Raw genomic sequence first — 226,409 nt, forward strand, 5'->3', positions numbered from 1 at the left:
GGTTCTCGCTCACGTCTTCTCTCCTCGATCGTTCGGTGGCCGGCAGGGCCGGGCAGTCGTCAGGTCGTACGTCGCGGTCCGGTCGCCAGCCTAGGCGGGGCGCCGGCCCGGACGAGACCTGCGTCACCCTCGTCCGGGCCAGCGTCGTACGTCGTGGGTTGCGCCCGCGTTGCGGCGCGGACGCAACCCACGGCGGGTCGTGCAGGGAGGGTCGTGCGGGGATCAGTGCTGGGCCGCCCCCTCGGCGCCCGCGCCGGTGAGGGCGCGGACCTCGAGCTCGGTGTAGAGCTGCTCGGCCGCGGTCTCCCGCAGCGTCAGGGTGCCGATGATGCCGAGCAGGAAGCCGACCGGGATCGACACGACGCCCGGGTTGTTGAGCGGGAAGATCGCGAAGTCGGCGTTGGGGAGCAGCGACGTCTCCTCGCCCGAGGTGACGGGGGAGAGGAGCACCAGGCCGACGGAGGCGATGAGGCCGCCGTAGATGCTCCAGGTGGCGCCCCGCGTGTTGAACCGCTTCCAGAACATGTTGAAGAGGATCGACGGGAGGTTGGCCGAGGCCGCCACCGCGAAGGCGAGCGCCACGAGGAACGCGATGTTGAGCCGCTGCGCCGGGATGGCCAGGGCGATGGCGATCGCGCCGATGACGATGGCCGAGATCTTCGCGACGCGCACCTCCTGCTTCTCGGTGACCTCCTGGTCGCGCTTGAAGACGCCCTTGTAGAGGTCGTGCGCCATGGAGGAGGACGACGCGAGCGTGAGGCCGGCGACGACCGCGAGGATGGTCGCGAACGCGACGGCGGCGATGAGGGCCAGCAGCACGGCACCGCCGATCGAGCCCTCGCCTCCGCCGACCTCCTGGGCCAGCAGCGGGGAGGCCAGGTTGCCGGTCTTGCCCGCCTCGGAGGTGTCGATGAGGGCGGCCGCGCCGAAGCCGAGCACCAGGGTCATCAGGTAGAAGGCGCCGATGAGGCCGATCGCCCACAGCACCGACTTCCGCGCGTCCTGCGCGGTCGGCACCGTGTAGAAGCGGATGAGGATGTGGGGCAGGCCGGCGGTGCCGAGCACGAGCGCGATGCCGAGCGACAGGAAGTCGAGGCGGTCGAGGAACGTGGTGCCGTACTGCAGGCCGGGCTGCAGGAACGCGTCGCCCTGGCCGGAGCGGTCGGCGGCCTCGCCGAGGAGCGCCGACAGGTTGAAGTCGAACTTGAGCAGCACCAGGAAGACGATGAGCGCCGAGCCGGCCATGAGCAGCACGGCCTTGATGATCTGCACGTACGTCGTGCCCTTCATGCCGCCGACCGTGACGTAGAAGATCATCAGCGCGCCGACGCCGACGATGACGATGTTCTTGACCGCCTCGCTGTCGACGCCGAGGAGCAGCGCGACGAGCGTGCCCGCACCGACCATCTGCGCGAGCAGGTAGAAGATCGACACGATGACGGTCGACGTGGCCGCGGCCGTGCGCACGGGGCGCTGGCGCATGCGGAAGGCCAGCTGGTCGGCCATCGTGTAGCGGCCGGCGTTGCGCAGCATCTCGGCGACGAGCAGCAGGGCGACGAGCCACGCGACGAGGAAGCCGATCGAGTAGAGGAACCCGTCGTAGCCGTAGAGCGCGATCGCTCCGGAGATGCCGAGGAACGAGGCGGCCGACATGTAGTCGCCGCCGATCGCGAGGCCGTTCTGGAAGCCCGAGAAGGAGCGGCCGCCCGAGTAGAAGTCGGCGGCGGTCTTGGTCTGGCGGCTCGCCCAGAGCGTGACGCCGATCGTGATGGCGACGACGAAGAGGAAGAGCGACGTGGTCAGGAACTGCTGGTTCATCGGCGGATCCCCTGGTGGTAGCGCTGCTCGAGGTCCCGGGCGAGCGGGTCGAGGTGGGTGCGGGAGTGGCGCGCGTAGAGGAACGCGATGCCGAAGGTGGTGACGAACTGGAGGAGGCCGAAGACGAGCAGCAGGTTGATGTTGCCGATGACCTTCGTGTTCATGAAGTCGCCGCCCCAGTTGGAGAGCACGACGTAGCTGAGGTACCAGACCAGGAACGCCGCGGTCCACGGCAGCACGAACGCGCGGTAGCGGCGTCGCAGCTCGGCGAACTGCTCGGTGTCGGCGAGCTCGCGGTAGATCGGCTCCGACTGCGAGCGGTAGTTCCGCTCGGACGCATCAGACATGGGCCCTCCTTCGGGTGTGAGCGCCGTCACGCTACGAGTGGCGGGGGTCACCCCGGAACGGCGACGGACCGGTCCGTCGCCGGGCGGACGGGCGGCGTCGGCGAACGGTCGTCCACCGGCGACGAACGGTCGGCGGTACGGCGCGGGGCCCGGCAGGTGCGGCGGTGCTCCCCGGTGCGTGGGCCGCGGTGACATGATCGGGCCATGCGGGTCCACCACGCCGTCGCCGGGGTCCTCCGCCCCCGGTTCGCCGCCCGAGCGATCTGCCACGTGCTGGTCGTGGAGCACGAGGCGGGTCTGGTGCTCGTGGACGCGGGCTTCGGCACCGCGGACCTCGCGGATCCCCGCCGGCTGGGTCCGATGGGACGTGCGCTTCGCCCCGATCCCGACCCGAGCACGACCGCCCTCGCCGCCGTGCTCGCGCTCGGCTTCTCGGCGGAGGCGGTGACCCACGTCGTGCTCACCCACCTCGACTTCGACCACGCGGGTGGGCTCTCCGACTTCCCGCACGCCGTCGTGCACACGACGGCCGAGGAGTGGGCCGCGGCGACGGTCGCCACCCACGCCCCCGAGCGCCTGCGCTACAAGCCGGTGCAGTGGGCGACCACCAGCGACGTCCGCCGCTACGGCGGCGCGGGCGAGCCCTGGCGCCACGACCTGTCGGGCCACGAGGTGCTGCCCGGCATCACCCTCGTGCCGATGGCCGGGCACACCCGCGGGCACGCGATCGTCGCGGTCGAGGGCGACGACGGCCTCGTCGTCCACGCCGGTGACGCCGCCTTCGACGCGAGCGCGTACGGCGCGCACCACGCCACCACCGGCAAGGCGCTGCGCCGGGTGCCGCCGATGCGCGCCTTCGAGGTGGCCGCGGCGCGCCACCCCTGGCGGATCCGGGCCAACCACGCCGCCCTCCGGCGGCTGCAGGGCATCGAGGGCGTCACGGTCGTCAACGCCCACGACCCGCGGGTCTTCCCGGGCGAGGGCTAGGGCGGCCGTTCAGGCCACGGGCAGCTGCAGGGCGAAGATGGCGCCGCCCTCGGGGTGCTTCCGGTACGTCGCGGTGCCGCCCTGCGCCTCGGCGAGGATCCGCACGACGTAGAGCCCGAGACCCGTGCCCGTCGCGACGGAGGTCGCCGGGCGGGAGAACTCGCGGAACAGGTGCGGCTCGAAGTCCTCGGGGACGCCGGGGCCGCGGTCGACGACCTCGACCCGCACCGTGCGCCCTCCGGTGCCGGGCCGCACGGCGATCTGCACCGGCGCCGCGCCGTACCGCTGCGCGTTGCTGAGGAGGTTCCCCAGCATCTGCTCGAGGCGCAGCGGGTCGGCCCACGCGGCGGGGACCTCGGCGAGGTCGAGGCCGACCCCGTCGTGACCGTCGAAGAGGTCGGTGAGGAGGGCGGGCACGTCGACGCGGTGGAGGTCGACGTGGAGGGTGCCGCGGTGCACCTGGGTCGCGGTGAACAGGTCGGCGGTGACGCGGTCGAGCTGGGCGACCTGGCGCTTGACCGAGCGGTACAGCTGCTCCTGGTCGGCCTCGCTCAGCGTCGCGAGGCCCCAGGAGACGGCCTCGACCGCGCCGTCGATGACGGCGATGGGCCCGCGGAGCTCGTGGGCCGCGGTGGCGATGGCGCGGCGGAGCAGGCCGACGTCCTCGGTGGTCGAGTCGAGGTAGACGAAGATCGTGGTGCCGGCGCGGCGCAGGGTGGCGCGCACGGTGCCGGCGTCGACGAGGGCCTCGAAGACGGCGTCGCTCTCGTGGCGGTGGGTGGCGACGTGGTGGGCCAGTCCGGGTGCCGTCAGGCTCAGCAGCGAGCCGACCTCGGGCGACCCGCCGAGCAGCCGCTTGGCGACCGGGTTGGCGAAGCGGATCCGGGGCGAGGCCTCCTCCGTCACCTCGAGCACACCGAAGGGCGCGTGCTCGAGCGCGGCCGCGGCGCCGGTGGACCGGTCCGTGCCCCCGGCCCGCTCGACCGGTGCGGGGCCGGTGCGCACGGGCCGCGCCGTACCCTCGCCGGCCGGTCCCTGGGTCACGGCGACCGGCTGGCTCGGGCGGCGGGTGAGCCCGCTGACCTCCTCGACGTAGGCCAGGATCGCGTGGAGCGACGTGCCCTTCTGGACGTAGCCGTCGGCGCCCGCGGCGACGGCGCGCGACGCCATCTGGGTCGCGCCGAAGGCGGACATGGCGATGATCTTGGCGCGGGGGAGCGAGCGGCGCAGGGTCGGCAGGGCCTCGAGGCCGTCCATCACGGGCATCGCGATGTCGAGCAGCACGAGGTCGGGCACGGTGCGGCGGGCGACCTCGATGCCGGTGCGGCCGTCGGCGGCCTCGCCGACCACCTCGAACCCGCCTCGCGCGAGCACGAGCCGCAGCAGGTTGCGCAGGTCGGCGGTGTCGTCGACGACGACGACGCGGCGGCCGGTGGTCGGGCGGTCGCCGATCGCGGGCTGTGCGGGGGCGGCCGGATCGACCGGTGCGGGGGCACCGCCCGTGAGGGGTGAGGGCTCGATCGTGAGCATGCGGGGGGTCCGATCATCCGGAGGGGTGGCCCAACTCTCCCGCATCGGGGCGGCCTCCGCAGGCGCTTCGGGGGAACGCAGCCGATCCGTTTCCAGGAATGGTCAAATTTCCTAGAGTTGAGGGGAATCGACTCAACTCTTGGGTCGTTGCAAGGACCAGACGGTCACACTGGCCGTCGGAACACGGAACGACGCGGAGCACCGCTCCGCAGGACACCACGGAGACCAGGAGCCGCCCCATGAGTCAGTTCGGTGCCGACAGGTTCACGACCCGCGCCCGTGAGGCGATCGAGGTCGCCCAGGTCGCCGCCACCACCGCCGGCCACACCTCCACCGAGCCCGTCCACCTGCTCGTCGCCCTCCTCGGGGGCGGACCGGGCGGGGCCAGGGGCGAGCAGGAGGGCATCGTCCGCAGCGTCGTCACTGCCTCCGGCGTGGACCCCGCGACCCTGCTCGGGTCCGCGCAGGCCGCCGTCGCCGCGCTCCCGCGGGCCTCGGGCGCGACGGTGCAGCAGCCCGGCGCCTCGCCGGCGCTCACCCGCGTGCTCGCCAAGGGCATCGACCTCGCGGCCGCGATGAAGGACGACTACGTCGCCACCGAGCACCTCCTCGTCGCGCTCGCCTCGGTCGAGAGCAGCGCGCAGAAGGTCCTCGCCGACGCCGGCCTGACCATGCAGGGGCTGTCGGAGCAGCTCGTGACGATCCGCGGGTCGCGCCGGGTCACCAGCCAGGACGCGGAGTCGACCTACGAGGCGCTCGAGAAGTACTCCGTCGACCTCACCGCCGCCGCCGAGGAAGGTCGGCTCGACCCCGTCATCGGCCGCGACGCCGAGATCCGCCGCGTCATCCAGGTGCTGAGCCGACGCACCAAGAACAACCCGGTGCTCATCGGCGAGCCCGGCGTCGGCAAGACCGCCGTCGTCGAGGGCCTCGCCCAGCGCGTCGTCGACGGCGACGTGCCCGACTCGCTCAAGGGTCGCCGCGTGCTCAGCCTCGACCTCGCGGCGATGGTCGCGGGCGCGAAGTACCGCGGCGAGTTCGAGGAGCGGCTCAAGGCCGTGCTCGAGGAGATCAAGGACGCCGGCGGCCAGGTCATCACCTTCATCGACGAGCTGCACACCGTCGTCGGCGCCGGGGCCGGCGGCGAGGGCGCGATGGACGCCGGCAACATGCTGAAGCCGATGCTGGCCCGCGGCGAGCTGCACATGGTCGGCGCGACGACGCTCGACGAGTACCGCGAGCACGTCGAGAAGGACCCCGCCCTCGAGCGCCGCTTCCAGCAGGTGTTCGTCGGCGAGCCGAGCGTCCCCGACACGATCCAGATCCTGCGCGGCATCCAGGAGAAGTACGAGGCCCACCACGGCGTCCGCATCACCGACGCCGCGCTCGTCGCGGCCGCGACGCTGAGCCACCGCTACATCACCGGCCGCCAGCTGCCCGACAAGGCGATCGACCTCATCGACGAGGCTGCCTCGCGCCTGCGCATGGAGCACGAGTCCTCCCCGGAGGAGATCGACCAGCTCCGCCGTCTGGTCGACCGGCTGAAGATGGAGCAGTTCGCGCTCGAGAAGGAGCACGACGACGCCTCCGTCGAGCGGCTCGAGGCGCTCCGCTCCGACCTCGCCGACCGCGAGGAGGAGCTGCGGGCGCTCGAGGCCCGCTGGGAGCGCGAGCGGGCGTCCCTGGAGGGCGAGGGAGAGCTGCGTCGCCAGCTCGACCAGCTGCGCGTCGAGGCCGAGCGGCTGCAGCGCGAGGGCGACCTCGGGCAGGCCAGCGAGATCCTCTACGGCCGCATCCCGGCGCTGGAGAAGCAGCTCGAGGAGGAGGCCGCGACCGTCAGCATGGAGAAGGACCAGGAGCCGCTCGTCGGTGACGAGGTCGGCCCCGCGCAGATCGCGGACGTCGTCGAGGCGTGGACGGGCATCCCCACCGGTCGCCTCCTCGAGGGCGAGGGGTCGAAGCTCCTCCGCATGGAGGAGGTCATCGGGGAGCGTCTCATCGGGCAGCGGGAGGCCGTGACGGCGGTGAGCGACGCCGTACGACGCTCGCGGGCCGGCATCGCCGACCCCGACCGGCCCACCGGCTCGTTCCTCTTCCTCGGCCCGACCGGCACCGGCAAGACCGAGCTGGCGAAGGCGCTCGCCGACTTCCTGTTCGACGACGAGCGGGCGATCGTGCGGATCGACATGAGCGAGTACGCCGAGAAGCACTCGGTCGCGCGGCTCGTCGGGGCGCCGCCCGGCTACGTCGGGTACGACGAGGGTGGTCAGCTCACCGAGGCGGTGCGCCGGCGGCCCTACTCCGTCGTGCTGCTCGACGAGGTCGAGAAGGCCCACCCCGAGGTCTTCGACATCCTGCTGCAGGTGCTCGACGACGGTCGCCTGACCGACGGGCAGGGCCGCACGGTCGACTTCCGGAACACGCTGCTGATCCTGACGTCCAACCTCGGGGCGACCTACCTCATCGACCCGATCCTGGCGCCGGAGCAGAAGCGTGAGCTGGTGCTCGCGGAGGTGCGGTCGCGGTTCAAGCCGGAGTTCCTCAACCGGCTCGACGAGGTCGTGCTCTTCGACGCGCTGACGATGGACGCGCTGCGCCGCATCGTCGACATCCAGCTCCGCCTGCTGGAGGAGCGTCTCGCGGCGCGGCGCATCTCGGTCGAGGTGACGGACGCGGCGAAGGAGTGGCTGGCGGACACGGGCTTCGACCCGGCGTACGGCGCCCGGCCCCTGCGCCGGCTCATCCAGTCGGCGATCGGCGACCCGCTCGCGCGGATGCTCATCGGCGGCGAGGTGGGCGACGGCGGCACCGTGCGCGTCGACCACCCCGAGGGCGGCGACGCCCTGGTGCTGGAGGCCGTCTGACCGACCCCCACCCCGCCCGCGCGGTCGTGGTGCGAGGCCTGCACTTCCCGCAGGCCTCGCACCGCGGCTCCGGGGCGTTGGCCGCACATGGTGGAATGAACGGGTGACCTCAGGAGCATCCGAGCGCCGCCCGCCCCAGGTGACCTTCGCCGGTTGGCTGGTGGTCGGTGGGTCCGTCTTCGTGCTGCTCGGGGCCTTCGAGGCCATGTCGTCGCTGCGCACGCTCGAGACGCGCGCCATGATCGAGCAGTTCCTCGACGAGCCGCCCGGCAGCTCGCTGGGCATCGGCGTCGAGCGGGCCCGGGAGCTGCGTCGCATCGCCATCTTCGTGCTGGCCGCCTGCGCGACGGTCGCCGCGATCCTCGGCGTCTTCGCGCTCCGGCGCGACAAGGGAGCGCGCATCGGGCTCACCGTCGTCGCGCCGCCGCTGTTCCTCGCGGGGTCCGTCGCGGGCGGCTTCGCCTCCGCCGTGGTGACCGTCTCCATCGTCATGCTGTGGCTCGAGCCGGCGCGCAGCTGGTTCGCCCGGCGCCCCCTCCCGGAGCGCTTCCGCCTGCCGCGCGAGGGGGGCGCCCGTCCCGACCGGGCCGACGGCTCCGACCGCACCGACCGCACCGACCGTCCCGCCGCCCTCGGTGGCGACAGCACCCCGTCGTCGTACGGCGCGCAGCCGCCCGTCGACGGCCCCGTGCAGCAGCCGTGGGGGCGCGCGTCGGGCGGCTCGACGTACCCGACCTACCCCCCGCAGCAGCCCGACGAGCCGGCATCGTCCGCACCGGGGTCGCCGTCCGCACCGGGGTCGCCGTATGCGCCCGGATCCCCGTACGCCGAGGGCTCGCCGTACGCGCAGCCCGCGGCGTACCACGGGTTCGGCGAGACCCACGGTGGTCCGGTGCAGGGCCGGGGGCCGTGGTCCGCGGCGCCCACGCGACGGCCCGGAGCAGTGATGGCGGCGGCGCTCGCGACGTGGATCGCGTCGGGCCTGCTGGCGGTGCTCATGCTCGTGCAGGCCGCGGTCGTCGTCGCCTCCCCCGACCTGCTCATGGACGAGGTGCGTCGCACCCAGCCCGAGCTGCTCGACCAGGGCGTCACGGAGGGCTACCTCGTCGGCGCGACGATCGGCATGGTCGGCGTCGTCGTGGTGTGGTGCGTCGTGGCCTGCGTGCTGGCGGCGCTCACGGTGCGCGGCCGCGGCTGGGCGCGCGTGATGCTGCTGGTCTCCGCCGGGGTCGCCGGCGGGATCTGCCTCCTCGGCACCCTGCTCGCCCCGCCCCTGGTGGTCGGCATCCCGGCTACCGCGATCACCGTCGTCGCCCTCCTCCGTCGTGACGTGGCCGCGTGGTTCGCGGCCCAGGACCGGGCGCGCCGCGCATGAGCGGCTACGGCGGCCCGTCGCCGTCCGACCCCGCCTGGAGCTGGCAGGCCGCCCCGGGTGCCGCGGGCAACCCCTACGGCATCCCCGACCACCGGCCGTCGCGCCCGGGGTCGGTCATCGCCGCCGGTGTGATCACGATGGTGTGCTCGACCGGCGTCGCCCTCTTCGCCGGTGCGCTGGCCGCCTTCGGCGCGCTCGTCTCCGTCAGCGGCTTCACGGCCGACGACGACGCGGGCGGCCTCGGTGACGCGTTCGGGGTGGCCTTCGGCGTCGCTGCCGCTGTCGCCGCCGCGTTCGCCGCGTGGGCGGTGGCGGCCTTCGTGCTCGGGATCCTCGTCATCCGCGGCTCGAGCGTCGCCCGCTGGATGCTGACGGTCAGCTCGGTCCTCGTCGCGCTCCTCATGCTGGGGTCGGCCCTCGCCGTCTCGGACGCCGAGTCGCTCGTCGTGACGGTGCCCGGGATCCTGCTGCCCCTGCTCGTCGTGGCGCTCCTCTTCATGCCCGGCACGTCCCCGTGGTTCGCCCACGGCGGCGGCTCCGCGCAGCTGATCTCGGCGGCGCCCGGCTACGGCAGCCACGGCGTCCCGGGCTCGCCCTACGCGCCGGGGAACGCCTACGGACCGCCGGTCCAGGGGTACGGCGCGGGTGGGCCGGCGCCGTACGCGGATCCCGCGCCGTACTCCGCGCCGAACTCCGCGCCCGACCTGCGCAAGCCCCCAGCGGGGCCGGGCCCGGGGCCGGGCCCGGGGCCGGAGGCGCCGCGCTGATCGGTCGGCGGTGGCCGCGCGGCTGACCGGCCGCTGGACGTCATGCGCCGCGGCGGTCGGGGGCAGCGCTTCGCATGACGTCCGGGAGGGGGGCGGGGGCCTCCGGGCGGCTGGGGCCCGGAAATGTGCGGATGGGGTCGGTCCGCCCGAAGGGGGCCGGCACCAAGTGCACAGTTCCGAGGGCTCAGTCCGCCGCCTCGTAGGTGCCCACCAGCCCGTCGCACCCGGCGGGACTGCTGACGCCACCGTCGGCGACGAGCAGCTCGACCCGGGTGCCATCGCCGAGGGCGGTCGCGAACCGCCCTTCGGGGAAGCGGACGCGGCGGAGCTCCACCAGCGTCGTACCGTCCCCCGCCCGCAGCACCAGCTCGCCCCCGTCGCGAACCTCGGCGGAGCGGGTGTCGACCAGGGTCTGCCCGAACCGGCTGCCGCACCCGACGAGCGTGGCGATCACTCGCCCGAAGCGGAGCGCGCCGTCGTCGCCGCGGACAACCTCGCCGCCCACGGAGTTGCACACGTCGACGCCGCGAAGGGCGTCAGCAGCGATCGTGATGCGGGCGTCGCCCGCGTGCGGCAGCTCCTCGCCCACGACGCGCTCGACCACCCAGGAGCCGTCGACGTCGGCGGTCGTCTCCGTGGTGGCCCCGGTACGGCGCAGCTCCACCACCGTTGCCCCCTCGGCGTCGCGCAGGTGGAGCGTGTCGGGGTCGAGGAGGACGGCGCCGGTCACGAGCTGCAGGGACCCCAGGACGCTCGTGTGGGGGAAGCAGCCCACGTAGGTGGACCTGAACGAGTCGAGTCGCATCTCGCCGGGCCGGCCCCACACGACGCGGGCGTCGAACGCGTTGCAGCCGTCGTCACCGCTCGCCGCGTCCTCGCCGAGAGTCAGCTGAGCATCTTGCTCGGCCGCCTGTGTGGTGGACGAGCCGTCGAAGCCGACGACGTCCCAGGAGCCCCGGGCGTTCGCGGCCGTCGCGGGGGTCTCCGCGGGCGCACCTGCGGGCGCTGCACCAGCGTCGTCGGTGTCCTCGCCGCCGGCCGCACCGCCCCACCAGAAGGCCCCGAGCAGCACGAGCGCGGCCGCGACGCCTGACGCGACCAGTCCCAGCGCCAGACGCCGTCGACGCACCGCCGTGTCCATCGACCACTCCTCCGCACGCGCGAACGAGCGGGCCCCCGTCGAGCGCGCTCGCCGTCAGACGCGCCGTACTCCCGCGCGGGTTCCCGACGGCACCGCGGAACCTACGCCCGCAGCTCCGCCGCGCGCAGCCGTCGGATGCCCTCGACGACGACGTCCTCGTCCTTGCAGAACGCCCACCGCACGAGGTGTCGCCCGGTCTCTCCGGCGTAGAACCCCTGCATCGGGATGGCGACGACGCCCGCGCGCTCGGGCAGCGCGGCGCAGAAGGCCGCGCCGTCGGCCCAGCCGAGGTCCTCGACGTCGGTGACGGTGAAGTAGGTGCCCTCGGAGACCCGCGGAGCGAGCCCGGCCTCGGCGAGGCCGTCGAGCAGCACGTCCCGGCGCCGCTGGAGGTCGGTCGCGAGCACCAGCGGGAAGTCGCCCTCGTGGTCGAGCGCGTGCGCGGCGGCGGGCTGCAGCGGCGAGCCGGAGGTGAAGGTCGTCCACTGCTTGACGGCGAGGACGGCGTCCACGAGGTGGGCCGGTCCGGTCGCCCAGCCGACCTTCCAGCCGGTGAGGGACCAGGACTTGCCGAGGCTCGAGAGCGTCAGCGTGCGCTCGGCCATCCCCGGGAGGGTGGCGATCGGTCGGTGCCGCCGTCCGTCGAAGACGAGGTGCTCGTAGACCTCGTCGGTCACGACGACCACGTCGTGCCGCACCGCCAGCTCGGCGACGACGGCCAGCTCCGCGTCGGTGAGCACGGTGCCGGTCGGGTTGTGCGGGGTGTTGAGCAGGAGGAGGCGGGTGCCGTCGTGCACGGCCGCCCGCAATGCGTCGACATCGAGCCGGAACGACGGCGCAGGCAGCGTCACCGGACGCAGCACCGCCCCGGCCATCTGCAGCATCGCGGGGTAGGAGTCGTAGAACGGCTCGAGCAGCACGACCTCGTCACCGGGGTCCACGAGCCCGAGCACCGCGCTGGCGATGCCCTCCGTCGCTCCCGTGGTGACGACCACCTGGGTCTCGGGGTCGAGGTCGATGCCGTGGTGGCGGGCCTGGTGCCGGGCGACGGCCACCCGCAGCTCGGGGACGCCGCGGCCCGGTGCGTACTGGTTCCGCCCCTCCAGCAACGCCGTCCGCGCCCGCTCGAGCACGGAGGCGGGACCGTCGGTGTCGGGGAAGCCCTGGCCGAGGTTCACCGCCCCGGTCCGCACCGCGAGGGCGGACATGGCGGAGAAGATCGTCGGCGGGATGCCGTCCAGGCGTCGTGCGGTCAGCGGATCGGCTCCGGCGGCTCGTCACCGCGGTCCGGGCGCGGGTCCGCGCCGTCGGGGTCGAGGCCGGAGAGGTCGTCGGGCGCCTGCTCCGACGGCTCGGTCGGGTCCGGCCGCGGATCCGCAGCGGGGCCGCGCGGGCGCCGTACCTTCTTGTTGAGGTCCCACAGGAAGTCGGGGTCGTCGTCCGGCCCCATCGGCCGCGCCGGGCCGGGTCGTGCGGGCGAGCCGCCGCCCGGTCGACGCTTCTCCAGGGCGCGCACGAGCAGGTAGACGCCGATCGCGATGACGGCGAGCACGAGCGCGAACTTCAGCACTCCTCCACTGTAGCCAGCCCCCGGGCACCGCCCCGGGCGACCGCGGCGACGACGCGGGCCCCGCTGCTCGTTACCCTGGGCGCGTGAAGCAGTTCGTCACCTACACGCTCCTGCGGCTCGCGCTCTTCTTCGTCGTGTACGCCGTCGTGCTCGGCGTGTGGACGCTGATCGTCGGCTCCGGCCCGCTCATCCAGCTGCCGCCGCTCATCATCGCGATGCTGATCTCCGGCATCGTCGCCTTCGTGCTGCTCGACGAGCAGCGCGAGGCCTTCGCGGAGCGGGTCGACGCCCGCGCGAAGCGGGTCTCGAGCAGCTACGAGAAGTCGCGCAGCCGCGAGGACGAGGACGAGGTCTGAGCCTCGTGCCCGGGCTGGTCAGCCATCACGACCCGCACCACCGGCGCTGGCTGGCCGAGGCGGTCCGCCGGGTCGAGGCCGACGCGAACCGGTCCGCCGACACCCACCTCCACCAGTTCCCGCTGCCCGTCGCCTGGGACGTCGACCTCTACCTGAAGGACGAGTCGGTCCACCCCACGGGCTCGCTCAAGCACCGGCTGGCCCGCTCGCTGTTCCTCTACGCGCTGGTCAACGGATGGGTGCGCGAGGGAACGACCGTCATCGAGGCGTCGTCGGGCTCGACGGCCGTCTCGGAGGCCTACTTCGCGCGCCTCCTCGGCCTGCCCTTCGTCGCGGTGATGCCGCGGTCGACGTCGCCGGAGAAGGTCGCGCTCATCGAGTTCCACGGCGGTCGCTGCCACTTCGTGGACGAGCCGGGGGCCGTGTACGACGAGGCGCGGCGCCTCGCCACCGACCTCGACGCCTCGACGGCCGCGGGCGGGCACTACATGGACCAGTTCACCTACGCCGAGCGGGCGACCGACTGGCGCGGCAACAACAACATCGCCGACTCGATCTTCTCCCAGCTCGAGCTCGAGCGGCACCCGGTGCCCGCGTGGGTGGTCGTCGGTGCCGGCACGGGCGGCACCTCGGCCACCATCGGCCGCTACGTGCGCTACCGGCGCCACGACACCCAGGTGCTCGTCACCGATCCCGAGGGGTCCGCCTTCGCGGGCGGGTACGCCGCGGGCGACGCCTCCCACACCGTCACGGCGCGCTCCCGGATCGAGGGCATCGGGCGGCCGCGGGTCGAGCCGTCGTTCGTGCCGGGCGTGGTCGACGCGATGCTGACGGTGCCCGACGCGGCCTCGGTGGCGGCCGCGCGCTGGTGCACGCGCGTCACGGGTCGCGCCGCGGGCGGGTCGACGGGCACGGCGTTGTGGGGAGCGGTCACCGTGCTCGCCCAGATGCGCGCCGAGGGCCGGGCGGGCTCGGTCGTCACGCTGCTGTGCGACGGCGGGGAGCGCTACGCCGCGACCTACTACGACGACGACTGGCTGGCCGCGCAGGGGCTCGACATCGCGCCGTACACCGCCGCGCTGGAGGAGTTCGTCGCGACGGGGACCTGGCGGCCTCCGGCCGACTGAGCACCGCCGCCGCTGTCGGCGTTACACGGGCGGACGGCGCAGCCCCCCGCTGGCAGCCCGGAGCCCGCTCGGCCCGAGCACCTTGGCCAGCAGCTGCACCCGGAAGACGTAGGCCAGCACGCCGCCGACCACGAGCAGGCAGAAGATCGCGAACCACATGGGCCCAGCGTGCCTCAGGGCCGGGTGGGAGACCAGGCCCGGCGGAGACCAGGCCCGGCTCAGGAGCCGACGAGGAAGCCCACGAACAGGCCGACACCGGCCAGCAGCTCGGCGACGCCGGTGCGGGCCAGCACCGGGATGAGCGCGGGCCCGCGGGCGCCGCGCATGACGATGCCCGCCGCCCCGGCCGCCGGGGGCACGAACACGAGCGCCAGCAGCACCCACGGCGTCGTCAGCAGCGCGATGGCGACGAAGTCGGCGCCGGCGCCGGCGACGAGCAGCACGTAGAACCAGCGCGTGCGCTGCTCGCCGAGCCGCACGGCCAGCGTCCGCTTGCCCGCCACGGTGTCGGTGGGCACGTCGCGCAGGTTGTTGGCGACGAGGATGGCGCAGGCGAGCGCGCCGATGCCCGCACCGGCGTAGAGGCTCGGCAGCAGGGTCTCGCCCTCGAACGCGCCGACCTGCACGAACGTCGTGCCGACGGTCGCGACGAGGCCGAAGAAGACGAACACCATGACCTCGCCGAGGCCGAGGTAGCCGTAGGGGTGCGAGCCGCCCGTGTAGAACCAGGCCGCGACCACGCAGACCGCACCGGCGGCGACCAGCCACCAGGCGGTGGTCGCGGCGAGCACGAGGCCCGCGACACCGGCCACGCCGAACGCGGCGAAGGCGGCAGCCTTCACGGCGCCGGGCGACGCGAGACCGGAGCCGACCAGGCGCAGCGGCCCGACACGGTCGTCGTCGGTGCCGCGGATGCCGTCGGAGTAGTCGTTCGCGTAGTTCACGCCCACCTGCAGCGCGAGCGCCACGACGGCGGCGAGCAGTGCCTTGCCGACGTGGAGCGCGTCGCCGTACGCCGCGACACCGGTGCCGGCGAGCACCGGGGCGATGGCCGCGGGCAGGGTGCGGGGACGGGCTCCGGCGACCCAGTGGGCCGCGGTGGCGCGGGTCGGCGGGGGGACGGCGGTGGACATGGTCGCTGATCCTCCCACCGGGTCCGGTCGGTAACCTGCACCGGTGCCCTCCTCCGCCCTCCGTCCGGTGCGCGGCAGCGCCGCGGAGGTCGTCGAGGCCGTCGCCGCCTGGCTGGCGGCCGACGCCGAGCCCGCCCCCCTGGTCGTGGAGACCTCCGGCTCGACGGGCCGCCCCAAGCGCGTGCGGCTCTCGCGTCGGGCGGTGCTCGCCTCGGGCGCCGCGACGGCGGAGGTGCTCGGCGCGAGCGGCCAGTGGCTGCTGGCGCTGCCCGCGACGTACGTCGCCGGGGTGCAGGTCGTCGCGCGCTCCCTGACCGCCGGCCACCGCCCCGTGCTGCTGGACGACCACGCCGACCTCGCGGCGGCCGCTGCGGCGATGACGCCGGGCGTGCCCCACCTCGTCTCCCTCGTCCCCACCCAGCTGCTGCGCCTGCTCGACGACCCGACGGCGACCGCCGCGCTGCGCGACTTCCACACGGTGCTCCTCGGGGGTGGGCCGATCGACCCGGCCCTCCGCGAGCGGGCCGAAGGCGCCGGGGTGCGCGTCGTCGCGACGTACGGCTCGGCCGAGACGGCCGGGGGGTGCGTGTACGACGGGTGGCCGCTCCCCGGCGTACGCCTGCGGACCGACGCCGCCACCGGCCGGCTGGAGGTTGCAGGGCCGACGCTGTTCGACGGCTACGACGGCGATCCGGAGCTGACGGCCGACGTGCTGCGCGACGGCTGGTTCCGCACGTCGGACGCGGCGCGCATCGACGACGACGGCCGGCTGAGCCTGCTCGGGCGCCTGGACGACATGGTGGTCTCCGGGGGCGTCAACGTGCCCACCCCGGCGGTCGCCCGGCGCCTGCGCGCCCACCCCGACGTCGTCGAGGCGGAGGTGCTCGGCGTGCCCGACGAGGAGTGGGGGCAGGCGGTGGTCGCGTTCGTCGTGCCGCGGCCCGGCGCGTCGCCGGACCCCGCGGCACTGCGGGCGTGGGTCGTCGCCGCGCACCCGCGCACCTGGGCGCCGCGCCGCGTGGTCCTGCTCGACGCGATCCCGCTGCTGCCCAACGGCAAGACCGACCGGGTGCGCCTGCGCGACGGAGCCGCGCGATGAGGCTGCACGTCGTGGCGCTGCCGCTGCACACGCGCTTCCGCGGACTGACCGTGCGCGAGGTCGCGCTGGTCGAGACGGAATCCGGGTGGGGGGAGTGGTCGCCGTTCACGGAGTACGACGCCGCGGTGTCCGCCCCCTGGCTCGCCTGCGCGTTCGAGGCGGCCGCCGGTGACTGGCCGACGCCCGTGCGCGACGCCGTGCCCGTCAACGTGACCGTGCCCGCCTGCGACCCCGAGACCGCGCACCGCATCGTCACCGCCGGCGGCTGCCGCACCGCGAAGGTGAAGGTGGCGGAGCGCGGACAGGTGCTCGCCGACGACCTCGCGCGGGTCGAGGCCGTGCGCGCCGCGCTCGACGCGGAGGGCCCGGGCGGTCTCGTGCGCATCGACGTCAACGCGGGCTGGTCGGTCGACGAGGCCGTGCGCGCGATCCCGCTGCTGGACCGGGCGGCCGGGGGGCTGGAGTACGTCGAGCAGCCGTGCGCCGAGGTCGAGGAGCTCGCCGCCGTTCGACGCCGGGTCGACGTGCCGATCGCCGCCGACGAGTCGATCCGGCGGGCCGCCGACCCCTACCGGGTGCGGGACCTCGAGGCCGCCGACATCGCCGTGCTCAAGGTGCAGCCGCTCGGCGGGGTCGCCGCCTGCCTGCGGATCGCCGAGGACATCGGCCTGCCCGTCGTCGTGTCGTCCGCGCTGGAGTCGTCGGTCGGGATCGCCGCCGGTGTCGCGCTCGCCGCCGCGCTGCCGGAGCTGCCGCACGCCTGCGGGCTCGCCACGGTGCAGCTGTTCGAGGCCGACGTGGTGACCGACCCGCTGGTGCCGGTCGACGGCCTGCTGCCGGTGCGGCCCGTCGTGCCCGATCCGGCGCTGCTCGCCCGGCACGCCGCGCCCGCGGACCGGGTGGCGTGGTGGGACGCACGTCGTCGGGCGACCGGCGCTCTTCTCGAGCCGGAGGCGCGCGCATGACCGAGCCCACCGAGCCCACCGAGCCCACCGCCGTACGCCTCGCCCGCGGCGTCGTCGCCGCCCTCCTGCGTGCCGGCATCACCGAGGTCGTGCTGGCCCCCGGGTCGCGCAACGCGCCGTTGGCCTTCGCGGTGTGGGACGCCGCCCGTGCCGGGCGGCTCCGCCTGCACACCCGCGTCGACGAGCGCACCGCTGGCTTCCTGGCGCTGGGCCTCACGCGCGTGGGCGCCCGGGCCGCGGTCATCTGCACCTCGGGCACCGCCGTCGCCAACCTGCACCCCGCTGTGCTGGAGGCGTCGCACAGCGCCGTACCCCTCGTCGTCGTCAGCGCCGACCGCCCTGCCTCGCTGCGCGGGACGGGGGCCTCGCAGACCACCGACCAGGTGCGGATGTTCGGCGACGCGGCGGCCTTCGTCGACCTCGCCGAGGAGGCGGAGCTCGCCGCGCTCGACGCCCTGCTCGCTCCCGGGGCGGGCAGTCCGGGACCGCTCCAGCTGAACGTGCAGCTCTCCGGCACGCTCGTCCCGGTCGAGCCGTGGCCGGCCGCCGACATCCCCGTCGCCACCGTGCCCGACGGTCCGCGGATCGCGGGCTCCCGGGCGGCGGACGTCTACCGCGCGCGTCTTGCCGAGGGGTCCGCGCACGCGCTTCCCGCCGGGCCGCGCACCGTCGTGGTCGCGGGCGACGACGCCGGCCCGCCGGCGCGGATCCTCGCCGAGGCCGCCGGCTGGCCGCTGCTGGCCGAGCCGAGCTCGGGGGCGCGGACGGGCCCGAACGCCCTGCGCTGCTACCGCCTCCTGCTCGACACCGACCTCGGCGCCCAGGTGGAGCGGGTCGTCGTGGTGGGCCACCCGACGCTGTCCCGTCCGATCACGCGGCTGGTCGAGCGTCCGGACGTCGAGGTCGTCTCGGTGCGGCACGCGGGCCGGTGGGCCCGTCGGCCCTTCCCCGTCGCGGCGGAGCACGACGCGGTGGCGGCACCGGATGCCTCGTCTTCCGCCGATGCGGCCTGGCTGGCCGCCTGGCAGGAGGCCGACCGGGCCGCGGCCCGACGCGTCGACGCCCTCGTGGCGGCGGAGGGCGAACCCACGCCGTACGAGGTCGCCGGCGCCGTCGCCCGCGCCCTCCCCGCCGGCGGCCTGCTCGTCGTCGGTGCGTCCAGCCCGATCCGGGACCTCGACCTCATGGGCCCTGTGCCCCCGGCCGGCCAGCGGCGGCTCGTGCTCGCCAACCGCGGGCTCGCGGGCATCGACGGCACCGTCTCCACCGCCATCGGCGCCGCGCTCGGGCGTCCGCACTCGACGCGGGCGATCGCGCTCGTCGGCGACGTGACGTTCCTCCACGACCACGGCGGCCTCGTGCTCGGACCCCGCGAGGAGCAGCCCGACCTGACGATCGTCGTGGTCAACGACGACGGTGGGTCCATCTTCACGATGCTCGAGCAGGGCGACCCGACCTACGCCGACGCATTCGACACCCTCTTCGGCACGCCCCACGGCGTCGACCTCGCGAGCCTCTGTGCCGCCACGCAGACCCCCCACTGGCGCGTCGAGTCCGTCGCCGAGCTCGAGCACGCGCTCGCCTCCCCGGCAGGTGGGGTGGAGGTCGTCGAGGTACGGGTACGGCGCGACAACCGCCGCGCGCTCGACACCGCGCTGCGGGGGTTGGGGGCATGAGGCTCCCCGGGGTCAGGCCGGGTGGTTCGCCGCCTCGGGCGGCCAGACGACGGTGAACCGCTCGAAGACGATGTCCTGGTCCTCGGACCAGGTGCCGCCGCGGGCGGCACTGACCCGCGTCCAGTAGCGACGGTGCTCGCGCTGCCAGCTCGCCAGGCTGAGGTCGTCCTCGCCCTCGTCGGCGGCGAACGCGGCGTCCGCGCTCGCGAAGGGGCCGACGCGCAGCTCGATGGTGCGCAGCACCGCACGGGGCACCCCGGCGCCGTCGCAGGCGATCCAGTGCGAGCCGATGCGGGGGAGCCCGTCGCCGCGGGCGACGAAGTCGGCGACGAGCTCGGACGTCGCACGCTTGCGACCCGACAGCACGAGCCCGAGCAGCTCGTCGGCCAGCCGGGCGGAGTCGCCGAAGTGCTCCACCGTGTGGTCGGGACAGGCGTCGACCGCCTCCGGGTACGCCGCCGCGTACGCCGCCCACATCTCCGCCGCCGCCTCCCGGTCGGGGGCGGTGGCCGGGGTGCGGGGGGCGTCGGGAGTGCTCATGGGGTGATGCTCGCAGGCGTCGCGTCGCGTCGCGTCCGCGGTGGGCAGGGGAGGGCATGCTGCGCAGCCCGGCCACGGGTGGCGTGGTCGGGCGGCGTCTGTGATCAGGCTGGGTCGTCGGGTGGTGGCCAGGGGTGGGTGCCGTCGCGGTCGACGAGGTAGCGCAATCCCATCGGGCTGGTCCAGATGACGGCGCTCGGTGGCTCTCCGTCGTCGGGGTTGGTGGGGCGGTAGGTCCATCTGTTGCCGGTGGTCATCTCGCGGTGGGTCTTCATGCGGTGGTGGCGTCGGCACAGCGGGAACAGGTTGCGAGTGGAAGTCTGGCCGGGTGGGCCGTTCTCGTCGTATCGCTCGCAGTGGTCGAGGTCTGCGGTCCGCGAGCTGCGGGTGCAATAGGGGAAGACGCAGCGGGGCCAGCGGGCGCGGACGTGGTCGGCGATGCGGTCGGGCGGGGTGTAGCCGTCGACGGCGTCGTCGGTGTTGAGGTCGATGATCGGCTTGACGGTCACCGTCGTGTCCGAGCTCTCGCACCAGGTCTGGACCTGCTCGACCGTGACTGCTCCGCGGGGTGCGCCTGGGGTGTCGAGGCGAGCGAGGTCGATGCCGGTCATGCCGGTGCAGGTATCGATGCCGGGACCGATACCGTTGAGGGTGCCGGTGATCGCGGCCTGGTCGAGGTGCACGAAGAGCACCACCTCGCGCCGGGCCCGCTGGACCGGCTGTGGCTGGTCTCCGTTCGGCGCTTCACCGGCGTCGTACTCCAGCGTGGTCACGCCGTCGCAGCGCCGCGCGATCTCGCCGAGGGCCATGGAGCGGCGGACGTCGAGGTCTGAGTCGCAGCCCAGGTCGCCCAGCTGCCGGGCCACGTGGGCGACGGTGCGTTCGAGGTCGAGCGCATCGGCCAGGTCGAGGGATCCGTGGACGTTCACGGTGCCGCGCAGGGTCCCGGTCAACGGATCCGCATAGGCGACGTCGCCCAGCTCGATCGCGAGGTACCGCTCACCGTCAGCCGCGTGCCGTTCGGCTTCGGTGGTCTCGGGGTCGAACCGCGCCGCCGCTTCCGCGACCAGTCGGTCGACCTCGGCACCAGTGGCCTTGCCCGCGACGTACGCGACGTGCCGGTCCACGAACCCGGCCGCCTCGAAGGTGAGCGTGCGGGTGGCTTGGGCGATCCGCCGCCCCCGCCACACGTCGACCTCACCCGCCACGACGCGCGCGTGGACGCGGGGGAGCCGGTAGCGCAGCTCCACTGCGTCTCCCACCAACCGCCGCGCCGCATCGAACGAGCAACCCCGAGCGGCGGCGACCTCACCGATGCAGAACTCCGCCACCACCGGCGCCCCCGGCCCACCCAGCTCGAGGAACTGATCCCCAGCCAGAGCCTCGGCGTACTCGGCCTCGTGCCACTCACCCAGCACCGTGATCGGGTCACCCACCACGGCATCCGAGGTGTGCGCCGCCGCCCAGTCACCCACGGCGACGAACGCAGCAGCCTCCGCCACACGAGCCGCCGTCGTGCGCTCGCGGACGGCGTCGATCAACGCGGTCGCTGTGGTGTGGGTCCCCCGATCCATGCCTCTGACTCTAGTCGAACAGACGTGCGATCACCACCTCCCGGTGGTGATCTGTGGATGACCCGAACCTCGCGGCGAGTTTGGTGAAACGGTTCGACCAAACTCGACGCGCCTGCCGCGCCGTACACCCCAGCTCGACGCGCCTGCCGCGCCGTACACCCCAGCCCGACGCGCCGAACTAGCGCCGTGTGGAGCCGGGTTGTTCACTGGAGCGGTCGCGGGGAGCGCCCCCGCGACGTGCACCTCAGGAGAGAACCTTGCCGCAGACCGTCGACGCCCTGGTCACCCCTGGCGCTGGCCAGCCGTTCGAGCGCTCCACCATCCAGCGCCGCGACCCCGGCCCGCACGACGTCGTCATCGACATCCACTACGCCGGCATCTGCCACTCCGACATCCACACCGCCCGCGAGGAGTGGGGACCGGCGTCGTTCCCCCTCACCCCCGGCCACGAGATCGCCGGCGTCGTCTCGGCCGTCGGGGATTCCGTGACGACCCACGCCGTCGGTGACCGCGTCGGCGTCGGCTGCTTCGTCGACTCGTGCCGCGAGTGCGAGAACTGCAAGGCGGGGGAGGAGCAGTACTGCCTCCGCGGGGAGGTCGGCACCTACAACGCGCAGACCTACGACGGCGAGCAGACCCAGGGCGGCTACTCGCGCTCCATCGTCGTCGACGAGAACTACGTGCTCCGCATCCCCGAGGGCGTGGAGCTCGACGTGGCGGCGCCGCTGCTGTGCGCGGGCATCACGCTCTACTCGCCGCTGCACCACTGGGGCGCCGGTCCGGGCAAGCGCGTCGCCATCGTCGGCATGGGCGGTCTCGGCCACATGGGCGTGAAGATCGCGTCCGCGCTCGGCGCCGAGGTCACCGTGCTCAGCCAGACCCTCAACAAGGAGGAGGACGGCCGCCGTCTCGGCGCCGACCACTTCTACGCGACGTCGGACAAGGACACCTTCAAGAAGCTGCGGGGTCACTTCGACCTCATCGTCAACACGGTGTCGGCGAACCTGCCCCTCGACCGCTACCTGTCGATGCTCCGCCTCGACGGCGCGATGGTGAACGTCGGCCTGCCGGAGGAGCCGGACAGCTTCCGCGCGTTCTCGCTGGCCGGCATGCGTCGGACGCTCGCCGGGTCGAAGATCGGCGGCATCCGCGAGACCCAGGAGATGCTCGACTTCTGCGCCGAGCACGGCCTGGGCGCCGAGATCGAGAAGATCACCGTGGACGAGGTCAACGAGGCCTGGGAGCGCGTCCTCGCCTCCGACGTGCGCTACCGCTTCGTCATCGACATCGCCTCGTTCGACAAGTGAGCCGCGTGAGCGGCTAGCACGAGGACCGGGCGACCGGACCGCTCCGGCCGCGCGCGGGTTTGTCCTCCGCGCGGCCGGGGCACCCGGGTGCGGGTGAGCGAACCGCAGCTGCCACCGTTCTTCCGAGCGCTGCGGGAGCGCCTGCCCGACATCGACATCGTCGTGCTGCCGCCGCCGGCGCCCCCCGCCGACCCGGTGCCGCTCCCGGCGCCGGCGGACGAGGTCGCGCGCCGTACCGCGCTCTGGGCACGGGAGCTGTGGGACGGGTTCGGTGCCCCGGAGCCGGCGACGACGTCGGTGCGCTGGACCCCCGGCGGGACCCGCGCCGCCGTGACGCTGGAGGTGCTCGTCGTCGCGACGCCGGTCGACGCGTCGACCGCGCACGCGGTGCTCGCCGCCGCCGACGAGACCCTGCGCGTGCCCGGCCCCCTGGCCTGGCACGTGCTGGCGCCGCCGACGGGGATGGCCCGTGTGCTGGCGAGCGCCGAGGCCGGAGGGGTGCGGTACGCCGCCGAGCTCGTCCACGTGCCCGCCCGCGACCGGTTCTTCCTGCGGCTCCGGGTGGGTGACCACGAGGTGGGGCCCGACGCGGTCGCGACCCTCACCGCACTCCCCGACGCCCGCGAGGGGGTGGAGGGAGAGTGACCACCGAGTGGGACGACATCTGGACGCCCGCGGCGTGGTGGGGCGAGCTGGACACCACCATGCAGGGCGCGCGGACCCGACTCGGTGACCTCGCGGTCACCGCGTTCGGCGAGTCGGTGCGCCCGGCGGCGACGGCGTTCGTGGAGGCCTGGCGGGGGTACGCCGACGAGAGCGTCGAGATCTGCGCCGGCGTCGCGGAGGCGCTGACCACCATGGCGGTCGACGTCGACCGCACCGACGCGGAGGTCGCGCAGGGCTTCGAGGGCCTGGACGGCTCGATCGGGGAGGCGCGATGACGACGATCCGTGTCGACCAGCCGGCGCCGGCGGCGACGTCCGACCTCGACGAGCTGACGGGGGACGCGGGCCAGGCCGACGCGTTCGGACGCGACCTCTCCTCCATCGCCGCCCAGGGTTTCGAGGTGGTCGCGGAGCGCGCCCTGACGGCTCCCGTCGTGGCGTGGTTCGGCGAGTCGCGGGTGGCCTACGACGAGAAGGCGACCCAGATCGCCCAGCAGCACCGCACGCTCGCCGACAACCTGCAGGCCGTGGCGCGCACCTGCTTCGCCTACGCCGACACCCTGGCCGACCTGAGGTGGGAGCGCGACGGTCTGGTGAGCACCCACCAGCACCTGGTCTCGACCCGGCAGACGCTGCTCAACGACATCGCGGCGGCCGCCGACGAGACCGATCCCCTCGTCGTCAGCGCCCTCCAGGAGCGCGCGACGCAGCTGAACGGCGACATCGCGACGTTCCAGACCGACTACGCCGACTGGCAGCAGCGCGTGACGGCCAACGAGACCCTCATGCGGGACGCCTTCGCGCGGCTCGACGAGGTCGACGAGGTGACGGCGCCGGCCACGGTCGACCCGATCGCGGCCGGGGCCATGGACCTGCCGGGCGCCCCCGGCAGCGGGGCGACGCCCGAGCAGGTCCGGGACTGGTGGAACGACCTCTCGCCGGCGCAGCAGGAGGCGCTCATCGCGTCGTACCCCGACGTCATCGGCTCGGCCGACGGCATCCCGGCGGACGGGCGCGACCAGGCCAACCGGGTGTCCCTCGACGCCGACCTCGCCGACCTCGAGGCGCAGGACGCCATCGGTGCGCTCAGCGACGACGAGCGCCAGCACCTGGAGAACGCCCAGGCCACGCGCTCGGCGCTGGCCAACGCGGACTCCTACGTCGACCCGACGACCGACGAGACGCCCGGGGGTCAGCTGTGGCTCTACGACCCGACCGCCCACGGCGGCGACGGGGCCGTGGCGATCGGGGTCGGCGACCTCGACACCGCCGACCACATCGCCGCGCGCGTGCCGGGCATCACGACCGACCAGGGGGACGCGCCCACCCTCATGCAGGAGGCGATCAACACCTACCAGTCGACGGTCTACAACGGCGTCGACGGCACGGTCGCGTCGATGTTCTGGCTGGGGTACGACGCGCCCGACGCCTTCTACGACCCCGCGACGCTGAGCCAGGGACGGGCCGAGGAGGGCGGCGAGGCGTTCGCGGACGACATCGCGGGCCTCCGGGCGAGCCGCGACCCCGACCTGGCTCCGGCCCACCTGACGGCGATCGGGCACTCCTACGGCTCGACCACCACCGCCATCGCGGCCTCCGAGCACGACCTGGCCGCCGACGACCTCGTGCTGCTGGGCAGCCCGGGCGCCGGCGTGCAGAACCCGACGGCCGAGTCGCTCGGCATCGACGGCGACGTCTACGTCGGCCGCAACAGCCGCGACTTCGTCGGCGTGCTCGGCGGGGAGGGTGCGGTCCACGGCCCCACGGCCCAGCTCGGCTTCGACCCCTCCTCCGACGACTTCGGCGCGATCCGGTTCGAGGCGGAGGACCCCAGTCGCAGCTGGCACCGCGGCTTCGTGCAGCACGGGCTCTACTTCGCCAACGACAGCGAGTCGCTCTACAACATCGGTCGCGTGGTGGCCGGCGACGGCGACGCGGTCAACGGGGCGGAGCACTCCTACGACCCGTGGTGGAGCGCGCCCATCGACCCCGAGTGGGACCGTGAGCCGACGAGCGACGAGTCGGGCCGCTCCGACACGGGCGACTGACCGGCGCCTGCCTAGGGTGGGCGCATGGCTCAGGTGTGGATGGACTACGACCGCTCCGAGGTGGAGGAGGTCGTCGGGCCGTTGCCCGACGGGTTGACCTACGCGCGGTACGACGGTGAGCACGAGCCCGACGGCATCGAGGAGGTCGAGTTCTACGTGCCGCCGTACTTCGGTCCCGCCGACCCCGCCCTCGTCACCCGCATGCCCGCGCTGAAGGTCGTGCAGGCGCCGAGCGCCGGCGTCGATCACCTGCTGCCGCACGTCCCCGCCGACGTCGCCCTGTGCCGCGCCGCGGGGGTCCACGACCCCGGTACGGCGGAGCTCGCCCTCGGTCTCCTCCTGGCGGCCCAGCGCGACTTCCCGCGCTGGTTCGCGCAGCAGCAGCGCCGCGAGTGGGACCAGTTCAACGGCGGCCCCTCCGTCGCCGACCGCCGCGTGCTGATCATCGGCTACGGCTCGATCGGCCAGGCGATCCACCGCCGGCTCGACGGCTTCGAGTGCGACGTCGTGCCGGTGGCGACGACCGCCCGCACGGGCCCGTACGGCGCGGTCCACGGCGTCGACGAGCTGCCGTCCCTGCTGCCCGACGCCGACGTCGTCATCATCGTGACGCCCCTGACGCCGTCCACGGAGGGTCTCGTCGACGCGGCGTTCCTGGCCGCCCTGCCCGACGGCGCGCTGCTCGTCAACGTCGGCCGCGGCAAGGTCGTCGACACGGACGCTCTCCTGGCCGAGGTGACGTCCGGGCGGCTGCGTGCGGCGCTCGACGTCGTCGACCCCGAGCCGCTGCCCGCCGACCACCCGCTGTGGACCGCGCCCGGCACGATCATCACGCCGCACGTCGCGGGCGGCACGACGGCGATGCGCCCCCGGCTGTTCCGGATCATCGAGGAGAACCTGCGGCGGTACGTCGCCGGCGAGCCCCCGGTGCACGCGGTGGAGCGCTAAGCCCCGTCGACCGTGGTCGTTCGGGGGCCGGGCCGGAAAGGGGCACGAACGCCGCCTCGGACGGCCGATCAGCTGTCGTCCGTGACCCTTTCCGAGGTCGCCACCCGCAGCCGCACGGCGCGCACGGCCAATCCCAGCGCCACCACCGCCGCCCCGGCGACAACGGACGCCACCGGCAGCAGCGCCGCCAGCACCACGCACCCGACCGCCCCGGCCGAGCCCACGACCGCTCCGCGCCCCCCGGTACGCCGCGCGAGTGCCACCGCCGCCACGTTGGCGACGAGGTAGTAGAGCAGCACCCCGAACGAGCTGAACCCGACCGCGGTGCGCAGGTCCACGCTGAGCACGAGCACGACCACGACGGCCCCGACGAGGAGCTGTGCGCGGTGGGGCACGTCGTACGTCGCATGCAGCGCCGCCAGCGGCCGGGGCAGCTCGCCGTCCCGGGCCATGGCGAGCGTGGTCCGCCCGATGCCCCCGAGCAGCGCGAGCAGGGCGCCGAGCGCGGCGGCCCCGGCACCGACGACGACGAGCGGCACCGCCCACGAGGGGCCGCGCAGGTCGACGAGCTCCCGCAGCGGCGCCTCCGAGCCGGCGAGCCGGTCGGCGCCGAGGCCGTGCAGCAGGCCCAGCGCCAGCAGCACGTAGTGCCCCAGCACCACGACGAACGCGATCGTGATGGCCCGCGGGATGGTGCGTGCAGGATCCCGCACCTCCTCGCCGAGCGTGGCGACGCGGGCGTAGCCGGCGAAGGCGAAGAAGAGCAGTCCCGCGGCCTGCGCGACCCCGAGCGCGTCCGAGCCGCCGAGCGACAGCTGCGAGGACAGACGACCGGCGCCGTCCCCGAGCAGGCCCACCCCGGCGGCCACGAGCAGGCCGAGCAGGGCGACCGCGAGGATCACCCGCGCGGCTCGGGCGGTGCGGGTGACCCCGCGGACCGTGACGAGCGTGAGGCCGAGGACCACGACGGCGGCGACCCCGCGGCGTACCGGCTCGGGGGCGTCGGTGGGCACCGCGTAGACCGCGAACGCCGTCGCCATGGCCGCACAGCTCGCGGTCTTGCCGACGACGAAGCACCAGCCGGCGGCGTACCCCCACCACGCCCCCAGCTCGCGCCGCCCGTAGACGTAGGTCCCGCCCGCGGCGGGGTGCACGGCCGCGAGCCGCGCCGACGAGGAGGCGTTGCACCAGGCCACGACGGCGACGACGGCGAGCGCGAGGAGCAGCCCGCCGCCCGAGCCGGCGGCGGCCGCCGCGGGGGCGAGCACGGTGAAGGCGCCGGCGCCGACCATCGCCGAGACCCCGACGACGGTGGCGTCGCCGAGCCCGAGCCGACGCTGCATGAGGGTGGTCACCGGAGCACTGTGGAGAGGCCAGGTGAACGGACGGTGCCGCGGACTACCGTGGGGCCATGCGCCTCACGAAGTTCGGCCACGCCTGCGTGCGGATCGCCCACGACGACCACGTGCTCGTCCTCGACCCCGGCTCGTTCACGCAGCGCGAGGCCGTCGAGGGCGCGACGGCGGTGCTCGTCACCCACGAGCACGCCGACCACCTCGACGTCGACCACCTCCGCGCCACCGATGCGCCCGTGTTCACCATCGCGGCGGTCGCCCGCGCCATCGCCGACGCCGCGCCCGACATCAGCGAGCGCGTGACGGTCGTGCGCCCCGGCGAGACCTTCGACGTGGGCGTTCCGGTGCGCGCCGTCGGCGAGAAGCACGCGGTGATCCACCCCGACTACGACCGCTTCGACAACTCGGGCTACCTGCTCGACCTCGGCGACCAGCGCGTCTTCCACCCCGGCGACGCCCTCACGGGTCCCGACGAGCCGGTCGACCTGCTGCTCGCCCCGGTCTGCGCGCCGTGGCTTAAGATCGGCGAGGCGATCGACTTCGCCCGCGCGGTCGGCGCGCCGCGCAGCCTCGCGATCCACGACCGGGTCTACTCCGACCTCGGCCTCGGCATGGCCGACCAGCACTTCCGGCGCCTCCTCGGCGACGACCAGGAGTGGGTGCGGCTCGCCGACGGCGCCGACCTCGACTGAGGTGGCCACGGTGACCACCTGGCACCGCGCGGTCCCCCTCGACGGCCCGACCGGCATGGATCCGACCGTCGTCGCCGCGATCGACGCCCGCCTCGCCGGCGTCGCGGCCGACCACGGCGTGGCGGTGCCGTGGGCGATCGAGAGCGGCAGCCGGGCCTGGGGCTTCCCGTCGCCCGACAGCGACTACGACTGCCGCTTCCTCTTCGTGCGTCCCCGCGAGGAGTACCTGTCGCCCTGGCGCCCGCGCGACGTCATCGAGACACCGCTCGACCCGGTGCTCGACGTCAACGGGTGGGACCTCGTCAAGGCCGTCCAGCTGGCCGTCCGCGGCAACGCCGTCGTGGGGGAGTGGCTCCGCAGCCCGATCGTGTACGGCGGCGACCCCGCCTTCGCCGCCGAGCTGACGGACCTGCTCCGGGCGACCGGGGACCGGGCCGCGACGGCGCGGCACTACCTCCACATCAGTCGCAACGAGTGGGACCCGACGCGCACCGCCGAGGGCCAGCCGGTGCGGCTGAAGAAGGTGCTCTACGCGACGCGCTCCGTGCTCGCGCTGCGCTGGCTGGAGCTGCACGACGGGGTGCCGCCGATGCGGCTCGACGAGCTGCTGGCCGAGACCGACCCGCCCGCGGCCGTCCGCGACGTCCTCGCCGACGTCGTCGCCCGCAAGGCGGTCACCCGGGAGGTCGGCACGGCGCCGGTGCCGGCCCCGCTCGCGGCGTACGTCGCCGAGATCGTGTCCCGCGCCCCCGACCCGGTGCTGCCGACCGTCCCGCGCGACGACGTACGGCGCGACGCCGCCGCCCGCTTCGTGGCGATGGTCGAGCGGTGGCAACCCGCGGGGGCCTAGTCGAGCAGCGCCTCCAGCGTCCGCGGCAGGTCCCGCAGGGTGGCGAGCGTGGCGACCCGGCCGCCGGCGGCGCGGGCGAACGCCCGGGCCTGCTCGTCGTCCTCGGCGGGCGCGACGATGCGGAGATCCTCGATGCCGCGGGCCGCAGCCGTGGGGTCGACGTCGTCGGTGACGCGGCAGTCGGAGAGCAGCAGCGTGACCCGGCGGGGTGCCGTCGAGCGGAGGTGCTGGGCCGCCGCCGCCCGCAGCGCCGCGTCGAGCGACGTGACGCCGTGACCGCGCAGGCCGATCACCCGGTCCACGACGCGGTCGGGCACCGGTGCGGCGCCCATCGGCTGCAGCACCTCGGCACGGCTGTCGAACGCGACGACGGCGATCTCGCTCCCCGCGTGGGTGGCGTGCAGGGCGCATGCCGCCGCGGCGAGCGCCGCGGTCGCCAGCTGACGCCCCTCCATCGAGCCCGACCGGTCCAGCAGGAGGCAGACGGCCGCACGAGGGCGCTCCCACGCCAGGCCGCGCAGGTCGGCGAGGTCGGGCACCCGCCGTACGGCGCGGGCGTCGAGCACGGCGTCCAGCGACGCGTCGACGTCGAGGTCCCCGGCCCGGTCGGCGGGTACGGCGCGCAGGCGGGCGACGCCGGCACCGCCGCGCATCCCGGTGCGGGCGCGCTGGAGCACCAGCCGCGGCGCCAGCGACCGCACCCGGCGGCGCAGGGAGACGTCGGTCGCGCGGGCCATCAGCATCAGCAGGGGCAGCGTGTCGTCGGGGTCCTCCGCAGCAGCCTGCTCCAGGGCCTCCAGGTCGATCTCGCCGACCTCCGGGGAGAGCTCGGTGAAGCGGGGGTGCTGCTCGAGCTGGCTCCGCGGCACGGTCGGCTGCCGCCCCGACCGGCGGGGTGGGCCCTCAGGCGGAGCTGCGCCGGCGGACGCGGCCGGGCTGGGGGTGCCCGCCCCGGTGGGGGGCGGGCTCAGCGTTCCCCCGGCGACCGGTCCTCCTCGCCGGAGTCGCCGTCGCCGTCGCCGTCGTCGTTCGAGGGCGGAGCGCCGAAGACGTCGCGGTAGAGCTCCTCGATGATCTCCTCGGCGCGGCGGCCCGCACCGTCGTCGATGCGCACGCGGCCGCTGAGCGCGACCAGGGCGGCGTCGAGCCCGACGTGCCAGTCGTCGACGGCCCGGCCGCGCGCTGCCGCGAGGTGGTGGGCGAGCCCGCCCAGGTCGATGGCGCCGCGCACCGACGACCCCACGCGGAGGTCCACGTGGGACCGGGTGCGGCGCACGAGGTCGACCACCCGGTCCGCCCAGGCCCGGGGCAGCGCCGGTGCCGTGGCGCGGGTCAGCACGATCTGCGCCTCGGCCTCGGCGGACTGGTAGTCCATGGCGATCCGGCAGGTCCGGTCGTAGACGGCGCCGGAGACGCGGGCGGTCCCCACCGCGTCGTACGGGTTCATCGCCGCGACGACGGCGAAGCCGGGCTCCGCGGTGACCGTCCCGAGGCGCGGCACGACGATCTCGCGCTCGGACATGACGGCGAGGAGCGTGTTGAGCGTCTCCTCGGGCACCCGGTTGAGCTCCTCCACGTAGAAGAGCCCGCCCGTGCGCATCGCGACGAGCAGCGGCCCGTCGACGAAGATCTCGGCGCAGTAGCCCTTCTCGAGCACCTGGGCGGGATCGAACTGGCCGACGACCCGCGCCGGCGTGAGCTCGGCGTTGCCCTCGACCAGCACGAAGGTGGTGCTGCGGGCCGTCGCGACGGCCCGCAGGAGGGTGCTCTTGCCCGTGCCGGGCGGGCCCTCGAGCACGACGTCGGCGCCGGCGGCGAGCGCGGCCTCGAGCAGCTCGGTCTCCCGCTCGCGGCCGACGACGGCCGCCGCGACCTGCGCGGCGACCGTCGGGGCGGCGGAGGAGGAGGTGAGCGGCAGGCTCACGAGTGGTCGTGCACGAGCACGCCGCGCACGTTCTTGCCGTCGAGGAGGTCGTCGTAGCCCTCGTTGACCTGCTCCAGCGTGTACGTCTTGGTGATGAGCTCGTCGAGCTTGAGGTCGCCGGACTGGTAGAGGCCCAGGATCCGCGGGATGTCCACCGTCGGGTTGCAGTCGCCGAACAGGCTGCCGAGCACCTGCTTGCGGAACAGCGTCAGCACCGAGCCCGACAGCTGGATGGTGGCCTCCTCCAGCTTGTTGAGGCCGGTCAGCACGACCTTGCCGCCCTTGCCGACCGCGTTGAAGCCGCCCTCGACGATCTCGGACGTCATCAGGCCGGGGGTCAGGATCGCGGAGTCCGCCATCTGGCCGCGCGTGAGGTTCGTGATGGTCTCCATCGCCTCCTCGGCGCTCGCGAACGCATGGGTCGCGCCGAGCTCCATCGCCTTCTCCCGCTTGTTGGGGAGCGGGTCGATCGCGATGACGTTCTTGGCGCCGGCGAGCGCGGCACCCTGCACGGCGTTGATGCCGATGCCGCCGATGCCCGCGACCACCACCGTCTGGCCGGCCTTGACGTCGGCCGTGTTGACCGCCGCACCCCACCCGGTGGGCACCCCGCAGCCGACGAGCACGGCCTTGTCGAGCGGCAGGTCGTCGTCGACCTTCACGCACGAGTTCTGGTGGATGACCCCGTACTGGCTGAAGGTGCCGAGCATGCACATCGCGCCGTACTGGCCGCGGGGTCCGGTGAGGGGGAACCGGTCGCCCGGGAGGTAGCCCTCGAGGATCGTGGCGCCCATGTCGCAGATGGACTGCTGGCCGTTGGCGCAGTAGCGACACGTCCCGCAGTTGGGGATGAACGAGCAGACGACGTGGTCACCGGGCTTCACGCGCGTCACGCCGGGGCCGACCTCCTCGATGATCCCGGCGCCCTCGTGGCCGAGCACCATCGGCAGTCGCGCCTCGAGGTCGCCGTGCGCGATGTGGACGTCGGAGTGGCACAGCCCGCCGTAGAGGTAGCGGATGAGCACCTCGCCCTCGCGGGGACCGTCGAGGTCGAGCTCCTCGATCTCGATGGGCTTGCCTGCTTCGATGACGACCGCTGCCTTGGTCTTCATGGTGCTCCTCTGCTCGTAGTGACGCGGACCACACTGGCAGCGCAGGTCGGGGAGGAGTGTTCAGGAACTGGACAGCCCTCGCGGCCGGCCCGGTCCGGCCCGCGAGGTGTTCAGAGACTGGACAGATGGGGGCCGTGGGCGTTCCTAGCGTGACGTGCGTCTCGTCATCCCACGAAGGAGTCCGGTCATGACCATCAGCTCGCCGCGCGTCAAGGAGTTCCTCAACAACCCGGTCCGCATGCTCGTCGACGGCGCGTGGGTCCCCGCCGCGTCGGGGCGGACCTTCGACACCCACGACCCCGCCACGGGCGAGGTGCTGGCCTCGGTGCCGCTGGGCGACGTCGAGGACGTCGACCGGGCCGTCGCCGCCGCGCGCCGCGCCTTCGACGACGGTGCGTGGGTGCGGATGCGCCCGAACGCCCGCGAGCGCATCATCTGGAGGATCGCCGACCTCATCGAGGAGCACGCGGCCGACCTCGCCGAGCTGGAGTCCCTCGACAACGGCAAGTCGGCGACCATCGCGCAGGTCGCGGACGTGCGCTTCGCCGCCGAGTGCTTCCGCTACTACGCGGGCTGGCCGACCAAGCTCACGGGCACGACCAACGCGCCGTCGATGCTGCTGGCCGACCCCGGGCAGGAGTTCCACGCCTACACCCGGCGCGAGCCGGTCGGCGTGTGCGGACAGATCATCCCGTGGAACTTCCCGATCCTCATGGCGGCGTGGAAGCTCGGGCCGGCGCTCGCGACGGGCAACACCGTCGTGCTGAAGCCGGCGGAGCAGACGCCGCTGACGGCGCTCTACCTCGGTCAGCTGCTCCTCGAGGCGGGCGTGCCCGCGGGTGTCGTCAACATCGTCACCGGGGCGGGGGAGACGGGTGCGGCGATCTCGGCGCACGACGACGTCGACAAGGTGGCGTTCACGGGCTCGACCGAGGTCGGGAAGAAGATCGTCGAGGCGGCGCAGGGCAACCTCAAGAAGGTCTCGCTGGAGCTGGGCGGCAAGTCGCCGAACATCGTCTTCGCCGACGCCGACATCCCCGCGGCCGTGGCCGGCACGATCATGGGCTTCACCTTCAACTCGGGCCAGGCCTGCGAGTCCGGCACGCGCGTGTTCGTCCACGAGGACGTGTACGACGCGTTCACGGCCGCGCTCGCCGAGGCGGTCGGCCAGCTGCAGGTGGGTCCGGGCAGCGACCCCGCGTCCGTCATCACGCCGCTCGTGTCGCAGGAGCAGCTCGACCGCGTGGCGGGCTACCTCGCGGCGGGCAAGGCGGACGGCGCGCGGGTGCTCGTGGGCGGCGAGCGCGTCGGCGACTCGGGCTACTACGTGCAGGCGACGGTGTTCGTCGACGCCACCCCCGACATGTCGATCGTGCGCGAGGAGATCTTCGGGCCGGTCGCGGTGGCGATCCGCTTCAGCGACGAGGACGAGGTCGTGGCCGCGGCCAACGACAGCATCTACGGCCTGGCCGCCGGCCTGTGGACGTCGGACCTGAGCCGCGCGCACCGCGTCGCGGGGCGGCTGAAGGCCGGTCAGGTGTGGGTCAACACCTTCCACGCCTTCGACGCCGGCCTGCCGTTCGGCGGCTACAAGCAGTCCGGCTGGGGCCGTGAGCTCGGCGCGGAGGCGCTCGACCTCTACACCCAGGTGAAGGCCGTCAACATCGCGCTCTGAGGAACGGCCCGACGGGCGGGTCACGTCCCCGGGGTCCGCCCCGTGGACGTGACCCGCATCGCACGGCCTCGGCTGGGACAATGACCAGTCGGTAGTTAGCCTGGCCTAACCCCGTGTTCCGTCTGGAGGAAGAACTGTGCGTCCCATCCGTGTTGCCGTCGTCGGTGCCGGTCCCGCTGGCATCTACGCCGCGGACATCCTGACGAAGGAGTACGAGGCAGCGTCCGTCGACGTCTTCGACCGCCTGCCCGCACCCTACGGTCTGGTCCGGTACGGCGTGGCGCCCGACCACCCGCGGATCAAGGAGATCATCAAGGCCCTGCGCCGCGTGCTCTCGAAGGACGAGATCCGGTTCTTCGGCAACGTGGACTTCGGCACCGACGTGAAGCTCGAGGACCTGCGTCAGTTCTACGACGCGGTGATCTTTGCGACCGGCGCGATCTTCGACCGCGACCTCGACATCCCGGGCATCGACCTCGAGGGCAGCTTCGGCGCCGCCGACTTCGTCTCGTGGTTCGACGGCCACCCCGACTACCCGCGCGACTGGCCGCTCACGGCCGAGTCGGTCGCCGTCATCGGCGCCGGCAACGTGGCGCTCGACGTCGCGCGCATGCTGGCCAAGCCGGCCGACGAGCAGCTCACGACCGAGATCGCGGACAACGTCTACCAGGGCCTCAAGGCCAACAAGGCGACCGAGGTCCACGTCTTCGCGCGCCGCGGTCCGGCGCAGATCAAGTTCTCGCCGATGGAGCTGCGCGAGCTGTCGCACTCGCCGAGCATCGACGTCGTCGTCGACGAGGAGGACTTCCAGATCGACGACGCCGGCCAGGCCGCGATCCAGAAGACCAAGAGCGTGCGGCTCGTCGTCGACACCCTGCTCAAGTACGCCGAGTCCGAGCCCACCGGCGCCCCCCACCGCATCCACATCCACATGTGCCACAACCCCGTCGAGGTGCTCGGCGAGGACGGCAAGGTGGTGGCCATCCGCACCGAGCGCACCGAGCTCGACGGCACGGGCAACGCGGTCGGCACCGGCGAGTTCGTCGACACCCCCGTGCAGGCGGTCTACCGGGCGGTCGGCTACCGCAGCTCGGCCCTCCCGGAGGTCCCGTTCGACGACACCGACCACGTCATCCCCAACGCGGGCGGTCGGGTGCTCGACCTCGACGGCCAGCACGTGGCGGGCACCTACTGCACCGGGTGGGTCAAGCGCGGTCCGGTCGGCCTCATCGGCCACACCAAGTCCGACGCCGCGGAGACGATCAGCAACCTGATCGCCGACCTCGACGCGACGCCCGCCCCGGAGCAGGCCGCCCCCGAGGCCGTCGAGCGCCACCTCACCGAGCGTGGCGTCGACTTCACGACGTGGGACGACTGGATCCGCCTCGACGCCCACGAGGTCGCCCTCGGCGAGGCCGACGGCCGCGAGCGCATCAAGGTCGTGCCCCGCGAGGACATGCTGCGCCACTCGCGGGCCTGACCCGCCTCTCGGAGCCACCACTCGTGGCCCCAGCGCCACGGACGACGTGGCGCCGGGGCCACGACTGCGTTCGGGGAGGGAGGGATCAGGCGTCGAGCGCGTGCCGCACGGGCTCGAGCTTCGCCTGGCTCTCGGCCAGCTCGTCCGCCGGGTCGGAGCCGGCGACGATGCCGCAACCGGCGAAGAGCCGCACGCGGCCCCGGCCCGTCACGGGGTCGGGCGCGACGACCTGGGCCGAGCGCAGCGCGATGCCCCACTCGCCGTCGCCCGTGGCGTCCATCCAGCCGACGGGCCCGGCGTACCGGCCCCGCACCATGCCCTCCAGCTCCGCGATCAGCGCGGTGGCCGCCGGGGTGGGGGTGCCCCCGACGGCGGCGGACGGGTGCAGCGACGCCGCGAGACCCAGCGAGGTCGTGGTGGCGTCGTCGGGGACCACGCCGTTCACGTCGGTGGCCAGGTGCATGACGTTGGGCAGGTGGAGCACGAACGGCGACTCGGGCACGTTCATCGACGAGCAGTGCGGCTCCAGGGCGTCGGCGACCGAGCGCACGGCGTACTCGTGCTCCTCGAGGTCCTTCGACGACCGCGCCAGCTCGCCGGCGAGGCCGGCGTCGCGTGCGTCGTCGCCGGTGCGGCGGATCGTGCCGGCCAGCACGCGGGACGTGACGAGGCCGCGCTCGCGGCGCACCAGCATCTCCGGCGTCGCACCGAACAGGCCGTCCACGTGGAAGGTCCAGCAGGAGGAGTACGCCGCGGCGAGGCGCCGCAGTGGCCAGCGGACGTCCACCGGCTCGTCCGTCTCGGCGACCACGTCGCGGGCCAGCACGACCTTCTCGAGCGCGCCCGCGTCGATCCGCGCGACGGCCTCGGCGACCGCGGACTGCCAGGCGTCGTCGGTGAGCCCGCCGCCGACGAAGTGCAGGCCCGTCGGCGCGGCCGGGGGCTCGGCGAGCCGCAGGGCGGGGGAGCCGATGGTGTCGTGGCCGATGGTGGTGAGCCAGCGTCGTCCGCCGCGCTGGCCGACCACGACCCGCGGCACGACGAGGGTCGAGGTGCCCGGGGTGTCCGCGAAGGCGAACGACCCGAAGGCGACCAGGCCGGTGCCCGGCAGGCCGACCTCGTCGCGCACGACCGCGCGGGACGTCAGCGACGCCCACCAGGCCTCGGCGTCGGCGAAGCGGTCGGCGCCGCTCGTGGTGACCTCCGCGGCCACGCCCCACCCGACGATGCCGTCCCCGGCCCGCACCCACGCGAGGGGCGCGTCGGCGGGGAGCAGGTCGACGAGGTCGCCCGGCGTGCCGTCGAGGGGCACCGTGCGGGCGACGAGGGAAACCGTGCCGGCGGTCGTGGTGCCGGGCTCGGAGGCGCTGCTGGTCATCGTCTCCACATTACTGGCCGGCAACTGACGTCCCGAACCTGCGGGCGTTGCTACCGTCACACCTCGTGTCCGCTCCCGACCGCAGTCCCGCCGCCCGTCTGACCGCCGCCGCCACGCTCCGCGCGGTGCTCGGCGGCGTCGCAGCCCTCCTCCTCCTCATCGGCCTGGCGGTCGCGCTCCCCGCGGTGGTCGACGAGGACGACCCGGCGGACGGCGCCGGCGGCGGCGGCGCGGCGGCCGGTGGGTCCGTGGACCCGGACAGCCCGCTCGAGCTCCCCGTGGTCGCCGGCGACTGGGTCTCGCTCACCCGCAGCGTCGACCCCGAGACCCTTCCGCCGGAGCAGCAGCAGACGGTGCAGGAGATCGACGCGGCCTGGGCCTACGCGGACGAGCAGCTGGCGGCCGACGCCGGCGTCGCCACCGACGCCGACCGCTACGTCATCCCCGACACGCAGACGCTCGTCGCCGTCCAGGCCTACCGCGGCCCCGACGGACCCCTCGTGCCGGCGACGCTGGCGGACCCGGCCTCCGGCGAGGCCCGCCTCCTGCTGCAGAGCTTCGGCGACGTCGACTGCGTGCTCGACGTGATCGCCGGGGAGGTCTCCCCGACGCCGCAGGTGCAGGAGATGCAGTGCCGACGTACCGCCGAGGACCTCACGATCCGCGTCTTCGTGCTCTCCGGCGCGAGCGGCGAGCAGGTCCGGGGCCTCATCGACGCCCTGTGGACCGAGCTGGACGGTCCGACGGCTCAGGACCAGTAGACGACCACGCCGTCGCCGACGCGCACCTGGTCGAACAGCGCGGCGATGCCGTCCCGGTCCCGCACGTTGACGCACCCGTGCGAGGCCCCGTTGTAGCCGTTCGCCGCGAAGTCCGGCGAGTAGTGCACCGCCTGGCCGCCCGAGAAGAACATCGCGAACGGCATCGACGTGTCGTAGATCGACGACACGTGGTCGCGGCTCTTGCGCTCCACCCGGAAGGCGCCCTCGCGGGTCTCCATGCCCTCGCGGCCGAACCGCACGTCGAAGGTCTGCAGCACCTGGCCGTCGACCACCCAGCGCAGCGTCCGCGTGGACTTGTCGACGCAGAGCACCCGTCCCTCCCGGCAGCGGGCGTCGAGGGCGCCGGCGACCGGCACGATGTTGTGCATCTCCTCGTACGTCGGCGGCCCGGTCATCGCGTGCACCTTGTCCAGCGTGCGCTCGTCCACCTCGCCCGTGACGGGGAACGCCCGCTTGGCCTGGAAGCCCTCCACGGCGGCGACGGTCGCCGCGTCGTACTCGCCCGTGACAGACGGCAGCCAGTCGATCTGGACCAAGCGCGCCTGGAGGTCGCGGACCTCGTCGCCGCTGTCGCCCGCGGCGTACAGGGCGGGGCCCGGCACCAGTGCGGGCTCCGGCTCCGGCTCCGGCGCGGGCTCGGGCTCGGGTTCCGGGGCGGGCGCCGGCACCGGCGTCTCCGTCGACGGGGCCGGGGCCGGGGCCGTCGACGGGGCCGGGGCCGGGGTCGAGGTGTCCGCGGGGGTCGACGCGGTCGCCGCCCGGTGCTCGGCCTCCGCCCGGTAGGTCACGCCGGCGTACCCGACCGCCACCGCCAGCCCGCTCGTCACGCACAACGCCAGCAGGGTGACCAGCACGCCTCGCAGGATCCTCATACCGCTACTCCTCGTCCACCGCGGCCCCGATGGCCGTCCGAGGAGATGACGCCGTGGCCGCCCGGCGGGTTGCATGCCGTGGCCACGTAGGCTGCGTCCCGTGGCCCGCGCTGAGCTCGACAAGCAACCCTCCGACGTGCGGCGCATGTTCGACGCCGTCGCGAAGCGCTACGACGTCACCAACGACGTGCTGTCCCTCGGGCAGGACCGGCGCTGGCGCCGCGACGTGCACCGGGCGATCGACCCGAAGCCGGGCGACCTCGTGCTCGACCTCGCAGCCGGCACCGGCACGTCGAGCGCCCCCTTCGTCTCCGCCGGCGCCGTCGTCGTGCCCTGCGACTTCTCGCTCGGCATGCTGCAGGTCGGCAAGGCCAACCGCCCGCACCTGCCGTTCGTGGCGGGCGACGCGACGAACCTGCCGTTCGCGGACGACTCCTTCGACGCCGTCACCATCTCCTTCGGCCTGCGCAACGTGGTCGACACCGCGGCCGCGCTCGCCGAGATGCACCGGGTGACGCGCCCCGGCGGCACCCTCGTGGTGTGCGAGTTCTCGCACCCGACGTGGGCGCCGTTCCGCACGGTGTACGTCGAGTACCTCATGCGTGCCCTCCCGCCCGTCGCCCAGGCGCTGTCGTCGTCGCCGGACGCCTACGTGTACCTCGCGGAGTCCATCCGCGCCTGGCCCGACCAGGCCGGGCTCGCCAAGCTCGTCGCCGAGGCCGGCTGGACGGGCGTCGAGTGGCGCGACCTGTCGGGCGGCATCGTGGCGCTGCACCGCGCGACCGCCTGACCCTGGCTCCTCTTCCCTCCCGGGTCGGCCTGCTCCGGCGCCCCGCCCCCGTGTAACGCGGTGTCCGGGTCACTGTGGACGTGGTCGACCACCCGGGCAGTAGCACCAACGCCGCGTTACACGAACGGGGCGGTGCTTGTCCCCGGTGCCGGCCCTCCCCGCAGCGAGGTACGTCCGCGTTGCGGGGCGCCACCACCGTCCGACAAGTAACGCGGTGTTACGTACTCCATGCCGGTGGTCGACCCCGTGTGAAGTAGCTCGGACACCGCGTTACACGGCGAGGGCCCACGCGCCCCCACCGCGCCATCCCAATTAGGCAACGCGCCCGTACCCTAAATCCGCAGGTCAGAGGTGGTGGGTGGGGGTCGCATCTGTCGGACCCGAGGTCTAGGGTGTGACGCACAGCACTTTGTGATCCGTTTCACAAGTGCACGAGCGACGACCCTGCGCGGGTGTTCGGGCGGCTGCGCAGGCTGGCGGAAGGAGGGGCCGCGTGGAGCTCTACACCCCGGTGCTCGCACTGCTCGCGCTCGCGGCCGGATTCGCGATCTTCTCGGTCGCGGTCAGCACGCTGACAGGGCCGAAGCGCTACAACCGGGCGCGCCTCGACTCCTACGAGTGCGGCATCGAGCCGACGCCGCAGCCGCTGGGCGGCGGCCGGATCCCGGTGAAGTACTACACGGTCGCGATGACCTTCATCATCTTCGACGTCGAGATCATGTTCCTCGTCCCGTGGGCGGTCTACTTCGACCAGCTGTCCTGGTTCGGTCTCATCGCCGTCGTCCTGTTCCTGTTCAACATCACCCTCGCGTACGCCTATGAATGGCGCCGCGGCGGACTCGATTGGGACTGATCACATGGGTATCGAGGAGAAGCTCCCCAGCGGCGTCCTGCTGACGACCGTCGAGGGCGTCGCGGGCTACATGCGCAAGGCCAGCTTCTGGCCCGCGACCTTCGGCCTCGCCTGCTGCGCCATCGAGATGATGACGACCGGCGGGCCGCGCTACGACCTGGCGCGCTACGGCATGGAGGTCTTCCGCGCGAGCCCGCGGCAGGCCGACCTCATGATCGTCGCCGGCCGCGTGAGCCAGAAGATGGCGCCGGTCCTGCGCCAGATCTACGACCAGATGGCGGAGCCCAAGTGGGTGCTCGCCATGGGCGTCTGCGCCAGCTCGGGCGGCATGTTCAACAACTACGCGATCGTGCAGGGCGTCGACCACGTGGTGCCGGTGGACATGTACCTCCCCGGGTGCCCGCCCCGCCCCGAGATGCTCATCGACGCCATCCTCAAGCTCCACGACCAGGTGCAGCACACCAAGTTCGGCGCCCAGCGCGACGCGCAGATCACCGAGCTCGAGACGGCCGCGCTCAACGCCGTGCCGACGGAGGAGCAGAAGGGCCTCCTGCGATGAGCGACGAGCACCTGCCCGAGCCTGCGGCCGCGGAGGCCGCCGCCCCCGCGGCTGAGGTGCGCGCGCGGCGTACCGGCATGTTCGGGGTCCGCGGCTCCGGCGACACCTCCGGCTTCGGCGGGCTGCGCCGCGACGTCGTCTTCCCGGCGCCGGCGGAGCGCCCCTTCGGGGGCTGGTACGACGCGGTCGTCGACACCCTCGAGGCGGCGGTGCCCGGCGCGGTCGCGCAGGTGGTGGTGCACCGCGGGGAGCTGACCCTCCACGTGCGCCGTGAGCACCTCGCGGCGGCGGCCCGGGCCCTGCGCGACGAGCCGGACCTGCGGTTCGAGGTCTGCGCGAGCGTCAGCGGCGTCCACCACCCCGACGAGACCGGTGCCGAGCTGCACGTGGCCTACCACCTGCTCTCGATGACCCACAACCGTCGCGTCCGCGTCGAGGTGACCTGCCCCGACGCCGACCCCCACGTGCCGAGCGTCGTGGCGACCTACCCGACGGCCGACTGGCACGAGCGCGAGACGTGGGACTTCTTCGGGATCGTCTTCGACGGCCACCCGGCGCTGACCCGCATCCTCATGCCGGACGACTGGCCCGGCCACCCGCAGCGCAAGGACTACCCGCTCGGCGGGATCAGCGTGGAGTACAAGGGCGGGACGATCCCGCCGCCCGACCAGCGGAGGTCGTACACCTGATGACCACGACACAGGGCAGCCGGCCGCGCGACCCGTACGCCGCGGGAGCCGCCGGCGACACCGACGGCGCCGACGCGGGACGCGTCTTCACGGTCACCGGCCAGGACTGGGACGAGGTCGTCTCCGGCGTCGGCGAGGCCGGCGACGCGGAGCGCATCGTCGTCAACATGGGCCCGCAGCACCCGTCGACCCACGGTGTGCTGCGGCTGGTCCTCGAGCTCGAGGGGGAGACGGTCACCGAGGCGCGGTGCGGGATCGGCTACCTGCACACGGGCATCGAGAAGAACATGGAGCACCGGACGTGGACGCAGGGCGTCACGTTCTGCACCCGCATGGACTACCTGTCGCCGTTCTTCAACGAGGCGACCTACGTGCTGGGCGTCGAGCGGCTGCTCGACATCGAGGACGACGTGCCCGAGAAGGCGCAGGTCATGCGGGTGCTGCTCATGGAGCTCAACCGCATCTCCTCCCACCTCGTCGCGATAGCCACCGGCGGCATGGAGCTGGGCGCGCTCACGGTGATGACCATCGGGTTCCGCGAGCGCGAGCAGGTGCTCGACCTGTTCGAGCTCATCACGGGCCTCCGCATGAACCACGCGTTCATCCGGCCGGGCGGCGTCGCGCAGGACCTGCCCGACGGGTCGCTCGCCGCCGTGCGGGACTTCGTCGCCCTCATGCGCAAGCGGCTCCCCGAGATCGCGGCGCTGTGCAACGCCAACCCGATCTTCCGGGGGCGGCTCGAGGGGGTGGGCTACCTCGACCTCGAGGGCTGCCTCGCGCTGGGACTCACCGGCCCGGTGCTGCGCTCGACGGGCTACGGCTGGGACCTCCGCAAGACGCAGCCCTACTGCGGCTACGAGACCTACGACTTCGACGTGCAGACCTGGGACACGGCCGACTCCTACGGCCGGTTCCGCATCCGCATGAACGAGATGTTCGAGAGCCTGCGGATCGTCGAGCAGTGCGTGGCCCGCCTCGAGGGCCTCGCGGGCGCGCCGGTGATGGTGGCCGACAAGAAGATCGCGTGGCCGAGCCAGCTCTCCATCGGCTCCGACGGCCAGGGCAACAGCCTCGACCACATCCGCCACATCATGGGCGAGTCGATGGAGGCCCTGATCCACCACTTCAAGCTGGTCACGGAGGGCTTCCGCGTGCCGCCCGGCCAGGCGTACGTGCCGGTGGAGTCACCGCGCGGCGAGCTGGGCGCCCACGTCGTCTCCGATGGCGGCACGAAGCCGCACCGCGTGCACTTCCGCGACCCGTCCTTCACCAACCTGCAGGCGACGAGCGTGATGAGCGAGGGCGGCATGGTCGCCGATGTCATCGTGGCCGTCGCCTCCATCGACCCCGTCATGGGAGGGGTGGACCGATGACGCTCTCGACCGAGACGCTCGCCGAGCTGCGCCAGATCACCGAGCGCTACCCGCAGGCCCGCTCGGGGCTGCTCCCGATGCTCCACCTCGTGCAGTCCGCCGAGGGCCGGATCACGCCCGAGGGCATCGAGGCCTGCGCCGAGATCCTCGGCCTCACCCCGGCCGAGGTCAGCGGCGTCGCGACCTTCTACACGATGTACAAGCGCCGCCTCGTCGGCGACTACCACGTGGGGGTCTGCACCAACACGCTCTGCGCGGTCATGGGCGGCGACGAGATCTTCGCGGCCCTGAAGGAGCACCTGGGGATCGGCAACGACGAGACCACCGACGACGGCGTCGTCAGCCTCGAGCACGTCGAGTGCAACGCGGCCTGCGACTACGCCCCGGTCGTGATGGTGAACTGGGAGTTCGTCGACAACCAGACGCCCGAGAGCGCGCGCCGGCTCGTCGACGACCTGCGCTCCGGCGCCGAGGTGCGCTCCACCCGCGGGCCCGCCATCTGCACGTGGCGCCAGGCCGAGCGCGTGCTCGCCGGCTTCCCCGACGACCGGGCCGACGAGGGACCCGCCGCTGGACCGGCCTCGCTGGCGGGCCTGCGCGTCGCCCGCGAGCGCGGCTGGGAGGCCCCCGCCGCCGGTGGCACGGACGCCGAGGACGAGTCCCATGGCCCCGCTCCCGACGCCGACCCCGACGACGCCGCCGCCGTGGCGGCCGACGAGCAGGCGGACACGTCCCGGGCGGAGTCCGAGGCGAAGCTCGACGAGGGCAAGGAGGACGACGCATGAGCATCCCGCCGCTGACCCCGGTGCTCACGGACAACTGGGACGCCGAGCGTTCCTGGACGCTCGACTCCTACGCCCAGCGGGGCGGGTACGACGCGCTCGACGTCGCCTTCGGCATGGCACCCGACGAGGTCGTCGCCGCCGTGAAGGACGCCGGACTCCGCGGCCGGGGCGGTGCGGGCTTCCCCACGGGCATGAAGTGGGGCTTCATCCCGCAGGACCCGAGCGCGCCGGGCGGCGACAAGCCCAAGTACCTCGTCGTCAACGCCGACGAGTCGGAGCCGGGCACCTGCAAGGACATCCCGTTGATGATGGCGAGCCCCCACACGCTCGTGGAGGGCGTGATCCTCGCGTCGTACGCGATCCGCGCCCACCACGCCTTCATCTACGTGCGCGGCGAGGTGCTCCACGTCGTGCGGCGCCTGCAGCGCGCCGTGCAGGAGGCCTACCTGGCGGGCCACCTGGGCCGGGACATCCACGGCTCGGGCTACGACCTCGACCTCGTGGTGCACGCGGGGGCGGGCGCCTACATCTGCGGGGAGGAGACGGCGCTGCTCGACTCGCTCGAGGGGCGGCGCGGCCAGCCCCGGCTGCGACCGCCGTTCCCCGCGGTCGCGGGTCTGTACGCGAGCCCGACCGTCATCAACAACGTCGAGTCGATCGCGTCGGTGCCGGCGATCATCCGCAACGGCGCCGACTGGTTCGCCTCGCTCGGCACGGAGAAGTCGAAGGGCTTCGTCATCTACTCGCTCTCGGGGCACGTGCGGAACCCGGGGCAGTACGAGGCGCCGCTCGGCATCACGCTGCGCGAGCTCATCGACCTCGCCGGGGGGATCCGCGAGGGTCACCGGCTGAAGTTCTGGACCCCGGGCGGGTCGAGCACGCCGCTGCTCACCGAGGAGCACCTCGATGTGCCGCTCGACTACGAGTCGGTCGGCGGTGCCGGCTCGATGCTCGGCACCCGGGCGCTGCAGATCTTCGACGAGACCGTCTCGGTCGTGCGCTGCGTGCTGCGGTGGACGGAGTTCTACAAGCACGAGTCGTGCGGCAAGTGCACCCCGTGCCGCGAGGGCACGTGGTGGCTGGTGCAGACCCTGGCCCGTCTCGACGCCGGCCGGGGGGAGGAGGGCGACATCGAGAAGCTGCTCGACCTCTGCGACAACATCCTCGGCCGCTCGTTCTGCGCCCTCGGCGACGGCGCGACCAGCCCGATCACCTCGGCGATCCGCTACTTCCGCGACGAGTTCGAGACGGCGATGCACACCCCGACGAGCGTCTCGTTCCCCCCGGCGGCGTCGACCGCGTGGTCCGACGCCGGAGCCACGGCGGGGGTGGGTGCGTGACCACCACCCCGGAGCGGACCCCCCGGACCCCCGAGACGGCCGGTGCCGTCGACCTCGTCACCGTCACCATCGACGGCGTGAACGTGGCGGTGCCGAAGGGCACCCTCGTGATCCGTGCCGCCGAGCAGGTCGGCATCGCGATCCCGCGGTTCTGCGACCACCCGCTGCTGGAGCCCGTCGGGGCCTGCCGCCAGTGCCTCGTCGACGTCCCCGACGCCGGCAACGGGCGCGGGCTGCCGAAGCCCCAGGCCTCCTGCACCCTCGAGGTCGCCGACGGCATGGTGGTCAACACCCAGGCCACCAGCGGCGTCGCCGACAAGGCGCAGCAGGGGGTCATGGAGCTGCTGCTCATCAACCACCCGCTCGACTGCCCGGTCTGCGACAAGGGCGGCGAGTGCCCCCTGCAGAACCAGGCGATGAGCAACGGCCGCGGCGACTCCCGCTTCGAGGGCGTGAAGCGCACCTTCCCGAAGCCGATCCACCTCTCGCCGCAGGTGCTGCTCGACCGCGAGCGGTGCATCGTGTGCCAGCGCTGCACGCGGTTCGCCGAGCAGATCCCGGGCGACCCGTTCATCGCCCTCGTCGAGCGGGGCGCGCAGCAGCAGATCGGCATCGCCGAGGACGCGCCGTTCCTGTCCTACTTCGCGGGCAACACCATCCAGATCTGCCCGGTCGGCGCGCTCACCAGCGAGGCCTACCGCTTCCGCTCGCGGCCCTTCGACCTCGTCTCGGTGCCGAGCGTCGCCGAGCACGACGCCTGCGGCTCCGCGATCCGGGTCGACCACCGCCGCGGGAAGGTCATGCGCCGCCTCGCGGGCGACGACCCCGAGGTCAACGAGGAGTGGATCACCGACAAGGACCGCTTCGCGTTCACCTACGCCACGGCGCCCGACCGGCTGACCTACCCGCAGGTGCGCGACACCGACGGGTCGCTGCGGCCCGCCTCGTGGCCCGAGGCCCTCGCGGTCGCGGCCCGGGGGCTCGCCGCGGCGCGCGACCGCGCCGAAGGTCCCGGCGTCGGCGTGCTCCCCGGCGGGCGCGTGACCGCGGAGGACGCCTACTCCTACGCCACCTTCGCCCGCGTCGCCCTCGACACGAACGACGTCGACTTCCGCGCCCGTCCCCTGAGCGCGGAGGAGACCGACTTCCTCGGCTCCCACGTGGTGCTCACCGGCCCCGGCGGGGGCGGCGTCACGCAGGCCGACCTGGAGGCGGCCCGCACCGTGGTGCTCGCGGGCCTCGAGCCCGAGGACGAGGCCGGCGCGATCTTCCTGCGGCTCCGCAAGGCGGTCCGCTCGGCGCGGAGCCGTACGACGGTGCTCACCCTCGCGCCGTACCTCAGCCGCGGCTCCGCGAAGCTCCACGCCCGGCTCGTGCCCACCGCCCCCGGCGACGAGGCCGCGGCGCTCGACGGCCTCGCGGACCGGGCCGAGGAGCTCGTCGGCGCGGCCCTGGGGCCGGCCGACGTGCTGCTCGTGGGCGAGCGGCTGGCGACCTCGCCCGGCGCGCTCTCCGCCGCCGCCCGGCTCGCGGAGGCGACCGGCGCCAGGCTCGCCTGGGTGCCGCGTCGCGCCGGCGACCGGGGTGCTCTGGAGACCGGGTGCCTGCCCACCCTGCTGCCCGGTGGGCGTCCGGTCGCCGACGCGGCCGCACGGGTCGACGCGGCCGCGGCCTGGGGCGTGACGACCCTGCCGGAGCGGCCCGGCCGCGACGCCGAGCAGATCGTGGCGGCCGTGGCCGCGGGCGAGCTCGCCGGCCTCGTCGTCGGCGGCGTCGACCCGGCCGACCTGCCCGACCCCGCCGCGTTCCGCGCGGCGCTGGAGCGGGCGGAGTTCGTCGTCAGCCTCGAGCTGCGGGCCACCGAGGTGACTGCCCACGCCGACGTCGTGCTGCCGGTCGCGGCGGTCGCGGAGAAGGCGGGCATGTTCGTGACGTGGGAGGGCCGTCCCCGGCCGTTCCCCACGGTGCTCGCCGGCACCACCCGTCTGCCCGACTCGCGCGTGCTCGCCGGGATCGCCGAGGAGCTCGGCCGCCCGCTGGGGTTCCGCACCGTGGCGGAGGTGCGGGAGCAGATGGAGGCCCTCGGCGCGTGGGACGGCGAGCGCTCCGCGGCGCGTCCCGTCCCCGCGCGTCCGGTCCCGGCGACCGCGAGCGACGCGGCCGGCGGCGGATCCGCCGACGGCCACCGCCTCGCCACCTGGAAGCAGCTGCTCGACCTGGGGTCGCTGCAGGACGGCGACCCCGCGCTCCGCGCCTCGATGCGCCCGGCGGTCGTGCGGGTCGGCTCCGCGACGTACGAGGCCCTCGGCCGTCCCGCGCAGGTGCGGGTCACGGGGAGCCGGGGCGCGGTGGAGCTGCCCTGCGTGCACGAGCCGACGCTGGTCGACGGCACGGTCTGGGTGCCGACCCGCTCCGCGGGGCGAGGGGTGCTCGCGGACCTCGCGGCGCCGGGTGAGCGCGTGCAGGTGGAGGTGGCCCCGTGAACGGTCTGGACGCCTTCGGCGGCGACACGATCTGGGTGGTGCTGCTCAAGGCGGTGCTGATCTTCGTCGTGCTCGTGCTGCTGACGCTCTTCAACATCTGGTTCGAGCGGCGCGTGGTGGCCCGGATGCAGCACCGCATCGGGCCCAACAAGAACGGCCCGTTCGGTCTCCTGCAGAGCCTCGCCGACGGCGTGAAGCTGGCGCTCAAGGAGGACATCGTCCCGAAGGCCGCCGACAAGGTGGTCTTCGTGATCGCGCCGGTCGTCTGCGTGGTGCCGGCCTTCGTGACGTTCGCGGTCATCCCGTTCGGCCCCGAGGTGACCATCCCGTTCACCGACACGGTGACGCCGCTGCAGCTCACCGACATGCCGGTGGCCGTGCTGTTCGTGATGGCGATCGCCTCGATCGGCATCTACGGCATCGTGCTCGGCGGCTGGTCGAGCGGCTCGACGTACTCGCTCCTCGGCGGTCTCCGCTCGAGCGCGCAGATGATCTCCTACGAGGTCGCGATGGGCCTGGCGCTGGTCAGCGTCTTCCTCTACGCGGGGTCCGCGTCCACGTCGGAGATCGTCGAGGCGCAGGCCGACGGCTGGTGGTACGCGTTCACGATGGCGCCGGCGTTCGTCGTCTACGTCATCGCGATGGTCGGCGAGACGAACCGCGCGCCCTTCGACCTCCCCGAGGCGGAGGGCGAGCTGGTGGGCGGCTTCCACACCGAGTACAGCTCGCTGAAGTTCGCGCTGTTCTTCCTCGCCGAGTACATCAACATGGTCACCGTCTCCGCCCTCGCGACGACGCTGTTCCTCGGCGGCTGGCTGGCCCCCTTCGGCCTCGGCCACGTCTGGGAGGGCGCGAACGAGGGCTACTGGCCGGCGCTGTGGTTCTTCGGCAAGGTCTTCCTCTTCATGTTCATGTTCGTCTGGCTGCGCGGCACGCTGCCGCGGATGCGCTACGACCAGTTCATGGACTTCGGCTGGAAGCGCCTCATCCCGGTGGCGCTCGGCTGGGTCGTGCTCGCCGCGATCGTGCGGCTCGCGATCAACGACCGGGTGGTCGACCAGGGCCCGCTGCAGATCGGTGCGGTCGCGCTGGCGGTCGGGATCATCGCCTACGTCGTGGTGGTCGTCGTCTCCACCGAGCCGACCGAACCCGATCCCGACGTGCCCGCCCCGCACGCCGGCACGGGCGCCTACCCGGTGCCCCCGATGCCCGCGGGCGGAGCCGTGCGCGGCGCGGCCGCCCCGCTGACGTTCACCTCCGCGCCCGGTCCCGTGCAGGCCGGCGTGGTCGAGGAGGAGGCACGATGACGCTCAAGGAGCAGCTCTGGGACCCGGTCGCCGGGTTCGGGGTCACCTTCCGCACGATGTTCCGGAAGGTGGTGACCGAGGACTACCCGAAGGAGAAGAAGCCGACCGCACCCCGCTTCCACGGCCGCCACCAGCTCAACCGGTGGCCCGACGGGCTGGAGAAGTGCGTGGGCTGCGAGCTCTGCGCGTGGGCGTGCCCCGCCGACGCGATCTACGTCGAGGGCGCGTCCAACACCGACGAGGAGCGCTACTCGCCGGGGGAGCGCTACGGCCGCGTCTACCAGATCAACTACCTGCGCTGCATCCTCTGCGGCCTGTGCATCGAGGCCTGCCCGACGCGCGCGCTCACGATGACGAACGAGTACGAGCTCGCCGACTCCTCCCGCGAGGCACTGATCTACGAGAAGTCGGACCTGCTGGCGCCGCTCCTGCCCGGCATGGAGCAGCCGCCGCACCCGATGCGGCTCGGCGACGACGAGGGCGACTACTACCGCGGCTCGTTCACCGAGCGGTACGCCGCGCCCGAGCCCGGGGCGGCCCGATGATCGCGTTCTGGGTGCTCGCCCCGATCATGGTCGCGGCGGCCCTCGGGGTGCTCTTCGTGCGCAAGGCGGTGCACGCGGCCCTGCTCCTCGCGGTCGTCATGATCAGCCTCGCCGTGCTCTACGCCGTGCTCGAGGCCCCGTTCCTCTTCGCCGTGCAGATCATCGTCTACACGGGCGCGATCATGATGCTGTTCCTCTTCGTGCTCATGCTGGTCGGCGTCGACGCGTCCGACTCGGTCGTGGAGACCATCCGCGGCCAGCGTCTCCTGGCCGTCGTGGTCGGCGGCACCTTCGCGCTCCTGCTCGGCCTGCTGCTGGGCCAGGCGAGCCTCGGGGTCGCCTCCGGGCTCGGCGAGGCCAACGCGGGCGGCAACATCGAGGGCCTCGCCCAGGTGCTGTTCTCCCGCTACGTGCTGGCGTTCGAGGCCACCGCCGCACTGCTCATCACGGCCGCCCTCGGCGCGATGGTGCTCGCCCACCGCGAGCGCCTCACCCCGCGGGAGAGCCAGGCCGACCGGGCCCGCGCCCGCGTGCGGGCGTACGGCGCGGAGGGCGCCCACCTCGGGCCCGAGCCCGCCCCGGGCGTCTACGCCCGGCACAACGCGGTCGACACCCCGGCCCTGCTGCCCGACGGCACGCCGGCCGCGAGCTCGGTGCCCGGCACCATCGTGGCGCGGGGCACCGGGCGCCGCGCCCCGGCGTACCGGGACGTCGAGGACGTCGTCGGCACGCTCGAGGGACCCCGGGCGGACTCCGTCGAGGAGACCGACGCCGAGGACACGCCGCCGGCCGACGGGCGGGGGGCGTGATGGACGACCTGACCCCGTTCCTCGTCCTCTCGGCGATCCTCTTCAGCATCGGCTGCGTCGGCGTGCTCGTGCGGCGCAACGCGATCGTCGTGTTCATGTGCGTCGAGCTCATGCTCAACGCCTCCAACCTGGCCTTCGTCGTGTTCGCGAAGCAGCACGGCAACCTCGAGGGCCAGGTCGCCGCCTTCTTCGTGATGGTGGTCGCCGCCGCGGAGGTCGTCGTCGGGCTCGCGATCATCATGACCATCTTCCGCTCGCGCCGGTCGGCCTCGGTCGACGACGCCAGCCTGCTGAAGCTCTAGGGGAAGGGCGACGTGAACCTCTCGTCACAGACGCTCCTGCTGGCCGCGGCCGAGGGGCACCACGAGGTGCCGGTGGTCGACCCGTCGGCCGCCGAGGGTGTCTTCACGCTGCTCGGCCTGGTCATCGGCCTGCCCCTGCTGGGTGCCCTGGTGCTCCTCGTCGGCGGTCGGCGCACCGACCGCTGGGGCCACCTGCTCGGCACCGCCACCGTGGCCGGCTCCTTCGTCGTGGCGGTGCTGCTCTTCGTGGCCCTGCTCGGTCGCGAGGAGGGCGAGCGCCAGCTCACGCAGCACCTGTGGACGTGGGTCGACGTCGGGTCCTACCAGGTGGGGATGGACCTCCTCTACGACCCGCTCTCCGCGCTGTTCCTGCTCCTGATCACCGGCGTGAGCACGCTCATCCACGTCTACTCCATCGGCTACATGGCCCACGACGAGCGTCGGCGCCGGTTCTTCGGCTACCTCAACCTCTTCGTCGCGGCGATGCTCATGCTGGTGCTCGCGGCCGACTACCTGGGCGTCTTCCTCGGCTGGGAGGGCGTCGGGCTCGCGTCGTACCTGCTCATCGGGTTCTGGCAGCACAAGCCGTCGGCGGCGGCCGCCGCCAAGAAGGCCTTCGTCATCAACCGCGTGGGCGACATCGGCATGAGCCTCGCGATCATGCTGATGTTCGTCACCTTCGGCACGACGGCGTTCGTCGGCGTGAGCGCGGCCGCGGGCGAGGCCGGCGAGCAGACGATGACGTGGATCGGCCTGCTGCTCCTGCTGGGCGCCTGCGGCAAGTCGGCCCAGGTGCCGCTGCAGGCCTGGCTGCTCGACGCGATGGAGGGCCCGACGCCCGTGTCGGCGCTCATCCACGCCGCGACGATGGTGACGGCGGGTGTCTACCTGGTGACGCGGTCGAGCTTCGTCTTCGAGAACGCCCCGGTCGCGCAGACCGCGGTCGTCGTCGTCGCCTGCGTGACGCTGCTCTGGGGTGCGGTGATCGGCTGCGCGAAGGACGACATCAAGAAGGTGCTGGCCGGCTCCACGATGAGCCAGATCGGCTACATGATGCTGGCGGCGGGTCTCGGCCCGGCGGGCTACGCCTTCGCGATCTTCCACCTCCTCACCCACGGCTTCTTCAAGGCCACCATGTTCCTGGGCGCCGGCTCGGTGATGCACGGGACGAACGACGACGTCGACATGCGGCACTACGGCGCGCTGCGGAAGGCCATGCCGGTCACGTTCGTGACGTTCGCGATGGGCTACCTCGCGATCATCGGCTTCCCCGGGTTCTCCGGCTTCTGGAGCAAGGACAAGATCGTCGAGGCGGCGATCGGTGAGAACTACGTCGTGGGTGCCGCCGCCCTGGTCGGTGCCGGCGTGACGGCGTTCTACATGACGCGCCTGATGCTGATGACGTTCTTCGGCGAGAAGCGGTGGGAGCCGGACGTGCACCCGCACGAGTCGCCGAAGGTGATGACGGTGCCGCTCGTCGTGCTGGCCGCGCTGAGCGTGCTCGGTGGCGTGCTCCTGGTCGGCGACTGGATCACCGACTGGCTCGCCCCGGTCGTCGGCCCGGTGGAGCACCACGAGCTGCCGGTCCCGGTCATCGTCATCACGCTGCTCGTGACCGCCGTGGTCGCCGTCGGCGTGGCCGTCGCCGTGCTGCTGGTCGGGCGTCGGGAGGTGCCGCGCGAGGCGCCGAGCGACGTCTCGTTCGTGACCCGCGCCGCGCGGGCGGACCTCTACGGCGACGCCATCAACCACGGGCTGGTGGTCGCGCCCGGCGCGGCGCTGGTGCGGGGCCTGGTCGTCGTCGACGACCGCGCCGTCGACGGGGCCGTCGAGGGCGGCTCGGGCGGGATCGCGGGCCTCGCCTCGGTCCTGCGCCGGGCCCAGAACGGATACGTCCGCACGTACGCGCTCTCGGTGCTCCTCGGCGCCGTGATCGTCGTCCTGGCCATGGTGGCGGTGACCTGGTGATGCTGACCGCGCTCGTCGTCGTCCCCTTCGTGGGGGCGCTCCTCGTGATCGCCGCCGGGCGGCTCGCCCCGTCGTCCGGGGGAGGTGCGGGGAGCACCGCCCGCTGGGTGGCCCTCGGCGGCTCCCTCGTGACCCTCGCCGTCGCGCTGGGCGTGCTCGCGTCGTACGACCTCGACGGGTCGGGGATGCAGCTCACCGAGTCCTACGCGTGGATCGAGCCGCTGGGCGTGCACTGGGCGCTCGGCGTCGACGGGCTCGCGCTCGTCTTGGTGCTGCTCACCGCGGTGCTCGTGCCGATCGTGCTCGTCGCCGAGTGGCGCACGGGGGAGCCGGGCGACGGCATCCACGCGCCCGGGGACCCCCGCGGCGCCGACCACCGCGACCGGCGCGCCACCTTCGGCGCCTGGGTGCTGCTGCTCGAGGCGGCGGCGCTCGCGGTCTTCCTCGCGACCGACGTCTTCCTCTTCTACGTGGTGTTCGAGGCGACGCTGATCCCCGCCTACTTCCTCATCGGTGGCTTCGGCGGGGCCGAGCGGGGCCGGGCGGCGACGAAGTTCCTCGTCTACCAGCTGGCCGGCGGCCTCGTCATGCTGATGAGCGTCGTGGGGCTCTACGTGGTCGCCACCGAGCAGGGCCCGGCGTCCTACCTCGTCTCCGACCTCGCCGCCCTCGACCTCGGCGTGGTGGAGGGGCGCTGGCTGTTCCTCGGCTTCTTCGTCGCCTTCGCGGTGAAGGCGCCGCTGTTCCCGGTGCACACCTGGCTGGCCGACACGACGCAGACGGCGACGACGGGCACGAGCGTGCTGCTCGTCTGCGTGCTCGACAAGATCGGCACCTACGCGATGATCCGCTTCTGCCTGGGGCTCTTCCCCGAGGCGTCGACGTGGGCCACCCCGGTCGTCGTGACGCTGGCGCTGATCTCGATCGTGTACGGCGCGCTCATCGCCATCGGCCAGGACGACCTGCTCCGGCTGGTCGGTCTCACGTCCCTGTCCCACTTCGGGTTCATCGTGCTCGGCATCTTCGTGCTCACCGACCAGGGCCACACGGGCGCGATCCTCTACATGGTCAACCACGGCTTGGCGACGGCCGCACTGTTCCTCGTCGCCGGCTTCGCTGTGCGGCGCGCGGGCACGGCGTCGATCAGCGCCATGGGCGGCATGGAGAAGGCGGCGCCGGTGCTCGCCGGGCTGTTCCTGCTGGCCGGCATGGCGACCCTCGGCCTGCCGGGCCTCGCGCCGTTCGTCTCCGAGTTCCTCGTGACGCTCGCGGCCTTCGACTACGCCTGGTACGTCGGCGCGATCGCCGTCACCGGCATCGTGTGGGCGGCGATCTACGTGCTGTGGGCCTACCAGCGCTCGATGACGGGACCGCCGCGGCCGGTGCCGGGAGCCGAGGGCGAGACCCTCGACCACGCGGGCGCCGGGGGCGATCCGCGCGTCATCGGCGACCTCACGACCCGTGAGGTCGGGGTGCTGGTGCCGCTCGTCGTGGCGCTCGTCGGGTTCGGCTTCTTCCCGACCCTGCTCACCGACGTCATCGAGCCGACGACCACGCAGGTGCTGGAGCAGGTCGCCAGCGCCCTGCCCGCTGCCGAGGGAGGCAACTGATGGAGTTCACCGCCCCCGCGATCGACTGGCTGCTCGTCTCGCCCCTGCTGGCGGTCTTCGCCGCCGCGCTCGTCGGCATCGCCGTCGAGGCCTTCACCCCGCGGTCGCTCCGGCGGCCCGTGCAGGCGGGCATCGCCGCGATCGGCCTGCTGGCCGCCCTCGTGCTCAGCGTGGTCGTGGCGCTCGAGCTGCCGTCGCAGGGGGGCGGCGCGGCGCACGGCGACGTGACGCTCGCCGGTGCGGTGGTCGTCGACGGTCCGGCGGTGTTCCTGTGGGGCCTGCTCGCGGTCGTCGCCGTCGGCGGGCTCGCGCTGTTCACCGAGCGCCGCGTCGACGCGGGGCTGCCGGTCTTCGCGGGCCAGGCCTCCGTGCCGCCGGGCGCCGACCTCGGCGGCGGGCCCGGGATCGGCACCGGGGGAGCGGGCGAGGCGACGGGCGACGGGGGCGCACCCGCGTCGTACGACCGCTGGGAGCACACCGAGGTCTACCCCCTGCTGACGTTCGCCGTCGCCGGGATGATGCTCTTCGCCGCGGCGGGGGACCTGCTCACCATGTTCGTGGCGCTGGAGATCCTGTCGCTGCCGCTCTACCTGCTGTGCGGCCTCGGCCGCCGTCGCCGCCTGCTGAGCCAGGAGGCGGCGATGAAGTACTTCCTCCTCGGCGCCTTCTCCTCCGGCTTCTTCGTCTACGGCGCGGCGCTGCTCTACGGCTACTCCGGGACGCTGAGCCTCGCGGCCATCGCCGCCGCGGTGGGTGCGGGCGGCGGCCCGACGGTGCTGCTGCTGGCGGGCGTGGCCCTGGTGATGGTGGCGCTCCTCTTCAAGGTCGGGGCGGTGCCCTTCCACGCGTGGACCCCCGACGTCTACCAGGGCGCCCCGACCCCGGTCACCGCGTTCATGGCGGCGGCGACCAAGATCGCGGCCTTCGGCGCGGTGCTGCGGTTCCTGTACGTCGCGGTCGGCGACGCCCGCTGGGACTGGGCGCCCCTCGTGTGGGTCGTCGCGATCCTCACCATGCTCGGCGGCGTCGTGCTGGCCGTCGGCCAGAGCGACATCAAGCGCCTCCTGGCCTACTCGTCCATCGCCCACACCGGCTTCCTGCTCACCGGCGTGCTCGGCCTCCAGGGCAGGGGCGAGCTGGGCGTCGACCAGGTGACCTCGCTGCAGGCGGTGCTGTTCTACCTGGCGACGTACGGCGTGGCGACGGTCGGCATCTTCGCGGTGACGACCCTCGTGCGGGACGCGGGCGGGGAGGCGAGCGGCGTGGACCGCTGGTCGGGCCTGGGGCGCACGTCCCCGCTGGTCGCGGGCGCGTTCGCCGTGTTCCTCCTCAGCCTGGCCGGGATCCCGCTCACCTCGGGGTTCGTCGCGAAGTGGTCGGTCTTCGCCTCGGCGGCCGGCGCGGGCGCGTGGCCGGTGGTCGCGGTGGCGATCACCTCGAGCATCGTGGCGGTCTACTTCTACGTGCGGCACATCGTGACGATGTTCTTCGCCGACCCGCCCGCCGACCCGCCGGCGGTCGTCGTCCCGTCGCCCGCGACGAGCGTCACGATCGGCATCGCGCTGCTCGCGACGGTGGCGCTCGGCGTGGTGCCGGGCCCGTTGCTCGAGCTGGCGGGGGATGCGGGATCATTCCTCAGGTGAGCTCGAACACCGGCGGCCTGGCCCTTCCCGTCACCGACCCTGCACTGGCGCAGCGGCTCGTCGAGCGCCTCGCGGTCGTGGAGACGGCGCTGGCCGCCCACGTGCGCGGCAGCGCGCCGTTCGTCTCGGAGGCGGCGGCCCACCTCATGGCGGCGGGGGGCAAGCGGTTCCGTCCGCTCCTGGTGCTGCTGGCCGCCGAGGTCGGCAAGGACCCCGCCGCGCCCGAGGTCGAGCGGGCCGCCTGCGTCGTCGAGCTGACCCACCTGGCGTCGCTCTACCACGACGACGTGATGGACGAGGCGCTCCTGCGCCGCGGGGCCGACTCCGCCAACGCGCGCTGGGACAACCTCGTGGCGATCCTCACCGGCGACTTCCTGTTCGCGCGCTCCTCGGAGCTGACGGCCGACCTCGGTCCCGACGCGGTCCGCATCCAGGCGCAGACCTTCGCGCGGCTCGTCGAGGGCCAGATCCTCGAGACGGTGCCGCCGGGCGACGGCGTCGACCCCGTCGAGCACCACCTGGCCGTCGTGGCTGGCAAGACCGGCTCGCTCATCGCGACGTCGGCGCGGTACGGCGCGATGTTCGCCGGCGCGCCCGTCGAGGTGGTGGACGCGCTGACGGCCTACGGCGAGATCGTCGGCACCGCGTTCCAGCTCTCCGACGACATCCTCGACATCGCCTCCGACTCGACCGAGTCCGGCAAGACCCCCGGCACCGACCTCAAGGAGGGCGTGCCGACGCTGCCCGTGCTGCTCGTGGGCCGCTCGACGGACCCGGCGGACGCCCGGCTGCAGGAGCTGCTCGACCCGCGTCGCACGGACCTCGCCGCCGACGACGCGCTCCACGCGGAGGCGTTGGGGCTGCTGCGAGCGCACCCGGCGCTCGCCGAGGCGCGGGAGTACGTCGTGGCGCGCGCCACCGAGGCCAAGGAGCGTCTCGCGGTGCTCCCCGCGGGTCCGGTGCGTGACGCCCTCGAGGCGTTCGCCGACGTGGTGGCGACGCGCACGGCCTGATCGGTTCCGCTCTTTTCGGTTGACCCCCGCCCAGCGGACGCCGCTAGGCTCGACAGCGCTGCGGGAGCCAACTCGGGAGGAATCCACGTGGGTGTCGTCTTCTGGCCGCTCTGGGCCGCCACCGTCGTCGTCGGAGCCGTCTGCCTGCTGCTGCTGGCCACCACGCTGCTCGGCGGCTCGCGCTCGAGCGGCCTGGTCGCGGCGCGGCTCCCGCTGCTGGGCGCCGCCGCGACCGGCCTCGGCGCGGCGATCCCGCTGGCCGTCGCCCGCAGCGGGGCGGAGAGCGGGGCCGGCCTCCTGGTCGCCTGTGTCACCACCGCCGCCGTCGTCGCGGTGTTCGTCGGCCTGGCCGTGGCCCAGGCGAACCGCGCGTCCGGCGGGGCCTAGTCCCGGGTCGTGGTGTCAGACCTGCAGGAATCGCAGGTCTGACACCACGACCGCGGTGGGGGGTGGGGCTCAGGCCTTCCAGACCACCGCGACGCCCGGCCGCGGGTAGCGGTGGGTGTGCGGCCACAGGCCGATGGGCGACGCGAACGTGCCGCCCTCGCCCGGGTGCTGCACGGCCACCCAGACGGTGCGGTCGCCGTGGGTGATGAGCGGGCCGCAGGCCTCGGCGCCGATCGGGGTCGTCAGGAACGACTCGACCTTGCCGCGGTGGGGGCCGTCGACGGGCACGCGGAAGATGCCGTCGTTGGAGCCGATCACGTTGCCGTCGGTCGAGACCCAGAGGTTGCCCTTCGAGTCGAAGGCGACGTTGTCGGGGCAGCTGATCGGGCTGACCTTGTCCTTCGGGTAGCCCGCGAAGTAGGTCTCCGGCGCGGCCGGGTCGCCGCAGACCAGCAGCAGGCGCCACACGAACGTGCCACCCGTGTGGCCGCCGACCGGCTGCATCTCGAGCACGTAGCCGTTCCGGTTGCCCGAGGCGGCCGTGAGCTCGGCGCCCGGCGCGGAGCGCACCATCGACCGCGTGACGGGGTTGGCCTCGTCGGCCGGGTAGCTGCTGCCCCGGTTGGAGTTGTTGGTGAGCGCGGCGTAGACACGGCCGTTGACGGGGTTGGGCTCGACGTCCTCGGGGCGGTCCATGCGGGTCGGGCCCATCTTGTCCGCCGCGAGACGGGTGTCGATGAGCACGTCGGCGACGCTCATGCCGGGCACGTTGCTGACCGTGTCGGTGCACAGCAGGATCCACTGCCCGGTGCCGTCCCAGACGCCGTCCTCGAGCCCGTCGCCCGTCAGCTTCGCGACGTAGAGCGCGCCCTTGCTCAGCAGCTGCTTGTTGTGGCGGCGCGAGGCGGCGTCGGTGCCCTCGCGGTAGGTGTCCTTCGAGATGAACCGGTAGAGGTAGTCGCCCCGCTCGTCGTCACCCATGTAGGCCACGACCTTCTTGTTGGGCGCGATCGCGACGTTGGCGCCCTCGTGCTTGAAGCGGCCGAGCATCGTGTGCTTCACCGGCGGCTCGTCCGGCGAGAGCGGGTCGATCTCGACGATCCAGCCGAAGCGGTTCGGCTCGTTCGGCTCCTTGGCCAGGTCGAAGCGGTCCCAGGTCTGGTACCAGCCCCGCTCGCTGCTGGCCGAGATCCCGTAGCGACGGTACGACGCGGCGTGGGTCGACGGGATGGTGCCGGCGGTCCCGAAGTACTGGTTGAAGTTCTCCTCGCCGGAGAGCACCGTGCCCCACGGCGTGGTGCCGCCGGCGCAGTTGTTGAGCGTGCCGAGGACGCGCTTGCCCGTCGGGTCGGCGGACGTCTTCAGCCGGTCGTGGCCCGCGACGGGTCCGTCGACGACGAACGGCGTCTCGCCGGTGATGCGGCGGTTGTAGCGGACGTTGCTGCTCGTGCTGCGCACCCAGTGGCCCGCGGTCGCGTTCGGACGCTCCACGGCCAGCACGCTCATGCCGTGCGACATCAGCGCGATCCGGCGGATCTCCTCGGCGGTGTACTCACCGGCCGGGAACATGACCTCCTCGTTGGTGTACTCGTGGTTGCACACGAGGAGGGCCTTCGTCGTCGACAGGCTGATGACGCCGACGTAGTCGTTGTTGTAGCCGAACTGCTGCGCGGCGGCCTCGGGGGTCTGGCGGTAGACGTCGAAGGCGGGGGCACCGGGCACGACCGGGTCGCCCCAGGCGGCGACGACGTTGAGCCGGTAGCCGGCCGGCACCGTGAGGGCGTCGCGGCGGTTGGGGGCGACGGGCGTGAAGGGGTCGGTCGAGACCTGCTTGCCGCGGACGGCGCCCGCGGCGGACGCTCCCGCGTCGTACCCGCCGGCGGCGGCCGCCGAGGTCGTCGCGAACCCGCCGAGCACCATCGCGCCGGCGCCGGCGGCGGCGCCGCCGAGCACGGTACGACGCGCGATCGCGGTCCGGATGACGTCCTGGACGTGCTCGTTGCCGGACGTGTTGGGCTCGGGGTGGTCGCAGGCGTTGCCGCAGCGGTAGAGGCAGGTGGCCCAGCTGCGGTTGCCGTGCGGACCGCCCTGCGTCCGGAGCAGGGGCAGGAGGCGTCGGGGTGCGGTCGGGGCGGTCGGCTCGCCGTCGGTGGTGGAGGTCACGGCGGAAGAGGGCGGGGTGGTCCCGTCGAGGTGCGTCATGGGGGCGTCGCTCCTTGCTGGCACGCGCGCCACGGAGGTCGTGACGGCTCGGCGGCAACGTAGGAGCAGCACCTCCGAGGTGGACGAACCCGGGTCGACGCCCGGGTGAACGGCCGCTGTCGCTAGGACGCGGTCGTGGCCCGGGCCGTCAACCGGGCCTGGCGCCGCGCGTGGGTGACCATCTCGGCGGTGAAGACCGCGAGCGCGCACCACACGAGCACGAACCCGATCCACCGCGTCGCGGGCATCTCCTCGCCGAACCACGCGAGCGCCAGCACGAACTGCAGCGTCGGCGCCAAATACTGCAGCAGCCCCAGCACGACCATGGGCACCCGGATGGCGGCGCCCCCGAAGAGCAGCAGGGGGAGGGCGGTGACGATCCCGAGGCCGGCGAAGAGGGCGACCTGCCCCGGACCCTCGGTGGCGAAGACCGCAGCGCCGGTCGCGCCCAGCCACACGACGTACGCGCCCGCGAACGGGACGAGCAGCACGGTCTCGACGGCGAGGCTCTCGACCGCGCCGACGTCGGCCGTCTTCTTGACGAGGCCGTAGGTGCCGAAGCTGAGGGCCAGCAGGACGGCCACGAAGGGGAGCCGCCCGTAGTCGACGGTCAGCACCACGACGGCCACCCCCGCGAGCGCGAGGGCGCCCCACTGGGCGGGACGCAGCCGCTCGCCGAGCACCAGCACCCCCATGAGGACGGTGACGAGCGGGTTCACGAAGTAGCCCAGCGACGTCTCCAGCACGTGGCCCGAGTTCACGCCGTAGATGAAGGTCGCCCAGTTGACGCTGATGGTGAAGGAGGCGACGACGAGGAGGAGGAAGGTACGGCGCGACGCCAGCACGGCGCGCAGGGCGTCGGTGCGCCGCAGCACGACCACGAGGCCGACCATCACGACCGTCGACCACAGCACGCGCTGGGCCAGGATCTCGAACGGGGCGGCGGGCTCCAGCAGCGGGAAGTAGAGGGGGAAGACGCCCCAGAGCGCGTAGGCGCCCGCGCCCATCGCGAACCCGGCGCGCGCGTCGCGGCTGGTCACCGCACGATCCTAGACCTCGAGACCCATGTCCATAAGGTGGACAAAGGAGAGCGACAGAGCCAAGTTGCCTAGTCTTCTCGACATTGTTCAGCGACCGTCCCGAACCGGTCCGCCCGAAAGGTCCCCGAGATGCCCCTGCCCTCCGTCCGCCGCCGCACGTTCCTGGCCGGCTCCGTCGCCACGACCCTCGCCGTGACGCTCGCGGGCTGCGCCAGCGCCAGCGGTGGCGGGGGCGACGACGACAACCGGTTCTTCATCGTCGGTTTCGCCGTCCCCGAGGCCGCCAACGACGCCATCTTCGAGAAGTTCCAGGAGACGCCCGAGGGCGAGGGCCTCGAGCTGTCGGGCTCCTACGGCGCGTCGGGCGACCAGAGCCGCGCCGTCGTCAACGGCGCCGAGGCCGACTACGTGCACTTCTCGCTCGAGGGTGACGTCACCCGCCTCGTCGACGCCGGTCTGGTCGCCGACGACTGGAATTCCGGCCCGACGAAGGGCATCGTCTCCAGCTCCGTCGCCGTCCTCGTCGTCGAGGAGGGCAACCCCCTCGGCATCACGGGCTGGGACGACCTGACCCGCGACGACGTGCAGGTCGTCACCGCCGACCCGGCCTCCTCGGGCGCGGCGCGCTGGAACATCCTCGCGGCGTACGGCGCGCAGATCGCCGCCGGCAAGTCCGAGGCCGAGGCGGAGGACTACATGGTCGACTTCTTCGACCACGTCTCCACCTGGGCCGGCAGCGGCCGCGAGGCGACCGAGGCCTTCGAGAACGGTCTCGGCAACGTGCTCATCAGCTACGAGAACGAGGCGATCCTGACGCGCCAGGAGGGCCGGTCCTACGACTACATCGTCCCCGACACGACCCTCCTCATCGAGAACCCCGGCGCGATCCTGGAGGACGCCAACCCGGCCGCGCAGGACTGGCTCGACTTCGTGCTCTCCGAGGAGGGCCAGACGGAGTTCGTGCGCAAGGGCTTCCGGCCGGTCGGCGACGTCGACATCGACGTGGAGGTCGAGGGCGCCAACGACCCGTCCGACCCGTTCCCGACGCCGACGAACCTGCTGACGATCGCCGACGACTTCGGCGGCTGGTCGGCCACCAACGAGAAGTGGTTCGACGAGGGCGCGCTCTACGAGCAGCTCCGGGCCCGGTGACGTCGTCATGAGCACCACCACGGCCCCCGTCCCGGGCTCCGGCCCGGGCGGGGGCCCGCCCCCCGCCGGCCCGCGGAAGGCGTCCCGACCGGGGCGGCCGCCGCGGCAGCTGCGCGCCTCCGACCGGCTCGGCCCCGGCTCGGGGCTGGGCCTCGGCCTGCTGATGCTGTGGTTCAGCGTCCTCGTGCTCCTGCCCCTCGCTGCCGTCGTGGTCACCGCGACGGAGGGGGGCTGGAGCACGTTCGTGTCCGTCGTCTCCGAGCCCGACACGCGCTCGGCGCTCCTCCTGACGGTGGGCGAGGCCCTCGGCGTCGCGCTCGTCAACGCGGTCGTCGGCACCGTCATCGCGTGGGTGCTGGTGCGCGACGACTTCCGGGGCAAGCGGCTCCTCGAGGTCGTCATCGACGTGCCCTTCGCGCTGCCGACGATCGTCGCCGGCCTCGTGCTGCTGAGCCTCTACGGCCCGCGCAGCCCGATCGGCGTCAACGTGGTCGGCACGCGCACAGGCATCTTCCTCGCCCTGCTCTTCGTCACGCTGCCGTTCGTCGTGCGCACGGTGCAGCCGGTGCTCGCCGAGCTCGACGCGGAGGTCGAGGAGGCGGCGGCGTCGCTGGGGGCCACCCAGGCCACGATCCTGCGCCGGATCATCCTGCCGAGCCTGGTGCCCGCCATCACGGCCGGCACGTCGCTCGCCTTCGCCCGGGCCATCTCCGAGTTCGGCTCGCTCGTGCTCATCGCCGGCAACAAGGCGGGGGAGACCGAGGTGGCCTCGCTGCGGATCCTCAAGTACATCGAGGGCGACTACTACGAGAAGGCGGCGGTGGTGGCGTTCATCCTGCTGCTCGTCTCCGCACTCGTGATCGTCGCGCTCGACGTCGTCTCGCGGAGGGTGGCGGTCCGTGGCTGACTCCCGCCTCATCCGGTCCCGACGCGGGCCGGTCACCTACGTGCTGCGCGTCCTCGTCGTGCTCTACCTGTTCCTGCTCGTCGCGTGGCCGGTCTCGCTCGTCGCGGACCGTGCGTTCCGGGCCACGGGCAACCACGAGGGCGGTGTCGGGCCGTTCCTCGAGCGGCTCACCGACCCGGCCACGGTCTACGCCTTCAACCTGACCATCACGGTGGCCATCTGGGCGGTCATCGCGAACACGGTCTTCGGCGTCGGCATCTCGCTGCTGCTGGTGCGCTACCGGTTCGTGGGGCGGCGCGTGCTCTCCGTGCTCGTCGACCTGCCGCTCAGCGTCTCGCCCGTGGTGGTCGGTCTCGCGCTGGTGCTGGCCTACAGCTCCACGCAGGGCTGGTTCGGCGGCACCCTGGAGACCGTCGGCATCCAGGTCATCTTCTCGACACCGGGCCTCATCCTCGCCACGGCGTTCGTCAGCCTCCCCCTCGTGGTGCGGGAGGTGGTGCCGGTGCTGGAGGAGATCGGCACCGACGCCGAGCAGGCCGCGCGCTCGCTCGGCGCCAACGGTCGCCAGGTTTTCCGGCGCATCACGCTCCCGTCGATCAAGTGGGCGGTCGTGTACGGCGTCGTGCTCACCTCCGCCCGCTCCCTCGGCGAGTTCGGGGCGGTGAAGATCGTCAGCTCGGGCGCGGAGTTCCGCGGCGAGACGGCGACCCTGTTCGTCCACAACCACTACCAGGCGTTCGACGAGCCTGCGGCGTACGCCGCCGCCCTCGTGCTCGTCCTGATCTCGATCATCGCGCTCGTGGTGGTCACCTACCTGCGTCCGAAGGAGGAGCGCGCATGAGCATCGAGGTGCGTGGCGTCACCAAGAAGTACGGCGACTTCGTCGCCCTCGACGACGTGAGCGTCTCGATCCCCACGGGCCGGCTGACGGCGCTCCTCGGCCCCTCCGGCGGCGGCAAGTCGACGCTGCTGCGGATCGTCGCCGGGCTCGAGGTCGCCGACGGCGGCACCGTCGAGATCGAGGGCGTCGACGCGACGGCGCTGCCCCCGCAGCGGCGCAACGTCGGCTTCGTGTTCCAGCACTACGCGGCCTTCAAGCACATGACGGTGGCGAAGAACGTCGCCTTCGGCCTGGAGATCCGCAAGCGCCCCAAGGCCGAGGTCAAGGCGAAGGTGCACGAGCTGCTCGAGCTCGTCCACCTCGAGCAGTTCGCCGACCGCCTGCCCTCGCAGCTCTCGGGCGGCCAGCGCCAGCGCATGGCGCTCGCCCGGGCGCTCGCGGTCGAGCCGTCGGTGCTCCTGCTCGACGAGCCGTTCGGCGCGCTCGACGCGAAGGTCCGCAAGGAGCTGCGCGACTGGCTGCGCCGGCTGCACGACGAGGTGCACGTGACGACCGTCTTCGTGACGCACGACCAGGAGGAGGCCCTCGAGGTCGCCGACGAGATCGTCGTCATCAACGGGGGCCGGATCGAGCAGGTCGGCAGCCCCGACGACCTCTACGACGCCCCGGCCAACGACTTCGTCATGGGCTTCCTGGGCGAGGTCACGGTGCTCGACGGCCACCTCATCCGCCCCCACGACGTCGTCGTCCACACGCTCCCGGCCGCAGCCGGCACGGGCGCGGTGCGGGGCGAGGTCGTCCGGATCACCCGGGTGGGCTTCGAGGTGCGCGTCGCGGTCCGGCCCGACGGTGCCCGCGAGGCGGACGAGGTCGTCGTGACCCTCACGCGCACCTTCGCGCGGTCGCTCGGCCTCGAGGTGGGCTCGACGGTGTGGCTGGAGCCGGAGGACGGTGCTCGCGTGGTGCCCGTGCGCCGCGACGTACCCGTCGGCACCCTCGGTGCCGCCGAGCCGACCGAGCCCTCCGAGGTCCCCGTCGCCTGACCCGTTGCGTCGAGTTGTCACGTACGCCGCGTCGGACGCGGCGTACGTGACAACTCGACGCGCTCAGCCCACCACCGCGGCCACGACCTCGACGGTGCCGAGGGTGAGGACGGCGAGGGCGAGGAGGAGGGGTACGGCGCCGCCCCGGCGCTCCACCGGACGATCGAGCACCCGCCGGGCAAGGAGCACGGCTGCGGCGAAGAGCGCCGCCAACGCTGCGCCGACGACCGCCACGGGGCCGAGCGCACCCAGGCCTAGCCGCCCGATCACCACGGCGGCCACTGCCAGCGACAGGGCGGTGCGCTGCCAGGCCAGCGACGTGCGCTCCGGGGCGGCGGTGTCGCTCGAGTAGGTCACCGGGCGTTCACAGCGACGCCAGCACGACCACGCTCGCGGCCACGAGACCGACCGCGACGAGCACCCCCAGCGGCGACCCCGGCAACGGGGCGCTCAGCCGTAGTGCGCGCTCCGTGCGCGCCCACCGCGCCCACGACGCGAGGGCGCAGACGACGCCGAGCAGGACGAGGAGCACCGCCAGCGGCGTACGGACCCCGTCGTCGAGCCCGAGGTCGACGGCGTCCACGGCGACGCCGCCGGCGACGAAGGCCAGCGACGTGCGGATCCACGCCAGGAACGTGCGCTCGTTGGCGAGGCTGAACCGCGGGTCCGGCTCGTCGCCGACGCCGTAGACCCATCCGGGCCAGCGGGTGCGGGACGTCGACATGCCACCCACGCTAGGTCGCCGCGCCGCGGGCCGGCATCCGGGGCAGACCGACTAGTCAACTACGCCAGGTAGGGAAACGGCGGTCTCCTGCGTTCGTGCCCGATCGTCTGGACTCGTGTGGGACACTTCCTTTTGATCGATAAAAACCTCGAAGGAGCCCCGCACTCATGCGCTACCTGGTGGCCGGTTCGGCCCCGTTCCGGAAGACCCTCGTGGGCGTCGGCCTCGCGGGGGCGTTCGCCCTCTTCGTGCTGGTCGCCTTCGTCGCGGCGATCCTGTCCGCGACCTTCGACCTCGCCCGGCGCTGATCCCCGGCGCGCTCAGCGCGCCAACGCGTCCTCGACCGCGTCGTACAGGTCGCCCACCGTCTCGGGCTGCACCAGCCGGCCGTCGACGTAGAACGTCGGCGTGCCCTGCACGTCGAGGCTGAGCCCGTCGTCGACGTCGCGCCGCACCCGCGCGGCGACCTCCGCCGAGGCGACGTCCGCGTCGTACTGGGTCATGTCGAGCCCCAGGTCCTCCGCGTAGGACCGGAACAGCGCGTCCTTCGGGTCGTCCTGCTCGCCCCATTCCGGCTGGGTCTCGTAGAGCCGGTCCACCATCGCCTCGAGCTCGCCCTGCCGCGCCGCCGCCTCGGCGGCGCGCGCCGCGGGCTCGGCGTTGGCGTGGCCGGACAGCGGGAAGTAGCGCAGCACGAAGGTGACCTCGCCGGCGTGGTCCTTGCGGAGCTGCTCGACGACGGGGTACGCCGCGCGGCACGCCTCGCACTCGAAGTCGAGGAACTCGACGAACGTGACCCCGCTCGAGCCCTCCTCGCCGAGCACGTGGCTGTCCTCGCGCACCAGGGCCGAGGGGCGGGACGTGTCGACCTCCGCCGTCGGCGTCGTGCGGTCCTGCAGGGTCATCGCGAGCACGAGCGCACCCACGAGGAGCACGAGGACGGCTCCGACGACGAGGGCGATGCGGGTCGGGGCGGTCATGCCTCCAGTCTGCGGGGCGGGCTACCGTCCGACCCGTGAGGGGTGTCGTGGCGGGTCTGGAGCGCCACCAGGTCGCGGTCTACCTCCTCGCGATCGTCCTGGCGGGTCTCGGCGGGCTGCTGCTCCCCGGCGCTGCGGCGCTCGACGTCGCGATCGAGCCCGTGCTGGGCCTGCTGCTGTTCGCGACCTTCCTCGGCGTACCGTTCGCGGCCCTCGGGCCCGCCCTCCGCGACGGCCGTTTCCTGCTGGCGCTGCTCGCGCTCAACTTCGTGCTGGTGCCGGTCGTCGTGGGCGCGCTCAGCCGGTTCGTCGCCGCCGACCGCGCAGTGCTCGTCGGCGTGCTGCTCGTGCTGCTGGCGCCGTGCATCGACTACGTCATCGTGTTCGCGGGGCTCGCGGGCGCGGCCGCCGAGCGGCTGCTGGCCGCCGCGCCGCTGCTGATGCTGGCGCAGGCGGTGCTGCTCCCGGCGTACCTCTGGCTGTTCGTCGGCCCCGACGTCGCCGACGTGGTGGAGGTCGGGCCGTTCCTCCACGCCCTGCTGGTGCTCATCGTGCTCCCGCTCGCCGCCGCCGTGCTCGTGCAGCTCGCGGCGCGCCGGGGACGCGCCGGCCGGGTGGTCGTGGACGGCGCGGCAGCGGCGATGGTCCCGCTGATGGCGGCCACGCTCGCCGTGGTGGTCGCCTCCCAGGTGCCGGGCATCGCGGGCGGGCGGCTGACGACGCTGCTCGCCGTGGTCCCCGTGTACGTCGCGTTCCTCGTCGTCATGGCACCCGTCGGTGCCCTCACGGCCCGGGTCGCCGGCGTCGACGCCCCCGCGGCGCGGGCGCTCGTGTTCAGCGGGGCGACCCGCAACTCGCTCGTGGTGCTGCCGCTGGCCCTGGCGCTGCCGGAGGCCTACGCGATCGCGGCGCTCGTCGTCGTCACGCAGACGCTGGTGGAGCTCGTCGGGATGGTGGTCTACGTGCGGCTCGTGCCGCGGCTGGTGCCGCTCACGGGGCCGTGAAGATCTCGCCGTTGCGCGGCATGCCCGGCAGGGCGCTCGCGTGCGGCTCCTTCGCGTAGCCGGTGAACGGCGCGTCGATCTCCCCGGTACACGTGATCGTCGGCCAGGTGAGCGGCAGCCCTGCGGCGGCATCGACGTGCGCGCGGTCCATGAGGTGCACGTGCAGGTGGGGCATCAAGGTGTTGCCGGTGTTGCCGACGCGGCCGAGCTCGGCCCCGGTTGCGACGCGGTCGCCCGCCCGCACCGTCGCCGACCCCTGCCGCAGGTGGGCGTACGCCGCCACGGTGCCGTCGTCGTGCCGCACCAGCACGTGGTTGCCGAGCACCCCCCGGGTGCCGACGACCTCGCGCAGCATCCCCTCGAGCGTGAGCATGAACAGGAGGCCCTGCCAGGTGTCCCGGGCGCGGTGGTCCCCCCGGCGGTCGGTGGCGGCGACGACCTCGCCGGCCGCCATGGCGAGCACCGGTGCGTCGAACCCCGGGTACCGCTCGGGTCGCGTGCCCCGCAGCCCGAAGCGGACGAGGGGCGGGGTGCCCGGTGTCGATCGGCCGCACAGGTCCACCGCACACAGCTGCCCGCGGGTGCGCGTGCCGTGGCTCGGGACCCGCTGGCCGGGACTGTTGACGGCCGTCCAGGTGCCGCGCACCGGGGGCGCGAGCTCCACCGGTGGGCGGGTCGCGGCGGTCGGCGCGACGTTCATGAGGAACGAGAGGGCCACGATCGCCACGATGACGGCACCCACCGTGGCGAACCCGCCCGGGAGCAGACCGTCCCCGGGCACGGCGTCCAGCACCGCGCTCAGCACGTCCACCACCATCAGCACGAACAGGACGGCCAGCAGCCGCGCCCACACGACCCTCGCCCCGGCGATCCCCCGCACCATGGTCGGGCCCCCTCCCTCGACGTGCCCGCCAGCCAAGCAGGGCGCGCCAACCGGCGTCAGTGGCCGCCGCCCCGGCCGTTGCCGCCGCCGTTGCCGCCGCCGTTCCCGCTGCCGTTCCCGTTCCCGTTCCCGCTGTTGTTGCCGGGACCGGCGTTGGGGTTGCCGCTGTTGGCGGCGCCGTTGCTGCCGGGGGTCGGGAGGGGGGACGAGGTCGGGGTCGGGGTCGCCGCGGGCGCCGTGACGACGGGCTCGGACGTCGGCGACGGAGCGGTCGTCGTCACCTGCTCCGCGGTGGCCTCGGACGTGGGGCTCGCGGGGGTCTCCTCGGCGACCACGTCCTGGGGCGTCGTGGGCGCCGGCGCGGGTGCCGGATCGGCGTCGGAGTCGTCGAGCGTGAGGACGAGCGCGACCACGGTGGCCGCGGCCGCGACGAGCAGGCCGGCGACGGTGCGCATGCGCCGGGGTGACGCCGTACGCCGCGGGGCCGCCCCGGTCGGCACCTCCGTCCGCGCGGGAGCGGGCCACGCCTGCGTCTCCTCGGCGACGACGGCCGGGCCCGCGAGCGGGCCGAGCGACCGGGCGGACTCGCGGGCGGCCAGGCTGCGCAGGCGGTCGGCGACCTCCGGGGCGGCGGGCCGGTCGTCGGGGCGGTCGGCCGTCATCGCGCGCAGCAGCTCCACCCAGGCGAGCTCGAGGCCGGCGGGCAGCTCGGGCGCCCGGGTGAGGCGGGCCAGTGCGGCCTCGGTGGCGGGTCCGGGGTAGCAGGCGCGGCCGGTGAGCGACTCGATGAGGCCCAGCCCCAGTGCGTAGACGTCGACCGCGCCGGTCAGCTCCCTCTCGCCCCGCACCTGCTCGGGCGCGAGGTAGGCCGGCGAGCCCACGGTCGTGCCGGTCCGCGTGTGGTGGGCCGTCTCGCCGACGAGCCGGGCGATGCCGAAGTCGGTCAGCCAGACGCGACCGTCGGTGCGGACGAGGACGTTCCCGGGCTTCACGTCGCGGTGGATGATGCCCGCGGCGTGCACGTGCGCGAGCGCGGCGGCCACCTGGGCGCCCACGCCGGCGACGCGGGAGGGCGGCAGCGCGCCGGCACGGCACTCGGTGCGCAGGGTGTGCGCGTCGACGAGCTCCATGACCAGGTAGGGCCGTCCGTCGGCGACGCCGGAGTCGAGCACTGCGACGAGGTTGGGGTGGTCGAGCTCCGCCATGAGGCGCGCCTCATCGACGAACCGCGCGCGATCGGCGTCGTCGAGACCGGCCTCGTGCAGCAGCTTCACGGCGACCTGGCCGCCGGTCGTCGTGTCGATGGCGCGGTGCACCTCCGCCATGCCGCCACGGCCGACGACCTCGTGGAGGGCGTAGCGCCCGGCGAGGAGCGGGCCGGCGGTGTCGGGCATGGAGGTCTCCTCGGCGGGTGCCGGTGTCCGTGCGGTGGTCCGGTGCGTGGGTGTCGCGGTGATCGTGCAGGTCGGCCGCCCGAGGGCCTGGCTCTCGGTACCCGGCCCGGGCCCTGCTCACACGTACGTCGGCCCCCCGATCCGTCCAGCGGATCGGGGGCCGTCGTGCGGGCGCGACCGCGTCGTCAGCCGCGCCTCAACCGAGCAAGTCGGCGACGGTGACCGCGGACGTCGTCGGCAGGGGGGCGCCTCGTCGCGCGGGAGGCGCGGCCCACGGAATGACGATGGGGTCGATGGCTGCGCCGTCGACCGTCACGGCGAGCTCGATGCGTCCGTCGCCCGACTGCAGGTACCAGTAGAACCCGAGAAGAGCCGTCTCTCCCGGGGAGATGGCGCGAGTGAAGACGAAGGAGCCGCCGGGCACGTACTCGGAGGCCCACGTGTCGAGCGAGATGGTCAACAGACCCGCGAGCTCGGTGTTGATGACGACGGTCACCGTCACCACCGCCGGGAGAGCGGCCTCAGGGCTGAGGGTGGCCGACACGGTTGCTTGGCCGCTGCCAGCGCGGCTGATGCTGGTGCTCAGCGTCGGAGGGGAGACGCTAGCGGCGTGTGCGGGTGCTGCGGCCACCGCGGCGACGGCCGGCGCTGTCCACGCGGCTGAGCGGAGGATCGTGCGGCGGGAGGGCGTCGTGGTCACGAGCGCAGTGTGGCAGTGATCGACGCGCGCGTCCGTAGGGCGAACGAGATCCACTTCCGGTCCGCGGACGGACGTCGACGGCCACCTCCGGCCGACGGCCGCGGTCATGCGGCGGCCAGCGGCCGGACGGGGCCCTCGATCAGCGGTAGTTCGTGAACTGCACCGCGAAGTCGTAGTCCTGCTCCTTCACCAGCGCCTGCACGGCCTGCAGATCGTCGCGCTTCTTGGAGGAGACCCGCAGCTCGTCGCCCTGGATCTGCGCCTTGACGCCCTTGGGGCCCTCGTCGCGGATCAGCTTCGAGATCTTCTTCGCGTCCTCGGTGGAGATGCCCTCCTTGAGCACGATGCCGATCTTCGAGGTCTGGCCCGACGGGCGCGGCTCGGAGGCGTCGAGAACCTTCAGCGAGACGCCCCGCTTGATCAGCTTGCCCTGGAAGACGTCGAGCACCGCGGTCGCGCGGTCGTCGGCCGACGCGGTGATCTCGATGGCCTCCTCGCCCTTCCACTCGATGGTGGCGCCGGTGCCCTTGAAGTCGTACCGCGTCGCGATCTCCTTCGCGGTCTGCCCCAGGGCGTTGTCCACCTCCTGGCGGTCGAACTTGCTCACGATGTCGAAGGACGAGTCGGCCATGAGTGCTCCTGCAGATCGGGTACGGCGGGTGGTCGCGGCGGTTTCCTCGGTCGCGACCGCGTGCGCTATTGTTTCGTGCTGTTGTCACCCGGCCAAGTCGGGCGTCGACATGGCGGGTTGCCCGAGCGGCCAATGGGAGCGGACTGTAAATCCGTCGGCGTAGCCTTCGAAGGTTCGAATCCTTCACCCGCCACACGCAAGGAGGACGGCCCCCGGACCGCGGAGACGCGGTCCGGGGGCCGTTCTGCTGCGTCGGCCCGTCGTCCCCGTGGTTTACCGCGGCACGCACCTGTGTCACGCTATCCGACCGAACGGTCGGGAATTCGCGAGGTCGTGCGCACCTCGACCGGGGCCACCCACGCGACCGCTCACCCGGGAGGTCCCATGTGTGCCGCGCCCGTCACGCTCACCTCGGTCGGAGCCGTCGCCCGGATCGAGCTCGCGCGACCCGAGCATCGCAACGCGCTCGACGCCGCCGCGAAGGCGCTGCTGGGTGAGCACCTGGCTGCGGTCGCGGCCGACGCGACGGTGCGCGCGGTGGTGCTGAGCGGTGCCGGCCCCGCCTTCTGCGTGGGTCAGGACCTCGGTGAGCACGCGGCTGCGCTGGCGGACCGTGGCGCTGCCGCCTTCGACACCGTCGACGACGACTACGCCCCGATCGTGCGTCTGCTCACCGAGATGCCGAAGCCCGTCGTCGCGGCGGTGCACGGAGCCTGCGTGGGCGCCGGTCTCGGTCTCGCGCTCGCCTGCGACGTACGGGTGGTCGCGGCGGGGACGCGCTTCGCGACGGCGTTCACCGGCATCGGGCTCACCTGCGACAGCGGCCTGTCGCACACGCTGGTGGCAGCCGTGGGGCTGGCGCGCGCCCGGGACCTGGTGCTCACCGGCCGCACCTTCTCCGCCGAGGAGGCCGACCGCTGGGGCCTGGTGACGGAGCTCGTCGCGGACGAGGAGCTCGGTCAGCGCGCGCTCGACCTGGCCGGGCGCCTCGCGGCCGGGCCCACGGCCGCCTACGCCGAGAGCAAGGCTCTCCTGCTCGCCGCGGCGTCGACCGACCTCGCCACTGCCCTCGCGCTCGAGAGCGCGGCCCAGCGCCGGCTCGGGGCGACCCGCGACCACCGCGCCGCGGTCGAGGCGTTCCTGGCCAAGGAGCGACCGCGGTTCACGGGCAGCTGAGGGGCCTGCGGCTCAGGCGAGCTGCGAGACGACCTCGCCGCTGAACATCGTCGTGGGGACCCCGAGGGACGCGGCGTGCCGCCCGGCGGCGGCCATCTCGTCCGACCGCAGGGCGGTCTCCATCGCGTCGGCGTCGGCGAAGTCGAGCTGGGCGACGAGGTGCACGGCCGGGCGCCCGCCCAGGGGGCGGGGACGGCTCGGCGTGAAGTCCTGCAGGCCCGGCAGCGCGAGCGCCAGGGGCACGTGCTCGTCCTGGTAGCGCGCGTCGAAGGTCGCGGGGTCGTCGGGCACGGCGTACTGGACGGTGATGCGGTGCATGGCGGGCCTCCTCGACCACGGGGTGAGCGCGTCGCGCCGACGCGTCGAGGGCCTTGCGCGACGTACCGGCCCATGTCACCGTATTCCTGACCGTTCGGTCTGTAAAGAACTGGGAGGCCCACGATGACGGTTCCGGACTCCGACGTGCAGGAGCTCGAGCGGCGGTTCGACGCGGTGCTCGCCCGGCACGACCGCATCGAGCCGCGCGACTGGATGCCGGAGGAGTACCGGGCCACCCTGGTGCGGCAGATCGCCCAGCACGCCCACTCCGAGATCATCGGGATGCAGCCCGAGGGCAGCTGGATCACCCGGGCCCCCTCGCTGCGGCGCAAGGCGACGCTGCTCGCGAAGGTGCAGGACGAGGCCGGGCACGGCCTCTACCTCTACTCCGCCGCCGAGACGCTCGGCGTCTCGCGCGCGGACCTCACCGAGAAGCTGATCGCGGGCCAGCAGAAGTACTCGTCGATCTTCAACTACCCGACGCTCACGTACGCCGACGTCGGCACCATCGGCTGGCTGGTCGACGGTGCCGCGATCTGCAACCAGGTGCCGCTGTGCCGCACGTCCTACGGGCCCTACGGCCGCGCGATGATCCGCGTCTGCAAGGAGGAGTCGTTCCACCAGCGGCAGGGCTTCGAGCTGCTGATGACGATGATGCAGGGCACCGACGAGCAGCGGGCCATGGTGCAGGAGTCGGTCGACCGCTTCTGGTGGCCGGCGCTCATGATGTTCGGCCCGCCCGACGACGACTCGCCCAACACCGCCCGGTCGATGGCGTGGGGCATCAAGCGCGACACCAACGACGAGCTCCGCCAGAAGTTCGTCGACATGTCGGTGCCGCAGGCCGAGCGTCTCGGCGTCACCTTCCCCGACCCCGACCTGCGGTGGAACGAGGAGCGGGGCCACCACGACTTCGGCGAGCCGGACTGGGACGAGTTCCGGCAGGTCGTCAGGGGCGAGGGCCCCTGCAACGCCCAGCGGCTCGCCCACCGCCGCGCGGCGTGGGAGGACGGTGCCTGGGTGCGCGAGGCCGCGACCGCGGCGGCGCGTACGGCGCGGGGCGTCCACCAGGTCGCCCACGAGGGCGGCGCGGAGTCATGAGCGGCCGCGGGGACGCGGTCCGCGGCGAGTGGCCGCTCTACGAGGTGTTCGTCCGCGGCAAGCGCGGGCTCAACCACGTCCACGTCGGGTCGCTCCACGCCGCCGACGACCAGGCGGCCGTGCGCAACGCCCGCGACGTCTACACGCGGCGCAACGAGGGCGTCTCGATCTGGGTGGTCCGCGCCGACGCCGTCACGGCCTCGAGCCCCGATGAGAAGGACCCGCTGTTCGCCCCGTCGGGCGACAAGGTCTACCGCCACCCGACCTTCTACGACATCCCCGCCGATGTCCCCCACCTGTGAGGGGAGGGCGACCGTGAACCACGTCGCCGACCACGACGCCGACCACGAATCGGTCTACGACGGGCTGCTCGGGGGCGACGACTCCCAGTGGGCGTTCGGGACCTCGTTCGAGGACCCGCTCGCCGGCGTCGACACGACCGTCCCCGCGGGCGTGGACCACGCCGCGCTCGCGACGTACTGCCTGATGCTCGGCGACGACGCGCTCATCGCGTCGCACCGGCTCTCCGAGTGGTGCAGCCGCGCCCCCGACCTCGAGGACGACATCGCGCTGGCCAACATCGCGCTCGACCTGCTCGGTCAGGCGCGGCTGCTGCTGGCGCGGGCGGCGGCCGCCGACCCGGCCGTGGTGCCCGCCCTGCCGGAGGGATCGCCGGTCCCGCCCGAGGACGCGGTCGCGTTCTTCCGGTCCCCGGGCGAGTTTCGCAACGTGCGCCTGCTCGAGCAGCCGAACGGCGACTTCGCCGTCACGGTGGCGCGCCTGCTCCTCTTCTCCACGTGGCGCCTCGCTGTGATGCAGCGCCTGGTCGACAGCCGCGACACCGTCGTCGCCGCCATCGCGGCGAAGGCGGTCAAGGAGATCGCCTACCACCGCGACTACGCCGCCCGGTGGGTCGTCACCCTGGCCCGGGGCACCGACGAGTCCCGACGCCGGGTCGTGGCCGGGCTCGCGACCGTGTGGCCGCTGCGGTGGGAGCTCGACCTCGACCACCCGGTCGAGGCCACGCTCACCGAGGACGGTGTCGCGGCGCTGCCCAGCGCGGTCGCGGCCGAGGTCGACGTGGTGCTCGACCAGGTGCTCGGCGTCGCCGGCCTCGACCTTCCCCCGGTGAAGCGCGTCGGACCCCACGGCGGTCAGACCGGCCGCGACGGTGACCACACCGAGCAGCTCGGTCGGCTCCTGGGCGAGATGCAGGTCGTCGCGCGCGAGCACCCCCGGGGGCGCTGGTGAGCGCCGTGGCCGTGGACGACGAGGTCCTCGCCCGGGCGCGGCAGGTCGCGGCCGGGGTGCGCGACCCCGAGATGCCGATGCTGACGCTGCTCGACCTCGGTGTGCTGCGCGACGTGGCACGGGGCGACGACGGCCGGGTGCGGGTCACCATTACGCCGACGTACTCGGGGTGCCCCGTGATGGCGACCATGCGCGACGACCTCCTGCACGCCCTGGCCGACGCCGGCCTCGACGCCGACGTGACGGTCAGCCTGCGCCCCGCCTGGTCGTCCGACTGGATCACCGACGAGGGCCGTCGGGCCTTGCGCCAGCACGGCATCTCGCCGCCGGCCGCCGCTCCCCAGGGCCCCGTCCTGCTGCAGCTGCTCGCCCCGAGCCGCGCGCTGACGTGCCCGCAGTGCGGCTCGTCGCGCACCGAGCTCACCTCCGCGTTCGGTCCGACGGCCTGCACGGCGCTCTACCGCTGCACCACCTGCCGCGAGCCGTTCCAGCACGTGAAGGAGATCTGAGGGTGGTCAGCTCCCCTGTCGCCGAGAGCGCGCCGGCGCGCACCGGCTTCCACCCCCTGCGGGTCGCGGCGGTCGAGCCGCTGTGCGACGACGCGGCAGCCGTCACGTTCGAGGTCCCCCAGGACCTGCGCGACGTCTTCGACTTCGCCGCCGGCCAGACCCTCACCCTGCGCCGCGAGGTGGACGGCCGCGAGGAGCGTCGGTCCTACTCGGTCTGCGCCCCCGCCGGTGCGGCACCTCGCATCGGCGTGCGCGAGATCCCGGACGGCCTCTTCTCCTCGTGGCTCGTGCGCGACGTCCGGCCCGGGGACACCGTCGAGGTGCAGGCGCCGTCGGGGAGCTTCCGCGCCGATCCGGCCACCGGCGGGCGGCACCTGTGCATCGCCGCCGGGTCGGGCATCACCCCGATGCTGTCGATCGCCGCGACGGTGCTGCGGCACCCCGAGGCCAGGGTGACCCTGCTCTACGGCAACCGGGCGTCCGGCTCGGTGATGTTCGCCGAGGAGCTCGCCGACCTGAAGAACCGCTACCCGTCGCGGTTCGAGCTCGTCCACGTGCTCTCGCGCGAGCCGCACACGGTCGAGCTGTTCTCCGGACGCCTGGACGCCGACCGGCTCCGCCGGATCCTCGATGTCCTCGTGCCCGTCGACGCGCTCGACCACGTCTGGTTGTGCGGACCGTTCGGGTTGGTCTCCGACGCCCGCGAGGTGCTCCGCGAACGGGGCGTGGCCAAGGAGCGGGTCCACGTCGAGCTCTTCCACGTCGACGAGCCGCCGCCGGAGGTCCACCGCCCGACGCCGGGGGCGGGGAGCGACACCGCCCGGGTCACCATCAGCCTCGACGGGCGTACGACGACGGCGCCGATGCCGCGGGGCCGGACGATCCTCGACGGCGCGGCCGCGACCCGCACCGACCTGCCCTTCGCCTGCAAGGGGGGTGTCTGCGGGACGTGCCGCGCGCTCGTTCCGTCCGGGGAGGTCGACATGCGGCGCAACTACGCGCTGGACGACGACGAGGTCGAGCGCGGCTTCGTACTGACCTGCCAGACCTATCCCGTCGGCCGCGAGGTCACCGTAGACTTCGACGCCTGATCCCGGGCCCTCAGGACGTGCGGGGGGCCAGGCCCTCGAAGGTCAGCCGCGTCACGGCAGTGGCGAGCTCGTCCGGACTGACCGGCCCGTCCGGGCGGTACCACTCGACCAGCGAGTTCACCGTGCCGAAGATGAGCCGGCTGACCAGCTCCGGCTCGATGTCGCCGCGGATGTCGCCGTCGGCCGCGGCCTGGCGCACCAGGCCCGCGAGCTTCTCGTCGATCACCCGGCGGCGCTGCAACGCGCGCTGCTCGACCTCGCTGTTGCCCCGCACGCGCAGGAGCAGCGTCACCGCCGGCAGGTGCGCGGCGAGGATGCGCACGGACTCGGCGACCGTCGCCCGCAGCCGCTCGTGGGCCGAGGCGGTGGACGCCGCGCTCGCCGACTCGGCGGCCGCGGTCAGGCCCTCCAGTGCCTCGTCGAGCGCGGCGGCGAGCAGGTCCTCCTTGCTCGACACGTGGTGGAAGATCGCCGACTTCGACAGGCCCAGCTCGCGGGCCAGGTCGGCGACGCTCGTGGCGTCGTACCCGCGCTCGTTGAACAGGCCGATGGCCGCGCGCAGCACCGTCTCCTGGTCGTAGCCGGGGCGTCCCCGACGCGCGCCGCCGGAGGTCGAGGTGCTCACGGCGGCAAGCCTCCCACGACCGCTCCGCGTGCTGGCCGGCCGTGCGCGGAGCGGGCCGCACACCCCGTCGGGGATGGCGCGGCTCCCCCGGGACGGGGGAGACCCGGGGGGCCGCGTGTCGTCGGTACCCGCGCCGGACCGCACCATGCGCGCGCCGCCCTCGCCCCGCCGGGTGGGATCCACGGCCGCACCCGGACCGACCCGCGATTGAAACGATTCAGAAACAGGGCGCTCCTACGTTCCTCGGGTCCCCACCAGCTCGGGCCGTGTCGCGGGGACCGTCTTCCTCCACCCCCACGAGAGGTCTGCCTTGTCTTCTTCACGTGCTGTCCAGCGGTCGTCGGGGGTCCCCCCGACAGGCCGCACGCGAGCCGGCTCACGGTTCCTGGTCGCCCTGGCGCTGGGTGCCGCGGCGTTCCCGGCCGTGGCCGGCGTCGCCCCCGCGTCCGCCGCGCCCGGCGGCGACGACTGGACCGTCGAGCCCGTGGCCGGTGGCTACGAGGTGACGGTGGAGCTCGACGAGCCCCTGCCGATCGTGTCCGACGCGCCCACGATCGTGGTCGACGGCGAGTCGCTCGGCGTGGCGACGGAGTCTGCCGACGGTCGCAGCCTCAACGTGTTCACGACCGACGCGTCGGTGCTGCAGGCGCGCACCGCGGCGGCGGGCTGGTCCGCGACGGACCCGGCGGGCGCAGCGGCCGTGGCGCCGGAGGCCCTCGACGTACCGGCCGAGGAGGTGGAGGCGCTCGCCGCCCTCGCCGACGACCCGGCCGCGCTCGGTGACCAGGAGTGGGACGAGGCGGTCTACAAGTTCGGCGACCAGGCCATCGACCTCGCCGGTATCGGCGGCATCCGCGGTGAGCTGGAGGGCAAGGTCTACCTGCCCGAGGGCGGTGGCGCGCGGCCGACCGTCGTGCTGCTGCACGGCCGCCACAGCTACTGCTACGGCACCGGCGACGCCAACCCCGCCCGCTGGCCCTGCTCCGCCACCCAGCTCTCCATCCCGAGCTACCTCGGGTACGACGGCACGGCCCGCGCGCTCGCGAGCCACGGCTACGCGGTGGTCTCGATCTCCGCCAACGCGATCAACGCCAACGACAACCAGCTGGCGGCCGACCAGGGCGCCCGCGCGCGCGGCCAGCTCGTGCTCGACACCCTCGACATGCTGCAGGACGCCTCGGCGGGCGAGGCGGTCTCCTACCGCGACGCCGCCACGGGCGCCGACGTGTCGCTCGACGAGGCCTTCGAGCTCGGTGAGGCCGCGGTCGCGCAGCGCGCCGAGGGCTTCGTCGACGGCTACGGCGGGCTGGACCCGATGACGGCCGCCGACCTGGCCGGCCGCTTCGACCTCACCAACGTCGGCCTCATGGGGCACTCCCGCGGCGGCGAGGGCGTCACGTCGGCCGCGGTCCTCAACGGGACCCGCGACACGCCGTTCGGCTTCACGTCCGTGCTGCCCCTGGCGCCGGTGGACTTCGGCCGGATGACGGTGCCCGGCCTCGCCATGAACGTGCTGCTGCCCTACTGCGACGGTGACGTCAGCAACCAGCAGGGCCAGCACATGCTCGACGACAGCCGCTACGCCTTCGACGACGACGCACTGCGCGCCGGCACCTGGGTGATGGGCGCGAACCACAACTTCTACAACACGGTCTGGACGCCCGGCGTGTACCGCTACAGCGTCAGCGACGACTGGAGCGGCACCAACCCCGCCAGCGCCCGCGCGACGGAGCCGATCTGCGGCACCGCGCCGACCACCGCCGCGACGTCCATCCGCATGACGGCGCAGGAGCAGTACGACCAGGGCACCTCCTACATGACGGCCTGGTTCCGCCTGACCCTCGGCGGCGAGGAGCAGTTCCTCCCGATGTTCGACGGCTCGGGTGCCGTCCCGGCCGCCCTCGGCGACGAGGACGTCCGCACGCAGGCCACCGCGCCGAGCTCGGCGCGCTCGACGATCGCCTCGTTCGAGCGGACCAGCTCGCTCATCCGCACGACCTCGGGTGCGACGGCGACCGTGTGCGCCTCCCTGGCGGGTCGCACGGTGACGCAGACCCTCCCGGCCTGCGCCACCCTCTCCGCCTCGGCCCAGGTGCCCCACTGGACGCCGGCGTCGAACGGCACGAACGTGCCCGCCAGCCCGATGACGCGCCTCGCGTGGACCGCGCCCGGAGCCGGGGTCCGGGTGACCCTGCCGGCCGCCCAGCGCGACGCCTCGTCGTACGAGCGCCTGTCGCTGAAGCTCGCCGCGGACGAGACGGTGGTCGGCGCGACCGACCTGACGCTCGGCCTCGTCGACGGTGACGGTGCGCAGTGGAGCCAGCCGGTGTCCGCGCTCAACCCGCAGGCGCTGCGCCGGCTCCCGGCGTCCGCCACGCCCACGAGTGCCACGACGCTCGGCAAGATCGTGCTCCAGCAGCTCGTCCTGCCGCTCGACGTGGTCGCCGAGGCCGGTCTCGACGTCACGGACCTCCGCGAGGTCAGCCTCACGGGCGTGGCCGGCGAGGACGGCACCGCTGCCGGCGGTGCCTACCTCTCCGACCTGGCGTTCGAGTCGCCGGCGGTCGGGGACCTGGCCGTCGAGGACCTGCCGACCGTCAGCGTCTTCGCCCCGGCCACGGAGGAGGGGAGCGCGCCCGGCACGACCGACATCGCGGTCTACCTCGACGCGGCTGCCGACGCCCCGGTGACCGGCTACGTCTCGCTCCTCGGCTCGACGACCTCCCGCGCGGGAGCCGCCATGGAGCGGGTCGTGTTCGCACCGGGCGAGACCTGCCGCGTCGTGACCGCCGCGGTCAACGGTGACCGGACCCCCAGCACCTCGGCCTCCACGTCGGTCAAGGCGTCGGTCATCAACACCGCGGGCGGTGTCATGGGGGCGGACGCCATCGTCTTCGCCACCATCCGCGAGGACGACGGCATCGTGCCGGCGCAGAACGGCTCCGTCGCCACCGAGCTGCCGCCCGTGGGCGTCAGCGGCGACCCGTGCGACGAGCTCGCCGACCTGCGCGGCGGGACCCTCCAGGTCGCGGCCGACGCCGTGCCCGGAGCGCCCCTCGCGGTGACGGCCCCCGGCTTCCGCGCCGGCGAGTCGGTGACGGTGTCCGGCGCGGGGCTCGCCCCCGTGACGGTGCTCGCGGACGAGACCGGTACCGCCACGGTCGAGCTCACCGTGCCGGCGGACGTGGCGCGGGGCGCCATCGTCCTGACCGCGACCGGTGCGGGCACCACCCGCACCGCGACCGGCACGACCTACGTCCGCGACGCGACGACGCTGACGTCGCCGGCCACGGCCGCGGGGCGGTACGCCCGGTCCGCCGTCGTCACGGTGGACGTCGCCACGGGCGAGGGCGCGGCCGCACCCACCGGTGTGGTCGAGGCCCGCTGGGGGACCGCGAACGGTGGGGTCGTGGCCACCGGGGAGATCGTCGACGGGACCGCCACCCTGCGCCTGCCCTCCAGCTGGAAGCCGGGCACCTACCGGGTCGGCCTCCGCTACGCGGGCAGCGACACGACGATGCCCGCCCAGGGCGGTGTGGTCGTGACGGTCTCCAAGGGCACCGTGTCGCTCGGCAACTCGCTGCCGACGCTGCCGACCCCGACGCGGGGCAGCAGCTTCCTCGTCGGCGCGGCGTTCGTCGGCGACGGGGCCGGCCAGGTCGCACGACCCGCGGGCCCGATGGTGGTGCGTCTCTACACCTCCGCCGGTCGCGGTGTCTGGTGGTCGGGCGTGCAGCGCCTGAGCAACGGCACGGTCCGGGTGAACCTCCCGGCCCTGCCGCGGGGTTCCTACCGGGCCGAGATCTCCTACGGCGGCGACGCCCTGTCCCTCGGCGCGACCCAGGTCCGCACCTTCACCGTGCGCTGACGTCCGGCGCCCGGTGACGACCGGCCCCCGTCCCCTGCCAGGCGGCAGGGGACGGGGGCCGGGCCGTGTCGTGCCTCACCCCAGCCCCAGCACCTCGATCAGGTCGGCGAACCTCCGCCGCAGCAGCGTGGCGACGGCCGGGCGGCGCTGGTAGAACGCCGCGTGCTCGACCGCGACGTACGCCGCGGGGACCCGCTCGCCCCGCACCCGCCAGTCGGGCTCCGGGTCGCCGTCGAGGCCCCAGGCCTCGACCACCGGCGCCTCGACCGGCGCGTGCACCGCGTCGAGCACCGGCCGCCGCAGCCCGGGCGGGGCCGCGGCGAGCCCGAGCGCCTCGCGCAGGCGGGTGGCCACCGGCTCGAGGATGCTGTTGCCGGGGTGGTTGACCGTCCGCATCATGTCCCGCCGCGGGGTCGCGAACAGGTCCGAGACCACCACGGAACCGTGCAGGGCCTCGCGCCGCTCCAGCTCCGCGACCGAGCGCCGACCGACCTCCTCGACGGCGCCCGGCGGCGGCTCGGCCCGGCCTCCGGAGCGCCCCGTCAGCACCCGCAGGTCGTGGTAGGCCACGACCTGCGGGTCCGGGTCCTCCAGGCCGGGCGGGTGCGCCACGACGTGCCACGGGTGGAGGCCGTGGTAGCGGATCGGGGTCACCAGCGCCGTACGCGCGTCGGCGGGCAGGTGCTCGCGCAGCTGGTCGGTGCCGATCGGCAGGCCGCGGTAGCCCTCGCCGATCGGCTGGCTCACGAAGAGGTCGGTCCGGGCGAGCAGGCGCTGCAACCGCGGCACGTCGTCGGCGGTGAGCTCGTGGGCCGGGGGGATGCGGACGGTGCGCACGTCCGTCCCGCGGAGCAGCAGGCGCAGCGACTCCGCCTGGCAGTTGCCCATCACGACGAGCTGGGGGAGCGCCGGGTCGGTGGGCTCCGGACCGTCCGCGGGCGCGTCGTCCACCCGCACCGCGAGCTCGTGGAACGCGGCGTAGTGCCGCTGCTCGGCCTCGCTGCGGCTCATCGGGTACACCTGGGTCCGTGACCGCCACGCCCGACCGCGCTCCCGACCCGAGCCCGAGCCCCGTCCGGGAGGTCGTCGTCGCGTCCGTCCCGGCGGACCACGCCTACGTCCGTCATCTCGCTCCCCTCGACCGGCCCGGGCCGGTGCGCCTCGACGACCCGCCCGGTGTGGACGAGCACGGGGTGCCGACGGGCCACTGGTGGCCGCCGGTGCTGCTCGACGCCGCCCGCACGGAGCAGGTGACCGCCGACGTCCTCCACGTGCACTTCGGCTTCGAGGGCCGCACCCCGGCGCAGCTCGAGGAGCTGGTGGCGACCCTGCGGCGCGTCGGGCGGGCGCTCGTGCTCACCGTGCACGACCTCCACAACCCCCACCTCACCGACCGCACGACGCACCTCGCCCAGCTCGAGGTGCTCGTCGCGGCCGCGGACGAGCTCGTCACCCTCACCCCGGGCGCCGCCGCCGAGGTCGCGCGCCGCTGGGGCCGCACGCCGGTCGTCGTGCCGCACCCCCACGTCGTGCCGCTCGACGAGATGCCCGCCTGGGAGGCCCGTCGGCGTCCGCGGCGGCCGGGTGACCCCGTCCGCGTGGGCGTCAGCCTCAAGAGCCTCCGGCCCAACGTCGCGGCGGTCCCCGTGCTGGAGGGCCTGCTCGCGGCGGTGCCGGCGGTGCCGGGCACGACGCTGGAGGTCGCCGTCCACCGCGAGGTGCTCGCCCCGACGCACCCGCGGCACGATCCGGCCGTGGTCGACCTCCTCGCGAGGGCCGCGACCGTGCCCGGCGTCGACGTGCGCGTCCACGACTACCTCGACGACACGGCCCTCCACGCCCAGCTCGTCGACCTCGACGTGTCCGTGCTGCCCTACCGCTTCGGCACCCACTCCGGCTGGCTCGAGATGTGCCGCGACCTCGGCACCGACGTGCTGGTCCCCGACCTCGGCCACTACGCCGACCAGGGCCCCGTCGACCTCTACCGCCACGCCGAGGACGGGACCGTCGACGTCGGGTCCCTCGTCGCCGCGCTCGAGGACGTCCGCGCCCGCGGACCCCGTCCGCCGCTCACCGTCGACGAGCGCCGACGGCAGCGCCAGGAGGTCGCCGCCGCGCACGACGCGGTCTACGCGCGCGCCGTCCGCAGCGCGACGACCCGCAGTTCCGCGGAGCGCGCTCACAGCCACTGACCCAGGTGCGCGTCGAGCCGCGCGTCGACCGGCAGACGGCGCAACCCGACCACCTCGACGTGACCGGTCCCGAGGAGGTCGGCGCGGTCCCACCGCGCCGCGCGGCGGTGCAGCCGCAGGTCCCGCACCTCGGCGGCGCCGTCGTTCACCACCCACGTCGCGCAGGAGCCGTCGACGGCCCCCAGCAGGGCCTCGTACGCCGCGGGATCGCCCACCACGCCCTCGCGGAGCCGCACGTGGAGCCGCGCCGACGCGAGCAGGCCCGCCGCCGCTCCGCTGTCGTGCACCCGCGGGTCCGCCCCGACCACCCGCCGCTGCGCCTCGTCGAGCAGCACCCGGGCCCGGGGCACCGCGGCGAGGAGCGCGTCGACGGTGACGAGCAGCTCCGTGGGGGTCAGCGCCGCGGGGAGGTCGACCACCACGTCCGCCGGGCCGCGCAGGAGTCCGCGCCACGCCACGCCCGGCACGCCGACGCGGTCCGCCACCCCGGTCGCCTCCGCCGTGCCGGCGTCGGCCGTGCGCGGGGCGGCGCCGGCGTCGGGGCCATCGTGCCAGGCCACGGCCGTCGGCACGTGCGCCAGGAGCCCGCCGGCGAGCCAGGAGCGGTGCGCGAGCTCCCAGTCCTCGCCGCCGTAGCCCACGAACGTCGCGTCGAAGCCGCCCAGCTCCTCGAACCACCACCGCGAGCAGGCGAGCACGGCGGAGATGACGAACCGGAAGCTCGTCGCGTCCGCGTCGAGGAGGTCGCGGCTGTGGGCGTGGGCGTCCGCGAGCCACGCCGGCTCGTCCAGGTGCCGGGCGGCGGGCGGGGGGAGGGGGGCGTCGGCGGGCAGTCCCTCGAGCGTCGCGTGCCGCCGGCGTCCGACGGCGACCAGCTCGGGGAGGTGCCCGGGCAGACGGGTCAGCTCCTCGAGGAACCGCGGTTCGGGCGTGGTGTCGGCGTCGAGGAAGACGAGCAGGTCGCCGGAGGCGGACGCCGCCGCCAGGTTCCGCGCCGCCGCCGCACGGAAGCCGCGGTCCTCCTGGCGCAGGAGCCGCACCCCGGTCGGCACGACGGGCGGCACGGCTGAGCCGTCGTCCGCGACCAGCACCTCGTCGGGGGGCACCGTCTGGGCGTCCAGCGCGCGCAGCGTGCGCGCCAGCTGCTCGGGCTGCTCGAAGTGGGGCACCACGACGCTGACGGTCCGCCGGGGCGCCGCGGCCGTCACCAGGTCCCAGCGGTTGCCCGGGACGGTCGTGCCCCAGGGGGGCGGGGTCACGCGGCCTCCTCCGCGACCCCGCGCCACCAGCGGCGGTAGGCCGCGGCCACCTCGGCCGGCCCCGGTCCGAGCGACGCCCCGGCGGTCAGCCACGTCGTCGCCGGGTCCTCCAGCGCCGATGCGACGGCGGTCGCGAGGTCCGCGTCGGTGAACGGCGTCGTCGTGCCGGGCCGCAGGCCGGCCATCTCGCGGGCGTAGACCCCGTCCCGCACGAGCGGTCGCCGCCCGGCGGCGATCCACGAGTTCTGGCTGCCCGACGCCGAGACGTTCCGGTGCGCCACCACGGGCACGGTGACGTCCCGCAGCGCGGCCGCCACGTCGGCCTCGGGCACCCGGCCCGTGACGCGCACGCGTACGCCGAGGTCGCGCCCGCGCCGTACCAGCGCGTCCAGGTCGGCCGCGTGCCCGGCCGCGGCGGCGCCGAGCACCCGGAGCTCGACCGGCCCCCGCGTGGGGGACGGGGGGAGCGCCGCGATCGCGGCGAGCGCCTCGGCGTGGCCCTTGCCCGGATAGACGAAGCCGAAGACGCCGACCGACAGCGCGCCGATCGCCGCACCCTCCACCGGGACCCCGGAGCGCGGCACCACCGGCAGCGGCACCACCGGCAGCGGCACGACGTGCCCGGCGGAGCGCGGGTGGCACCAGCGCTCGACGAGCACCCGCTCGTGGTGGGAGCTGACCACCCAGCCCGTGGCCGCGCCGAGCACGGCGCGGTAGCACTCCACCCGGCGCAGGAACGCTTCCCCGTCGGTGGGCTGCGGCACGTCGTGCAACGTCACCGTGAGGTCGTGGCGCCTCCCGAGCGCCTCCGCCGCGCGGGCCGCGGCGGCGGGGTCGCGACCCAGCACGCGGTCGGTCACGTGCAGGTGCACCCGGCTGCCGGGCGGCAGGTCCTCGGCCGTCCGCGCCACCGGCGCGTCGGTCCACCGGGCCACCTCGAGCGCGAAGCGGGTCACTCCGTGCGCCTCGTCGCCGAGCGCCAGCGTCACCGGCAGGTCACCCACGCCCATCTCCGTCCACCAGCTCCCATCCGTCGTCCCGACGTCGCACGACACCGAGGTCCGCCATCTGCTCCAGCCATCCCGCCATGGGCCACCAGCCCCAGCGCTCCGCGAACACCCGGCCGTTGCGCACGATGTCGGCCGCGTGCTCCACCGGCGGCCGGGAGACCGGGTGGTGCTGGTGGTAGGCCCGCGCGGCGCCGTCCCAGCGCAGGTCGAGCCCGGCGCGGGCGCAGCGCTGCCCGAAGTCGGTGTCCTCGGCGCCGTAGCCGGCGTAGGCCTCGTCGAACCCCCCGCTCGCCTCCCACGCGTCCCGGTGCAGGGCGAACGACAGCGACCAGAACAGCTCCCAGCGGTCCTCGGCCACCCGCTCGCCGGGTGCCGGCGCGGGGCGGGCGGCGTGGGGTGCGTCGAGGCGGGGCAGGTCGTCCAGCCGGTAGGGCCGTGCCTCGGCGGGCAGGTAGGTGACCGGCCCCGACCAGACGGTCCCGCGGTGCTCCGCCGCCGCCGCCGCGTACGCCGCGACCGCGCCCGCCCCGACCATGCAGTCGACGTCGAGGAACACGAGCACGTCGGCGCCCCGCTCGAGCGCCGTGCGCGCGGCGAGGTTGCGCCCCGCCGCCAGCGGCAGGGCGGTGGGGTCGGCAGGCAGGGGGACGACGTCGGGCCCGGTGAGGTCGGGGTCCCCGAGCGCCACGACCACCCGTACGTCGGGGGCGTGCGTCCCGGCGGCCAGCGAGCGTTCCTGCGCGGCGAGGTGGTCGGCCCGGCCGTGCACGACGGTGAGCACCGCGGTGCGGGTCATCGCCGGCCCCCGGCCGCGCGCACCACGTCGGCGAAGCGGGTGGCGGCGCCGCCGTCGCACCAGCCGGCCCAGCGCCGTCCGTCCAGGGCGGCCACCTCGGCCACGAGCGCGGCCCAGTCCTCGTGCTCGAGCGCGGGGAGCACCCGCACCGGCCAGCCGCCCGCGGCCAGCGCGCGGGCGGTGGCGTGCTGCTCGTCGTGGGGGCGCGCGGCGGGCACCACGATCGCCGGCACGCGGGCGGCCGCGACCTCCGCCAGCGCGTTCTGCCCGGCGTGCACGACGACGACGGCCGCGGCGGCGAGGGCCGCCGCCGGGTCGGGGTCCCAGGCACCCGCGCCACCGAGCTCGCGCACGGGGCGGCCGACGTCGCGGCGCAGCGCGGCGAGCTGGTCGGCGGTCCACGCGTCGCCGCCGGAGCCGCCGAGCACGAGGACGTCGTCGCCCCGGCCCCGGGGCTCGGCGACGACCGGGAAGCGGGAGAGGCCGCCCACGGGCACGACGCGCGCGGCGACCTCCGGGGGCAGCCCCGAGACGAGCATCCCGGCCGCGGCGGGCCAGCATGCGACGAGCACGTCGGCGGCCCGCAGGCCGGTCAGGTGGGGGGCGTCCGACCGGTCGCCGGGCTGCACGACGGAGACGACCGGCACGCCGTGGAGCCGGCAGAGCAGCGCGACCTCCTGCGAGACGTCGCAGACCACCACGTCGGGCCGCGTCGCGGCGATCCAGGCGGAGATCGCGTGCATCCGGGCGCGCAGTCCGTCGTGGTGCCGCGGCGCCCAGTGCAGCGTGCCGTTCGCGGTGACCGCGCGTGGGTCGCCGTCGTCGTCGCGGGGCAGCTCGATCCACGCCGCGACCGCGGGGTGCACCTCGGCCGGGCGCGAGCCGAGCAGGGTCACCTCGGCGCCGCCCGCGGCCAGCACGCCCGCGACCGCGAGCGCACGGTGCAGGTGGCCGTGCCCGTGGTGGTGGACGTACCAGCCGACGCGCAGCCCCGCGCTCACGCGGCGGCCGGCAGGGCGGTGACGGCCTCGGCGTACACCTGCTCGTAGGCGTCCACCATCGCCCCCAGCGAGAACGCGGCCTCCACCCGGTGCCGCACCCGCCGGCGGTCGAGGCGCGCGGCCGCGTGCATCGCCTCGGCGAGCGCGTCGACGTCGTCGGCCGGGGCGAGCCGGCCCGAGTCGGCGTCGACGATCTCCGCGAGGGCGCCGCGGGCGAACGCGGCGACGGGCGTCCCGGCGGCCATGGCCTCGACGGCGACGAGGCCGAACGGCTCGTCCCACGCGGGCGTCACCACCGCGACCGCGGCCTGCCCCAGCACGACGTCGAGGTCGCGGTGGGCGAGGTGCCCGACGTGACGCACCTGCTCACCCAGGTACGGCGCGACCTCGCGCGCGACGTACCCCTGGTCCCCGATCGGTCCCACCAGGTCGAGCCCGATCCCGGCCCGCCGGGCTGCGGCGATCGCCAGGTGCGGGGCCTTCTCGGGCACGAGCCGACCCACCCAGACCGCCCGTGGCCCCCCGGGGCCGACGCGCCAGCGCGACGGGTCGATCCCGTTGGGCACGACGACGGAGTCCGTGGTCGGCGCCCAGCCGGCGGCCATGGCGGCGCTCACGGCGATGAAGCGCGAGCGGGGGGACGCGAACCGGATCGCCGACTCGAGCCAGGGGAGCGGCGGGGTGTGCAGCGTCGTGACGACCGGGGCCCCGACGAGCGGCGAGAGCGCGATGGGGAGGTGGTGGAGGCTGTTGTTGTGGATGACGTCGACGTCCGCGTCCCGCAGGCTCAGCATGAGGTCGAGGTAGGCGTGGTGCTCCTCCATCCAGCGCTCGGGCGGGGCGGCGACGTCGGCCCGGGCCTCGGGGGTCGCGACGAAGGGCTGCACCGGGAGTGCCGTCGCCCCGAGCGCGGCGTCGGAGCCCGGTGCGGCGAACACGACCACCTCGTGACCGCGGCGCCGCAGCTCCAGCACCAGCTGGTGGCTGTGGGCCTCGAGCCCGCCGGCGAACGGTTCTGCCAGGGGGAATCGGCTCGATGCGACCACGCAGATCCTCACGTCGTGTCCCATGTCCTCTCGTCGTCGTGGAACGGGGCCGGGAGTGGGCCCTGCACCGGGCGGTACCCGATGTCCGTGCCGGTAGCCGCGTGACCCCCGTCTCCTCGCCCGGCGTCGCCCGGCGGGGGAGCGGGTGGGGGGTGGGAGCGCCTGCCTAGGCTGCCGGGCATGAGCTCTCCCTCCACGGACGACGTCGTCCGCGAGCTGGCGCCCGACGGGGTGCTCCGCGTCGTGCTCAACCTCGGCAACCCGGTCCTGGTGCAGGGCACGCCGGAGGCGCCGACCGGGGTGACCGTCGACATCGCGCACGAGGTGGCCCGTCGGCTCGGCGTGGAGGTCGAGCTGCTGCCCGTGGGCGCCGCCCGCGAGGCCTACGCGGCGCTCGTCGAGGGCCGCGCCCGGCTCGGCTTCCTCGCCGTCGAGCCGGCCCGCGAGGAGGGCGTGCGGTTCACCGTCCCCTACGTGCAGATCGAGGGGGTCCACGCGGTGCGGCCCGACGCCTTCGTGACGAGCAGCGCCGAGGTGGACGCCGCGGGCACGACGATCGGCGTGCGCCGCGGGTCGGCCTACGACCTCTACCTCACCCGCACCCTGACCGCCGCGACCATCGTGCGCGGCGACGAGGCCCACGAGGTCTTCGAGGAGCAGGGCCTCGACGTGCTGGCCGGGGTGCGGCAACCCGTCGAGGCGTACGCCGCGGAGCACGGCCTCCGCGTCCTCGAGCCGGCGTTCCAGCAGATCAGCCAGGCCGTCGCGCTGCCCCGAACCGTCTCCGACGCGACCGCGGCGGAGGTCGACGGCGTCGTGGCCGAGCTCAAGGCCGCGGGCTTCGTCGCCGCGAGCCTCGAGCGGGCCGGCCAGGTCGCCACCGTCCCCGCCTGACTCCCCCGCGGGGAGCCCGCCCCTCAGGAGGGCGGGCGACGGAGCACGAGGAGGGCGACGTCGTCCTCGGTGCCGTCGTCGCCGACGGTCTCCGCGAGGATCCGGGTACACGCGGTCTCGGGGTGGTCGTCCGCGGAGAACGCCCGGCCGATGAGCGCGAGCCGCTCCCAGTAGGGGTCCGCCCCGTCGGCGTGGGCCGGCAGGTCGACCAGTCCGTCGGTGAACAGGGCCAGCGCCTCGCCGGGCGCCAGCTGCAGCGTCGTCGTCGTGCGCCGGGCGTCCGGGTCGAACCCCAGGAGCGGGTCGGGCTCGATGCCGGCGGGCTCGACCCCGCCGGTCCGGGCGCGCACCGGCGGCGGGTGCCCGGCGTTGCTCACGCGCAGCTCGGCGAACGGCGGGGCGGTCACGGCGTAGAGCACCGTCGCCGTCGTCCCCTCCTCGTAGTGGCACAGCGTGCGGTCGAGCAGCCGGAGCACGGTGGCCGGGTCGTCCTCCTCGAGGGCGTGCGCCCGGAGCACGCTGCGCAGTCGGCCCATGACGATCGACGCCTGGAGGCCGTGCCCCATGACGTCGCCCATCACCACGCCGAGGCGGCCGCCGGGCAGCGGGAACACGTCGTACCAGTCCCCGCCGAAGTCGCCGTCCGCCGGCAGGTAGCGCGCCGCGAGCTGGAGGCCGTCGACGTCGCGGAGCGTCGGCAGGAAGCTGCGCTGCAGCACGAGGGCCGACAGGTGCGCGTCCTGGGCGTCGCGGGTCTCGATCGTGCGCACGACGCTCGCCGCGGCGAGCTCGAGGTCGGCCACGTCCTCGTCGCTGAAGGAGCGGCGCTCGAGGTAGCCGACGTGCACCACCCCGAGCAGCTTCGCCCCGGCCAGCAGCGGTACGCCGAGGAGGGTGGCCACCCCGCTCGTGAGGAGCAGCGGGTTGACGACCGCGGCCCCCGGCGCGAGGTCGACGACCTGGGCGCGGCGGGTGGCCGCGATGCGGCCGGCGAAGCCCTGGCCGAGCGCCACGTGGGACGCGGTGCGCCAGCGGCGGCCGAACCCGATGGCGGCGGCGGGGCGCAGCTTGCCGGACGGCTCGTCGAGCAGGAGCACGGTCGCGGTGTGCGCGTCCATGAGCGTGCGGACGCGCTCGAGCGCGGACTCGAGGGAGTCGTCGGCGCCGTCCGCCACGGCGACAGGGCCGTCGAGGGAGGAGGTCATGGGGGCAGCCTCGGGAGGGGGATCGTCGCGGCGAGGTCTACACCACCCCGGAAGACTAGGCCATCCGCGCCGGCTCCGGCTCCCGCGCGACCCGTCGGCGCAGCACCACCCCGGCCACCACGGCGAGGGGGAACATCAGCACGCCGTAGACGGCGGCCGGCACCGCGAGCGTCTCGTTGCCCAGCACGCTGAGGGCGACGGTGATGGCGAGCGTGCTGTTGTGGAGGCCCACCTCGAAGCACGACGAGAGCGACTGGCGCGCGTCGATCCCCGCCGCCCGCGGGATCAGGTAGCCCAGCGCGAGGCTGATCGCGCAGAAGAGCGCCGTCACGACGCCGACCTGGGCGAGGTACTCGTCCACGTCGTCGTCGGCGAGCAGCGCGCCGACGATGACCACGACGAGCACCACCGCCGACGCGATGCGCACCGGGCGGTCGGCGCGCTCGGCGAACGCCGGGGCCCGGTGACGCACGGTCATGCCGACGAGGACCGGGACGAGCACGATCGCGAACACCTGCAGCGTCTTGCCGAACTGGAGACCGAGGCTGTCGGGCCCCCCGGGCTCGAAGTAGCCGAGCGCGAGGTTGACCACCAGGGGCAGCGTCACGATCGCGATGAGGGAGTTGACCGCCGTCAACGTGATGTTGAGGGCGACGTCGCCGCGGAAGAGGTGGGAGAACAGGCTGGCCGTCGTGCCGCCCGGCGAGGCCGCCAGCAGCATCATCCCCACGGCCAGCAGCGGCTCGAGGTCGAACGCGAGCACGAGGCCGAAGCAGATCACGGGCAGCAGGAGCAGCTGGGCCCCGAGCGACAGCACGACCGGCTTGGGGTCGCGGCCGATGCGGAGGAAGTCGCCGACCGTCAGGGTCAGGCCGAGGCCGAACATGATGACGGCGAGCGCGATCGGCAGGCCGATGGTCAGGAGCGAGTCGTTCATCCGGGGGCCCTCCTCGGGTGCGCGGTGGAGGTGCACTGTGGCACGGGTCACATCGCTCTGTCGCCAAGCTCTTTAATGTCGTAAAGACAATTAATGCTACGGTGGCCGGAGCCGCACCACGCCCGAGGAGGATCGGATGGACCTGACGCCCGACCAGATCGACCGCGCCGCGGGGGTGCTGCTCGCGAGTGCCGCGGGCGACGCGCTGGGGGCGGGGTACGAGTTCGACTCCGCGCCCCTGCCCGCGCCCGACGAGGCGCCGCGCATGATCGGCGGCGGCCTCGGCGGCTTCGCACCCGGAGAGTGGACCGACGACACCGCCCAGGCCGTCGCCATCGCGGAGGTCGCGGCCACCGGGGCCGACCTGCGCACCGAGGCCGCCCTCGACCGGGTCGCGCAGCGCTTCGCCGACTGGTACGCCGCGAACCCGCCCGACGTCGGCATCCAGACGCGCGCCGTGCTGGAGGCGGCGGGCCGGCACCCGTCGGCGGCGACCATGCGCGCGGCCGCCGACGCCGTGCACGCGCGGACGGGACGTTCGGCCGGCAACGGCTCCCTCATGCGCACCGGCCCCGTGGCCCTCGCGCACCTGGACGACCCGGCGGCGCTGGTCACCGCGGCGTACGCCGTCAGCGCGCTGACCCACCACGACCCTCTCGCCGGGGAGGCGGCCGCCGCCTGGTGCCTCCTCGTGCGGCACGCGGTGCTGGAGGGCACCCTCGACGACGCCCGGTCGGAGCTGCGGCACCTCCCGGACGACGCGCGGCGCCGCTGGTCGGCGATGCTGGACGAGGCGGAGGCGCAGCCCCCGCGCACGTTCACGAGCAACTCCTGGGCGGGCGGCGCGCTCCAGGCGGCGTGGTCGTCCGTGGTGCAGACGCCGGTCCCCGTGGACCGGCCCGCCGACCACCTGCAGCACGCGCTCGGCACGGCGATCCGGATCGGGGGCGACACCGACACCGTGGCCGCCATCGCCGGCGCGCTCCTCGGTGCCCGGTGGGGTGCGGCGGCCGTACCGGACGCGTGGACCCGCCTCCTGCACGGGTGGCCTGGCAACGGTCCGGCGTCGGGCGTCGACGCCGGGCGCCTCGTCGGGCTCGCGCGGAGCGCGGTCCGCCACGGGGTCCCCGGGCCCGACGGCCGCTAGGGTGGCGGAGGTGGGACGCACCGAGGACGAGCTGCTGCGCTGCCTCGGCGTGGAGGTCATGCGGCTCGCGGCGCGCCGCTCCACGACGTACGACGGGGCGGTGCTCGACTACTCGGCGTTCCGCATCCTCTGGCGCCTGGTCGAGCGGGGTCCGCTGAGCCTGTCCGCGCTGGCGGAGGACCTGCAGCTGGAGCGGTCCACGGTGAGCCGTCAGGTCAGCGCCGCGGTGGCGCGGGGGCTGGTCGCGCGGGGCGCCGACGCCGACCTGCGCAGCCGGCACGTGCGTCCGACGGAGGCGGGGCTCGCGGCGTACCGGAACGACGTCGCCGCCCGCGCCCGGGTGTGGGGCGCCGCCGTGGAGGAGGTGGGGGCCGAGCGCGCCGCCGGCCTCGCGGAGGAGCTCCGGAGGTTCAACGACGCGCTCGACCGCGCGCACGGCGACGTCTGAGGCGCCGGTGCGTCAGGCGCGGTCGCCCGCGGGGACCGGCGGCGCGGGCTGGACCGTCGTCGCGTCGTCGCGGGCCGGGATGAACGCGGCCAGCGCGACGCCCAGGGCGGCGGCCACGGCTCCGGCGGCGAAGCACCACTGGAAGGCGCTCAGCGCGGGGAGCTCGACGCCGGGACCGAACGACGTCGTGCTGCTGGTGAGGATCGTGCCCATGACCGCGGCGGCGAGCGTCGTGCCGAGCGAGCGCATGAGGGAGTTCAGGCCCACCGCGGCGGCCGCCTCGCGCGGGGGTGCAGCGTCGAGGATCAGGGTGGGCATCGCGGCGTAGCCGATGCCGACGCCCGCCGAGGAGATGCACGACGCGATGAGCAGCTGCCACGGGGCGTCCATGAGGAAGAGCGCCGCCACGTAGCCCAGCCCCAGCACGAGCGCGCCCGTCATGAGCGTCTTCTTCGCCCCGAGGCTGCCCATCATCCGGCTCGAGATCGGCGCGAACACCATCATCATCAGGCCCGCGGGCGCCATCCAGAGGCCGGCCGCCAGGATGCTCTGGCCGAGCCCGTAGCCCGTGAGGGAGGGCAGCTGGAGCAGCTGGGGGACGACGATCGACTGGGCCATCATGCCGAAGCCGATCGCGACGGCCGCCACGTTCGTCATGAGGACGGGGAGGCGAGCACTGGTGCGCAGGTCGACCAGCGGGTCGTCCTGGCGCAGCTCGAAGGCGCCCCACGCGAGGAGCACGACGACGCCGGCCAGGATGGCGCCCAGGGTGCGGGCGTCGCCCCAGCCCCAGCTGGTGGCCTTGGAGATGCCGACCAGCAGCGACACGAGCCCAATCGCCAGGCCCACGGCCCCCGGCACGTCGAGACGGCCGCCCCGGGCGTCGTGCACGTGCGGCACGAGGGCCCACGTCAGGACCAGGACCACGACGGAGATCCCGCTGGCCACCCAGAAGAGGGTGTGCCAGTCGCCCACCTCGACGATCCAGGCCGAGAGCGGGAGCCCGATCGCACCGCCCACGCCCAGCGTCGCGCTCATCGCGGCCGTCGCCGTGCCGGTGAGGTGCGGCGGGGTGACCTCGCGCATCAGGGAGATGCCGACGGGGATGAAGCCCATGGCGATGCCCTGCAGCGCTCGTCCGGCGAGCACCGGGGCGAGGGAGTCGGAGAGCGCGCAGACGAGGGACCCCAGGACGAGCACGCCCGCGGAGGCGACGAGCACCCGCTGCTTGCCCACGAGGTCCGCGATGCGTCCGGCGACGGGCATCGCGACCCCGCCGGCCAGCAGGGTGATGGTGACGACCCACGCCGCGTTCGCGGCGCTCGTGCCGAGGAGGCCGGGCAGCTCGGACTGGATCGGGATGACGAGGGTCTGGGTCAGGGCGGCGGACAGGCCGCCGAAGCAGAGCACGACGACGGCGGCCAAGGGGCCGCGGCCGGTCGTGCGGTCGGGGTGGGACACGTTCTCTCCTCGATGACGGTAGCGGGTTGTACCGTACACATGCTTGCTGTCGGCAACTATTCCGGTCCACGAGGTGCTCGTCACGGCCCCAGGTGGGGGCGATGGGGCAGACTGAGCCCCGGCCGAGGGACGGCCGTCCGCCCGGCGTCGACCGGGCGTGAGAGAGAGGCAGCCGGTTGTCCACGCACGCGAACGTCCTCGACGACCTGGAGTGGCGCGGTCTCGTCGCGAACTCCACGGATCGTGACGCCCTCCACGAGCACCTGGGCACGGGCAGCGTCCGCTACTACGTGGGCTTCGACCCGACCGCCCCCAGCCTGCACCTGGGCAACCTGGTGCAGATCCTCACCGCACGGCGTCTCCAGGAGGCGGGCCACACGCCGTACCTGCTGGTGGGCGGAGCCACCGGGCTCATCGGCGACCCCCGTGACTCCGGGGAGCGCACGCTCAACAGCGCTGACACCGTCAAGGAGTGGGTGGAGCGGCTGCGGGCGCAGCTCGAGCGCTTCCTCGACTTCGACGGGCCGAACGCGGCGACGATGGTGAACAACCACGACTGGACGGCGTCGCTCTCGACGATCGACTTCCTGCGGGACATCGGCAAGCACTTCCCGGTCAACCGGATGCTGGCGCGCGAGACGGTGAAGCGCCGGCTGGAGTCGGGCATCAGCTTCACGGAGTTCAGCTACGTGCTGCTGCAGTCGATGGACTACCTGAACCTCTACCGCGACCACGGGATCACGCTGCAGTTCGGCGGCTCCGACCAGTGGGGCAACCTCACCGGCGGCGTCGAGCTGGTGCGTCGCGCCGACGGGGGGCACGTCCACGCGTTCTCCACGCCGCTCATTACGAAGGCGGACGGCACGAAGTACGGCAAGTCGGAGGGCGGCGCCCTCTGGCTCGACCCCGAGATGCTGTCGCCCTACGCCTTCTACCAGTTCTGGCTCAACGTCGAGGACGCCAAGGTCGGGGAGCTCCTGCGGGTGTTCACCTTCCTCGACCACGAGGAGATCGAGACCCTCGAGGCCGAGAGCGCGGAGAAGCCCTACCTGCGTCTGGGGCAGAAGGCGCTCGCCGCCCACGTGACCACGCTCGTGCACGGCGCCGAGGAGACCGCCCGCATCGAGGCGGCCTCCGCCGCCCTCTTCGGCGGCGGCGACCTGACCGCTCTCCCCGGTACGACGCTGGGTGCGGCCCTGCGCGAGGCGGGGGCCGTCACGGCTCCTGCCGGTGAGGGCCGGCTCGCCATCGTCGACCTGCTGGTCGCCGCCGGGTTGGCGAAGAGCAAGGGGGAGGCCCGGCGCACCGTGGGGGAGGGCGGGGCCTACCTCAACAACGAGCGCGTCACCGACCCCGACCTCGTGCCGGGACCGGAGCACGCCCTCGACGGGGGATGGCTCGTGCTGCGCCGGGGGAAGAAGAACCTGGCCGGCGTCGAGCTGGTCTGACCGACGTACGTCGCCCGCGTGGGCCCGCCGAACGGCGGGCCCACGCTGCGTTCCGGGCCCTCCGAGGGCCTGTACGGGGGCCGTCAAGGACACGTGGCCCAGGTCACGTCGCCCCGAGTTGACCGTCCCGTCGTCCGGACGTAATGTTCTTCCTCGTTGCCCCGAACGCGACGGGGAGCAAGGCCGAGAGGCCGGGCTCCCGGCAGGGGCAACCACCACAAACTGAGCAAGCCTCGGAAGAGGCCGGGATCGCTGCGTGCGAAACCAGCCGATAAAGAGGCTTACTAAGTATGCGGTGAATCGGAGAAAAACCCCGAGTTTGCATCTGGGAAATTCTCCGGTAATGTTCCACCTCGTTAGCCCCGAGGGGCTGAGGGAAACCTCAGCAAAGCGGTGCGCGTGTGATTCTTGAGAACTCAACAGTGTGTCATATAAGTCGACGAATTAGTTTGTTTGTTTTTGCCTCGTCGGCTCTGCTTGGTGGCCAGCTTTGGTTGGTTGTTGGGTGGGGTTGATGTTTCTTTGGTAGAGACGATGATATCGATATCTATATGGATGTCGGTGTTTGTTTCTGTCAGGAAGATGGCTCTGTTTATTGTTGAAGCACGGGTTTTCTCGTGTTTTGTTTTCAATGGAGAGTTTGATCCTGGCTCAGGACGAACGCTGGCGGCGTGCTTAACACATGCAAGTCGAGCGGAAAGGCCCTTCGGGGTACTCGAGCGGCGAACGGGTGAGTAACACGTGAGTAATCTGCCCCTCACTCAGGGATAACCGCGGGAAGCTGCGGCTAATACTTGATATGACCACGTCTCGCATGGGGTGTGGTGGAAAGCGTTTAGTGGTGAGGGATGTGCTCGCGGCCTATCAGCTTGTTGGTGAGGTAGTGGCTCACCAAGGCTTCGACGGGTAGCCGGCCTGAGAGGGTGACCGGCCACACTGGGACTGAGACACGGCCCAGACTCCTACGGGAGGCAGCAGTGGGGAATATTGGACAATGGGCGAAAGCCTGATCCAGCAACGCCGCGTGAGGGATGACGGCCTTCGGGTTGTAAACCTCTTTCACCTCTGACGAAGCGCAAGTGACGGTAAGGGGAGAAGAAGGACCGGCCAACTACGTGCCAGCAGCCGCGGTAATACGTAGGGTCCGAGCGTTGTCCGGAATTATTGGGCGTAAAGGGCTCGTAGGCGGTTTGTCGCGTCGGGAGTGAAAACCAGGTGCTTAACACCTGGCTTGCTTCCGATACGGGCAGACTAGAGGTATGCAGGGGAGAATGGAATTCCTGGTGTAGCGGTGAAATGCGCAGATATCAGGAGGAACACCGGTGGCGAAGGCGGTTCTCTGGGCATTACCTGACGCTGAGGAGCGAAAGTGTGGGGAGCGAACAGGATTAGATACCCTGGTAGTCCACACCGTAAACGTTGGGCGCTAGGTGTGGGATCCATTCCACGGGTTCCGTGCCGCAGCTAACGCATTAAGCGCCCCGCCTGGGGAGTACGGCCGCAAGGCTAAAACTCAAAGGAATTGACGGGGGCCCGCACAAGCGGCGGAGCATGCGGATTAATTCGATGCAACGCGAAGAACCTTACCTGGGTTTGACATACGCCGGAAAGCTGCAGAGATGTGGCCTCCTTTTGGCCGGTGTACAGGTGGTGCATGGCTGTCGTCAGCTCGTGTCGTGAGATGTTGGGTTAAGTCCCGCAACGAGCGCAACCCTCGTCCTATGTTGCCAGCACGCCCTTCGGGGTGGTGGGGACTCATAGGAGACTGCCGGGGTCAACTCGGAGGAAGGTGGGGATGACGTCAAGTCATCATGCCCCTTATGTCCAGGGCTTCACGCATGCTACAATGGCCGGTACAAAGGGCTGCGATCCCGTGAGGGGGAGCGAATCCCAAAAAGCCGGTCTCAGTTCGGATTGGGGTCTGCAACTCGACCCCATGAAGTCGGAGTCGCTAGTAATCGCAGATCAGCAACGCTGCGGTGAATACGTTCCCGGGCCTTGTACACACCGCCCGTCACGTCACGAAAGTCGGCAACACCCGAAGCCGGTGGCCTAACCCCTTGTGGGAGGGAGCCGTCGAAGGTGGGGCTGGCGATTGGGACGAAGTCGTAACAAGGTAGCCGTACCGGAAGGTGCGGCTGGATCACCTCCTTTCTAAGGAGCTTTTATCAGTCACACGTCGTGCTGCTCGCACCAACAATGGTGTGGGGGCCTTTAATTGTGTGGCGGCTCTTTTGTGGAATCGTCGATGAAGGACTTGCCTGTTTCTCTGGTGGTCCCGCGCTAGTACTGCAGTGCTCCCGGTTTTGCTGGGGGTGTTGTGTGGAGGGTGTGGGTTGTCGGGGTGGGGGTTTGTCTGTGTGGCGCACTGTTGGGTCCTGAGGGATCACGCGAGTGATACTTCAGTACCAAGGGCTCTGCTCCTCAAGGGGTGGGGTTGCCTCCTTTGTCCCGTCATCTGGCCGGTTGGTTGGTGGTGGGGGGTTGGTGGGTGTGTTGTTTGAGAACTGGACAGTGGACGCGAGCATCTTATTAATAGTGCTTGGTAGTTTGCGATAGATTTTGCAGCGTTTCTTTTCGCAGCATATGCCCTTTGATTGGGGGTTGTGTTGTGTTGTGGTTTGTTTGACAAGCTATTAAGGGCACATGGTGGATGTCTTGGCACCGAGAGCCGATGAAGGACGTTGGAGCCTGCGATAAGCCCTGGGGAGTTGGCAACCGAGCGTTGATCCGGGGATGTCCGAATGGGGAAACCCAGCTGGAGTCATGTCCAGTTACCTGCACCTGAATATATAGGGTGTGTGGAGGGAACACCGGGAAGTGAAACATCTCAGTACCGGTAGGAAGAGAAAACAACAGTGATTCCGTGAGTAGTGGCGAGCGAAAGCGGAAGAGGCTAAACCATGTACGTGTGATACCCGGCAGGGGTTGCGTATGTGGGGTTGTGGGGTGCGTTTTGATCGGTCTGCCGGCCGGTCGCACAGTAAGAAACCAGAGTCGAAGTCGAAGCCCATTGGAAAGTGGGGCCGTAGAGGGTGATAGCCCCGTAGACGTAAAGCTCTGGCTGTGTGGACGTATTCCCAAGTAACACGGAACCCCTGAAATTCCGTGTGAATCTGGCGGGACCACCCGTTAAGCCTAAATACTCCTCGGTGACCGATAGCGGACAAGTACCGTGAGGGAAAGATGAAAAGTACCCCTGGCGGGGAGTGAAATAGTACCTGAAACCGTGTGCCTACAATCCGTTAGAGCCTTGACTTGTCGGGGTGATAGCGTGCCTTTTGAAGAATGAGCCTGCGAGTTTGCGTTGTGTTGCGAGGTTAACCCGTGTGGGGAAGCCGTAGCGAAAGCGAGTCCGAATAGGGCTACTTAGTAGCACGATCAAGACCCGAAGCGGAGTGATCTATCCATGGGCAGGTTGAAGCGTGGGTAAGACTGCGTGGAGGACCGAACCCACTTCAGTTGAAAATGGAGGGGATGACCTGTGGATAGGGGTGAAAGGCCAATCAAACTCCGTGATAGCTGGTTCTCCCCGAAATGCATTTAGGTGCAGCGTTACGTGTTTCGCCTCGGAGGTAGAGCACTGGATAGCCGATGGGCCCGACCAGGTTACTGACGTTAACCAAACTCCGAATGCCGTGGCGTGAGAGCGTAGCAGTGAGACTGCGGGGGATAAGCTCCGTAGTCGAGAGGGAAACAGCCCAGACCATCAGCTAAGGCCCCTAAGCGGTGACTAAGTGGAAAAGGATGTGGAGTCGCAGTGACAACCAGGAGGTTGGCTTGGAAGCAGCCACCCTTGAAAGAGTGCGTAATAGCTCACTGGTCAAGTGATTCCGCGCCGACAATGTAGCGGGGCTCAAGTCATCCGCCGAAGCTATGGCATTCACATCCTCTTGAGTGAGGAGCCTTAACGGGTGTGTGGATGGGTAGGGGAGCGTCGTGTCGCGGGTGAAGCGGCGGAGTGATCCAGCCGTGGATGCGACACGAGTGAGAATGCAGGCATGAGTAGCGAATCACGTGTGAGAAACACGTGCGCCGAATGATCAAGGGTTCCAGGGTCAAGCTAATCTGCCCTGGGTAAGTCGGGACCTAAGGCGAGGCCGACAGGCGTAGTCGATGGACAACGGGTTGATATTCCCGTACCGGCGAAGTAGCGCCCATGACGAACCTGGTGATGCTAACCGTCCGAAACCCGTGTGACTGATCCCTTCGGGGTGAGGCGCGCGGGCGTAGCGCGGGACCCGAGCTGGTATTAGTCAAGTGATGGGGTGACGCAGGAAGGTAGTCGGACCACGGCGATGGTTGTTCCGTGGCTAAGAGTGTAGGGAACCACTTAGGCAAATCCGGGTGGTTGTGTTTGATCACGATCCTGAGACTTGATGGGGACCCCGTATGGGGGAAGCCGATGATCCTATGCTGTCGAGAAAAACCTCTAGCGAGTTACGAGCCGCCCGTACCCCAAACCGACTCAGGTGATCAGGTAGAGAATACCAAGGCGATCGAGCGAACCATGGTTAAGGAACTCGGCAAAATGCCCCCGTAACTTCGGGAGAAGGGGGGCCGGATCCGTGACACCACTTGCTGGTGGTAGCGGTGATGGCCGCAGAGACCAGGCCCAAGCGACTGTTTATTAAAAACACAGGTCCGTGCGAAGTTGTAAGACGATGTATACGGACTGACTCCTGCCCGGTGCTGGAAGGTTAAGGGGACCGGTTAGACACTTCGGTGTCGAAGCTGAGAACTTAAGCCCCAGTAAACGGCGGTGGTAACTATAACCATCCTAAGGTAGCGAAATTCCTTGTCGGGTAAGTTCCGACCTGCACGAATGGAGTAACGACTTGGGCGCTGTCTCAACCGTGGACTCGGCGAAATTGCACTACGAGTAAAGATGCTCGTTACGCGCGGCAGGACGGAAAGACCCCGGGACCTTTACTATAGTTTGGTATTGGTGTTTGGTTCGGCTTGTGTAGGATAGGTGGGAGACTGTGAAACCTCGACGCCAGTTGGGGTGGAGTCATCGTTGAAATACCACTCTGGTCGTACTAGATGTCTAACCTAGGTCCATTATCTGGATCAGGGACAGTGCCTGATGGGTAGTTTAACTGGGGCGGTTGCCTCCTAAAATGTAACGGAGGCGCTCAAAGGTTCCCTCAGCCTGGTTGGCAATCAGGTGTTGAGTGTAAGTGCACAAGGGAGCTTGACTGTGAGACAGACATGTCGAGCAGGGACGAAAGTCGGAACTAGTGATCCGGCGCTGGCATGTGGAAGCGGCGTCGCTCAACGGATAAAAGGTACCCCGGGGATAACAGGCTGATCTTCCCCAAGAGTCCATATCGACGGGATGGTTTGGCACCTCGATGTCGGCTCGTCGCATCCTGGGGCTGGAGTAGGTCCCAAGGGTTGGGCTGTTCGCCCATTAAAGCGGCACGCGAGCTGGGTTTAGAACGTCGTGAGACAGTTCGGTCCCTATCCGCCGCGCGCGTAGGAAACTTGAGAAAGGCTGTCCCTAGTACGAGAGGACCGGGATGGACGAACCTCTGGTGTGCCAGTTGTTCTGCCAAGGGCACGGCTGGTTAGCTACGTTCGGGAGTGATAACCGCTGAATGCATCTAAGCGGGAAGCACGTTTCAAGATGAGGTTTCCCACCCACTTGATGGGTTAAGGCCCCCAGTAGATGACTGGGTTGATAGGCCGGAGGTGTACAGCAGTGATGCCTAGCCGACCGGTACTAATAGGCCGAGGGCTTGTCTTACAAGCCATCATCACCACACAAACCCCGTTCGGGGTGTTGTGAAGAGGACATGCAGAATCTGTGTGTGTGCTGCCGAAGCGTTATTGAGAAACTTTTTGTGAGTGTTCGCGTCCACTGTCTGGTGTCTGAGACAACACACCATGCACATCCGAACCATCGACGGCCCCTTGTTGGGGGTTGTTGGTGGTGGGCGGGTGGGTGTCAAGTCAATAGAGTTACGGCGGTCATAGCGAGAGGGAAACACCCGGTCCCATTCCGAACCCGGAAGTTAAGCCTTTCAGCGCCGATGGTACTGCGATCGAGAGGTCGTGGGAGAGTAGGACGCCGCCGGACATTTCTTCTAGTAGGGGTTGTCGTGACCTTCGGGTCACGACAACCCCTACTCTTGTTTGCATGCCCGCGGGACGCGGGTGGTTCCAGCGTTGAGGAGTCGGACAGTGGCGGAGCAGGGCGGTCGAGGTCAGGGTGCCGGTCGGGGCGGCGGGCGTCGTCCCGGCGGTCAGGGTCAGGGTCGTTCCGGCGGCCCCGGTGGATCCGGCGGCGGCTCGCGCGGCGGTCAGGGCCAGGGTCGTTCCGGCGGTCCGGGTGGGGCCGGCGGTGCCGGTCGTCCTGGTGGCCAGGGTCGTCCCGGCGCCCGCGGTGGCAAGCCCGACGGCGCCGGCAGCGGCTCCGGTCCCCGTCGCGGAGGCGCTCCGTCCGCCGGTGGTCGTTCCGGTGGCCCGGGTGGGACCGGCGGCCCGAGGCGCGGTCCGGGTGCGGGCGGCTCCGGTGGGGGCGGTGCGCGCCGTACGGGGCCGGGTGGCCCCCGGGGTGACCGTTGCGACGAGCCGCGGGTCGAGCGCTCTGTCGCCCAGGCCCAGTACGACGGGCCGGAGCTCGACGCCGACATCACCGGCCAGGAGCTCGACCGCAACCTCGCGTCGCAGCTGAAGGGCATGCCCGAGAAGCTCGCGACCCGGGTGGCGCGTCACCTCGTCGCGGCCACGCGCCTGATCGAGTCCGACCCGGAGACGGCGTACCAGCACACGCTGGCCGCACGGGCGCGCGCGTCCCGTCTCGGCATGGTGCGCGAGGCGGTCGGTGAGGCGGCGTACGCGGCCGGCCACTACAAGGAGGCTCTCGCGGAGCTGCGCGCGGCGAAGCGCATGAACGGGGCGACGGCGTACCTCCCGATCATGGCCGACTGCCACCGCGCCCTCGGGCAGCCGGAGCAGGCGCTCAAGCTCGCCCAGAGCCCGTCGGTGAAGGGGTTCTCGGCGGAGGCGAAGGCGGAGATGACGATCGTCGAGGCCGGCGCGCGCCTCGACCTCGGACAGACCGACGCCGCGCTGCGCACGCTCGAGCTCGCTCCGCTCAACAACAAGACCCGCGCTGCGTGGGTCGTGCGGCTGCGGTACGTCTACGCGGAGGCGCTCCTCGCCGCCGGGCGTCCGGCGGAGGCGCTGGAGTGGTTCCACCGCACGCACGCGTTCGACGCGGACGAGATCACCGATGCGGCCGACCGCGCCGCCGAGCTCGAGAAGCAGCTGGACTCCGCAGCGGAGTGACGACCCGCTGGCCGTCCCCAGGGGCGGCCGGCGGCGTCCTCGTCCGCAGGGGGCGTCGGTCCCTGCCACGGTCGGTCCTCCACGCCCCATGCTGGTGGCGGAGAGAGGGGGCGACATGGGTCGCAGTTCCGACGTGATCGACCTGGTGGAGTGGCGTGCACGGCGCGAGGAGCGCGGCACGTCCGTGAGCGAGGGTGAGGCGCTGAGCCGGGTCCTGGTGGCCGAGCGGTTCGCCGAGGGCTGGGAGTGCCTGGCGGACGACCTGGACGGTTCCTGGCCGTAGGCTGCCGCGGTGATCCTCATCGACGAGCCCCAGGTGCCCTGGCGCGGGCGGTGGTGGTCGCACCTGGCGTCCGACACGTCCTTCGCCGAGCTGCACGCGTTCGCCGCGACGCTCGGGGTCCCGGAGCGGGCGTTCGACGGCGACCACTACGACGTGCCCGCCGAGCTGTACGACGCGGCCGTCGCCGCGGGTGCCGTCGAGGTGCGGAGCCGTGAGCTCGTGGCGCGGCTGTCGGCCGCGGGCCTGCGCCGTCGCAAGACGCGCCGCGGGCGGGGCGAGGTCAGTCGCTGAGCTCGGCGATCTCCCGGGCGAGGTTCGCCCGGGCTGGTGCGTCCCACTGCGCGTGCCCGTGGGCCGTGTGGAAGAGGCGCTCGCGTCCGGCCAGGTCCTGCAGCACGGCGCGTCGACCGGCGCGGAAGTCCTGGTCGGGCACGTGGGCGTACTCGGTGCGCACCGCGCGGCGGTACGCGTCGTACCGCTCCTGCGGAGCCGCCAGGATCGCGAGGTCGGCGTCGACCAGCGCCTGGCCCCGCCGGTCGTCGGCTGCCGGTCGGTGGTCGGCCGTCAGGCGCACGAGCCGCACCACCTCGTCGACGTCGACGTCCTCGCCCGCGAGACGCGCGGCGGCGAGCAGCGCGGAGCGCTCCTCGAGGTCGGTGCCCCCGTCGTACACGGCGTCGTGGAACCAGGCGGCGAGCACGACCTCCGCGTCGTCGGCGGCACCCAGCTCGGCCAGGCGCGTCAGCACCTCGGCGAGGTGCTGCAGGTCGTGGTAGCCACGGTCGGTGCCGTAGGCGACCACGAGCTCGTCCCGCACGTCGGTGCGGTGGGGGAGCGGCCAGGGCAGGTCGGGGACGCGCACGCCTGCAGGATGTCAGGCCGCGGCGACCTCGCGCGCGCGACCGACGGTGGCGTCGATGATGGCGACGATCTCGTCGGGGCAGTCGGCCATGGGCACGTGGCCGGCGCCGCGCAGCGGGACGTGGTCGGCGTGGGGGAGGCGCTGGCGCGCCCGTGCGGACTGCCGGTAGGGCAGGATCCGGTCCTTGGTGCCCCACGCGACGGTCGTCGGCACGCCCACCGCACCACGGAACGCGTAGTGCACACCCTCGCGGGCGACGGCGGCGAACCCGGTGCAGCGCTTGAGGGCGAGGGCGTCGCCGTACGTCGCCGCGGCGTCGTGCCGCTCGGGGTGGGCGTAGAGCGCCATGCCGATGAGTCGGCGACCGAGCGCCGGGCGCGCGGCGGCGCGGAGGACGCGGTCGGGCAGCTGGCTGGTGAGGCGGAGGAGGGTGAGGAGGCCCAACGCCTGGAACCGGTCGAAGCGGCCGAAGAAGCCGGCCGGGCTGAGCGCCGTGACCGACGAGACGAGGTGGCGCGAGGCGAGCTCGAGGGCGATGGCGCCGCCCAGGGAGTTGCCGACCACGTGGGGGCGGTCCAGCCCCCACTCGGCGAACTGCTCGGCGAGGTGCTGGCACGCCACGTCCATCGTGTACGGGACGCCCGGCGGGAAGGGCGCCGACTCCCCGAAGCCGGCGAGGTCGACGGCGATCACGTCGTAACGCTCGCTGAGACGGTCGAAGACCGGCCCCCAGGCCTGGCGCCGGTGACCGATGCCGTGGATCAGCACCACGGTGTCCCCGGTGCCGCGTCGCGTGTGGACCAGCGGTGAGTGCACCACGTCGTACTCCTCCTGCGCGTCGATGTGACATCGGGAGTGTTACATCAAAACTGGCAGAATGCACGCGATCCGGTCGGGGACGGTGCGCAGGTGCCCCCGCGTAGGCTCGACCCGTGGTGGGATCGAGCGTCGCAGGGGTGTCGACCCCACGCGTCCTCGACTGCTACCACCACGCGCGCGGCGAGTGCCGGTCCTGCACGTGGCTGCCGCGGCCCTACGACGACCAGCTGGCGGAGAAGGAACGGGCCTGCCGAGCGCTGCTCGCCCCGTGGCCCGGTATCCGGTGGGAGCCGACGGTGGAGGGCGGCCTGGGCGGGTTCCGCAACAAGGCCAAGCTCGCGGTGGGCGGCACCTCGGACGCGCCGACCCTGGGCATCCTCGACCCGGCCGGTCGGGGCATCGACCTGCGGGACTGCGCGTTGCACGATCCGCGCCTGGTCGCCGCGGCCGGCCCGTTGGCGGACCTGGTGGTGCGGGCCCGGGTCACGCCGTACGACGTCGTGCGACGCCGCGGGGAGCTGAAGCACGTGCTCGTGACGGTCGCCCCGGACGGTGGTCTCCTCGTGCGGTTCGTGCTGCGCTCGGAGGAGGCGGTCACCCGGATCCGCAAGCACCTGCCCTGGCTGTTGACGCGGCTGCCCGAGGCCCGCGTCGTCTCCGTCAACCTGCAGCCCGACCCGAAGGCCGTGCTCGAGGGGCCGCGCGAGATCGTGCTCACCGAGCAGGAGTCCCTGCGCGTACAGGTCCACGACCTCGCCCTGCACCTGCTGCCGCAGAGCTTCTTCCAGACCAACACCGCGGTCGCCGCAGCGCTCTACCGGCAGGTCGCGGACTGGGTGGACGAGGTCGGCCCGGCGTCGGTCTGGGACCTCTACTGCGGGGTGGGCGGGTTCGCGCTCCACGTCGCCGCTCCCGGACGCCGGGTGGTCGGCGTCGAGGTGAGCGCGGCGGCCGTCGAGAGCGCGTGGCGCAGCGCGGCCGACCACGGGCTCTCCGCGGACTTCGTCGCCGGCGATGCGGTGACCTGGGTCGCGGACGCGGTGACGGCGGGGGAGCCGGTCGCGGACCTCGTGGTCGTCAACCCGCCGCGGCGGGGCATCGGACCTCGCCTGGCAGGCCTGCTGGAGCAGTCACGGGCCCGCCACGTCGTCTACTCCAGCTGCAACGCCCTCACCCTGGCGCGCGACCTCGAGGCGATGCCGTCGCTGCGTCCCGTGCGCGGACGCGTGCTCGACATGTTCCCCCACACCGCCCACTACGAGGTCGTCGTGCTCCTCGAGCGCGCGTCCCGCCCGCGCTGAGCGGCGCGCGCCGACCGCACGTCTGCGCGGGTGACCGGGAAGGCGCCCGCGTCGCCCACGAGGTGCACCGTCTCGCACGGCGCGTCGACGGCGTCGCACGCCTCGTAGACGGTCTCGATCCACCGCAGGTCCGTCGCGTCCGCCAGCGGACCGCCCCGACGACGGAGCGCGAGGGCGACGCGGTGGCGGTCGCGCAGGACGGACGCCGCCAGCTGTGCGAGGAACCGCTCCAGCTGCGCCGCGTCGCCCGGGGTGGGCGTCGCCGGCAGGTCCGCCACCTCGTGGAGGAGCGAGGTGAGCCGACGGGTGTCACCGTCCACGACCAGGATCCACAGGCTGTGCCCGTCGTGGTCGGGTGGGTCGAGCAGCTCCTCCCAGCCGGCGCGCAGGTCGCGAGCGGTGCGGGCGGTGGGCGGCATGGGTGTCGTCGTGTCCATGGGCACCACCTTCGAGCGATCGGCGCACGGTCGCCACCGGCTCTCCACAGGCCCGCTGGTCGTCCACAGGGGGCCGTATCAGCCGCTCCATCCCCAGGTGCCGGTGCGCCCGGCGTCGATGTCCGCAGTGCGCGACAGGGTGGGCCGCAGGCGTCGTCCGGCGCCGGTGACCACAGGGGGAGCGGGATGAGGTACGACGTCGCAGGGGTGGGCAGCGCGCCCGGGTCGAGCGGGAGGCTCCAGCTGGTGCCGGACGGCAGGACGGAGCCGACCGGGTGGATCTGCGTGCTCAGTCGCGCCGATGCCCTCGCGTCGATCGCGACCGGCACCCTCTGCCTCGGGCCACGCGGCGAGGGACGGCTGCGTCGCATGCGGCTCGGCGACGGGGTGGCGGTCTACTCCCCGCGGGAGGGCAGGCGGACCGGCGCCGTGGTGCGACGGTTCACGGCCGTCGGCACGGTGACCGGGGTGGCCCCCTACCAGGGCGACGGGGCCGCGCCGGACGACTGGTGTCGCGCCGTCGACCTCATCGACACGGGTGGTGAGGCGGTGGCCGAGACGCTGCTGTCCCGGTTGTCGTTCGTGCGGGACGAGCCCGGCTGGGGCGTGGTGTTCCGGCCCGGGTTCCTCGAGGTCACGACCGACGACATCGCCGTCGTGCGCGAGGCCGTGCTCGCCGCGCCGAGCTTCCCCTAGCGGGAACCTCACGTGCCTCCGGCCCGGGACGGTCGGTCTCAGCCGGCGAGGCCCGCGGAGGTCGCGACGGCGCGCCGCGGAGTGCTGGCCACCTGGGGGAAGGCGAGCACGCGGCGGTCGTCGCCGCGGCTGGCGCCAGTGGCGTGCCGGGCCATGACGGCTGCGACGTACTGGTCCCGTCGGCGCGCTGCGCACCCGCCCGGGCGGGCGGCGGGCTGCACGAGCTCGGGGGCCAGGGCGTGGTTCATGGCGTCGCGGAGCTGCACGAGCGCCTCAGCCCGGATCTGGGAGATGCGGGACTCGCTGACACCGAGCTCGACGGCGATCTCGGCCATCGGGCGCTCGGCGAAGAAGTAGCCCTCCACCACGACGCGCTGGCGGTGGGGCAGCTCGGCGACGGCGGCGACGAGGTACTGCAGCTGCTCCGTGTGCTCGAGCGCCTCCTCGGGCGTCGCAGTCGCGCTGACCAGCGTCTCCTCGAGCGTCGCGCCGGCGGCGCCCTGGAGGGAGAGCACCTGGGCACGCGCGATGTCGTCGTCGTTGGACTCGATCTCGGAGGCCGTGAGGCCGACGGCCGACGCGACCTCGTCAGCGGTGGCCGGGCGACCGAGCGTCGCAGCGAGGCGGCTCCGGGTCTCCTCGAGGTCACGCGCCCGTCGGCGGACCGACCGGGAGGCCCAGTCGACGCTCCGGAGCTCGTCGAGGATGGCGCCCCGGACCCGGCGCGCGGCGTACCGGGCGAAGGGCACGCCGCGGTCCTCGTCGAAGGACTGGGCCGCCTGGACGAGGGCGGTGAGGCCGGCCGAGGTGAGGTCGTCTCGGCTGACGTGGGCGGGGACACGGTTCATCGTCTCGCGGACGATGTGTCCGACGAGCGCCACGTGGGAGGTGATCAGCTCGTCCTGCTGAGGGAGGGGGATCGGAGCCATGTAACGATCCTTTGGCGTGTCGCTCCGATTGGCGATGTCCGCCCTGCGATGCGGACCCCTCGTCCGCACAGTCGGGACCTTGGTCCCGGTCCGGTCTAGTCCCGTCCGATCACGCCGTAGGTCCCGGGTGGCGGCACTCCGAAGAGAGTCACAAGGGAACCTCAAGGAACACTCAAGCGACCCTGAGGGCGGCCGATGGGTCCGCTGTGACGGATTCGAGGGCGCCGGTCGACGCATCCCGTCGGCGGATCGGCTCAGGAGCGGGGCGCTGCGACCGAAGGGCAGGAGGTGCGGAGGAGAAGCGAGCGGGGGGCTGGAGCGGATGCGACCGGGGTCGGTGGCCCGTGGACCAGCTGATCGAGGAGGTCGCGGTGGACAGGCTGTCGCTCGTCCTCTGGCGCGAGCGCGAGCTGCTCGACACGCTGCTCTACCGGGTGGAGCTCGAGCAGCTGGTGCTGACCAGCGGCAACGCTCGCTGGCTGGCGCGCGCGACGCAGGACGTCGCGGCCGCGCTCGCCACCCTCGGTGAGACCGAGCTGTTGCGGGCCGTCGTGGCCGACGAGGCGGCTGCGGCCCTCGGGCTCGCGCCCCACCCCTCGCTGCGGGCGCTCGCAGCGCACAGCGACGAACCGTGGGCCACCATCCTCGCGGAGCACCGCGACGCCCTGGTGGCTCTCACGGGCACGATCGCCGAGCGTGCCGACGCCAGCCGCGACCTCATCGCCGCCGGTCACCGGGCGGCCCGGGACGCATTGCTGGCGGCGACGGCGGGCGGCAGGGCGTCGGTGGAGGTCGACGCGGGTGGCGACCGGCAGGCCTCGGCGTCGCCGGACACCGCGCGATTCGTCGACCTGCAGGTGCGGGAGGCGGCCTTCGGTTCGGCCCTCGGGGTGTCGGCACGGGTCGTCCGCGCGAGCCTCGCCGACTTCCTGCGGTGATGCCGGGGCTCACGCCTGGTCGGCGTCGAGCCTCATCTGCGCGGCGAGCAGGGCCGCCTGGGTGCGGCGCTTGACGCCGAGGCGGGCGAGGAGGTGCGTGATGTGGTTCTTCACGGTCTTCTCCGACAGGAAGAGCTCGTCGGCGATCTCGCGGTTCGTCAGCCCCTGGCCGACCAGGGCCAGGATGCGCTGCTGCTGCGGCGTGAGCGACGACGGGTCGGCCTCGACACCGCGCTGCGCGTTCTCCCGCATCCGCTCCATCGCGCGGATCGCCACCATGGGGTCGATGAGGGAGTGGCCGTCGGCCACGGCCCGCACGCCCGAGATGAGCGAGCTCCCGCCGATCTCCTTGAGCACGTAGCCGTCCGCGCCGGCCAGGATCGCGCTCTGCAACGCCACGTCGTCGTCGTAGCTCGTGAGGATGAGCGCGCGGATCTCCGGCCGCAGCGACTTGATCTCCCGGCACAGCTCGATGCCGGAGCCGTCGGGCAGGCGGGCGTCGAGCACCGCGACGTCCGGGCCGGTCTCGCGGATGCCGTCGAGCCCCTCGGCCACCGTGCCGGCCTCCCCGACCACGACCAGGTCGGGGTCCGACTCCAGCAGTGCGCGCAACCCCCGACGTACGACCTCGTGATCGTCGACCAGGAACACGTGAACGGCGGAGCTCATGGCACCACTCTGCGTCGGAACCCGCCGAAAGTCCTAGCGATGCCCCGCTATCGCCCGTTCGGAGAGGGGGAGACGGGGGCCACAACGTCAATTGGTTGCACCTAGCAACCAAGAGCGTATGGTTGTCATCAGCAACCAAAACGGCGCTCGGCCGTGAACCCCCGCACCGAATCGAAGGTTCCCGCATGGCAAACGAACCCCACCACGAACCCCACCACCTGGCCGTCGACCCCGAGGTCCGCTCCGACGTCCCGATGACCCACCGGGAGATCCTCTCGGTGATGTCGGGCCTGCTGCTCGCGATGTTCGTCGCGATGCTGTCCTCGACGATCGTCACCAACGCCCTGCCCCGCATCGTCGTCGACCTCAACGGCGGCGAGGCGGGCTACACGTGGGTGGTCGTCGCCACCCTCCTCACCATGACCGCGTCGACCCCCATCTGGGGCAAGCTCGCCGACCTGGTCAACAAGAAGCTGCTCGTGCAGATCGCCCTCGTGACCTACGCCGTGGGCTCGATCGCCGCGGGCCTGTCGCAGAACATGGGCCAGCTGATCGCCGCTCGCGCCGTCACCGGTCTGGGCGTCGGCGGCATGACCGCCCTCGTCATGGTGGTCATCGCCACGATCGTCACGCCGCGCGAGCGTGGCCGCTACTCGGGCTACATCGGCGCCGTCTTCGCGATGGCGACCGTGAGCGGCCCCCTCATCGGCGGTCTCATCGTCGACACCCCCGGCCTCGGCTGGCGCTGGACCTTCCTCGTCGGCGTCCCCGTCGCGGCCCTCGCGCTCGTGGTGCTCCAGCGGACGCTCCACCTGCCCACGCCGGTCCGCGTGCCCGGAGAGCGTCCGTCGATCGACTACGCCGGCGCGCTCCTCATCGTCGGTGGCGTCTCCGTGCTGCTCGCCTGGGTCTCGCTCGCCGGTCACCAGTTCGACTGGGCCTCGCTGACCACGGCCGGCATGATCGCCGTCGGCGTCGCGCTCCTCGTCGCCGCCGTCGTGGTCGAGAGCCGCGTGGCCGAGCCGATCATCCCGCTGCGCCTCTTCGCCGACCGCACCACGACGCTCGCCACGCTCGCCTCCGTCATGGTCGGTGTCGCGATGTTCGGCTCGACGGTCTACCTGTCGCAGTACTTCCAGATCGCCCGCGGCATGAGCCCCACCCGCGCGGGCCTCATGTCGACGCCGATGGTGCTCGGCCTCTTCGTCTCGAGCGTCGTCACCGGTCGCATCATCAGCAACACGGGCCGTTGGAAGAAGTTCCTCGTCGGCGGCATGGTCGCCGTCGTCGTCGGCCTCGCCCTGCTCTCCACCATCGACGCCCACACGCCGCTCGTCGAGATCGGTGCGTTCATGGTCGTGCTCGGCGCCGGCCTCGGCGCGACCATGCAGAACCTCGTGCTCGCGGTGCAGAACCAGGTCGCGCAGCGCGACATGGGCGCGGCCAGCGCGCTGGTCACGTTCTTCCGCTCCATCGGCGGCTCCTCGGGCGTCGCGGCTCTCGGCGCCCTGCTCGGCCACCAGGTGGCCGACAAGGTGACGAGCGGCCTCGCGTCGCTCGGGATCGCCGCCGAGGGCTCCGGCGCGACGCTGCCGGACCTCGACACACTGCCGGCGCCCGTCCGGGACGTGTTCCAGGGTGCCTACGGCGACGCCACCGCGCTGCTGTTCCTCGTCGCCGTGCCCTTCGCCGTCGTGGCCCTGCTCCTCGTCAGCGCGATCCGCGAGGTCCCGCTGCGCACGACGCTCGACGTCGCCCCGTCGACGTCGGCCGACGAGCGCGAGGACGCCGTGGTCGAGGTGGAGGCGGCGCGATGAGTGCCACGGCCACCCGTGCCGAGCGGACCGGTCCGGACGCGCCGGCCGAGCCGGACCCGGCCGAGCTGGACCCCGCCGTGCTGCGGGATCTCGAGCACCAGTTCTTCGTGCTCCTGCGGCGGCTCCGGCGCAACCTGGCGGAGCGCGGCCACGCGGTCGCGCCGGGCCTGACGGCGCTGGGCTACGGCGTGCTCGACCAGCTGGCGCGGGACGGCGCCGCCCGGGCGACCGAGGTGGCGTGCGTGCTGGGCGTCGACAAGGGCGCGATGAGCCGCACGGTCCACCAGCTCGTCGAGCTGGGCCTGGTCGAGCGGAGCAACGATCCCGACGACGCCCGGGCCCTCGTGCTCGAGCTGTCGGCCCACGGTCGGGATCGCCTCACCGAGGTCGGCCTGCAGCGCCACGCCGTGTTCCTGCGGGCGATGTCGGAGTGGACCTCGGACGAGCTGGCCGACCTCGCGGCCACCCTCGGGCGCTACAACGCGAGCATCGAGGCGGCACTGGCCGCCGATCGCTGACCTCGGTCCAGGCCCAGCGGGGGCCCGGCAGGCCTTCATCGAGAAAGGGGCACGAACGACCGCCGGACCACGGTCCGGAGCGTCGTTCGTGCCCCTTCCTGCGTGCGGTCAGCCCGCCAGGAACCACGCCGCCGTGTCGGGGGCGATCATCGCCCCCGGCGCGTCGCCGCTGCTGAGCAGCAGGGAGCCGAGGCCGCTTGGGAGCGGCTCGGCGGCGTCGCCCGCGTTGAGCACGCAGGTGAGCGGCCCACGGCGGTAGACGAGCAGGGCCGGCCCGGCCTGGAGGACGTCCACCTCCTCGCCCGCCGTGTCGGCGAACGTGCGTCGCGTCGCGAGCGCCGCGCGGTAGAACTCCAGCGTCGACCCCTCGGCCCCCGTCTGTGCCTCGACCGTCAGGCCGGCCCAGTCGTCGGGCTGCGGCAGCCAGGGCTGCGAGCCGTCGGCCGCCGGCCCGAACCCGTACGGCGCGGCCTCGCCGCTCCACGGGATGGGCACGCGGCAGCCGTCGCGGCCGATGTCGGGCTTGGCGGTGTCCTTGGTGCGGAACCAGGACGGGTCGGTGCGGTCCTCGGGGGCCACGTCGACCTGCTCGAGGCCGAGCTCCTCGCCCTGGTAGAGGTACGCCGAGCCCGGCAGCCCCAGCATCGCCAGCGTGGCCGCGCGGCCCCGGGCCCGGCCGAGCTCGCCCCCGCCGTACCGGGTCACGTGGCGGACCACGTCGTGGTTGCTCAGCACCCAGGTCGGGGTCGCGCCGTACGGGCGGAGCGAGGGGAGGGTCTCGGTGATGACGTCGGCGAACCCCTGCGCGTCCCACGCCGCCGAGAGCCAGTGGAAGTTGAAGGACTGCTGCAGCTCGTCGGGGCGCACGTAGCGCGCGATGGCCTCCGCGGTGCGGGCCCACGACTCGGCGACGGCCATGCGGCGGCCGCGCTCGGAGTCGTCGTACTCGGCCAGCACGGCGTGCCAGCGGCGGTAGACGTCGTGCACCTCGGGCTGGTCCCACATGGGCTCGTCCAGACCGGCTGCCTCGACCATCGAGGCGGGTCCGTCGGCGTCGGGGTCGGGGAGCTCGGTGTCGGGCAGGCCCTCCTTCTTGAAGAGGCCGTGCGCCACGTCGACCCGGAAGCCGTCGACCCCGCGGTCGAGCCAGAAGCGGAGGATGTCGACGAACTCGTCGCCGACCTCCGGGTTGCGCCAGTTCAGGTCGGGCTGGGTGGAGTCGAAGAGGTGGAGGTACCACTGCCCGGGCGTGCCGTCCGCCTCCTCCACCCGGCTCCAGGCCGCGCCGCCGAACACGCTCGGCCAGTTGTTGGGCGGGGTGTCGGTGCCGTCGTCGTCGCGGAACACGTAGCGCTCGCGCTCGGGGCTGCCGGGGCCGGCGGCCAGCGCGGCCTGGAACCAGGGGTGCTGGTCGGAGGTGTGGTTGGGCACGAGGTCGACGATGACCTTCAGCCCCAGCTCGTGGGCGCGGGCGAGCAGGGCGTCGGCGTCGGGGAGGGAACCGAAGAGCGGGTCGATGTCGCGGTAGTCGGCGACGTCGTAGCCGTGGTCCTTCTGCGGCGAGGTGTAGAACGGCGTGATCCACAGGGCGTCCACGCCGAGGTCGCGCAGGTGGGGGAGCCGGGCGGTGATGCCGGGCAGGTCGCCGACGCCGTCGCCGTCGGCGTCGGCGAAGCTCCGCACGTAGACCTGGTAGACGACCGCCTGGCGCCACCAGGCGCCGTCGACCGACGGGTGGGCGGACGGGTGGGCGGACGGGGTTGGCTCAGGCGTTGGATCGTTCGAGTCGACCATGCGGGCGAGTGTAGGGATCGGGGCCAGGGCGCGCCGAGCCCGTGATCAGCGCCGGATCTCCTCCCACCTGCTGAGCGCCTCGAGGCGCTCCTCCTTGTGGTCGACGATCGCCGCGGCGTACCCCACCTGCTCGCGCGCCGCGCGCGACGGGTCGTGGGGGTCCTCGCCGTCGGGCAGGTCGCGCAGCTCGGGGACCCAGCGGCGCACGTAGTCGCCGCTCGGGTCGAACTTGCGTCCCTGGCCGGTGGGGTTGAAGACCCGGAAGAAGGGCGAGGCGTCGGTGCCGGAGCCCGCCGTCCACTGCCAGCCGTGCTGGTTGGAGGGCAGGTCGCCGTCGACGAGCCACTGCATGAAGTGCCGCGCGCCGTGCTGCCACTCCACGTGGAGGTCCTTCACGAGGAAGCTGGCGACGATCATCCGCACCCGGTTGTGCACCCAGCCGCTCCCGCGCAGCTGGCGCATGCCCGCGTCGACGATCGGGAAGCCCGTGCGGCCCTCGCGCCAGGCGTCGAACCCCTCACCGGGCTCGTCGTAGCGCATCCGCCCGTACTCCGCCCGCAGGTACTCCCGCGCCGTCTCCGGCCGGTGGTGCAGCACGTCGGCGTAGAACTCGCGCCAGGCCAGCTCGGAGCGGTACGTCGCGCGCCCGGCCCCGCTCGCCCGGCCGAGCTCGGCCAGCATCGTGCGCGGGTGGATCTCGCCCCACTTGAGGTGCACCGACATCTTCGAGGTGGTGTCGAGGTCGGGGCGGTCCCGCTCGTCGGAGTAAGCCGCCAGGTGGTCCGCGACGTAGGTCTCCCAGCGCTGCGCCGCCGCCTTCTCCCCGGCCTCGGGCAGGCGCAGCCCCTCGGGGAGCTCGACCTCGGGCAGGTCGACGGAGGAGTCGAGCTCGAGCCCGCTCAGCCCCCGCGGCGCCTCGAACGGCGTCTCCCAGCCCCGCTCCGCCCAGGCGCGGGAGAAGGGGGTGAAGACGGCGTACGGCGTGCCGTCGCCCTTGGTCACGCTGCCGGGGTCCACGGCGTACGGCGAGGAGGTGCGCACCAGGTCGACGTCGTGCTCCGCGAGGGCCGCGGCGACGCGCTCGTCGCGCTCCGCGCCGTACGGGCCGAAGTCGGCGCTGACGTGGACCTCGGTGGCGCCCACCTCGCGCGCCGCCGCGACGACCTGCTCCACGGGGTCGCCGCGGAGCAGCGAGAGGCGGGTGCGGCGCGAGCGCAGCGAGCTGTCGAGCGCCCGCAGCGAGGCCGCGAGGTGGGCACGGCGGGACACGCCGGCGACGTCCCACAGGGCTGGGTCGAGGACGAAGAGCGGCAGCACCGCGTCGGCCTCGGCCGCGGCGAGGAGCGCGGGGTTGTCGGCCAGTCGGAGGTCGCGGCGGAACCACATGACGCTGTGGCGGGAGGGCATTCCCCCACAGTGCCAGGCCGCTCCTCGGGCGGGGGTCGTCGTGTGCCCCCCGGTAGGGAAGAATGGTTCTCGTGAGCGATCTGATCGACACCACCGAGATGTACCTGCGCACGATCTACGAGCTCGTGGAGGAGGGCATCGTCCCGCTGCGCGCGCGCATCGCGGAGCGCCTGCACCAGTCGGGCCCCACCGTGTCCCAGACCGTCGCGCGCATGGAGCGGGACGGCCTGCTCACGGTCGAGGGCGACCGCCACCTCGAGCTCACCGAGGAGGGTCGTCGACTCGCCGTGCGGGTGATGCGCAAGCACCGCCTGGCGGAGCGCCTGCTCACCGACGTCATCGGTCTCGACTGGGAGCTCGTGCACGCCGAGGCGTGCCGCTGGGAGCACGTCATCAGCGAGACCGTCGAGCGGCGCCTGCTGGAGCTGCTGGGCAACCCGACCGAGTCGCCCTACGGCAACCCGATCCCCGGGCTCGACGAGCTCGGCCAGGACGAGCTGCCGGCGGACTTCATGGACGGGGTCGAGTCGCTCCAGAGCGTCGCGGGTTCCGACGAGTCCCGGGTGCACGTGCGTCGCATCTCCGAGGAGATGCAGAAGGACGAGGTGCTCATGAGCGCCCTGCGTCGCGTGGGTGCCGTGCCCGACAAGACGGTGACCGTCGTGGCGACGACGGAGGGGGTGCTCGTCGGCTCCGGCGGCGAGACCGCCGAGATCTTCCCCGACGCCGCCGAGCACATCTTCGTGCGCCGCATCTGACGACTGCCGGACGACGGGCCGGCGACGGGGCCGGCGACGGCCGCGCGCCCGGCGGGAATCCAGAGGTTCTCTTGAGGTTCGCCGCCGGTCGGAAGTCGTAGCGTCGCGGTGCGCTGCCCCTCGCGGGGAGGGTGAGGGGCAGCGCCGCAGCACACGCACCATCCGGCCACACGTCGCGGTGCCGACGGACGACGTCGGTGCGGGCGTGACTCGCGGGGGCCGTCTTCGTTGGTGGAGGCAGTGCGGGGAGTCGCTCCTCGCCCCGGCGGAAGGCTCCGAGATGGAGATGCTCGAGGTCGAGCTCACGGCGTTCACGCGCCGCACCGGCAGCGTGGTCGTCGCCCACAGCGCGACCGACCTCGCCCGCGGCCTGGAGCCGGGCGCGACCGTCGCCACGCGTGACCAGGACGGCGTCGTGCGGGCGGCCCTCGTCGCCGACCTCGACTTCGACCTCGACGACACCTACTACCGGCTCACGCTCGGTGAGGTGCTCCGCCTCGACGCGGCGGAGCTGGCGGTCACGACCGCCCTCGGCGCCGGCGACCTGCCGACGCGCGCCGGGGTCGAGCGGCTGCTCGCGGAGGTCGGCGTCAGCCGACCCGCGCACCTGCGTCGCGTGGACTGACCGCCCGCCGCCGCGCGTCGAGCGCGTCGAGGAAGCCGCTGCAGCCCACGTCGAGTGCGTACGTCGCGAGGTCGTCCCCCCGGGTCGCGCCCCGGTTCACGATCACGACCGGTACGTCGGCGCGGACCGCGCGGCGCACGAACCGGAACCCGCTCATCACCGTCAGCGACGTGCCGACCGCGAGCAGCGCGCCGTCCTCGGGCCGCAGCGCGTCCACCGCGGCGAAGCACCGCTCGACCCGCGCCGCCGGCACGTTCTCGCCGAAGAACACCACGTCGGGCTTGAGCACCCCGCCGCAGGCCTCGCAGGGCGGCACGACGAAGTCGCTCGTGTCCTCCAGGTCGACGTCGCCGTCGGGCCGCACCAGCACGGCACCGTGCCGCTCCGCCCAGTCGGGGTTGGCGGCGGCCATCCGCTCCTGCAGCGTCGCCCGGGGACTGGTGGCGCGGCAGTCGAGGCAGACCACGTCGGCGATGCGGCCGTGCAGCGCGACCACCCGGCGGGTGCCCGCCGCCTCGTGGAGGCCGTCGACGTTCTGGGTGATGAGCAGCTCGGGGTCGATGGCGGCGAGGGCCCGGTGGCCGGGGTTGGGGTCGGCGCGCCGCATGCGGGTCCAGCCGAGGTGGCTGCGCGCCCAGTACCGCTGACGGGCCTCGGCGCCGGAGACGAAGTCGCCGTACGTCATGGGGGTGGGACGCGGCGGGCGGCCCTCCGCGACGGGGCCCCGGTAGTCCGGGATGCCCGAGTCGGTCGAGAGACCGGCGCCGCCGAGCACGACGAGACGCCGGTCCGCGAGCAGCGCGAGCGCCGCCTCGACGGCCTCGGGCGCGGCGGTGCGCTCAGCCACGCGCCGTGCCCCGGTGGCCCTGCGCGGGACGGGTCACCGCGCGTAGCGCAGCTCGGCCCGCGCCCGCGCCTTCGCCGCCTCGACCTCGCGGTCCTTGGGCGGGGCGGACGTCTCGAGGTCGTCGACGAGGTGACGCGTGATGTGCGCGACCTCGCGCACCGCCTGGTCGAAGACGGCCTGGTTGGCCTGCGACGGCTTGCTCGTGCCGCTCACCTTGCGCACGAACTGCAGCGCGGCGGCGTGCACCTCGTCGTCGGTCGCCGGCGGCTCGAAGTTGTTGAGCGGACGGATGTTGCGGCACATGGTCCAACGGTACGTCGCCACCTATCCTCGGGGAATGCCTGAGAGCCGCTCGGACCGAGCCCTCGACCTCGTCCTCCTCGGCGCCACCGGGTTCACCGGTCGCCTCACCGCCGAGTACCTCGCCCGCCACGCCCCCGCCGACCTCCGCTGGGCCCTCGCGGGCCGCAACGAGGCCCGTCTCGCGCAGGTGCGCGACGGACTGCCCACCGGTGCGGTCGGCGCCCCCGAGCTCGTCGTCGCCGACTCCGGCGACCCGGAGTCGCTGCGCGCCCTGGCGGAGAGCACCCGTCTCGTCATCACGACGGTGGGCCCGTTCCTCCGGTACGGCGAGCCCCTCGTGGCCGCCTGTGCCGCTGCGGGCACGGACTACGTCGACATCACCGGCGAGCCCGAGTTCGTCGACGAGGTGTGGCTGCGCCACCACGAGGCCGCGGAGGCGTCGGGCGCCCGCATCGTGCACGCCTGCGGGTTCGACTCGATCCCCCACGACCTCGGGGTCCGCTTCGCCGTGGGGCACCTGCCCGACGACGTACCGATCAAGGCCCGCGGCGTCGTGCGCGCCGCGGCGATCTCGTCGTCCGGCACGCTGCACTCCGCGCTCGAGCAGTTCGCCCGGGCCCGCACGATGAGCCGCACCCACGCGGCCCGGCGGAAGGCCGAGGGCCGGCCGGAGGGACGCCGGGTGCGCGGCTCCGGCGGCAAGCCGCACCGCGACCCCGTCCTCGGCTACTGGCTGCTGCCGCTGCCGACGATCGACCCGATGGTCGTGGTGCGCAGCGCGGCTGCGGACCCCTCCTACGGCCCGGACTTCACCTACTCCCACTACGCGGGCACGAAGACACTCCGGTACGCCGCGGGTGGCGCCGGTGCCGTCGGCGCGCTGGCGGTCGCGGCCCAGGTCGGCCCGCTGCGCCGCGCGCTCATGAACCGGTTCGGGTCCGGCCAGGGGCCGGACGAGCGGCGCCGCGAGAAGTCGTGGTTCACCGTCGACGTCGTCGCCGAGGGCGGTGGCCGCACGGTGCACGCGCGCGTGAGCGGCGGCGACCCCGGCTACGGCGAGACGTCCAAGATGCTCGCCGAGTCGGCCCTGTCGCTGCTGTTCGACGACAACCCGCCGACGGCCGGCATGGTGACGACCGCGCAGGCGATGGGCGAGCACCTCACGGCTCGGCTGCAGGCGGCGGGGATCCGGTTCGAGGTGCTCTGAGGAGCGTCGTACGGGGTCAGAGGATCCCGCGCACGGCCGCCGTGGCGTCGGGCACGGGCCAGTAGTAGACCCACGTGCCGCGGCGCTCGCAGTCGATGAGCCCCGCCTCGCGCAGCTTGCGCAGGTGGTGGGAGACGGTGGGCTGCGAGACGCCCACGTCGTCGATGTCGCACACGCAGACGGGCTCCGGGGCGCCGGCGATCCGCGAGTAGAGCCGGAGCCGGACCGGGTCCGCGAGGGCCTTGAGCACGACGGCCGCGGCGGCCGCGGCCTCCTCGTCGAGCCCGGGGAGCGCGTCGGGGCTCGGGGTGCAGCACGCGGGGGCGGGGGCCGTGGTCACCTGCGGATATTGACAGATGTCGAAGCAGGCCGCCACAGTCTGCATCGATGAACGTCGAAACAAGGTCGGTCCCGGGCGTGCGGCTCCCGCTCCTCGACCGGCTGCTCCCCGTGTGGATCGCCGCCGCGATGGCGGCGGGCCTGCTGCTGGGCCGCCTCGTGCCGGGCCTCGACGAGGCGCTGGGTGCGGTCGAGGTCGGGTCCGTGTCGTTGCCGATCGCCCTCGGCCTGCTGCTGATGATGTATCCGGTGCTCGCCAAGGTGCGGTACGACGAGACGGGGCGCGTGACCTCCGACCGGCGGCTGCTCGTCGCGTCTTTGGTGCTGAACTGGATCCTCGGGCCCGCCCTCATGTTCGCCCTCGCGTGGCTGCTGCTGCCGGACCTGCCGGAGTACCGCACGGGCCTGGTGATCGTCGGCCTCGCGCGCTGCATCGCGATGGTGCTCGTCTGGAACGACCTGGCGTGCGGCGACCGCGAGGCGGCGGTCGTGCTCGTGGCGCTCAACTCCGTGTTCCAGGTCGTGGCGTTCGCGGGGCTCGGGTGGTTCTACCTGCAGGTGCTGCCGGGCTGGCTGGGGCTCCCGACGACGTCGGCCGAGTTCTCCGTCGGGGCGATCGCCGTCAGCGTCCTCGTCTTCCTCGGGGTCCCGCTCGTCGCGGGCTGGCTCACGCGGGTGGCGGGCGAGCGCGCGCGGGGCCGCGAGTGGTACGAGGAGCGCTTCCTGCCCCGCATCGGCCCGCTGGCGCTCTACGGCCTGCTCTTCACGATCGTCGTGCTGTTCGCCCTGCAGGGGGACGCGATCACCTCGCGGCCGTGGGACGTCGCCCGCATCGTGCTGCCGCTGCTGGCCTACTTCGTGCTCATGTTCGCGCTGTCCTGGGCGCTCGGGGTGCGGCTGGGGCTCGGCTACCCCCGCACCGCGACCCTCGCGTTCACTGCCGCTGGCAACAACTTCGAGCTCGCCATCGCCGTCGCGATCGGCACCTTCGGCGTCACCTCCGGCCAGGCCCTCGCCGGCGTGGTGGGTCCGCTCATCGAGGTCCCGGTGCTCGTCGCGCTCGTCCACGTCGCGCTGCGCCTGCGGCGCGACGACCCCGTCGGTCCCACCCCCACCCGAGGAGGCTCCTCATGAGCGACCAGGCCCCCGCCGGCCACGCCCCCGGCCACGTTCCCGTCGTCGTCTTCGCCTGCCGCGCCAACGGCGGCCGGTCGGTCGCCTCGCGGTTGCTGGCCGAGCACTACGCCGGCGGTCGGGTCGTCGCGCTCTCCGCCGGCACGACCCCCGGCGACCGCGTGCACCCCGAGGTCGCCCGCGTGCTCGAGGACCTCGGCCTCGACACCTCGCGCGAGTCGCCGCGGCTGCTGACCGCCGAGATGATCGCCGCGAGCGACCTGGCGGTCACCCAGGGCTGCGGCGAGACGTGCCCCTACGTGCCGGGCGCCCGCTACCGCGACTGGCCGCTCGACGACCCGAAGGGCCAGGACGAGGCGACGGTGCGCCGCATCGTCGCCGACATCGACGCCCGGGTGCGCGACCTGCTCGTGGAGCTCGTGCCCGACATCGACCTGCCGCCCAGCCTGCTCTTCGCCCGCGGCTGACCTCACCCCGCTCGTCGGGTCCGGGAGGGGAGTGGCGGCGGTGTCGGACGCGGGGTCGGGCTCGACGTCGGGATGGGCGGACGCTCGTTGCCGGCCGGGCGCACGTGGGTCGCGTCGACCCACCCCTGCACCACCCGCGGGGACCCGCCGTGGGCCTCGGCGGCCTGGTCGACGGCGATCACCCAGGCCTCCCAGCCGCCACGCTGGCCGAGCCGACGGCGCCACATGAGCAGGATCCCGGGCTTCGGGTGCACCCACTGCGCCGTGATGTCCACCCACACGTGCTGCACCCGCGCCGACCGGGCGGGCTCGCGCTGCGTGGACGGGACCTTCACGCCTCCGATTAGAACATGTGTTCGAAGCGAGCCGAAGGGGTGAACGGGTTCCCGTGACCGGCCTCTCGGGTGCTGCGCGGGGTGACGGGTACCGGCCCCGCATGGCACGCAACGAGCGACTGACCGACGCCACCCCCGCCCAGGTCTGGGACGTCCTCGCCGACGGCTGGCTCTACCCCTCGTGGGTGGTCGGCGCCTCCCGGATGCGGGCTGTCGACGACGGCTGGCCCGCCGCCGGATCCCGGCTGCACCACTCCGTGGGCGTCTGGCCGCTCCTCCTCGACGACGTGACGATCGTGGAGGAGTCGGAGCCCGGCCGCCGCCTGCAGTTGCGGGCACGGGGTTGGCCCATGGGGGAGGCTCGGGTGGTGCTGACGCTGGAGCCCGAGGGGCAGGGGACCCGCCTCGTCATCGAGGAGGACGCGATCGCCGGCCCCGGCCGGCTCGCGCCCCCGCCCGTGCGCGGGGTGAGCATCGCGTGGCGCAACGTCGAGACCCTGCGGCGGCTGGCGCTGCTCGCCGAGGGCCGGTCGTGACCGGACCCCTGCCCGAGGGCGCCGTCGTGCTCGTCACCGGCGCCTCCAGCGGCATCGGCCTCGGCGTCAGCCGCCGGCTGGCCGCCCGCGGCATGCACCTCGTGCTGGCCGCCCGCGACCGGGCCGCGCTGGACCGCGCCGCGGCCGACTGCGTCCGGGCCGGTGCGGCCTCGGCGATGGTCGTCCCGACGGACGTGGGCGACGACGCCGCCGTGGCCCGGCTCGTCGCGACCGCCGCCGGGCGCGACGGTCGCCTCGACGCGGTCGTCAGCGCGGCCGGGGTCGCGTCGTACGGGCGTCTCGAGGAGCAGCCCGCCGAGGTCGCCCGGGCGGTGCTGCGCACCAACCTGCTCGGCGGGCTGTCGCTGGCCCACCACGCGCTGCCCGTGCTGCTGGCCCGCGGTCGGGGCCGCCTCCTGCTCGTCGGGTCGGTGCTGGGGCACGTGGCCGTGCCGACCATGACGCCCTACGTCGTCAGCAAGTGGGGCCTGCGCGGTCTCGCCCGCCAGCTCCAGGTCGAGAACCGGGACCTGCCCGACCTCCACGTCGACTACGTGGCGCCCGGCGGTGTCGACACCCCGATCTACGCGAGCGCGGCGACCACGGGGGTCCGCGGGCGTCCGCCGCTCCCGGTCTCGTCGGCCGACCGCGCCGCGGAGCAGATCGTCGCCATGCTCGACGGCCGCCGCCGCGCCGCCCAGCTCACGCCCGTCAACCACGTGCTGCGGTTCGGGTTCACGGCGCTGCCGTGGGTGTACGACGCGCTCGTCGCCCCCGCGTTCCGGGCCGTCGCGGCCGAGCGCCAGCCAGCGCCGGCCGGACCCGGCAACGCGCTCGAGCCGGTCGAGGAGCACGCGCTCGACGGCGGCCACGGCAGCGGCCTGCGGGCCGTTGCGCGCCAGGTGGGGCGGACCCTCGGCGTACGTCGGCCGCCGCCGGCGCCCCCGGGTCCGGGCGGCGCGGACGGGGTCGCGTGAGCGGCGCTGCCGCGACGTACGACGCCGTGGTCGTCGGCGGCGGACCCAACGGCCTCGTCGCGGCCAACCTCCTCGTCGACGCCGGCTGGTCGGTGCTGCTGCTGGAGGCGCAGGCCGAGGTGGGCGGCGCGGTACGCAGCGACCGGGGCGTGGACCCGGAGTTCGTGCACGACACGTTCAGCGCGTTCTACCCGTTGGCGGCCGCGTCGCCGACGCTGCGGGGGTTCGAGCTGGAGCGGTACGGCCTGGAGTGGCGCCACGCGCCCGCCGTGCTCGGCCACCCCACGGCCGACGGTCGCTGGGCGGTCCTGCACCGCGACCGCGACGTGACCGCGGCCGGCCTGGACGAGCTGTGCCCCGGCGACGGCGACGCGTGGCTCGAGCTGTGCGCCACCTGGGACCGGATCGGCGAGCACGTCGTCCACGCGCTGCTCGCGCCCTTCCCGCCGGTGCGGGCGGGAGCGCGGGCGGTGGCGAGCCTGCCGCGCGCGGGCGGGCTCGACCTCGTGCGCCTGCTGCTCAGCCCCGTGGCCGACGTCGGCCGGGAGCTGTTCCGCGGCGAGGGCCCACGCCTGCTGCTCGCCGGCAACGCCGGCCACGCCGACATCCCGCTCGACGCGCCCGGCTCGGGGCTCATGGGCGTCCTCATGTCGATGCTCGGCCAGACGGTCGGCTTCCCCGTGCCCACCTGCGGGGCGGGGGAGCTGGCCGCGGCGCTGGAGCGCCGGTTCACCGCCCGCGGCGGCGAGGTGCGCTGCCGCGCCGAGGTCACCGCGATCGAGGTGACCGACGGCCGGGCCACGGGTGTCGTGGCGCTCGGCGAGCGCATCGCCGCGCGGCGGGCGGTCGTGGCCGACGTGGTGGTCCCGCACCTCTACGGCGGCCTCGTCGCCGACGAGCACCTGCCGCCCCGCTTCCGGCGCCGGCTCCGCGGCTTCTCGCTCGACCCGGGCACGGTCAAGGTCGACTGGGCGCTGGACGGCCCCGTGCCGTGGGCCGTGCCGCCGCCCGTCGCTCCCGGCACGGTGCACGTCGCCGACTCCGTCGACCAGATGGCCGACGCGCTCCACCAGGTGAGCAACGGCTGCGTGCCGGCCGAGCCGTTCCTGCTCACCGGGCAGATGACGGCCACCGACCCCTCGCGCTCGCCCGCCGGGACCGAGTCGATGTGGGCCTACACCCACGTGCCGCAGGAGGTGCGCACCGACGCCGGCGGCGACGGCCTCACCGGCGCCTGGGACCGCGACGAGTGCGAGCGCTTCGCCGACCGCGTGCAGGCCCGCATGGAGCGGCTCGCCCCCGGGTTCGGCGCCCTCGTGCGCGCCCGCCGCGTGCTCGGACCGCACGAGATGCAGGCCCGCGACGCCAACCTGGTGGGCGGCTCCATCAACGGCGGCACGGCGCAGCTCCACCAACAGCTCGTCTTCCGGCCCGTCACGGGCTGGGGGCGGGCGGAGACGCCCGTGAAGGGGCTCTACCTGGGCTCGGCCTCGGCGCACCCCGGCGGTGGCGTGCACGGCGCCCCGGGCAGCAACGCCGCCCGCGCGGCGCTGGCGCACGACCGGTGGCGGTTCCGGCGCTGAGCCTGGTGGTTCAGGGGCGCTGGTCGGGACGGGAGCCGGGGCCGGGGCGCTGTCCGGCCGGGGCCTGCATCACGGCCTGCGCCGGCGGCTGCTTCGGTCGGCCGGCCACGGCCGCCGCGACGGCGAACCCGGCGCCGGCAACGAGGGCGGCGCCGCCGTACACCGCGTTCGAGATCGCCGCCCCGGCCTCCTCGCGGCCGACGCACCGCTGGATGGTCGGGGTGTCCTGCACCGGGACCGGCGTGGTGCAGGTGATGTCGGTGTCCGTGCCCTCCGCGGAGTAGCCGACGACGTTCACCACGTGGAGGAAGAGGAAGACCGCGAACACGACGATGCAGGCGGCGCTGATCAGGCCGAGGAGGATCCGCATCGGGCCATGATGCGGCACGGCGCGGCGCCCGGCCAGGGACTGGCCGGACGTCATGCGCCCCGGCGGCCGGGGGCACCGCACCGCATGACGGCGCGGGGCCGGTGCGGGCCGAGCCTTCGCCTGGTCCCGAGATGTGCGGCTGGGGCAGGTCGGGGCGAGCCGGCGGCGTACCAACGTCCCATTTCGGCCCCCCGCCCGGGGCGGTCGCCGGACGTCATGCGCACCGGCCGCCCGGGGCACCGCGCCGCATGACGTCCCGGGTGGGCGGCCGGCCCCGGAAACACCGAACTTACGCACCGAGGACCGCACCGTCTTCCAGGCGTGACCAGTCGGAAACATCCGGGCCGTGGACTTCTCCCATGAGGTTCACCGCCCACGACGCGCACCGGCACATCGGTCGGCTGCCGGCGTACCCCTTCTACGGAGGGCCGCCGATCCAGCCGGACGTGACCGCCCGCGAGAGCGTCGCCGAGCTGGTGGCGGACCTCGACGCGGAGGGCACGGAGCGGGCGCTGGTGCTGCCGAACTACGGCGTGCCGGACCCCGACGTCTCGTTCCGCCTCAACCACCTGGCGCTCGACGCGGCGCACGCCGACGACCGGATCCGCTGCGGACTGTGGGTCTCGCCGAAGGCGTCCGACGCCGAGCGCAACACTGCCGCGCTGGCCCTGGCCGCGGAGGACGGCGTCGCCGCCCTCAAGACGAGCTTCCTGCTGGGCGGCGCCGTCGACGACCCCGACTGCCGGGTCGAGCTCGACCGGATCTTCACGACGGCCGCCGAGCTGGACCTCGTCGTGCACGTGCACACCTCGCCCGGCGCCGCCTCCGACGTGGACCGCATCGGTGAGCTGGTCGAGCGCCACGGCGACGCCACCAAGATCCACCTCGTCCACCTGGGCGGCGGGATGAGCGGACACATGAAGCTCATCGGCGGCCGCTTCTTCGACTGGATCGAGGCGGGCAAGCAGGTCTACACCGACACCTCCTGGGCCATCGGGTTCGCCCCCGTGTGGCTGTGCCAGGAGATCCAGCGGCGCGGCACCGGCGCCGACCGCGTCCTCTTCGCCACCGACACCCCCTGGGGCGACCACGCCGGCGAGCACGCCCGCCTGGCCGCCGCCACCGACGACCCCGAGCTCACCGCCGCGCTCTTCCGGGGCAACTTCGAGGCCCTCTACGGGGGCTGAGACCGCAACAGACCGCAGGACCCCGCCGCACCCGACCCCCGCCGTACCCGCAGCAGGACCCAACCGAGGAGACCCCCATGCCCACGTTCGACGACGAGATCATGGCCAACATCGAGAAGTCGGTGGCCGAGATCCCCCACCCCTCGCAGCCGAAGGGCACCAACCTCTACGGCTCGACGAAGATCTTCCCGGACTACCAGGCGAGCGAGGGCCAGAGCTACCTCACGCTCGTGCACGGCATCCCGCACGAGAGCTCGGTGAGCTTCGTCGCCGTGCTCCAGGCGACCCGGGCGCTGCGCAAGGGCTTCGAGTCGGCGCTCTACTTCTACGGCCCCGGCGCCCTGGCCTGCGTCGACACCCGTGGCTTCCCGACGACCGGCGACGTCGCCTTCCCGGGCAACCAGAACATGAACGACTCGATCAAGACGTTCGTGAAGGAGGGCGGCACGGTCTTCTGCTGCCGCTTCGGGCTCGCGCTCCACGGCAGCCGCGAGGAGGACCTCATCGAGGGCGTCATCCCCGCGCACCCGCTCGACGTGCAGGACGCGGTCATCCACTACGCCAACAAGGGCGCCATCATCAACTCCGTCTACAACCTCTGAGGGCCGGACGATGACCGCACCGGCCCCCTCCACCCGGGTGGACGTCGCCATCCAGGGCATCCGTCTCCTCGACGCCCCCGTCGCGCGCCGTGCCGGCGCGGGACCCAGCGACGACGGGCACGTGCTGCTGGGCGGGGTCGGCGCGGCCATCCCCCTCAACCCGCGCAGCCCCTACACGGTCCGGGGCGGCAAGCTGCTGCTCGACGGGGCCGACACCGGCCTCGGCCTCGAGGCCATCCGTCGCCCGCGGTTCTACGACCTGACGACCGCCGACGGCGTGCCCTACGAGCAGATCGCCCGCCTCCACTCCTCGAACGTGCTGGCCACGACGGTCGTGCAGACCTGCGCCCGGTACGCCGAGGCCGAGCGCTGCCGCTTCTGCGCCATCGAGGAGTCGCTGCGGGCGGGCGCCACGGTCGCCGTGAAGACCCCGGCCCAGATCGCCGAGGTGGCCCTCGCCGCCCACGAGCTCGACGGGATCACCCAGGTGGTCATGACGACCGGCACCTCGACGGGCCGCGACCGAGGCGCGACCCACCTGGCCCGCTGCGTGCGTGCGGTGCGCGCCGTGCTGCCCGACCTGCCCATCCAGGTGCAGTGCGAGCCGCCGGGCGACCTCGCCACCATCACCGAGCTCAAGGAGGCGGGCGCCAGCTCGATCGGCATCCACGTCGAGTCGCTCGACGACGACGTGCGCCGCCGCTGGATGCCGGGCAAGGGCAGCGTGCCGATGGCCGAGTACCGTGCCGCCTGGGCCGAGGCCGTCCGCGTCTTCGGCTGGAACGAGGTCTCGACCTACGTGCTCGTCGGTCTCGGCGAGGACCCCGACGAGCTCGTCGCCGCGGCGGCCGACCTCATCGCCATGGGCGTCTACCCCTTCGTCGTCCCCTTCCGGCCCCTCGCGGGCACCCTCGCGACCGACGTCGACCACGTGCCGGCCCCCGACCCGCGGGTGGTCGCCGACGTGACCACCCGGGTCGCGGCGCTCCTGCGCACGGCCGGGATGGCCAGCGCCGACCAGTCGGCCGGCTGCGCGGCCTGCGGCGCCTGCTCGGCGCTCTCGTGCGAGGGGGCCTGAGGTGACGCTCGACCTGCACGTCCTCACCGGGGTACGGCGCGACGCCGCTCCCGCGCGCACCCCGGCCCCCGGCTGGTCGGTGGCCGAGGCCGCGTCAGGGGCGGAGCACGCGGCGTACCGGCGCCTGCGGCGCGACGTGTTCGTCGCCGAGCAGGGGCTGTTCGCCCACGACGACCTTGACGACCTCGACGACGACCCGCGCACCGTCGTGCTGCTCGCCCGGGCCTCCGACGGGACCGTGCTGGGCGGCGTGCGCCTCCACCCGGCGCCCGAGGCCGACGGCTCCGTCCGCGCCCGCGACATCGGCTGGTGGCGGGGGAGCCGGCTGGTGGTCGCCCCCGGTGCCCGCAGCGTCGGGCACCTCGGCCCGGCACTCGTGCGGGCCGCCTGCGCCCGCGCCGAGGCGGAGGGCGCGCTGCGGTTCGACGCCGTCGTGCAGGCCGCGAACGAGCGGCTCTTCACGCGGCTCGGCTGGCGCACCCGGGCCTCGGTGACCGCGCACGGCACGCCGCACGTCGTCATGGACTGGCCGATCGACCGCGTGCAGCGGCTGGCCGACGCCACGAAGGCGGCGCTCGGCCGCCTGCTGGACCCGCTGCGGGCGGGGGTGCCGGCGGGGTACGTCGGGGACGACGCCGCTCCGGTCCCCGGCGCCGCCGGGCTCGTCGCCGCCTGCGACGCGATCCTGCCGTCGATGGTGGAGCGCGACCCCGAGTGGGCGGGCTGGTGCGCCGTGCTCGTCAACGTCAACGACCTCGCCGCGATGGGCGCCCACCCCGTCGGCCTGCTCGACGCGGTCGGGGCCCGCGACGCCTCCTTCGCGCGGCGCGTGCTCCGCGGCCTCGGCGACGCCGCCGCCGCGTGGGGCGTGCCGGTGCTCGGCGGCCACACGCAGCTCGGCGTGCCCGCGGCGCTGTCGGTGACCGCGCTCGGCCGCACCGACGACGCCCTGCCGCGGCCCGTGCCCGGGGGCGGCGGCCGCGCCGGCGACGTCCTCCGGGTGACCGCCGACCTCGGTGGCGGCTGGCGGCCGGGCTACACCGGGCAGCAGTGGGACTCCACCTCCCGCCGGCGGCCCGAGCAGCTGCGGGCGCAGGCCCGCGTCGTACCGGCCCTGGCGCCCACCGCCGCCAAGGACGTCTCGATGAGCGGCCTCGTCGGCACCACGGGGATGCTCGCCGAGGCGAGCGGCTGCCGCGCCGTGCTCGACGTCGCGGCGATCCCCACCCCCGCCGACGCGCGTGCCGGCGACTGGCTCACCTGCTTCCCGGGCTTCGCCGTCGTCACCGCCGAGCGCCCCTCGGCCGCGGTGCACCCCCCGCTCGCCGCGCTGCCCGACCACGTCGACACCGCCCGCTGCGGCGCGCTGACCCCGGGGACCGGGGTCGGGCTGCGCTGGCCGGACGGCGTCGTCACCGAAGCCGTCCGTCACACCGTCACAGGAATGGGACCCGCATGAGCACGCCCACCACCACCCCGTCGGCCGGCGCTGTCGCCGCCGTCTGCGCCGGCTTCGGCCGCGACGTCGAGGAGAACCTCGCCCAGGTCGCCGCCCACGTGGAGGCCGCCCGCGCCCAGGGCGTCCGCCTGCTCGCGCTGCCCGAGGCCTGCCTCGGCGGCTACCTCTCCGTCCTCGGCCGCGGCCGGGACGGCAGCGGCGACGAGCTGCCGGCGGACCTGCCGCCCGTCATGGACCTCGACGGTCCCGAGCTGCGCCGCGTCGCCGCGATCGCCCGCGACATGACGCTCGTCGTCGGGCTGTGCGAGTCCGACGGCACGGAGCGCTACAACACGGCCGCCATCGTCACCGGCGACGGCGTCGTCGGGGCGCACCGCAAGGTGCACCAGCCGCTGGGGGAGAGCCTCTTCTACGCTGCGGGCGACACCTACGCCGCGTTCGACACGCCGGCCGGCCGCGTCGGGGCGCTCATCTGCTACGACAAGGCGTTCCCCGAGGCGGCCCGGGCGCTCGCGCTCGACGGGGCCGAGGTCGTCGCCTGCATCTCCGCCTGGCCCGCGTCCCGCACGTCCGGGGCCGCGGACATCGCCCAGGACCGCTGGACGACCCGGTTCAATCTGTTCGACGCCGCCCGGGCGCTCGAGAACCAGGTCGTGTGGGTCGCCTCCAACCAGCACGGCACCTTCGGGTCGTTGCGGTTCGTCGCCCACGCGAAGGTCGTGGGCCCGGGCGGCGACGTGCTCGCCAGCACGGGCACCGGTGCGGGCCTCGCCGTCGCCCACGTCGACGTGCCGGCCGCCCTCGAGACCGCGCGGCGGGCGATGTTCCACCTCGGTGACCGCCGTCCCGACACCTACCCGGCGACCCTCGCGCAGGGCGCCCCGACGCGGGAGCCGGTCCGTGCCTGAGGCCACCTTCACCGTGCGCTGGCCCGACGGCGCCGTCACCGACTGCTGGTCGCCCTCGCTCGTCGTCCACGACCACCTCGACGAGGGCGCCACCTACACCGTCGCGGAGTTCACGCGCCGCTCCGCCGCGGCGCTGGCGGAGGGCAGCGAGCGGGTGCGGGCGAAGTTCGGCTTCGCGTGCACCGCCTCCGCCGCGTCGCTCGACCGCATCGAGCTCCGCGCCGCCACCCACCCGCCGGACGCCGAGGTCGAGGTGCTGCGCCTGTTCCCGCCCCTGCCCGCGGCCCTGCCTGCGTCCCTCCCCCAGGAGGCTCCCCGATGAGCACCGCACCCACCCTGCACCGCACCGGCGTCGTCGTGGTCGGCGGTGGCCAGGCCGGCCTGTCGACCAGCTGGTACCTCACCCGCGACGGCGTCGACCACGTCGTGCTCGAGGCCGGCACGGCCACCCACGAGTGGGCCGACACCCGTTGGGACGCCTTCACCCTCGTGACCCCCAACTGGCACTGCCGGCTGCCCGGCTGGTCCTACGACGGACCTGACCCGGACGGCTTCATGACGCGGGACGAGGTCGTCGCGTGGCTCGCGGGCTACCCGGCGAGCTTCGGCGCCCCGCTCCGCGAGCACACCCGCGTCACCGCGCTCACCGAGCGCGAGGGCGGCGGCTTCGTCGTCGACGCGGTCGGTCCGGCCGGGCCGGAGGTGTGGGAGGCCGACCAGGCCGTCGTGGCGACCGGTGGCTACCACGTGCCGATCGTGCCCGCCTGGGCCCCGGCGCTGTCGCCGTCCGTGACGCAGCTGCAGTCGGCGGACTACCGCAACCCCGACGCGCTCCCCGACGGCGAGGTGCTCGTCGTCGGGACCGGCCAGTCCGGCGCCCAGATCGCCGAGGACCTCCACCTCGCCGGACGGCGGGTCCACCTCGCGGTCGGCGACGCGCCGCGGGTCGCCCGTCGGCACCGCGGCCGCGACGTCATGACGTGGCTGGCCGAGATGGGGCTCTACGACACGTCGGTGGCGCAGTACCCCGGCGGTCTCGCCGCCCGCGAGAAGACCAACCACTACGTGACGGGCCGCGACGGCGGGCGCGACATCGACCTGCGGGCGTTCGCGGCCGAGGGGATGCGGCTCTACGGGCTGCTCGACGGCCTCGAGGCGGGCAGCGGCACGACGCTGACGTTCCGCCCCACCCTGCGGGCCGCGCTCGACGCCGCGGACGACACCTACCGGTCCATCTGCCGCGACGTCGACCGCTGGATCGAGGCGCGCAACGCGGAGGGGGCCGGGATCGACGCGGCGCCGGCTGCGCCGTACGAGCCCGTCTGGGAGCCCGAGGCCGAGCCGACGGCGCTCGACCTCGCGGCGGCCGGCGTCACGAGCGTGGTGTGGGCGATCGGCTACCGCCCGGACTACCGCTGGGTGCGCGTCGGGGTCTTCGACGGCACGGGGCGACCCACCCACACGCGCGGCGTGACCGCGGTGCCGGGGCTCTACTTCCTGGGCCTGCCGTGGCTGCACACGTGGGGCTCGGGCCGCTTCCTCGGGATCGCGGCCGACGCGGAGCACGTCGCCGGCTGCATCACCGGACGCCCGACCCGCACGACGCCGCCGGCGTCGGAGCTCGCGCGCGCGGTGTCGCCGGGACCGTGGGGCCGTGCCGCGCAGGTCGAGCCCGCCGCGGCGGCCGCGCGCTAGGGTCACCGGCCGTGCCCGCCCTCCGCATCGCCGCCGTCGCCGCCCACTTCGGGCGGGACGTGCAGCGTGCCCTCGCGAAGGTCGAGGGCATCATCGGCGACGCCCGGGCGGCGGGCGCGGGCCTGCTCGTGCTGCCGGACGCGACGCTGGGCGGCTACCTCTCCGACCTCCGCCACCCCGACCCGGCCGCGCTGCCGCCGGCGCTGGCCGAGGACGCGTGGGAGGTGCAGCGCATCGTCGCGCTGGCGCGGGAGATGGTGGTCTGCTTCGGGTACGCCGAGGAGGTCGTCGTCGACCGTCCCGGCGACCCCGCGGGACCGGAGGTGCGGCTCTACAACACGGCGCTCGCCGTGACGGGGGACGGCGTGCTCGGCCGGCACCGCAAGGTGCACCAGCCGGCGGGGGAGTCGCTCGTCTACGCCGCGGGGACGACGTTCGAGGCCTTCGACACGCCCGTCGGGCGGCTGGGGATGCTCATCGACTACGACAAGACGTTCCCCGAGGCCGCCCGCACGCTCGCCCTCGACGGAGCACGGCTGCTCGCCTGCCTCTCGGCGTGGCCCGCCAGCGTCACCGACCGCGCCTCCCGCCTCCCGCAGGACCGGCAGTCGCGCCTCTTCGACCTGTACGACGCGGCCCGCGCCGCCGAGAACCAGGTCGTCTGGGTGTCGTCGAACCAGACCGGCGTGATGGGCGGGCTGCGCTTCCTCGGCCAGGCCAAGGTCGTCGGTCCCGGCGGCGACGTGCTGGCGCGCACCTCGTCCAAGGGCGGCCTCGCGCTGGCCGAGGTGGACGTCGACGTCGAGGTCGCCCGCGCCCGACGGCTGCTCCACCACCTCGCCGAGCGCTCGCCCGCGGCGTACGGGAGCCTGGGCGGGTGAGGATCGCGCTCCTGACCTACTCGACGAAGCCGCGCGGCGGCGTCGTCCACACGCTCGCGCTCGCGGAGGCGCTCGTCGGGCTGGGGGCGGAGGTCGACGTCTGGACGCTCGGTCGCGGCGGCGACCGCGCCTTCTTCCGGCCGGTCGCGCCGGGCGTCGGGGTGCACGCCGTGCCCTTCGCGGCCCGCGACGACGAGAGCGTCGGCGAGCGGATCCTGCGGTCGATCGAGGTGCTGGGAGCGGCCCTCCGGGACGCCGGGGAGCAGTACGACGTCGTGCACGCCCAGGACTGCATCTCGGCCAACGCCGCGCTCGGCGCGGGGCTGCCGTGCCGGCGCACCGTGCACCACCTCGACACGTTCACGACCCCTGAGCTCGTCGCCTGCCACGACCGCGCGGTCACGCTGCCCACCCACCTGCTCTGCGTGTCCGCGTCGGTCGCCGCCGAGGTCGCCGACGGGTGGGGACGGACGCCCGTGGTGGTGCCCAACGGGGTCGACGCCCGCCGGTTGGCGGGCGGCGCCGGTGACGCGGTCGGCCGGGCGACGTGGGCCGCCCACCTGGGGCGCTACGTGCTGGCCCTCGGCGGGATCGAGCCTCGCAAGGGCACGCTCGACCTGCTCGAGGCGTTCGCCGTGCTGCGGGCCTCGTCGCCCGACCACGCCGACCTCGAGCTGGTGGTCGGCGGAGGCGAGACGCTCTTCGACTACCGCGACTACCGGGCCGCGTTCGACGCCCGTGCGGCGGAGCTGGACGTGACGCCGGTGGTGCTGGGCCCGGTGTCCGACCCCGACCTGCCGTCCCTCGTCGCCGAGGCCGCGGTGCTCGGCTTCCCGTCCACGAAGGAGGGCTTCGGGCTCGCCGCGATGGAGGCGCTCGCAGCGGGGGTGCCGGTCGTCTGCCGTGACCTGCCCGTGCTGCGGGAGGTCTTCGGGTCGGCGGTCCTGTTCGGGGCGTCGGTGCCGGAGCTGGTCGACGCGCTCGACCGGGCGCTGCGCGCGCCCGTGGACCCGGACGTCGGGCGGGCGCTCGCCGCGTCGTACACGTGGGAGAGCGCCGCGCGGCAGCACCTGGAGTGGTACGGCGCCTGAACCCCTCCCGGTCGTCACCGCACCGGCCTAGGGTGCTGCGCATGAGGCGGCGCCCCCACGAGAACGTGCTCACGGTGCTCGTCGACCCCGCCGTGCTGCACGACCTCGAGCTCGAGCTGGTCGGGCGCGACCTCTGGCTGTGGCCGGTGCGCACGGCGGGCGTCTACCGCGACGGGGCGCAGGCGGCGCGGGTGATCCGCCGCCGCATGGTCGAGGCTCGTCGCGGGGCCTGGGACGACGCCGCGCGCTGGGTGCCGGTGTGGATCGCGTTCGGCGACACCTGGCGGCGCGGCGTCGACCCGCTGCCGTGGGCGGCGCACGCGGAGCTGTACGACGCGCTGACGCCCTACGCGGCGCACGTGCGCTACCGGAAGGGGCTAGCGGGGGTCCCGCGACTGCGCGTCACGCGCGAGGCGGCCTGAGGCCTCCGGGGCCCCGTCCCGGGGGCCACGAGATGTGCGGCTGGGACAGGTCTGGCCGAGCTGGCGACGCGCCAACGTCCCAGTTCGGGGCCGGTGCCGGCCCGACCTCCTTGCCCCCGTGGTTAACGAACGCTAACCTCGCTGGTTAGCAACCGCTAACCACCGCAGGAGGGCCCGCCGATGTTCGAGCTGTCACGGGAGCACGAGGAGTTCCGTCGCTCCGTGCGCGAGTTCGCGGAGGCGGAGATCGCTCCGCACGCCGCGCGCTGGGACCGCGAGCACCACTTCCCGACCGACGTCGTGCACAAGATGGGCGACCTGGGGCTGTTCGGGCTGACGGCGCCGGAGGAGTACGGCGGCGCGGGACTCGAGGGCTCCGACGGCGGGTTCACGTCCCTGTGCCTCGCGATCGAGGAGCTCGGTCGCGTCGACCAGTCGATGGGCATCACGCTGCAGGCCGGGGTGGGCCTCGGCATCAACCCCGTCCTCACCTACGGCACCGACGCGCAGAAGGAGCAGTGGCTGCCCGACCTCGTGGCCGGACGCACGCTCGCGGGCTTCGGCCTCACCGAGCCCGGCGCCGGCTCGGACGCGGGCGCGACCGCCACGAAGGCCCGCCTCGACGGCGACGAGTGGGTGATCGACGGCGCCAAGCAGTTCATCACCAACTCCGGCTCCGCCATCACGAGCCTCGTCAACATCACGGCCCGCACGGGCACGCGGGAGAACGGCCGCCCGGAGATCAGCACCCTCATGGTGCCGGCCGGCACGCCGGGCTTCACCGCGGAGAAGGCCTACGACAAGCTCGGGTGGCACGCCTCCGACACCCACCCGCTGAGCTTCGAGGACTGCCGCGTCCCGGCCGAGAACCTCCTCGGCGAGCGCGGGCGGGGCTACGCGCAGTTCCTCGCCACGCTGGACGACGGCCGCGTCGCGATCTCGGCCCTCAGCGTCGGCTGCATGCAGGCGTGCCTCGACCTGTGCGTCGCCTACGCCGGTGAGCGCCAGACCTTCGGCGGCCCGATCGGCCGCAAGCAGGGCGTCGCCTTCCAGATCGCCGACCTCGAGGTGATGCTCCAGGCGGGCCGGATGCTGACCTACCGCGCAGCGGCGATGAAGGACGCGGGCGCGCCGTACCAGCAGTTCAAGCACGCCGCCTCGATCGCCAAGCTGCAGACCACGGAGGCGGCGGTGACGGCGACGCGGATCGCGACGCAGGTGTTCGGCGGCTACGGGTTCATGGAGGAGTACCCGGTGGCGCGGTTCTACCGCGACGCCAAGGTGCTCGAGATCGGCGAGGGCACCTCCGAGGTGCAGCGCATGCTCATCGCCCGCGGCCTCGGTCTCCCGGTCGAGTGAGGGCGCGATGACCACGAAGCGGATCACCCAACGCGGGCTGTGGTTCGAGGAGTTCGAGGTCGGCACGACCTACGAGCACCGCCCCGGCCGCACCGTCACGGAGGCCGACAACGTCCTCTTCACGACGCTGACGATGAACACCCAGCCGCTCCACCTCGACGCCGCGGAGAGCGAGCAGACCGGCCCGTTCCACGAGCGGCTCGTGAACTCGATGTTCACCCTGTCCACGCTCGTCGGCCTCTCCGTGGCCCAGCTGACGCAGGGCACGATCGTCGCGAACCTCGGGTTCACCGAGATCGCCTTCCCGGCGCCGGTGCGGCACGGCGACACGATCTACGCCGAGACGCTCGTCGTCGACAAGCGGCCCTCCTCGAGCCGGCCGGGGGAGGGCGTCGTCACGCTCGCCCACACCGCCCGCAACCAGCGCGGCGAGGTCGTCGCGACGGCGACGCGGAAGACCCTCGTGCGCGTGCGGCCGGACCAGCCCCAGCAGGATCCCGCGTGAGCGCCTGGCTCCCCGGCCCCGGCTGGCTGTTCTGCCCGGCCGACCGGCCGGAGCGCTACGTCAAGGCCCTCGGCCGCGCCGACGTCGTCATCCTCGACCTCGAGGACGCCGTCGCCCGGCCGGCGAAGGCCGCCGCTCGCGACGCCGTGCGCCGCCTCGCGGAGACCGGCGACCTCGACCTCGAGCGCACCGTCGTGCGGGTCAACGCGGCCGACGACGCCGAGGAGCACGCGCACGACGTGGCGCTGCTCGCCGCGGCGGGGGTACGGCGCGTGATGCTCGCCAAGGCCGAGGAGCCGGCCGCGGTCGCCGCGCTGGCCGCCGGGGGCGCGCACGAGGTGCTGCCGCTGCTGGAGACGCCGCGCGGCATCGAGGACGCCGGTCGGATCGCGGCCACGGACGGTGTCGTCGCCGTCATGTGGGGCGCCGACGACCTCGTCGCCGCGATGGGCGGCACGGGCAGCCGACGGGCCGACGGGAGCTACCGCGACGTGGCGCGCTACGCCCGTGAGCGCACGCTGATCGCCGCCAAGGCCCACGGCCGGCTCGCGCTCGACGCCGTGCACATGGACATCGCCGACACCGACGGTCTCGCCGCCGCCGCCGAGGACGCCGCCGCCGTGGGCTTCGACGCCACGGTCGCGATCCACCCGAGCCAGGTCGCCGTCATCCGGGCGGCCTACGCGCCGAGCCCGGAGCGGCTCGCGTGGGCGGAGGGACTGCTCGCGGCGTACCCCGACGGTCTGTCCGGCGCCGGCGGCGTCGGCACCTACGAAGGCCGGATGGTCGACGGCCCGATCTTCGCCCAGGCACGCACCGTGCTGCGCCGGGCGGCAGCGACGAGCCAGCAGAAGGGTGGAGAAGCATGAGCCTCCGGGAGGTGACCGCGGAGCTGCGGTCGCGGATGGCGGCCCTGACCGCCGGACGGGCGGGCGGCGGCGAGGCCGCGCGCCGCAAGCACACCGACCGCGGGAAGCTGCTGGTGCGCGACCGCGTCGACCGGCTCCTCGACCCCGGCAGCCCGTTCCTCGAGCTGGCGCCGCTGGCCGCGACGGGCATGTACGGCGCACCCGACGCCGCCCCCGACGCCCCCGACGCGGTGCCCTCGGCGGGCGTCGTCGCCGGCATCGGCCTCGTGCACGGCCGCCCCGTCATGGTCGTCGCCAACGACGCCACCGTGAAGGGCGGCACCTACTACCCGATGACGGTCAAGAAGCACCTCCGGGCGCAGGCCGTCGCCGCCGAGCACCACCTGCCGTGCATCTACCTCGTCGACTCGGGCGGTGCGTTCCTGCCGATGCAGGACGAGGTCTTCCCCGACCGCGAGCACTTCGGCCGGATCTTCTTCAACCAGGCGCAGCTCTCCGCGCGCGGCATCCCGCAGCTCGCCGCCGTCATGGGCTCGTGCACCGCCGGCGGCGCCTACGTGCCGGCCATGAGCGACGAGACCGTCATCGTCCGCGAGCAGGGCACGATCTTCCTCGGCGGTCCGCCGCTGGTGAAGGCCGCGACGGGCGAGGTCGTCACCGCGGAGGAGCTCGGCGGCGGCGACGTCCACGCCCGCACCTCCGGCGTGGTCGACCACCTCGCCGACGACGACGACCACGCGCTGGCCATCCTGCGCTCGATCGTCGCCACGCTGCCGGCCCCGCCCGCGCTGCCCCCGACGGCGGAGGAGCCCGAGCCCCCGGCGTACCCCCTCGACACCATCTACGACGTCGTCCCCTCCGACACCCGGCAGCCGTACGACGTGCGCGAGGTCATCCGCCGCGTCGTCGACGGGTCGCGGTTCCACGAGTTCAAGCAGCTGTACGGCGAGACGCTCGTCTGCGGCTTCGCGCGGGTCGAGGGGCACGAGGTCGGGATCGTCGCCAACAACGGCATCCTCTTCAGCTCCTCGGCGCTCAAGGGCGCCCACTTCGTGGAGCTCTGCAACGCGCGGAAGATCCCGCTGCTGTTCCTGCAGAACATCACGGGCTTCATGGTCGGGCGGGAGTACGAGAACGGCGGCATCGCCCGCGACGGCGCCAAGCTGGTGACGGCCGTGGCGAGCAGCGTCGTGCCGAAGCTGACCGTCGTCATCGGCGGATCCCACGGAGCGGGCAACTACGGGATGTGCGGGCGGGCCTACGACCCGCGGTTCCTGTGGATGTGGCCCAACGCCCGCATCTCCGTCATGGGCGGCGAGCAGGCGGCCAGCGTGCTCTCGACGGTCCGTCGGGACGGCGTCGAGGCGCGCGGCGGCGAGTGGAGCGCCGAGGACGAGGAGGCGTTCAAGGCGCCGATCCGGGAGCAGTACGAGACCCAGGGCTCCGCCTACTACTCCACCGCCCGGCTCTGGGACGACGGCGTCATCGACCCCGCCGACACCCGTCGCGTCGTCGGCATGGCCCTCGCGCTCGCCGCGCAGGCCGCCGCCGTCGAACCGATCCCGCAGCCGTCCTACGGCGTCTTCCGAATGTGAGTGCCATGAACCTCTCGACCGTGCTCGTCGCCAACCGCGGCGAGATCGCGCTGCGCGTCTTCCGCACCTGCCGCGACCTCGGCCTCCGCACCGTCGCCGTCGTCTCGCCCGCTGACGCGGGCGCCCCGCACGCCCGGGCGGCGGACGTCGCCGTGCCGGTGCCGGGCTACCTCGACGGCGACGCGATCCTCGCCGCCGCCCGCGCCGCGGGTGCCGACGCGATCCACCCCGGCTACGGCTTCCTGTCGGAGAACGCCGGCTTCGCCCGTGCCGTGCAGGCCGCCGGCCTCACCTGGATCGGACCGTCGCCCGAGGTCATCGACCTCATGGGCCGCAAGGACCGGGCCCGGGCGGCGGCGGAGGAGGCGGGTGTGCCGGTCGTGCCGTCGTACCCCCTCGACGCGGACCCCGCGACCCTCGACTACCCGGTGCTCGTCAAGGCCGCCGCGGGCGGGGGCGGCAAGGGAATGCGCGTGGTGCGCTCGGCCGCCGAGCTGTCCGACGCCCTGGGCGCGGCACGACGCGAGGCCGTCGCGGCGTTCGGTGACGACACGCTGATCGTGGAGAAGTACGTCGAGCGCGGCCGCCACGTCGAGGTGCAGGTGCTCGGCGACCACCACGGCTCCGTGGTGCACCTCGGTGACCGCGACTGCTCGGCGCAGCGGCGCCACCAGAAGGTGCTCGAGGAGGCGCCCGCCCCCGCGCACTCCGCTGCCGAGGCCGAGCGCGCCGCCCAGCGCTGCGACGACGCCGTGCGGCTGGCCGCGGCGGTCGGCTACGAGGGGGCGGGGACCGTCGAGTTCCTGCTCGACGTCGACTCCGGCCGGCACTACTTCCTCGAGATGAACACCCGCCTCCAGGTCGAGCACCCGGTGAGCGAGCTCGTCATGGGTACCGACCTCGTGCGGCTGCAGCTGCAGGTCGCCGGCCGGGCGGGCGGACCGCTGCGGCAGGAGGACCTCGTGCCCCGCGGCCACGCCATCGAGGCGCGCGTCTACGCCGAGGACGCCTGGGGCGGGTTCCTGCCGCAGGCGGGCACGGCGTCGTACGTCGCGTGGCCGGCCCCGCGCGGCGGCGGGGGTCCGGTGGGCGGTGGCGTCGTCGTGCGCACCGACCACGCGCTCGAGTCGGGGCAGGTCGTCTCGACGTCCTACGACCCGATGCTCGGCAAGGTGATCGTGCACGCGCCGACCCGCGAGGCCGCCCGGGCGGCGCTCGTGCGGGCGCTCGACGAGACGGTTGTGCTGGGCGTCACCACCAACACCGGTTTCCTGCGGGCGCTGGTCGCCAGCGACGCGTTCCGCGACGTCGGGCTCCCCGGCGGGCTCGACACCTCGTGGCTCGACCGGGCGGACATCGGCGGTGCCGACCTGCCCGCTCCCGACGAGGCGGCGGCCCGCGCGGCGGTCCTCGAGCGCCTGGCGGCGGAGGACCGGGCCCGCACGCGCGGCCCGTTCGCGCTCGACGGGTGGCGGTCGGCGGCAGAGCCCGCGCCGTACGTGGTCCCGTGGTTGGAGGCTCCGTCCGACGGCCCGGGGCACGCGAGCGGCGGGTCGCGCGTGGCCGCGTTGCGGCGTACCGGCCACGCGGTCGAAGCCGTCGTCGACGGACAGCAGTGGCGCTTCGCGGAGCCCGACCCGTTCACGGCGTCGACCGCGGCGGCGGGGGACGGCGCGCTCGTCGCGCCCATGCCGGGCACCGTCACCGGAGTCGCGGTGCAGGTGGGTGACGCGGTCACCGAGGGCGCCGTCGTCGTCACGATGGAGGCGATGAAGATGGAGCTCGCGCTGCGGGCGCCGTTCGACGGCACGGTCACCTCGCTGGCGGTCGCCGTCGGCGACCCGGTGGCGCTCGGGGCGCTGCTCGCGGAGGTGGAGGCGAGCGCGACGTGACCACGGCCTACTTCCAGCGCACGGGGGAGCGGACCTATCGCGCCACCGAGCACACGGGCGGCGCCTGGGACCGGGCGACGCAGCACGTCGCGCCCGCGCTCGGGCTGCTCGTGCACGCCGTCGAGCAGGACCGCGACGCCCGACGGTCGGACGGCCTGCGGATCGCACGCGCGTCGTTCGACATCCTCGGGACGATGCCGCTCGCCGAGGTCGACCTCGACGTGCGGGTGCTGCGGCCCGGCCGGACGATCGAGCTGGTCGAGGCGACGCTCGCCCACGGTGGTCGCCCGGCCGTGGTGCTGCGCGCCTGGCTGCTGGAACCGCGTGCGACCGCCGGGATCGCCGGCACGGACCTCGCCCCGTTGCCGCCCCCGGCGGCGATGACGCCGTGGGACCCGACCACCGTGTGGCCGGGCGGTTTCATCGCGTCAGTGGAGGTACGGCGCGTGCTCACCGCCCCCGGGCGCGGGGCCTTCTGGGTGCGGACGCCCGTGGCGCTCGTCGAGGGCGAGGACGTCTCGCCGGTCGCGCGCGCGGCGGGCCTGTGGGACATCAGCAACGGCATGGTCGCGCGGGCCGACCCGGGGGCCGTGGTGTTCCCCAACGTGGACCTCACGGCGCACGTGACCCGCGAGCCGGTGCTCGAGGACGGGTGGGTCGGGTTCGACACGACACAGACGTACGGCGCGGACGGCCTCGGCCTGACCAGCAGCGTGCTGCACGACGCGGCGGGACCGCTCGGCACGAGCGCGCAGGTGCTGACGGTGCGCCCTTCCGTAGGCTGAGCGGGTGCGCCTCCTCCTGCTCCGCCACGGCCAGACGCCCGCCAACGTCGCGGGCCAGCTCGACACCGCGGCCCCCGGGCTGCCGCTGACCGAGCTCGGTCACCGCCAGGCGGCGGCCCTCGTGCCGGCGCTGGCGGACGAGCCGGTCGTGGCGGTCTACGCCTCGGACCGCACGCGGGCGCAGGAGACGGCCGCGCCGCTGGCCGCGGACCGCGGGTTGGAGGTCGTCGTGCTGCCCGGGCTCGGCGAGATCGCCGCGGGCGACCACGAGATGGGTAGCGGCCGTGAGGCCATCAAGGCCTACCTGACCTGCATCGGCGGCTGGATGCGCGGTGACCTCGCCGGTGGGATGCCCGGCGGCGAGGACGGCGCGGCGTTCCACGCCCGCTTCGACGGCGCCATCCGCGAGATCGTCGCGCGCCACGCGCCCGACGACACCGTGCTCGCGATCTCCCACGGCGCCGCGCTCCGTGCCTGGATCGCGACGCTCCTCGGCGGCATCGACGACGACCACGTGCTCTTCGGCGGCATCCAGAACACCGGCGGCGCGTGGCTCGAGGGCGACGGCGACCGCTGGGAGCTCGTGCGCTGGTCGGAGGACCCCGTCGGCGGCGAGCACCTCGAGGACCACAGCGCCCACGACGTCACCGGCGAGCGGGCCGAGGAGGCCGTGCGCGAGGCCTGACCCCTCGCTCACCCCGGGACGTCATGCGGTGCGGTGCCTCCGGCGACCGGGGCGCATGACGTCCGGAAGGCCGAGGTCGGGGCGCCGCGGGACGTCATGCGGTGCGGTGCCCCCGGCGACCGGGGCGCATGACGTCCGGAGGGGGAGGCGGCCGCGGGGTCTCAGGCCACCGTCGAGCGCCGTACGACGAGCTCCGGCGCCAGCACGATGTGCTCGACCTGGGCGTGCGGGTCCTCGATGACCTCGAGCAGGCGCCCGGTGGCGGCGGCGCCCATCTCGACGGCGGGCTGGCGCACGGAGGTCAGCGGGATGGCGGCTGCGGCGGCGAACTCGTTGTCGTCGTAGCCGACGATGGCGATGTCGTCCGGCACCCGCACGCCCGCGAGGGTCAGCGCCTGCAGCACGCCGAGGGCGATGAGGTCGTTGGCCGCGAAGATCGCGTCGGGCCGGCGGGCGGCGGGCAGGTCGAGCAGCGCGGCCGCCCCGACCCGCCCGGCCTCCACGTCGAGGGTGGGGGAGTCGACGTGCCAGACCTCCCCGCTGCCGTGCTGCTCGACGACCCGGCGCGCGGCCCCGAGGCGGTGCTTGATCTGGGTGAGGCGCTCGGGTCCGCCGAGGAAGGCGATGCGGCATCGCCCGACGTCGAGCAGGTGCTGGGTGGCGAGCGTGCCGCCGAGGGTGTCGTCGACGGACACCGACGAGAACTCGCGGGCGCCGGTCTTGCGGTCGACGACGACGATCGCCGTACCGCGGTCCCGGAGGCGACGCAGCCGGTCGAGCACCTGGCCGGCGGGGGTCACGAGCACTCCGGAGAGGCGCTGCTCGGCGAAGAGGTCGAGGTAGGCCTTCTCCCGCTCGTGGTCCTGGCCGCTGTGGGCCATGACGAGCGGGCGGCCGACGCCGGAGAGCCGTTCCTCCACGCCGCGGGCGACCGCGGTGAAGAACGGGTTCGCGATGTCGAGCACGATCATCCCGATGGAGTCGTTGGTGCCCCGGCGGAGCTGCCGCGCGGCGATGTTGGGCACGAACCCGAGCTCGGCGATGGCCTGCTGCACGCGCTCCCGCGTCGCGGGCGACACCTTCTCGGGGTGGTTCAGGGCGTTGGAGACCGTGCCCGAGGAGACGCCCGCGAGCCGCGCCACGTCCCGCACCTGCGCCTGCATGGCGCGGACGCTAGCACGGGCCGGCGGGGCGTTGACACGATTCAATCCGCCCGTTGACAACGGATCGGGAACCGGCGTACCGTCCGTGACGCCACTCACATTGAAACGATTCAATCGGTTCAGCGCCCGGGTGGCACCACCTGAGGAGGAAGCAGGTCCGATGACCCCGAGCCCGACCACGGCCCCGGCGAACGCGGGCGGCGACGCGCGCCCCGTGCTCGAGATGGCCGACGTGCGCAAGTCGTTCGGCCCCGTCGCCGCGCTGCGCTCCGGCACGCTCACCGTGCGTCCCGGGTCGATCCACGCGCTCGTCGGTGAGAACGGCGCCGGCAAGTCGACGCTCGTGAAGATCGTGGCCGGCGTGCACCGCCGCGACGCCGGCACGCTGCGATTCGAGGGCGACGACGTCGACTTCGCCTCGACGGCCGACTCGAAGGCCGCGGGCATCGCGGTGATCTACCAGGAGCCCACGCTCTTCCCCGACCTCTCGGTCACCGAGAACATCTTCATGGGCCGCCAGCCCCTCGGCCGCGGCCGACGCATCGACCGGGCCGCGATGCTCGCCGAGACCCGCGCGATCTTCGCGCGCCTCGGCGTCGACATCGACCCGCGTCGCCCGGCCCTCGGCCTGTCCATCGCCGACCAGCAGATCATCGAGATCGCCAAGGCCATCTCGCTCGACGCGCGCCTCCTCATCATGGACGAGCCGACCGCCGCGCTCTCCGGGGTCGAGGTCGAGCGGCTCTTCGCGGTGGCCCGCAGCCTGCGCGACGAGGGCCGCGGCCTCGTCTTCATCTCTCACCGCTTCGAGGAGGTCTTCGCCCTCTGTGACGAGGTGACGGTGATGCGCGACGGCGAGTACGTCGCGACCACCCCCATCGCCACCACCACGCCCGACGCGATCGTCGAGATGATGGTGGGCCGCGAGGTCGGGGAGCTCTTCCCGAAGCAGCCCGCCACCATCGGCGAGACCGTGCTCAAGGTCGAGGGGCTCACCTCCGCGGGCACGTTCCGCGGCATCGACCTCGAGGTGCGCGCCGGCGAGATCGTCGGCCTGGCCGGCCTCGTGGGAGCCGGGCGCAGCGAGATCGCCCGGGCGGTCTTCGGTGTGGACCGGTACGACGCGGGGCGCGTCACCATGCACGGCAAGCCCGTCCCGGCGCGGCGCCCCCGTGCGGCCATCGCCGCCGGCATGGCGTTCGTGCCCGAGGACCGCCGCAAGCAGGGCCTCGTCGTCGACAACTCGGTGGCCCACAACGTCGCGGCCGTCATCCGCACCCGGCTCGACAGGCTGGGGTTCCTCACCAACCGCGCCGAGAACCGCGCGAGCGCCCCGTGGGCCGGCCGCCTCGAGGTGAAGACCAACGCGCTCGACATGCCCGCGACCACGATGAGCGGCGGCAACCAGCAGAAGGTCGTCATCGCCAAGTGGCTGGCGACCGAGCCGACGCTGCTCATCATCGACGAGCCCACCCGCGGCATCGACGTGGGTACGAAGTCGGAGGTGCACCGGCTGCTCTCCGACCTGGCCGGCCAGGGCCTCGCCATCCTCATGATCTCCTCCGAGCTGCCCGAGGTGCTGGGCATGGCCGACCGCGTGCTGGTCGTGCGCGAGGGCGAGATCACCGCCGAGCTCAGCCGCGCCGAGGCCACGCCGGAGGCGGTCATGAAGGCCGCCACCGCGGGCCACGAGTCCACCGGCGAGCTGGCCCCCGTCCTGCCCGACGCCCTCATGAAGGAGGTCAGCGCGTGAGCGCCACCCTCGCCCCGCCGTCCCCCGGCGGCGCCCCGAGCGGGTCCGGAGCGCCCGGCGCCGGAGCGCGCGTCCGCTCGGCCCTCGGCCACGCGGTCCGCTCCCGCGAGATCGCCGTCGCGGTCGTGCTCCTCGTCGTCGTCGCGGCCGCCACGGCGCGCAACGACAGCTTCCTCCTCTCGGGCGACGGGTGGCGCGACCTGCTGCTGACCCCGTCGATCCTCCTGCTGCTCGCCGCCGGCCAGATGCTCGTCATCGTCACCCGCAGCGTCGACCTGTCGGTCGGCTCCACGATGGCCCTGACGGCGTACCTCACGGGGCGCCTCTTCATCGACCAGCCGGGCCTGCCCATCCCCGTCGTCGTGCTCGCGGGCGTGGCCATGGGCGCGCTGCTCGGCGTCGTCAACGGCGTGCTGGTGGCCTACGCCGGAGTGCCCGCCCTCGTCATCACGCTCGGCACGATGTACGTCTACCGCGGCGCCATGCTCAGCTGGGCCGGCAGCGACCGGATCACGGCCGACCAGATGCCCAAGGACTTCCTGTCGCTCGGCACCAGCTCGGTCGTGGGCATCCCGGTGCTGACCATCGTGGCCCTGCTCGTCGTCGCCGCGGTGGGCTACTACCTGCACACCGCCCGCTCGGGCCGGGAGCTCTACGCGATCGGCTCCGACCCGGACGCCGCGCGGCTCTACGGGCTCAAGGTCCCCACCCGGGTGCTGACCGCGTTCGTGCTGTGCGGCGCGCTCGCCGGCCTGGCCGGGGTGCTCCACGCCGCCCGCTACGGCTCGGTGTCGTCCTCGGTCGGCAACGGCATCGAGCTGCAGGCGGTCGGCGCCGCGGTCATCGGCGGCGTCGCGATCTTCGGCGGCAGCGGCACGGTGTGGGGCGCCGCCATCGGTGCCGTGCTCCTCGTGACCATCAACCGGGCCCTGCCCATCCTCGGCATCCCGGAGTTCTGGCAGCGCGCCGTCGTCGGCGCGCTCATCCTCGGCGCCGTCGTGCTCGACCGCCTCCTCGCGGCCCGGCGCGCCCGCCGCCTCGACGAAGAGAGGGAGGACTGATGTCCGCCTCCACCCCCACCCGCGGCACCGCTCCCGTGGGGCTGAGCAAGGGCGAGGCGCGCACCTACGCGTCGTACGCCCGCCCCGCGTGGCAGCGCTGGCTGCTGACCCGCGAGACGGCCGTCATCCTGCTGCTCGCCGTGGTCTTCGCCTGGGCGACCTCGTCGGTGCCGAACTTCGACGGCCCCCTGACGCTCTACTACCTGTTCCTCGACCTGATGCCGATCCTGCTCATCGCGCTGCCGATGACGCTGGTGATCATCACCGGTGAGATCGACCTGTCGGTCGCCAGCACCGTCGTGCTCACCAGCGCGGTCACCGGCCTGCTGACGATCGACGCCGGCTGGGGCTTCGGCCAGGCGGCGCTGGTCGCCATCGCGGTCGGTGCGCTCTGCGGCCTGTTCAACGGGTTCCTGGTGGGGTACGTCGGGCTGCCGTCGCTGGCCGTCACCATCGGCACGCTGGCTCTCTACCGGGGCATCGCCGTCGGCCTGCTCGGCACCGAGGCCAAGACCGGCTTCCCCGAGGAGTGGACCGACCGGGTCAAGGAGCGGATCGGGGAGACCAGCTACCCGCAGGTGCTCGTCGTCTTCGGCGTGCTCGCCGTCGTCTTCGTGCTCCTGCTCCACTTCTCCGGCTTCGGCCGCGGGGTCTACGAGATCGGCCTGAACGACGAGGCCGCCCGGTTCTCCGGCGTCGACGTCGCCCGCACCAAGCTGCTGCTCTTCGTGCTCGCCGGGGCCGTCTCCGGCCTGGCGGGCGTCTACTACACGCTCCGCTACGACCTGGCCCGCGGCGACGCGGCCAACGGCCTCGAGCTGCAGGTCATCGCGGCCGTCCTCCTCGGCGGCGTGTCGATCTTCGGCGGCCGCGGCGCCCTCCACGGCGTCGTCGCCGGCGTGCTCCTCATCGGTGTCATCTCCAGCGCGATGCGTCTGCAGGGTGAGACCGAGAACGTCACCACCATCGTGATCGGCCTGCTGCTGATCGCCTCCGTGGTGACCCCCAGCTTCCTCTCGTGGGTCTCGGGGCGCCTGCCCGCAGGAGTGAAGGGCGCGTTCTCGCGCTCGCGTCGGACCTGACGCACCTCCGTTCCACCCGTTCCTCCAGCAGCACCCAGCAGCACCACTCGATCCCGGGCACCGCCCCGACCGAAAGGCAGAACGATGAAGTTCAACACCCGGCGCGCGACCGCGCTCGTCGCCCTCACCCTCGCTGCGAGCACGGCCCTCACCGCCTGCGGCGGCGGCGACGGCGGCAGCGGCGACTCGGCCGAGACCATCACCTTCCTCCCGAAGAACCTCGGCAACCCCTACTTCGACGCCTCCAGCACCGGTGGCGAGAACGCGGTCGAGGCCTTCGGCGGCACGTTCGAGGAGGTCGGCCCGACCAACGCGACGCCCGACGCGCAGGTCCCCTTCATCAACACGGCCGCGCAGCAGGGCGTGGGCGCCCTCGTCATCTCGGCCAACGACCCGACCGCCCTGGGCGACGCGCTCGAGGAGGCCCGTGACGCGGGCGTCAAGGTCGTCACCTTCGACTCCGACGTGGACGCCGAGTACCGCGACCTCTTCGTCAACCAGGCCACCGCGGAGGGCATCGCCGAGGCGCAGGTCGACCTGGTCGCCGAGCAGATCGGTGGCGAGGGCGAGGTCGCGATCCTGTCGGCCGCGGCCAACGCCACCAACCAGAACGCCTGGATCGACCTCATGGAGGAGTACGCCGCCTCGGAGTACCCCGACATCGACATCGTCGAGACCGTCTACGGCGACGACGACGACCAGACCTCGTTCGACAAGACGGCGGCGCTGCTGCAGTCGCACCCCGACCTCAAGGGCATCATCAGCCCGACCACGGTCGGCATCGCCGCCGCGGCGCGCTACCTCTCGACGTCGCAGTACAAGGGCCAGGTCGCGCTGACCGGTCTCGGCACGCCCAACCAGATGCGCGAGTACCTCGAGGACGGCACCGTCACCGCGTTCGCGCTGTGGAACCCGGAGGAGCTCGGCTACCTGGCCGCGTACGCCGCCCACGCGCTGGTCGAGGGCGACATCACCGGCGAGGAGGGCGACACCTTCGAGGCCGGCGACCTCGGTGAGTACACCGTCGGCGCCAACGGCGAGGTCGTCCTCGGCGAGCCGACCGTCTTCACGGTCGACAACGTCGGCGACTTCGACTTCTGATCCACCCGACCCGTGGGGCCGGCACCCGCCAGCCCCACGGGGCGAGCCCGACCGCTGATTGAAACGATTCAACACCTGACCCGAGGAGGGCGCATGGAGCGCGTCTGCTTCCAGCTGCAGGTCCGGCCGGACCGCCTGGAGGAGTACGCCGAGCGGCACGCCGCCGTCTGGCCCACGATGCTCGAGGCGCTCCGCGACGCCGGGTGGCGCAACTACTCGTTGTTCCTCCGGCCCGACGGCCTCCTCATCGGGTACGTCGAGGTCGAGGGCACCCTCGCCGAGGCCCAGGCCGCGATGGCGGCGACCGAGGTCAACGCCCGCTGGCAGGCCGAGATGGGCGCGTTCTTCGTCGACCTCGAGGGCGCCGCCCCCGACACCGGGTTCGTGCGGCTCGCGGAGGTCTTCCACCTGGAGGACCAGCTCGCCGCCGCCGACCTGCCCGTGAGCACCCCCGTCAGCACCCCCGTCAGCACCCCCGCCGCACCGACCGACCCCACCACCCGCCGTACCGAGGGAGAGCCCGCATGACCAGCTTCGCCGACATCACGCCCACGCTGGAGCGTCTGGCGATCGAGGTCCCGTCCTGGGCCTACGGCAACTCGGGCACCCGCTTCAAGGTCTTCGGCACGCCCGGCACGCCCCGCTCGGTGGAGGAGAAGATCGCCGACGCCGCGACGGTGAACCGCTTCACCGGTCTCGCCCCGGCCGTCGCGCTCCACATCCCGTGGGACCTCGTGGACGACTGGGCGGCGCTGCGCCGCTACGCCGAGGACCAGGGCATCGCGCTCGGCACGATCAACTCCAACACGTTCCAGGACGACGACTACAAGCTCGGCGCCCTGACGCACACCGACCCGAAGATCCGCCAGAAGGCGATCGACCACCACTTCGAGTGCATCGACGTCATGGACGCGACCGGCTCGCGCGACCTCAAGATCTGGCTGGCCGAGGGGTCGAACTACCCGGGCCAGGCCGACATGCGCGGCCGCCAGGACCGCCTCTCCGAGTCGCTGGCCGCGATCTACGAGCGGCTGGGCGAGACGCAGCGCCTCGTGCTCGAGTACAAGTTCTTCGAGCCGGCCTTCTACCACACGGACGTGCCGGACTGGGGCACGTCGTACGTGCAGGTGAGCGCCCTCGGCGACCGCGCGAAGGTCTGCCTCGACACCGGTCACCACGCGCCGGGCACCAACATCGAGTTCATCGTGGCGCAGCTGCTGCGGCTCGGGAAGCTCGGCTCGTTCGACTTCAACTCGCGCTTCTACGCCGACGACGACCTCATCGTGGGTGCGGCCGACCCGTTCCAGCTCTTCCGGATCATGGTCGAGGTGATCCGCGGCGGCGGCCTCGACGAGGGCTCCGACGTCGCGCTGATGCTCGACCAGTGCCACAACATCGAGAAGAAGATCCCGGGCCAGATCCGCTCCGTGCTCAACGTGCAGGAGATGACCGCCCGCGCGCTGCTGCTCGACCGGGAGGCGCTCACGGCCGCCCAGGAGGCCGGCGAGGTGCTCGACGCCCACGAGATCTTCATGGACGCGTTCTCCACCGACGTCCGCGCCGACCTCGCCGCCTGGCGCGAGTCCCGCGGCCTGCCCGCCCACCCCGCCAAGGCGTACGCCGCGAGCGGGCACCAGGAGGGCCTCGAGGCCGCCCGGGTCGGCGGCACGCAGGTCGGCTGGAGCTGAGCCCCGCCGCGCGACCCGCCCCCCGTCGTACCGATCCCGCCCGCCCTCACACCCAGAGGAACCACCCGAGATGACTGATCTCACCGTCCCGCAGCAGCTGATCGCCCGGTCCAACCGGCTGGGCTCCGACCCGAAGAACACCAACTACGCCGGCGGCAACACGTCCGCGAAGGGCACCGAGACCGACCCGGTGACGGGCCAGCCCGTCGAGCTCGTGTGGGTCAAGGGCTCGGGCGGCGACCTCGGCACCCTGAAGGAGTCGGGTCTCGCGGTGCTGCGGCTCGACCGGATGCGCGCGCTCGTCGACGTCTACCCGGGCATCGACCGCGAGGACGAGATGGTCGCGGCGTTCGACTACTGCCTCCACGGCAAGGGCGGGGCAGCGCCGTCGATCGACACGGCCATGCACGGCCTCGTGGACGCGGCGCACGTCGACCACCTGCACCCCGACTCCGGTATCGCGATCGCGACCGCGGCCGACGGCCCGTCGCTGACGCAGCAGGTCTTCGGCGACAAGGTCGTGTGGGTGCCGTGGCGTCGTCCCGGCTTCCAGCTCGGCCTCGACATCGCCGAGATCAAGGAGAAGAACCCGCAGGCGGTCGGCTGCATCCTCGGCGGCCACGGCATCACCGCGTGGGGCGACACCTCGGAGGAGGCGGAGGCCAACAGCCTCTGGATCATCGACACGGCCGCGGCGTACATCGCGGAGCACAGCAAGGCGGAGCCCTTCGGCGCCCCGCTCGAGGGGTACGGCGCGCTGCCCGAGGCCGAGCGCCGGGCGAAGGCCGCCGCGCTGGCCGGCACCATCCGCGGCATCGCGTCGAAGGACGCGGCCGCGGCCGGGCGCTCGATGGTCGGCCACTTCACGGACTCGGCGGTCGTGCTCGACTTCCTGGCCGCCTCGGAGCACCCGCGGCTCGCCGCCCTGGGCACGTCGTGCCCCGACCACTTCCTGCGCACCAAGGTCAAGCCGCTCGTGCTCGACCTGCCGGCGTCGGCCTCGGTGGAGGACTCGATCGCGCGGCTCAAGGAGCTGCACGAGGAGTACCGGGCCGACTACCAGGGCTACTACGACCGCAACGCGACGCCGGACAGCCCGGCCATCCGCGGTGCGGACCCGCTGATCGTGCTCGTGCCGGGCGTCGGGATGTTCTCCTACGGCAAGGACAAGCAGACCGCGCGCGTCGCGGGCGAGTTCTACGTCAACGCGATCAACGTGATGCGTGGTGCCGAGGGGCTGTCCACCTACGCCCCCATCGACGAGGCGGAGAAGTTCCGCATCGAGTACTGGGCGCTCGAGGAGGCCAAGCTCCAGCGCATGCCGAAGCCGAAGCCGCTCGCGGGCCGGATCGCGCTCGTCACCGGTGCCGCCGGCGGCATCGGCAAGGCCACCGCGAAGAAGCTCGCGGGTGAGGGCGCGGTCGTGGTCGTGGCCGACCTGAGCCTGGACAAGGCGCAGGCCGCGGCCGCGGAGATCGGCGGCTCCGACGTGGCGGTCGGCGTCGCGGCGGACGTGTCCGACGAGGCGGCCGTGCAGGCTGCCGTGGACGCGACCGTGCTGGCCTTCGGTGGCGTCGACCTCGTCGTCAACAACGCCGGGCTGTCGCTCTCGAAGGCGCTGCTCGACACCACGGGGGAGGACTTCGACCTCCAGCACCGCGTGATGGCGAAGGGCTCGTTCCTCGTCGCGAAGGCGACCGCGAGGGTGATGATCGACCAGGAGCTGGGCGGCGACATCATCTACATCTCGTCGAAGAACTCGGTGTTCGCGGGGCCGAACAACATCGCCTACTCGGCGACGAAGGCCAACCAGGCGCACCAGGTGCGGCTGCTCGCCGCGGAGCTGGGCGCCCACGGGATCAAGGTCAACGGCGTCAACCCCGACGGCGTCGTGCAGGGCTCCGGCATCTTCGCCTCCGGCTGGGGCGCCAACCGCGCCGCGGTCTACGGCGTGGAGGAGAAGGACCTCGGCAAGTTCTACGCGCAGCGCACGATCCTGAAGAAGGAGGTGCTGCCGGAGCACATCGCGAACGCGGTCTTCGTGCTCTGCGGCCCCGAGATGACCCACACCACCGGCCTCCACGTCCCCGTCGACGCCGGCGTCGCGGCGGCCTTCCTGCGCTGATCCTCCGCCGAGTTGTCACGTACGCCGCGTCGGACGCTGCGTACGTGACAACTCGGCGCGCAATCCCCCGCACCTGAGAGCCCCCGAGAGAGAAGGAACGATGACGGACCTGCCCCAGCCGCGCCCGGGTGACCTGCGGGTCGCGGCCGTCGACCTCGGCGCCACGAGCGGCCGGGTCATGGTGGCGGTCGTCGGTCCGGGACGTCTCGACCTCGCCGAGGTGCACCGCTTCCCCAACGGCGGCGTGACCGCCGGCGGCTCGCTCTTCTGGGACGTCCTCGGCATCCACCGCGAGGTGCTGGCCGGGCTCCGCACCATCGCCGCGACCGGTCCGCTCGACGGCATCGGCATCGACTCGTGGGCCATCGACCACGGGCTGCTCGACCGCGACGGCGTGCTCCTCGGCAACCCCTACAGCCACCGCGACGCCCGCACCGACGGGGTGCCGGAGCAGGTCTGGCAGACCGTCCCTGCCGCGGAGCTCTACGCCCGCACCGGCCTGCAGCACCTGCCGTTCACCACCGTCTACCAGCTCGCCGCCGCCCGGGGCACCGCGGCGCTCGAGTCGGCGCAGACGCTCCTGCTGCTGCCCGACCTGCTGGGCTACTGGCTGACCGGCGAGATCGGCGCGGAGCGCACGAACGCCTCCACGACGGGCCTGTACGACGCGACCACCGGCACCTGGGCCATCGACCTGGCCGCGCGGATCGGGCTGCCGTGGAGCATCCTCCCGCCGCTCCGCGACGCGGGCGACCGGGTCGGCACGCTGCTGCCGGACGTCGCCGCCGTGCTCGGCCGCACCCCGGGCGACGCGCCCGTCCCCGTCGTGGCGGTCGGCTCGCACGACACCGCCTCCGCGGTGGTCGGCGTCCCCGCCGCCGGGCCGGGGGAGGAGGGTGAGCGCTTCGCCTACATCTCCTCGGGCACGTGGTCGCTGGTCGGGCTCGAGCTCGACGCCCCCGTGCTGACCGACGCCGCACGGGCCGCCGACTTCACCAACGAGGCGGGCGTCGACGGCACGGTCCGCTACCTGAAGAACGTCATGGGCCTGTGGGTGCTCTCCCAGTCGGTGCAGACCTGGGAGCGCGACGGGACCCGGATCGACCTCCCCGCCCTCCTCGCCGAGGCCGCCGCCCTGCCCGCCCTGCGCACGGTCGTCGACATCGACGACGCGAGCCTCCTCCCGCCGGGGGACATGCCGACCCGGATCCGTGCGCTCGCCGCGGCTGCGGGCGAGCCGGAGCCGCGCACGCCCGCCGAGGTCGCCCGCGCCATCGTCGACTCGCTCGCCGTGGCCTACCGCCGCCACCTGCGCGCCGCGGCCGCCACCGCGGACCACCCGTTCGACGTCGTCCACGTCGTCGGTGGGGGCACCCACAACACGCTCCTGTGCCAGCTCACCGCCGACGCCGTCGGCGTCCCCGTCCTCGCGGGACCCGGCGAGGCGGCGGCCCTCGGCAACGTGCTCGTCCAGGCGCGCACCCTCGGCGCGGACCTGCCCGACCTGGCGGCCATGCGCGCCCTGCTCCGCGCGACGCACGAGCTGCGGCGCTACACCCCGCGCACCGGCGCGGACGCCCTCGACTGGGACGACGCCGAGCGGCGCGTCCGACCCGGACGGCCGACGACCGTCGGCTGACCTCACGGCCCGCGGGCCACTCATCTCGGGAGACACCATGGACGACGACGTCACGACCGCCTTCGCCGGCGCGCCGCGCGGCCCCCGCACCGGCCCCCGCACCGGCCCGCGCCTGGACCCCCGGCTCGATCGCCGCCGCCTGCTCGCCGCGGCGATCGCGTCCGCCGGTGTGGCGGCGATGGCGACCGGAGCCGCGGGAACGGCCGCGGCCGCGGCACCGGCCACGGCTCGCCCCGGTCTCCCCGGCGACCTCGCCCGCCGTCTCGCGACCCCCGGGCTCGCGACGGCCGCCGGTTTCCGCTGGTGGTGGCCCCACGGCGCCGTCGATCCCGCCGAGATCACCCGCGAGGTCCAGCAGATCGCCGCGGCGGGCTTCGGCGCCGTCGAGATCGCCGACGTCACCCACAGCCTCCGGGCCCGCGACATCGAGATCGACCTCGCGACGCAGGGCTGGGGCACGCCCTCCTGGGTCGCCGGCGTCCGTGCCGCCCTGAAGGAGGCCGAGAAGCGCGGCGTGCGGGTCGACATCACCGTCGGCCCGTCGTGGCCGGCGGCCGTCCCGACGCTCACCCCGGACGACGAGGGCGCCTGCACCGAGCTGGTCCACGGGCGGGCGACGGTGACCGCGGGCGCGACGTACGACGCGGCGCTGCCCGAGCCGCTCGTCGAGCCGGTGGCGGCGGCGACGCGCCGTACCCTCGTCGCCGTCCAGGCCGCCCGCCTCGTCACCGAGGGGACGACGCGCACTGAGGCCGTCCTCGACGAGGCCTCGCTCGTCGACCTCACCGACGCGGTCGTCGACGGCGCCCTCCGGTGGACCGCGCCCGCGGGGACCGGCAGCTGGGTGCTCCTGGCCTACTGGCAGCGGGGCTCCGGGCAGGAGCCCGAGGCGGGGCCGCACACCGACCCGCGCTGCTGGGTCGTCGACCACTTCTCGCCGCTCGGCGCGCAGGCCGTCGTCGACCTCTGGGAGTCGACCATCCTCGACCGCGACCTGCGGCGCCTGCTCGGGTCGACCGGCGGGTACCTGTTCGAGGACTCGCTCGAGATCGAGACGGACGCGACGATCTGGACGCCCGCCTTCCTCGCGGAGTTCGAGCAGCGCCGCGGCTACGACCTGCGGCCCTACCTCGCCGTCGTGCTCGAGCTGCACGAGCGCTACCAGTTCGCCTTCGACGCCACGACCACGATCCGGGTGCGCGACGACGTCAACCAGACGCTCTCCGACCTCTACCGCGACCACCACCTGCGGCCGATCCAGGCGTTCGCGCGCACGCTCGGCATGGGCCTGCGCGTGCAGCCCTACGGCCTGGAGACCGACACCGTCGAGCACTCCGCCGTGGTCGACGTGCCCGAGACCGAGTCGCTCGGCTTCAAGAACCTCGACGACTACCGCGTCATGGCCGGCGGCCGCGACCTCGGCGGGCGCACCGTGCTCTCCTGCGAGGCGGCCTGCTACAACGGCGCGGCCTACTCGACCACCTGGGAGCGCGCGCTCCAGACGCTCCACAGCATCTACGCGGCGGGCGTCAACATGGCCGTGCTGCACGGCTTCGCCTACGCCTCGGCGCCCGGGGTGACGTGGCCCGGCTTCGCCGCGTTCTCGCCGTACTACAACGGGGCCGTGGGGTACGGCGAGGCGTGGGGCCCGCGGACCCCGCTCTGGAAGCACATGCCCGGGATCGCCACCCACCTCGCCCGCACGCAGCTGGTGCTGCAGACCGGGGTGCCGAAGTACGACGTCGTGTTCCTGCGCCCGAAGGGCTGGGCCTCCACCGGGATCGGCGCGCCGTGGGCCACGAACGACGGCATCCCGCTCGGCTGGACCCACTCGTTCGCCACGCCGGCGCTGCTCGAGCTGCCGCTGGCGACGGTCCGCGACGGCCGGCTGGCTCCTGACGGCCCGGCGTACCAGGCCATGGTCGTCAGCCCCGACCAGTTCCGCGGCGGCCGCTGCTCCATCGAGCTGTCGGCGGCGAAGCGGGTCCGTGCGCTGGCGGAGGCCGGGCTGCGCGTCGTGCTCCTCGGCGACTGGACCCAAGCGGAGCCCGTCGGCATCGAGACCCCCGCGGTGATCGCCGAGATCCGCGCGGAGATGGCGGCGGTCGCCGCGCTCCCGACGACCCGCACCGTGGCCGCGCAGGGCGACATCCCGGCGGCGCTGACCGCGCTGGGCGTCACCCCCGACGTGAGCCACGACCGGTCCACCCTCATGTCGGTACGCCGCGTGCTCGCCGACGGCGGCGGTGTCGACCTCTACTACCTGGCCAACGCGAAGCACGCCGAGAACCGGCGCCTCGAGCGCGTCACCCAGGACGTCTGGCTGACGGCCACCCGCAGCGACGCGGTGCCCTACCGGCTCGACACCTGGAGCGGGACGCTCGCGCCCGTGCCCCTCCACGAGCGGTCGGGCAAGCGGGTGAAGGTGCGGGTCGACCTCGTCCCGGGGCAGTCGAGCGTCATCGTGCTGGCGGCGCCGGCGCCCTCCGAGCGACCGGTCTCCGTCGTCGCGACGACGGCGGTGGACGTGGCGGGCGACGACCGGCGCCTCGTCGTGCGGGCCACGACGCCGGGCACCCACACGGTGACGCTGGCCGGCGGCCGCACCCGGTCGGCCACCGTGGCCTCGGTGCGCGCGCCCCTGACCCTCACCACGTGGGACCTCGAGGTCGAGGACTGGACCCCGGGCCGCACCGCCACCGAGACCACGCGCACCACGCGCCGTACCCGCCTGTCCGCCCTCGTGCCGTGGTCGCAGATCCCCGGGTTCGAGGACGTCTCCGGGATCGGCCGCTACCGCGCGTCGGTCAACCTCGGCCAGCAGTGGCCCGTGGGCACGGGTGCGCTGCTCGAGCTCGGCGCCGTCGAGGACACCTTCCGCGTCACGGTCAACGGCCAGGCGCTCCCGCCCTGCGACCCGCTGCGCACCACCGTCGACCTGGGCCGACGGCTCCAGCGCGGCGCGAACACGATCGAGGTGGAGGTCGCCACCCCGCTGCTCAACCGGCTTCGGACGGTCACGCCGGAGGTGTACGGCGTCGCGACACGGCAGAACTACGGCCTGCTCGGGCCGGTGCGGATCCTGCCGTACGTCGAGGCAGAGGTGCGCTGACGTTTCCGCCGCCGGCGGTGGGGGGATCCCTCCTGGTCATCTCGGACCCGGAGGAATCCCATGCTCGATCCCGACCCCCGCCGTCGCGGCGCCCTGCGACCCGGCCCGGCCCGGGCCACGGCTGTGGTGACCGTGCTGGTGCCGGCTCTCCTGCTGGCCGGTTGCGCCGGAGGCGACGAAGGGCGTGCCCGGTCCGGCGACCCGACGAGTGGGAGCGGGGCGAGCGGTGCGCCGGAATGGCCGGCCGCCGAGACACCGCTGGAGGTGGACGGCCCGGCGTGGTGGGCGGACGGAGCACTGCACCTCGGCAACGGGACCACGATCCCCGTGGGCGACTCCGGGCGCGAGCCGGGGGACCTCGTCGTCGGGGGTGACCGGGTGTGGGTGCGCGGCTGGACGCCGCCCGCCGACCTGCCGTCGACCGACCGCGGCGACGACGATCTCGGCCCGCACGACGCCCTGCACCTCGTGGATGCGTCCGGCGAGATCGACGACACGGACGTCGAGGTCGATTCGCTCGCCGCCTCGCCCGACGGTCGGTACGTCGCGCACATCGACCTGTCCTCGGGCGAGGAGGACCGCTACGGGACGCCGCAGGCCGCCACGGTCGTCGTCGACACCCAGACCGGGGAGGAGGTCGTCCGCTCCACCGACGGGATGGGTGACCGGTCGAACGACGACTTCGCCGCCCTGTACCCCGACGTGGAGCTCGAGCTGCTCGGGTTCGCCGACGGACGCTTCTGGGTCGACGCGGCCGAGGGACTGCGGGCCGTCGATCCGACCGACGGACGGATCGTGGCGGTGGACCCGGAGGACGAGCCCGAGGACGCCCCGTGGCGGGAGGTCGTCGCACCGGCCCCGGCCGGCGTCGACCCCGCCCGCTGGCTTCCCCTCCAAAGGCTGGCCGACGGCTCGGTGGTGGCCGTGGTCGCCGACCCGGCTGGTCCGTCCGGTGCGGGCGTCCTGGCGACGTGCGGCGCGGGCGCCGACCGGTGCACCCCGGTGCCGGAGTCGGCGGGGCGCGTCGTACGCCTCCCGGCGGGGTCGGCCCCGGACACCGTCGTCGACCTGGCCGCCCCGCGCTGGGAGGCGGCTCCCCGCTGACGGTCACGGGGCGTGGGGGCTGGGTACCCGGTGGTGACCACCCGACCCCACCCACCCGACCCGCCGGAGGTCCCCGTGTCCCACCCCCGCCTCGCCGTCGTCACCGGATCCGACTCCGGCATCGGCCGCGCCGTGGCCCAGCTGCTCGCGACCGAGGGCTTCGACGTCGGCCTCACCCGCCACCACGACACCGAGGGGGCGGCGGCCGCCGCCGCGGAGGTCGAGCGCCGCGGGCAGCGGGCGTTCGTGGCCGACTTCGACGCCACCTCGGACGCCGCCGGGACCGTGGTCGACGACCTCGTCGACCGGCTCGGCGGCCTCGGCGTGCTCGTCAACGTGGCCGGCACCGGCCACTCCTCGCGCGTGCTCGACCTGACGCTGGAGAAGTGGCGCGAGGTGCTCGCCACCGACCTCGACGGCCCGTTCCTGACGTCGCAGGCCGCGGCCCGGCACCTCGTGGCCGGGGGCGCGGGCGGCCGGATCGTCAACGTCACGAGCGTGCACGAGTACCTGCCCCGCCTCGGCGCCGCCGCCTACTGCGCGGCGAAGGCCGGACTCGGCGCGCTGACCAAGGTGCTCGCGCTGGAGCTCGGCGAGCACGGGATCACGGTCAACTCCGTCGCGCCCGGCGAGATCGCCACCGAGATGACGGGGCAGGACACCGAGGACGCGTACGCCGAGGAGCGGCCCGGCAACCCCCTCGGCCGCCCCGGCCACGTCAACGAGGTCGCCGCGCTGGTGGGCTTCCTGGCGTCGCCGCGCTCGTCGTACGTCACGGGCTCGACCTTCACCGTCGACGGCGGGCTCGGGCTGATGGCCGCGCACGGCCACGACCAGGCGGGCGCGGGCTGGCGGGAGGTCTGAGCCCCGACGGGCGGCGTCGCCTCAGCCGCCCGCGCCCCGCTGCTCCTCCCGCACGTGGGAGACGAGCCACGCAGCGAGCGCCGCGGTGACGACGCCGACCGCCCCGATGCCGACGAGCATGAGCACGACGGCGATCAGGCGGCCCTGGAACGTCACGGGGAAGCGGTCGCCGTAGCCCACCGTCGTCACCGTCGTCGTCGCCCACCAGAGTGCGTCGCCGAAGGTGCGGATGTTCGCGTCCCGCGCGTCCTGCTCCGCGTCGAGCACGGCGACGGCGCCGAGGAACAGCGAGATCAGCGCGGTGCCCAGCACGTACGTCGTCGCGCGGCCCGCGAGCCCGCCCGCGGCCGTGCGCTGGAGCACCCGCATGAAGGCGAGCACGCGCAGGACCCGGAGGGGCCGCAGCAGGGGGAGCAGGATGAGCGCGACGTCGTACCAGTGCCGGACGGCGTAGCGGCGGCGGTCGTGCGCGAGCGTCATCCGGATCGCGAAGTCCACCGCGAAGGCGCCCCACACCGTCCACGAGACGGTGCGGAGGAACGTGCGCACGTCGGGATCGAGCCGGGGGTCGAGCACGGGCCAGGCCCAGGCGACCACGAAGGCGAGCGCCAGGCCGAGCAGGGGCACCTCGACCCGTCGCTCCCATGCGTCGACCCGTGCCTCGTCCACGGCGGCACCCTAGAGGCAGTTCCACGCCCCGGCGTGAACAGGTAGCATGCGTCGCATGGTACCTAGCGAAGCGCAGGTCCTCGCCAATCTCCGTCGGGGAGTGGTGGACCACTGCGTGCTGGCCGCGCTGCGGAGGGGCGAGCGCTACGGGCTGGACATCGCCCGAGAGCTCGAAGGCACGCTCCTGGCCGGGACGGGGACTCTCTATCCCCTGCTGTCCCGGTTGCGGAAGGGCGGTCTCGTCGCCACGTCGTGGCAGGAGTCGACCGAGGGTCCGCCGCGGCGCTACTACCGGCTCACCGGGGACGGCGAGGCGGCGTTGCGGGCGTTCGAGGCGGCCTGGGTGCCGTTCCGCGATGCGGTGGACGGCGCGCTGGGTGAGGCACGTGACGAGGGGAGGGGCCGCGATGAGCGGTGAGGAGAAGTCGACGGGGTTGACGGCGGACGAGCGGGTGCGCCGCTACCTGGGTGAGGTCGACGCGGCGCTCGCCGCGCGCGGCGTCGTGGACCGGAGCGAGATCGTCAGCGACCTGCGCGAGCACGTCGAGGCCGCGCGGGCCGAGGGGGAGGAGGTCGCCACGCTCCTCGCCGGGTTGGGTGATCCGCAGGCGATCGCTGCGGAGGCCGCGCGTGACCAGCCGACGCCGCCCGCGCCGTACGTGTCGGCTCCGCCGACGTCGCCGGGTGCGGTCGTCCCGGTGCGACGCCGGCGGGCCTGGCCGGCGCTGGTGGCGCTGGGTCTGGTCGTGCTGGGGTCGTTCCTGCTCGGGCTCGTGACGCCGCCGGTCGTGCCGATCGCGGTCGTCGTCCTCGGCTGGGTGGGCATCTGGGCCTCGCCGCTGTGGCGGACGGGCGAGCAGTTCCTCGGCACCCTCTTCGTGCCGGCGCCGGGCTTCGTGTGCGCCGCCGCGCTGGGGTTCTTCGCGGGCGGCAGCGAGACCTGCGCGACGACCTCGGACGCCACCGGCACCCAGACGGTGTGCACCACGGCTGACGGCGACGGCAGCCTCCTCGCGCTCGTGATCGGGATCCCGTTCGTCGTCGTCGGGCTCGCCTACCTCGTGCTGCTGGCGCGCCTGGCCGTGGTGCGGGCGCGCGGCGGTGCTCAGCCCGCGGACGCCTCGTAGACCAGCGCCTCGCCGTCGGGCGAGTACTCCACGACGACGCCCGGGGTCACGATCTGGCGGTCGGTCCAGCTGATCTGCTCCCCGAGCGCGCCGTCGACGGGTTGGTCGGCGACGGCCAGCATGCCGTCCTTGACAGAGATCCGGTCGGCCGACCCGGCCTCCTTGAGCGCGCGAGCGAGGAACCAGGCCGCGTCGTACGCCTCGGCGGCGTAGGCGAGGGGATCCTCGCCGTACTCCTCCCGGTACGCCGCGACGAACGCCTGCGACGACGCCGCCTCCATCTGGTGGTGGAAGTTGCTGGCCCACACCATGCCCACGCCGTCCTCGCCCGCCGGGTCGAGGCTGCCGCCGGAGGCGCCGGCGTTGCCGAGCACGGGCCCGTCGTAGCCCGCCTGGCGCAGCTGCGTCATCGCGGTGGGGTTGGCGGCGCCGACGAGGAGCACGGCCACGAGGTCGGGGTCGCCCGCGAGCACCTGGTTGATGGGGGCGGAGAAGTCCTGCGTGGTGGCCTGGGTGCCCACGCTCCCCGTGACCTCGATGCCGAGCTCCTCGGCCATGGCGGGCAGCGTGTTGGTGCCGATGTCCTGCACCGTCGGGTTCGCCTCGCTGTAGAGGATGCCGATCGAGCGGGCGCCGGTCTCCCCGATGTACCGGCTCAGCGCCGGGTAGTACTCGCGCATCAGTGGCGTCGCCCGCCACGTGTAGTCGCTGTTGAGCACGCCGTCGCTGCCGGCCTGCGTGTAGATCACCGGCAGCTCGGAGCGCTCCGCCAGCGGCGACATCGCGAGCGCCTCGTTGCTGGAGACGGACCCGAAGACCGCGGAGACGTCGCCGCCCACGGTCACCTTCGTCATCTCCCGCGCGGCCGTCTGGGGCTCGGACTTCGTGTCGACGAGGTCGAGCTCGATGCGGGTGCCCTCGAGGAAGTCCTCGGCGTTGATCTGGTCGACGGCGAGCTGGTAGCCCTTGTTGGCCGAGTCCCCGACGAACGCCACGACGCCGGTGGTCGGGTTCAGCGACACGACCTGGACGGTGTCGGGCAGCCCGTCGGTCGGTGCCGGCCCGCCGCTGTAGACGCTGCTGCACGCGGCGGTGGCGAGGAGCAGTGCCGCGGTTGCGGCCGTGGTGGTGGTGCGGGACGTCCGAGTACGTCGCACGAGGGTCCTTCCTCTGGGGGTGCGGTCCTGCTGGGGCGGTGTCGGGGTGCTCAGACCACCGACTGCGGCGTCTGCCGCCAGGGGGCGAGCACGGCATCGGGTGCGGCGTACTCGTCGGGGAGGTCGTCGGTCATCGCGAGGGCGGAGCCCATCCGGCCGTAGCCGACGAAGGTCGCGACCTGGAAGCAGAGGTCCATCTGCTCCTCCGGCGTGAAGTGCTCGGCGAGGCGGGCGAAGGTCGCGTCGGTGATGGCGAGGTGGTCGGTGGCCGCGAGGTCCGCGTAGGCCAGGGCGGCCTTCTCGGCCGGGGAGAGGTCAGGCGCCTCGTCGGGCTTCTCCAGCGAGCAGACGAGGTCCTCGGTCACGCCGTCGTCGAGCCCGTCGGCGTACCGGATCGCCATGCAGCTGCGGCACTGGTTGTGGAACGAGACGCGCAGCCGCACGAGCTCGACCAGGCGGCGGGGCAGCACGCTGTTGTCGCGGAGCGCCTTCATGAACTGCAGGTACGGCCCGGCGATCGCGGGCGCCTGCGCGTAGACCCGCTGGCGGAGCGGCGCATCGGCGCCGACGAGCGGGGCGGACTGGGCGGCGGGAGCGGGAGGAATTCGACTCATCCCTGATTATGGTAGTCAGGTTTGCGTTGGACGCAACGGCGGGGCGGGGCGCACCCCCGTGCGCGCCCCGCCCCGCCCTGCCGTGCCCGTGCGTGGGCGCTCAGCCCTCAACGTCCTGCGGGGACTCGCCCGCGAGGGCGTCGACGAGGCGCGGCTCGAGGTGCTCGAGCACGTACTTCTGGCTCAGCGGGGTGAGGAAGTAGATCGCGCCGGAGAGCACGGCGTCGCTGTAGATGGCGCGGCCCTCCTGCACGGCGGGCAGGGTCGCCATCGTCCCGAAGGAGAGCACCTCGTCGACCCCCTCCGGGGACTCGGTGGCGAAGAGCACGACGTCGGCGTCGAGCATCCCCACGTTCTCGGCCGAGATCTGCGCCTGCTGGCCGGCGCCCGGCGCGTGCTCCTCCAGGCCGGGCGTGATCGTGAACCCCAGGTCGGTGAGGAAGTCGGTGTTGACGCCGTCGGGGTAGACGTAGATGACGCCCTCCCAGATGACGCCCTGCGCGAAGGTCGCCGTCTTCCCGGCGAACTCCGGGTGCTCGGCGGCCACCGCGGCGTACGCCTCCTCGACCCCCGCGATGAGCTGCTCGCCCTCGGCGGAGCGGCCGACTGCCGCGGCGATCTGGCGGGTCTGGTCGCGCCACGGCGAGGCGTAGCCCTCGGACCCGTCGGTGGCGGTGACGGTCGGCGCGATCTCGGAGAGCCGGTCGTAGGCGTCCTCGGTCATGCCGGCGTTGGTGCCGATGATGAGGTCGGGCTCGAGCTCGGCGATCCGCTCGAACTGGAAGCCGTCGGCGGCGCTCAGCACCTCGGGCTCGGCGCCGTTCAGGAGGTCGGTGGCCCAGGGCCAGACGGCGAACTCCTGCTCGCCGTACCACTCCGTCGTCGCGATCGGCGTCACGCCCAGCTCGAGCAGCACGTCCTGCTCGGTCAGGCCGACGCTCACGATGCGCTGCGGCTCGGACTCGATGGTGGTCTCGCCGTACTCGTGCTCGACGGTCACCGGGAACGAGTCCGACGGCTCGGTCGTGTAGTGCGGGTTCTCCTCGGCGCGGTCCTCGGCGGCGCTCCCGCCGCAGGCGACGAGGGTGGACAGGGCGAGCGCGGCGGTGACGGACGCGGCGAGGGCGCGCGGGGCGCGGTGGCGCGAGCGGGGGAGCAGGGTCACGGTGGTCCTCGGGTGTGGGGCCGTCGGATCGGGCGCGACGGCGCGGCGCTGTGGAGGGTAGCCTCACCTAACCTCCGTCGCGATCGTCGTGGACGGACACCAGTCGAGGTGAGCAGTCATGACCCTGTCCGTCGAGCGCGACCCCGCGTACGCCGCGGCGCGGAGCCGCGAAGCCGTTGTCGGCGAGCGGACGATCGCACGTGTCCCGGCCCCGGCGATCACCACCGAGTGGTTCGACATCGCCGCGGGCACACGCTACGACTCCCACCTCCACGCGACCGACCAGCTAGCCTGGATGGTGGCCGGCGCCATGCGGCTCACCGTCGGCGGCACCACGTGGGAGCTCGGCGCCGACCACGTGGCCTGGATCCCCGCCGGGTCGCTGCACGAGATGACGATTAGCCGCACCGGCACGCTGGTCGATGTCTACGCCGACCCCGTCCTGCGCCCCGCGGCGGGCGACCGCTGGGACCGTCCCGCCGTCCTCGCGGTGGAGCCCCTGGCCGCCACGCTGCTGCGGCACGCGGCGGAGGCGCCGCGCTCGCCCGAGCGGCGAGGGTTGGCGTATCGCCTCCTCCTCGACGTGCTCGCCGACGCCCCGCTGCGCCACGACGTGGTCACCCTCCCCGCCGACCCGCGAGCCCGTCGCGTCGCGGTCGCGCTCCTCGACGACCCGGCCGACGCGCGGAGCCTCGGGGACTGGGCCGCCGCGCTGCACGTCAGCGAGAAGACGCTCGCACGAGCGTTCGTCGCCGGCACCGGCCTCACCTTCCGCCAGTGGCGGCTCCGCCGTCGCCTGCAGGCAGCGGCCGGTCTGCTCGTCGACGGACACACCGTCACCGACGTCGCCGAACGCGTCGGCTACGCGTCGCCCAGCGCGTTCATCGCCAGCTTCGCGGAGGTCTACGGCCGCACCCCGCGGAGGTACGCCGCGGACGCGCGCTCGGCGGACGTCGGGTAGGTGGCTGCGGAACATCCGGTGCGCCCGGTGGGTCGGATGTTCCGTGGCTCGTGGGGCTGGCTCGGGCCGGCTCACTCGCGGCGTCCGTCACTCGCGGTGTCCGTCACTCGCGGCGGGTGAAGCGGAGCTTGCCGGTGCCGAGTCGTTCGACGAGGTAGAGCGGGTCGTGGATCTGCTGGTGGTGCTGGTCGCAGAGGAGGCAGCCGTCCTGGACGTTGGTGTGGCCGCCTTCTGACCATGGCGTGAGGTGGTGGGCGTGGGTCTGGTGGGGCGGTCTCGTGCAGCCTTCGGCGATGCAGCCTTGGTCGCGGATGGCCATGGCGGTGCGCATGGCTCTGGTGTGGAAGCGGGCGGTGCGGCCGAGGTCGAGGAGTTCGGATCTGGTGCCGAGGACGGCGGGGATGATGCCGGCTTCGCAGGCGAGGCGTCGGGCTTCGCCGGCGCTGATCTGGCCGCCGGTGTCGAGGGAGGCCGATGCGAGTCCGCCGAGGAGCGACTCCAGGGTCATCGTCACGACGACGGTCGCACCCATCCCGCCCGTAGCCGGGAGGTCTTTCTGGTCGAGCATCTCCAGCAGCTGCTGGAAGGCCCGTCCGTAGCGCTCCGGCGTCGGACGGCCGGCGATGAATCGCTGGTCGGGGTCGGCGTTGGTGTTGAGGTGCTGGGGGGCGGCGTAGGCGTCGAGGGCTTTGCGGAGCATGGCGCCGTGGAGCTCGGGCAGCGTGAACCGTCCGTGGATCTTGCCGTGGCCGTCGGAGACCATGCTGAGCCGGGAGGCCGCGCGGGCCTCGCGTTCCTCCCGTTCGAGCAGCGCGGCCTCGTGGGCTTCGCCGACCTCGGGGGCGATGACCGTGAGGATCCTCTTCCCGAGGGCTCGCAGGGCCTTCGCGTCGTGGTCAGAGGCGAACCCGACCAGCGTCTCCTCGGCCTGCAGCCGTAGCTCGGCCGGTAGTTCCTCGGGTAGTGCGTCGAGCGCCCTGACGATGACGTCCGCCTGTTCGGTGTCCACCGTCCCGGCCTCGCACGCGGGCGCCAGATGCGTCTCGCACCGACCAGTCAGAGCGTCACCGATCCTCGCGAACCGATAGGCATCGCGACGTGTGAGAGCACCGGCGTTGGCCAACCACACCGCAGCGGTCGACGCACCGTTCTGCCGGTGGAGCTCGACCTCCTCGGCGTGCTGCACCAACACCGCGACCAGCGCCGACACGCGAGCGACGAGCCGGCGGGCATCGACCAGCGCGATCCCGGTCTGCGGTGCGCTCAGCCAGCTCAGCCCGGACCGCCCGTCGTCCGCGAGCACGGCCGTGGCCACCCGGATCGCCTCCAAGACCGGATGCCCCACATCGACCGCACCCGGACCGGCACCGGGACTCGAGGCGACACCGGGCACTGCCCACCCAGGCTCCGGCTCTGCGGCGGGTTCGGGCGCGTCGTACTGGCTCTCGCCGCGCCGCACGATCCGACACCCGCGCGTCGCCTCGACGGGCCATTCCCCGGTGGTGAACGCGTGCTCCAACCAGTCCGGCACCGGCTCGTCGACCAGGAACTCGGCAGGGGGCTCCGGCACCGGTGGCCCGAAGCCACCGGCGTCGCCAGATGAGCCGACCCCCGTCATGGCGACCACTCAACCCGAGCCCACTGACAGTTTTGAACCACACCGGACAAGCCGCCGTACGAGCTGTGGACAACCGGGCGCCGCCGCCGTTCGACCAAACTCGACGCGTACGCCGCAGCCGTTCGACCCAACTCGACGCACCTGCCGCGCCGAACAACCCAACTCGACGCGAGACCCGTGCACCCGTGCGGCCGCCCCGGGGCCGGGTGGCAAGATATGGCGCACGCCCCAGTAGCTCAGTGGATAGAGCAGCCGCCTCCTAAGCGAAAGGTCGCAAGTTCGACTCTTGCCTGGGGCACCGACGAGCAGCACCCTCACCCCACCGCGGCGCCGTCCGTCAACGGTGGCGGGCACGTCCCGTCGGACGTGTCGCGCAGCTCGTAGTGCCAGATCTCGTTGGCGAACACCTGGCACAAGCCGAACTCCGCGCCGTACCGGGAGAACCAGTACGCCGCGTCCGTCGGCCCGACGTCCACGGCGTCGCCCGTGACGTGGGCGGAGGTCGCGGGCGTGGCGACCCACCGGCTGGCCTCCTCGCGGGAGCCGTGGGTCGCGATGGCCTCGTCGAGCAGGCTCTGCTGGTAGAGCTCGCTCCGCCACCCGCTCGTCAGTCGCACCGCGATCCCGTCGGCCTCCGCGGCGCGGGTGGCCGCGCGCACCGCGGCGCGCAGCTCGGGGTCGAGCCGGGTGACCGCCGGGACGTCGTCGTCGATGGTCACCACCCGGTCGCCGATGCGGCCGTCCTCCTCGCCCGGGGCGCCACCCGCGACACTCCCCGCGGCCCCACCTCCGCCGGTCGAGGTCGTCACGGCGCGGACGGCCTCGCGCAGCGGGTCCGTGCCGCCGCCGAGGACGGCGCCCGTCACGAGGGTCGCGGCGGCGAGCAGCGCGAGGACGGCGAGCGCGACGAGCAGGGCAGGGGGGCCGGGGACGCGAGGAGATCGGTTCATGGCCCCAGTCCAGGGCGCGGCGCGTCGCGGGGGCGTCTCGGTTTTCGCATACGCCGACGAGACGTCCGGGTGCCTAGCATGGCTGGTCATGCGCGTACTGGTGGTCGAGGACGAGCCCTACCTCGCGGACGCGATCCGCGACGGACTCCGCCTCGAGGCGATCGCGGCCGACGTGGCCGGCGACGGGCAGGCGGCGCTCGACCTGGCGGACCTGAACGCGTACGACGCGGTCGTGCTCGACCGGGACCTGCCGGTGGTGCACGGGGACGAGGTGGCGCGCCGCCTGGTCGCGTCGCACCCCGCGACGCGGATCCTGATGCTGACCGCGGCTGCCGGCCTCGACGACAAGGCGTCGGGGTTCGGTCTCGGCGCCGACGACTACCTGACGAAGCCGTTCGAGCTGCGCGAGCTGGTGCTGCGCCTGCGCGCCCTCGCGCGGCGGTCCGGACGCCCCGCGCCGCCCGTGGTCGAGGCCCACGGGCTCCGTCTCGACCCGTTCCGCCGGGAGGTCCACCGCGACGGGCGGTACGTCCCGCTGACCCGCAAGCAGTTCGCGGTCCTGGCTGAGCTGGTGGCGGCCGAGGGCGGGGTGGTCTCCGCCGAGGACCTGCTCGCCCGCGCGTGGGACGAGAACGCCGACCCGTTCACCAACGCCGTCCGCATCACCATCTCCTCGCTGCGCAAGCGGCTGGGACGACCGTGGCTGGTGCAGACCGTGACCGGTGTGGGTTACCGGTTCGGGCCCTCGTGAAGGACGCCGTGAACCCCGTCCGGCGCCGCGGCCTCAGCGTGCGCCTCAAGCTGACGCTGTCCTACGTCGCGTTCCTCATGGCGGCGTGGGCCGCCTTCGTCGTCGTGCTCGAGTTCGTCCTGCACTACGTGCCCGACACGGCCCTGGTGACCGCCGACGGCGGCTTCGCACCGCGCCGGTCGGACCTCAGCACCGCGGCGTACCCCGTGGTCGTGGTCGCGACCGTCGTGCTCCTCGCCGTCGGGCTCGTCGGCGGCTGGCTCCTCGCCGGCTGGATGCTGCGGCCGCTCTCGGCCGTGACGGCGGCGGCGTCGGCGGCGGCCGGGGGTTCGCTGTCGCACCGCGTCGCGCTCGCCGGTCCCGACGACGAGCTGCGTCGGCTCGCCGACGTCTTCGACGACATGCTGGCCGGGCTCGAGCGGTCGTTCGACGAGCAGCGGAGGTTCGCCGCCAACGCCTCCCACGAGCTGCGCACCCCGCACGCGGCCGCTCGCACGATGCTCGAGGTCGCCGCCCGGGACCCCGACCGCGACGTGGACCGCCTCATCAGCCGGCTGACGGAGCTCAACGAGCGGTCGATCGCGACCCTCGACGCGCTCCTCGTGCTGGCCCGGGCCGACCAGGTCGCTCCCGTCCGCGAGCCCTGCGACCTCGCGGACCTGGTGCGCACGACGCTGCGCCGCCTCCCGGACGGGCTGCCCGTCGTGCACCTCTCGCTGTCGTTGCTGCCGGCGCCGGTGCTCGGCGTACCGGCCCTGCTGGAGCACCTCGTGGGCAACCTCGTCGAGAACGCCCACCGACACAACGTGGACGGGGGCTCCGTCATCGTCCGCACCGCGGCCACCGCCGACGGCGCCCGGCTCGAGGTGCTCAACACGGGGCCGGTGCTCGAGCCCGCGGTAGTGGCGACCTTGACGGAGCCGTTCGTGCGCGGCGCCGGCCGCGTCCGCGCCGTCGGCACCGGTCTGGGTCTCGCCATCGTGGCCTCCGTGGCGCGGCTCCACGGCGCCGAGCTCGTGCTCGCTGCCCGAGAGGGCGGTGGGCTGCACGTGCGCGTCGACGTCGTGGCCCCAGCGCAGCGGAAAGCGGTGCGCTGAGGCCGCGACTCGCGGCGGGCCGCGGCCCCGGCATGATGCGCACGTCGGTCGCACCACGAAGGCGCACCACGAAGGCGCACCACGAAGGCGCACCACGAAGGCGCACCACGGAAGGGTCGGACGTGAGGGATCCCCGGAGACGGTCCGGCTGCGTGGCGGCCGTCGGCCTCCTGATCGCCGCGGCGGGCTGCACCGCGACCGACGAGACGCCCGACCGCGCCACCGTCATCGACCTGCTGCAGCAAGACTGGCAGCACGTGCCGGGGATCGTCGCGACCGACGACGGCCTGGAGGTCGCGACCACGGGGTGGCGCATCGTCGAGCAGGACGGCAGCGGCGGGCAGCCGAACCCGCCGCTCAACCTGGCGGGCACGCACCTCCTGGCCCCGGACGACTTCACCCTCGACGCGTCCTTCGCGGACGTGACCGCCGACGCCACCTGGGCGGTCTACGACAGCCCGCCGGTGATCGCCGACGAGTTCCGCATCGAGCCCGCGGGCCTGCGGCTCACGCTCCGTGACGACGACCTCCGCATCACGGTCTTCGACGGCGCGGACCCCGACGACGTGACCGACCCCGAGCCCGTGCACGACGAGCAGGTGACGCTCGCCGACCCCGAGGCGGAGCTCTCGGTCACCCGCTCCGGCGACCGGCTGGAGGTGGCGAGCGACGGCGAGACCGTGGCCTCGCTGCCGTTCGGCGACGTCTTCGGATCCGGCGAGCTCTGGCTGGGGTTGTCGAGCGACGAGGGCACCTTCTCGGTCGACGCGCTCACCGCCACCGCGCCGGAGGGTGCGTCCCTCGCGACCGCCGGCCCGGTCGCGGTCGACGCCGCGCCGTACCCCGACGGCCTGCAGGCCGGTGCCGCCCGCATCCGTCCCGACTTCCTCGTCGGCGCCGCGGTGGCCCTCGGGCCGCTCGCCGCGGACGAGGACTACGCCGGGAGCTTCGTCGGCAACTTCGGTGCGCTCACGCCCGAGAACGCGATGAAGCCGCAGGCCCTGTCGCCGCGCCCGGGGGTGTACACCTTCGAGGAGGCCGACGCCCTCCTCGACCTGGCGGAGAGCAAGGGCATCGCCGTGCACGGCCACACCATCGCGTTCACCGAGGCGATGCCCGCCTGGATGCGCGAGCTGCCCGCCGACACCGCCGAGGAACGCGCGGCCAGCGCGGAGGCCCTGCTCGACTACGTGACGACCGTCGTGACGCACTTCCGCGGCCGGCTCGCCTCGCTCGACGTCGTCAACGAGCCGTTCGACGTCGACCAGGGCACCGCGCTGCAGGAGAACGTCTGGTACCGCGTCCTCGGACCGGACTACCCGGTCGTCGTCTCGCAGGCGGTCCACGACGCGGACCCCGACGTGCGGCAGTTCGTCAACGAGAACGGCGCCGACGTGCCCGGTCCGCGGCAGGACGCCCTGATCCGGCTCGCGGTGACCACGAACGAGCAGGGCGGCCACATCGACGGCGTGGGTCTGCAGTCCCACGTCTACGACCTCGGCACCGACGCCATCTCCGCCGACGACCTCGCGACCACCCTGGCCGCCGTCGCGGAGGCCGGGCTCGTCGCCCGCATCTCCGAGCTGGACGTCACGGACGCCGAGGGCGCGGAGGCGCAGGCGGAGCAGTACGCCACCGTCCTGGCCACCTGCCTGCGCTCGGAGGTCTGCGTCTCCTGGACGACCTGGGGCGTGGACGACCGCTACGACTGGTACGTCGACGACGACGGCCTCCAGCAGGGCCACGACCTGCTGTTCGACGACGGCGAGCCGACCCTCGCGTACGACGCGGCGCAGGCCGTGCTCGGGAGCTGAGCTCCGGCAGGACCGGCTCCGGCCGCGGCTTCACGCCAGCGACAGGAAGAGCTTCTCCATCTTCTTCACGTCGAGGCTGTCGGCGCCGTCGGCGGCGATGCACTGCTGCAGCCCGGTCGCCACGATGGCGAACCCGGCCCGGTCGAGCGCCTTCGAGACGGCCGCCAGCTGCGTGACGACGTCCTCGCAGTCACGCCCCTCCTCCAGCATGCGCAGCACCCCGGCCAGCTGACCCTGTGCGCGCTTGATGCGGTTGATGACGGGAGCCATCGACTCCGGCTCGAGCTGCATCAGAGCGTCTCGGCGTCGGACCGCTGGACGGTCGGGGACAGCGTGTGGGTCATGGCGGGGCCTCTCTCTCGGTGTGGTTGGAACATACCCCAGGGGGTGTTATGTTCCCTTCTCGTGGGGTACCCCCGGGGGTATCCACGACGAGAGGAGAAGAGCCGTGGTCGAGGAGACCGTCCAGGAGCTGGCGTCCGCGCTGGCCGTCCACCCCGCGCCGCAGGTCGTCGACGTGCGCGAGCCGCACGAGCACGCCGCCGGGCACCTGCCCGGCGCCCGCCTCCTGCCGCTGGGTCAGCTCGCGGGCCGCCTCGGCGAGCTCGACCGGAGCCAGGTGGTGCACGTGGTGTGCGCGTCGGGCAACCGCAGCCGCGTCGCATGCGAGCTGCTCGAGGCCCAGGGCTTCCGCACGCGCAACGTCGCCGGTGGCACCACGGCCTGGCGGCGGGCAGGCCACGCAGTCGAGGTTGCGCGATGACCGCCGGTGCCCCCCCGACCGACGGGCTCCGGGTCGTCACGATCGACACCCCGTCGCTCGGTGACCGCAGCTACGTCCTGCACGACGGCGAGGTCGCCGTCGTCGTCGACCCGCAGCGGGACGTCGACCGGGTCCACGCCGTGCTCGACGCGGAGGGCGTGCGGGTCACCCACGTCGTCGAGACCCACGTGCACAACGACTACCTGACCGGCGGGCTGGCGCTCGCCCGGGCGACCGGGGCGACGTACCTGCTCAACGGCGCCGACGACGTCGCCTTCGAGCGCACCGGTCTCGCCGACGGCGACGAGGTGCTCGTCGGCGACCGGATGCGCTTGCGGGCGCTCGCCACGCCGGGCCACACCTTCACCCACCTTTCCTACGTCGTCGAGGACCTGGCCGATGCCGGATCCGCGGGCACCCCCGCGCCGGCGCTCTTCTCCGGGGGCTCGCTGCTGTACGGCGCGACCGGCCGCCCCGACCTCCTGGGTGCCGAGCACACCGATGCCCTGGTGCGTCACCAGCACGCCTCGGCGGCGCGCCTGGTGCGCGAGCTCCCCGCGCACACCCGGCTCTACCCGACCCACGGCTTCGGCTCGTTCTGCTCGGCGACGCAAAGCAGCGCGGACAGCTCGACGCTCGAGGTCGAGCGCCGCACGAACCCCGTGCTCACCTCCGACCTCGAGACCTACGCCCGCGAGCTCCTCGCGGGGCTCGGGTCCTGGCCGGCGTACTACGCCCGCATGGCCCCGCGGAACCGGGCCGGTGTGGAGGCGCCGGACCTCTCACTGCCCCCGCTCGCCGACGCCGCCGACGTCGCGCGCGCCGTCGCCGCGGGTGAGTGGGTGATCGACCTGCGCGAGCGCACGGCCTTCGCGCGCGGCCACCTCCCCGGCGTCGTCGGCTTCGGCGTCGACGGCCCGCTCGCGACCTACCTCGGCTGGCTCCTGCCCCCCGACGCGCCCGTCACCCTGCTGGGCGCATCGCCCGAGCAGGTCGCGCTGGCCCAGCGCGAGCTGGTGCGGATCGGCATCGACCGTCCGGCTCGGTACGCCGCGGGCGACGTCGTCACCGGCGCTGGCGCGACCGCGTCGTACCGCACGGCGACGTTCGCCGACCTGGCCGACGCGCTGGACGGTGGCGTCACCGTGCTGGACGTGCGCCGCGCCGAGGAGCGGGCCGCCGGTCACGTGCGCGGGTCGCTTCACGTGCCGCTCCCCGAGCTGCGCGAGCGGCTCGACGAGGTGCCCTGCGGCCGCGAGGTCTGGGTGCACTGCGCGGGCGGTTACCGCGCCGCCGCCGCCGCCTCGATCCTCCAGGCCGCCGGTCGGCGCGTCGTCGCCGTCGACGACGGGTTCGACGCGGCGGCCGCGACCGACCTGCCCCTCACCGCCTGACCCCGCGGCGCTCGCCGCACGACCGGAAGGACCACCATGACCACGCTCGCCGATCCGCCCGACCAGGGCTCGTCGAGAGCCGCGCGCCCGGGCCCCCTCGGCCGCCTGGGGCTCACCGTCCTCGACCACGGACGCGCGACCTGGGTGCTGTGGGCGCTCGTCGTGCTCGTGCTCGCGGCGTTCGCCCCCCGGGTCGAGCACAACCTGTCGGGCGCGGGCTGGCAGGCGGGCGGCTCCGACTCGGTCGCCGCCCGGGAGCTCGCGGTCGAGCACTTCGGCGGGAACGCGGCGTCCGCGCTGCAGGTCGTCGTGCACACGACGGACGGCTCGTCGGTCACCGCTGGGGAGGGTGCTGAGGTGCTCTCCGACGTGACGGCCGCCCTCGAGGCGGACCCGCGCGTGGCCGAGGTCGTGGCGCCCCAGCCGGGCGCGACCCTCAGCGCGGACGGCTCGACGGCGATCGTGATGGGTGGCGCCGGTGCCAGCACCGACGACATGGTCCGCGCAGCGCGTGACCTCACCGACGAGCTCACGGGCCTGTCGACGTCCACGGTGGAGGTCGACCCGACCGGCGCCTCCCAGCTCTGGTCCGACTTCAACAAGGCCAACCTCGACGCGATGCTCAAGTCCGAGATGGTCTCGTGGCCGGTGACGCTCGCGATCCTCGTGCTGGCGTTCGGTGCCCTCGTCGCGGCGGGTCTCCCGCTGCTGCTGACGCTGGCCGGTCTCGTGGCCTCCGCCGGCTCGCTCGTGCTCATCAACGAGCTGGTGCCGGTCTCGATCTGGGCCATGAACTTCGCGATGATGTTCGCCCTCGCGCTCGGCATCGACTACGCCCTCTTCGTGGTGGTGCGCTACCGGGCGGCGCGGATGGGCCAGCAGAAGTCCGTCCGGGACGCCGTCGTCGAGACCATGGACACCGCGGGGAAGGCGGTGCTCCTCTCCGGCGCCACGGTGCTCGTCTCGCTGTCGGCGGTGATGCTCGTGCCCTCGCCGGCCTTCCGGTCGATGGCGGGCGGCATCATGCTCGCCGTCGCTTTCGTGCTGGCCGCCACGTTGACCCTGCTCCCGCTCGTGCTGGCCCGCCTCGACCACCGGATCGACAAGCTCTCGCTGCCCTGGGTCGAGGCGGGCGAGCACCGCTCGGCCTTCTGGGCCCGCTGGGGGGAGGTGCTGTGGCGTCGGCCGCTCGTGTGGGGCGGTCTGGCCCTCGTGGTGCTCGTCGCGCTGGCGGCGCCCGTGCTCGGCCTGAAGACCGCGATGCCGTCGATCAAGGTGCTGCCGGAGGACGCCAGCGCCCGGGTCGGGTACGACGCGGTGGGCACCGCCTTTGGCCCCGGAGCCACCGGCACGATGCAGGTCGTGGCGCCCGCGTCCGAGGCGCAGCGCGTCGCCGAGTTGCTGGGCGCCGAGCCGGGAGTCGCGGGGGTGCTCCCCGCGCAGCCGGCCGCCGACGGTGCCGGGCTGGTGCTGATCCAGGTCGTGCCGTCCGTGGACCCCTCCGACCCCGACCTGGGAGCGACCGTCGACCGGCTGCGCGACGACCTGCCCGGTGACGTCCTCGTCGGTGGCGCGGCGGTCGAGAACCTCGACCTGAAGGCCCAGCTCGACGAGTCCGCGCCGCTCGTCATCGGTGTGGTGCTGGCGCTCGGGTTCGTGCTCCTGCTCGTCGCCCTGCAGGCACCGCTGATCGCGCTCCTCGGCACGCTCGCCAGCCTGCTGTCGACGGCCGCCGCCTTCGGCGTCGCGCGGCTGGTCTTCCAGGAGGGCTGGGGGAGCGACGTCCTCGGGTTCGAGTCGCAAGGCTTCCTCGACGCGTGGGCGCCGGTGTTCTTCTTCGCGATGATCTTCGCGATCGCGATGGACTACACGGTCTTCCTGCTCGCGTCGGCCAAGGAGCACTACGAGCGCTCGGGCGATCCGAAGGACGCGATGGTGGGCTCGCTGGCCCACAGCGGCCGCGTCATCTTCGCCGCGGGCGCGGTGATGGTGGCGGTCTTCTTCACCTTCGCACTCTCCGGGCCGCTGGCGCCGAAGGAGATGGGCATCGTGCTCGGCACCGCGGTGCTGCTCGACGCCCTGCTCGTGCGCCTCGTGCTCCTGCCGGTGCTGCTGCGCCTGACCGGGCACGCGGCCTGGGCCTCGCCGGCGTGGCTGCGCCGCGTCTTGCCTCGCGTCACCTTCGCCCACGGCTGATCACTGCCCACCCCTTTTCCGAGAACCCAGGAGGAATCCCATGTGTCGACCGACGAGCTGCAAGAAGTGCGGCAAGGTGACGTGGGCCGGCTGCGGCATGCACGTGCAGCAGGTGATGGCCGGCGTGCCGCGCGACCAGCGCTGCCTCGGGCACGAGGCCGAACCGCGCACCGGACTGCTGGCCCGCCTGTTGGGACGGGGCTGACGGTGGCCGCGCCGGGTGCTTCCCTGGGCTCGTGGAGTCGGGGGAGCACGGCCGTGACGGGGGCGGCGCACGCCGCCCCCACGGCACCCGGCGCGGCACCCGGCGCGGCGCTCGTCCTGGACCTGGACCTGGGCCTGGACCTGGGCCACACGCTCGGGTCCGAGCCTGGCTCCGTGCCGCCGCCGCGGCCGCGCGGAGCGCAGCCGAGGCGCGCGTGCCGTCCTGACCCCGTTCCTCGGTGGTCGACGCGCACGGGGGCCTGCCCCCCATGAGCAGTGTCCTGCTCGCGCTGGCGCTGGGCGCGCTGATCGGCGGCGTCCTGGGCGGGCTGGGCGGTGGGGGAGCGGTGCTCACCGTCCCGGCGCTCGTCTACCTGCTGCACCAGCCCGTCGCCGAGGCGACGGCCGGGAGCCTGGTGGTCGTCGGTGCCTCGGCCCTGGCCGGCCTGGCGACCTATGCGCGGTCCCGCCTCGTCGAGTGGCGGGTCGGGGCTCTCCTCGTCGTGGTGGGCCTGCCGGCGACGTCCGTGGGCACCCTGCTGAGCCACCGGGTCGACCCCGACGTGCTGCTGCTGCTGGGCTTCGCCGGCGTGATGCTGCTCGCCGCGGTCCCGCTGTTCCGCGACGGCCCGGGTGCCGATCCCGCCGAGCCGCCCGGCCCGACAGCGGCGGCGGCGCGGCGTACGCCGTGGGTGCCGACCGTGCTCGCGGCGACCGTGGTCGGGGCCCTGACCGGTTGCTTCGGCGTCGGCGGCGGGTTCGTCGTCGTCCCGGCCCTCGTCCTCGGGCTGCGGCTGCCCGTGCAACGCGCGGTCGGCACCTCCTTGCTGGTGGTGGCGGCCAACGCGGCGCTCGCGCTGGGTGGGCGGGTCGCGGGGGCGGACCTCGACCCGGAGGTGCTCGTGCCGTTCGCTGCCGCCGCGGTGGGCACGAGCGTGGTGGCGGCGAGGTGGGCGCCCCGGTTGCCGGCCCGTCCGCTGCGCCGCGGGTTCGCCGCGCTCCTCGTCGTCGTCGCGGTGGGCACGGCGCTCGCGGCGGCGGGCGTCCCACCCTCAGGATCGTCCTGAGGGTGGAGGGTGGAGCTCATCCGGGGGGTGCATGACGCTGTGACGGGGTCCGAGGATGCGGACCGTCCAGCCGCGCGTAGACCACCCCGGTCGCGGCGTCGACCACCTCGACGGCCGCGCCGGGCAGGTCCAGCGGTGGACGCACGACGGTGGTGCCGCGCGCCGCGCGCACGCTGAGGTAGGCGCCGTCGCCCGTCCGCAGGTCGGCGCTCAGCACGAGCAGGTCGAGCTCGCGGCTCGCCTCGATGTGCAGCTGCCCGTCGACGACCAGCACCGCCGCGGCGGTCACCGGTGGTACGCCGGGTGGTGCGGGCAGGCGCCCCGGTGGCGCAGGCGGCAGCGCAGTTCGCGGTGGAGTCGTCGCAGCAAGGGATCACCTTCGTCGGTCGGCGGTGCCGGAGGGCGGTGGACGGGCGGCCCGCGCACCCCCGGCGTCCGGGCCCCCCGGGCCGGGCACCCGGGGGCGCGGCGAGGCCCACCCCGGCTGACGTCGGTGTCGGCAGCTGCACCGTAGGCGAGGCCGGACCCTCCTCGCTGCCGACCGATCGACCCCGGGTCGACCGGCCGACGCCGTGTGTCGGTCGATCGGAGGACACGGCGTCGCCGCACGTCCGGGCGCCTTGCGGACCGTCACGTGGACCCCCATCCTGGGTCGCGTCGCACGACCGGCGCCGTCGGTGGGACACGACCCCGGCAGCCCCGGCAGGAGGCAGGATGATCACGGTCGCCGTCGGCGACGACCACCCGGTCGTGCGCGCGGGCCTGGTGCAGATCCTCGCCGCCGCCCCGGACGTGCGCGTGGTGGCCGAGGCGGACGACGGGGAGGAGCTCCTCGCGGCGGTCCGGCACCACCGGCCGGACGTCGCGCTCTCCGACTTCCGGATGCCCGTCCTCGACGGCGCGGCCGTCGCCGCGCAGGCCACCGCCGAGGGCCTCGGGACGCGGGTGCTGCTGCTCTCGGCGTACGCCGACCCCGCGATCGTCTTCCGCTGCGTCGAGAGCGGGGCCGCCGGCTTCCTGTCCAAGGACGCCGACCGGGCCACGCTCCTGCGCGCCCTCCGCGAGGTGGCGGCCGGACGTGACTTCCTGCCGCCGGACCTCGTGCCCGACCTCATGGACGAGGTCCGGCGGCGGCGCACCGCGACGCCGGCCGTGACGCTGAGCGCCCGGGAGCGCGAGATCCTCGAGGCGGTGGCGGCGGGCCTGTCCGCGCCCGCGATCGCGGCCGAGGCGCACCTGTCGCTCTCGACGGTGAAGACCTACCTGCAGCGGGTCTACGAGAAGCTCGGCGTCGGCGACCGGGGCGCGGCGGTCGCGGAGGCCATGCGCCGGGGTCTCCTGCGGTGAGGGTCCACCCCGGCTCCCGGGTGCTCGCCTCGGTGCACGTGGTGACGGCCCTGCTCCGCCTGGCTCTCCTGGTGCCCCTCGTCGTGCTGGTGCCGGTGCTGGCGGACGTCGGCGACGCGAGCCCCGGCTACCTCGTCGGGCTCGGCGTGTTCGCCCTGTGGGGCGCGTTCACGCTGGCCTGGTCCTCGACCCGTCCCGTGCCGCCGTGGGCGGGGCCGGCCAGCATCGCGGTGGACCTCGTCCTGCTCGTGGCGATGGCGGCCGGGTCGGCCGGGGCGACGTCGTACATCTCCCCGGTCTTCTACCTCTACCCGATCTTCACGGTGTTCTACTACCGCCCGCTCCTCACGGCGGTCGTGGGCGGTGTCGTGGCCGGCGGGTACGCCGCGGTGTGGCTCCAGAACTTCGCCGTGCGCGGCGGGCCGTACGTCTCGGGCGTCGTGTGGATGCACTTCCTCCTGCTCGCCTGGATGGCCCTGACGACGACGGCGCTCTCCCTCGTGCTGGCCCACCGGGCGCGCGCGGAGACGGCGGGGCGGGCGGTGCAGGACGAATTGACCGCGCAGCTGCTCGCGGCCGACTTCCGGGCGAGCACCCGCCTGGCCGACGACCTCCACGACGGCCCGCTGCAGGACGTCATCGCCGTGCGCCGCCTCCTCGAGCAGGTCGCCGACACCTCGCCCGAGCCGGCGCGGGTCGCGGCGGCCGCGGCCCTGCTCGAGGACGTCACCGCCCACCTCCGCGGCACCGTCGCCAACCTCCACCCGCAGGTGCTCTCGCAGCTGGGGCTCGAGGCGGCGGTGCAGGAGCTGGGACGTCAGGCCGACCGCGCCGGCGGGGTGCCCGTCACGGTCGTCACCGAGCCGGTGGGGGACCTCGGGGCCGACCGGGCCTACGCCCTCTTCGCCGCAGGGCGCGAGCTGCTCAGCAACGTCCAGCGCCATGCCGGAGCCCGGGAGGTGCTGGTGGAGCTGTGCCGCGACGGCGACCGGGTGGAGCTGTCGGTCTGCGACGACGGGATCGGCATGCCGGCGGGGCGCGCGCCCGGCGACCACGTGGGCGCCGGGCACATCGGGCTCGCCTCGCACGCGCTGCGGCTCCGCAGCCTCGGGGGTTCCCTCCAGCTCGCGCCCCGGCACCCCCGCGGTCTCATCGCGCGGGCGACGCTGCCGGTCGAGGGCCGGGGGACGGTGGCCTAGCGGCGTCCCGCCGCAGTCAGCGCAGCCCCTCGCGGAACACCTGGTGGAAAACCTCGGCGTTGCCGCCCGCCGGCGTGCTCAAGCCCAGCTCGCGGTTGGTGCGGAGGTAGTCGGAGAACCCCGGCAGCCGCTGCGCCTCGACGCCGTCGATCCGCCGGAACCCCATGGTCCACTCGGGAAACGCGCGCTCGGTGATCTGCTCGTTGAGCACGATGAAGAGGCCCCGGTGCCGCGGGTCGGCGAGGATGCGGCCGAAGGTGGCGTGCACGGCCGCGTCCGGCCCCTCGAGGGTCTGCACGAAGCTGCCGTCCGCGTAGAGGAGCGCACCGGTCAGGTCCGCGGCGTGGTTGGCGGCGCGCGACTGGCGCAGCAGGTCCTCGAGCTCCTCGGGCGACATCGGCTCCACGGCGCTGCTGAGGTAGGTCAACGAGATCATGGGTCACCTGCTCCTCAGTGCTGTCGGGCCTCCCCATCGTCACACGCCGGGCGTACGTCGTCGCGCGGCCCCCTGCCGTCCCGCGGGTCCGTGGAGCCCTGGTCACCCGTGCGGGCGAGCGGGCGACGTACCTGAACGGAGGCTGTGACCTTCGCCAGAACGCCGTCGATGATGTCGCACGCGTTGCCGGGCCCACGTACATTGCGTCTGGCCCTCGTCCACGTTCAGGAGAAGACGTGTCCGTCACACCCCCGAGCCCCTCCGGCCGTCGCGCCGCTCCCAAGCGTCGCGCGCGCTCGAAGCGCCGGCACACCGTGGCGACCGTCATCACCGCCACTGCAGCGACGCTGTGCATGGTGACCGCCCTCGGCGTCGCCTTCACCGTGCGTCAGCTCGACAACGGGATCAACACCTTCGCCAACCAGGACGAGGCGCTGGGCGACGACCGTCCGGAGAAGGCCGACGCCGACACCCCGGAGGAGCCGCTCAACATCCTCCTCGTCGGGTCCGACGCCAACAACCCCGACAACGGGGCGCGCTCCGACACCACGATCATCATGCACCTCTCGGGCGACCGGGAGTTCGCCTACGGCGTGAGCCTCCCGCGGGACGCGCTCGTCGACCGGCCCGAGTGCCTCGCGCCGGACGGCTCGGAGGTGCCGGGCGAGGACATGGTCATGTTCAACACGGCCTACAGCGAGGGCGGTGCCCTCTGCACGCAGCGGACCGTCGAGTCGCTCACCGACATCCGCATCGACGCGACGATCGAGATGGACTTCGGCGGGTTCGAGGACATGGTCGACGCCATCGGCGGCGTCGAGATCTGCCTGACCGAGCCGATCCGGGCGAGCCGCTACAACAAGGCGCTGCCGAAGGAGGGCACCTTCACGGCGAACGGCGAGGAGGCGCTCATCTACGTGCGCGAGCGCCACCAGCTCTCGATCAACGGCGACGTCGGCCGCATGAAGCGTCAGCAGGCCTTCCTCGCCTCGATGGCCAACAAGGTGGTGTCGGCGGAGACGCTGACGAGCCCCACCCGTGTCGCCAACTTCGTGAACGCCGTCTTCGACTCGATGACCATCACCGACGGCTACAACAACATCAGCTCGCTCGTCGACATCGCCACCGGTTTCAACGGCATCGGCGTCGACAACATCAACTTCCTCACGGTGCCCAACGAGGAGTACCCCGAGGACCGCAACCGCCTCGTCTGGACCGACGAGGCCGACGACCTGTGGGCCCTCATCCGCGAGGACAAGCCCCTGACGTCCGAGTTCCTCACCGGCGCCATCGGCGCCGAGGAGAGCGGCGGCAGCGTCAACACGGGCGAGCCGTCGGCGTCGCCGACCGACCCCGGCAGCACCGCCACGGACCCGTCGACCACCGCGACCGACGACCCCGTCGACAGCGACCCGACGGACGACGAGGAGTTCAACGCCGAGGACTTCGCCGCCAGCAACGGTCTCTGCTGAATGCCCGAGCAGGAGACGCGGCCCGACCCCGAGCCCGAGTGGCAGCGCAAGCGCCGCCTCGCGGCGATCTTCGGTGACGCGCTGCCCGAGCAGACCGGCGACGACACCGATCGCGGCGAGCCGGGCGACGCGCGCGGCGGCGAGGCGGCCTCCGACGCGTGGCTCCGGGCGCAGGTCCCGCCGCACCATGGCTGACGCCGGGCCCACGGTCGCGGCGAGCGCCCTCCGCGAGATCGTCGTCGTCCCGCCCGTGCCGGCGCTGCTGCCCGAGCACGCGGGACTCGTCGACCCGGTGGCCGAGCTGCGCGCCGCCGTCACCTCTGCCGTCGCGGGGCTCCGCGCCGCGGGCGGCTCGGTCGGCGTGCTCGGCTCACCGGCCGCGGCCCGCGTCGCGGACCACCTCCTCGACGGGGTTCCGCACGCGTCGTACGACGCGGAGCGAGCGCCCACCGATCCCGCCGACCCCGTCGGCCTGCTGGTGCTGGGCAACGGCTCGGCCATGCGCACCGAGAAGGCCCCCGGCCACCTCGACGCGCGGGCCGAGGGCTTCGACGCCGCGCTGGGGGCGGCCCTCGCGGCGGCGGACGGTGCGGCGCTGGCCGACGTCGACGGAGCACTGGGACGTGACCTGTGGGCCGAGGTCGAGCCGCTCCGCGACCTCGGGCGGCTGCTGCGCGCCACCGGGAGCGCCTGGCGCGTCGACGTGACCTACGACGACGCGCCGTACGGCGTGCAGTACTGGGTCGCGCGCCTCACCCCCGCCTGACCGCTCTCACGCGTGCTCCTCGGTGGAGTGCGAGTCGGTGAGGGTGCGGGCGCCCACCACGGTGATCATCGCGACGAGCGCGGCGAGGACGGCGAAGCCGATCCGCTGGCTGTGGAGGAACTGCTCCGTGACGGTCGACGACCACGCCCCGAGCGGGAGCGTCGTGCCCATGACGGCGGCGGTGACGGTGCCGACGACCGCGACGCCGAGGGAGTTGCCGATCTCCTGCGAGGTGTCGTTGAGGGCGGAGCCGAGCGAGGTGTGGGACTCGGGCAGCGCCTCGACGAGCGCGACGGCCGAGGTCGTCACGACGAGCCGCATCGCGACGGCGAGCAGTCCGAGCCCGACGGCGAAGACCGGGTAGCCGGCGTCGAGCGCGACGACGAGCACCAGGAGCGCCACGACGAGCAGCGAGCTGCCCGCGACGGCGGTCAGGCGGTGGCCGACCCGGTCGACGAGCACGTCGGTCAACGGCCCGGCGAGGAACATGCCGGCCACCATCGGCAGCGTGCCGAACCCGGCGACGACGGGGGACCAGCCCCAGGCGTACTGGAACAGCTGCGTCGACGAGAACGCCACCCCCACCATCGCGACCATCACGCCGGACTGGAGCAGCGCGCTGCCGCGCACGGTGGGCAGGGCGAACAGGCGCAGGTCGAGCATCGGGTGCGTCGCGCGCCGCTCGCGGCGGACGAAGCCGAGGGCGGCGGCGACGGCCGCGACGGCCACGCCGAGCGTGACGGGGGCGTACCAGCCCTCCTCGACCGCCAGCGTGAGCGACAGCAGGCCGAGCCCGAGCGTGGCGACCGAGAGCAGCGCGCCCGGGACGTCGGTACCGCCGGCGCGCAGGTCGGCCGGGTGGTCGGCGGGGATGCCGCGCCGCACGCCCCACCAGGCGACGACGGCCACGGGGGCGTTGACCACGAGCAGCACCTGCCAGGGCAGGTGGGTGACGGCGAGACCGCCCAGCACGGGGCCGAGGACGACGCCGAGCATCGCGACGCTGACGATGAGGCCGATGGCTCGACGGCGCAGCTGCTCGTCGTCGAAGAGCCGGAACATCAGCGACATCGTGCCGGGGGCGATGAGCGCCGCGAAGACGCCGCAGAGGGCGCGCACGGCGATGAGGTGCCAGGCCTCGGTCGCCGCCAGCACGAGCAGGGACGACAGGCCGAAGCCGGCGAGCCCCACGAGCAGCATGCGGCGGCGCCCGAGCAGGTCGCCGAGGGTGCCGCCGATGAGCAGGAGGCCGCCGAAGGTGAGCGCGTAGGCGCCGACGATCCACTGCAGCCCGGTCGGGCCGACGGCGAGGTCGCGCCCGATCGTGGGCAGGGCGACGGTGAGGATCGAGTTGTCGACCATCTCGACCAGCATGGTGAGGCAGAGCGCGAGGAGCGCGGGGGCCGCCGCACGAAGCGAGGTGGGACGGGGACGGGACGGCGTCGTGCGGGGGGACGGGGGTGCTGACGGGGTCGTCGTGGGCGTCGGTACGGCGGTCATGACGGCCTCCTCTCCGGGGGTCGGTGGGATCGAACCGCGTTCGACTCGAACATGGTTCGACTATAGAACGTTGTTCGAGGGTGTCAAGACCACCTAGGGTGGGACGCATGGCTCCGTCGCGCTCGACCCGGTCCACGAGGCGCGTCACCCACTCCCGCGAGCAGATCGTGGAGACGGCGACCGCGATCCTCGACGCGGAGGGCATCAAGGGGCTGACGCTCCGCGGCCTGGCTGCCGAGCTGGGCGGCGGGCTGGGCAGCATCTACTGGCACGTGGCCGGCAAGGAGGAGCTCGTCGGCCTCGCCTGCGACGAGCTCGTCGGCCGGGCGCTCGCCGCGGCGGAGTCGCCGGACGCCGGGGAGGGCGCGGGGGACGCGCGCGACGACGTACCGTCACCGCCGCTCGAGGTCGACCTCGGTGCAGCGGACCCCGCGATCGTCGCGGCCGCCACGCGGGTGCGGCGGATCGCCCTGGCGCTCTTCGCGCAGATGGAGCGGCACCCCTGGCTGCCCGGTCAGGTCGAGCTCAGCGGCGGCCAGCCCAACGGCCTGCGCGTGTGGGAGGCCATGGGGCGGCCGCTCGCCGCGATGGGGTTGTCGCCCCGGCAGCAGTTCCACGGGAGCACGGCGCTGCTGGGGTACGTCGTGGGGGTCGCCACGCAGATGTCCTCGCAGGACGCGATCGTCGACCCGGCGCTCGACCCGGAGGAGAACCTGGACAACGTCGTGAACCGGTGGCAGGAGCTGGACGCCACCGAGTTCTCGTGGATCCGCTCGATGGCCGAGGAGTTCCGCCGCCACGAGGACCTGGAGCAGTTCGCGGCCGGGCTCGACCTGCTCGTGCTGGGTCTGGTGCGGCAGGCGCTGGGGGGGCAGTAGGCGGCAGCGCGAGGGCGGGCGTCAGGCGCTCGCGCGGGCCCGCTCGGCGAGGCGCACGGCCGCGTGCTGCACGAGCGGCACCTCCTCGGGGTCGCGCGCGGCCTCGTGGGGCACCTGCCCGGCGAGCAGTGCGGCCGGCTGGGTCAGCCAGGCCCACACCTGCCAGGGGTCCATGCGGGCGGTGAGCAGCGGCTCGAGCACGGCGCCGAGCTCCGCCCGCAGGTCACCGGCCTCGTCGAGCTGGAAGGCGGGCACCATGGTGCGGCCGTCGTCGTGCACCACGACGAGGAGGCCACCGCGCTCGGCGGCCTTGTGCACGGCGAAGCGCGTGGCGTTCTCCGAGCGGCCCCGCAGCTCGGCGAGGCTCGCGTAGGTGTGCCACGCGCTCGCCAGCAGTCCGGCCCGCACGGCGGCCTTGCGCCGCAGCTGCACGAGCGCGACCGGCACGGCGTGGGCCGGGTCCTCGCCCTGCTGGTGCAGCAGGGCGTCGAGCTCGGTGAGGCGCTCCGGCGTCAGGGGCTCGCCGGTGCCCGGCTCGGTCCAGTACGCCGCGCCGTCGGCCCCGCGCCGGAACGACGGGAGGCCGGCCGGGCCGAGCTGGTCGGCCAGGCCGATCTCCTCGAGCCAGGCCGCCAGCCGCTCGCCGGTGCCCCCGTCGTCTCCGAGCCTGCGGACCCGGCCGTGCACGGTCGGTGCCCCTACTTGGACTTGCGGGCGCGGGACGCGATCTTGGCGCGCTCGTTCTGGTCGAGGACGACCTTGCGGATGCGCACCATCTCGGGCGTCACCTCGACGCACTCGTCCTCGCGGCAGAACTCCAGGCACTGCTCCAGCGACAGCTTGCGCGGCGGGATCAGCTTCTCGAAGTTGTCGGAGGTCGCGGACCGGATGTTGGTCTGCTGCTTCTCCTTGGTGATGTTGACGTCCATGTCGTCGGCGCGCGAGTTCTCGCCGACGATCATGCCCTCGTACACCTCGGTGGCGGGCTCGACGAACATGACGCCGCGCTCCTGCAGCGCCGTCATGGCGTACGCCGTCGCAGCGCCCTTGCGGTCGGCCACCAGCGAGCCGGAGGCGCGCGAGCGGATCTCGCCGGCCCACGGCTGGTAGCCCTCGGAGATCGAGTGGGCGATGCCGGTGCCGCGGGTCTCGGTGAGGAACTCGGTGCGGAAGCCGATGAGGCCGCGCGCGGGCACGATGAACTCCATGCGGACCCAGCCGGTGCCGTGGTTGGTCATGCCCTCCATGCGGCCCTTGCGGGTGGCGAGGAGCTCGGTGATGGTGCCGAGGTACTCCTCCGGCGCGTCGATCGTGAGGCGCTCGGTGGGCTCGTGGACCTTGCCGTCGATCTCGCGCGTGACGACCTGCGGCTTGCCGACGGTCAGCTCGAAGCCCTCGCGGCGCATCTGCTCGACGAGGATCGCCAGCGCCAGCTCGCCGCGGCCCTGGACCTCCCACGCGTCGGGGCGGTCGGTGGGCAGCACACGGAGCGACACGTTGCCGACGAGCTCGGCGTCGAGGCGGTCCTTCACGAGGCGGGCGGTGACCCTCGAGCCCTTGACCTTGCCGACGAGCGGCGAGGTGTTGGTGCCGATCGTCATCGAGATCGCGGGCTCGTCGACGTGGATGAGCGGCAGGGCGACGGGGTTCTCCGGGTCGGCCAGCGTCTCGCCGATCATGATGTCGGGGATGCCGGCGACGGCGACGATGTCACCGGGGCCCGCGGACTCGCCGGGCTTGCGCTCGAGGCCCTCGGTGACGAGGAGCTCGGTGATGCGGACGTTCTTGACGTCGCCGTTGCGCTGCATCCACGCGACGGTCTGGCCCTTCTTCAGGTGGCCCTGGCGGATGCGCAGCAGCGCGAGCCGACCGAGGAACGGGGACGCGTCGAGGTTGGTGACGTGGGCCTGGAGGGGGCCCTCCTCGTCGTACGACGGCGCGGGGATCGTGTCCAGGATCGTGCGGAACAGCGGCTCGAGGTCGCTGCCCGCCGGCATGGTGCCGTTCTCCGGCTGCTCCAGCGAGGCGATGCCGGCCTTGCCCGAGGCGTAGACGACGGGGAAGTCGAGCGCGTCCTGGCTGTGGGAGTCGTCGAGCAGGTCCATGAACAGCTCGTAGGACTCGTCGACCACCTCGGAGATGCGGGCGTCGCTGCGGTCGGTCTTGTTGACGACCAGGATCACCGGCATGTCGGCGTTGAGCGCCTTGCGGAGCACGAAGCGGGTCTGGGGGAGCGGGCCCTCGGAGGCGTCCACGAGCAGCACGATGCCGTCGACCATCGACAGGCCGCGCTCGACCTCGCCGCCGAAGTCGGCGTGGCCCGGGGTGTCGATGATGTTGATCGTGAGGCCGTCGGGCGCCGACGGACCCGTGTAGCGCACCGCCGTGTTCTTCGCGAGGATCGTGATGCCCTTCTCGCGCTCGAGGTCGCCGGAGTCCATGACGCGGTCGGCCACGCCCTCGGCCTGGTGCTCCGTGAACGCCCCCGCCTGCTTGAGCATCGCGTCGACGAGCGTGGTCTTGCCGTGGTCGACGTGCGCCACGATGGCGACGTTGCGGAGGTCGGAGCGGAGCGTGGTCATGAGGTGCGGCGTCACTTCCGTCGAGGGATCTGGGTGGCACACCGGTCGCCGGAGGGCCCCGGCGATCTTAGTGCCCCGCTCGGCCAGGGCCGATTCGTTGGCCGCTACCCTGCGTCTGTGATCCAGACCGAGACCTCGCCGACCGCCGAGTTCGACCGCGACGTGGCCCTGACGCCCCTCGACGGTCCCGACGACGCGGTACGCCGCTTCTCCGGCCACCTCCCGGGCCGCTGGTCCGTCGGCGGGGGCATCAACGGGGGCTTCCTGCTCTCGGTGATCGGCACCGCCGTGCGCGCCACCGTGCCCGACCGGCCGCACCCGGTGGCGGTGGCCGCGACGTACGTCGGTGCCTCCACGGAGGGCCCCGCCGAGGTGACGACGCGGATCGTGCGCCACGGCACCCTCACCACCGTCGCCGCCGACCTCACCCAGGACGGGGCGCCGCGCATCACGGCGCTCGCGACGTTCTCCGACCTGGCGCGGCTGACCGACGAGGTGGGCACGACGGCCGTCGCGCCGGTGCTGCCGCCGCCCGAGGAGTGCGTGGCCACGTCGGACGGACCGCCGGAGTTCCTCCGGACCGCGCCGCTCGTCGAGCGCTTCGAGATGCGGCTGACGCCGCGGAGCGTCGGCTGGGCGCTGGGCGAGCCGTCGCGCACGGGCGTGCTCGAGGGCTGGTTCCGCGTGCCCGACCGCGAGCCCGACCCGCTGATGCTGCTGCTCGCCTGCGACGCGATGCCGCCGGTGACGTTCGACCTCGGCCGCCCCGGCTGGGCCCCGACGGTGCAGCTGACGACGCACGTCCGCGCCGTACCGGCCCCGGGGTGGCTCGCCCTGCGCCAGTCGACGAGCAACCTCGCGGGCGGGTTCTTCGAGGAGGACTGCGAGATCTGGGACTCCGCCGGCCGCCTCGTCGCCCAGTCCCGCCAGCTCGCGCGGGTCCCGCGCTAGGGGGTGGTCCGGCCTGCGGTCGTTTCCCCGGTCAGCCGGGGAACACGCCGCTTTGACCATCAACGTTGATGGTCAAAGCGGCGCGTTGATGCGTCAACCGTCTCCGGTACGTCGCCGAGCCGCCCGGCCGTCATCCCCAGGCCGTCCGGACATGGCCCCCATCCCCATCTCGCGTATGAGGCCTTGTGGGATGAGGAGTGCACCGAACCGACCACTTTGACCATCAATATTGATGGTCAAAGTGGCGTGTTCCCCGGTCAGCCGGGGAAAGTGCCAGCCAGCTCACCGCACCGGCCGCAGCGCGACGAGCCACCGCCGGCGGGGGTGCTCGGTGGGCGTCCACAGCAGGCGCTCGGCCGGCGACCACGACAGGTCCTCGGGACCCATGGGGGCCGCGGCCACGGTGCGCCGCCAACCGCGGGCGTCGTGGGAGCGCGCGGTCACGAGGCTCCCGGGCAGCCACCCGCCGTGCGACGTCGTCACGTGCAGCCGGCCGTCGACGGACGCGACGCCCTGCATCCCCTTCACGCCGGTGTCGACGACCTCGGTGGCCCGCGTGAGCGCGGCGTCCTCGGTCGATCCCGCCGGGAGGCCGTCGTCGGCGAGCGGGAAGCGCGCGATGCGGGTCGACTTCTCGCCGCGCCCGTACTCACCCACCACCAGCGACCGCGTCCCGGTGTCGAGCGACAGGAACGACCAGCGCAGCTTCTCCGTGCCCTCGTCCGCGCCGCCGCGGTGGTCGACGCGGGTCGGGAGCACCCAGCGGTACCCGAACGCCGTGTCCCGCTCGCCGTCCCCCAGGTGCACGAGGTCGTCGAGGTGCGTCGAGACGCAGCCCTTCCCCGTGGCGGCGACGTGCAGCCACGACCCCGACCAGACGACGCCCCCCGCGTGGACCGGCACGGGCTCGTGGCCGACGGTGCCGTCGTCGCGGCGTACCGGCTTGACGAGCAGCACGTGCCGGTAGGCGCCGGTGTCGAGGTCGAGGAACGTCAGCCGCGCGCCCTGCTTTACCGTGCCGCCGGGGCCGGGGACCGGCTTCGCGTACGACGACACCACCGCCACTCGCCGTCCCGCGATGCCGTCCGGGACCGTGCCGAGCCCGGTCGCGTCGACCGTCGTCGACACCCCCTGCGGCCACCACTCGTTGCGGCGGTCCTCCGCGTCCCAGCCCCACGCGGTGGCGACGCGGCGGCCGAGGAGGCGGGGTACGACGCTGCGGTGCGCCCGGCGGTCGAGGTCGCCGAGCAGGGCCGCGAGCCCGGGACGGGTGCCGATCCGGGCGGCGAGCCCGGCGACCAGGGGCTCGCGGGAGGACGTGCGGCGGACGTGGAGCGCGGCGGTCATCCCTCGACGCTACGGACCGGGTCCAGAATGGAGCCGTGCGCGCCATCTTCTTCGACCCGGACGCCGCCGACGCCGCCGTGGCGCGGCTCCGGCGTGACGGCTACGAGGCCGCGGTCGAGCGCGAGCGGCTGGCCGGCGAGGACGACGACGAGGACCACCCCTGGGCCGTGGTGAGCGACGCGCCGTCGTTCGTGCTCGAGGTCGTGTGCGACGACCTCGACGGATGGTTCGATGCCGAGGAGGAGCAGCCCGTGGCGCCGCCCCCGCCGCTCGTCCTGCCCACGGCCCCGAAGCGGATCAAGCGCCCGCAGCAGTGATGTCGGTGCCGCGCCGTACGCTCGCCCCGTGACCAACCAGCACCTCCTGCTCGTGCACGCCCACCCCGACGACGAGACGATCGGCAACGGCGCCACGATGGCGAAGTACGTCGCGGAGGGCCGCGGCGTGACCCTCGTGACCTGCACCGGCGGCGAGATGGGCGAGGTGCTCGTCCCCGAGCTCGAGCACCTGGCCGCCGACCGCGACGACACGCTGGGGGAGCACCGTCGGGGCGAGCTCGCCGCCGCGATGGCGATCCTCGGCGTCACGGACCACCGCTACCTGGGCGGGTTCGGGCGCTACCGCGACTCCGGCATGAAGTGGCACCCCGACGGCCACGCGATCGCCGCCGACGAGACCGACGAGCGGGCGTTCGCCAACGCCGACCTCACCGAGGCGGCCGACCACCTCGTCGCGATCATCCGCGAGGTCCGTCCGCAGGTGCTGGTCACCTACGACCAGTTCGGGGGCTACGGCCACCCCGACCACATCCAGGCGCACCGGGTGGCGACCTACGCCGCGGCGCTCGCCGCCGTGCCGTCCTACCGTCGTGACCTGGGCGAGGCGCACGACATCGCGAAGATCTACTGGAGCGCGATGTCGGCGAGCCAGTTCCGCGACGGCCTCCGCAAGCTCCGCGCCGCCGGGGACACGACCACGTTCGAGGGCATGGACCCGGAGGGCCCGATGCCGATGACGTCGCCCGACGCCGACATCGCGTGCCGGGTCGACGCGACCGACTTCGCCGAGACGAAGATGGACGCGATGCGCGCCCACGCCACCCAGATCACGGTCGACGGCCCCTTCTTCGCCCTCTCCAACAACCTCGGCAACGCGATCTGGGGCGTCGAGCACTACCGGATCGCCAAGGGCGAGGTGGGCCCGGTCGACGCCGACGGGTGGGAGACCGACCTGTTCGCCGGGCTGTGACGCTCGCGCTGCGCATCGCGCTCGGCCTCGGCCTCGTGCTGGCCGGGGCGATGAGCGGCCTGGCCTCCGTCGTCGTCGGCGGGCACTGGTGGGGCGTCGGGCTCGCCGCGGTGACCGCAGCCGCCGTGTTCGTGGCGCTCCCGCGCACCCGGCTCGCCTGGTGCTCCTTCGCCGCCGGCTGGGCCGCGATGCTGCTCCTCGTCATGGAGGGCCGCCCCGAGGGTGACTTCGCCGTGGCGAGCAACGGGAAGGGCTACGGGATCCTCGTGCTCGGCTTCCTGGTCGCCCTCGCGGGGGTGGTCGCGCTGGCCGGCGGTCTCGACCGCCGTCCGACGGGGGAGCGGCCCGACCCTCCGAAGGGGTGAACGGGGTGCACGGAGTCGGCGCACCGACCCGGCATACCTAGGATGACGCCCGTGACTGACGCTGACGAGCCCACCGACCGGCCCGACGCCGGGTTCGAGGGCGGTGACACCGCCGAGCGCCCTGCCGTGCGGCCGTCCGCGTCGGACCCGGAGGGTGCGCCCGACACGGAGCGCCTCTCCCTGATGGATCCCGACGAGCCGACGGAGGAGCCGGTGGCGGAGCAGCGCCGTACGGGCCGGGTCGTGGCCCTCTCCGCGCTGGCGCTCGTGCTCCTGGCCGCGGGCCTGTACGTCGCGGCCTACGCGGTCGCGGGCGACAAGGTCGCCCGGGGCACGACCGTGGCCGGTGTCGACATCGGCGGCCTGACGCAGGCGGAGGCGGAGCAGGAGCTCGAGGACGGCCTGGCCGACCGCGTGCAGCGTCCGATCTCCGTGACGGTGGCCGACTCGGAGCTCTCCGACGAGCTCGACCCGGCGGCGGCGGGCCTCGAGGTCGACTACGCGGCGTCGGTCGCCGCCGCCGGGGGCGAGCGCAGCTGGGCGCCGCGGCGGCTGTGGGACTACTTCACGGGCGGCGAGGAGCTGCCCGCCGTGGTGGACGCGGACGACGCCGCCGTCGAGGAGTTCCTCGCCGGTCTCGAGGAGGCGGCCGGCCAGCCGCCCGTCGAGGGTGCGATCGCCTTCGCCGACGGCCAGCCGGTCGTCACCGACCCGATGCCGGGTCGGGGGTTCGAGCGGGACGAGGCGGTCCCGGCCCTCCAGGACGCCCTGACGTCCGAGGACGGAACCGTCGAGCTGACCCTGGCCGACGTCGAGCCGACCATCGGCGCGGAGGAGATCGAGACCGCGCTGGCGACCTTCGCGGAGCCGGCCATGTCGGGCCCCGTGACGCTCGTGTTCGGCGAGACGCCGGTCGAGCTGGACCCGGTGGACTACGCGCCGGCCGTGTCCATGGTCGCCGAGGACGGCGCCCTGGTGGGGCGTGTCGACGGCTCCGTGCTGAGGGACCTGGTCGACGACCGCGTGGGAGACCCGGGCCGTCCCGTCGACGCCACCGTCGTCATCGAGAACGGCGAGCCGGTCGTCGTGCCCGCCGAGCCCGGTGTGGACTTCCTGCCCGAGACGCTGGCGTCGGTCTTCACCGAGATCGTGACCGCCCCCGAGGGCAGCCGAGAGGGCAACGTCGAGGCGGAGGCCGTCGAGCCCGAGTTCACGACCGCCGACGCGGAGGCCCTCGGCATCGTCGAGGAGGTCAGCGAGTTCACGACCTACTACCCCCACGCGCCGTACCGGAACACCAACATCGGCCGCGCCGCCGAGCTGATCGACGGCACCGTGCTCAAGCCCGGCGACGTCTTCTCGCTCAACGGCATCGTGGGGGAGCGCACCTACGAGAACGGCTTCACCGACGGCTTCATCATCTCCAACGGCATCTTCCGCTCCGAGCCCGGCGGCGGCGTCTCGCAGATGGCGACGACGACGTTCAACGCGGCCTACTTCGCCGGCCTCAAGGACGTCGAGCACAAGCCCCACTCGCTCTACATCGACCGCTACCCGGAGGGTCGCGAGGCCACCGTGGCGTGGCCGACGGTGGACCTGAAGTTCGAGAACGACACCGATTACGGCGTCCTCGTCCAGGCTGTCCTCAGCCCCAGCTCGCCCGGCAACCGCGGCTCCATCACGGTGCGCATGTGGTCCACGAAGGTGTGGGACATCGAGTCGGACGTCTCGGGCCGCTACGCCGTCACGAGCTCGAGCACCCGCACCCTCGACACGGCGGACTGCGAGCCCCAGAGCGGGTCGAGCGGCTTCTCCGTCGACTACGACCGGATCTTCCGGAAGCCGGGCTCGGACGAGATCGTGCGCACCGAGGACTTCAGCTGGACCTACAGCCCGACCCCGACGATCCGCTGCGTCTCGCCGGAGCCGGAGCCGACCCCGCCGCCGGTCGAGCAGGCCGACCCGGTCGAGCCGGGCGAGGCGGGCACGGGCGGCTGACGCCCGCCCCGCTCCTGCCGCGGGCCGTCCACCGTCAACCGGGCGGCGCGAGGTACGTCGCCGTGTGGTGGTCCTCGAACCCGAGGCCCGCGTAGAGCGCGAGCGCCGGCGCGTTCGTCGTCAGCACGTGGAGCACGACGGTGGTGACGCCGCGCCCGGCGACCTCGCCGAGCAGCGCCGCGACGACGCGTCGCGCCATCCCCGAGCGTCGGTACGCCGCGTCCGTCCGCACGTCGTGCACGCACGCCCAGTCGCCGCGCAGGTCGGCGAGCCCGGTCGCGATCCGGGCGCCGTCGGCGGTCACCGAGGCCCGCACCCGCTCGACGTCGGGGGCCGCGCCGTCGACGGGCCCGCGCTCGGTCACGACGTCGTCCGCGGTCGCGCCGAGCGCACGCCTGATCCGGGCGACCGACCCGACCTGCACGGCGACGGCGTGTCCCGTGAAGTCCGCCGGTTCCGTCCAGCCCGCGCCCCGCAGCGCCGCCTCCTCGGCCGAGCCGACAGGGACGCACAGCTCGGGGTGGCGGTCGCGCGCGGCGTACCAGCGCTCGACGGCTTCCAGCGCCTCGGCGAGCGGGCGGTCGGGGCTCCCGTACGCGAGCACGGAGTTCGCGCGTCGCCGCACGCGTCCCTCGTGCGGCGGCGAGACCTGGAGGAGCCAGTCGCCCATCGTCGCGGTCTCGCCGGGCCACAGCCCCCGCACGCGTCGCTGCACCTCACCGCCCGGCACGCGCTGGAGCCGGCTGGCGCGGGGCGGGACGGGCTTGCCCGAGACGATGAGCGCGTGCGGGACGGTGACGGCGGTGCCGTCCTCGCGCCGTACGACGAGGTCGGGCCACCACGCCTCCGCCACGCCCAGCAGGTCGGTGAACGCGGGCCCCCCGGTCGGGCCGGTCTCGCCGGGGACGAGTCGGCGCACGACGATGCGGGTACCGACGACGTGCGGGCCGAGGCCGTGCGCGCCGGTGACGGGTGCTCCGCCGCTCACACCGCTGCTCACATCCTGGGGTTCGTCGGGGGAGGTCACCTCGCGGATACTAGGCTGGCGGCCGCGCGTGATCCGCGCCCGCTGCATCCCGCTCGACCCCGCTCCACCAAGGCACGACCACGTGCCCCGTGACTCCAGGAGGACCCCGAGATGACGTACGTCGTCGCCCAGCCGTGTGTGGACGTCAAGGACCGCGCGTGCGTCGACGAGTGTCCGGTCGACTGCATCTACGAGGGCAACCGGATGCTCTACATCCACCCCGACGAGTGCGTCGACTGCGGCGCGTGCGAGCCGGTCTGCCCGGTGGAGGCCATCTACTACGAGGACGACACCCCGGAGGAGTGGAAGGAGTACTACACGGCCAACGTGAACTTCTTCGACGACCTGGGCTCGCCCGGCGGCGCGGCCAAGATGGGCGTGATCGAGGCCGACCACCCCTTCATCGCCGCCCTGCCGCCCCAGAACCAGGAGTGAGCGCCCCGGCGCGCCGCGCCGTCTCCTCGCTCCTGCCGGACTTCCCCTGGGACGGTCTGGTGGAGCACGCGGAGCGCGCGCGGTCGCACCCCGACGGCATCGTCGACCTCTCCATCGGTACGCCGGTGGACCCGACCCCCGAGGTCGCGCAGGCCGCCCTGGCCGCAGCCGCCGACGCGCCGGGCTACCCGACCACGATCGGCATCCCGGCCGTGCGTCAGGCGGCGATCGACTGGCTGGCGCGCAACCACGGCGTCACGGGCCTCGGCCTCGACGGCGTGCTGCCCGTGGTGGGCTCCAAGGAGCTGATCGCGGCGCTGCCGCTGCACCTCGGCATCGGCCCGGGCGACCTCGTGGTGCTGCCGGAGGTGGCCTACCCGACGTACGAGGTCGGCGCCGCCCTCGCCGGCGCCGAGTCGCTCGCGACCGACTCGCTGACGGCGATCGGGCCGCGGGTGCCGTCGCTGCTCTACCTGAACAGCCCGTCCAACCCGACCGGGCGCGTGCTGCCCCCGGCCCACCTGCGCAAGGTCGTCGAGTGGTGCCGCGAGCGCGGGGTGCTGCTGGTCAGCGACGAGTGCTACATCGAGAACAGCTGGGAGGGCCCCGTCACGTCGGTGCTCCACCCGGACGTCTCCGGCGGCTCCCACGAGGGCGTCATCGCCATCCACTCGCTGTCGAAGCGGTCCAACCTGGCCGGTTACCGCTGCGCCTTCGTCGCCGGCGACCCCGCGGTCGTGGGCGAGCTGCTCGCCGTGCGCAAGAACCTCGGCCTCATCATGCCGCTGCCGCAGCAGCACGCGATGATCGCCGCCCTGAGCGACGACGCCCACGCGCTGGAGCAGCACGGCCGGTACGCCGCCCGCCGCGCCCGCCTGCGCTCCGCCCTCGAGCGGGCCGGGTTCCGGATCGACCACTCGGAGGCGTCGCTCTACCTGTGGTCGACCCGCGGCGAGGACGCCTGGGACACCGTCGCCTGGCTCGCCGAGCGCGGGATCCTCGTGGCGCCCGGGTCGTTCTACGGCGCCGCCGGGCGCCAGCACGTGCGCGTCGCGTTCACCGCGACCGACGAGCGCATCGACGCCGCCGCGGCGCGGTTGGGCTGAGGTCGGTCGCGCTGGGGCCTCGGGGGCCCGGGGCTCGCCCCGGGGGCCTGAAATGTGCGGTTGGGTCAGGTCTGGTTGCGCCGGGCCTGTCCCAACTGCCCATTTCTGGGCTGGTGGGGCGGTGCCTGGTGGGTGGGGCCTGGGCCGGCTGGGGAACTGTGCGGTTGGGGTGGTCCTGAGCGCGCCGGACCTGTCCCAGCTGCCCATTTCTGCACCGCTGGCCCGATGCCCCTGGCGAGCGGCAACTGGCCGTTGGTCCCGGCGAATCCATCGGCCAAGGCCGGGCCTCCAGGGCGGCGCCAGGGGCCTCACAAACTGTGCGCTTGGGGTGGTCCTGAGCGCGTCGGGCACTCCCCAGCTGCACACTTCGTGGCCCAAGGGGCCGGGCCGCCGCCCCGCCCTACGCCGCCTCGTGCCCGTCGCCCTCGTGCCCGTCGCGCCCGGACTCCTCAGCACCACCGACCGGAGCCTCGCCCCCGGCCGGGCTCCGTCGCGTGTTGGTGCGCGGCGCCCAGCGCGTACTGAGCCACGCCCGTCCGGCGGGGGTCTCGCCGCTGGTGCGGAGCATCCGCCACCACGTCAGCACCCGCCGCTGGTCGTGGGGGAGGTCCGCCGCGTCGTACAGCTCCCGCGCCAGCTGTTGCGACCGTTCCCCGAGGTCGTCGCGCGTGACCGCGATCCGCCCCCACCCCTCCGACCTGAGTCGTCGGTCGCGACGCAACCCGTCGGCGTACGCCTCCTTCTCGCGGTGGCCGGCGCCGTCGTACTCCACCAGCGTCCTCGTGCCCCTGACCCACAGGTCGCCGCGCGCGACAAGGCCGCCGTCGTCGGTCCGTACCTCGTGCTGCGCCACCACCGGTATCCGCAGCGTGCGGCACAGCGCCCCGAGCGTGACTTCCGGCGCCGACTCCGCCCGACCGGGATCGACCACCAGCGCGAGTGCCTCGCGGAGCCGCGCCGCCCCCCGTGCGCCGGCCCGCGCAGCCGCCGCCTCGACCTCCGCGACCGTCACGCCGGCGCCGTCCTCCTGCGGCCGGAGCGCACCACCGACGACGATGGCGAGATCGAGCGGACCCAGCACGCGACCGCAGTCGAGCAGCGTCTGCAGCGGTGCCGCCAGCCGAAGGTCACCGACCCGTTCGACCGGGGGCGCCTCGACCGCACGGATCAAGCGGACCCCTGGCCGCCGCGCCTGCCCGGACCCGACCTTCGTGGTGGCGAAGACCGGTACGTCGTCGGGGACCCTCGGCAGCCACCACCCCCGCACCCGCGCCGCGGTCAGCCCGGTCAGCACCGCGTCTTCCGGCAACGCCTCCTGGAACCCCCGCAGGTCCAGCAGGTCGGGCTCCTCCGCGTCGGACCGGCGGTGGACACCGCGCGTCACCCGCCCCCACCCGGACAGCCGGACACGCCCCCGGCGCAGGTCGTCCGGGAGGTCGGGTGGGGGATCAGCTGTCGTGGACACGGGTACGACGCTGCCTCACCCTCACGGCCTCAGGAGTCTCTCGGACGACGCCTGTGGACGGGCCGGTCCGACCCCGCGCATGGGGACAGCCAGCGGGCCGATGCCCGAGGACGGTGGTGCCGGAGGTCGGCCCGCCGCAGAACTGGGACGTTGGGACAGCCCGGTGTCGATCCGGCCGACCCCAGCTGAACATTTCCCGAGCCAGGGTCGAACCCGGTGCCGCTCGCCCCCAGAACTGGGACGTTGGGACAGGCCCGAGCGGCTCAACCCCGTCCCAACTGAACATTTCGCGCCCGGCCCCGGCGGCGAGCCCACGCCCAAAGCCCACCCACCCCACCCCATCTCACCCACCGAACACCGGTCCCACCATCCGGACGCGGAATTCGCGCCCACCCAGCATCCGCCTACATTGGGCGACGTGTTCACGACCTTGCTGACGAAGCGACGCGCAGTCGACCACTGCCGCGTGCGCTCCGCCCTGTGTCGCTGCTCCTGACCGACCGCCGACGCTCGTCGCGTCGAGGCACGTCCACGCCCTCCGGGGCCTGAAGACAGCAGCAGTCCGAACCCACCGTCAGGAACACCATGTCCACCGACTCCCTCGCCGTGCGCGCCGGCGCCACGGCCGGCATCGACCCCCGCGGCCCGCAGTTCGCGGCCGGCATCACGTCGGTCGTCCTCGCGGTGGCGCTCCTCCTGGGCGACAGCGACATCGCCCTGGTGCTGCTCGGCCTCCAGGCCGCGGTCTTCGCGGTCGGGGCGGCGGCGGGGCCGCAGCACGCGCCGTACGGCTGGTTGTTCCGCACCCTCGTCCGCCCGCGACTGGAGCCGCCCACCGAGCTCGAGGACCCGGCGCCGCCGCGCTTCGCCCAGGCCGTGGGCCTGGGGTTCGTCGTGGTCGCCCTGGCGGCGTACCTGCTCGGGGCGACCCTCGTCGGCCAGGTGGCCGTGGGGTTCGCCCTCGTCGCGGCCCTGCTGAACGCGGTCTTCGCGTTCTGCCTGGGCTGCGAGGTCTACCTGCTGCTCAAGCGCGCCACCGCCTGAGCGCCCGGCCCACCACCGCACCACCCACCCGACGTCCAGCACCACAACCGAAAGGCACCAACCATGAGCCGCGAGTCCGCACTCGTCTCCACGCAGTGGGTCGAGGACAACCTCGACACCGACGGCATCGTCGTCGTCGAGGTCGACGAGGACACCACGTCCTACGACAAGGGCCACATCCGTGGCGCCGTGAAGCTGGACTGGACGACCGAGCTGCAGGACCAGGTCCGCCGCGACTTCGTCAACAAGCAGCAGTTCGAGGAGCTCCTGTCCCGCAAGGGCATCTCCAACGACGACCTGGTGCTGCTCTACGGCGGCAACAACAACTGGTTCGCGGCCTACGCGTTCTGGTACTTCACGCTCTACGGCCACACCAACGTGAAGCTGGTCGACGGCGGCCGGAAGAAGTGGGAGCTCGAGTCCCGCGAGCTGACGAACGAGGTGCCCGAGCGCGCCGCCACGCAGTACGTCGCGCAGGAGCAGGACCGCTCCATCCGCGCCTTCCGTGACGACACCGTCGCCGCCATCGGCGTGCAGAACCTCGTCGACGTGCGCAGCCCCGACGAGTACGCGGGTCGCCTCCTCGCCCCGGCCCACCTCCCGCAGGAGCAGGCCCAGCGCGCCGGTCACGTCCCCACGTCGATCAACGTGCCGTGGAGCAAGAACGTCAACGACGACGGCACCTTCAAGTCGGACGACGAGCTGAAGGCCCTCTACGCCGAGGCCGGCATCGACGACTCGAAGGACACCATCGCGCTCTGCCGCATCGGTGAGCGCTCGTCGCTCACGTGGTTCGTGCTCAAGGAGCTCCTGGGCCACCAGAACGTGAAGAACTACGACGGTTCGTGGACCGAGTACGGCTCCCTCGTGGGCGTGCCCGTGGCCCTCGGCGACGAGCCCGGCGAGGCCTGACATGTGCGGAGCAACGAAGGGCGGCCTCTCCCTCGACGGCGTCAACGTCGCGAAGGAGGCCGTGATCCAGGGCCAGGTGCTGCGCGACGGCGAGCCCGTCGAGAGCGCCTACGTGCGTCTGCTCGACCGCACCGGTGAGTTCACCGCGGAGGTCCCGACCTCCGCGACGGGCCACTTCCGGTTCTTCGCCGGCGACGGCGAGTGGACCCTGCGCACCCTCGCCCCGAAGGCGGAGACCGTGGACCGCACGGTCGTCGCCCGCACCGGCGTGGTCGCCGAGGTCGAGATCGCCATCTGAACCCCAGCCACACCCCGCACCACCCGCACGGGCCCCGGAGCACTGCTCCGGGGCCCGTCGGCGTCTGCCCGCGGGTGCGGTTCACTGGTGCGGTGCCGACCCCCGCCTCCGACCTCGTCGTCGTGCGCCGCGGTGCCCTCGTCGTCCTCGGGATCGTCGCGCCCGTCGTGACGCTGCTCGGTGTCGCCCTGCTGGTCGGCACGGGCGACGGGGTGGTGCTCGTGCCCGGGCTGCTCCTCTGCGTCGCCCTGGCGGGCGGCGTGGCCCAGGAGCGCGCGTACGCCGAGCTCGAGCGCCACCCGCCCGCTCCGACGCTCGTCGTGCTGCGCGGGGGTGAGCCGGCCCTGTTCCTGCCGCGGTACGGCGCGCTCCTCCGCAACGTGACCCGGATGCTGCTCGGCGTCGGCGTGACGCTGCTCGTCGGGGCGGTGCTCGCCCTGGTCGCCGCCCACTGGTTCCTCGCGTCCGTCTGCGGGTTGGCGGGCATCGCGTTCCTCGTGGTCGCCGCCCCGGGCCGCGACACGGCGGGCGGCGTCTGGCTGTCGCCGTACCGGGTCATCGCGGAGCACCTGGGGACGACGTGGGAGGTGCCGTGGACGGCCGTCGCCGGCGTCGAGCCCGGCGACCCGCTCACGGTCGTGCTCCACGAGGGCGCCCGGCCGGTGGTGGACCGCCACGGCCCCCCGGTCCGCTCGTGGCGCGTCCGCCCGCTCACCCTGAGCACGCGACGGCTGGCGGGCGGCGCTGATACCGCGGCGTACGTCGTGGGGCGAGCGGCTGCCGACCCGCGGTTCCGCGCGGGGCTGGGCACGCCGGGGTCGCTGCCGGGCTGAGCCCGTGCGGGCCCAGGCAGCGGCTCAGGCGCCGGGTGCAGCGCCGACGGCGGTGAGGTACGGGCTGGAGGCCAGACCGGTGACGGCGAGGGTCCGCGACAGCTGCACGGGGCCGCCCGGTCGCGCGAACGACGCCGTCACGGTGATGGACAGGGGCAGGAGCCGCGCGAAGCGGAGCTCGAAGTCCTCCGTCCACGTCGTCAGGAGCGGCGCGATGCCGTCCGTGATGGTGCGCTGGAACAGGAAGGACGTGCCGGTGCTGCCGAAGTCGCTGGGCGGCGGGGTGACGGTCCAGCCGGCGAGGTCGGTCGTGTGGTCCGTCCAGGTGGTGGCCCCGCGGGTCACGGGCGTGGTCATGGACAGCAGGGTCGCGATCTGCGGGAACGTGAACTGGACCCGGAGGGAGGCGGGGCCGCCGCCCACGGCGATGTCGAGGGCGAGCGCGGCGGCGTCGGCCGGGGGGTCCCCCTGGAGGGAGTCGGGTCCGTTCGAGAGCGGGTAGACGCCGGCGAAGCTGTCCGAGCGCCAGGTGACGGCGAGGCTGGGCGCGTTCGTGCTCACGGCGTGCGCGGGAGCAGCAGCGACGACGGCGACGGCGGGGGCGCTCCAGGCAGCGGTGCGCAGCAGCGTGCGGCGGGGGAGGGCGGGGTGGGGGGAGGACACGTCGGGAGCGTCACACACGGCGGTGGTTCGCGCGTGAGAACGCCGGGTTTCCCCGGTCACCTGGTCTAGACGCACCCTCAACGTTGCCGCAAGGGAAGCGGTGTTCGCTCAGGCCGCCCTAGCGTCGCGGTGTCGAGACCACGGCGACCCTCGAGGAGCTCCGGTGCGCAGGATGAAGCGGCTGGCCCGCGCGATGCGGTGCCGCCTGAAGTACGGCGACAGCTGTCCGCACCACCCCGACTACCACCCCTGACCCCGCCTCGTGGGGAACGTCACGGGGCCAACTGGTCCAGACGATGTTTCCCGCGAGTAGCCATTGGTGCCACCCTCGGGAGTGATCGGGGGAGGCTCACGCTGGGGGAGGGTTCGGGACCATGGCTGCACGCAGTCCGATCGAGGAACGGCGGCTGCGCAGGGCGCTGCAGTACTCGCTGCTCATCATCTTGTCGATCGTCACGATCGTGCTGTGCTACCTGGCGGTGACGCGCACACCGTAGTAGATCGTCCTGCCGCGGGTGTTCTCCACCGCAGGATCTTCTGCCAGCATGGCGGGATGACTGACACCGTCGTCGACGACCTGCTCATCACCGTCGCCCCCACCGGGGCCGAGACGGCGAAGTCCGACTGTCCCGAGCTGCCCACGACGCTGGACGAGCTCGTCGCGACGGCGAAGGAGTGCGAGGCCGCGGGCGCGGGGTTGATCCACGTCCACGTGCGCGACGCCGACCACCGCCCGACGCTGGACCTCGGGCGCCTGCGCGAGACGGTGACCGCGCTGCGCGAGTCGACGTCGCTCGTCGTGCAGCTCTCGACCGGGGGCTCGGTCCACGACCCGCTCGAGGACCGGCTGCGCGTGCTCGACGCGGCGCCCGACTCGTGCTCGATCACCCTCGGCACGGTCAATTTCGGGGACGACGTCTTCCTCAACCCGTGGCCCTTCGTGCGCGACCTGCACCGCGCTGCCCGGGAGCGGGGCATCGCGCCCGAGTTCGAGCTCTTCGACCTCGGGCACGTCGCCGCCCTGGGGCGGCTGCTCGTCAAGGACGGCCTCCCCGTGGGCGACCGGGTGCACTGCGACCTCGTGATGGGGGTGCCGGGCGGGATGCCGGGCACGGCCGACGCCCTCGTCGCCGCCGTCACCGCGCTGCCGCCACAGGTGACGTCGTGGTCGGCGACGGGCATCGGGCGGACCGCGATGACGGTGGCGATGGCCGCCCTGGCGAAGGGCGGCCACCTCCGCGTCGGCATGGAGGACACGCTCACGTTCGCGCCGGGCGAGCCGGTCGGGAGCAACCGGCGTCTCGTGGAACGGGCGGTGACGCTGGGTGGTCTAGTCCACCGGGCGCCGATGTCGCCGGCGCGGGCGCGGGAGGCCCTGGGGCTGGCTACCGGGCCGTGAGGCGGGCCACGGACTGTGTTAAGTGCGCGTGAACTTCGGCGATCGGCACCGATATTTGCCCAGAGTGGTCCGGAACCCTCCCGGGATGCCCTAGAGTTCGGGGCGGATGGATGAGGGGTTCATCCGTCCGCTTCGATCTACGTCAGGGGTTCTCATGAAGAAGCTTCTCGTGGCGATCATCTCCACGGTCGTGATGGCCGTTGGCGTGCTCGCCGGTTCGGCCGCAACTGCGCAGGCCGCCGAGGGTTACCCGGGGCAGTACGCCACGGGTTCCCGCCTCACGCCCGACCCGATCTCCAACGTCGGCAAGGCCGGCACGGGCAAGGGCTTCAAGATCTTCTACGCCGGTGAGCCCGGCGTCCGCCTCAACGGCACGGTCTACATCTCGATCCGTCGCTACGGCACGAGCACCGTGCAGGTGAAGCAGTACGACTACAAGGGCATCACGCGCTACTACACGACGCCGACCTTCACCCCCAACGTGAAGGCCAACTACCGCGTCACGGTCACGTTCATCCCGGAGGACGAGCAGTTCCGCCCGTCGGTCCGTGCGTGGAACGTGTGGGTCACCCGCTCCGGCATCGCCTGAGCCCCCGCCTGACCGGAACGGCCCCCGCCCTCGGGCGGGGGCCGTTCTGCTTTTCCGGCGGCCGGAAGCAGACCGGGGTCTCAGTAGACGAGCGCCTGGACGCCGTCGGCGAGGATCTCCTCGGCGAACGTCGCGGCGCCGGCGATGCGCACGCCCGGCAGCAGGTCGATCTCGGTGATCCCGCGGCGTACGGCGCACTGCGTGCACACCGTCACCTGACCGAGCTCGACGACGGTCGCGAGCAGGTCGGCGAGCGGGGTGGCGTGGGGGAGGGCGAACTCCTCGGCGCGACCGTGCACGCCGAACCAGGCGGCCTCGCCGGTGAGCCACAGGCCGACGTCGGCCCCGGCGGCGGCGGCCGCCGCGGCGACCGTGAAGGCCTGGTTGCAGCGCTCGGCGTCCTCGGCCCCGCAGGTGACCTTGATCCTCAGGCTTCGCATCCCGCCAGCCTAGGGCGAGGCGCGGACGGCCGCCGATAGACTCCCGCGTCATGGATGCCGTGCTGATCGCCGTGCTCGTCGCCGCGCCCCTCGGGCTCGCGGCGTTGGCCCTCCGTGCGTTCGCGCGCCTCGTGGGCGCCGGGGCCGGGGGTCGGGCCTGATGGCGTTCGAGCTGCCGTCCGACCTCCACCCCGACTGCGGGCCGATCGCCTGGATGCTGGGCACGTGGCGCGGCAACGGCCACGGGGACTACCCGACGATCGAGCCCTACCAGTTCGGCCAGGAGCTCATCTTCACCCACGACGGACGCCCGTTCTTCCACTACATGGCGCGCTCGTGGGTGGTGGACGCCGACGGCGCGAAGGTGCGCGACGACGCGATCGAGACCGGGTTCCTCCGCGCGCTGCCCGGCGGCAAGGTCGAGCTGCTGCTCAGCCACGAGTCCGGGGTCGTCGAGATCTGGATCGGTGAGGCGGAGGGCGGCAAGCTCGAGATCGTGACCGACGCGATCGGCCGCACCGAGGGCGCCCCCGAGGTGACGGGCGGCAAGCGGCTCTACGGCAACGTCGAGGGCGACCTGCTCTACGCCTACGACCTGGCGGCGTTCGGCGAGGCCCTGCAGCCCCGCACGTGGGCGCGTCTGCAGCGGGCCTGACCGTGGGCGCGCACCAGCCGGCCGCGCCGGGGGACGGCGTCGAACCGGACTGGCGCGCCCGCCTCCGGGCGCAGGGCTACCGCCTGACCCCGCAGCGCGAGCTGATCCTGCAGGCGGTGACCACCCTGCGCCACGCGACCCCCGACGAGGTGCTCGCCGAGGTGCGCAAGTCGTCGTCGGCGGTCAACCTCTCCACGGTCTACCGCACGCTCGAGGTGCTCGAGGGCCTCGGCCTCGTGCGGCACGCCCACCTGAGTGACCGGGCGCCGACCTTCCACGCCGTCGACGACGGCCACGAGCACTTCCACCTCGTCTGCCGGAAGTGTGGGCGCATCTCGGCTGTTGACGTGGAGGAGGCCGCTCCGTTCCTCGACGCGCTCCGCGACCGCCGCGGGTTCGTCGCCGACGCCGGCCACCTGGCCATCTTCGGGGAGTGCGTGCGCTGCCCGACCGAGGAGGAGACGCAGTGACCGACGACGGAGCCACCCCCAGCGCCCCCGCGAGCCCCCTGCTGCGCCTCCCGGGCGCCGTGGCGGCCAACGGCCTCGACGCCGCCGTGGCGGCCCACTACGGGTCGTTCAACGTCGAGCAGCGGCGGCTGGTGGCGGGCGAGGGCTTCGTGGACCTCTCCCACCACGACGTGATCCGGGTGACGGGGGAAGACCGCCTGACGTGGCTGCACTCCCTGACGACGCAGCACCTCACGGACCTTGCGCCCCGGGAGTGGACGGGCGTGCTCGTGCTCAGCCCGCAGGGCCACGTCGAGCACGCCTTCTACGGGTACGACGACGGTGAGGCCTTCCTCGCGCACACCGAGCCCGGTCAGGGCGCGGCCCTGGTGACCTTCCTCGACCGCATGCGCTTCTGGTCGAAGGTCGAGGTGGCCGACGTGACCGCCGAGTGGGCGCTCACGTGGCGCCCGGCGGCGTCACGAGGAGACGGCCCCTACGCGGCGTACGAGCTCGTCCCGCGCGACCAGCTGGAGGCGTACGCCGCGGCCGCCGGCCCGGCGGCGGGTCTCTGGGCCTTCGAGGCCCTGCGCATCGAGCGGGGCGAGCCCCGCCTCGGTCTCGACACCGACCACCGCACCATCCCCAACGAGGCAGGGTGGATCGGTCCGGCGGTGCACCTCGACAAGGGGTGCTACCGCGGGCAGGAGACGGTCGCGCGCGTCCACACGCTGGGCCGACCCCCGCGGCGCCTGACGCTGCTCCACCTCGACGGCTCGCAGGAGACGTTGCCCACAGCGGGGGCCGAGCTGCGGCTGGGGGATAAGGTCGTCGGCTTCGTCGGCACGTCCGCGCGCCACCACGAGCTGGGCCCGATCGCGCTGGCCATGGTGAAGCGCAACGTGGCGCTGGACGCGACCCTCGAGGTGGAGGGCATGCCCGCCGGGCAAGAGGTGCTCGTCGACCCCGAGGTGGGTCTTCACGTCCGTCCACGCCTGCGCTGATCCCTCGCTAGAGTCACGCCCATGCGTGCTGCCCGCGGCTGGAAGCTGCCCGTCCTGCTCGCCGGCGTGCTCCTCCTCGGAGTGGTCCTCTGGGGTGTGTGGCTGGTGGTGCGCACGAGCACCGACCTCGCAGCCGCGGCCGACGACGCGCGCACGCTGCAGGACGCGGTGACCGACGGTGACGACGCTGCGGCCGACGCCGCCCTGGCGAGCCTGCAGGACCACGCCTCCTCCGCGGCGGGGCGCACCGACGGCCCGCTGTGGTCGGTGATGACGTGGACGCCGTTCGTGGGCGACGACCTCGAGGGCGTGCGCGCCGTCAGCACCGTGCTCGACGACCTCGCCCAGGACGGGCTGGCCCCGCTCGTGGAGACGGCCGGCAACCTCGAGACGCTGAGCCCCCGCGACGGCCGGGTCGACCTCGAGGCGGTGGCGGCCCTCCAGGGGCCGGTGGCCCAGGGCAACGATGCGTTCCAGCGCGCCGTCGCCGAGCTCGACCGGCATGACTCCGAGGGGTACGTCGGGGTGGTGCGCGACCAGTACCGCGAGGTCGTGAGCGAGGTCGGCCGCGCCGCCCGGGTGCTCGACTCCGCTGACCGCGCCGTGCAGGTCATGCCGTCGATGCTGGGGGCCGACGGTCCGCGGCAGTACCTCCTGATCTTCCAGAACAACGCCGAGATCCGCGCTGGCGGAGGTCTGCCCGGATCCGCGGCGCTCGTCACGGCGGTGGACGGCCAGATCGAGCTGGCGCGCCAGGTGGCGGGCAGCTCGTTCGGCATGACGGACGAGCCGGTGCTGCCGCTGACGGACGCCGAGGACGAGATCTGGAACCGCCAGCTCGGCACGTACTTCCTCGACGCCAACTTCACGCCCGACTTCCCGCGGTCGGCCGAGCTCTGGCAGGCGCGGTGGGAGCAGGAGTACGAGCCGGTGGACGGCGTCATGGCGATCGACCCGGTCACGTTGTCCTACGTGCTGGGGGCCGTCGGGCCGATCGACGTGCCGGGCGGGCCGCGCCTGACGGAGGACAACCTCGTCGACGAGCTGCTGCACCAGGTCTACCTGAGGTACGACGACCCCGCCGAGCAGGACGCGTACTTCGAGGCGGCGGCGGCACGGACGTTCGACTCGCTGTCCGCTGGTGGCGGTGACCCACGTGCGTTGATCGAGGCGCTGGGCCGCGGCGTCAACGAGGGCCGCATCAAGCTGCACTCCTTCACCGATGCGGAGCAGACCGTCGTGGCCGGCACCCGCATCGCTGGCGAGCTGCAGACCGACCCGGACAACGCGAACCCGCAGGTCGGCGTCTACCTCAACGACACCACCGGCGCGAAGATGTCCTACTTCCTGCGGCACGAGGTGCACGTCACCGCGACGAGTTGTGCGCGTGGGGAGCAGCGACTCTCCGGGCGCGCGTACCTGCTGTCCGACGCTCCCGAGAACGCGGCCCAGCTCCCTGACTACGTCACCGGCGCTGGTCGGTACGGGATCGAGCCCGGCAAGCAGCTCGTGTCGGTGCAGATCATCGGACCGGTGGGCGGCGAGATCGACGACGTCACCTTCAACGACGAGCCCTACATCGCGGCACCGACCGTCGACCTCGACGGGCGCCCCGTGCTGACCGTGCTGGCTTTCCTCGACCCGGGCTTCACCGCGGACATCCGGTGGACAATGACGACGGGCCGCGACCAGCCCGGTTCGGTCGAGGTGGACACGACCGCTGGCGTCGAGCCCGACGACCTGTCCTCCACGGTGGCGTCCGCCTGCCGGCCCTGAGCGGAGCGCTGCCACGGCTGCGTGCCTCCCTCGCTGGCGACGGCTTGAGCGTCGGTGCGCCGGGAGCTGCCTCACCGCGGTGCGTGCCTGACATGACAAGGCCCCCGCCACCGGTCATGACCGGTGGCGGGGGCCTCACGTCGTCCTGTCACCGAGAGCGCTTGCCGCGCTGAGCCCCGTCCTCGTCGGTGCTCTTGGGAGAGCGCGCGGCGCGTCGCCCCTCCTCGGGGCCGTAGCCGTACCCGTAGCCGTACCCGTAGCCGTACCCATAGCCGTAGGCGCCGCCGGCCTTCGGCGTCATGTTGAACACGACACCGAGGGCTGCCGCGTCGACCTGCTCCAGGCGTCGCACCGCGCCGTTCAACTGGTCGACGGTGGTCTTGCCGTGCCGCACGATGACGAGTGCGCCGTCGGCCTGCGCCGACAGCAGGGCGGCGTCGGTGACCGGCAGCAGGGGCGGTGCGTCGATGAGCACGACGTCGTACGTGTCCCGGACCTCGGCGAGGAGGTCCTTCATGGCAGCCGACTGGATGAGCTCGGCCGGGTTCGGCGGGATCGCGCCGCCGCCGAGCACGTCGAGACCGGACTCGTGCGACTGAATGGCGTCAGAGAGCGTCACTCGCCCCAGCAGAACGGTGGTCACGCCGATGCTGGAGTCGAGGCCTAGCGCTGTAGCGGCCTTCGGTCGTCGCAGATCGCACTCGATGAGGAGGGTACGCTCGCCACCCTGGGCGAGTGCGAGAGCGAGGTTGACCATCGTGGTCGTCTTGCCCTCGCCCGGGACAGCCGACGTGCCGACGAAGACCTTGGATGTCTTGTCGAGGTCGATGAACTGGAGATTGGTGCGCATCACGCGGAACGCCTCGACCCGCGGCGCGTGCGACGGCAGGGTGGTGATGAGCGGATCGTTTCTGACCGTGGAGTCATACCCGATGGCGCCGATGAGCGGCGCGTCGGTCGCACCTGCGATGTCCCCGGCCGACTTGACCGTGGTGTCGAGCAGGTCCCGCAGGATGGCGAGGCCGATGCCGAGGAGCGCGCCGAGAATAAGGCCGAGTGCGATGTTGCGCGTCGGTTGTGGCGAGACGGCCGTGCCGTTGAAGTCGGCCGGGTCCACGATGGTCGCCTTGATAGGTGCGACTGTCTGTCCCGGAGGTGTCTCGAGCTCCCGCACCAGAGCGACCATCGCCTCGGCGTATCCCTGGGCGATGCGCTGCGCGTCCTGCGCGTCGCCATCGGTGACGCTGATCTCGAGGTTGACGGTGTCCGGAACCACACTCGCCGAGACCCGGCGCAGCAACTGCTGCGGAGTGAGGTCGAGTCCGAGCTCGTCGATGACGTCGCCGGCGAGCTCGCGGCTCTGGATGAGGTCCGCGTAGGACGCGACGCGCTGCTGCGAGTACAGGCTGCCGGTGTACGCATCCCCCGTCGTGCTGCTGCCCTGGGTGCTGACGAAGAGGCGGGCGGACGACTCGTACTGGGGGGCTACGGTGAAGGTGTACGCCGCGCTCGCAGCGACACACAGCAGCGTGACGATAGCGATCGACAGCCACGCCGAGCGGATGATGCGCAGGTAGTCGCGGAGAGTCATCCCTCTCCCGCCAGCGTGGTCTGGGCCATGGTCGGTCATGCTATCCGTGCAGGACCCCCCGCGCCGACCTTCGGGGGTATCACACGTCTGGGTGTGGTGTACGTGTCATTTCTGAGAAGCAGATGCGGTGAGCCGGTCCATGGCGCAGACTGGGCGCCGGCCCGTCCCCCCTTCTCGACCTCCGGAGCCCGTGTTGACGCTCGCCCTCGCCTCCTCTCACCGGGACAGCGCCGCGGCCGACTCCTCGCGTGGTTTCCGGCATCGGGCGCTCGTCTCGATCCCGCTGACGGCGCTCGCCACCGACACCATCGCGATCGCGGTGACGGCGGCTCTTGCAATCACAGGTCGGAACCGGCTCTCCTTCTTCGAGGCGGGCAGCGACGTCTCCGGCATGCTCGGCGTGGTCGGGCCCCTTATGTTCTTCGCCTGGGTCGCCACGATCGCTGCCTCTGGCGGGTACGCACGGTCGGTATTCGGAGCCGGCCCCGACGAGTACAAGCGCGTCGTCAACGCCTCGTTCCTGACCGCCGCGGTCGTGGGGGTGGGCTGCTACCTCGCCAAGTTCCCCCTCTCGCGCGGCTTCTTCCTGCTCGCGTTCGTCATCGGCGTCCCGCTGCTGGTTCTCGGCCGGTTCGGCCTGCGACGTGCCCTTCACAAGGCGCACCGTCTCGGCGTGCTGCAGCACCGGGTGGTCATCGCGGGGCGGCCGTCCCACATCGACGAGATCGCCGCTGTCCTCGACCGTGAGTCGTGGCTCGGCTACCGCATCGTCGGCGCGGTCACCCCCGCGGGCCACGTGAGCACGACGACCGCCTCGGGGATCCCGGTCATCGGCGACTCCGCCGACTTGGCGAGCGTCGCCAGTGGAGCCGGCGCCGACATCGTCTTCTTCGCCAATGGCGCCTTCCGCACCTCCGACGAGATGCGCCGCGCCGCTTGGGACCTCGAGCAGCACCGGACGCAGGTCGTGGTGGCGCCCAGCGTCACCGACGTCGCCCGCGAGCGGATCACGGTCCGCCCGGTTGGGGGCCTGCCCCTCATGCACCTCGACACGGCCCGGTCTGCCAAGGCGTCGCGCTGGGCCAAGCGCACCTTCGACCTCATCGGCGCCTCCGTCCTGGTGACAGTGCTTAGCCCCCTCCTGGTGCTGGCGGCGCTGCGGGTCTGGGCCTTCGACCGCGGACCCATCCTCTTCCGCCAGACGCGCACCGGACGCGACGGCGTCGAGTTCGCGTGCCTTAAGTTCCGCTCGATGGTCACGAACGCCGAGGAGCTGCTTGCGAAGCTGCACGCGGAGGCGGGCTTCGACGGCGGCCTCTTCAAGATGAAGGAAGACCCGCGCATCACGAAACCCGGCAAGTGGCTGCGTCGATTCTCCATCGACGAGCTGCCCCAGCTGTTCAACGTGATCCGTGGTGAGATGAGTCTGGTCGGCCCCCGGCCTCCGCTGCCCGCCGAGGTCGCGACGTACGACGACGACATGCGTCGCCGCCTCCGCGTGCTGCCCGGGATGACCGGGCTGTGGCAGGTGTCCGGCCGCTCGGACCTGTCGTGGGAGGAAGCCATCCGCCTCGACATCTACTACGTCGACAACTGGTCGATGATGCAGGACCTCAGCATCCTCGCTCGCACGGTCGGTGCGGTGGCGAGCTCCCGCGGCGCCTACTGACGCCGCGGTTCCCTCCCGAGCTACGACCGGGGTCGCCTTCCTGGGGGACGGCGAGCCCGGTCGTGTCGTTGGTGCCGGGTCAGGCCAGGTCGGCCTGGAGCAGTCCCTCCAGGTACGCGCCGTACCCGCTCTTGCGCAGCGGCTCGGCACGGTCGCGCAGCTCGTCGTCGCTCAGCCAGCCCATGCGCCACGCGACCTCCTCGGGGCAGCCGATCTTCAGACCCTGGCGGCCCTCCAGCGTGCGCACGAAATTGCTGGCGTCGTTGAGCGAGTCGAACGTGCCGGTGTCGAGCCAGGCCGTGCCGCGGGGCAGGATCTCGACCTGCAGCCGGCCCTCCTCGAGGTAGATGCGGTTCAGGTCGGTGATCTCGAGCTCGCCGCGCGCCGACGGCGTGAGCTCCTTGGCGCGGCCGACGACGTCGTTGCCGTAGAAGTAGAGCCCCGGCACCGCGTAGTTGCTGCGCGGCTTGGCAGGCTTCTCCTCGAGCGAGGTGGCGACGCCGGAGGCGTCGAAGTCGACGACGCCGTATGCCGTCGGGTCGGCCACCTGGTAGCCGAAGACCGCGGCGCCGTCGATGTGCTCGAAGCGGCGCAGCTGAGTGCCGAGGCCGGGGCCGTAGAAGATGTTGTCGCCGAGCACGAGGGCGACGGACTCGGTCCCGATGTGCTCCTCACCGATCACGAACGCCTGGGCCAGGCCGTCGGGGCTCGGCTGCACGGCGTACGTGATGCTCACCCCCAGCTGCGACCCGTCGCCGAGGAGGCGGCGGAAGGCCTCGTTGTCGTGCGGCGTCGTGATGATGAGGACGTCGCGGATGCCGGCGAGCATGAGGGTGGTCAGCGGGTAGTAGATCATCGGCTTGTCGTAGACGGGCACGAGCTGCTTGCTGACGCCGAGGGTGATCGGGTGGAGTCGCGACCCGGTGCCGCCGGCCAGGATGATTCCGCGCATGGGAGCAGCCTAGTGTTGCGCCCATGCAGCGCATCCTCGTGACCGGCGGTGCCGGGTTCATCGGCTCGAACTTCGTGCACTACCTCGTCGCCCACGCCGACGCGCAGGTGACCGTGCTGGACAAGCTGACGTACGCCGCGAGCCGCGAGTCGCTGGCTGCTCTCCCCGCGGACCGGGTCGAGCTGGTGGTCGGCGACATCGCCGACGCGAGCGTGGTCGAGCCGCTCGTGGCGCGCCACGACGCCGTCGTGCACTACGCGGCGGAGTCCCACAACGACAACTCGCTGAACGACCCGAGCCCGTTCATCCAGACCAACCTCGTGGGCACGTTCGTGCTCCTTGAGGCCGTCCGCAAGGCCGGGGTGCGGTTCCACCACATCTCGACCGACGAGGTCTACGGAGACCTCGAGCTGGACGACCCGAACCGCTTCACGGAGGCCACCCCCTACACGCCGTCGTCGCCCTACTCCGCGTCGAAGGCCGGCTCCGACCACCTGGTCCGGGCCTGGGTGCGGTCCTTCGGCGTGCAGGCGACCGTCTCCAACTGCTCGAACAACTACGGGCCGTGGCAGCACATCGAGAAGTTCATCCCGCGCCAGATCACCAACGTCATCGACGGCGGTCGTCCGAAGCTCTACGGCGCCGGCCTCAACGTGCGCGACTGGATCCACGCCGACGACCACTCCTCTGCCGTCTGGACCATCCTGCAGAAGGGCCGGATCGGTGAGACCTACCTGATCGGCGCCGACGGGGAGAAGAACAACCTCGAGGTCGTCGGCATGATCCTGGAGGCCTTCGGTCGACCCGCTGACGACTTCGACCACGTCACCGACCGGGCCGGTCACGACTTGCGCTACGCCATCGACTCCTCCAAGCTCCGCAACGAGCTGGGGTGGCAGCCCGCGTACGGTGACTTCGCCGAGGGCCTCGCACGTACGGTCCAGTGGTACCGAGACAACGAGGCCTGGTGGCGTCCGCACAAGCGGGCGGTCGAGGCAACCTATGCAGCCAAGGGGCAGTGACAGTGGCAATCGCGAAGCAGTCCATTCCGGAGCTCGCTCGACGGGCCGAGGGCGTCCTCGCGGCGCGTGCCCGGGAGGGCACGGAGCCCATGACCTACGGCGAGCTGGCCGAGGCGGTCAGCGACGGTGACCGCAAGTACACCGCCACCGACATGGGGACGCTGCTGAAGCACGTGGGCGAGCGCGGGCAGTACTCGTGGTCGCGGCCGCTCTTGGCGTGGGCGGTCAACGAGACCGGCAAGCCCAGCGCGGTCGACGTCGACGCCTCGAGCAACGCCGCCGACCCGGCTAAGGAGCGCGAGCGTTGGCACCCGCGCATCGCGCGGCACTTCGACCTCGACGACGAGTGAGCGGGAGGCGCGCGTGCCGCGCCCGCACGATTCGGGCACGGCGAAGGCCTGCCGCAGAACGGCGAACACAGGACGGGCGCGCCGGATAGCTGTAGCGTCCGCCGCGTGCCAATGCTGTCGGACACCCGCATCGCTTGGGTAGATGTAGCGCGAGGGCTTGCGATAGCTCTTGTCGTGCTCCACCACGCGATCCAACGCTGCGTCGCCGCGGGAGCGGCGGGCGAGTGGCTCTGGATCACTAACGGTCTTGCGACGATGCGGATGCCGCTGTTCTTCACCGCCGCGGGATTGTTCGCCGTGAAGTGGGTGCTCTCGGACCGACGTTCGTGGCGCGAGATGGTGAATGCCAAAGTCCTGCTCTTCCTGTGGGTCTACGTCCTGTGGGTTGTGCTCCGCTATCTCTGGTTCGTACCGCTTCCTAGCAGTGACGAGACCCCTGCCCCTGCGGTTCTTCTCTCGCGACTGTGGCTGCCTGACGGTGGTTGGTTCATCTACGTGCTTGCCCTCATGTTTGTCCTGGCCAAAGCAGCCGCCACCTTCCGGGTCCCGCCAGCCGTGCAGGTTGGTCTGGCGGTAGTCGCTAGCGCAGTGAGCGCAGACGACGCCGTGGCCACCGGCAATCCTGGCTGGGACGGTCTGCTTCGCTACACCGTGTTCTTCCTCGCAGCAATCCACGGTCGGGATCTCTACTTGCGGGCCGCCATGCGGATCTCTCGCCCCATCGGCTGCGGCGTGGTACTGGTGTGGGTGGTTGCCTACGCGGGGGCTGAGCGGTTGGGTGTCGAGGAAGAGTGGGGAGTGGGGCTAGCGCTTCGCGTGGCCGGAGTGTGCGCTGGCGTCGCGCTCGCTGTCTCGCTGAGTTTCTCGGCCCGCCTGGCCAACCTGGGCAGGTCCACCCTTCCGATTTACATGACCCACCAGTTGCTCATCATCCCGATCGCGGGCGCGGCCGGCAGGTTTTACCCACTCTCGTCCGACCCCGTCTTATCGGTGCTTTCCCCGGTGCTGTTGGCTGCAGCCGTGCTCGCCGTCACCTACTGGTGGGGACGCAGAGCCGGGAGGTTCCACCTCGGGTGGTTGTACGCCCAGCCACGCTGGTTCGAACTGCCGCGCCCGCCACGAAGGGAGTCTTCCCGATCCGGCGGCACCAGGGATCCTGGTCGCCTAGGGTGACGCGCGTGGTGGCCACTTCGACAGAGACGCCGGAGCGATCGGCCGAGAGGTCGCGGAGCTCGGGGGGCGCGCTGACTGGCGTGTTGGCGGCCGCCCTGCTCTGCGTGCTGGTGCCCTTTTGGTTGACGACGCAGAGCCCTGGTACGCCCGCATATGGTCTCTGGTTCTACGGGCTGGGCATCACCATCTGGGCCGGGCTTCGGCTGTCCATCCTGGTGAGCGCCGGGCTCCCGCACCTGTATGGAGTCATTTTCTGGGTCTTCGTCTACGTGTTTCTCGGTATGGCCCCGATTATGCAGATGCGGACCGGCCTCCTACCCAACACAATCCCGAACGTCGATCGCAGCGCGGTTGCGCCGGCGTTTTGGATCGTCATCGTCGGCCTAATCTGCTTCGAGGTCGGCAGCTACTTCGGCCGGAAGCGTGGCCTTTCTGATGGCGGTAGCCGTCGCGAGCTGGCACCCGATAGGGTCCGGTGGTTCGCCGGGCTAGCACTACTCCTGGGCGTGGCAGTGCTTGTACAGGTCGGAGTTGCTGCGCACGTCGCCGATCGAGCGACCCTCCTCGCTGCGCGTAGCGCCGCGTTCTCCGGCGACTTCGCGACGCTGATCCTTGCGTCGGCGACCGTCTTTCCGCTGGTCGCTGTGCACGCAGTCTTTCGCGTGCGCAGGACTCAAGACCCCTCGCTTGGCAGATTCGGCCTTGGTGTCGCCGGTGCCGCGCTCTTTGCTCTCGTGGTATTCACGGTTAACCCGCTGACCAGTGCTCGCATCACCTTCGGCACGACCCTGCTCAGCCTCGCAGTGTTGTTCGGCGCCATAGCCACGGCAGCGCGGGTCCGCTTGCTCATCGCCGCCCTCGTAGCGGGCATGGTGCTGGTGTTTCCTCTCGCTGACATCAGTCGAGGAAGTTCTGATGACGGCGTCCTCAGCCTCGCGACGAGCGGTGACTACGACGCCTTTCTTCAAGTGGTGAACACCTACGACTATGTGGGCGCGAGCGGAGCTACCTGGGGCAACCAGATCCTCGGATCGCTGCTGTTCTTCGTCCCGCGGAGCGTCTGGCCAGGCAAGCCGATTGATACGGGTGTCCTGGTGGCGGACTTTCAGGGATTCCGGTTCCAGAACCTGTCGGCGCCGTTCTGGGCGGAGGGGTACATCAACTTCGGGTGGGTCGGCGTAGTCGGGTTCCTGGCCCTCATGGGGTACCTAACGGCGCGTGGTGACTTGCACCTTGCGGCGAACCTCAACGCGGCCGGGGTGCTCGGCTTGGCCGGCGTGGTGCTGCCCTTCTTCCTCCTCATCATCCTGCGAGGTTCCATGCTGCAGGCGATGGGGCAGCTCGCGGCCTTTGCGTTGGCGTTCCTCATCATCTCGCGTCGCGTCGATGACAAGTCTCCAGATGAAGCGCAGGTGGGCCCGGCCGGTACAGCGAATTGCCTCGAAAGATCCGGTCCTGACGCAGTGTGACGCGCGCGAAACCCCGACTGCAACCCAGAGGACCTAGGCTGCACCCTCGTGACCGAGGTGCACCGCCAGCCGTTCCGCAGCGATGTGCAGGGGTTGCGTGCCATCGCGGTCGGCCTCGTGGTGCTTTATCACGCTGGGCTTCCGTGGCTCAGCGGAGGTTACGTCGGCGTCGACGTCTTCTTCGTGATCTCGGGGTTCTTGATCACCAACCATCTCCTGTCCGAGCTGACCAGGACGGGCCGAGTCCAATTCGCCGCTTTCTACGCGCGACGCGCCCGCCGCATCCTCCCCGCGTCGGTCATCGTTCTTCTTCTCACGCTTGTTGCTTCGGTGCTCTGGCTTCCTCGGTTGCAGTGGCGCGCGACTTTCGAGCAGGCCCTCGCGACGGCGCTCTACGTCCCCAACCTCCTGTTCGCCAAGAACGGCACGGACTACCTCGCGGACAGCACGCCTTCTGTCTACCAGCACTACTGGTCGTTGGGTATCGAGGAGCAGTTCTACTTGATCTGGCCCGTACTGCTCGTCGGCACCTACGCCGTCGTGCGTCGCTCGCAGGCGCGCGTGGCCCTCGTGACCGTCGGCGTCGTCGTCAGCTCGCTCGTCGCCTGCGTGGCACTCACCGGAGTGTCCCAGCCCTATGCTTTCTTCTTGCTCCCGACCCGGGCGTGGGAACTGGGCGTCGGCGCCTTGCTGGCTCTAGTAGCCGCCCGGCTGCCGCGGGTACCGCAGGCGCTACGGATCATCGGAGCGTGGACCGGCTTGGCTCTCGTCATTGTGACCGCGGTGCTGTACGACTCCAGTGTGACCTTCCCCGGGTACGCCGCGACGGTGCCGGTCGTGGGCACTGCACTGCTTATTGCCTTCGGCGACACCGAGGGGCCGGGGCCTCGACGGCTGCTGAGCGTTCGTCCGATGGTGTTCATCGGAGCGATCTCCTACTCGCTCTATCTCGTCCACTGGCCCATCCTCACGATCCCGAAGCAGGCCGGTGACTACCCGGGGGAGCTGTCGCCGCTCCTGGCTGCCGTGCTCGTGCTGGCGAGCGTCATCGCCTCCTGGGTCCTCTTCAAGGTCGTGGAGAGACCCGCTCAGAACGCGTCGTTCCTGCGACGGACGTCAGCGGGGCGGAGCCTCGGTGCAGCGGCCGTTCTGACGGTCGTGGCCGCCTCGACCGCGGCCGTCGCGCTCGTCGCGTTCCACTTCGTACCGCTGCACAGCGACCGGACGGCAGCAGAGCGACCGCTCGCTCAGGAGCCGGAGTTCACGAACTACGTGCCGGTCAACCTGGAACCTCCACTCGAGGACGCAGCTTCCGACAACCCGGCCATCTACGCCACGGGTTGCCACGCTGACTTTGCTGACACCGACCCCGTCGGATGCGTGTACGGTCCTGAGTCCGCCCCCGTGGACGTGACCTTGTTTGGTGATTCGCACGCGGCTCAGTGGTTCCCGGCGCTCGAAGTCGCTGCGGCCATGGGACGCATTCGTCTGACGGTCCACACGAAGTCCTCTTGTCCGTCTGTAGACATCGTCAAGATGCGCGACGGCAATCGCTACACGCAGTGCGATACCTGGCGCGACGCCGTCATCCGTGCGAACGCCAGCGACCCGGCGGACCTCGTGGTCGTCGCCAACTACGCGCGCTCTGATGGCTTCGACAGCGTGGCGGACTTGCCGAGAGAGTGGGAAGACGGCCTGGAGTCGTCTCTCGAGCGTCTCCGGGCCGCTGGAAGCAGATCTCTCGTGATCGCGGACACTCCTCAGTTCCCAGGGGTTCCCGCGGTATGTCTCTCAGCGAACCTTGACGATGCCAACGCCTGCGCTGTAGGCCGACACGACGCCTTCGACGACGAACTGCAGAAAGTGGAGGAGTCGGCCGCAGCTGCCGCGGACGCCGAGTTCGTCGACCTGACCGATTGGTTGTGCGACGGCGACACCTGCGGACCGATCATCGGTGACCGGCTTGTCTATCGCGATTCCAACCACGTCACTGCCGAGATGAGCGAGGCGCTCGCTCCGGCCTTGCTCGAGGCGATCGAGGAGGCAGTTGACGAGTCGGGCTCTCTCGACGGGTCGCCGTAACTGCTGCGGGCCGCGGTGGCGTCGGCACGTAGGTGGGATGATTCTCTCGTGACCACCGAGCTCGCCGTCGAGACCACCCCGATCCCCGGCCTCCTGGTCGTCCGCCTCCCCGTCCACGGGGACTCGCGTGGCTGGTTCAAGGAGAACTGGCAGCGGGCGAAGATGACGGCGCTCGGCCTGCCCGACTTCGGCCCGGTGCAGAACAACGTCTCCTACAACGCGACCAAGGGCGCGACCCGCGGCATCCACACCGAGCCGTGGGACAAGTACGTCGCTGTCGCGACCGGTCGCGTCTTCGCTGCCTGGGTGGACATGCGCGAGGGCGACTCGTTCGGGGCGACCTTCTGGATCGAGATCGACGAGTCGGTCGCGGTGTTCGTGCCCCGCGGCGTCGGGAACTCCTACCAGGCGCTCGAGGACGGGACCGTCTACAGCTACCTGGTCAACGACCACTTCGTCCCCGGCAAGGTCTACCCGGCGCTCAACCTCGCCGACGAGACGGCGGGCATCCCCTGGCCGATCCCGCTGGCGGAGGCGGAGATATCGGAGAAGGACCAGAACAACCCGCGCCTCGCGGACGTCGCGCCGATGCGGCCGCGCAAGACCCTCGTCGTCGGTGCGGGCGGACAGCTCGGGCGGGCGCTCCTCGCCGAGTTCCCCGACGCCGATCGGGTCGACATGGTCGCCGGCGAGGGCATCGCGGCGCTCGACCTCACCGACGCCGACGCGGTGGCCGCGTGGCCGTGGGGCGACTACGGCGTGGTGCTCAACGCCGCGGCGTACACGGCCGTCGACGCCGCGGAGACGCCCGAGGGCCGCGTCACCTGCTGGGCGGCCAACGCGACGGCGCCGGCGACGCTCGCGCGCCTCGCCGCCGAGCACCGCTTCACGCTCGTGCACGTCTCGAGCGACTACGTCTTCGACGGCACCGTCGAGCTCCACACGGAGACCGAGCCCTACTCGCCGCTCAGCGTCTACGGCCAGTCCAAGGCAGCCGGCGACATCGCCGTCGGCCTCGCGCCCCGGCACTACCTGCTGCGCACCTCGTGGGTCATCGGTGACGGCGGCAACTTCGTGCGCACGATGCAGAAGCTCGCGGGCAACGGGGTGGCGCCGACGGTGGTCGACGACCAGTACGGCCGCCTCACCTTCACTTCCGAGCTCGCCCGCGCGATCAAGCACCTGATCGACGTCGAGGCGCCGTTCGGCACCTACAACGTGACCGGTGCCGGCGCCGTCCTGTCGTGGGCGTCCTACGCCCAGCAGGTCTTCGAGCTCTCGGGGCGTCCGCGCGAGGACGTCACGCCGATCACGACGGCGGAGTACGTCGCGGGCAAGCAGGTCGCGCCGCGCCCGACGCACAGCGCGCTCGACCTCACGAAGATCGAGGGGACGGGCTTCGTGCCGCGTGACGCGCTGGAGCAGCTGGCGGAGTACGTCGCGGCGGGCTGACCCGCGGGTCGTCGGTCACCACCGCGGGCGACGCATGACTTCTTTGAGCGCGGGGCGCACGTCGGCGAGGTAGACCAGCGCCGCGATCGTGAAGCCGATGTTGAGCAACCGCCCGATGAGCCCCAGCGGCACGAAGAGGGTGGCCAGCTCGAGCACGAGACCCACGGTGAGGATGCCCACCCAGGTCGACTTGGTCTGCTTGCCCGTCGCGTCGAAGGCGTCGGGGCGGAACCCGATCGCGCTCACGAGGGTGAAGCCCTTGACCGCGATGATCGCGAGAAGCAGGGCGAGCATGACCCACGATTCCACCTGGTACACCAGCACGAGGCCCAACACTAGGGTGTGCGGGGGCTCGGGAGGAGAAGGGAGACGTCGTGGTCGCCTACACGGAGCAGTCCGTGGCCGCGTTGCGGCAGACGGTGCGCCGTCTCCTCCAGGGCGAGGACGACGTCCGGACGACGGTGCCCGGGGTCGACGAAGCCGCGTTCCTGGCTGCTGCCGAGCGCCACCGTCTCGTGGTGTTCCTCGCGCTGCGCCAGGAGCAGCTCCGTCTGACGCCCGAGCTGGCCGCGGCGATCCAGGCGGCGGCCCGGGGGGAGCGCATCGCCACCCTCGGCATGGCACGGGCCCTGCACCAGGCGACGGACGCGTTGACGGCGGCCGGAGTGCGGGTGTTGAGCTTCAAGGGACTTGCCCTCGCTGCTCAGGCTCACGGCGACTTCTCCGCGCGTGGCTCGGGCGACCTCGACCTCCTCGTGCCGCCGTCCGAGATCGCCTCGGCGCGTGCGACCCTCGCGCAGGCGGGGTGGGCGCCCGACAGCTCGTACCCCGCACCCGGGCCGACATGGGCCTGGCGTCACACGGTGCGCAACTACTACGAGATCGCACTGCACCGGTCGGGGCTCTCCATCGACCTGCACTGGCACCTCGGTCTCGCTCGTAGCACCGCACCGTCGTTCGACACCTTGTGGGCGAGGAGGACGACCGTCGCGGTGGGAGGTCGGGACGTCGCGACCCTGTCGGTCCCGGATGCGTGGCGGCACTCGGCCATGCATGCGGCGAAGGACGAGTGGGGATCGCTGCGCAGCCTGGTCGACGTGCGGCTCCTGGGTGACGCCGTGGACCCCACGGAGGACGCCACGGTGGGAGCCGCCGCGCTCGCGACGCTGGGCGTCGTGCGAGCTCAATTGGGCGGTGAGCACGGAGGACTTGCCCCAGCGCGGGCGGTCAAGCGAGCGGAGGCGCTGCAAGCGTCAGCCCCCGACGTCTCGACCGGACGGTTCCCCGGACACCGGACGTTGCTCGGTGCGCGGCGGTTGGCTCGCGGAGTCAGCACCACTGGCGACCTACGTCGGCTTGCTGCGGTGACCGTGGCCCACCCCAGCGATCTGGGCCACGTCGGGGCGATCACCACGGGCGGTGCGGTGCTGGCGGTCGCCCGTGTGCGCGCCGCGACGGCGCGACGCCGCATCCGGGAGTGGCGTCACACCTGACACGGCACGAGGCCGGGAGCGCGTCGCACGCACTCCCGGCCTCGGTTGGCTCAGCCCCTGACGGGCTCGGTCGTCAGTCGCCGACCTTCTTCGCGGCCTCGGTCACGGCCGTGGCCGTCTTCTCGGCGGTCTTCTTCGCGGTGGTGCCGGTCGCCTTGGCCGTCGACTTCGTCGTGGCGGCCTTCTTACGCGTCGTGGTCGTCGCGCGCTTGGTGGCGGGCGACTTCGTGGCGGACTCGGCCGCCTTGCGGGCCTGCGACGAGGCGGTCTTGGCCATGGTCTTCGCGGAGCTCGCGGTCTTCTTCGCGGAGGTCTTGGTGGCCTTCGCCCGCGAGGCGGTGGTCTTCGCCGAGGCGGCGGCCTCCTGGGTCGACTCCTGCTTGCGGATGCGCTCGACGAGCGTCTCGCCGCGCTTCGCGAGGTCGCTGTAGGCCCCGGTCACGGTCGCGACGTACTCGTCGCTCGCCTTGCGGGCCTTCTTCGGCAGGGCGCGGGCCTCGGCCTGGAGGTCGGCGACGCGCGACTCGATGGCGGCGCGGCGCTCCTCGACCTCCTTGGTGATGAGCTCGACGCGCTTGTTGACGGTCGCGACGGCCTGGTCGCGCAGGGCCTCGGGCTTGAGCTCGAGGTTCGTCGCCTTCTTCTGGGCCTCGGTCGCGCGGGCCTGGACGCCCTTGACGCGCGCCTCGACGTCACCCTGGAAAGCGGTCACCTTGGCCTGCGTGGTGCTCACGTACTCCCGAACGACCTCGACGGCGAGGTCGACGACGCCGGCACCGGCGTACAGGCCCTTCTGGGCCTCGGACTTGATGTCGAACTTGGTGGCAGCCATGTCCACTCCTTCTGCTTGTGTGCGGGGATCAGCCTTCGCTGGAGTTGAGCGCCAGGAACGACGCGTACACCTCGAGAAGGGACTGTTTCTGCCGCTCCGTGAGGTTCGGGTCGGCGAGCACCGCGAGCTCGACGGAGCCACCTCCGCCGTCCGTCGGGCTGACGATGCCCGCGCGGATGTAGAGCTGCTCGGCGGAGATCCGCAGTGCCTTGGCGATCTGCTGCAGCACCTCGGCAGAGGGCTTGCGCAGGCCGCGCTCGATCTGGCTCAGGTAGGGGTTCGACACGCCCGCCTGCTCGGCGAGCTGCCTCAAGGAGAGCTGCGCCGAGGTGCGCTGCTCCTTCAAGTACTCACCGAGAGTCTCGACGGTCTTGCCGACCTTGCCCTTTGCCATGGGATCCATGGTGCTAACTCCAGCTAGCAAACTCAACCCCTGAGTAACGTGAGTCGGGGCACAGGCTGCGGCGAATGCGGCCACCGAACGGGTGAGTGGCGCGATGGTGGATCGCTTGCTCCTGCTTGCAGGCGGCAACGGTCGTTGCGAGCCGCCGGAACTCTTCCCAAAGTTGCGGCCGACTTGCTTTGTGCGGAGCCCTCTGGCGTGGGACAGTTGTCGTCGGAGCGAGTCTGCCGCTGGCAATCCCTGACGGCCGGTGGGTGGGTGACCTCCAGGGGCCGCCCTGCCGAACCCCAGAGGGCAGGGCGGCTCCGCTGCTTCGGACGGTCGTCCGGATGCGGCTGCCGCGCTGGCAGGATGAGCCCGTGGCAGCCGTCCCCCAGCACAGTCCGAGCCCGCGCCTCCTCGACGACATCGAGCTGCAGGCGCTGGGGGTGTTGGCACCGACAGTGCGCCTCGACGAGCTGGAGCTCCCTCGCGACCTGGACGGGCTGCCGGCCGTGGACCTCGTGGACCCCGAGGGTCTGCCCCTCGCGCGGGTCAGCCTGACCGGGCACGACGCGGGGCGCCTCGAGCCGCTCTCCCGCCCGTCCTACGGCCCCTTCCGCCGGTTGCGGCTCACCCCCGACGAGCGGCGGGACCGTCACCCCGGCGCCGTCGTCGTGCCGGTCGAGTCAGCGCTGACCCCGGCCCAGCTGGCGGACGTGCGCGGCGCCGGCGCCCCGGTCGTCCTCCTGGTGCTGGCCGGTACCGGCTGGCCCGTCGGCACCTCCCCGCTCGCGCTGGTGCGCTCCACGGTGACGGCGGTCCGCGATGTACCCGACGTCCACGTGGTCGTGGTGCCGCTCGCGCGCACGGGCGACGCGGAGCGTGATGCCGAGCGGCGGCAGCGGGTCCTGGCGGCGTACGCCGACGGTGCCACCCTCATCGAGCTGCCGGCGGGCAGCGGTGCGGCCGCTGCGGCGACCGACGCGCGAGCCGAGGGAGTGGTCGTCTTCTTCACCGGGTTGTCCGGCAGTGGCAAGTCCACCCTCGCCCGCGCGCTGGTCGACGAGCTCCTCGAGCGCACGGACCGCACGGTGACGAGCCTCGACGGCGACGTCGTCCGCCGGAACCTCTCCGCGGGCCTGTCCTTCTCCCCGGCCGACCGCGAGACCAACATCCGGCGGATCGGCTGGGTCGCGGCGGAGATCGCCCGGCACGGCGGGGTGGCCGTGTGCAGCCCGATCGCGCCGTACGACGCGACCCGCCGCGAGGTGCGGCGCACGGTCGAGGAGGCCGGGGGACGGTTCGTGCTCGTGCACGTCGCGACCCCGGTCGAGGAGTGCGAGCGTCGGGACCGGAAGGGGCTCTACGCCAAGGCGCGGGCGGGGGAGATCACCGACTTCACGGGCATCTCGGCGCCGTACGAGGTGCCCGGCGACGCGGACGTCGTCGTCGACACCACCGGCCTGTCCGTCGAGGCGTCTCTCGCGCCGGTGCTGGCGGCGGTGGGTCTCATGGCTGCCTCCGAGCCGCGGTCCGCCCCGGAGCCCGTGGCCGACCCGCTCCGGGTGCTCGTGGTGTGCACGGCCAACATCTGCCGCTCGCCGTACCTGCAGCTGGCCCTCCAGGCCGCTGCGGGGCAGTCGGTGGAGGTGACGAGCGCGGGCACGCACGGCTTTGTCGACAAAGAGATGGACGCCGAGATGGCGGCCCAGGCGACTGCGCGCGGGCTCGACCCCGCGGGCTTCCGCAGCCGCCCGCTGACCCGAGAGCTGGTGGCCGCTGCCGACCTGGTGCTTACCGCCGAGGCGCGCCACCGCACCTTCGTGCTCGAGGAGCACCCGGCCGCGTTCAAGAAGGTGTTCACCGTCGGCCAGTTCGCCCGCGGCGTCGCCGGCCTCCCGGACGGTACGTCGCCGCGCGAGGCGGTCGCACGACTCGCCGCCAGCCGGCCTAGCGCGGACGGCGCGGACATCGCCGACCCCTACCGGCGCGGCCCCGCGGCGGCGGAGGCGTGCGCGGATCACATCGACCGTCTCGTCACAGAGGTCACGCCCGCCCTCGTGCGCCGTTAGGCTCCCGACCATGAAGATCGCCGTCGCGGGCCTGGGGTACGTCGGGCTGTCCAACGCCGTCGTCCTCGCCCAGCACCACGAGGTCGTCGCCGTCGACGTCGACCAGCACCGGGTGGACCTCCTCAACGACCGCAAGTCGCCGATCGAGGACCGGGAGCTGGAGGAGTACCTCGCGACGAAGCCGCTGAACCTCACCTCCACGCTGGACAAGGCCGCGGCGTACGCGGACGCGCGTTTCGTGGTCGTCGCGACGCCGACGGACTACGACGAGCGGACCAACTACTTCAACACCTCGACGGTGGAGTCGGTCATCGCCGACGTGCGCGCGGTCAACACGGACGCGACGATCATCGTGAAGTCCACGGTGCCGGTCGGCTTCACGGAGCGGGTGCGCTCGGAGAACCCGGGCGCCTCGGTCATCTTCTCCCCGGAGTTCCTCCGCGAGGGCCGGGCGCTCTACGACAACCTGCACCCCTCCCGCATCGTCGTCGGCGACACGGGGGAGCGGGCCCGGGAGTTCGCTGCGCTGCTCATCGAGGGCGCGATCGAGAAGGACGTGCCGACGCTCTTCACCGACGCCACCGAGGCGGAGGCGATCAAGCTGTTCGCCAACACCTACCTGGCGCTGCGCGTGGCGTACTTCAACGAGCTCGACACCTACGCGGCCGTGCACGGGCTCAACTCGTCGCAGATCATCGAGGGCGTCGGGCTCGACCCCCGCATCGGCGCGCACTACAACAACCCGTCGTTCGGCTATGGCGGCTACTGCCTGCCGAAGGACACCAAGCAGCTGCAGGCCAACTACTCCGACGTGCCGCAGAACCTCATCTCCGCGATCGTGGAGGCCAACACGACGCGCAAGGACTTCATCGCCGAGGACGTGCTGCGCCGCAACCCGACCACCGTGGGCATCTACCGACTCATCATGAAGTCGGGGTCCGACAACTTCCGGGCGTCGTCCATCCAGGGCGTCATGAAGCGGATCAAGGCGAAGGGCGTCGAGGTCGTCATCTACGAGCCGTCGCTTGAGGACGACCTGTTCTTCAACTCGGAGGTCGTGGAGGACCTCGACGAGTTCAAGAAGCGGGCCGACGTCATCATCGCCAACCGCCGCACCGACGTGCTGGCCGACGTCGCGGACAAGGTCTACACGCGGGACATCTACGGCCGGGACTGATCCGCCCTGGTCTAGACCGTCCGGTTCCGCCTCGGTGAACACGGGGCGGGCGGAAACGAACTGCCGGAGAATCGCTCCGTTCGCAGCGCGCGTCAGGGCGTTGCTGTGACGCGCCGGGCCGCTCGTCGGACCCGGCGCTGCGTCGTGCGGCCGTCACGTCGCGTCTCTGGGGAGTGTCGACCGTGGGTGTTGTTGCCAGTCAGCCGGAACGAACTCGTTCGTCGTCGGGTCGTTCTCGTTCTTCTTCGCGGGGACGCGGGCGTCGCTCCACCTGGCAGAAGCTGCGGGCGGCCATGACCCCGGAACCGAAGCGGCGCAACCCGGCGACTCGCTACGACCTCCAAGGCGTTCGCGGGGTCGGCGTCATCCTCGTCGTCATCGGTCACCTCTACCTCGCCCCGCAAGGCGTCTTCACGGCGCTCGACATCTTCTTCGTCCTGTCGGGATTCGTCATCACCAAGGTCCTGCTGGACATGGCGGACGAGCACGGTCGCATCTACTTCGTGCCGTTCTACCTCGCCAGGGCGCGACGGCTCCTGCCCATGGGGCTCTTCGTGACGGCGGTGACCATCGCGGCGAGCTACTGGGTCTTCAATCCCGAGCGCGGCGATCGCATCGCCGAGGACGGCTTCTGGTCGAGCATCTTCTGGGCCAACTGGCACTTCGCGAACCAGGGGACGGACTACTTCGCCACGCAGGGCAAGTCTCCCTTCCTCCACTACTGGTCCCTGTCGGTGGAGGAGCAGTTCTACGCCGTCTGGCCGCTGCTGCTCTTCGCCGTCATCCTCGCCTCGCGTCGGATGCGGTCGAATCGCCCGGCGCTCTTCGCGGCAGTCTCGGCTGTCGTGGTGGGCTTCTTCTGCTACTCCCTGTGGCACTCGGTTGCCGCGCCCACCGTCGCCTACTTCTCGACGTTCGACCGCGCCTGGCAGTTCGGGATCGGGGGTCTGCTCGCGATCGCCCAGCCGGTCCTCGCGCGCATGCCGTCGCGCGTCGCGATCGTGCTGAGCTATGGCGGCTTCCTGTCGCTCGCGTTCCCCATCTTCCTGCTGAACCACGAGGTCGCGTTCCCGGCGCCGTGGGGCCTCCTGCCGGTGCTGTGCACGGCGGCCGTCGTCGCGGCGGGCGTCGGGCGTGACACGCGGAAGTTCGTGCTCATCGACAACCGCGTCATGACGTACATCGGGGACATCTCGTACTCGGTGTACCTCTGGCACCTGCCGCTGATCGTGCTGCTGCGACCGTTCTTCGAGGTCGACTGGCAGTACGAGTTGGCCGTCATCGCGCTGACAGCCCTCTTGTCGGTCGTCTTCTTCTACCTCGTCGAACGGCCCATGCGGACGGCGCTGTGGTTGATGACTCCCCCCGAGAAGAAGCGGTTCAAGCGGCGCGTGCGGCGATCTGAACGCAAGCGCCGCCAGCGCACACTCGTCCAGGGATGGGTCGCGGCGGGTTTCGCGATGGTCGTCGTCGTGCTGGGTGTAACTGTCGCTCAGCCAGGTGTCGACACCCCGCCGCCGGCAACAAGCCCTGTGGCCAGCTCTGGCCCTGCGGCGACGGGTGAGCCGGATATGTCGGAGCTGGTGGTCTCGCGACGTGCGCAGATGATCACCGCCCTCGGCGCGTCGGACTTCCCCGAGCTCACCCCGCCGCTCGAGGAGCTCGACACCGACGTCTGGAGGCGACAGCTCGACCAGGTCGCATGCTCCACCCTGGCTCGCGATCCCGCGACCAACTGTGTGTTCGGTTCGACTGCTGCGGACGCCCCGACGGCAGTCGTCGTGGGCGACTCGGTCGCTGCGGCCTGGATGCCCGGCCTCCTCAGCGCACTCGACTCGTCGTGGCGCATCGTGCAGCTCACGGGCAGCCAATGCGGGGCCTGGACCCTCCCGGGCTACTTCCGACCGGACGGGTCGCCCTACGCGGACTGCACCAGGATCAACGCTGAACGCGACGCGTTCCTCGCGGACGCCAGGCCAGATCTGATCATCCTTGCTAGTGGTGAGGACCATGTCGCCAATTCGCGGCGCACTGACATCAACTATTCGCCGCAGGGCGTGGCGGAAGTCGGACTGCGTGACACCTTGATCCGGTACGGCGCATGGACCGATCGCCTGGTTGTGCTGCAGCCCCGGCCCAAGTCGCCGTCCTTGGTTGAGTGCGTGAGTCGCGTCGGTGACACCGGCGATTGTGAGACGACGCCCAGTGACCGGTGGCGGGCTCAAGCGACAGGAGAGCGCGCCGCTGCCGAGGCGGCTGGTGCCTACTACGTCGCGACGGCGGGCTGGTTCTGCGTGGAGGATCGTTGCCCGGGTTGGCTCGGCCGGACCGCAGCCACAGTCGACGGCACGCACCTGTCTATTCCGTTCGCTGAGGCCCTCGCTCCGCTCCTCCGCGAAGAACTCGCTCGGGCAATGCCGTGAGCTGCTTCCCACCCAGTGGACGATGCGCTGGCCGTGAGACACCTGTCCGTACTCTGAACCGGTGTCCGTGACCCACCCCGACTACCGCCTGAGCCAGCTCGACCAGCTCGAGGCCGAGTCGATCCACATCTTCCGCGAAGTCGCCGCCGAGTTCGAGAAGCCCGTCCTGATGTTCTCGGGCGGCAAGGACTCGATCGTCATGCTGCGGCTCGCCGAGAAGGCGTTCTACCCGGCGAAGATCCCGTTCCCCGTGCTGCAGGTGGACACGGGCTACGACTTCCCCGAGGTGCTCGCCTGCCGTGACGAGTGGGTGGCCCGGCTGGGCCTCCGTCTGGTGGTGGCCTCCGTCGAGGAGGCGATCGCGAACGGGGTCGTCGTCGACGACGGCCGCACGACGCGCAACCGGATGCAGATCGGCACCCTCCTCAACGCGATCGAGGAGGAGGGTTTCACGGCGGCCTTCGGCGGCGGTCGCCGCGACGAGGAGAAGGCGCGGGCCAAGGAGCGGGTCTACTCCCACCGCGACGAGTTCGGCCAGTGGGACCCGAAGAACCAGCGCCCCGAGCTCTGGAGCCTCTACAACGGGCGCATACACGAGGGCGAGCACATGCGGATCTTCCCGCTGAGCAACTGGACCGAGCTCGACATCTGGCACTACCTCGACCGGGAGCAGATCTCGATCCCGTCGATCTACTTCTCCCACCAGCGTCGTGTCTTCGAGCGCGACGGCATGCTGCTGAGCGAGAGCGAGCACAACCCGCTGCGGGCCGGCGAGGTCGCCGAGGAGCGCACCGTTCGGTTCCGCACCGTGGGCGACCTGACCCTCACCGGGTGCGTGGAGTCGACCGCCGCGACGACGGCCGAGATCATCGACGAGATCGCGG

Annotated in this window: 217 protein-coding genes, 2 tRNA genes and 3 rRNA genes (2 of these 222 running past the window's edge); 150 read left to right on the top strand and 72 right to left on the bottom strand. The window is 73.0% G+C overall.

The window, feature by feature from the left end; translation table 11 throughout:
- The 3 genes from acs to PIR53_18630 all read right to left on the bottom strand — a co-directional run.
- Positions 1-13: the 5' portion of an acetate--CoA ligase gene (gene acs / locus PIR53_18620; GenBank protein WZH52018.1), read on the bottom strand. 1,964 nt of this gene lie to the left of the window's left edge; 13 of the gene's 1,977 nt are visible here — the first part of the coding sequence; its start codon is at positions 11-13; its stop codon lies off the left edge, out of view.
- A gap of 209 nt (positions 14-222) precedes the next feature.
- Complete coding sequence (locus PIR53_18625; protein ID WZH52019.1) at positions 223-1,818, bottom strand: cation acetate symporter; 1,596 nt, start codon at positions 1,816-1,818, stop codon at positions 223-225.
- Entirely contained in the window at positions 1,815-2,165 is a 351-nt protein-coding gene (locus tag PIR53_18630) for a DUF485 domain-containing protein (GenBank protein WZH52020.1), read from the bottom strand. The genes PIR53_18625 and PIR53_18630 overlap by 4 nt, the downstream gene beginning before the upstream one ends.
- Before the next feature lie 204 nt (positions 2,166-2,369).
- On the opposite strand from PIR53_18630, the gene PIR53_18635 reads away from it, so the two are divergent.
- Positions 2,370-3,152 carry an MBL fold metallo-hydrolase gene (locus PIR53_18635; GenBank protein ID WZH52021.1) on the top strand — a complete coding sequence of 261 codons (783 nt, stop codon included), beginning with the start codon at positions 2,370-2,372 and terminating at the stop codon, positions 3,150-3,152.
- A gap of 9 nt (positions 3,153-3,161) precedes the next feature.
- Here the strand turns inward: PIR53_18635 and PIR53_18640 are convergent, their stop codons facing one another.
- Positions 3,162-4,682 carry a hybrid sensor histidine kinase/response regulator gene (locus tag PIR53_18640; GenBank protein ID WZH52022.1) on the bottom strand — a complete coding sequence of 507 codons (1,521 nt, stop codon included), beginning with the start codon at positions 4,680-4,682 and terminating at the stop codon, positions 3,162-3,164.
- Between the two features lie 239 nt (positions 4,683-4,921).
- Between PIR53_18640 and clpB the strand changes: the two genes are divergently transcribed.
- From clpB to PIR53_18655, 3 genes are all read left to right on the top strand, one after another.
- Positions 4,922-7,546 carry an ATP-dependent chaperone ClpB gene (gene clpB, locus PIR53_18645; GenBank protein WZH52023.1) on the top strand — a complete coding sequence of 875 codons (2,625 nt, stop codon included), beginning with the start codon at positions 4,922-4,924 and terminating at the stop codon, positions 7,544-7,546.
- Positions 7,547-7,649: 103 nt separating this feature from the next.
- The gene (locus PIR53_18650) at positions 7,650-8,921 is read left to right on the top strand and encodes a hypothetical protein (protein ID WZH52024.1); all 1,272 of its coding nucleotides are present in this window, start codon (positions 7,650-7,652) and stop codon (positions 8,919-8,921) included.
- A complete protein-coding gene (locus PIR53_18655; GenBank protein ID WZH52025.1) occupies positions 8,918-9,688 on the top strand; it encodes a hypothetical protein in 771 nt (256 codons plus the stop codon). Before PIR53_18650 ends, PIR53_18655 begins: the two co-directional genes overlap by 4 nt.
- A gap of 184 nt (positions 9,689-9,872) precedes the next feature.
- On the opposite strand, the gene PIR53_18660 is transcribed toward PIR53_18655, so the two are convergent.
- The 3 genes from PIR53_18660 to PIR53_18670 form a co-directional block, all read right to left on the bottom strand.
- Complete coding sequence (locus PIR53_18660; protein WZH52026.1) at positions 9,873-10,829, bottom strand: META domain-containing protein; 957 nt, start codon at positions 10,827-10,829, stop codon at positions 9,873-9,875.
- 101 nt (positions 10,830-10,930) lie between these two features.
- Entirely contained in the window at positions 10,931-12,037 is a 1,107-nt protein-coding gene (locus PIR53_18665) for an aminotransferase class I/II-fold pyridoxal phosphate-dependent enzyme (GenBank protein WZH52027.1), read from the bottom strand.
- Positions 12,038-12,081: 44 nt separating this feature from the next.
- Positions 12,082-12,399, bottom strand: coding sequence for a hypothetical protein (locus tag PIR53_18670; protein WZH52028.1), 318 nt, complete (start codon positions 12,397-12,399; stop codon positions 12,082-12,084).
- Positions 12,400-12,482: 83 nt separating this feature from the next.
- On the opposite strand from PIR53_18670, the gene PIR53_18675 reads away from it, so the two are divergent.
- Complete coding sequence (locus PIR53_18675) at positions 12,483-12,755, top strand: DUF4229 domain-containing protein (GenBank protein WZH52029.1); 273 nt, start codon at positions 12,483-12,485, stop codon at positions 12,753-12,755.
- Positions 12,756-12,760: 5 nt separating this feature from the next.
- On the top strand, positions 12,761-13,882 hold the full coding sequence (locus PIR53_18680) for a PLP-dependent cysteine synthase family protein (GenBank protein WZH52030.1): 1,122 nt from the start codon (positions 12,761-12,763) through the stop codon (positions 13,880-13,882).
- 21 nt (positions 13,883-13,903) lie between these two features.
- Here PIR53_18680 and PIR53_18685 read toward each other — a convergent pair whose 3' ends face one another.
- The gene (locus tag PIR53_18685; GenBank protein ID WZH52031.1) at positions 13,904-14,041 is read right to left on the bottom strand and encodes a hypothetical protein; all 138 of its coding nucleotides are present in this window, start codon (positions 14,039-14,041) and stop codon (positions 13,904-13,906) included.
- Between the two features lie 59 nt (positions 14,042-14,100).
- Entirely contained in the window at positions 14,101-15,015 is a 915-nt protein-coding gene (locus tag PIR53_18690; protein WZH52032.1) for a 1,4-dihydroxy-2-naphthoate polyprenyltransferase, read from the bottom strand.
- Positions 15,016-15,058: 43 nt separating this feature from the next.
- Here PIR53_18690 and PIR53_18695 point away from each other — a divergent pair, with 43 nt between their 5' ends.
- Genes PIR53_18695 through menD form a run of 3 tightly spaced genes read left to right on the top strand, consistent with a single transcriptional unit; the run spans position 15,059 to position 18,755 of the window.
- Entirely contained in the window at positions 15,059-16,114 is a 1,056-nt protein-coding gene (locus tag PIR53_18695; GenBank protein ID WZH52033.1) for an AMP-binding protein, read from the top strand.
- Entirely contained in the window at positions 16,111-17,079 is a 969-nt protein-coding gene (locus PIR53_18700; GenBank protein ID WZH52034.1) for an o-succinylbenzoate synthase, read from the top strand. The genes PIR53_18695 and PIR53_18700 overlap by 4 nt, the downstream gene beginning before the upstream one ends.
- The gene (gene menD, locus PIR53_18705; GenBank protein WZH52035.1) at positions 17,076-18,755 is read left to right on the top strand and encodes a 2-succinyl-5-enolpyruvyl-6-hydroxy-3-cyclohexene-1-carboxylic-acid synthase; all 1,680 of its coding nucleotides are present in this window, start codon (positions 17,076-17,078) and stop codon (positions 18,753-18,755) included. Before PIR53_18700 ends, menD begins: the two co-directional genes overlap by 4 nt.
- Positions 18,756-18,767: 12 nt before the next feature.
- On the opposite strand, the gene PIR53_18710 is transcribed toward menD, so the two are convergent.
- A complete protein-coding gene (locus PIR53_18710; protein WZH52036.1) occupies positions 18,768-19,295 on the bottom strand; it encodes an ASCH domain-containing protein in 528 nt (175 codons plus the stop codon).
- A gap of 104 nt (positions 19,296-19,399) precedes the next feature.
- Positions 19,400-20,869, bottom strand: coding sequence for a DUF222 domain-containing protein (locus PIR53_18715; GenBank protein ID WZH52037.1), 1,470 nt, complete (start codon positions 20,867-20,869; stop codon positions 19,400-19,402).
- A gap of 257 nt (positions 20,870-21,126) precedes the next feature.
- Here PIR53_18715 and PIR53_18720 point away from each other — a divergent pair, with 257 nt between their 5' ends.
- From PIR53_18720 to PIR53_18740, 5 genes are all read left to right on the top strand, one after another.
- The gene (locus PIR53_18720; GenBank protein WZH52038.1) at positions 21,127-22,176 is read left to right on the top strand and encodes an NAD(P)-dependent alcohol dehydrogenase; all 1,050 of its coding nucleotides are present in this window, start codon (positions 21,127-21,129) and stop codon (positions 22,174-22,176) included.
- A gap of 93 nt (positions 22,177-22,269) precedes the next feature.
- Positions 22,270-22,821, top strand: coding sequence for a hypothetical protein (locus PIR53_18725; protein ID WZH52039.1), 552 nt, complete (start codon positions 22,270-22,272; stop codon positions 22,819-22,821).
- Positions 22,818-23,117: a hypothetical protein gene (locus PIR53_18730; GenBank protein ID WZH52040.1), complete on the top strand. Its 300-nt coding sequence runs from the start codon at positions 22,818-22,820 to the stop codon at positions 23,115-23,117. Before PIR53_18725 ends, PIR53_18730 begins: the two co-directional genes overlap by 4 nt.
- Entirely contained in the window at positions 23,114-24,889 is a 1,776-nt protein-coding gene (locus PIR53_18735; protein WZH52041.1) for an alpha/beta hydrolase, read from the top strand. The genes PIR53_18730 and PIR53_18735 overlap by 4 nt, the downstream gene beginning before the upstream one ends.
- 24 nt (positions 24,890-24,913) lie before the next feature.
- A complete protein-coding gene (locus tag PIR53_18740; protein ID WZH52042.1) occupies positions 24,914-25,837 on the top strand; it encodes a 2-hydroxyacid dehydrogenase in 924 nt (307 codons plus the stop codon).
- 68 nt (positions 25,838-25,905) lie between these two features.
- Here PIR53_18740 and PIR53_18745 read toward each other — a convergent pair whose 3' ends face one another.
- Positions 25,906-27,192, bottom strand: coding sequence for an APC family permease (locus PIR53_18745; GenBank protein ID WZH52043.1), 1,287 nt, complete (start codon positions 27,190-27,192; stop codon positions 25,906-25,908).
- A gap of 56 nt (positions 27,193-27,248) precedes the next feature.
- Here PIR53_18745 and PIR53_18750 point away from each other — a divergent pair, with 56 nt between their 5' ends.
- Together PIR53_18750 and PIR53_18755 are read left to right on the top strand one after the other, a co-directional pair.
- Complete coding sequence (locus PIR53_18750) at positions 27,249-27,884, top strand: MBL fold metallo-hydrolase (protein ID WZH52044.1); 636 nt, start codon at positions 27,249-27,251, stop codon at positions 27,882-27,884.
- Between the two features lie 10 nt (positions 27,885-27,894).
- Positions 27,895-28,734, top strand: a complete 840-nt coding sequence (locus PIR53_18755) for a nucleotidyltransferase domain-containing protein (GenBank protein WZH52045.1) — start codon at positions 27,895-27,897, stop codon at positions 28,732-28,734.
- On the opposite strand, the gene PIR53_18760 is transcribed toward PIR53_18755, so the two are convergent.
- From PIR53_18760 to PIR53_18770, 3 genes are all read right to left on the bottom strand, one after another.
- Positions 28,731-29,603, bottom strand: a complete 873-nt coding sequence (locus PIR53_18760) for a VWA domain-containing protein (GenBank protein WZH52046.1) — start codon at positions 29,601-29,603, stop codon at positions 28,731-28,733. The genes PIR53_18755 and PIR53_18760 overlap by 4 nt on opposite strands.
- Positions 29,604-29,701: 98 nt before the next feature.
- A complete protein-coding gene (locus tag PIR53_18765; GenBank protein WZH52047.1) occupies positions 29,702-30,658 on the bottom strand; it encodes a MoxR family ATPase in 957 nt (318 codons plus the stop codon).
- Positions 30,655-31,770 (bottom strand): NDMA-dependent alcohol dehydrogenase, encoded by a 1,116-nt coding sequence (locus PIR53_18770; GenBank protein WZH52048.1) that lies wholly within the window; start codon positions 31,768-31,770, stop codon positions 30,655-30,657. The genes PIR53_18765 and PIR53_18770 overlap by 4 nt, the downstream gene beginning before the upstream one ends.
- A 187-nt stretch (positions 31,771-31,957) precedes the next feature.
- On the opposite strand from PIR53_18770, the gene PIR53_18775 reads away from it, so the two are divergent.
- Together PIR53_18775 and PIR53_18780 are read left to right on the top strand one after the other, a co-directional pair.
- Entirely contained in the window at positions 31,958-33,445 is a 1,488-nt protein-coding gene (locus PIR53_18775) for an aldehyde dehydrogenase family protein (protein ID WZH52049.1), read from the top strand.
- A 136-nt stretch (positions 33,446-33,581) separates the two neighbouring features.
- A complete protein-coding gene (locus PIR53_18780) occupies positions 33,582-34,925 on the top strand; it encodes an FAD-dependent oxidoreductase (protein ID WZH52050.1) in 1,344 nt (447 codons plus the stop codon).
- Between the two features lie 85 nt (positions 34,926-35,010).
- Here PIR53_18780 and PIR53_18785 read toward each other — a convergent pair whose 3' ends face one another.
- Positions 35,011-36,303, bottom strand: coding sequence for an isochorismate synthase (locus PIR53_18785; GenBank protein WZH52051.1), 1,293 nt, complete (start codon positions 36,301-36,303; stop codon positions 35,011-35,013).
- A 65-nt stretch (positions 36,304-36,368) separates the two neighbouring features.
- Between PIR53_18785 and PIR53_18790 the strand changes: the two genes are divergently transcribed.
- A complete protein-coding gene (locus PIR53_18790; protein WZH52052.1) occupies positions 36,369-37,064 on the top strand; it encodes a hypothetical protein in 696 nt (231 codons plus the stop codon).
- On the opposite strand, the gene PIR53_18795 is transcribed toward PIR53_18790, so the two are convergent.
- Complete coding sequence (locus PIR53_18795; GenBank protein ID WZH52053.1) at positions 37,052-37,957, bottom strand: L,D-transpeptidase family protein; 906 nt, start codon at positions 37,955-37,957, stop codon at positions 37,052-37,054. The genes PIR53_18790 and PIR53_18795 overlap by 13 nt on opposite strands.
- Before the next feature lie 100 nt (positions 37,958-38,057).
- On the opposite strand from PIR53_18795, the gene PIR53_18800 reads away from it, so the two are divergent.
- From PIR53_18800 to PIR53_18880, 17 genes are all read left to right on the top strand, one after another.
- The gene (locus PIR53_18800; protein WZH52054.1) at positions 38,058-38,747 is read left to right on the top strand and encodes a demethylmenaquinone methyltransferase; all 690 of its coding nucleotides are present in this window, start codon (positions 38,058-38,060) and stop codon (positions 38,745-38,747) included.
- 493 nt (positions 38,748-39,240) lie between these two features.
- A complete protein-coding gene (locus PIR53_18805; protein WZH52055.1) occupies positions 39,241-39,600 on the top strand; it encodes an NADH-quinone oxidoreductase subunit A in 360 nt (119 codons plus the stop codon).
- A gap of 4 nt (positions 39,601-39,604) precedes the next feature.
- Positions 39,605-40,159, top strand: a complete 555-nt coding sequence (locus tag PIR53_18810; protein WZH52056.1) for an NADH-quinone oxidoreductase subunit B — start codon at positions 39,605-39,607, stop codon at positions 40,157-40,159.
- Complete coding sequence (locus tag PIR53_18815; protein ID WZH52057.1) at positions 40,156-40,848, top strand: NADH-quinone oxidoreductase subunit C; 693 nt, start codon at positions 40,156-40,158, stop codon at positions 40,846-40,848. The genes PIR53_18810 and PIR53_18815 overlap by 4 nt, the downstream gene beginning before the upstream one ends.
- Positions 40,848-42,221, top strand: coding sequence for an NADH-quinone oxidoreductase subunit D (locus PIR53_18820; protein ID WZH52058.1), 1,374 nt, complete (start codon positions 40,848-40,850; stop codon positions 42,219-42,221). Before PIR53_18815 ends, PIR53_18820 begins: the two co-directional genes overlap by 1 nt.
- The gene (gene nuoE / locus PIR53_18825; protein WZH52059.1) at positions 42,218-43,006 is read left to right on the top strand and encodes an NADH-quinone oxidoreductase subunit NuoE; all 789 of its coding nucleotides are present in this window, start codon (positions 42,218-42,220) and stop codon (positions 43,004-43,006) included. The genes PIR53_18820 and nuoE overlap by 4 nt, the downstream gene beginning before the upstream one ends.
- The gene (gene nuoF, locus PIR53_18830) at positions 43,003-44,346 is read left to right on the top strand and encodes an NADH-quinone oxidoreductase subunit NuoF (GenBank protein WZH52060.1); all 1,344 of its coding nucleotides are present in this window, start codon (positions 43,003-43,005) and stop codon (positions 44,344-44,346) included. The genes nuoE and nuoF overlap by 4 nt, the downstream gene beginning before the upstream one ends.
- Positions 44,343-46,829 carry an NADH-quinone oxidoreductase subunit G gene (locus PIR53_18835; protein ID WZH52061.1) on the top strand — a complete coding sequence of 829 codons (2,487 nt, stop codon included), beginning with the start codon at positions 44,343-44,345 and terminating at the stop codon, positions 46,827-46,829. The genes nuoF and PIR53_18835 overlap by 4 nt, the downstream gene beginning before the upstream one ends.
- Positions 46,826-48,136 carry an NADH-quinone oxidoreductase subunit NuoH gene (gene nuoH, locus PIR53_18840; GenBank protein WZH52062.1) on the top strand — a complete coding sequence of 437 codons (1,311 nt, stop codon included), beginning with the start codon at positions 46,826-46,828 and terminating at the stop codon, positions 48,134-48,136. The genes PIR53_18835 and nuoH overlap by 4 nt, the downstream gene beginning before the upstream one ends.
- The gene (gene nuoI / locus PIR53_18845; protein WZH52063.1) at positions 48,133-48,681 is read left to right on the top strand and encodes an NADH-quinone oxidoreductase subunit NuoI; all 549 of its coding nucleotides are present in this window, start codon (positions 48,133-48,135) and stop codon (positions 48,679-48,681) included. The genes nuoH and nuoI overlap by 4 nt, the downstream gene beginning before the upstream one ends.
- Positions 48,678-49,490 (top strand): NADH-quinone oxidoreductase subunit J, encoded by an 813-nt coding sequence (locus PIR53_18850; GenBank protein WZH52064.1) that lies wholly within the window; start codon positions 48,678-48,680, stop codon positions 49,488-49,490. The genes nuoI and PIR53_18850 overlap by 4 nt, the downstream gene beginning before the upstream one ends.
- The gene (nuoK, locus tag PIR53_18855; protein WZH52065.1) at positions 49,490-49,792 is read left to right on the top strand and encodes an NADH-quinone oxidoreductase subunit NuoK; all 303 of its coding nucleotides are present in this window, start codon (positions 49,490-49,492) and stop codon (positions 49,790-49,792) included. The genes PIR53_18850 and nuoK overlap by 1 nt, the downstream gene beginning before the upstream one ends.
- 72 nt (positions 49,793-49,864) lie before the next feature.
- Complete coding sequence (nuoL, locus tag PIR53_18860) at positions 49,865-51,760, top strand: NADH-quinone oxidoreductase subunit L (protein WZH54479.1); 1,896 nt, start codon at positions 49,865-49,867, stop codon at positions 51,758-51,760.
- On the top strand, positions 51,760-53,370 hold the full coding sequence (locus PIR53_18865) for an NADH-quinone oxidoreductase subunit M (GenBank protein ID WZH54480.1): 1,611 nt from the start codon (positions 51,760-51,762) through the stop codon (positions 53,368-53,370). Before nuoL ends, PIR53_18865 begins: the two co-directional genes overlap by 1 nt.
- Positions 53,370-55,013, top strand: coding sequence for an NADH-quinone oxidoreductase subunit NuoN (gene nuoN, locus PIR53_18870; GenBank protein ID WZH52066.1), 1,644 nt, complete (start codon positions 53,370-53,372; stop codon positions 55,011-55,013). The genes PIR53_18865 and nuoN overlap by 1 nt, the downstream gene beginning before the upstream one ends.
- Positions 55,010-56,026, top strand: a complete 1,017-nt coding sequence (locus PIR53_18875; protein ID WZH52067.1) for a polyprenyl synthetase family protein — start codon at positions 55,010-55,012, stop codon at positions 56,024-56,026. Before nuoN ends, PIR53_18875 begins: the two co-directional genes overlap by 4 nt.
- 87 nt (positions 56,027-56,113) lie before the next feature.
- Entirely contained in the window at positions 56,114-56,413 is a 300-nt protein-coding gene (locus PIR53_18880; GenBank protein ID WZH52068.1) for a hypothetical protein, read from the top strand.
- 69 nt (positions 56,414-56,482) lie between these two features.
- Here the strand turns inward: PIR53_18880 and PIR53_18885 are convergent, their stop codons facing one another.
- Positions 56,483-58,615: a PhoX family phosphatase gene (locus tag PIR53_18885; GenBank protein WZH52069.1), complete on the bottom strand. Its 2,133-nt coding sequence runs from the start codon at positions 58,613-58,615 to the stop codon at positions 56,483-56,485.
- A gap of 122 nt (positions 58,616-58,737) precedes the next feature.
- Complete coding sequence (gene rarD, locus PIR53_18890) at positions 58,738-59,655, bottom strand: EamA family transporter RarD (GenBank protein ID WZH52070.1); 918 nt, start codon at positions 59,653-59,655, stop codon at positions 58,738-58,740.
- 129 nt (positions 59,656-59,784) lie between these two features.
- Here rarD and PIR53_18895 point away from each other — a divergent pair, with 129 nt between their 5' ends.
- The 4 genes from PIR53_18895 to cysA are packed head-to-tail and all read left to right on the top strand — an operon-like array spanning position 59,785 to position 63,598.
- Positions 59,785-60,807 (top strand): sulfate ABC transporter substrate-binding protein, encoded by a 1,023-nt coding sequence (locus PIR53_18895; protein WZH52071.1) that lies wholly within the window; start codon positions 59,785-59,787, stop codon positions 60,805-60,807.
- A 7-nt stretch (positions 60,808-60,814) separates the two neighbouring features.
- Positions 60,815-61,714 carry a sulfate ABC transporter permease subunit CysT gene (gene cysT / locus PIR53_18900; GenBank protein WZH52072.1) on the top strand — a complete coding sequence of 300 codons (900 nt, stop codon included), beginning with the start codon at positions 60,815-60,817 and terminating at the stop codon, positions 61,712-61,714.
- Positions 61,707-62,555 carry a sulfate ABC transporter permease subunit gene (locus PIR53_18905; protein WZH52073.1) on the top strand — a complete coding sequence of 283 codons (849 nt, stop codon included), beginning with the start codon at positions 61,707-61,709 and terminating at the stop codon, positions 62,553-62,555. The genes cysT and PIR53_18905 overlap by 8 nt, the downstream gene beginning before the upstream one ends.
- Positions 62,552-63,598 (top strand): sulfate ABC transporter ATP-binding protein, encoded by a 1,047-nt coding sequence (gene cysA / locus PIR53_18910; GenBank protein ID WZH52074.1) that lies wholly within the window; start codon positions 62,552-62,554, stop codon positions 63,596-63,598. Before PIR53_18905 ends, cysA begins: the two co-directional genes overlap by 4 nt.
- A 63-nt stretch (positions 63,599-63,661) precedes the next feature.
- Here cysA and PIR53_18915 read toward each other — a convergent pair whose 3' ends face one another.
- Both PIR53_18915 and PIR53_18920 read right to left on the bottom strand, forming a co-directional pair.
- Entirely contained in the window at positions 63,662-63,955 is a 294-nt protein-coding gene (locus PIR53_18915) for a DUF202 domain-containing protein (GenBank protein ID WZH52075.1), read from the bottom strand.
- 7 nt (positions 63,956-63,962) lie between these two features.
- The gene (locus PIR53_18920; GenBank protein ID WZH52076.1) at positions 63,963-64,322 is read right to left on the bottom strand and encodes a DUF202 domain-containing protein; all 360 of its coding nucleotides are present in this window, start codon (positions 64,320-64,322) and stop codon (positions 63,963-63,965) included.
- Between the two features lie 167 nt (positions 64,323-64,489).
- Between PIR53_18920 and PIR53_18925 the strand changes: the two genes are divergently transcribed.
- Positions 64,490-64,630, top strand: a complete 141-nt coding sequence (locus PIR53_18925) for a hypothetical protein (protein ID WZH52077.1) — start codon at positions 64,490-64,492, stop codon at positions 64,628-64,630.
- A gap of 12 nt (positions 64,631-64,642) precedes the next feature.
- Here the strand turns inward: PIR53_18925 and PIR53_18930 are convergent, their stop codons facing one another.
- Complete coding sequence (locus PIR53_18930; GenBank protein ID WZH52078.1) at positions 64,643-65,302, bottom strand: thioredoxin domain-containing protein; 660 nt, start codon at positions 65,300-65,302, stop codon at positions 64,643-64,645.
- 35 nt (positions 65,303-65,337) lie between these two features.
- On the opposite strand from PIR53_18930, the gene PIR53_18935 reads away from it, so the two are divergent.
- Positions 65,338-66,306, top strand: a complete 969-nt coding sequence (locus tag PIR53_18935) for an arsenic resistance protein (GenBank protein WZH52079.1) — start codon at positions 65,338-65,340, stop codon at positions 66,304-66,306.
- Here the strand turns inward: PIR53_18935 and PIR53_18940 are convergent.
- The 4 genes from PIR53_18940 to PIR53_18955 all read right to left on the bottom strand — a co-directional run bounded on the left by PIR53_18940 (position 66,293) and on the right by PIR53_18955 (position 69,914).
- Positions 66,293-67,189 (bottom strand): M23 family metallopeptidase, encoded by an 897-nt coding sequence (locus tag PIR53_18940; protein WZH52080.1) that lies wholly within the window; start codon positions 67,187-67,189, stop codon positions 66,293-66,295. The genes PIR53_18935 and PIR53_18940 overlap by 14 nt on opposite strands.
- A 56-nt stretch (positions 67,190-67,245) precedes the next feature.
- Complete coding sequence (locus PIR53_18945) at positions 67,246-68,583, bottom strand: serine/threonine-protein kinase (protein WZH52081.1); 1,338 nt, start codon at positions 68,581-68,583, stop codon at positions 67,246-67,248.
- A 196-nt stretch (positions 68,584-68,779) separates the two neighbouring features.
- The gene (locus tag PIR53_18950; protein ID WZH52082.1) at positions 68,780-69,127 is read right to left on the bottom strand and encodes a hypothetical protein; all 348 of its coding nucleotides are present in this window, start codon (positions 69,125-69,127) and stop codon (positions 68,780-68,782) included.
- Between the two features lie 295 nt (positions 69,128-69,422).
- The gene (locus PIR53_18955; protein WZH52083.1) at positions 69,423-69,914 is read right to left on the bottom strand and encodes a YajQ family cyclic di-GMP-binding protein; all 492 of its coding nucleotides are present in this window, start codon (positions 69,912-69,914) and stop codon (positions 69,423-69,425) included.
- 111 nt (positions 69,915-70,025) lie between these two features.
- Between PIR53_18955 and PIR53_18960 the strand changes: the two genes are divergently transcribed.
- Positions 70,026-70,107, top strand: a tRNA-Tyr gene (locus tag PIR53_18960).
- Between the two features lie 191 nt (positions 70,108-70,298).
- Positions 70,299-71,090 (top strand): enoyl-CoA hydratase-related protein, encoded by a 792-nt coding sequence (locus PIR53_18965; GenBank protein ID WZH52084.1) that lies wholly within the window; start codon positions 70,299-70,301, stop codon positions 71,088-71,090.
- Positions 71,091-71,102: 12 nt separating this feature from the next.
- Here the strand turns inward: PIR53_18965 and PIR53_18970 are convergent, their stop codons facing one another.
- Positions 71,103-71,408 carry an EthD family reductase gene (locus PIR53_18970; protein WZH52085.1) on the bottom strand — a complete coding sequence of 102 codons (306 nt, stop codon included), beginning with the start codon at positions 71,406-71,408 and terminating at the stop codon, positions 71,103-71,105.
- 123 nt (positions 71,409-71,531) lie between these two features.
- On the opposite strand from PIR53_18970, the gene paaA reads away from it, so the two are divergent.
- Genes paaA through paaK form a run of 5 tightly spaced genes read left to right on the top strand, consistent with a single transcriptional unit; the run spans position 71,532 to position 75,360 of the window.
- Positions 71,532-72,509 (top strand): 1,2-phenylacetyl-CoA epoxidase subunit A, encoded by a 978-nt coding sequence (gene paaA / locus PIR53_18975; protein WZH52086.1) that lies wholly within the window; start codon positions 71,532-71,534, stop codon positions 72,507-72,509.
- Positions 72,506-72,811, top strand: a complete 306-nt coding sequence (gene paaB, locus PIR53_18980) for a 1,2-phenylacetyl-CoA epoxidase subunit B (protein WZH52087.1) — start codon at positions 72,506-72,508, stop codon at positions 72,809-72,811. Before paaA ends, paaB begins: the two co-directional genes overlap by 4 nt.
- Positions 72,812-72,824: 13 nt before the next feature.
- Entirely contained in the window at positions 72,825-73,760 is a 936-nt protein-coding gene (gene paaC / locus PIR53_18985; GenBank protein ID WZH52088.1) for a phenylacetate-CoA oxygenase subunit PaaC, read from the top strand.
- Entirely contained in the window at positions 73,757-74,269 is a 513-nt protein-coding gene (gene paaJ, locus PIR53_18990) for a phenylacetate-CoA oxygenase subunit PaaJ (protein WZH52089.1), read from the top strand. Before paaC ends, paaJ begins: the two co-directional genes overlap by 4 nt.
- Positions 74,270-74,271: 2 nt before the next feature.
- The gene (gene paaK / locus PIR53_18995) at positions 74,272-75,360 is read left to right on the top strand and encodes a phenylacetate-CoA oxygenase/reductase subunit PaaK (protein WZH52090.1); all 1,089 of its coding nucleotides are present in this window, start codon (positions 74,272-74,274) and stop codon (positions 75,358-75,360) included.
- 10 nt (positions 75,361-75,370) lie between these two features.
- Here the strand turns inward: paaK and PIR53_19000 are convergent, their stop codons facing one another.
- Complete coding sequence (locus PIR53_19000) at positions 75,371-75,985, bottom strand: TetR/AcrR family transcriptional regulator (protein ID WZH52091.1); 615 nt, start codon at positions 75,983-75,985, stop codon at positions 75,371-75,373.
- Between the two features lie 424 nt (positions 75,986-76,409).
- Here PIR53_19000 and PIR53_19005 point away from each other — a divergent pair, with 424 nt between their 5' ends.
- The gene (locus PIR53_19005; GenBank protein WZH52092.1) at positions 76,410-79,853 is read left to right on the top strand and encodes a hypothetical protein; all 3,444 of its coding nucleotides are present in this window, start codon (positions 76,410-76,412) and stop codon (positions 79,851-79,853) included.
- A 75-nt stretch (positions 79,854-79,928) separates the two neighbouring features.
- On the opposite strand, the gene PIR53_19010 is transcribed toward PIR53_19005, so the two are convergent.
- A complete protein-coding gene (locus tag PIR53_19010) occupies positions 79,929-80,864 on the bottom strand; it encodes a WcbI family polysaccharide biosynthesis putative acetyltransferase (protein WZH52093.1) in 936 nt (311 codons plus the stop codon).
- Between the two features lie 17 nt (positions 80,865-80,881).
- Between PIR53_19010 and PIR53_19015 the strand changes: the two genes are divergently transcribed.
- The gene (locus PIR53_19015) at positions 80,882-82,045 is read left to right on the top strand and encodes a glycosyltransferase family 1 protein (protein WZH52094.1); all 1,164 of its coding nucleotides are present in this window, start codon (positions 80,882-80,884) and stop codon (positions 82,043-82,045) included.
- Here PIR53_19015 and PIR53_19020 read toward each other — a convergent pair.
- From PIR53_19020 to PIR53_19040, 5 genes are read right to left on the bottom strand one after another with little or no spacing between them, the layout of a single operon-like run.
- Positions 82,033-83,304 carry a glycosyltransferase gene (locus PIR53_19020; protein ID WZH52095.1) on the bottom strand — a complete coding sequence of 424 codons (1,272 nt, stop codon included), beginning with the start codon at positions 83,302-83,304 and terminating at the stop codon, positions 82,033-82,035. The genes PIR53_19015 and PIR53_19020 overlap by 13 nt on opposite strands.
- Positions 83,301-84,308, bottom strand: coding sequence for a hypothetical protein (locus PIR53_19025; protein ID WZH52096.1), 1,008 nt, complete (start codon positions 84,306-84,308; stop codon positions 83,301-83,303). Before PIR53_19025 ends, PIR53_19020 begins: the two co-directional genes overlap by 4 nt.
- On the bottom strand, positions 84,301-85,110 hold the full coding sequence (locus PIR53_19030) for a galactosyltransferase-related protein (protein ID WZH52097.1): 810 nt from the start codon (positions 85,108-85,110) through the stop codon (positions 84,301-84,303). The genes PIR53_19025 and PIR53_19030 overlap by 8 nt, the downstream gene beginning before the upstream one ends.
- Positions 85,107-86,111, bottom strand: coding sequence for a glycosyltransferase (locus PIR53_19035; GenBank protein WZH52098.1), 1,005 nt, complete (start codon positions 86,109-86,111; stop codon positions 85,107-85,109). The genes PIR53_19030 and PIR53_19035 overlap by 4 nt, the downstream gene beginning before the upstream one ends.
- The gene (locus tag PIR53_19040; protein ID WZH52099.1) at positions 86,108-87,157 is read right to left on the bottom strand and encodes a glycosyltransferase; all 1,050 of its coding nucleotides are present in this window, start codon (positions 87,155-87,157) and stop codon (positions 86,108-86,110) included. Before PIR53_19040 ends, PIR53_19035 begins: the two co-directional genes overlap by 4 nt.
- 180 nt (positions 87,158-87,337) lie before the next feature.
- Here PIR53_19040 and PIR53_19045 point away from each other — a divergent pair, with 180 nt between their 5' ends.
- Positions 87,338-88,051 (top strand): transporter substrate-binding domain-containing protein, encoded by a 714-nt coding sequence (locus PIR53_19045; GenBank protein ID WZH52100.1) that lies wholly within the window; start codon positions 87,338-87,340, stop codon positions 88,049-88,051.
- A 23-nt stretch (positions 88,052-88,074) separates the two neighbouring features.
- Here PIR53_19045 and PIR53_19050 read toward each other — a convergent pair whose 3' ends face one another.
- Positions 88,075-89,256 (bottom strand): SpoIIE family protein phosphatase, encoded by a 1,182-nt coding sequence (locus tag PIR53_19050; GenBank protein WZH52101.1) that lies wholly within the window; start codon positions 89,254-89,256, stop codon positions 88,075-88,077.
- Positions 89,257-89,311: 55 nt separating this feature from the next.
- Positions 89,312-90,193, bottom strand: coding sequence for a bile acid:sodium symporter family protein (locus tag PIR53_19055; GenBank protein WZH52102.1), 882 nt, complete (start codon positions 90,191-90,193; stop codon positions 89,312-89,314).
- Positions 90,194-90,329: 136 nt separating this feature from the next.
- Between PIR53_19055 and PIR53_19060 the strand changes: the two genes are divergently transcribed.
- Together PIR53_19060 and PIR53_19065 are read left to right on the top strand one after the other, a co-directional pair.
- The gene (locus tag PIR53_19060; protein ID WZH52103.1) at positions 90,330-91,340 is read left to right on the top strand and encodes an ADP-ribosylglycohydrolase family protein; all 1,011 of its coding nucleotides are present in this window, start codon (positions 90,330-90,332) and stop codon (positions 91,338-91,340) included.
- A gap of 10 nt (positions 91,341-91,350) precedes the next feature.
- A complete protein-coding gene (locus tag PIR53_19065; GenBank protein ID WZH52104.1) occupies positions 91,351-91,788 on the top strand; it encodes a MarR family transcriptional regulator in 438 nt (145 codons plus the stop codon).
- 12 nt (positions 91,789-91,800) lie between these two features.
- Here the strand turns inward: PIR53_19065 and PIR53_19070 are convergent, their stop codons facing one another.
- A complete protein-coding gene (locus tag PIR53_19070) occupies positions 91,801-93,249 on the bottom strand; it encodes an MFS transporter (GenBank protein WZH52105.1) in 1,449 nt (482 codons plus the stop codon).
- Positions 93,250-93,425: 176 nt separating this feature from the next.
- Between PIR53_19070 and tyrS the strand changes: the two genes are divergently transcribed.
- The 7 genes from tyrS to PIR53_19105 all read left to right on the top strand — a co-directional run bounded on the left by tyrS (position 93,426) and on the right by PIR53_19105 (position 102,570).
- A complete protein-coding gene (tyrS, locus tag PIR53_19075; GenBank protein ID WZH52106.1) occupies positions 93,426-94,697 on the top strand; it encodes a tyrosine--tRNA ligase in 1,272 nt (423 codons plus the stop codon).
- Positions 94,698-95,325: 628 nt separating this feature from the next.
- Positions 95,326-96,851 (top strand): 16S ribosomal RNA (locus PIR53_19080).
- Positions 96,852-97,323: 472 nt separating this feature from the next.
- A 23S ribosomal RNA gene (locus PIR53_19085) occupies positions 97,324-100,449 on the top strand.
- A 216-nt stretch (positions 100,450-100,665) separates the two neighbouring features.
- Positions 100,666-100,782: ribosomal RNA gene (rrf, locus tag PIR53_19090) — 5S ribosomal RNA — on the top strand.
- Together the 16S, 23S and 5S rRNA genes form the textbook arrangement of a ribosomal RNA operon.
- 602 nt (positions 100,783-101,384) lie before the next feature.
- Positions 101,385-101,996, top strand: a complete 612-nt coding sequence (locus PIR53_19095) for a hypothetical protein (GenBank protein WZH52107.1) — start codon at positions 101,385-101,387, stop codon at positions 101,994-101,996.
- Between the two features lie 115 nt (positions 101,997-102,111).
- Positions 102,112-102,279 carry a hypothetical protein gene (locus PIR53_19100; GenBank protein WZH52108.1) on the top strand — a complete coding sequence of 56 codons (168 nt, stop codon included), beginning with the start codon at positions 102,112-102,114 and terminating at the stop codon, positions 102,277-102,279.
- A gap of 9 nt (positions 102,280-102,288) precedes the next feature.
- Complete coding sequence (locus PIR53_19105; protein WZH52109.1) at positions 102,289-102,570, top strand: DUF4031 domain-containing protein; 282 nt, start codon at positions 102,289-102,291, stop codon at positions 102,568-102,570.
- Here PIR53_19105 and PIR53_19110 read toward each other — a convergent pair.
- A complete protein-coding gene (locus PIR53_19110; GenBank protein ID WZH52110.1) occupies positions 102,560-103,141 on the bottom strand; it encodes a hypothetical protein in 582 nt (193 codons plus the stop codon). The genes PIR53_19105 and PIR53_19110 overlap by 11 nt on opposite strands.
- A gap of 12 nt (positions 103,142-103,153) precedes the next feature.
- The gene (locus PIR53_19115) at positions 103,154-103,960 is read right to left on the bottom strand and encodes an alpha/beta hydrolase (GenBank protein WZH52111.1); all 807 of its coding nucleotides are present in this window, start codon (positions 103,958-103,960) and stop codon (positions 103,154-103,156) included.
- A gap of 137 nt (positions 103,961-104,097) precedes the next feature.
- Between PIR53_19115 and rlmC the strand changes: the two genes are divergently transcribed.
- Positions 104,098-105,261, top strand: a complete 1,164-nt coding sequence (gene rlmC, locus PIR53_19120) for a 23S rRNA (uracil(747)-C(5))-methyltransferase RlmC (protein WZH52112.1) — start codon at positions 104,098-104,100, stop codon at positions 105,259-105,261.
- Here rlmC and PIR53_19125 read toward each other — a convergent pair.
- Complete coding sequence (locus PIR53_19125; GenBank protein WZH52113.1) at positions 105,216-105,698, bottom strand: hypothetical protein; 483 nt, start codon at positions 105,696-105,698, stop codon at positions 105,216-105,218. The two genes, rlmC and PIR53_19125, sit on opposite strands and share 46 nt — an antisense overlap.
- 186 nt (positions 105,699-105,884) lie before the next feature.
- On the opposite strand from PIR53_19125, the gene PIR53_19130 reads away from it, so the two are divergent.
- The gene (locus PIR53_19130) at positions 105,885-106,394 is read left to right on the top strand and encodes a hypothetical protein (GenBank protein WZH52114.1); all 510 of its coding nucleotides are present in this window, start codon (positions 105,885-105,887) and stop codon (positions 106,392-106,394) included.
- A 38-nt stretch (positions 106,395-106,432) separates the two neighbouring features.
- On the opposite strand, the gene PIR53_19135 is transcribed toward PIR53_19130, so the two are convergent.
- Complete coding sequence (locus PIR53_19135) at positions 106,433-107,323, bottom strand: sigma-70 family RNA polymerase sigma factor (protein ID WZH52115.1); 891 nt, start codon at positions 107,321-107,323, stop codon at positions 106,433-106,435.
- 344 nt (positions 107,324-107,667) lie between these two features.
- Between PIR53_19135 and flgN the strand changes: the two genes are divergently transcribed.
- Positions 107,668-108,261, top strand: a complete 594-nt coding sequence (gene flgN, locus PIR53_19140; GenBank protein ID WZH52116.1) for a flagellar export chaperone FlgN — start codon at positions 107,668-107,670, stop codon at positions 108,259-108,261.
- 9 nt (positions 108,262-108,270) lie between these two features.
- On the opposite strand, the gene PIR53_19145 is transcribed toward flgN, so the two are convergent.
- On the bottom strand, positions 108,271-108,930 hold the full coding sequence (locus tag PIR53_19145) for a response regulator transcription factor (GenBank protein WZH52117.1): 660 nt from the start codon (positions 108,928-108,930) through the stop codon (positions 108,271-108,273).
- 185 nt (positions 108,931-109,115) lie between these two features.
- Here PIR53_19145 and PIR53_19150 point away from each other — a divergent pair, with 185 nt between their 5' ends.
- Together PIR53_19150 and PIR53_19155 are read left to right on the top strand one after the other, a co-directional pair.
- The gene (locus tag PIR53_19150; protein ID WZH52118.1) at positions 109,116-110,747 is read left to right on the top strand and encodes an MDR family MFS transporter; all 1,632 of its coding nucleotides are present in this window, start codon (positions 109,116-109,118) and stop codon (positions 110,745-110,747) included.
- Entirely contained in the window at positions 110,744-111,265 is a 522-nt protein-coding gene (locus tag PIR53_19155; protein WZH52119.1) for a MarR family transcriptional regulator, read from the top strand. The genes PIR53_19150 and PIR53_19155 overlap by 4 nt, the downstream gene beginning before the upstream one ends.
- A 108-nt stretch (positions 111,266-111,373) precedes the next feature.
- Here the strand turns inward: PIR53_19155 and PIR53_19160 are convergent, their stop codons facing one another.
- Positions 111,374-113,059 (bottom strand): glycoside hydrolase family 13 protein, encoded by a 1,686-nt coding sequence (locus PIR53_19160; protein WZH52120.1) that lies wholly within the window; start codon positions 113,057-113,059, stop codon positions 111,374-111,376.
- Between the two features lie 45 nt (positions 113,060-113,104).
- Positions 113,105-114,466, bottom strand: a complete 1,362-nt coding sequence (locus PIR53_19165; GenBank protein WZH52121.1) for a deoxyribodipyrimidine photo-lyase — start codon at positions 114,464-114,466, stop codon at positions 113,105-113,107.
- Positions 114,467-114,537: 71 nt separating this feature from the next.
- On the opposite strand from PIR53_19165, the gene PIR53_19170 reads away from it, so the two are divergent.
- Positions 114,538-115,224, top strand: coding sequence for a metal-dependent transcriptional regulator (locus PIR53_19170; GenBank protein ID WZH52122.1), 687 nt, complete (start codon positions 114,538-114,540; stop codon positions 115,222-115,224).
- 280 nt (positions 115,225-115,504) lie between these two features.
- Positions 115,505-115,849, top strand: a complete 345-nt coding sequence (locus PIR53_19175; protein ID WZH52123.1) for a hypothetical protein — start codon at positions 115,505-115,507, stop codon at positions 115,847-115,849.
- Here the strand turns inward: PIR53_19175 and PIR53_19180 are convergent.
- Positions 115,815-116,696 (bottom strand): NAD-dependent protein deacetylase, encoded by an 882-nt coding sequence (locus tag PIR53_19180; protein ID WZH52124.1) that lies wholly within the window; start codon positions 116,694-116,696, stop codon positions 115,815-115,817. The genes PIR53_19175 and PIR53_19180 overlap by 35 nt on opposite strands.
- A gap of 33 nt (positions 116,697-116,729) precedes the next feature.
- Complete coding sequence (locus PIR53_19185; GenBank protein WZH52125.1) at positions 116,730-117,020, bottom strand: DUF2277 domain-containing protein; 291 nt, start codon at positions 117,018-117,020, stop codon at positions 116,730-116,732.
- Positions 117,021-117,033: 13 nt separating this feature from the next.
- On the opposite strand from PIR53_19185, the gene PIR53_19190 reads away from it, so the two are divergent.
- Positions 117,034-118,206, top strand: coding sequence for a saccharopine dehydrogenase NADP-binding domain-containing protein (locus tag PIR53_19190; GenBank protein ID WZH52126.1), 1,173 nt, complete (start codon positions 117,034-117,036; stop codon positions 118,204-118,206).
- 16 nt (positions 118,207-118,222) lie between these two features.
- On the opposite strand, the gene PIR53_19195 is transcribed toward PIR53_19190, so the two are convergent.
- Positions 118,223-118,591, bottom strand: a complete 369-nt coding sequence (locus PIR53_19195; GenBank protein WZH52127.1) for a metalloregulator ArsR/SmtB family transcription factor — start codon at positions 118,589-118,591, stop codon at positions 118,223-118,225.
- 2 nt (positions 118,592-118,593) lie between these two features.
- Here PIR53_19195 and arsB point away from each other — a divergent pair, with 2 nt between their 5' ends.
- Positions 118,594-119,679 (top strand): ACR3 family arsenite efflux transporter, encoded by a 1,086-nt coding sequence (gene arsB, locus PIR53_19200; protein WZH52128.1) that lies wholly within the window; start codon positions 118,594-118,596, stop codon positions 119,677-119,679.
- A complete protein-coding gene (locus PIR53_19205; protein ID WZH52129.1) occupies positions 119,676-120,146 on the top strand; it encodes a heat-shock protein HtpX in 471 nt (156 codons plus the stop codon). Before arsB ends, PIR53_19205 begins: the two co-directional genes overlap by 4 nt.
- A 2-nt stretch (positions 120,147-120,148) precedes the next feature.
- Here the strand turns inward: PIR53_19205 and PIR53_19210 are convergent, their stop codons facing one another.
- The gene (locus tag PIR53_19210) at positions 120,149-120,481 is read right to left on the bottom strand and encodes a hypothetical protein (GenBank protein ID WZH52130.1); all 333 of its coding nucleotides are present in this window, start codon (positions 120,479-120,481) and stop codon (positions 120,149-120,151) included.
- A gap of 101 nt (positions 120,482-120,582) precedes the next feature.
- Here PIR53_19210 and PIR53_19215 point away from each other — a divergent pair, with 101 nt between their 5' ends.
- From PIR53_19215 to PIR53_19225, 3 genes are read left to right on the top strand one after another with little or no spacing between them, the layout of a single operon-like run.
- Positions 120,583-121,017, top strand: a complete 435-nt coding sequence (locus tag PIR53_19215; protein ID WZH52131.1) for an SRPBCC family protein — start codon at positions 120,583-120,585, stop codon at positions 121,015-121,017.
- Positions 121,014-121,994 carry an SDR family NAD(P)-dependent oxidoreductase gene (locus PIR53_19220; protein WZH52132.1) on the top strand — a complete coding sequence of 327 codons (981 nt, stop codon included), beginning with the start codon at positions 121,014-121,016 and terminating at the stop codon, positions 121,992-121,994. The genes PIR53_19215 and PIR53_19220 overlap by 4 nt, the downstream gene beginning before the upstream one ends.
- Positions 121,991-123,577 carry an NAD(P)/FAD-dependent oxidoreductase gene (locus PIR53_19225; protein WZH52133.1) on the top strand — a complete coding sequence of 529 codons (1,587 nt, stop codon included), beginning with the start codon at positions 121,991-121,993 and terminating at the stop codon, positions 123,575-123,577. The genes PIR53_19220 and PIR53_19225 overlap by 4 nt, the downstream gene beginning before the upstream one ends.
- A 10-nt stretch (positions 123,578-123,587) precedes the next feature.
- Here the strand turns inward: PIR53_19225 and PIR53_19230 are convergent, their stop codons facing one another.
- The gene (locus PIR53_19230; GenBank protein WZH52134.1) at positions 123,588-123,947 is read right to left on the bottom strand and encodes a hypothetical protein; all 360 of its coding nucleotides are present in this window, start codon (positions 123,945-123,947) and stop codon (positions 123,588-123,590) included.
- A gap of 359 nt (positions 123,948-124,306) precedes the next feature.
- On the opposite strand from PIR53_19230, the gene PIR53_19235 reads away from it, so the two are divergent.
- The 17 genes from PIR53_19235 (at position 124,307) to PIR53_19315 (ending at position 140,960) form a co-directional block, all read left to right on the top strand.
- Positions 124,307-125,134, top strand: coding sequence for an amidohydrolase family protein (locus tag PIR53_19235; protein ID WZH52135.1), 828 nt, complete (start codon positions 124,307-124,309; stop codon positions 125,132-125,134).
- A gap of 77 nt (positions 125,135-125,211) precedes the next feature.
- Positions 125,212-125,736, top strand: coding sequence for an MSMEG_0572 family nitrogen starvation response protein (locus PIR53_19240; protein WZH52136.1), 525 nt, complete (start codon positions 125,212-125,214; stop codon positions 125,734-125,736).
- Between the two features lie 10 nt (positions 125,737-125,746).
- Positions 125,747-126,814 carry an MSMEG_0568 family radical SAM protein gene (locus PIR53_19245; protein ID WZH52137.1) on the top strand — a complete coding sequence of 356 codons (1,068 nt, stop codon included), beginning with the start codon at positions 125,747-125,749 and terminating at the stop codon, positions 126,812-126,814.
- Position 126,815: 1 nt separating this feature from the next.
- Positions 126,816-128,273 (top strand): AIR synthase related protein, encoded by a 1,458-nt coding sequence (locus PIR53_19250; GenBank protein WZH52138.1) that lies wholly within the window; start codon positions 126,816-126,818, stop codon positions 128,271-128,273.
- Entirely contained in the window at positions 128,270-129,181 is a 912-nt protein-coding gene (locus tag PIR53_19255) for a carbon-nitrogen hydrolase family protein (GenBank protein WZH52139.1), read from the top strand. Before PIR53_19250 ends, PIR53_19255 begins: the two co-directional genes overlap by 4 nt.
- The gene (locus tag PIR53_19260) at positions 129,174-129,503 is read left to right on the top strand and encodes an MSMEG_0570 family nitrogen starvation response protein (GenBank protein WZH52140.1); all 330 of its coding nucleotides are present in this window, start codon (positions 129,174-129,176) and stop codon (positions 129,501-129,503) included. The genes PIR53_19255 and PIR53_19260 overlap by 8 nt, the downstream gene beginning before the upstream one ends.
- Entirely contained in the window at positions 129,500-130,876 is a 1,377-nt protein-coding gene (locus tag PIR53_19265) for an MSMEG_0569 family flavin-dependent oxidoreductase (protein ID WZH52141.1), read from the top strand. The genes PIR53_19260 and PIR53_19265 overlap by 4 nt, the downstream gene beginning before the upstream one ends.
- A gap of 11 nt (positions 130,877-130,887) precedes the next feature.
- The gene (locus PIR53_19270; GenBank protein ID WZH52142.1) at positions 130,888-131,757 is read left to right on the top strand and encodes a carbon-nitrogen hydrolase family protein; all 870 of its coding nucleotides are present in this window, start codon (positions 130,888-130,890) and stop codon (positions 131,755-131,757) included.
- A complete protein-coding gene (locus PIR53_19275) occupies positions 131,754-132,848 on the top strand; it encodes an MSMEG_0565 family glycosyltransferase (protein ID WZH52143.1) in 1,095 nt (364 codons plus the stop codon). Before PIR53_19270 ends, PIR53_19275 begins: the two co-directional genes overlap by 4 nt.
- Positions 132,849-132,889: 41 nt before the next feature.
- On the top strand, positions 132,890-133,270 hold the full coding sequence (locus tag PIR53_19280; protein ID WZH52144.1) for a hypothetical protein: 381 nt from the start codon (positions 132,890-132,892) through the stop codon (positions 133,268-133,270).
- Positions 133,271-133,450: 180 nt separating this feature from the next.
- The gene (locus tag PIR53_19285; GenBank protein WZH52145.1) at positions 133,451-134,629 is read left to right on the top strand and encodes an acyl-CoA dehydrogenase family protein; all 1,179 of its coding nucleotides are present in this window, start codon (positions 133,451-133,453) and stop codon (positions 134,627-134,629) included.
- Positions 134,630-134,636: 7 nt separating this feature from the next.
- Entirely contained in the window at positions 134,637-135,134 is a 498-nt protein-coding gene (locus tag PIR53_19290; protein WZH52146.1) for a MaoC family dehydratase, read from the top strand.
- Entirely contained in the window at positions 135,131-136,003 is an 873-nt protein-coding gene (locus PIR53_19295) for a CoA ester lyase (protein WZH52147.1), read from the top strand. Before PIR53_19290 ends, PIR53_19295 begins: the two co-directional genes overlap by 4 nt.
- Complete coding sequence (locus PIR53_19300; protein ID WZH52148.1) at positions 136,000-137,598, top strand: carboxyl transferase domain-containing protein; 1,599 nt, start codon at positions 136,000-136,002, stop codon at positions 137,596-137,598. The genes PIR53_19295 and PIR53_19300 overlap by 4 nt, the downstream gene beginning before the upstream one ends.
- A 5-nt stretch (positions 137,599-137,603) precedes the next feature.
- The gene (locus PIR53_19305) at positions 137,604-139,490 is read left to right on the top strand and encodes a biotin carboxylase N-terminal domain-containing protein (protein ID WZH52149.1); all 1,887 of its coding nucleotides are present in this window, start codon (positions 137,604-137,606) and stop codon (positions 139,488-139,490) included.
- On the top strand, positions 139,487-140,275 hold the full coding sequence (locus tag PIR53_19310) for a thioesterase family protein (GenBank protein ID WZH52150.1): 789 nt from the start codon (positions 139,487-139,489) through the stop codon (positions 140,273-140,275). Before PIR53_19305 ends, PIR53_19310 begins: the two co-directional genes overlap by 4 nt.
- Positions 140,276-140,279: 4 nt before the next feature.
- The gene (locus PIR53_19315; protein WZH52151.1) at positions 140,280-140,960 is read left to right on the top strand and encodes a histidine phosphatase family protein; all 681 of its coding nucleotides are present in this window, start codon (positions 140,280-140,282) and stop codon (positions 140,958-140,960) included.
- A gap of 161 nt (positions 140,961-141,121) precedes the next feature.
- Here PIR53_19315 and PIR53_19320 read toward each other — a convergent pair whose 3' ends face one another.
- The gene (locus tag PIR53_19320) at positions 141,122-142,123 is read right to left on the bottom strand and encodes a LacI family DNA-binding transcriptional regulator (GenBank protein ID WZH52152.1); all 1,002 of its coding nucleotides are present in this window, start codon (positions 142,121-142,123) and stop codon (positions 141,122-141,124) included.
- Positions 142,124-142,283: 160 nt separating this feature from the next.
- Between PIR53_19320 and PIR53_19325 the strand changes: the two genes are divergently transcribed.
- The 11 genes from PIR53_19325 to PIR53_19375 all read left to right on the top strand — a co-directional run bounded on the left by PIR53_19325 (position 142,284) and on the right by PIR53_19375 (position 157,652).
- On the top strand, positions 142,284-143,876 hold the full coding sequence (locus PIR53_19325) for a sugar ABC transporter ATP-binding protein (protein ID WZH52153.1): 1,593 nt from the start codon (positions 142,284-142,286) through the stop codon (positions 143,874-143,876).
- Complete coding sequence (locus tag PIR53_19330; protein WZH52154.1) at positions 143,873-144,937, top strand: ABC transporter permease; 1,065 nt, start codon at positions 143,873-143,875, stop codon at positions 144,935-144,937. The genes PIR53_19325 and PIR53_19330 overlap by 4 nt, the downstream gene beginning before the upstream one ends.
- Positions 144,937-146,019: an ABC transporter permease gene (locus PIR53_19335; GenBank protein WZH52155.1), complete on the top strand. Its 1,083-nt coding sequence runs from the start codon at positions 144,937-144,939 to the stop codon at positions 146,017-146,019. Before PIR53_19330 ends, PIR53_19335 begins: the two co-directional genes overlap by 1 nt.
- 84 nt (positions 146,020-146,103) lie before the next feature.
- Positions 146,104-147,120 carry a rhamnose ABC transporter substrate-binding protein gene (gene rhaS, locus PIR53_19340; GenBank protein WZH52156.1) on the top strand — a complete coding sequence of 339 codons (1,017 nt, stop codon included), beginning with the start codon at positions 146,104-146,106 and terminating at the stop codon, positions 147,118-147,120.
- A 93-nt stretch (positions 147,121-147,213) separates the two neighbouring features.
- Positions 147,214-147,648 (top strand): L-rhamnose mutarotase, encoded by a 435-nt coding sequence (locus tag PIR53_19345; GenBank protein ID WZH52157.1) that lies wholly within the window; start codon positions 147,214-147,216, stop codon positions 147,646-147,648.
- Positions 147,645-148,808 (top strand): L-rhamnose isomerase, encoded by a 1,164-nt coding sequence (gene rhaI / locus PIR53_19350; protein WZH52158.1) that lies wholly within the window; start codon positions 147,645-147,647, stop codon positions 148,806-148,808. Before PIR53_19345 ends, rhaI begins: the two co-directional genes overlap by 4 nt.
- A gap of 70 nt (positions 148,809-148,878) precedes the next feature.
- The gene (locus PIR53_19355) at positions 148,879-150,933 is read left to right on the top strand and encodes a bifunctional aldolase/short-chain dehydrogenase (protein WZH52159.1); all 2,055 of its coding nucleotides are present in this window, start codon (positions 148,879-148,881) and stop codon (positions 150,931-150,933) included.
- A 100-nt stretch (positions 150,934-151,033) separates the two neighbouring features.
- Positions 151,034-152,572 carry a rhamnulokinase gene (locus PIR53_19360; GenBank protein WZH52160.1) on the top strand — a complete coding sequence of 513 codons (1,539 nt, stop codon included), beginning with the start codon at positions 151,034-151,036 and terminating at the stop codon, positions 152,570-152,572.
- A 37-nt stretch (positions 152,573-152,609) separates the two neighbouring features.
- The gene (locus tag PIR53_19365; protein WZH52161.1) at positions 152,610-155,684 is read left to right on the top strand and encodes a glycosyl hydrolase; all 3,075 of its coding nucleotides are present in this window, start codon (positions 152,610-152,612) and stop codon (positions 155,682-155,684) included.
- 60 nt (positions 155,685-155,744) lie between these two features.
- The gene (locus PIR53_19370) at positions 155,745-156,788 is read left to right on the top strand and encodes a hypothetical protein (GenBank protein ID WZH52162.1); all 1,044 of its coding nucleotides are present in this window, start codon (positions 155,745-155,747) and stop codon (positions 156,786-156,788) included.
- Between the two features lie 75 nt (positions 156,789-156,863).
- Entirely contained in the window at positions 156,864-157,652 is a 789-nt protein-coding gene (locus tag PIR53_19375; protein ID WZH52163.1) for an SDR family oxidoreductase, read from the top strand.
- A 21-nt stretch (positions 157,653-157,673) separates the two neighbouring features.
- Here PIR53_19375 and PIR53_19380 read toward each other — a convergent pair whose 3' ends face one another.
- Positions 157,674-158,321, bottom strand: coding sequence for a potassium channel family protein (locus PIR53_19380; GenBank protein ID WZH52164.1), 648 nt, complete (start codon positions 158,319-158,321; stop codon positions 157,674-157,676).
- Between the two features lie 55 nt (positions 158,322-158,376).
- Here PIR53_19380 and PIR53_19385 point away from each other — a divergent pair, with 55 nt between their 5' ends.
- Together PIR53_19385 and PIR53_19390 are read left to right on the top strand one after the other, a co-directional pair.
- Positions 158,377-158,739 (top strand): PadR family transcriptional regulator, encoded by a 363-nt coding sequence (locus PIR53_19385; protein WZH52165.1) that lies wholly within the window; start codon positions 158,377-158,379, stop codon positions 158,737-158,739.
- Positions 158,729-159,448: a hypothetical protein gene (locus PIR53_19390; GenBank protein ID WZH52166.1), complete on the top strand. Its 720-nt coding sequence runs from the start codon at positions 158,729-158,731 to the stop codon at positions 159,446-159,448. The genes PIR53_19385 and PIR53_19390 overlap by 11 nt, the downstream gene beginning before the upstream one ends.
- On the opposite strand, the gene PIR53_19395 is transcribed toward PIR53_19390, so the two are convergent.
- The 3 genes from PIR53_19395 to PIR53_19405 all read right to left on the bottom strand — a co-directional run bounded on the left by PIR53_19395 (position 159,427) and on the right by PIR53_19405 (position 162,384).
- Positions 159,427-160,605, bottom strand: a complete 1,179-nt coding sequence (locus PIR53_19395) for an ABC transporter substrate-binding protein (GenBank protein WZH52167.1) — start codon at positions 160,603-160,605, stop codon at positions 159,427-159,429. The genes PIR53_19390 and PIR53_19395 overlap by 22 nt on opposite strands.
- A 50-nt stretch (positions 160,606-160,655) precedes the next feature.
- The gene (locus PIR53_19400; GenBank protein ID WZH52168.1) at positions 160,656-161,219 is read right to left on the bottom strand and encodes a carboxymuconolactone decarboxylase family protein; all 564 of its coding nucleotides are present in this window, start codon (positions 161,217-161,219) and stop codon (positions 160,656-160,658) included.
- Between the two features lie 100 nt (positions 161,220-161,319).
- Entirely contained in the window at positions 161,320-162,384 is a 1,065-nt protein-coding gene (locus tag PIR53_19405; protein WZH52169.1) for an ABC transporter substrate-binding protein, read from the bottom strand.
- Between the two features lie 118 nt (positions 162,385-162,502).
- Here PIR53_19405 and PIR53_19410 point away from each other — a divergent pair, with 118 nt between their 5' ends.
- Positions 162,503-163,345, top strand: coding sequence for an AraC family transcriptional regulator (locus PIR53_19410; GenBank protein ID WZH52170.1), 843 nt, complete (start codon positions 162,503-162,505; stop codon positions 163,343-163,345).
- 103 nt (positions 163,346-163,448) lie between these two features.
- Here PIR53_19410 and PIR53_19415 read toward each other — a convergent pair whose 3' ends face one another.
- Positions 163,449-164,876, bottom strand: a complete 1,428-nt coding sequence (locus tag PIR53_19415; protein WZH52171.1) for a DUF222 domain-containing protein — start codon at positions 164,874-164,876, stop codon at positions 163,449-163,451.
- A gap of 312 nt (positions 164,877-165,188) precedes the next feature.
- Here PIR53_19415 and PIR53_19420 point away from each other — a divergent pair.
- A tRNA-Arg gene (locus PIR53_19420) sits at positions 165,189-165,261 on the top strand.
- 16 nt (positions 165,262-165,277) lie between these two features.
- On the opposite strand, the gene PIR53_19425 is transcribed toward PIR53_19420, so the two are convergent.
- Positions 165,278-165,913 carry a M15 family metallopeptidase gene (locus PIR53_19425; protein ID WZH52172.1) on the bottom strand — a complete coding sequence of 212 codons (636 nt, stop codon included), beginning with the start codon at positions 165,911-165,913 and terminating at the stop codon, positions 165,278-165,280.
- Positions 165,914-166,001: 88 nt separating this feature from the next.
- Here PIR53_19425 and PIR53_19430 point away from each other — a divergent pair, with 88 nt between their 5' ends.
- The 3 genes from PIR53_19430 to PIR53_19440 all read left to right on the top strand — a co-directional run bounded on the left by PIR53_19430 (position 166,002) and on the right by PIR53_19440 (position 169,575).
- A complete protein-coding gene (locus PIR53_19430) occupies positions 166,002-166,664 on the top strand; it encodes a response regulator transcription factor (protein WZH52173.1) in 663 nt (220 codons plus the stop codon).
- A gap of 8 nt (positions 166,665-166,672) precedes the next feature.
- A complete protein-coding gene (locus tag PIR53_19435; protein WZH52174.1) occupies positions 166,673-167,761 on the top strand; it encodes a HAMP domain-containing sensor histidine kinase in 1,089 nt (362 codons plus the stop codon).
- Positions 167,762-167,913: 152 nt separating this feature from the next.
- Positions 167,914-169,575, top strand: coding sequence for an endo-1,4-beta-xylanase (locus PIR53_19440; protein WZH52175.1), 1,662 nt, complete (start codon positions 167,914-167,916; stop codon positions 169,573-169,575).
- A 30-nt stretch (positions 169,576-169,605) separates the two neighbouring features.
- On the opposite strand, the gene PIR53_19445 is transcribed toward PIR53_19440, so the two are convergent.
- The gene (locus PIR53_19445) at positions 169,606-169,866 is read right to left on the bottom strand and encodes a metal-sensitive transcriptional regulator (GenBank protein WZH52176.1); all 261 of its coding nucleotides are present in this window, start codon (positions 169,864-169,866) and stop codon (positions 169,606-169,608) included.
- Between the two features lie 157 nt (positions 169,867-170,023).
- Here PIR53_19445 and PIR53_19450 point away from each other — a divergent pair, with 157 nt between their 5' ends.
- The 5 genes from PIR53_19450 (at position 170,024) to PIR53_19470 (ending at position 175,199) form a co-directional block, all read left to right on the top strand.
- Positions 170,024-170,338 (top strand): rhodanese-like domain-containing protein, encoded by a 315-nt coding sequence (locus PIR53_19450; protein ID WZH52177.1) that lies wholly within the window; start codon positions 170,024-170,026, stop codon positions 170,336-170,338.
- Entirely contained in the window at positions 170,335-171,732 is a 1,398-nt protein-coding gene (locus PIR53_19455; GenBank protein WZH52178.1) for a rhodanese-like domain-containing protein, read from the top strand. Before PIR53_19450 ends, PIR53_19455 begins: the two co-directional genes overlap by 4 nt.
- Before the next feature lie 36 nt (positions 171,733-171,768).
- Positions 171,769-173,928 (top strand): MMPL family transporter, encoded by a 2,160-nt coding sequence (locus PIR53_19460; protein WZH52179.1) that lies wholly within the window; start codon positions 171,769-171,771, stop codon positions 173,926-173,928.
- 40 nt (positions 173,929-173,968) lie between these two features.
- Positions 173,969-174,133: a hypothetical protein gene (locus PIR53_19465; GenBank protein WZH52180.1), complete on the top strand. Its 165-nt coding sequence runs from the start codon at positions 173,969-173,971 to the stop codon at positions 174,131-174,133.
- A gap of 268 nt (positions 174,134-174,401) precedes the next feature.
- Positions 174,402-175,199: a sulfite exporter TauE/SafE family protein gene (locus PIR53_19470; protein ID WZH52181.1), complete on the top strand. Its 798-nt coding sequence runs from the start codon at positions 174,402-174,404 to the stop codon at positions 175,197-175,199.
- Between the two features lie 16 nt (positions 175,200-175,215).
- Here the strand turns inward: PIR53_19470 and PIR53_19475 are convergent, their stop codons facing one another.
- Complete coding sequence (locus PIR53_19475; GenBank protein ID WZH52182.1) at positions 175,216-175,488, bottom strand: hypothetical protein; 273 nt, start codon at positions 175,486-175,488, stop codon at positions 175,216-175,218.
- A 425-nt stretch (positions 175,489-175,913) separates the two neighbouring features.
- On the opposite strand from PIR53_19475, the gene PIR53_19480 reads away from it, so the two are divergent.
- Together PIR53_19480 and PIR53_19485 are read left to right on the top strand one after the other, a co-directional pair.
- Entirely contained in the window at positions 175,914-176,546 is a 633-nt protein-coding gene (locus PIR53_19480; GenBank protein ID WZH52183.1) for a response regulator transcription factor, read from the top strand.
- A complete protein-coding gene (locus PIR53_19485; protein WZH52184.1) occupies positions 176,543-177,745 on the top strand; it encodes a hypothetical protein in 1,203 nt (400 codons plus the stop codon). The genes PIR53_19480 and PIR53_19485 overlap by 4 nt, the downstream gene beginning before the upstream one ends.
- A gap of 16 nt (positions 177,746-177,761) precedes the next feature.
- On the opposite strand, the gene PIR53_19490 is transcribed toward PIR53_19485, so the two are convergent.
- The gene (locus tag PIR53_19490; protein ID WZH52185.1) at positions 177,762-178,181 is read right to left on the bottom strand and encodes a BLUF domain-containing protein; all 420 of its coding nucleotides are present in this window, start codon (positions 178,179-178,181) and stop codon (positions 177,762-177,764) included.
- Between the two features lie 236 nt (positions 178,182-178,417).
- Here PIR53_19490 and PIR53_19495 point away from each other — a divergent pair, with 236 nt between their 5' ends.
- From PIR53_19495 to PIR53_19505, 3 genes are read left to right on the top strand one after another with little or no spacing between them, the layout of a single operon-like run.
- Positions 178,418-179,653: an LCP family protein gene (locus PIR53_19495; protein WZH52186.1), complete on the top strand. Its 1,236-nt coding sequence runs from the start codon at positions 178,418-178,420 to the stop codon at positions 179,651-179,653.
- Complete coding sequence (locus PIR53_19500; GenBank protein WZH52187.1) at positions 179,654-179,848, top strand: hypothetical protein; 195 nt, start codon at positions 179,654-179,656, stop codon at positions 179,846-179,848.
- Positions 179,841-180,419, top strand: coding sequence for a hypothetical protein (locus PIR53_19505; GenBank protein ID WZH52188.1), 579 nt, complete (start codon positions 179,841-179,843; stop codon positions 180,417-180,419). The genes PIR53_19500 and PIR53_19505 overlap by 8 nt, the downstream gene beginning before the upstream one ends.
- Before the next feature lie 6 nt (positions 180,420-180,425).
- On the opposite strand, the gene PIR53_19510 is transcribed toward PIR53_19505, so the two are convergent.
- The gene (locus PIR53_19510; protein WZH52189.1) at positions 180,426-181,919 is read right to left on the bottom strand and encodes an MFS transporter; all 1,494 of its coding nucleotides are present in this window, start codon (positions 181,917-181,919) and stop codon (positions 180,426-180,428) included.
- 107 nt (positions 181,920-182,026) lie between these two features.
- On the opposite strand from PIR53_19510, the gene PIR53_19515 reads away from it, so the two are divergent.
- The gene (locus PIR53_19515) at positions 182,027-182,797 is read left to right on the top strand and encodes a TetR/AcrR family transcriptional regulator (GenBank protein WZH52190.1); all 771 of its coding nucleotides are present in this window, start codon (positions 182,027-182,029) and stop codon (positions 182,795-182,797) included.
- Positions 182,798-182,818: 21 nt separating this feature from the next.
- On the opposite strand, the gene PIR53_19520 is transcribed toward PIR53_19515, so the two are convergent.
- Positions 182,819-183,484 (bottom strand): hypothetical protein, encoded by a 666-nt coding sequence (locus PIR53_19520; protein WZH52191.1) that lies wholly within the window; start codon positions 183,482-183,484, stop codon positions 182,819-182,821.
- 11 nt (positions 183,485-183,495) lie between these two features.
- Entirely contained in the window at positions 183,496-185,379 is a 1,884-nt protein-coding gene (gene typA / locus PIR53_19525) for a translational GTPase TypA (protein WZH52192.1), read from the bottom strand.
- A gap of 117 nt (positions 185,380-185,496) precedes the next feature.
- Between typA and PIR53_19530 the strand changes: the two genes are divergently transcribed.
- On the top strand, positions 185,497-186,330 hold the full coding sequence (locus PIR53_19530) for a thioesterase family protein (protein WZH52193.1): 834 nt from the start codon (positions 185,497-185,499) through the stop codon (positions 186,328-186,330).
- Between the two features lie 282 nt (positions 186,331-186,612).
- Here the strand turns inward: PIR53_19530 and PIR53_19535 are convergent, their stop codons facing one another.
- Entirely contained in the window at positions 186,613-187,677 is a 1,065-nt protein-coding gene (locus tag PIR53_19535) for a hypothetical protein (GenBank protein ID WZH52194.1), read from the bottom strand.
- Positions 187,678-187,712: 35 nt separating this feature from the next.
- On the opposite strand from PIR53_19535, the gene PIR53_19540 reads away from it, so the two are divergent.
- Genes PIR53_19540 through PIR53_19555 form a run of 4 tightly spaced genes read left to right on the top strand, consistent with a single transcriptional unit; the run spans position 187,713 to position 191,288 of the window.
- Complete coding sequence (locus PIR53_19540) at positions 187,713-187,994, top strand: hypothetical protein (protein WZH52195.1); 282 nt, start codon at positions 187,713-187,715, stop codon at positions 187,992-187,994.
- A gap of 28 nt (positions 187,995-188,022) precedes the next feature.
- Positions 188,023-188,925: an N-acetyl-1-D-myo-inositol-2-amino-2-deoxy-alpha-D-glucopyranoside deacetylase gene (gene mshB, locus PIR53_19545; GenBank protein ID WZH52196.1), complete on the top strand. Its 903-nt coding sequence runs from the start codon at positions 188,023-188,025 to the stop codon at positions 188,923-188,925.
- Positions 188,922-189,290, top strand: a complete 369-nt coding sequence (locus tag PIR53_19550; protein WZH52197.1) for a hypothetical protein — start codon at positions 188,922-188,924, stop codon at positions 189,288-189,290. The genes mshB and PIR53_19550 overlap by 4 nt, the downstream gene beginning before the upstream one ends.
- A gap of 51 nt (positions 189,291-189,341) precedes the next feature.
- The gene (locus tag PIR53_19555) at positions 189,342-191,288 is read left to right on the top strand and encodes a VanW family protein (GenBank protein ID WZH52198.1); all 1,947 of its coding nucleotides are present in this window, start codon (positions 189,342-189,344) and stop codon (positions 191,286-191,288) included.
- A 34-nt stretch (positions 191,289-191,322) separates the two neighbouring features.
- Here the strand turns inward: PIR53_19555 and PIR53_19560 are convergent, their stop codons facing one another.
- Positions 191,323-192,276 (bottom strand): GNAT family N-acetyltransferase, encoded by a 954-nt coding sequence (locus tag PIR53_19560; protein ID WZH52199.1) that lies wholly within the window; start codon positions 192,274-192,276, stop codon positions 191,323-191,325.
- Between the two features lie 150 nt (positions 192,277-192,426).
- On the opposite strand from PIR53_19560, the gene PIR53_19565 reads away from it, so the two are divergent.
- Both PIR53_19565 and dapC read left to right on the top strand, forming a co-directional pair.
- Complete coding sequence (locus tag PIR53_19565; GenBank protein ID WZH52200.1) at positions 192,427-192,750, top strand: ferredoxin family protein; 324 nt, start codon at positions 192,427-192,429, stop codon at positions 192,748-192,750.
- Positions 192,747-193,856 (top strand): succinyldiaminopimelate transaminase, encoded by a 1,110-nt coding sequence (gene dapC / locus PIR53_19570; protein WZH52201.1) that lies wholly within the window; start codon positions 192,747-192,749, stop codon positions 193,854-193,856. Before PIR53_19565 ends, dapC begins: the two co-directional genes overlap by 4 nt.
- Positions 193,857-194,256: 400 nt before the next feature.
- Here dapC and PIR53_19575 read toward each other — a convergent pair whose 3' ends face one another.
- Complete coding sequence (locus PIR53_19575; GenBank protein WZH52202.1) at positions 194,257-195,321, bottom strand: hypothetical protein; 1,065 nt, start codon at positions 195,319-195,321, stop codon at positions 194,257-194,259.
- Between the two features lie 585 nt (positions 195,322-195,906).
- Between PIR53_19575 and PIR53_19580 the strand changes: the two genes are divergently transcribed.
- The 4 genes from PIR53_19580 to PIR53_19595 all read left to right on the top strand — a co-directional run bounded on the left by PIR53_19580 (position 195,907) and on the right by PIR53_19595 (position 198,408).
- On the top strand, positions 195,907-196,365 hold the full coding sequence (locus tag PIR53_19580) for a DUF4395 domain-containing protein (protein WZH52203.1): 459 nt from the start codon (positions 195,907-195,909) through the stop codon (positions 196,363-196,365).
- Between the two features lie 63 nt (positions 196,366-196,428).
- Positions 196,429-197,277 carry a sulfurtransferase gene (locus PIR53_19585; GenBank protein WZH52204.1) on the top strand — a complete coding sequence of 283 codons (849 nt, stop codon included), beginning with the start codon at positions 196,429-196,431 and terminating at the stop codon, positions 197,275-197,277.
- 1 nt (position 197,278) lies between these two features.
- A complete protein-coding gene (locus PIR53_19590; protein ID WZH52205.1) occupies positions 197,279-197,575 on the top strand; it encodes a DUF1416 domain-containing protein in 297 nt (98 codons plus the stop codon).
- Between the two features lie 92 nt (positions 197,576-197,667).
- Positions 197,668-198,408 carry a hypothetical protein gene (locus PIR53_19595; GenBank protein ID WZH52206.1) on the top strand — a complete coding sequence of 247 codons (741 nt, stop codon included), beginning with the start codon at positions 197,668-197,670 and terminating at the stop codon, positions 198,406-198,408.
- Between the two features lie 24 nt (positions 198,409-198,432).
- Here PIR53_19595 and PIR53_19600 read toward each other — a convergent pair whose 3' ends face one another.
- The gene (locus PIR53_19600) at positions 198,433-199,071 is read right to left on the bottom strand and encodes a hypothetical protein (GenBank protein WZH52207.1); all 639 of its coding nucleotides are present in this window, start codon (positions 199,069-199,071) and stop codon (positions 198,433-198,435) included.
- Positions 199,072-199,445: 374 nt separating this feature from the next.
- Between PIR53_19600 and PIR53_19605 the strand changes: the two genes are divergently transcribed.
- The 3 genes from PIR53_19605 (at position 199,446) to PIR53_19615 (ending at position 201,059) form a co-directional block, all read left to right on the top strand.
- Entirely contained in the window at positions 199,446-199,568 is a 123-nt protein-coding gene (locus tag PIR53_19605; protein ID WZH52208.1) for a hypothetical protein, read from the top strand.
- Between the two features lie 56 nt (positions 199,569-199,624).
- Complete coding sequence (locus PIR53_19610) at positions 199,625-200,470, top strand: 3-keto-5-aminohexanoate cleavage protein (protein ID WZH52209.1); 846 nt, start codon at positions 199,625-199,627, stop codon at positions 200,468-200,470.
- A gap of 154 nt (positions 200,471-200,624) precedes the next feature.
- Positions 200,625-201,059: a hypothetical protein gene (locus PIR53_19615; protein ID WZH52210.1), complete on the top strand. Its 435-nt coding sequence runs from the start codon at positions 200,625-200,627 to the stop codon at positions 201,057-201,059.
- An 80-nt stretch (positions 201,060-201,139) separates the two neighbouring features.
- Here the strand turns inward: PIR53_19615 and PIR53_19620 are convergent, their stop codons facing one another.
- Positions 201,140-201,499: a DsrE family protein gene (locus PIR53_19620; GenBank protein ID WZH52211.1), complete on the bottom strand. Its 360-nt coding sequence runs from the start codon at positions 201,497-201,499 to the stop codon at positions 201,140-201,142.
- Between the two features lie 160 nt (positions 201,500-201,659).
- On the opposite strand from PIR53_19620, the gene PIR53_19625 reads away from it, so the two are divergent.
- The 4 genes from PIR53_19625 to PIR53_19640 are packed head-to-tail and all read left to right on the top strand — an operon-like array spanning position 201,660 to position 205,383.
- Positions 201,660-202,154, top strand: a complete 495-nt coding sequence (locus tag PIR53_19625; protein WZH52212.1) for an FABP family protein — start codon at positions 201,660-201,662, stop codon at positions 202,152-202,154.
- Positions 202,155-202,156: 2 nt separating this feature from the next.
- Positions 202,157-202,624, top strand: coding sequence for a transcriptional repressor (locus tag PIR53_19630; protein ID WZH52213.1), 468 nt, complete (start codon positions 202,157-202,159; stop codon positions 202,622-202,624).
- The gene (locus PIR53_19635) at positions 202,621-203,607 is read left to right on the top strand and encodes a folate-binding protein (GenBank protein ID WZH52214.1); all 987 of its coding nucleotides are present in this window, start codon (positions 202,621-202,623) and stop codon (positions 203,605-203,607) included. Before PIR53_19630 ends, PIR53_19635 begins: the two co-directional genes overlap by 4 nt.
- 21 nt (positions 203,608-203,628) lie before the next feature.
- A complete protein-coding gene (locus tag PIR53_19640; GenBank protein WZH52215.1) occupies positions 203,629-205,383 on the top strand; it encodes a DUF4012 domain-containing protein in 1,755 nt (584 codons plus the stop codon).
- Between the two features lie 148 nt (positions 205,384-205,531).
- On the opposite strand, the gene PIR53_19645 is transcribed toward PIR53_19640, so the two are convergent.
- Positions 205,532-206,974: a polysaccharide biosynthesis tyrosine autokinase gene (locus PIR53_19645; GenBank protein WZH52216.1), complete on the bottom strand. Its 1,443-nt coding sequence runs from the start codon at positions 206,972-206,974 to the stop codon at positions 205,532-205,534.
- Positions 206,975-207,167: 193 nt separating this feature from the next.
- On the opposite strand from PIR53_19645, the gene PIR53_19650 reads away from it, so the two are divergent.
- A complete protein-coding gene (locus tag PIR53_19650) occupies positions 207,168-208,643 on the top strand; it encodes a sugar transferase (protein ID WZH52217.1) in 1,476 nt (491 codons plus the stop codon).
- A 79-nt stretch (positions 208,644-208,722) separates the two neighbouring features.
- Here PIR53_19650 and rfbA read toward each other — a convergent pair whose 3' ends face one another.
- Complete coding sequence (gene rfbA, locus PIR53_19655) at positions 208,723-209,595, bottom strand: glucose-1-phosphate thymidylyltransferase RfbA (GenBank protein ID WZH52218.1); 873 nt, start codon at positions 209,593-209,595, stop codon at positions 208,723-208,725.
- Positions 209,596-209,618: 23 nt separating this feature from the next.
- On the opposite strand from rfbA, the gene rfbB reads away from it, so the two are divergent.
- The 6 genes from rfbB (at position 209,619) to PIR53_19685 (ending at position 217,143) form a co-directional block, all read left to right on the top strand.
- Entirely contained in the window at positions 209,619-210,617 is a 999-nt protein-coding gene (gene rfbB, locus PIR53_19660; protein ID WZH52219.1) for a dTDP-glucose 4,6-dehydratase, read from the top strand.
- 2 nt (positions 210,618-210,619) lie between these two features.
- Positions 210,620-210,967 (top strand): hypothetical protein, encoded by a 348-nt coding sequence (locus tag PIR53_19665; GenBank protein ID WZH52220.1) that lies wholly within the window; start codon positions 210,620-210,622, stop codon positions 210,965-210,967.
- A gap of 111 nt (positions 210,968-211,078) precedes the next feature.
- On the top strand, positions 211,079-212,140 hold the full coding sequence (locus PIR53_19670) for an acyltransferase (protein ID WZH54481.1): 1,062 nt from the start codon (positions 211,079-211,081) through the stop codon (positions 212,138-212,140).
- Between the two features lie 5 nt (positions 212,141-212,145).
- The gene (locus tag PIR53_19675) at positions 212,146-213,609 is read left to right on the top strand and encodes a hypothetical protein (protein ID WZH52221.1); all 1,464 of its coding nucleotides are present in this window, start codon (positions 212,146-212,148) and stop codon (positions 213,607-213,609) included.
- A gap of 48 nt (positions 213,610-213,657) precedes the next feature.
- Positions 213,658-215,691 (top strand): acyltransferase family protein, encoded by a 2,034-nt coding sequence (locus PIR53_19680; GenBank protein ID WZH52222.1) that lies wholly within the window; start codon positions 213,658-213,660, stop codon positions 215,689-215,691.
- Positions 215,692-215,739: 48 nt separating this feature from the next.
- On the top strand, positions 215,740-217,143 hold the full coding sequence (locus tag PIR53_19685) for a bifunctional dTDP-4-dehydrorhamnose 3,5-epimerase family protein/NAD(P)-dependent oxidoreductase (protein WZH52223.1): 1,404 nt from the start codon (positions 215,740-215,742) through the stop codon (positions 217,141-217,143).
- Positions 217,144-217,158: 15 nt separating this feature from the next.
- Here the strand turns inward: PIR53_19685 and PIR53_19690 are convergent, their stop codons facing one another.
- Positions 217,159-217,452: a DUF2516 family protein gene (locus PIR53_19690; GenBank protein WZH54482.1), complete on the bottom strand. Its 294-nt coding sequence runs from the start codon at positions 217,450-217,452 to the stop codon at positions 217,159-217,161.
- Between the two features lie 65 nt (positions 217,453-217,517).
- On the opposite strand from PIR53_19690, the gene PIR53_19695 reads away from it, so the two are divergent.
- Complete coding sequence (locus PIR53_19695) at positions 217,518-218,636, top strand: nucleotidyltransferase family protein (protein WZH52224.1); 1,119 nt, start codon at positions 217,518-217,520, stop codon at positions 218,634-218,636.
- A gap of 73 nt (positions 218,637-218,709) precedes the next feature.
- On the opposite strand, the gene PIR53_19700 is transcribed toward PIR53_19695, so the two are convergent.
- Positions 218,710-219,468 carry a hypothetical protein gene (locus PIR53_19700; GenBank protein WZH52225.1) on the bottom strand — a complete coding sequence of 253 codons (759 nt, stop codon included), beginning with the start codon at positions 219,466-219,468 and terminating at the stop codon, positions 218,710-218,712.
- A gap of 28 nt (positions 219,469-219,496) precedes the next feature.
- Positions 219,497-219,862, bottom strand: coding sequence for a helix-turn-helix transcriptional regulator (locus PIR53_19705; protein WZH52226.1), 366 nt, complete (start codon positions 219,860-219,862; stop codon positions 219,497-219,499).
- 368 nt (positions 219,863-220,230) lie between these two features.
- On the opposite strand from PIR53_19705, the gene cysC reads away from it, so the two are divergent.
- The 4 genes from cysC to cysD form a co-directional block, all read left to right on the top strand.
- Positions 220,231-221,925: an adenylyl-sulfate kinase gene (gene cysC / locus PIR53_19710; GenBank protein WZH52227.1), complete on the top strand. Its 1,695-nt coding sequence runs from the start codon at positions 220,231-220,233 to the stop codon at positions 221,923-221,925.
- 10 nt (positions 221,926-221,935) lie between these two features.
- Entirely contained in the window at positions 221,936-223,102 is a 1,167-nt protein-coding gene (locus PIR53_19715) for a nucleotide sugar dehydrogenase (GenBank protein WZH52228.1), read from the top strand.
- A 293-nt stretch (positions 223,103-223,395) separates the two neighbouring features.
- A complete protein-coding gene (locus PIR53_19720; GenBank protein ID WZH52229.1) occupies positions 223,396-225,525 on the top strand; it encodes an acyltransferase family protein in 2,130 nt (709 codons plus the stop codon).
- A gap of 61 nt (positions 225,526-225,586) precedes the next feature.
- Positions 225,587-226,409, top strand: the 5' portion of a protein-coding gene (gene cysD / locus PIR53_19725; protein ID WZH52230.1) for a sulfate adenylyltransferase subunit CysD. It continues 92 nt past the right edge of the window; the window shows 823 of its 915 coding nt (coding positions 1-823); its start codon is at positions 225,587-225,589; its stop codon lies off the right edge, out of view.

The sequence above is a fragment of the Nocardioides alkalitolerans genome (assembly GCA_038184435.1).
GTDB classification, from domain to species: Bacteria; Actinomycetota; Actinomycetes; order Propionibacteriales; family Nocardioidaceae; genus Nocardioides; species Nocardioides alkalitolerans_A.

Excerpts from the sequence above, each read along its gene's own strand:
- PIR53_18940 (WZH52080.1), bottom strand. The coding sequence starts at position 67,189 with ATGGTGCGGGGGATCGCCGGGGCGAGGGTCGTGTGGGCGCGGCTGCTG.
- PIR53_18640 (WZH52022.1), bottom strand. The coding sequence starts at position 4,682 with ATGCTCACGATCGAGCCCTCACCCCTCACGGGCGGTGCCCCCGCACCG.
- PIR53_18770 (WZH52048.1), bottom strand. The coding sequence starts at position 31,770 with ATGAAGACCAAGGCAGCGGTCGTCATCGAAGCAGGCAAGCCCATCGAG.
- PIR53_18775 (WZH52049.1), top strand. The coding sequence starts at position 31,958 with ATGACCATCAGCTCGCCGCGCGTCAAGGAGTTCCTCAACAACCCGGTC.
- PIR53_18630 (WZH52020.1), bottom strand. The coding sequence starts at position 2,165 with ATGTCTGATGCGTCCGAGCGGAACTACCGCTCGCAGTCGGAGCCGATC.
- PIR53_19045 (WZH52100.1), top strand. The coding sequence starts at position 87,338 with ATGAGCTCTCCCTCCACGGACGACGTCGTCCGCGAGCTGGCGCCCGAC.
- menD (WZH52035.1), top strand. The coding sequence starts at position 17,076 with ATGACCGAGCCCACCGAGCCCACCGAGCCCACCGCCGTACGCCTCGCC.
- cysT (WZH52072.1), top strand. The coding sequence starts at position 60,815 with ATGAGCACCACCACGGCCCCCGTCCCGGGCTCCGGCCCGGGCGGGGGC.
- PIR53_19230 (WZH52134.1), bottom strand. The coding sequence starts at position 123,947 with ATGCGGATCCTCCTCGGCCTGATCAGCGCCGCCTGCATCGTCGTGTTC.
- nuoK (WZH52065.1), top strand. The coding sequence starts at position 49,490 with ATGGACGACCTGACCCCGTTCCTCGTCCTCTCGGCGATCCTCTTCAGC.
- PIR53_18660 (WZH52026.1), bottom strand. The coding sequence starts at position 10,829 with ATGGACACGGCGGTGCGTCGACGGCGTCTGGCGCTGGGACTGGTCGCG.
- PIR53_19135 (WZH52115.1), bottom strand. The coding sequence starts at position 107,323 with ATGGCTCCGATCCCCCTCCCTCAGCAGGACGAGCTGATCACCTCCCAC.
- PIR53_19610 (WZH52209.1), top strand. The coding sequence starts at position 199,625 with ATGACTGACACCGTCGTCGACGACCTGCTCATCACCGTCGCCCCCACC.
- PIR53_18710 (WZH52036.1), bottom strand. The coding sequence starts at position 19,295 with ATGAGCACTCCCGACGCCCCCCGCACCCCGGCCACCGCCCCCGACCGG.
- PIR53_18945 (WZH52081.1), bottom strand. The coding sequence starts at position 68,583 with ATGCCCGACACCGCCGGCCCGCTCCTCGCCGGGCGCTACGCCCTCCAC.
- PIR53_19245 (WZH52137.1), top strand. The coding sequence starts at position 125,747 with ATGACCGCACCGGCCCCCTCCACCCGGGTGGACGTCGCCATCCAGGGC.
- PIR53_18735 (WZH52041.1), top strand. The coding sequence starts at position 23,114 with ATGACGACGATCCGTGTCGACCAGCCGGCGCCGGCGGCGACGTCCGAC.
- PIR53_19190 (WZH52126.1), top strand. The coding sequence starts at position 117,034 with ATGCCTGAGAGCCGCTCGGACCGAGCCCTCGACCTCGTCCTCCTCGGC.
- PIR53_18740 (WZH52042.1), top strand. The coding sequence starts at position 24,914 with ATGGCTCAGGTGTGGATGGACTACGACCGCTCCGAGGTGGAGGAGGTC.
- PIR53_18665 (WZH52027.1), bottom strand. The coding sequence starts at position 12,037 with ATGTCCGCCCTCGCGGTGCGGACCGGGGCGGTGAACCTCGGCCAGGGC.
- PIR53_19715 (WZH52228.1), top strand. The coding sequence starts at position 221,936 with ATGAAGATCGCCGTCGCGGGCCTGGGGTACGTCGGGCTGTCCAACGCC.
- PIR53_19285 (WZH52145.1), top strand. The coding sequence starts at position 133,451 with ATGTTCGAGCTGTCACGGGAGCACGAGGAGTTCCGTCGCTCCGTGCGC.
- PIR53_19130 (WZH52114.1), top strand. The coding sequence starts at position 105,885 with ATGAGGTACGACGTCGCAGGGGTGGGCAGCGCGCCCGGGTCGAGCGGG.
- PIR53_19235 (WZH52135.1), top strand. The coding sequence starts at position 124,307 with ATGAGGTTCACCGCCCACGACGCGCACCGGCACATCGGTCGGCTGCCG.
- PIR53_19155 (WZH52119.1), top strand. The coding sequence starts at position 110,744 with ATGAGTGCCACGGCCACCCGTGCCGAGCGGACCGGTCCGGACGCGCCG.
- PIR53_19345 (WZH52157.1), top strand. The coding sequence starts at position 147,214 with ATGGAGCGCGTCTGCTTCCAGCTGCAGGTCCGGCCGGACCGCCTGGAG.
- PIR53_18685 (WZH52031.1), bottom strand. The coding sequence starts at position 14,041 with ATGTGGTTCGCGATCTTCTGCCTGCTCGTGGTCGGCGGCGTGCTGGCC.
- PIR53_19365 (WZH52161.1), top strand. The coding sequence starts at position 152,610 with ATGGACGACGACGTCACGACCGCCTTCGCCGGCGCGCCGCGCGGCCCC.
- paaA (WZH52086.1), top strand. The coding sequence starts at position 71,532 with ATGACGGTTCCGGACTCCGACGTGCAGGAGCTCGAGCGGCGGTTCGAC.
- PIR53_19625 (WZH52212.1), top strand. The coding sequence starts at position 201,660 with ATGGCGTTCGAGCTGCCGTCCGACCTCCACCCCGACTGCGGGCCGATC.
- nuoI (WZH52063.1), top strand. The coding sequence starts at position 48,133 with ATGACGCTCAAGGAGCAGCTCTGGGACCCGGTCGCCGGGTTCGGGGTC.
- PIR53_19700 (WZH52225.1), bottom strand. The coding sequence starts at position 219,468 with ATGGCTGCCACCAAGTTCGACATCAAGTCCGAGGCCCAGAAGGGCCTG.
- PIR53_19385 (WZH52165.1), top strand. The coding sequence starts at position 158,377 with ATGGTACCTAGCGAAGCGCAGGTCCTCGCCAATCTCCGTCGGGGAGTG.
- PIR53_18920 (WZH52076.1), bottom strand. The coding sequence starts at position 64,322 with ATGTCGACGTCCCGCACCCGCTGGCCCGGATGGGTCTACGGCGTCGGC.
- PIR53_19620 (WZH52211.1), bottom strand. The coding sequence starts at position 201,499 with ATGCGAAGCCTGAGGATCAAGGTCACCTGCGGGGCCGAGGACGCCGAG.
- PIR53_18930 (WZH52078.1), bottom strand. The coding sequence starts at position 65,302 with ATGACCGCCCCGACCCGCATCGCCCTCGTCGTCGGAGCCGTCCTCGTG.
- PIR53_19490 (WZH52185.1), bottom strand. The coding sequence starts at position 178,181 with ATGATCTCGTTGACCTACCTCAGCAGCGCCGTGGAGCCGATGTCGCCC.
- cysA (WZH52074.1), top strand. The coding sequence starts at position 62,552 with ATGAGCATCGAGGTGCGTGGCGTCACCAAGAAGTACGGCGACTTCGTC.
- nuoF (WZH52060.1), top strand. The coding sequence starts at position 43,003 with ATGAGCATCCCGCCGCTGACCCCGGTGCTCACGGACAACTGGGACGCC.
- PIR53_19705 (WZH52226.1), bottom strand. The coding sequence starts at position 219,862 with ATGGCAAAGGGCAAGGTCGGCAAGACCGTCGAGACTCTCGGTGAGTAC.
- PIR53_18965 (WZH52084.1), top strand. The coding sequence starts at position 70,299 with ATGTGTGCCGCGCCCGTCACGCTCACCTCGGTCGGAGCCGTCGCCCGG.
- PIR53_19565 (WZH52200.1), top strand. The coding sequence starts at position 192,427 with ATGACGTACGTCGTCGCCCAGCCGTGTGTGGACGTCAAGGACCGCGCG.
- PIR53_18750 (WZH52044.1), top strand. The coding sequence starts at position 27,249 with ATGCGCCTCACGAAGTTCGGCCACGCCTGCGTGCGGATCGCCCACGAC.
- PIR53_19605 (WZH52208.1), top strand. The coding sequence starts at position 199,446 with ATGGCTGCACGCAGTCCGATCGAGGAACGGCGGCTGCGCAGGGCGCTG.
- PIR53_19160 (WZH52120.1), bottom strand. The coding sequence starts at position 113,059 with ATGGTCGACTCGAACGATCCAACGCCTGAGCCAACCCCGTCCGCCCAC.
- PIR53_18810 (WZH52056.1), top strand. The coding sequence starts at position 39,605 with ATGGGTATCGAGGAGAAGCTCCCCAGCGGCGTCCTGCTGACGACCGTC.
- PIR53_19390 (WZH52166.1), top strand. The coding sequence starts at position 158,729 with ATGAGCGGTGAGGAGAAGTCGACGGGGTTGACGGCGGACGAGCGGGTG.
- PIR53_18865 (WZH54480.1), top strand. The coding sequence starts at position 51,760 with ATGCTGACCGCGCTCGTCGTCGTCCCCTTCGTGGGGGCGCTCCTCGTG.
- PIR53_19580 (WZH52203.1), top strand. The coding sequence starts at position 195,907 with ATGTCCACCGACTCCCTCGCCGTGCGCGCCGGCGCCACGGCCGGCATC.
- nuoE (WZH52059.1), top strand. The coding sequence starts at position 42,218 with ATGACGCTCTCGACCGAGACGCTCGCCGAGCTGCGCCAGATCACCGAG.
- PIR53_19480 (WZH52183.1), top strand. The coding sequence starts at position 175,914 with ATGATCACGGTCGCCGTCGGCGACGACCACCCGGTCGTGCGCGCGGGC.
- PIR53_19030 (WZH52097.1), bottom strand. The coding sequence starts at position 85,110 with ATGACCCGCACCGCGGTGCTCACCGTCGTGCACGGCCGGGCCGACCAC.
- rfbB (WZH52219.1), top strand. The coding sequence starts at position 209,619 with ATGCAGCGCATCCTCGTGACCGGCGGTGCCGGGTTCATCGGCTCGAAC.
- arsB (WZH52128.1), top strand. The coding sequence starts at position 118,594 with ATGAACGTCGAAACAAGGTCGGTCCCGGGCGTGCGGCTCCCGCTCCTC.
- PIR53_19335 (WZH52155.1), top strand. The coding sequence starts at position 144,937 with ATGTCCGCCTCCACCCCCACCCGCGGCACCGCTCCCGTGGGGCTGAGC.
- PIR53_19410 (WZH52170.1), top strand. The coding sequence starts at position 162,503 with ATGACCCTGTCCGTCGAGCGCGACCCCGCGTACGCCGCGGCGCGGAGC.
- PIR53_19670 (WZH54481.1), top strand. The coding sequence starts at position 211,079 with ATGCTGTCGGACACCCGCATCGCTTGGGTAGATGTAGCGCGAGGGCTT.
- PIR53_19510 (WZH52189.1), bottom strand. The coding sequence starts at position 181,919 with ATGACCGCCGTACCGACGCCCACGACGACCCCGTCAGCACCCCCGTCC.
- PIR53_19055 (WZH52102.1), bottom strand. The coding sequence starts at position 90,193 with ATGAACGACTCGCTCCTGACCATCGGCCTGCCGATCGCGCTCGCCGTC.
- PIR53_19445 (WZH52176.1), bottom strand. The coding sequence starts at position 169,866 with ATGCAGCTCGAGCCGGAGTCGATGGCTCCCGTCATCAACCGCATCAAG.
- PIR53_19215 (WZH52131.1), top strand. The coding sequence starts at position 120,583 with ATGGCACGCAACGAGCGACTGACCGACGCCACCCCCGCCCAGGTCTGG.
- PIR53_19060 (WZH52103.1), top strand. The coding sequence starts at position 90,330 with ATGGACCTGACGCCCGACCAGATCGACCGCGCCGCGGGGGTGCTGCTC.
- PIR53_18970 (WZH52085.1), bottom strand. The coding sequence starts at position 71,408 with ATGCACCGCATCACCGTCCAGTACGCCGTGCCCGACGACCCCGCGACC.
- PIR53_18795 (WZH52053.1), bottom strand. The coding sequence starts at position 37,957 with ATGAGGATCCTGCGAGGCGTGCTGGTCACCCTGCTGGCGTTGTGCGTG.
- PIR53_19615 (WZH52210.1), top strand. The coding sequence starts at position 200,625 with ATGAAGAAGCTTCTCGTGGCGATCATCTCCACGGTCGTGATGGCCGTT.
- PIR53_18655 (WZH52025.1), top strand. The coding sequence starts at position 8,918 with ATGAGCGGCTACGGCGGCCCGTCGCCGTCCGACCCCGCCTGGAGCTGG.
- PIR53_18625 (WZH52019.1), bottom strand. The coding sequence starts at position 1,818 with ATGAACCAGCAGTTCCTGACCACGTCGCTCTTCCTCTTCGTCGTCGCC.
- PIR53_19505 (WZH52188.1), top strand. The coding sequence starts at position 179,841 with ATGGCTGACGCCGGGCCCACGGTCGCGGCGAGCGCCCTCCGCGAGATC.
- PIR53_19145 (WZH52117.1), bottom strand. The coding sequence starts at position 108,930 with ATGAGCTCCGCCGTTCACGTGTTCCTGGTCGACGATCACGAGGTCGTA.
- PIR53_19425 (WZH52172.1), bottom strand. The coding sequence starts at position 165,913 with ATGAACCGATCTCCTCGCGTCCCCGGCCCCCCTGCCCTGCTCGTCGCG.
- PIR53_19465 (WZH52180.1), top strand. The coding sequence starts at position 173,969 with ATGTGTCGACCGACGAGCTGCAAGAAGTGCGGCAAGGTGACGTGGGCC.
- PIR53_18815 (WZH52057.1), top strand. The coding sequence starts at position 40,156 with ATGAGCGACGAGCACCTGCCCGAGCCTGCGGCCGCGGAGGCCGCCGCC.
- PIR53_19455 (WZH52178.1), top strand. The coding sequence starts at position 170,335 with ATGACCGCCGGTGCCCCCCCGACCGACGGGCTCCGGGTCGTCACGATC.
- PIR53_19300 (WZH52148.1), top strand. The coding sequence starts at position 136,000 with ATGAGCCTCCGGGAGGTGACCGCGGAGCTGCGGTCGCGGATGGCGGCC.
- PIR53_19320 (WZH52152.1), bottom strand. The coding sequence starts at position 142,123 with ATGCAGGCGCAGGTGCGGGACGTGGCGCGGCTCGCGGGCGTCTCCTCG.
- PIR53_19535 (WZH52194.1), bottom strand. The coding sequence starts at position 187,677 with ATGACCGCCGCGCTCCACGTCCGCCGCACGTCCTCCCGCGAGCCCCTG.
- rhaS (WZH52156.1), top strand. The coding sequence starts at position 146,104 with ATGAAGTTCAACACCCGGCGCGCGACCGCGCTCGTCGCCCTCACCCTC.
- PIR53_19290 (WZH52146.1), top strand. The coding sequence starts at position 134,637 with ATGACCACGAAGCGGATCACCCAACGCGGGCTGTGGTTCGAGGAGTTC.
- PIR53_18820 (WZH52058.1), top strand. The coding sequence starts at position 40,848 with ATGACCACGACACAGGGCAGCCGGCCGCGCGACCCGTACGCCGCGGGA.
- PIR53_18690 (WZH52032.1), bottom strand. The coding sequence starts at position 15,015 with ATGTCCACCGCCGTCCCCCCGCCGACCCGCGCCACCGCGGCCCACTGG.
- PIR53_19095 (WZH52107.1), top strand. The coding sequence starts at position 101,385 with ATGCCCGAGAAGCTCGCGACCCGGGTGGCGCGTCACCTCGTCGCGGCC.
- PIR53_18850 (WZH52064.1), top strand. The coding sequence starts at position 48,678 with ATGATCGCGTTCTGGGTGCTCGCCCCGATCATGGTCGCGGCGGCCCTC.
- PIR53_19500 (WZH52187.1), top strand. The coding sequence starts at position 179,654 with ATGCCCGAGCAGGAGACGCGGCCCGACCCCGAGCCCGAGTGGCAGCGC.
- PIR53_18715 (WZH52037.1), bottom strand. The coding sequence starts at position 20,869 with ATGGATCGGGGGACCCACACCACAGCGACCGCGTTGATCGACGCCGTC.
- PIR53_18885 (WZH52069.1), bottom strand. The coding sequence starts at position 58,615 with ATGACGCACCTCGACGGGACCACCCCGCCCTCTTCCGCCGTGACCTCC.
- PIR53_19590 (WZH52205.1), top strand. The coding sequence starts at position 197,279 with ATGTGCGGAGCAACGAAGGGCGGCCTCTCCCTCGACGGCGTCAACGTC.
- paaB (WZH52087.1), top strand. The coding sequence starts at position 72,506 with ATGAGCGGCCGCGGGGACGCGGTCCGCGGCGAGTGGCCGCTCTACGAG.
- rhaI (WZH52158.1), top strand. The coding sequence starts at position 147,645 with ATGACCAGCTTCGCCGACATCACGCCCACGCTGGAGCGTCTGGCGATC.
- PIR53_19305 (WZH52149.1), top strand. The coding sequence starts at position 137,604 with ATGAACCTCTCGACCGTGCTCGTCGCCAACCGCGGCGAGATCGCGCTG.
- PIR53_19265 (WZH52141.1), top strand. The coding sequence starts at position 129,500 with ATGAGCACCGCACCCACCCTGCACCGCACCGGCGTCGTCGTGGTCGGC.
- PIR53_19125 (WZH52113.1), bottom strand. The coding sequence starts at position 105,698 with ATGGACACGACGACACCCATGCCGCCCACCGCCCGCACCGCTCGCGAC.
- PIR53_19470 (WZH52181.1), top strand. The coding sequence starts at position 174,402 with ATGAGCAGTGTCCTGCTCGCGCTGGCGCTGGGCGCGCTGATCGGCGGC.
- PIR53_19150 (WZH52118.1), top strand. The coding sequence starts at position 109,116 with ATGGCAAACGAACCCCACCACGAACCCCACCACCTGGCCGTCGACCCC.
- PIR53_19585 (WZH52204.1), top strand. The coding sequence starts at position 196,429 with ATGAGCCGCGAGTCCGCACTCGTCTCCACGCAGTGGGTCGAGGACAAC.
- PIR53_18635 (WZH52021.1), top strand. The coding sequence starts at position 2,370 with ATGCGGGTCCACCACGCCGTCGCCGGGGTCCTCCGCCCCCGGTTCGCC.
- PIR53_19360 (WZH52160.1), top strand. The coding sequence starts at position 151,034 with ATGACGGACCTGCCCCAGCCGCGCCCGGGTGACCTGCGGGTCGCGGCC.
- PIR53_19400 (WZH52168.1), bottom strand. The coding sequence starts at position 161,219 with ATGAGTCGAATTCCTCCCGCTCCCGCCGCCCAGTCCGCCCCGCTCGTC.
- PIR53_19100 (WZH52108.1), top strand. The coding sequence starts at position 102,112 with ATGGGTCGCAGTTCCGACGTGATCGACCTGGTGGAGTGGCGTGCACGG.
- PIR53_19165 (WZH52121.1), bottom strand. The coding sequence starts at position 114,466 with ATGCCCTCCCGCCACAGCGTCATGTGGTTCCGCCGCGACCTCCGACTG.
- PIR53_19645 (WZH52216.1), bottom strand. The coding sequence starts at position 206,974 with ATGACTCTCCGCGACTACCTGCGCATCATCCGCTCGGCGTGGCTGTCG.
- rfbA (WZH52218.1), bottom strand. The coding sequence starts at position 209,595 with ATGCGCGGAATCATCCTGGCCGGCGGCACCGGGTCGCGACTCCACCCG.
- clpB (WZH52023.1), top strand. The coding sequence starts at position 4,922 with ATGAGTCAGTTCGGTGCCGACAGGTTCACGACCCGCGCCCGTGAGGCG.
- PIR53_19355 (WZH52159.1), top strand. The coding sequence starts at position 148,879 with ATGACTGATCTCACCGTCCCGCAGCAGCTGATCGCCCGGTCCAACCGG.
- PIR53_18895 (WZH52071.1), top strand. The coding sequence starts at position 59,785 with ATGCCCCTGCCCTCCGTCCGCCGCCGCACGTTCCTGGCCGGCTCCGTC.
- PIR53_18700 (WZH52034.1), top strand. The coding sequence starts at position 16,111 with ATGAGGCTGCACGTCGTGGCGCTGCCGCTGCACACGCGCTTCCGCGGA.
- PIR53_18785 (WZH52051.1), bottom strand. The coding sequence starts at position 36,303 with ATGACCAGCAGCGCCTCCGAGCCCGGCACCACGACCGCCGGCACGGTT.
- PIR53_19460 (WZH52179.1), top strand. The coding sequence starts at position 171,769 with ATGACCACGCTCGCCGATCCGCCCGACCAGGGCTCGTCGAGAGCCGCG.
- PIR53_19515 (WZH52190.1), top strand. The coding sequence starts at position 182,027 with ATGGCTCCGTCGCGCTCGACCCGGTCCACGAGGCGCGTCACCCACTCC.
- PIR53_19205 (WZH52129.1), top strand. The coding sequence starts at position 119,676 with ATGAGCGACCAGGCCCCCGCCGGCCACGCCCCCGGCCACGTTCCCGTC.
- PIR53_19050 (WZH52101.1), bottom strand. The coding sequence starts at position 89,256 with ATGACCTCCTCCCTCGACGGCCCTGTCGCCGTGGCGGACGGCGCCGAC.
- PIR53_19010 (WZH52093.1), bottom strand. The coding sequence starts at position 80,864 with ATGAGCCGCAGCGAGGCCGAGCAGCGGCACTACGCCGCGTTCCACGAG.
- PIR53_19325 (WZH52153.1), top strand. The coding sequence starts at position 142,284 with ATGACCCCGAGCCCGACCACGGCCCCGGCGAACGCGGGCGGCGACGCG.
- PIR53_18955 (WZH52083.1), bottom strand. The coding sequence starts at position 69,914 with ATGGCCGACTCGTCCTTCGACATCGTGAGCAAGTTCGACCGCCAGGAG.
- PIR53_19195 (WZH52127.1), bottom strand. The coding sequence starts at position 118,591 with ATGCAGACTGTGGCGGCCTGCTTCGACATCTGTCAATATCCGCAGGTG.
- PIR53_18925 (WZH52077.1), top strand. The coding sequence starts at position 64,490 with ATGCGCTACCTGGTGGCCGGTTCGGCCCCGTTCCGGAAGACCCTCGTG.
- PIR53_19175 (WZH52123.1), top strand. The coding sequence starts at position 115,505 with ATGGAGATGCTCGAGGTCGAGCTCACGGCGTTCACGCGCCGCACCGGC.
- typA (WZH52192.1), bottom strand. The coding sequence starts at position 185,379 with ATGACCACGCTCCGCTCCGACCTCCGCAACGTCGCCATCGTGGCGCAC.
- PIR53_19255 (WZH52139.1), top strand. The coding sequence starts at position 128,270 with ATGAGCACGCCCACCACCACCCCGTCGGCCGGCGCTGTCGCCGCCGTC.
- PIR53_19370 (WZH52162.1), top strand. The coding sequence starts at position 155,745 with ATGCTCGATCCCGACCCCCGCCGTCGCGGCGCCCTGCGACCCGGCCCG.
- PIR53_19280 (WZH52144.1), top strand. The coding sequence starts at position 132,890 with ATGAGGCGGCGCCCCCACGAGAACGTGCTCACGGTGCTCGTCGACCCC.
- PIR53_19240 (WZH52136.1), top strand. The coding sequence starts at position 125,212 with ATGCCCACGTTCGACGACGAGATCATGGCCAACATCGAGAAGTCGGTG.
- PIR53_19720 (WZH52229.1), top strand. The coding sequence starts at position 223,396 with ATGACCCCGGAACCGAAGCGGCGCAACCCGGCGACTCGCTACGACCTC.
- nuoN (WZH52066.1), top strand. The coding sequence starts at position 53,370 with ATGGAGTTCACCGCCCCCGCGATCGACTGGCTGCTCGTCTCGCCCCTG.
- PIR53_19430 (WZH52173.1), top strand. The coding sequence starts at position 166,002 with ATGCGCGTACTGGTGGTCGAGGACGAGCCCTACCTCGCGGACGCGATC.
- PIR53_19640 (WZH52215.1), top strand. The coding sequence starts at position 203,629 with ATGCGTGCTGCCCGCGGCTGGAAGCTGCCCGTCCTGCTCGCCGGCGTG.